At 69.3% G+C, this 224,825-nt stretch carries 194 protein-coding genes, 1 tRNA gene, 3 pseudogenes and 1 riboswitch (2 of these 199 cut by a window edge); of the genes and pseudogenes, 89 read left to right on the top strand and 109 right to left on the bottom strand.

The features are described 5' to 3' along the window. The 6 genes from OVA30_RS04745 to OVA30_RS04720 form a co-directional block, all read right to left on the bottom strand. Positions 1 to 1,092, bottom strand: partial view of a sensor histidine kinase gene (locus OVA30_RS04745; protein ID WP_326493631.1) — the 5' portion only. The gene continues 30 nt to the left of window position 1, outside the view; the window shows 1,092 of its 1,122 coding nt (coding positions 1-1,092); it begins with the start codon at positions 1,090 to 1,092; its stop codon lies off the left edge, out of view. Between the two features lie 49 nt (positions 1,093 to 1,141). Continuing rightward, entirely contained in the window at positions 1,142 to 1,609 is a 468-nt protein-coding gene (locus tag OVA30_RS04740; RefSeq protein WP_003596161.1) for a methanogen output domain 1-containing protein, read from the bottom strand. A gap of 243 nt (positions 1,610 to 1,852) precedes the next feature. After that, a complete protein-coding gene (locus OVA30_RS04735; RefSeq protein WP_268174744.1) occupies positions 1,853 to 3,199 on the bottom strand; it encodes an HlyD family type I secretion periplasmic adaptor subunit in 1,347 nt (448 codons plus the stop codon). Positions 3,200 to 3,220: 21 nt separating this feature from the next. After that, a complete protein-coding gene (locus OVA30_RS04730; RefSeq protein WP_268174743.1) occupies positions 3,221 to 5,428 on the bottom strand; it encodes a calcium-binding protein in 2,208 nt (735 codons plus the stop codon). Then, positions 5,425 to 7,191 (bottom strand): type I secretion system permease/ATPase, encoded by a 1,767-nt coding sequence (locus OVA30_RS04725; RefSeq protein ID WP_268174742.1) that lies wholly within the window; start codon positions 7,189 to 7,191, stop codon positions 5,425 to 5,427. Before OVA30_RS04725 ends, OVA30_RS04730 begins: the two co-directional genes overlap by 4 nt. 60 nt (positions 7,192 to 7,251) lie before the next feature. After that, a complete protein-coding gene (locus OVA30_RS04720; protein ID WP_268174741.1) occupies positions 7,252 to 18,009 on the bottom strand; it encodes a peroxidase family protein in 10,758 nt (3,585 codons plus the stop codon). Between the two features lie 482 nt (positions 18,010 to 18,491). Here OVA30_RS04720 and OVA30_RS04715 point away from each other — a divergent pair. After that, positions 18,492 to 18,686: pseudogene (locus OVA30_RS04715) on the top strand (IS630 family transposase); the annotation flags it as partial. Positions 18,687 to 18,929: 243 nt separating this feature from the next. Here the strand turns inward: OVA30_RS04715 and OVA30_RS04710 are convergent. From OVA30_RS04710 to OVA30_RS04680, 7 genes are all read right to left on the bottom strand, one after another. Then, positions 18,930 to 19,004, bottom strand: a tRNA-Gly gene (locus OVA30_RS04710). 110 nt (positions 19,005 to 19,114) lie between these two features. Beyond that, positions 19,115 to 19,624: a hypothetical protein gene (locus tag OVA30_RS04705; RefSeq protein ID WP_268174740.1), complete on the bottom strand. Its 510-nt coding sequence runs from the start codon at positions 19,622 to 19,624 to the stop codon at positions 19,115 to 19,117. A gap of 188 nt (positions 19,625 to 19,812) precedes the next feature. Beyond that, a complete protein-coding gene (glnT, locus tag OVA30_RS04700) occupies positions 19,813 to 21,111 on the bottom strand; it encodes a type III glutamate--ammonia ligase (RefSeq protein WP_056111626.1) in 1,299 nt (432 codons plus the stop codon). Between the two features lie 89 nt (positions 21,112 to 21,200). Beyond that, a complete protein-coding gene (locus OVA30_RS04695; protein ID WP_056462584.1) occupies positions 21,201 to 22,544 on the bottom strand; it encodes an FMN-binding glutamate synthase family protein in 1,344 nt (447 codons plus the stop codon). Next, the gene (locus OVA30_RS04690; RefSeq protein ID WP_015822231.1) at positions 22,544 to 23,233 is read right to left on the bottom strand and encodes a protein glxC; all 690 of its coding nucleotides are present in this window, start codon (positions 23,231 to 23,233) and stop codon (positions 22,544 to 22,546) included. Before OVA30_RS04690 ends, OVA30_RS04695 begins: the two co-directional genes overlap by 1 nt. Next, the gene (locus tag OVA30_RS04685; RefSeq protein ID WP_268174739.1) at positions 23,233 to 24,168 is read right to left on the bottom strand and encodes a class II glutamine amidotransferase; all 936 of its coding nucleotides are present in this window, start codon (positions 24,166 to 24,168) and stop codon (positions 23,233 to 23,235) included. Before OVA30_RS04685 ends, OVA30_RS04690 begins: the two co-directional genes overlap by 1 nt. A gap of 173 nt (positions 24,169 to 24,341) precedes the next feature. Next, positions 24,342 to 25,340 carry a GlxA family transcriptional regulator gene (locus OVA30_RS04680; RefSeq protein WP_268174738.1) on the bottom strand — a complete coding sequence of 333 codons (999 nt, stop codon included), beginning with the start codon at positions 25,338 to 25,340 and terminating at the stop codon, positions 24,342 to 24,344. A 200-nt stretch (positions 25,341 to 25,540) separates the two neighbouring features. On the opposite strand from OVA30_RS04680, the gene OVA30_RS04675 reads away from it, so the two are divergent. The 4 genes and pseudogenes from OVA30_RS04675 (at position 25,541) to OVA30_RS04660 (ending at position 30,918) form a co-directional block, all read left to right on the top strand. Next, positions 25,541 to 26,791: a sarcosine oxidase subunit beta family protein gene (locus tag OVA30_RS04675; RefSeq protein WP_268174737.1), complete on the top strand. Its 1,251-nt coding sequence runs from the start codon at positions 25,541 to 25,543 to the stop codon at positions 26,789 to 26,791. A gap of 181 nt (positions 26,792 to 26,972) precedes the next feature. Then, entirely contained in the window at positions 26,973 to 27,260 is a 288-nt protein-coding gene (locus tag OVA30_RS04670; RefSeq protein ID WP_268174736.1) for a sarcosine oxidase subunit delta, read from the top strand. After that, complete coding sequence (locus OVA30_RS04665; RefSeq protein ID WP_268174735.1) at positions 27,257 to 30,286, top strand: sarcosine oxidase subunit alpha family protein; 3,030 nt, start codon at positions 27,257 to 27,259, stop codon at positions 30,284 to 30,286. Before OVA30_RS04670 ends, OVA30_RS04665 begins: the two co-directional genes overlap by 4 nt. Beyond that, positions 30,279 to 30,918 (top strand): annotated as a pseudogene (locus OVA30_RS04660) (sarcosine oxidase subunit gamma). Before OVA30_RS04665 ends, OVA30_RS04660 begins: the two are co-directional and overlap by 8 nt. Here the strand turns inward: OVA30_RS04660 and OVA30_RS04655 are convergent. The 9 genes from OVA30_RS04655 to OVA30_RS04615 form a co-directional block, all read right to left on the bottom strand. Continuing rightward, a complete protein-coding gene (locus OVA30_RS04655) occupies positions 30,900 to 31,532 on the bottom strand; it encodes a hypothetical protein (protein ID WP_268174734.1) in 633 nt (210 codons plus the stop codon). The pseudogene OVA30_RS04660 and the gene OVA30_RS04655 overlap by 19 nt on opposite strands. A gap of 60 nt (positions 31,533 to 31,592) precedes the next feature. Further along, positions 31,593 to 33,218 (bottom strand): hybrid sensor histidine kinase/response regulator, encoded by a 1,626-nt coding sequence (locus tag OVA30_RS04650; protein ID WP_003599902.1) that lies wholly within the window; start codon positions 33,216 to 33,218, stop codon positions 31,593 to 31,595. Positions 33,219 to 33,417: 199 nt separating this feature from the next. Beyond that, entirely contained in the window at positions 33,418 to 34,821 is a 1,404-nt protein-coding gene (gene lpdA, locus OVA30_RS04645; RefSeq protein WP_268174733.1) for a dihydrolipoyl dehydrogenase, read from the bottom strand. 288 nt (positions 34,822 to 35,109) lie between these two features. Continuing rightward, the gene (odhB, locus tag OVA30_RS04640; RefSeq protein ID WP_056462563.1) at positions 35,110 to 36,450 is read right to left on the bottom strand and encodes a 2-oxoglutarate dehydrogenase complex dihydrolipoyllysine-residue succinyltransferase; all 1,341 of its coding nucleotides are present in this window, start codon (positions 36,448 to 36,450) and stop codon (positions 35,110 to 35,112) included. A gap of 83 nt (positions 36,451 to 36,533) precedes the next feature. Further along, positions 36,534 to 39,524, bottom strand: coding sequence for a 2-oxoglutarate dehydrogenase E1 component (locus tag OVA30_RS04635; RefSeq protein ID WP_056462559.1), 2,991 nt, complete (start codon positions 39,522 to 39,524; stop codon positions 36,534 to 36,536). Between the two features lie 224 nt (positions 39,525 to 39,748). Then, complete coding sequence (gene sucD, locus OVA30_RS04630; RefSeq protein WP_003599893.1) at positions 39,749 to 40,636, bottom strand: succinate--CoA ligase subunit alpha; 888 nt, start codon at positions 40,634 to 40,636, stop codon at positions 39,749 to 39,751. A gap of 8 nt (positions 40,637 to 40,644) precedes the next feature. Then, positions 40,645 to 41,841: an ADP-forming succinate--CoA ligase subunit beta gene (sucC, locus tag OVA30_RS04625; protein ID WP_003599892.1), complete on the bottom strand. Its 1,197-nt coding sequence runs from the start codon at positions 41,839 to 41,841 to the stop codon at positions 40,645 to 40,647. A 77-nt stretch (positions 41,842 to 41,918) separates the two neighbouring features. Next, positions 41,919 to 42,881 (bottom strand): malate dehydrogenase, encoded by a 963-nt coding sequence (mdh, locus tag OVA30_RS04620; RefSeq protein ID WP_056155638.1) that lies wholly within the window; start codon positions 42,879 to 42,881, stop codon positions 41,919 to 41,921. A 350-nt stretch (positions 42,882 to 43,231) separates the two neighbouring features. Further along, positions 43,232 to 43,963, bottom strand: coding sequence for a TetR family transcriptional regulator (locus OVA30_RS04615; RefSeq protein ID WP_003599888.1), 732 nt, complete (start codon positions 43,961 to 43,963; stop codon positions 43,232 to 43,234). Positions 43,964 to 44,214: 251 nt separating this feature from the next. On the opposite strand from OVA30_RS04615, the gene aroB reads away from it, so the two are divergent. Further along, positions 44,215 to 45,954 carry a 3-dehydroquinate synthase gene (gene aroB / locus OVA30_RS04610; protein ID WP_076644149.1) on the top strand — a complete coding sequence of 580 codons (1,740 nt, stop codon included), beginning with the start codon at positions 44,215 to 44,217 and terminating at the stop codon, positions 45,952 to 45,954. A gap of 116 nt (positions 45,955 to 46,070) precedes the next feature. Continuing rightward, positions 46,071 to 47,348, top strand: a complete 1,278-nt coding sequence (gene rlmN, locus OVA30_RS04605; RefSeq protein ID WP_015950521.1) for a 23S rRNA (adenine(2503)-C(2))-methyltransferase RlmN — start codon at positions 46,071 to 46,073, stop codon at positions 47,346 to 47,348. Between the two features lie 45 nt (positions 47,349 to 47,393). On the opposite strand, the gene OVA30_RS04600 is transcribed toward rlmN, so the two are convergent. Next, positions 47,394 to 49,013 carry a phosphoenolpyruvate carboxykinase gene (locus OVA30_RS04600; RefSeq protein WP_268174732.1) on the bottom strand — a complete coding sequence of 540 codons (1,620 nt, stop codon included), beginning with the start codon at positions 49,011 to 49,013 and terminating at the stop codon, positions 47,394 to 47,396. Between the two features lie 326 nt (positions 49,014 to 49,339). On the opposite strand from OVA30_RS04600, the gene recR reads away from it, so the two are divergent. The 5 genes from recR (at position 49,340) to truA (ending at position 53,823) form a co-directional block, all read left to right on the top strand. Beyond that, positions 49,340 to 49,945, top strand: a complete 606-nt coding sequence (gene recR / locus OVA30_RS04595; protein WP_003599880.1) for a recombination mediator RecR — start codon at positions 49,340 to 49,342, stop codon at positions 49,943 to 49,945. 114 nt (positions 49,946 to 50,059) lie between these two features. Then, a complete protein-coding gene (locus OVA30_RS04590; protein WP_326493607.1) occupies positions 50,060 to 51,346 on the top strand; it encodes a glycosyltransferase family 87 protein in 1,287 nt (428 codons plus the stop codon). Positions 51,347 to 51,601: 255 nt separating this feature from the next. Beyond that, entirely contained in the window at positions 51,602 to 52,117 is a 516-nt protein-coding gene (locus tag OVA30_RS04585; RefSeq protein ID WP_003599876.1) for a peptide deformylase, read from the top strand. 10 nt (positions 52,118 to 52,127) lie between these two features. Next, positions 52,128 to 53,057, top strand: coding sequence for a methionyl-tRNA formyltransferase (gene fmt, locus OVA30_RS04580; protein ID WP_268174730.1), 930 nt, complete (start codon positions 52,128 to 52,130; stop codon positions 53,055 to 53,057). 13 nt (positions 53,058 to 53,070) lie between these two features. Beyond that, on the top strand, positions 53,071 to 53,823 hold the full coding sequence (gene truA / locus OVA30_RS04575; protein ID WP_268174729.1) for a tRNA pseudouridine(38-40) synthase TruA: 753 nt from the start codon (positions 53,071 to 53,073) through the stop codon (positions 53,821 to 53,823). A 54-nt stretch (positions 53,824 to 53,877) separates the two neighbouring features. Here the strand turns inward: truA and dapE are convergent, their stop codons facing one another. Further along, on the bottom strand, positions 53,878 to 55,044 hold the full coding sequence (gene dapE, locus OVA30_RS04570) for a succinyl-diaminopimelate desuccinylase (RefSeq protein ID WP_268174728.1): 1,167 nt from the start codon (positions 55,042 to 55,044) through the stop codon (positions 53,878 to 53,880). Between the two features lie 274 nt (positions 55,045 to 55,318). On the opposite strand from dapE, the gene OVA30_RS04565 reads away from it, so the two are divergent. Next, positions 55,319 to 56,137 (top strand): HesA/MoeB/ThiF family protein, encoded by an 819-nt coding sequence (locus OVA30_RS04565; RefSeq protein ID WP_268177454.1) that lies wholly within the window; start codon positions 55,319 to 55,321, stop codon positions 56,135 to 56,137. Here the strand turns inward: OVA30_RS04565 and OVA30_RS04560 are convergent. The 7 genes from OVA30_RS04560 to OVA30_RS04530 all read right to left on the bottom strand — a co-directional run bounded on the left by OVA30_RS04560 (position 56,085) and on the right by OVA30_RS04530 (position 62,131). After that, positions 56,085 to 56,960: a DUF1186 domain-containing protein gene (locus OVA30_RS04560; protein ID WP_268174727.1), complete on the bottom strand. Its 876-nt coding sequence runs from the start codon at positions 56,958 to 56,960 to the stop codon at positions 56,085 to 56,087. The two genes, OVA30_RS04565 and OVA30_RS04560, sit on opposite strands and share 53 nt — an antisense overlap. Before the next feature lie 25 nt (positions 56,961 to 56,985). Next, positions 56,986 to 59,409: a phenylalanine--tRNA ligase subunit beta gene (pheT, locus tag OVA30_RS04555; protein WP_265222548.1), complete on the bottom strand. Its 2,424-nt coding sequence runs from the start codon at positions 59,407 to 59,409 to the stop codon at positions 56,986 to 56,988. Positions 59,410 to 59,473: 64 nt separating this feature from the next. After that, entirely contained in the window at positions 59,474 to 60,553 is a 1,080-nt protein-coding gene (gene pheS, locus OVA30_RS04550; protein ID WP_056462532.1) for a phenylalanine--tRNA ligase subunit alpha, read from the bottom strand. 183 nt (positions 60,554 to 60,736) lie between these two features. Next, positions 60,737 to 61,102 (bottom strand): 50S ribosomal protein L20, encoded by a 366-nt coding sequence (gene rplT / locus OVA30_RS04545; protein ID WP_003602669.1) that lies wholly within the window; start codon positions 61,100 to 61,102, stop codon positions 60,737 to 60,739. A gap of 52 nt (positions 61,103 to 61,154) precedes the next feature. Further along, positions 61,155 to 61,358: a 50S ribosomal protein L35 gene (gene rpmI, locus OVA30_RS04540; protein ID WP_003602670.1), complete on the bottom strand. Its 204-nt coding sequence runs from the start codon at positions 61,356 to 61,358 to the stop codon at positions 61,155 to 61,157. A 193-nt stretch (positions 61,359 to 61,551) separates the two neighbouring features. Then, complete coding sequence (locus OVA30_RS04535) at positions 61,552 to 61,836, bottom strand: HigA family addiction module antitoxin (protein WP_268174726.1); 285 nt, start codon at positions 61,834 to 61,836, stop codon at positions 61,552 to 61,554. A gap of 13 nt (positions 61,837 to 61,849) precedes the next feature. Beyond that, on the bottom strand, positions 61,850 to 62,131 hold the full coding sequence (locus OVA30_RS04530; RefSeq protein ID WP_056111697.1) for a type II toxin-antitoxin system RelE/ParE family toxin: 282 nt from the start codon (positions 62,129 to 62,131) through the stop codon (positions 61,850 to 61,852). Positions 62,132 to 62,382: 251 nt separating this feature from the next. Here OVA30_RS04530 and OVA30_RS04525 point away from each other — a divergent pair, with 251 nt between their 5' ends. Beyond that, on the top strand, positions 62,383 to 63,516 hold the full coding sequence (locus OVA30_RS04525; protein WP_015822208.1) for a glycosyltransferase family 4 protein: 1,134 nt from the start codon (positions 62,383 to 62,385) through the stop codon (positions 63,514 to 63,516). Positions 63,517 to 63,674: 158 nt separating this feature from the next. Then, on the top strand, positions 63,675 to 66,011 hold the full coding sequence (locus OVA30_RS04520) for an amylo-alpha-1,6-glucosidase (protein ID WP_056111703.1): 2,337 nt from the start codon (positions 63,675 to 63,677) through the stop codon (positions 66,009 to 66,011). 192 nt (positions 66,012 to 66,203) lie between these two features. On the opposite strand, the gene infC is transcribed toward OVA30_RS04520, so the two are convergent. Together infC and OVA30_RS04510 are read right to left on the bottom strand one after the other, a co-directional pair. Next, positions 66,204 to 66,725 carry a translation initiation factor IF-3 gene (gene infC, locus OVA30_RS04515; RefSeq protein ID WP_003602674.1) on the bottom strand — a complete coding sequence of 174 codons (522 nt, stop codon included), beginning with the start codon at positions 66,723 to 66,725 and terminating at the stop codon, positions 66,204 to 66,206. Positions 66,726 to 66,901: 176 nt separating this feature from the next. Then, positions 66,902 to 68,131: a glycosyltransferase family 4 protein gene (locus OVA30_RS04510; RefSeq protein ID WP_056111706.1), complete on the bottom strand. Its 1,230-nt coding sequence runs from the start codon at positions 68,129 to 68,131 to the stop codon at positions 66,902 to 66,904. 125 nt (positions 68,132 to 68,256) lie between these two features. Between OVA30_RS04510 and OVA30_RS04505 the strand changes: the two genes are divergently transcribed. Further along, positions 68,257 to 69,042 carry an alpha/beta hydrolase gene (locus OVA30_RS04505; protein WP_268174725.1) on the top strand — a complete coding sequence of 262 codons (786 nt, stop codon included), beginning with the start codon at positions 68,257 to 68,259 and terminating at the stop codon, positions 69,040 to 69,042. Positions 69,043 to 69,073: 31 nt separating this feature from the next. On the opposite strand, the gene OVA30_RS04500 is transcribed toward OVA30_RS04505, so the two are convergent. Both OVA30_RS04500 and OVA30_RS04495 read right to left on the bottom strand, forming a co-directional pair. Then, entirely contained in the window at positions 69,074 to 69,355 is a 282-nt protein-coding gene (locus tag OVA30_RS04500; RefSeq protein WP_003602679.1) for a DUF1150 family protein, read from the bottom strand. Between the two features lie 173 nt (positions 69,356 to 69,528). Next, positions 69,529 to 69,960: an Hsp20 family protein gene (locus tag OVA30_RS04495; RefSeq protein WP_003602681.1), complete on the bottom strand. Its 432-nt coding sequence runs from the start codon at positions 69,958 to 69,960 to the stop codon at positions 69,529 to 69,531. A gap of 568 nt (positions 69,961 to 70,528) precedes the next feature. On the opposite strand from OVA30_RS04495, the gene OVA30_RS04490 reads away from it, so the two are divergent. The 7 genes from OVA30_RS04490 (at position 70,529) to OVA30_RS04460 (ending at position 74,983) form a co-directional block, all read left to right on the top strand. Beyond that, on the top strand, positions 70,529 to 71,011 hold the full coding sequence (locus tag OVA30_RS04490) for a Tat pathway signal protein (RefSeq protein ID WP_268174724.1): 483 nt from the start codon (positions 70,529 to 70,531) through the stop codon (positions 71,009 to 71,011). A 71-nt stretch (positions 71,012 to 71,082) separates the two neighbouring features. Beyond that, positions 71,083 to 71,784: a MotA/TolQ/ExbB proton channel family protein gene (locus OVA30_RS04485; protein WP_003602684.1), complete on the top strand. Its 702-nt coding sequence runs from the start codon at positions 71,083 to 71,085 to the stop codon at positions 71,782 to 71,784. A gap of 84 nt (positions 71,785 to 71,868) precedes the next feature. Further along, positions 71,869 to 72,330, top strand: a complete 462-nt coding sequence (gene tolR, locus OVA30_RS04480) for a protein TolR (RefSeq protein ID WP_056462517.1) — start codon at positions 71,869 to 71,871, stop codon at positions 72,328 to 72,330. A gap of 40 nt (positions 72,331 to 72,370) precedes the next feature. After that, complete coding sequence (locus OVA30_RS04475; protein WP_012752519.1) at positions 72,371 to 73,471, top strand: energy transducer TonB family protein; 1,101 nt, start codon at positions 72,371 to 72,373, stop codon at positions 73,469 to 73,471. A 57-nt stretch (positions 73,472 to 73,528) separates the two neighbouring features. Next, on the top strand, positions 73,529 to 74,098 hold the full coding sequence (locus tag OVA30_RS04470; protein WP_056462514.1) for a metallophosphoesterase family protein: 570 nt from the start codon (positions 73,529 to 73,531) through the stop codon (positions 74,096 to 74,098). 234 nt (positions 74,099 to 74,332) lie between these two features. Next, on the top strand, positions 74,333 to 74,659 hold the full coding sequence (locus OVA30_RS04465) for a hypothetical protein (protein ID WP_003601051.1): 327 nt from the start codon (positions 74,333 to 74,335) through the stop codon (positions 74,657 to 74,659). Between the two features lie 183 nt (positions 74,660 to 74,842). Further along, complete coding sequence (locus tag OVA30_RS04460) at positions 74,843 to 74,983, top strand: hypothetical protein (RefSeq protein ID WP_015822199.1); 141 nt, start codon at positions 74,843 to 74,845, stop codon at positions 74,981 to 74,983. Between the two features lie 124 nt (positions 74,984 to 75,107). Here the strand turns inward: OVA30_RS04460 and OVA30_RS04455 are convergent, their stop codons facing one another. Beyond that, positions 75,108 to 75,347 (bottom strand): hypothetical protein, encoded by a 240-nt coding sequence (locus OVA30_RS04455; RefSeq protein WP_015822198.1) that lies wholly within the window; start codon positions 75,345 to 75,347, stop codon positions 75,108 to 75,110. A gap of 177 nt (positions 75,348 to 75,524) precedes the next feature. Here OVA30_RS04455 and flaF point away from each other — a divergent pair, with 177 nt between their 5' ends. Beyond that, a complete protein-coding gene (gene flaF, locus OVA30_RS04450) occupies positions 75,525 to 75,899 on the top strand; it encodes a flagellar biosynthesis regulator FlaF (RefSeq protein ID WP_003601057.1) in 375 nt (124 codons plus the stop codon). Between the two features lie 176 nt (positions 75,900 to 76,075). Here flaF and OVA30_RS04445 read toward each other — a convergent pair whose 3' ends face one another. Continuing rightward, complete coding sequence (locus OVA30_RS04445; protein WP_268174723.1) at positions 76,076 to 76,315, bottom strand: flagellar protein FlaG; 240 nt, start codon at positions 76,313 to 76,315, stop codon at positions 76,076 to 76,078. 324 nt (positions 76,316 to 76,639) lie between these two features. Beyond that, positions 76,640 to 78,532, bottom strand: coding sequence for a phosphomethylpyrimidine synthase ThiC (thiC, locus tag OVA30_RS04440; RefSeq protein ID WP_268174722.1), 1,893 nt, complete (start codon positions 78,530 to 78,532; stop codon positions 76,640 to 76,642). A 74-nt stretch (positions 78,533 to 78,606) separates the two neighbouring features. Next, positions 78,607 to 78,711: riboswitch (TPP riboswitch) on the bottom strand. 258 nt (positions 78,712 to 78,969) lie between these two features. Between thiC and OVA30_RS04435 the strand changes: the two genes are divergently transcribed. After that, positions 78,970 to 79,233, top strand: a complete 264-nt coding sequence (locus OVA30_RS04435; RefSeq protein ID WP_003601063.1) for a hypothetical protein — start codon at positions 78,970 to 78,972, stop codon at positions 79,231 to 79,233. A gap of 123 nt (positions 79,234 to 79,356) precedes the next feature. On the opposite strand, the gene trhA is transcribed toward OVA30_RS04435, so the two are convergent. After that, positions 79,357 to 80,037, bottom strand: coding sequence for a PAQR family membrane homeostasis protein TrhA (gene trhA, locus OVA30_RS04430; protein WP_076644165.1), 681 nt, complete (start codon positions 80,035 to 80,037; stop codon positions 79,357 to 79,359). Between the two features lie 281 nt (positions 80,038 to 80,318). Further along, positions 80,319 to 81,467 (bottom strand): COX15/CtaA family protein, encoded by a 1,149-nt coding sequence (locus OVA30_RS04425; protein ID WP_076644166.1) that lies wholly within the window; start codon positions 81,465 to 81,467, stop codon positions 80,319 to 80,321. 332 nt (positions 81,468 to 81,799) lie between these two features. On the opposite strand from OVA30_RS04425, the gene OVA30_RS04420 reads away from it, so the two are divergent. Next, complete coding sequence (locus OVA30_RS04420; protein WP_003601068.1) at positions 81,800 to 82,006, top strand: DUF2842 domain-containing protein; 207 nt, start codon at positions 81,800 to 81,802, stop codon at positions 82,004 to 82,006. 135 nt (positions 82,007 to 82,141) lie between these two features. Then, the gene (locus OVA30_RS04415) at positions 82,142 to 82,579 is read left to right on the top strand and encodes a hypothetical protein (protein WP_015950505.1); all 438 of its coding nucleotides are present in this window, start codon (positions 82,142 to 82,144) and stop codon (positions 82,577 to 82,579) included. Positions 82,580 to 82,591: 12 nt separating this feature from the next. On the opposite strand, the gene OVA30_RS04410 is transcribed toward OVA30_RS04415, so the two are convergent. After that, a complete protein-coding gene (locus tag OVA30_RS04410) occupies positions 82,592 to 83,644 on the bottom strand; it encodes a polysaccharide deacetylase family protein (protein WP_268174721.1) in 1,053 nt (350 codons plus the stop codon). Positions 83,645 to 83,850: 206 nt separating this feature from the next. Between OVA30_RS04410 and OVA30_RS04405 the strand changes: the two genes are divergently transcribed. Continuing rightward, positions 83,851 to 85,050, top strand: a complete 1,200-nt coding sequence (locus OVA30_RS04405; protein WP_268174720.1) for a GNAT family N-acetyltransferase — start codon at positions 83,851 to 83,853, stop codon at positions 85,048 to 85,050. Between the two features lie 91 nt (positions 85,051 to 85,141). On the opposite strand, the gene OVA30_RS04400 is transcribed toward OVA30_RS04405, so the two are convergent. From OVA30_RS04400 to OVA30_RS04380, 5 genes are all read right to left on the bottom strand, one after another. After that, positions 85,142 to 85,357, bottom strand: a complete 216-nt coding sequence (locus OVA30_RS04400; RefSeq protein ID WP_012253199.1) for a hypothetical protein — start codon at positions 85,355 to 85,357, stop codon at positions 85,142 to 85,144. Positions 85,358 to 85,500: 143 nt separating this feature from the next. Then, entirely contained in the window at positions 85,501 to 89,253 is a 3,753-nt protein-coding gene (gene metH, locus OVA30_RS04395) for a methionine synthase (RefSeq protein ID WP_015950502.1), read from the bottom strand. A 199-nt stretch (positions 89,254 to 89,452) separates the two neighbouring features. Next, on the bottom strand, positions 89,453 to 90,385 hold the full coding sequence (gene metF / locus OVA30_RS04390; protein WP_268174719.1) for a methylenetetrahydrofolate reductase [NAD(P)H]: 933 nt from the start codon (positions 90,383 to 90,385) through the stop codon (positions 89,453 to 89,455). A gap of 99 nt (positions 90,386 to 90,484) precedes the next feature. Next, a complete protein-coding gene (locus tag OVA30_RS04385; protein WP_182569366.1) occupies positions 90,485 to 91,537 on the bottom strand; it encodes an ArsR/SmtB family transcription factor in 1,053 nt (350 codons plus the stop codon). Positions 91,538 to 91,616: 79 nt separating this feature from the next. Continuing rightward, positions 91,617 to 92,861, bottom strand: coding sequence for a patatin-like phospholipase family protein (locus OVA30_RS04380; protein ID WP_268174718.1), 1,245 nt, complete (start codon positions 92,859 to 92,861; stop codon positions 91,617 to 91,619). Positions 92,862 to 93,192: 331 nt separating this feature from the next. On the opposite strand from OVA30_RS04380, the gene ispG reads away from it, so the two are divergent. From ispG to OVA30_RS04345, 7 genes are all read left to right on the top strand, one after another. Then, positions 93,193 to 94,521, top strand: a complete 1,329-nt coding sequence (ispG, locus tag OVA30_RS04375) for a flavodoxin-dependent (E)-4-hydroxy-3-methylbut-2-enyl-diphosphate synthase (RefSeq protein WP_003601088.1) — start codon at positions 93,193 to 93,195, stop codon at positions 94,519 to 94,521. A 318-nt stretch (positions 94,522 to 94,839) separates the two neighbouring features. Next, complete coding sequence (locus OVA30_RS04370; RefSeq protein WP_012253194.1) at positions 94,840 to 96,846, top strand: potassium transporter Kup; 2,007 nt, start codon at positions 94,840 to 94,842, stop codon at positions 96,844 to 96,846. Positions 96,847 to 97,117: 271 nt separating this feature from the next. After that, complete coding sequence (locus tag OVA30_RS04365; protein ID WP_268174717.1) at positions 97,118 to 99,352, top strand: TonB-dependent siderophore receptor; 2,235 nt, start codon at positions 97,118 to 97,120, stop codon at positions 99,350 to 99,352. Positions 99,353 to 99,498: 146 nt separating this feature from the next. Further along, the gene (locus tag OVA30_RS04360) at positions 99,499 to 99,996 is read left to right on the top strand and encodes a hypothetical protein (RefSeq protein WP_268174716.1); all 498 of its coding nucleotides are present in this window, start codon (positions 99,499 to 99,501) and stop codon (positions 99,994 to 99,996) included. Positions 99,997 to 100,110: 114 nt separating this feature from the next. Then, positions 100,111 to 101,229, top strand: coding sequence for a histidinol-phosphate transaminase (hisC, locus tag OVA30_RS04355; protein WP_268174715.1), 1,119 nt, complete (start codon positions 100,111 to 100,113; stop codon positions 101,227 to 101,229). Beyond that, positions 101,226 to 102,164, top strand: coding sequence for a prephenate/arogenate dehydrogenase family protein (locus OVA30_RS04350; RefSeq protein WP_268174714.1), 939 nt, complete (start codon positions 101,226 to 101,228; stop codon positions 102,162 to 102,164). The genes hisC and OVA30_RS04350 overlap by 4 nt, the downstream gene beginning before the upstream one ends. A gap of 17 nt (positions 102,165 to 102,181) precedes the next feature. Continuing rightward, positions 102,182 to 103,126, top strand: coding sequence for a glycosyltransferase family 2 protein (locus OVA30_RS04345; protein WP_253388996.1), 945 nt, complete (start codon positions 102,182 to 102,184; stop codon positions 103,124 to 103,126). A gap of 35 nt (positions 103,127 to 103,161) precedes the next feature. Here OVA30_RS04345 and OVA30_RS04340 read toward each other — a convergent pair whose 3' ends face one another. The 4 genes from OVA30_RS04340 to OVA30_RS04325 all read right to left on the bottom strand — a co-directional run bounded on the left by OVA30_RS04340 (position 103,162) and on the right by OVA30_RS04325 (position 105,537). Beyond that, positions 103,162 to 103,521, bottom strand: coding sequence for an HVO_A0114 family putative DNA-binding protein (locus tag OVA30_RS04340; protein WP_056462465.1), 360 nt, complete (start codon positions 103,519 to 103,521; stop codon positions 103,162 to 103,164). Beyond that, positions 103,508 to 103,804: a toxin-antitoxin system TumE family protein gene (locus OVA30_RS04335; RefSeq protein WP_268174713.1), complete on the bottom strand. Its 297-nt coding sequence runs from the start codon at positions 103,802 to 103,804 to the stop codon at positions 103,508 to 103,510. Before OVA30_RS04335 ends, OVA30_RS04340 begins: the two co-directional genes overlap by 14 nt. A gap of 52 nt (positions 103,805 to 103,856) precedes the next feature. Continuing rightward, a complete protein-coding gene (locus OVA30_RS04330; RefSeq protein WP_268174712.1) occupies positions 103,857 to 104,813 on the bottom strand; it encodes a DUF2125 domain-containing protein in 957 nt (318 codons plus the stop codon). Positions 104,814 to 105,093: 280 nt separating this feature from the next. Next, positions 105,094 to 105,537 carry a hypothetical protein gene (locus OVA30_RS04325; protein WP_244414034.1) on the bottom strand — a complete coding sequence of 148 codons (444 nt, stop codon included), beginning with the start codon at positions 105,535 to 105,537 and terminating at the stop codon, positions 105,094 to 105,096. A 298-nt stretch (positions 105,538 to 105,835) separates the two neighbouring features. Between OVA30_RS04325 and lptE the strand changes: the two genes are divergently transcribed. Together lptE and holA are read left to right on the top strand one after the other, a co-directional pair. After that, the gene (lptE, locus tag OVA30_RS04320) at positions 105,836 to 106,390 is read left to right on the top strand and encodes an LPS assembly lipoprotein LptE (RefSeq protein ID WP_003601459.1); all 555 of its coding nucleotides are present in this window, start codon (positions 105,836 to 105,838) and stop codon (positions 106,388 to 106,390) included. A gap of 10 nt (positions 106,391 to 106,400) precedes the next feature. Beyond that, on the top strand, positions 106,401 to 107,432 hold the full coding sequence (gene holA / locus OVA30_RS04315; RefSeq protein WP_015822180.1) for a DNA polymerase III subunit delta: 1,032 nt from the start codon (positions 106,401 to 106,403) through the stop codon (positions 107,430 to 107,432). Positions 107,433 to 107,573: 141 nt separating this feature from the next. Here the strand turns inward: holA and OVA30_RS04310 are convergent, their stop codons facing one another. The 5 genes from OVA30_RS04310 to OVA30_RS04290 form a co-directional block, all read right to left on the bottom strand. Then, positions 107,574 to 108,470, bottom strand: a complete 897-nt coding sequence (locus OVA30_RS04310; RefSeq protein WP_015822179.1) for a ParB/RepB/Spo0J family partition protein — start codon at positions 108,468 to 108,470, stop codon at positions 107,574 to 107,576. Positions 108,471 to 108,503: 33 nt separating this feature from the next. Further along, on the bottom strand, positions 108,504 to 109,364 hold the full coding sequence (locus OVA30_RS04305; protein ID WP_268174711.1) for a ParA family protein: 861 nt from the start codon (positions 109,362 to 109,364) through the stop codon (positions 108,504 to 108,506). Next, the gene (gene rsmG / locus OVA30_RS04300; RefSeq protein ID WP_268174710.1) at positions 109,361 to 109,996 is read right to left on the bottom strand and encodes a 16S rRNA (guanine(527)-N(7))-methyltransferase RsmG; all 636 of its coding nucleotides are present in this window, start codon (positions 109,994 to 109,996) and stop codon (positions 109,361 to 109,363) included. Before rsmG ends, OVA30_RS04305 begins: the two co-directional genes overlap by 4 nt. 34 nt (positions 109,997 to 110,030) lie before the next feature. Then, complete coding sequence (gene mnmG, locus OVA30_RS04295) at positions 110,031 to 111,905, bottom strand: tRNA uridine-5-carboxymethylaminomethyl(34) synthesis enzyme MnmG (RefSeq protein ID WP_268174709.1); 1,875 nt, start codon at positions 111,903 to 111,905, stop codon at positions 110,031 to 110,033. Positions 111,906 to 112,078: 173 nt separating this feature from the next. Continuing rightward, a complete protein-coding gene (locus OVA30_RS04290; RefSeq protein ID WP_268174708.1) occupies positions 112,079 to 112,345 on the bottom strand; it encodes a DUF6894 family protein in 267 nt (88 codons plus the stop codon). Between the two features lie 367 nt (positions 112,346 to 112,712). Here OVA30_RS04290 and OVA30_RS04285 point away from each other — a divergent pair, with 367 nt between their 5' ends. Continuing rightward, the gene (locus OVA30_RS04285) at positions 112,713 to 113,735 is read left to right on the top strand and encodes a PAS domain-containing protein (protein ID WP_268174707.1); all 1,023 of its coding nucleotides are present in this window, start codon (positions 112,713 to 112,715) and stop codon (positions 113,733 to 113,735) included. A gap of 14 nt (positions 113,736 to 113,749) precedes the next feature. Here the strand turns inward: OVA30_RS04285 and mnmE are convergent, their stop codons facing one another. Together mnmE and OVA30_RS04275 are read right to left on the bottom strand one after the other, a co-directional pair. After that, positions 113,750 to 115,084: a tRNA uridine-5-carboxymethylaminomethyl(34) synthesis GTPase MnmE gene (gene mnmE, locus OVA30_RS04280; RefSeq protein ID WP_268174706.1), complete on the bottom strand. Its 1,335-nt coding sequence runs from the start codon at positions 115,082 to 115,084 to the stop codon at positions 113,750 to 113,752. Positions 115,085 to 115,176: 92 nt separating this feature from the next. Beyond that, positions 115,177 to 118,017 (bottom strand): leucine--tRNA ligase, encoded by a 2,841-nt coding sequence (locus OVA30_RS04275; protein WP_268174705.1) that lies wholly within the window; start codon positions 118,015 to 118,017, stop codon positions 115,177 to 115,179. 310 nt (positions 118,018 to 118,327) lie between these two features. On the opposite strand from OVA30_RS04275, the gene OVA30_RS04270 reads away from it, so the two are divergent. Next, positions 118,328 to 119,071 (top strand): YggS family pyridoxal phosphate-dependent enzyme, encoded by a 744-nt coding sequence (locus OVA30_RS04270; RefSeq protein WP_253395039.1) that lies wholly within the window; start codon positions 118,328 to 118,330, stop codon positions 119,069 to 119,071. A gap of 39 nt (positions 119,072 to 119,110) precedes the next feature. Here the strand turns inward: OVA30_RS04270 and OVA30_RS04265 are convergent, their stop codons facing one another. Further along, entirely contained in the window at positions 119,111 to 119,704 is a 594-nt protein-coding gene (locus tag OVA30_RS04265; protein WP_003601477.1) for a L,D-transpeptidase family protein, read from the bottom strand. A 290-nt stretch (positions 119,705 to 119,994) separates the two neighbouring features. Here OVA30_RS04265 and OVA30_RS04260 point away from each other — a divergent pair, with 290 nt between their 5' ends. The 5 genes from OVA30_RS04260 to OVA30_RS04240 all read left to right on the top strand — a co-directional run bounded on the left by OVA30_RS04260 (position 119,995) and on the right by OVA30_RS04240 (position 124,262). Beyond that, a complete protein-coding gene (locus tag OVA30_RS04260; protein WP_003601479.1) occupies positions 119,995 to 120,681 on the top strand; it encodes a response regulator transcription factor in 687 nt (228 codons plus the stop codon). Between the two features lie 186 nt (positions 120,682 to 120,867). Next, the gene (locus OVA30_RS04255) at positions 120,868 to 121,335 is read left to right on the top strand and encodes a Crp/Fnr family transcriptional regulator (protein WP_253389007.1); all 468 of its coding nucleotides are present in this window, start codon (positions 120,868 to 120,870) and stop codon (positions 121,333 to 121,335) included. 162 nt (positions 121,336 to 121,497) lie between these two features. Continuing rightward, complete coding sequence (dapD, locus tag OVA30_RS04250; RefSeq protein WP_003601483.1) at positions 121,498 to 122,340, top strand: 2,3,4,5-tetrahydropyridine-2,6-dicarboxylate N-succinyltransferase; 843 nt, start codon at positions 121,498 to 121,500, stop codon at positions 122,338 to 122,340. Then, positions 122,340 to 123,218 (top strand): alpha/beta fold hydrolase, encoded by an 879-nt coding sequence (locus OVA30_RS04245; RefSeq protein ID WP_268174704.1) that lies wholly within the window; start codon positions 122,340 to 122,342, stop codon positions 123,216 to 123,218. The genes dapD and OVA30_RS04245 overlap by 1 nt, the downstream gene beginning before the upstream one ends. Positions 123,219 to 123,383: 165 nt before the next feature. Next, the gene (locus OVA30_RS04240; protein ID WP_268174703.1) at positions 123,384 to 124,262 is read left to right on the top strand and encodes an acid phosphatase; all 879 of its coding nucleotides are present in this window, start codon (positions 123,384 to 123,386) and stop codon (positions 124,260 to 124,262) included. A 29-nt stretch (positions 124,263 to 124,291) separates the two neighbouring features. Here OVA30_RS04240 and OVA30_RS04235 read toward each other — a convergent pair whose 3' ends face one another. After that, positions 124,292 to 125,602, bottom strand: coding sequence for a thermonuclease family protein (locus tag OVA30_RS04235; RefSeq protein WP_268174702.1), 1,311 nt, complete (start codon positions 125,600 to 125,602; stop codon positions 124,292 to 124,294). Between the two features lie 310 nt (positions 125,603 to 125,912). Then, complete coding sequence (locus tag OVA30_RS04230; RefSeq protein WP_268174701.1) at positions 125,913 to 126,728, bottom strand: hypothetical protein; 816 nt, start codon at positions 126,726 to 126,728, stop codon at positions 125,913 to 125,915. A gap of 564 nt (positions 126,729 to 127,292) precedes the next feature. On the opposite strand from OVA30_RS04230, the gene OVA30_RS04225 reads away from it, so the two are divergent. The 3 genes from OVA30_RS04225 to OVA30_RS04215 all read left to right on the top strand — a co-directional run bounded on the left by OVA30_RS04225 (position 127,293) and on the right by OVA30_RS04215 (position 130,213). Further along, complete coding sequence (locus OVA30_RS04225; protein WP_015822163.1) at positions 127,293 to 128,222, top strand: lipid kinase; 930 nt, start codon at positions 127,293 to 127,295, stop codon at positions 128,220 to 128,222. Positions 128,223 to 128,238: 16 nt separating this feature from the next. Further along, positions 128,239 to 128,985 (top strand): TerC family protein, encoded by a 747-nt coding sequence (locus OVA30_RS04220; protein WP_268174700.1) that lies wholly within the window; start codon positions 128,239 to 128,241, stop codon positions 128,983 to 128,985. A 307-nt stretch (positions 128,986 to 129,292) separates the two neighbouring features. After that, complete coding sequence (locus OVA30_RS04215) at positions 129,293 to 130,213, top strand: hypothetical protein (protein ID WP_268174699.1); 921 nt, start codon at positions 129,293 to 129,295, stop codon at positions 130,211 to 130,213. Positions 130,214 to 130,268: 55 nt separating this feature from the next. On the opposite strand, the gene poxB is transcribed toward OVA30_RS04215, so the two are convergent. The 5 genes from poxB to OVA30_RS04190 form a co-directional block, all read right to left on the bottom strand. After that, positions 130,269 to 132,002, bottom strand: a complete 1,734-nt coding sequence (poxB, locus tag OVA30_RS04210; protein WP_268174698.1) for a ubiquinone-dependent pyruvate dehydrogenase — start codon at positions 132,000 to 132,002, stop codon at positions 130,269 to 130,271. A 273-nt stretch (positions 132,003 to 132,275) separates the two neighbouring features. Next, positions 132,276 to 133,619: a transcription termination factor Rho gene (gene rho / locus OVA30_RS04205; protein ID WP_012752496.1), complete on the bottom strand. Its 1,344-nt coding sequence runs from the start codon at positions 133,617 to 133,619 to the stop codon at positions 132,276 to 132,278. Between the two features lie 253 nt (positions 133,620 to 133,872). Next, positions 133,873 to 134,631, bottom strand: coding sequence for a Smr/MutS family protein (locus OVA30_RS04200; RefSeq protein ID WP_268174697.1), 759 nt, complete (start codon positions 134,629 to 134,631; stop codon positions 133,873 to 133,875). Next, positions 134,628 to 135,899 (bottom strand): murein transglycosylase A, encoded by a 1,272-nt coding sequence (mltA, locus tag OVA30_RS04195; RefSeq protein ID WP_442786089.1) that lies wholly within the window; start codon positions 135,897 to 135,899, stop codon positions 134,628 to 134,630. Before mltA ends, OVA30_RS04200 begins: the two co-directional genes overlap by 4 nt. A gap of 12 nt (positions 135,900 to 135,911) precedes the next feature. Next, positions 135,912 to 136,631, bottom strand: a complete 720-nt coding sequence (locus OVA30_RS04190; RefSeq protein WP_012253162.1) for a Tim44/TimA family putative adaptor protein — start codon at positions 136,629 to 136,631, stop codon at positions 135,912 to 135,914. A 461-nt stretch (positions 136,632 to 137,092) separates the two neighbouring features. Here OVA30_RS04190 and secB point away from each other — a divergent pair, with 461 nt between their 5' ends. From secB to hisS, 5 genes are all read left to right on the top strand, one after another. Continuing rightward, positions 137,093 to 137,599 (top strand): protein-export chaperone SecB, encoded by a 507-nt coding sequence (secB, locus tag OVA30_RS04185; protein WP_003601188.1) that lies wholly within the window; start codon positions 137,093 to 137,095, stop codon positions 137,597 to 137,599. A gap of 290 nt (positions 137,600 to 137,889) precedes the next feature. Beyond that, the gene (locus tag OVA30_RS04180; protein ID WP_056507117.1) at positions 137,890 to 139,143 is read left to right on the top strand and encodes an MFS transporter; all 1,254 of its coding nucleotides are present in this window, start codon (positions 137,890 to 137,892) and stop codon (positions 139,141 to 139,143) included. Positions 139,144 to 139,209: 66 nt separating this feature from the next. Beyond that, on the top strand, positions 139,210 to 139,728 hold the full coding sequence (locus OVA30_RS04175; RefSeq protein ID WP_268174695.1) for a DUF3429 domain-containing protein: 519 nt from the start codon (positions 139,210 to 139,212) through the stop codon (positions 139,726 to 139,728). 214 nt (positions 139,729 to 139,942) lie between these two features. Beyond that, entirely contained in the window at positions 139,943 to 140,314 is a 372-nt protein-coding gene (locus tag OVA30_RS04170; RefSeq protein ID WP_042508777.1) for a tRNA-binding protein, read from the top strand. 83 nt (positions 140,315 to 140,397) lie between these two features. Next, the gene (gene hisS / locus OVA30_RS04165) at positions 140,398 to 141,909 is read left to right on the top strand and encodes a histidine--tRNA ligase (RefSeq protein ID WP_056507120.1); all 1,512 of its coding nucleotides are present in this window, start codon (positions 140,398 to 140,400) and stop codon (positions 141,907 to 141,909) included. An 81-nt stretch (positions 141,910 to 141,990) separates the two neighbouring features. Here hisS and OVA30_RS04160 read toward each other — a convergent pair whose 3' ends face one another. From OVA30_RS04160 to OVA30_RS04145, 4 genes are all read right to left on the bottom strand, one after another. Continuing rightward, on the bottom strand, positions 141,991 to 142,839 hold the full coding sequence (locus tag OVA30_RS04160; RefSeq protein WP_003601198.1) for a DUF883 family protein: 849 nt from the start codon (positions 142,837 to 142,839) through the stop codon (positions 141,991 to 141,993). Positions 142,840 to 142,903: 64 nt separating this feature from the next. After that, on the bottom strand, positions 142,904 to 143,290 hold the full coding sequence (locus OVA30_RS04155; protein WP_003601200.1) for a DUF3618 domain-containing protein: 387 nt from the start codon (positions 143,288 to 143,290) through the stop codon (positions 142,904 to 142,906). After that, positions 143,287 to 143,694, bottom strand: a complete 408-nt coding sequence (locus tag OVA30_RS04150) for a phage holin family protein (RefSeq protein ID WP_003601203.1) — start codon at positions 143,692 to 143,694, stop codon at positions 143,287 to 143,289. Before OVA30_RS04150 ends, OVA30_RS04155 begins: the two co-directional genes overlap by 4 nt. An 11-nt stretch (positions 143,695 to 143,705) precedes the next feature. After that, a complete protein-coding gene (locus OVA30_RS04145; RefSeq protein ID WP_003601204.1) occupies positions 143,706 to 144,185 on the bottom strand; it encodes a hypothetical protein in 480 nt (159 codons plus the stop codon). A gap of 530 nt (positions 144,186 to 144,715) precedes the next feature. Here OVA30_RS04145 and OVA30_RS04140 point away from each other — a divergent pair. From OVA30_RS04140 to OVA30_RS04120, 5 genes are all read left to right on the top strand, one after another. Then, on the top strand, positions 144,716 to 146,140 hold the full coding sequence (locus tag OVA30_RS04140; protein ID WP_015822153.1) for an alpha,alpha-trehalose-phosphate synthase (UDP-forming): 1,425 nt from the start codon (positions 144,716 to 144,718) through the stop codon (positions 146,138 to 146,140). A gap of 82 nt (positions 146,141 to 146,222) precedes the next feature. Continuing rightward, positions 146,223 to 148,316, top strand: coding sequence for a glycogen debranching protein GlgX (gene glgX, locus OVA30_RS04135; protein ID WP_268174694.1), 2,094 nt, complete (start codon positions 146,223 to 146,225; stop codon positions 148,314 to 148,316). A 96-nt stretch (positions 148,317 to 148,412) separates the two neighbouring features. Beyond that, on the top strand, positions 148,413 to 149,063 hold the full coding sequence (upp, locus tag OVA30_RS04130; RefSeq protein WP_268174693.1) for a uracil phosphoribosyltransferase: 651 nt from the start codon (positions 148,413 to 148,415) through the stop codon (positions 149,061 to 149,063). 144 nt (positions 149,064 to 149,207) lie between these two features. Beyond that, entirely contained in the window at positions 149,208 to 150,218 is a 1,011-nt protein-coding gene (locus tag OVA30_RS04125) for an NAD(P)H-quinone oxidoreductase (protein WP_268174692.1), read from the top strand. Between the two features lie 191 nt (positions 150,219 to 150,409). Next, the gene (locus tag OVA30_RS04120) at positions 150,410 to 150,688 is read left to right on the top strand and encodes a hypothetical protein (RefSeq protein ID WP_003601213.1); all 279 of its coding nucleotides are present in this window, start codon (positions 150,410 to 150,412) and stop codon (positions 150,686 to 150,688) included. A gap of 136 nt (positions 150,689 to 150,824) precedes the next feature. Here OVA30_RS04120 and OVA30_RS04115 read toward each other — a convergent pair whose 3' ends face one another. The 5 genes from OVA30_RS04115 to OVA30_RS04095 form a co-directional block, all read right to left on the bottom strand. Next, entirely contained in the window at positions 150,825 to 151,706 is an 882-nt protein-coding gene (locus tag OVA30_RS04115; protein ID WP_003601214.1) for a 3-hydroxybutyryl-CoA dehydrogenase, read from the bottom strand. 158 nt (positions 151,707 to 151,864) lie between these two features. Then, positions 151,865 to 152,818, bottom strand: coding sequence for an electron transfer flavoprotein subunit alpha/FixB family protein (locus OVA30_RS04110; protein ID WP_268174691.1), 954 nt, complete (start codon positions 152,816 to 152,818; stop codon positions 151,865 to 151,867). Positions 152,819 to 152,898: 80 nt separating this feature from the next. Beyond that, complete coding sequence (locus OVA30_RS04105) at positions 152,899 to 153,648, bottom strand: electron transfer flavoprotein subunit beta/FixA family protein (protein WP_003601217.1); 750 nt, start codon at positions 153,646 to 153,648, stop codon at positions 152,899 to 152,901. Positions 153,649 to 153,810: 162 nt separating this feature from the next. Continuing rightward, a complete protein-coding gene (locus OVA30_RS04100) occupies positions 153,811 to 154,383 on the bottom strand; it encodes a cob(I)yrinic acid a,c-diamide adenosyltransferase (RefSeq protein ID WP_003601219.1) in 573 nt (190 codons plus the stop codon). Between the two features lie 120 nt (positions 154,384 to 154,503). Beyond that, complete coding sequence (locus OVA30_RS04095; RefSeq protein WP_003601220.1) at positions 154,504 to 155,142, bottom strand: acyloxyacyl hydrolase; 639 nt, start codon at positions 155,140 to 155,142, stop codon at positions 154,504 to 154,506. A 315-nt stretch (positions 155,143 to 155,457) separates the two neighbouring features. On the opposite strand from OVA30_RS04095, the gene OVA30_RS04090 reads away from it, so the two are divergent. Continuing rightward, the gene (locus OVA30_RS04090) at positions 155,458 to 155,898 is read left to right on the top strand and encodes a lipocalin-like domain-containing protein (protein ID WP_015822146.1); all 441 of its coding nucleotides are present in this window, start codon (positions 155,458 to 155,460) and stop codon (positions 155,896 to 155,898) included. A 32-nt stretch (positions 155,899 to 155,930) separates the two neighbouring features. Here the strand turns inward: OVA30_RS04090 and OVA30_RS04085 are convergent, their stop codons facing one another. The 11 genes from OVA30_RS04085 to chpT all read right to left on the bottom strand — a co-directional run bounded on the left by OVA30_RS04085 (position 155,931) and on the right by chpT (position 168,648). Further along, complete coding sequence (locus tag OVA30_RS04085; RefSeq protein ID WP_003601223.1) at positions 155,931 to 156,116, bottom strand: twin transmembrane helix small protein; 186 nt, start codon at positions 156,114 to 156,116, stop codon at positions 155,931 to 155,933. 69 nt (positions 156,117 to 156,185) lie between these two features. After that, positions 156,186 to 158,903, bottom strand: coding sequence for a TIGR02302 family protein (locus OVA30_RS04080; RefSeq protein ID WP_268174690.1), 2,718 nt, complete (start codon positions 158,901 to 158,903; stop codon positions 156,186 to 156,188). A gap of 120 nt (positions 158,904 to 159,023) precedes the next feature. Further along, positions 159,024 to 160,118, bottom strand: a complete 1,095-nt coding sequence (locus OVA30_RS04075; protein WP_268174689.1) for a UV damage endonuclease UvsE — start codon at positions 160,116 to 160,118, stop codon at positions 159,024 to 159,026. A 46-nt stretch (positions 160,119 to 160,164) separates the two neighbouring features. Further along, the gene (locus OVA30_RS04070) at positions 160,165 to 161,184 is read right to left on the bottom strand and encodes a biotin-dependent carboxyltransferase family protein (RefSeq protein ID WP_268174688.1); all 1,020 of its coding nucleotides are present in this window, start codon (positions 161,182 to 161,184) and stop codon (positions 160,165 to 160,167) included. After that, positions 161,181 to 161,906, bottom strand: coding sequence for a 5-oxoprolinase subunit PxpB (gene pxpB / locus OVA30_RS04065; RefSeq protein WP_268174687.1), 726 nt, complete (start codon positions 161,904 to 161,906; stop codon positions 161,181 to 161,183). Before pxpB ends, OVA30_RS04070 begins: the two co-directional genes overlap by 4 nt. A gap of 46 nt (positions 161,907 to 161,952) precedes the next feature. After that, on the bottom strand, positions 161,953 to 162,810 hold the full coding sequence (locus OVA30_RS04060; protein WP_012253141.1) for a CheR family methyltransferase: 858 nt from the start codon (positions 162,808 to 162,810) through the stop codon (positions 161,953 to 161,955). Beyond that, a complete protein-coding gene (locus OVA30_RS04055; RefSeq protein WP_012253140.1) occupies positions 162,810 to 163,958 on the bottom strand; it encodes a protein-glutamate methylesterase/protein-glutamine glutaminase in 1,149 nt (382 codons plus the stop codon). The genes OVA30_RS04060 and OVA30_RS04055 overlap by 1 nt, the downstream gene beginning before the upstream one ends. Positions 163,959 to 164,024: 66 nt before the next feature. Further along, positions 164,025 to 164,447: a response regulator gene (locus OVA30_RS04050; RefSeq protein WP_012253139.1), complete on the bottom strand. Its 423-nt coding sequence runs from the start codon at positions 164,445 to 164,447 to the stop codon at positions 164,025 to 164,027. 20 nt (positions 164,448 to 164,467) lie between these two features. Continuing rightward, positions 164,468 to 164,947, bottom strand: coding sequence for a chemotaxis protein CheW (locus OVA30_RS04045; RefSeq protein WP_003606250.1), 480 nt, complete (start codon positions 164,945 to 164,947; stop codon positions 164,468 to 164,470). Between the two features lie 32 nt (positions 164,948 to 164,979). Continuing rightward, complete coding sequence (locus OVA30_RS04040) at positions 164,980 to 167,730, bottom strand: hybrid sensor histidine kinase/response regulator (RefSeq protein WP_268174686.1); 2,751 nt, start codon at positions 167,728 to 167,730, stop codon at positions 164,980 to 164,982. A 177-nt stretch (positions 167,731 to 167,907) separates the two neighbouring features. Beyond that, complete coding sequence (gene chpT / locus OVA30_RS04035) at positions 167,908 to 168,648, bottom strand: histidine phosphotransferase ChpT (RefSeq protein WP_012253137.1); 741 nt, start codon at positions 168,646 to 168,648, stop codon at positions 167,908 to 167,910. 361 nt (positions 168,649 to 169,009) lie between these two features. Between chpT and OVA30_RS04030 the strand changes: the two genes are divergently transcribed. Next, a complete protein-coding gene (locus OVA30_RS04030; protein ID WP_268174685.1) occupies positions 169,010 to 169,933 on the top strand; it encodes a 3'(2'),5'-bisphosphate nucleotidase CysQ family protein in 924 nt (307 codons plus the stop codon). 216 nt (positions 169,934 to 170,149) lie between these two features. On the opposite strand, the gene OVA30_RS04025 is transcribed toward OVA30_RS04030, so the two are convergent. The 3 genes from OVA30_RS04025 to OVA30_RS04015 form a co-directional block, all read right to left on the bottom strand. Continuing rightward, the gene (locus OVA30_RS04025) at positions 170,150 to 170,836 is read right to left on the bottom strand and encodes a carbonic anhydrase (protein WP_012253135.1); all 687 of its coding nucleotides are present in this window, start codon (positions 170,834 to 170,836) and stop codon (positions 170,150 to 170,152) included. A 225-nt stretch (positions 170,837 to 171,061) separates the two neighbouring features. After that, positions 171,062 to 171,595: an NUDIX hydrolase gene (locus tag OVA30_RS04020; RefSeq protein ID WP_253394989.1), complete on the bottom strand. Its 534-nt coding sequence runs from the start codon at positions 171,593 to 171,595 to the stop codon at positions 171,062 to 171,064. Next, positions 171,592 to 172,374 (bottom strand): DUF429 domain-containing protein, encoded by a 783-nt coding sequence (locus OVA30_RS04015; protein ID WP_268174684.1) that lies wholly within the window; start codon positions 172,372 to 172,374, stop codon positions 171,592 to 171,594. Before OVA30_RS04015 ends, OVA30_RS04020 begins: the two co-directional genes overlap by 4 nt. Positions 172,375 to 172,470: 96 nt before the next feature. Here OVA30_RS04015 and dut point away from each other — a divergent pair, with 96 nt between their 5' ends. The 3 genes from dut to OVA30_RS04000 all read left to right on the top strand — a co-directional run bounded on the left by dut (position 172,471) and on the right by OVA30_RS04000 (position 174,226). Then, a complete protein-coding gene (gene dut, locus OVA30_RS04010; protein ID WP_012253133.1) occupies positions 172,471 to 172,977 on the top strand; it encodes a dUTP diphosphatase in 507 nt (168 codons plus the stop codon). Between the two features lie 202 nt (positions 172,978 to 173,179). Beyond that, positions 173,180 to 173,380, top strand: coding sequence for a hypothetical protein (locus OVA30_RS04005; protein ID WP_003605412.1), 201 nt, complete (start codon positions 173,180 to 173,182; stop codon positions 173,378 to 173,380). A gap of 222 nt (positions 173,381 to 173,602) precedes the next feature. Beyond that, on the top strand, positions 173,603 to 174,226 hold the full coding sequence (locus OVA30_RS04000; protein WP_012253132.1) for a TetR/AcrR family transcriptional regulator: 624 nt from the start codon (positions 173,603 to 173,605) through the stop codon (positions 174,224 to 174,226). Positions 174,227 to 174,245: 19 nt separating this feature from the next. Here the strand turns inward: OVA30_RS04000 and OVA30_RS03995 are convergent, their stop codons facing one another. Together OVA30_RS03995 and pyrF are read right to left on the bottom strand one after the other, a co-directional pair. Beyond that, positions 174,246 to 174,590: a DUF1330 domain-containing protein gene (locus tag OVA30_RS03995; RefSeq protein ID WP_003605408.1), complete on the bottom strand. Its 345-nt coding sequence runs from the start codon at positions 174,588 to 174,590 to the stop codon at positions 174,246 to 174,248. 2 nt (positions 174,591 to 174,592) lie between these two features. Beyond that, entirely contained in the window at positions 174,593 to 175,291 is a 699-nt protein-coding gene (gene pyrF / locus OVA30_RS03990) for an orotidine-5'-phosphate decarboxylase (protein WP_268174683.1), read from the bottom strand. A gap of 324 nt (positions 175,292 to 175,615) precedes the next feature. Between pyrF and OVA30_RS03985 the strand changes: the two genes are divergently transcribed. Then, positions 175,616 to 177,142: an alginate export family protein gene (locus OVA30_RS03985; RefSeq protein WP_253394976.1), complete on the top strand. Its 1,527-nt coding sequence runs from the start codon at positions 175,616 to 175,618 to the stop codon at positions 177,140 to 177,142. A gap of 112 nt (positions 177,143 to 177,254) precedes the next feature. Here OVA30_RS03985 and OVA30_RS03980 read toward each other — a convergent pair whose 3' ends face one another. From OVA30_RS03980 to OVA30_RS03970, 3 genes are all read right to left on the bottom strand, one after another. After that, complete coding sequence (locus OVA30_RS03980; RefSeq protein ID WP_268177453.1) at positions 177,255 to 177,893, bottom strand: uracil-DNA glycosylase family protein; 639 nt, start codon at positions 177,891 to 177,893, stop codon at positions 177,255 to 177,257. 81 nt (positions 177,894 to 177,974) lie between these two features. Beyond that, the gene (locus OVA30_RS03975; protein WP_056507173.1) at positions 177,975 to 178,265 is read right to left on the bottom strand and encodes a type II toxin-antitoxin system RelE/ParE family toxin; all 291 of its coding nucleotides are present in this window, start codon (positions 178,263 to 178,265) and stop codon (positions 177,975 to 177,977) included. After that, positions 178,262 to 178,510: a type II toxin-antitoxin system ParD family antitoxin gene (locus tag OVA30_RS03970; protein WP_012253127.1), complete on the bottom strand. Its 249-nt coding sequence runs from the start codon at positions 178,508 to 178,510 to the stop codon at positions 178,262 to 178,264. Before OVA30_RS03970 ends, OVA30_RS03975 begins: the two co-directional genes overlap by 4 nt. 133 nt (positions 178,511 to 178,643) lie before the next feature. Between OVA30_RS03970 and zwf the strand changes: the two genes are divergently transcribed. The 7 genes from zwf (at position 178,644) to mqo (ending at position 189,873) form a co-directional block, all read left to right on the top strand. Then, positions 178,644 to 180,146, top strand: coding sequence for a glucose-6-phosphate dehydrogenase (zwf, locus tag OVA30_RS03965; protein ID WP_268174682.1), 1,503 nt, complete (start codon positions 178,644 to 178,646; stop codon positions 180,144 to 180,146). 195 nt (positions 180,147 to 180,341) lie between these two features. After that, positions 180,342 to 181,706, top strand: coding sequence for an SWIM zinc finger family protein (locus tag OVA30_RS03960; protein ID WP_268174681.1), 1,365 nt, complete (start codon positions 180,342 to 180,344; stop codon positions 181,704 to 181,706). Beyond that, positions 181,706 to 183,289, top strand: coding sequence for a DUF5691 domain-containing protein (locus OVA30_RS03955; RefSeq protein ID WP_268174680.1), 1,584 nt, complete (start codon positions 181,706 to 181,708; stop codon positions 183,287 to 183,289). Before OVA30_RS03960 ends, OVA30_RS03955 begins: the two co-directional genes overlap by 1 nt. Then, a complete protein-coding gene (locus OVA30_RS03950) occupies positions 183,286 to 184,386 on the top strand; it encodes an ATP-binding protein (protein ID WP_268174679.1) in 1,101 nt (366 codons plus the stop codon). Before OVA30_RS03955 ends, OVA30_RS03950 begins: the two co-directional genes overlap by 4 nt. A gap of 8 nt (positions 184,387 to 184,394) precedes the next feature. Further along, entirely contained in the window at positions 184,395 to 186,716 is a 2,322-nt protein-coding gene (locus OVA30_RS03945; protein WP_268174678.1) for a DUF5682 family protein, read from the top strand. After that, positions 186,713 to 187,876, top strand: a complete 1,164-nt coding sequence (locus tag OVA30_RS03940; protein WP_056111930.1) for a VWA domain-containing protein — start codon at positions 186,713 to 186,715, stop codon at positions 187,874 to 187,876. Before OVA30_RS03945 ends, OVA30_RS03940 begins: the two co-directional genes overlap by 4 nt. A 344-nt stretch (positions 187,877 to 188,220) precedes the next feature. After that, a complete protein-coding gene (gene mqo / locus OVA30_RS03935) occupies positions 188,221 to 189,873 on the top strand; it encodes a malate dehydrogenase (quinone) (RefSeq protein ID WP_056112273.1) in 1,653 nt (550 codons plus the stop codon). A 24-nt stretch (positions 189,874 to 189,897) separates the two neighbouring features. Here the strand turns inward: mqo and OVA30_RS03930 are convergent, their stop codons facing one another. Both OVA30_RS03930 and OVA30_RS03925 read right to left on the bottom strand, forming a co-directional pair. Beyond that, a complete protein-coding gene (locus OVA30_RS03930; protein WP_268174677.1) occupies positions 189,898 to 191,088 on the bottom strand; it encodes an AI-2E family transporter in 1,191 nt (396 codons plus the stop codon). A gap of 104 nt (positions 191,089 to 191,192) precedes the next feature. Beyond that, a complete protein-coding gene (locus OVA30_RS03925) occupies positions 191,193 to 191,645 on the bottom strand; it encodes a molybdenum cofactor biosynthesis protein MoaE (protein ID WP_015822121.1) in 453 nt (150 codons plus the stop codon). A gap of 159 nt (positions 191,646 to 191,804) precedes the next feature. Between OVA30_RS03925 and OVA30_RS03920 the strand changes: the two genes are divergently transcribed. Both OVA30_RS03920 and mbfA read left to right on the top strand, forming a co-directional pair. Further along, complete coding sequence (locus tag OVA30_RS03920; RefSeq protein WP_003597735.1) at positions 191,805 to 192,827, top strand: gamma carbonic anhydrase family protein; 1,023 nt, start codon at positions 191,805 to 191,807, stop codon at positions 192,825 to 192,827. A 60-nt stretch (positions 192,828 to 192,887) separates the two neighbouring features. Then, positions 192,888 to 193,880 carry an iron exporter MbfA gene (mbfA, locus tag OVA30_RS03915; RefSeq protein WP_268174676.1) on the top strand — a complete coding sequence of 331 codons (993 nt, stop codon included), beginning with the start codon at positions 192,888 to 192,890 and terminating at the stop codon, positions 193,878 to 193,880. Between the two features lie 21 nt (positions 193,881 to 193,901). Here the strand turns inward: mbfA and OVA30_RS03910 are convergent, their stop codons facing one another. Further along, positions 193,902 to 194,588: a DsbA family protein gene (locus OVA30_RS03910; protein ID WP_268174675.1), complete on the bottom strand. Its 687-nt coding sequence runs from the start codon at positions 194,586 to 194,588 to the stop codon at positions 193,902 to 193,904. Positions 194,589 to 194,695: 107 nt separating this feature from the next. Between OVA30_RS03910 and OVA30_RS03905 the strand changes: the two genes are divergently transcribed. Continuing rightward, positions 194,696 to 194,953 (top strand): type II toxin-antitoxin system Phd/YefM family antitoxin, encoded by a 258-nt coding sequence (locus tag OVA30_RS03905; RefSeq protein WP_268174674.1) that lies wholly within the window; start codon positions 194,696 to 194,698, stop codon positions 194,951 to 194,953. A gap of 93 nt (positions 194,954 to 195,046) precedes the next feature. On the opposite strand, the gene OVA30_RS03900 is transcribed toward OVA30_RS03905, so the two are convergent. Continuing rightward, positions 195,047 to 198,463, bottom strand: a complete 3,417-nt coding sequence (locus OVA30_RS03900; RefSeq protein WP_268174673.1) for an acyl-[ACP]--phospholipid O-acyltransferase — start codon at positions 198,461 to 198,463, stop codon at positions 195,047 to 195,049. 191 nt (positions 198,464 to 198,654) lie between these two features. Here OVA30_RS03900 and OVA30_RS03895 point away from each other — a divergent pair, with 191 nt between their 5' ends. The 4 genes from OVA30_RS03895 to hisG all read left to right on the top strand — a co-directional run bounded on the left by OVA30_RS03895 (position 198,655) and on the right by hisG (position 202,595). After that, positions 198,655 to 199,305 (top strand): TetR/AcrR family transcriptional regulator, encoded by a 651-nt coding sequence (locus OVA30_RS03895; protein ID WP_268174672.1) that lies wholly within the window; start codon positions 198,655 to 198,657, stop codon positions 199,303 to 199,305. A 120-nt stretch (positions 199,306 to 199,425) separates the two neighbouring features. Beyond that, positions 199,426 to 200,313, top strand: coding sequence for a TIGR01459 family HAD-type hydrolase (locus tag OVA30_RS03890; RefSeq protein ID WP_268174671.1), 888 nt, complete (start codon positions 199,426 to 199,428; stop codon positions 200,311 to 200,313). A 144-nt stretch (positions 200,314 to 200,457) separates the two neighbouring features. Continuing rightward, positions 200,458 to 201,621 carry an ATP phosphoribosyltransferase regulatory subunit gene (locus OVA30_RS03885; RefSeq protein WP_056462316.1) on the top strand — a complete coding sequence of 388 codons (1,164 nt, stop codon included), beginning with the start codon at positions 200,458 to 200,460 and terminating at the stop codon, positions 201,619 to 201,621. Continuing rightward, entirely contained in the window at positions 201,618 to 202,595 is a 978-nt protein-coding gene (hisG, locus tag OVA30_RS03880) for an ATP phosphoribosyltransferase (RefSeq protein WP_003597715.1), read from the top strand. The genes OVA30_RS03885 and hisG overlap by 4 nt, the downstream gene beginning before the upstream one ends. Positions 202,596 to 202,744: 149 nt before the next feature. Here hisG and OVA30_RS03875 read toward each other — a convergent pair whose 3' ends face one another. From OVA30_RS03875 to hemE, 3 genes are all read right to left on the bottom strand, one after another. Continuing rightward, positions 202,745 to 203,086 (bottom strand): lysozyme inhibitor LprI family protein, encoded by a 342-nt coding sequence (locus tag OVA30_RS03875; protein ID WP_003597713.1) that lies wholly within the window; start codon positions 203,084 to 203,086, stop codon positions 202,745 to 202,747. An 85-nt stretch (positions 203,087 to 203,171) separates the two neighbouring features. Next, positions 203,172 to 203,612 carry a protoporphyrinogen oxidase HemJ gene (gene hemJ / locus OVA30_RS03870; RefSeq protein ID WP_012253111.1) on the bottom strand — a complete coding sequence of 147 codons (441 nt, stop codon included), beginning with the start codon at positions 203,610 to 203,612 and terminating at the stop codon, positions 203,172 to 203,174. Positions 203,613 to 203,665: 53 nt separating this feature from the next. Then, positions 203,666 to 204,748 (bottom strand): uroporphyrinogen decarboxylase, encoded by a 1,083-nt coding sequence (gene hemE / locus OVA30_RS03865; RefSeq protein ID WP_268174670.1) that lies wholly within the window; start codon positions 204,746 to 204,748, stop codon positions 203,666 to 203,668. A 740-nt stretch (positions 204,749 to 205,488) separates the two neighbouring features. Here hemE and OVA30_RS03860 point away from each other — a divergent pair. Genes OVA30_RS03860 through coaE form a run of 6 tightly spaced genes read left to right on the top strand, consistent with a single transcriptional unit; the run spans position 205,489 to position 210,641 of the window. Continuing rightward, positions 205,489 to 206,319, top strand: coding sequence for a pyruvate, water dikinase regulatory protein (locus tag OVA30_RS03860; protein ID WP_003597705.1), 831 nt, complete (start codon positions 205,489 to 205,491; stop codon positions 206,317 to 206,319). Positions 206,320 to 206,330: 11 nt separating this feature from the next. Further along, positions 206,331 to 207,467: a glycosyltransferase family 61 protein gene (locus OVA30_RS03855; RefSeq protein WP_268174669.1), complete on the top strand. Its 1,137-nt coding sequence runs from the start codon at positions 206,331 to 206,333 to the stop codon at positions 207,465 to 207,467. Between the two features lie 16 nt (positions 207,468 to 207,483). Further along, positions 207,484 to 208,098 (top strand): Maf family protein, encoded by a 615-nt coding sequence (locus OVA30_RS03850; protein WP_268174668.1) that lies wholly within the window; start codon positions 207,484 to 207,486, stop codon positions 208,096 to 208,098. Positions 208,099 to 208,112: 14 nt separating this feature from the next. After that, entirely contained in the window at positions 208,113 to 209,126 is a 1,014-nt protein-coding gene (locus OVA30_RS03845; RefSeq protein WP_182569297.1) for a cation diffusion facilitator family transporter, read from the top strand. Positions 209,127 to 209,154: 28 nt separating this feature from the next. Then, positions 209,155 to 209,991: a shikimate dehydrogenase gene (locus OVA30_RS03840; RefSeq protein WP_268174667.1), complete on the top strand. Its 837-nt coding sequence runs from the start codon at positions 209,155 to 209,157 to the stop codon at positions 209,989 to 209,991. After that, a complete protein-coding gene (gene coaE, locus OVA30_RS03835; protein WP_012253104.1) occupies positions 209,988 to 210,641 on the top strand; it encodes a dephospho-CoA kinase in 654 nt (217 codons plus the stop codon). The genes OVA30_RS03840 and coaE overlap by 4 nt, the downstream gene beginning before the upstream one ends. On the opposite strand, the gene OVA30_RS03830 is transcribed toward coaE, so the two are convergent. Both OVA30_RS03830 and OVA30_RS03825 read right to left on the bottom strand, forming a co-directional pair. Further along, complete coding sequence (locus OVA30_RS03830) at positions 210,613 to 210,948, bottom strand: helix-turn-helix domain-containing protein (RefSeq protein ID WP_012253103.1); 336 nt, start codon at positions 210,946 to 210,948, stop codon at positions 210,613 to 210,615. The two genes, coaE and OVA30_RS03830, sit on opposite strands and share 29 nt — an antisense overlap. Continuing rightward, a complete protein-coding gene (locus tag OVA30_RS03825) occupies positions 210,932 to 211,216 on the bottom strand; it encodes a BrnT family toxin (RefSeq protein ID WP_012253102.1) in 285 nt (94 codons plus the stop codon). The genes OVA30_RS03830 and OVA30_RS03825 overlap by 17 nt, the downstream gene beginning before the upstream one ends. A gap of 122 nt (positions 211,217 to 211,338) precedes the next feature. Between OVA30_RS03825 and dnaQ the strand changes: the two genes are divergently transcribed. From dnaQ to OVA30_RS03810, 3 genes and pseudogenes are all read left to right on the top strand, one after another. Continuing rightward, entirely contained in the window at positions 211,339 to 212,049 is a 711-nt protein-coding gene (dnaQ, locus tag OVA30_RS03820) for a DNA polymerase III subunit epsilon (RefSeq protein WP_268174666.1), read from the top strand. A 206-nt stretch (positions 212,050 to 212,255) separates the two neighbouring features. Next, positions 212,256 to 212,705, top strand: a complete 450-nt coding sequence (locus tag OVA30_RS03815; protein ID WP_268174665.1) for a CopG family transcriptional regulator — start codon at positions 212,256 to 212,258, stop codon at positions 212,703 to 212,705. Between the two features lie 73 nt (positions 212,706 to 212,778). After that, a pseudogene (locus OVA30_RS03810) lies at positions 212,779 to 214,046 on the top strand (extracellular catalytic domain type 1 short-chain-length polyhydroxyalkanoate depolymerase). Between the two features lie 34 nt (positions 214,047 to 214,080). Here the strand turns inward: OVA30_RS03810 and OVA30_RS03800 are convergent. Beyond that, positions 214,081 to 214,536 carry an NUDIX hydrolase gene (locus OVA30_RS03800; RefSeq protein ID WP_268174662.1) on the bottom strand — a complete coding sequence of 152 codons (456 nt, stop codon included), beginning with the start codon at positions 214,534 to 214,536 and terminating at the stop codon, positions 214,081 to 214,083. Further along, the gene (locus tag OVA30_RS03795; RefSeq protein WP_268174661.1) at positions 214,533 to 215,414 is read right to left on the bottom strand and encodes a 4'-phosphopantetheinyl transferase family protein; all 882 of its coding nucleotides are present in this window, start codon (positions 215,412 to 215,414) and stop codon (positions 214,533 to 214,535) included. Before OVA30_RS03795 ends, OVA30_RS03800 begins: the two co-directional genes overlap by 4 nt. Before the next feature lie 155 nt (positions 215,415 to 215,569). Here OVA30_RS03795 and ampC point away from each other — a divergent pair, with 155 nt between their 5' ends. Next, positions 215,570 to 216,733: a class C beta-lactamase gene (ampC, locus tag OVA30_RS03790; protein ID WP_326493606.1), complete on the top strand. Its 1,164-nt coding sequence runs from the start codon at positions 215,570 to 215,572 to the stop codon at positions 216,731 to 216,733. Between the two features lie 4 nt (positions 216,734 to 216,737). Here ampC and OVA30_RS03785 read toward each other — a convergent pair whose 3' ends face one another. Beyond that, a complete protein-coding gene (locus OVA30_RS03785; RefSeq protein WP_268174659.1) occupies positions 216,738 to 216,893 on the bottom strand; it encodes a hypothetical protein in 156 nt (51 codons plus the stop codon). 7 nt (positions 216,894 to 216,900) lie between these two features. Next, the gene (gene secA, locus OVA30_RS03780; protein ID WP_015822097.1) at positions 216,901 to 219,813 is read right to left on the bottom strand and encodes a preprotein translocase subunit SecA; all 2,913 of its coding nucleotides are present in this window, start codon (positions 219,811 to 219,813) and stop codon (positions 216,901 to 216,903) included. Positions 219,814 to 220,287: 474 nt separating this feature from the next. On the opposite strand from secA, the gene OVA30_RS03775 reads away from it, so the two are divergent. Then, positions 220,288 to 221,190: a peptidylprolyl isomerase gene (locus tag OVA30_RS03775; RefSeq protein WP_268174658.1), complete on the top strand. Its 903-nt coding sequence runs from the start codon at positions 220,288 to 220,290 to the stop codon at positions 221,188 to 221,190. A 133-nt stretch (positions 221,191 to 221,323) separates the two neighbouring features. After that, positions 221,324 to 221,521, top strand: a complete 198-nt coding sequence (locus OVA30_RS03770; RefSeq protein WP_003597681.1) for a hypothetical protein — start codon at positions 221,324 to 221,326, stop codon at positions 221,519 to 221,521. A 144-nt stretch (positions 221,522 to 221,665) separates the two neighbouring features. Here the strand turns inward: OVA30_RS03770 and chrA are convergent, their stop codons facing one another. The 3 genes from chrA to OVA30_RS03755 all read right to left on the bottom strand — a co-directional run. Then, positions 221,666 to 223,069 carry a chromate efflux transporter gene (gene chrA / locus OVA30_RS03765; RefSeq protein WP_182569286.1) on the bottom strand — a complete coding sequence of 468 codons (1,404 nt, stop codon included), beginning with the start codon at positions 223,067 to 223,069 and terminating at the stop codon, positions 221,666 to 221,668. A 2-nt stretch (positions 223,070 to 223,071) separates the two neighbouring features. Next, positions 223,072 to 223,902, bottom strand: coding sequence for a sulfurtransferase/chromate resistance protein (locus OVA30_RS03760; protein WP_268174657.1), 831 nt, complete (start codon positions 223,900 to 223,902; stop codon positions 223,072 to 223,074). A 241-nt stretch (positions 223,903 to 224,143) separates the two neighbouring features. After that, on the bottom strand, positions 224,144 to 224,825 hold the 3' portion of the coding sequence (locus OVA30_RS03755) for a uracil-DNA glycosylase (protein WP_268174656.1). Its footprint extends 23 nt past the window's final position; only the last 682 of its 705 coding nucleotides appear in the window; its start codon lies off the right edge, out of view; it ends in the stop codon at positions 224,144 to 224,146.

The following is a 224,825-nucleotide window of genomic DNA, read 5'->3' as shown; positions in this document are numbered from 1 at the left end:
GTAGGCGCGGGCAACGATGCTCGTGCCCCGGCCGGGGGCCGACTCGATGTTCAGCGTGCCATCGACCAGCGCCATCCGCTCACGCATGCCGAGCAGGCCGAGCTTTCCCTGGGAGACGAGACTGGTCGCGATCGCCTCGTCGGCCGCGAAGCCGCCGCCGTTGTCGTCGATCGTCAGCGTGACCTGCAAAGCGCTGAACCGCAGCACGACCGACACGCACACGCCCGGCCCCGCATGCTTCGCCACGTTCGTGAGCGCCTCCTGAGCCAGGCGATAGAGCGTGATCGCCGTCTCCAGCGGGAAATCCACCTCCTCGCCGACGATTTGAAACTCGGTCACGATTTCCGTCACCCGGCTCCACTCATCCACAAGCGAGCGCAGCGCGGTCACGAAGCCGAACTCATCGAGGGCGGCCGGCCGGAGTTCAAGGGTCACCCTCCGGAGCGATTGCCCGATGTCCTGGGTGTGTCGGAGAAGTTGCTCGACCTCATGGATGGCCGTTGGGCAAGATAGGCGTGACGCGATCTTTCTCAGGCCGAAGGTCAGCGTGACGAGTTGCTGACCGGCATGATCATGGAGATCGCGCGCGAGGCGCCGCCGCTCGTCCTGCCCGGCCCGGTAGAGCCTTGATAGAACGGCGTCACGCTCGGCCTCGGCACGCTGCCGTGCCTGCGCGTCCTCCTCGAGGTGGACCAGCAACCGGCTGCGCTCGGTCAGGAGCGCCTGCATCTCGATCTCACGCCGCTTCCGCTCCTGCATGACGCGCCGGACATCGTTCAGCCGCTCCGTGAGGAGGTGAAGGCGGCCCTCCAGGTTCGTCGGCGTGAGATGAAGCAGGACGAGTGGCTCGTCACCATAGGCGCGCAGGACGATGCGCGCGCCCCGGCATGGATGACGGCAGGAACTCTCGGCTCCGGCGCGGACGAACACCGCGCCGGGGATCGGGTTCTCGGTCCGCGAACACAGGCTGAGGTAGCGGCTCATCCGCTCGCGATGTGTCCCCTCAACCGGCAGGGGAAGGCCGATCGCGAGGTCCGGCAAACGGTCGAACGCGGCCGAATTGGCGTCTTCCACGAGCCCGAACTGGCCCACCAGGATCAGGGGATCCGCAACGAAGGCGAACAGCGCGGCGAAATCGGACTCAGGCCCAGGCTCGCCGATGATACCGCCGCCCGCTGCCGGTTGTGTTCGGGTCGAGGTTGATGACGACCCGGCACTCTGACGCCCCCGCGGCGATGGTTTCGGGAAGATCGACTCGTGCATATCCCTGACTCTCCGCGGCCAGATGCCCACACACGTTCGCGGTCAGCATGCACAGTGAAGGGCATTTCTTTGCCAGTTCTCCGAACGGACAGCGCTTATTGCCGAGAACAATGCGCTGCTCCGATTCGTCCATGACGTAGAAATCGCTGCCGATCCGCTGCTTCATGTCGAGCAGAGCGTCGACCATCCCTTTCCTGTCGAGTTGGCTCGCGCCACTCACCTGGAGGTACTCTTCCTGGATCTTCTCACCCACAGCGAGGCCGACCAAGCTAATGAAGCTGCCAGCTTCGCTGGATCCGACTGTATCCTCAAACAAGGATCCCATCGTCGTCACCACTAGATCCATGAATATTTCCCGGTCCAAGCGAATCTGCGAACCGCAGAAATCACCCCGCGAATCTACCAAGCTCTGTTCCACTGCCGCCTCCCAAGCAGGGCCACCCTCTACGGATATCACGGGTGGTATCCGCGCATCAATAGTTAGTACTATGCCAGGGTTACTAGAAACGGAAATTTAGGGGTAGGCAGTCGAACCTCGGCATGCGCACGGCTTGGCTGGTGAAATCAATCGATCCGCAAATATTAACAGTCATCGCTCCAGGAATGCGCGACTAAACTGGTCTTGAAGTGGCTTCATCAGGTAGGACATTGCTGTTCTCTCATCCGTAGCGACCTGAACTTCGACGGGCATTCCAGGGATAAGGCGGGCCGAGCCTCCCAGGCGTTCAATCTCGCCATCCTTGAGCTCGACATGCCCGATATAGAACGCCTCGTCCCGTGGGCCCTTCGTCGTTGAGGGCGAGACGTAGGTCAGCGTTCCCTTGAGTTCAGGGGTGGTGCGCTGGCTGAAGGCGGTGAAGCGGACCCGGGCCGCGCGGCCGACGCCGATCTGGTCGATGCTGGTCGGCGGGATGCGGATCTCGATCTTGAGCCGCGCGTCCTCGGGCACCACGGTCGCCAGGATGTCGGCGGGGGTGACGACGCCGCCAACCGTAAAGGTCTTCAATTCGTGCAGGATGCCGGTCACGGGGGCACGGATCTCGGTGCGCGTCAGCCGGTCGTCCAATGCCACGCGACGGTTGCTGAGCTCTGCCGCCTTGGCATCGACCTGACTGAGCTCGCGCTGTGCCTCGGTCCGGGCGGTGTCTGCGATGGCGAGGATCTGGACGCGGATCTCGCTCGTCCGCGTCTTCGCCCGCGCGATGGAGGCTTCCAACGATCCCTGCTCGCCGGCCAGGCGGTGCTTGTCGCGGGTGATCGGCAGGAAGCGGGAACTCTCGTAGAGCTGCTTCTCGACGAGGATCGATAGCTTGCCATGCTCGGTGGTGAGGACGGCCAGTTCGTCTCTCTTGGCGTCCCGCTGCTTCGTGAGGCCGGCGATCTCCTCAGCGATCTGCCCAATCTGAAGTTCGAGCTGCTGGCGCTGGCTGTCACGGCCGGCGAGGTTGCCCTGGAACAGCCGGAGTTCGCCCTCCAGGATCGACTGCACCTCGGCGCCCTGGTGAAGCAGGGCTTGCGGGAAGCTGACCTCGCGCTGCCCGTCGCGCTCCGCCAGGAGCCGCGCCTTCTTGGCGGCGAGTTCCACCAGTTGTCCCTTCACGATGGCGAGTTCCGCGCGGGTCTGCGCGTCGTCGATTCTGAGGAGCACTTGGCTGGCCGTGACCGGCTGCCCATCGCGCACGAGGATCTCGCCGACCACGCCGCCGTCGCGGTGCTGCACGGACTTGGCTCGCTGATCGACGGCGACGGATCCGGAAGCGAGGATCGCGCCGCTGAGATCGGTCGTGGCGGCCCAGCCGCCGACGCCGCCGACGAGCGCCGCGCCGAAGATGAACCCGGCGACGATGCGCGGGCCGACGGAGAACGCGACGTTCGTGCGGGATTGCGGTTCGTGCCGCCGCAGGGGGCGCGGCATCCGATCGGGAGATGTACGCATGATCCTTCTCCGGCTTCGCTCTCAAGTGTGGAATGTCGGCGGTTCGGGCAGCGGCCCGATCGTGAAGCGCAGCAAGTGCTCGCCATCGAGGACGACGGTGGTTTCGTAGGCCTCGTCATGGTCGAGGTCGGCCGAGACGACCGTGCGGTCCCGGCCTTCGGAACGATCGAACCGGCACTGGATCCCGGTCGGTGCATCGCTTTCGCCCCGGAGCGCCTCCGCGAGCGGGCGCCCGGCCGCGGTCTCCTCCTTGAACAGGGCGTAGCGGACCAGATCGATGTAATCGCCGACGGAGAAGTCCGTGATCTGCACGGTGCGGGTGCCATCGCGCGGCTCGGCCGGAGCGGCGAACGCGTACACGTCGTCGCCGCCGCCGCCGGTGAGCACGATATCCCGGCCGCCCACCACGAAGCGGTCGTCGCCCGATCCCGCGATGATCGCCTCGACCGAGGCGATCCGGTCGAGGCCGAGTTCTTGAGCGGAGACGGTCTCGTTCCTCAGGTCCACCACCAGATCGACCGTGGCCGCCGACAGGTCGAGCGTGTCCCGCCCCGCACCGCCGTCGACCGTGTCCTCCGCGCTGTCGAGGGCGAGGATGATCACGTCGTCGCCCGCCTCGCCTGACACGAGGTCACGCCCGGCCCCGTCCGAGAGGATGTCCGCACCCTCGCCGCCCTGCAGCCGGTCGTCGCCCGCATCCCCGACGAGCACGTCGGCACCGGTGCCGCCGGACAGGTCGTCGGCGCCGGCCGCGCCGTAGAGGCTATCGTTGCCCTCGCCTCCAAGGAGGAGATCGTCACCGTCGCCCCCATCCAGGATGTCGCGGCCCTCGCCGCCATCGAGCAGATCGTCGCCCGCCTCGCCGAACAGAAGGTCGTCGCCCGCCTCCCCGAACAGGCGGTCGTGACCCGCCCCGCCCGAGACCCGATCCGCGCCCGCCCCGGCGAACACGACGTCGTCGCCCGGCCCGCCCAGGACCGTGTCGGCGCCGTCGCCCGCGATCACGTGGTCGCTGCCGCTGCCGGCATCGACGAGGTCGTCGCCACCGCGGGCGTCGACATTATCGTCGCCCGCGCCGGCCGCGATGTCGTCCGCGCAGGGTGTGCCGAGGATGAGGTCGTCCCCGTCCGTGCCGCCGATCAAGGCCCGTTCGAGGACGGTCAGATGAGCCGTGCGGGCGACCGAGAACTCGCCGTCCGTCACCGCGTAGGTGATCGTGACCGGACCAGGCGCATCGGCGTCGAAAACCCAACCCGAGCCGTCCGCCGTCACGGTGCCGGAGGAGACCCGGACGTCGCGCACGCTGAGTGCGTCTCCGTCCGGATCGCTGGCGCCGCGCAGGAGATCGCTCAGGGCGATGGTGAGGAGTGCGCAGCCCGCGATATCCCCGAGCTGGACCGGGCCGTTCACCACGGGCGCGCGGTTGCGTTGCCCCGCCGGTCCGTCGTCCCGGCCGCGCGGCGGCGTCGCGGGATCGACGGGACGCGGATCGCCGCCCGGCGTGGAGCCGGGAGGGATCCGGACGCCGCCGTCCGACGGCCCAGGATCCTGTGGGTTCGATCCGCCTTGCCCTGTCGAGCCTTGCCCGGTCGAGCCTTGCCCGGCCAAGCCTTGATCCGGCCTGTCAGCCTTCTCCTCTCCCAGCGGTCGGGGGGCCGGCTGTGCCTCGTTGCCGGGCTCCTGCGCATCCGGTTCCGGGTGGGATGCGTCCCGTGGCCGGCCGCCGCCGCCGCTCGGCTGCCCACCTCCGCGCCCGCCCGATCCGGCTGCGAGGGAGCCGCCGTTGTCGTTGATCGGCTGGGGGATGACCGGAGAGGCCTTGAAGTCGCCGAGGTCCGGATGCGCGTCGGGCCTTGCGAAGCGCAGCCCGCGCGCGAGCAGTTCGTGCCCGTCATCGAACAGGGACATGCCGGATTGCAGAACCGGGGATGGCGGCTCGGCCAGTGGCTTCGGTGCCTCGGCGGCCTTTGCAGGGGTGGGCGCGGCGAGTTCCTCGGAATGGACGAGGCGCAGGGCGTCGGCGCGTGCCGCCACGATCTCCGGGTCCACTTCCTCTGCCAGGGTTGCGCGGGGCAGAAGCAGGGATTTGAGGTAGGCGGCGACGGACGCGACCGCCACCGCGGCGAAGTAGGGGACGCCGGATCGCCGGTCGGCGCTGCGCGAGACGTAGCGCTCGGCACCCTCGGGCGCGTCCCGCCCGGGCTTCGTGCCCTTGATCTCGATCGTCATGCGGGCACCCGCTCCGGCATGGAGCGCTCCCTGTTGTCCTGGGCGCTGTCGGGCTTGGCCGCACCGTCGCGGGCGGCCTTGCCGAGGATCGCCTCCTTCGGCCCGAATGCCGTGAGCTTGCCGTCCTGGATCACGGCGATCCGATCCACGGCCGCCAGCACGCTCGGGCGGTGGGCAATCACGATCGCGAGGCCGCCGCGGGCACGCACGCCCTGGATCGCCGCGGCGAGCGCAGCCTCGCCCTCGGCATCGAGATTCGCGTTCGGCTCGTCGAGGACGACGAGGAAGGGATTACCGTAGAGCGCGCGGGCGAGAGCGATCCGCTGCCGCTGCCCGCCCGAGAGCGCCGTCCCGAGCGGCCCGAGTTCGGTCTTGTAGCCGTCGGGCATCCGCAGGATCATCTCGTGCACGCCGGCCGCCTGCGCGGCCGCCACGACCAGCGCCGGATCGCTGTCCTCGGCCAGGCGCGAGATGTTCTCCTCGACCGTCGCGTCGAGGAGGCAAACCTCCTGAGGCAGGTAGCCGATCATCCCTCCCAGGCTCGCCTCGTCCCATTGCGGCAGGTCGGCCTCGTCGAGCCGCACGCTACCGCGCAGCAGCGGCCAGATACCGGTCAGCGCGCGGCCGAGGGTGGTCTTGCCGCCGCCGCTCGGTCCGATGACGCCGAGCGCCTGCCCGGCCTTGAGCTCGAACCCTACATCCGAGAGGAGCACGCGACCCGAGCCGGGGGCCGCGACCGTGATGTGGCCGACCCTGAGCGACCGGTGCGCCGGCGGCAGCGTCATTGGCGGCTCGGCGGCGGCCAGGGCGATCACGGTCTCCTTCAGGCGGCGGAAGGCGGTCCGCGCGGCCAGGATGACCTTCCAGTTGCCGATCGCCTGGTCGATGGGCGCCATGGCGCGGGCGGAGGTGATCGAGGCTGCGATGATCGCCCCGGCGGAGAGTTCGCCGCCGATGACGAGGTAGGCGCCGAGCCCGAGCACGGCCGATTGCAGGATCATGCGCAGGACGCGCGCGATCGCCCCGAACGTGCCGCTGATGTCGGTGGTGCGGGTCTGCAGGTCGAGGTGTTCGTCGTTGGCGCGGCGGTAGCGGTCCACGGCCCGGTCGGCGAAGCCCATCGCCTTAAGCACGTCGGCGCTGCGCGCGTTCGAGTCCGCGATGGCGTTGCGGGCCACCACGGCCTGCTGCGTCGCGCCGGTCCAACGCCGGGTCAGGAGTTCGGCGAGGATGGTCAGCAGCGCGAGGACGACCGCCCCCGCGACGGTGAGCGCGCCGAGATAGGGGTGCAGCATGTAGACGAAGACGAGGAAGACCGGCACCCACGGCAGGTCGAACAGGGCGACGAGACCGGGGCTGCCGAGGAAGCCGCGCACCGTGTCGACGTCGCGGCCGCGCTCCATCGCCTCCGCGGTCGAGAAGCCGAAGCGCGGCATGTCGATCCCGACCCGCTGCGCCAGCGGAGCGACCCGGCGGTCGAACTGCGCCCCGAGGCGAACCAGGATCTGCGAGCGGAGAACGTCGAACAGGCCCTGCGCCAGGTAGAGGCCGACGGCGAGGATCGACAGCCCGACGAGCGTCGGCAGGCTCCCGCTCGGCAGGGCGCGGTCGTAGACCTGCAGCATGTAGAACGAGCCGGTCAACGCCAAGATGTTGATGATGCCGGACATCCCGAACAGGAAGACGAAGGGCCCCCGAACGCTTTGGGTGAGCTGCTCGGCGCATCGCTGCTGAGCGAGCTTTTTCTGATCTCTGGAACGCATGGCAGGCTCTCCCCCTCGTCAGGCAAGTGGGCCGGGCCCCTGGCCGGGGCCCGACCAGGATCAGAGCGTGAAGTCGGCGGCCGTGGGCGCCGTATTGCCCTTGATGGCGAGCTTGAATTCCGGGGAGGCGTCGCCGGCCGTGTTCCCCTGGACGACGACGTAGTCTCCGTCGTCGCGCGTCTCCTGCGTCACCAGGAGTTGTCCGACCCCCGTGAAGGCCGCGCCGGTCGCGAGGGTGAAGGCTTGGTTCCCGGCCTGCCCGGCATCGGCGTCGATCGCGCTGAGGTCGATCTTGTCGCCCGGCCGGAAGCCCTCGATGGTGTCACCGTTCGCTGCGCCGGCCGAGCCGAAGCGGTAGGTGTCGCTGCCCTCGCCGCCATCCATCACGTTCGCGGCGTCGCTCGCCGTGATGTCGTCGTTGCCGGACCCCGTGACGACGTTCTCGACGCCCCAGAGCACGTCGCGACCCGACTGGGTGCTGGTCGCACTGCCGCGCCCGGCCAGACCCGTACCGAGGTTGACCGCGATGTTGGCGGTGATGGCCGACATGTCGAGCGTGTCGCTTCCCAGCCCGCCCCCCATCTCGTCGCCCCAGTAGGTGTCGTCGCCGTCACCGGTCTCGGCCACGAACAGGTCGTCGCCCTCGCCACCGATGACCGTGTCCCGGCCGGCGCCGGCGGTCACGAGGTCGTTGCCGGCTCCGGCGAGGATGCGGTCGTTGCCGCCATCGCCGTACACCATGTCGGCGCCGCCGCCGCTGAGGACATCGTCATCGCCGTCCCCGGCGAACACCACGTCCCGGCCCTCGCCGGCATCGACGAAGTCGTTGCCCGCGCCGGCCCGGACCACGTCGGCACCGCCGCCGGCGAGGATGTTGTCGTCGCCGTCCAGGCCGAGGATGGTATCCGCCCCCGCCGTGCCGTTGAGGACGTCTCCGTTCGCGCCGCCGGCGATCACGCCGGGCGCGTGGTTGACGGGCGGATTGGTGCCGGGACCGGTCCCGGGCCCGTCCTCGTCGCCGTCACTCCCGCCGACGGGGTCGGTCGTCCCGTCCCCGTCTCCTTGCCCGTCGTCCTCGTCGTCGCCGGGATCGTCCCCGCCGCCGACAGGGTCGGTCACGCCGTCGTCCTCGTCCTCGTCCTCACCGGCATCGCCGCCACCGCCGACCGGATCGGTCGGGCCGTCCTCGTCCTCGTCGGGATCGCCACCCACGGGATCGGTGTCGCCGTCGTCGTCATCGTCGCCGGGCTCCGTCCCCGGCCGGTCCTCGTCGGACAGCTCGAAGATGTGTTCCGGCAGGACCGTCAGGCCGGTGTTCCGGGCAACGATGTCCGAGAAGCCCTGGCCGTCGACGAGGTTCTCGTAGAAGTCGAAGTTGTCGAAGCGCTCGAGGTAGTAGAAGCGGTCGCCGTCCTGCAGTCGGTCGAACTGCTCGTGCAGCACGACCCAGAAGGTCTGGCCGACGACGCCATTGTTGATGTGCTTCTCGGCAAGCCCGCCGACCCAGAGATCGAGCCGGTCGATCCCCTTCACGACACCGGTCCCATCGGCCTGCATGGCGATGGCGATGTCGCCGTTGATCGCCCGGAAGGCCGCGATGTCCGCGGCGGCGAGGACGAGGTCCGGGTAGGCTTGCCGGAACTGCGCGATCACCGCGTCGCTGAGGCCGTTGCGCGCCTGGAAGTCCTCCCAGGAGGCGTAGGGCGAGAGGTCGCCGCCAGCGAAGCCCACCGCGTCCCGGATGTAGGGATTGGTGGAGGCCGCCAGATCGGCTCGGACCTGGTTGAGGGTGCCGAGGCCCACATCCCAGCCGCGGGCCACGTTGAAGGCGAACAGGTCGGCCCGAATGCGCACGAGGTCGTTGCGGACCGCATCGACGATGTTGAAGTCGACGTCCTCGGCCGCCTGCTCGATGGTGCCGCCGATGATGCCGCCGACGCCGTACTGGGCGTAGCCGGGCTGCGGCACGTAGCCGGGGGGCAGCGGCGCGGTGAACACCGAGGGATCGTTGCTCGGGTTGAGGAAGGCGTCGAACAGGCTGACCGGAACGGTCTCGCCGTCGGCGCCCTTCACGTTCAGCGTCTGCCCGATCAGGGAGTGGCCGAACCGGAACACCGCCGCCGCGAACTCGTGGCTGATCGCGACATCCACGCTCGGATCATAGGCCTCGAACCCGTGCGTGCCGTCCGAGCGCAGACCGCCGATCAGCGTCTCCAAGTACTCGTCGAAGACGACACGCTGATACTCCGCCTCGTTGACCATCTTGGCGGCCTGGAACACCTGCTCGGGCGTGCCCTCGAAGCCGGATTCGAGGAGCTTCTCGACGTGGTAGTTGTGGTTGCGCGCCCAGACCGTGTGGATCGAGGTGAGGGCGAAGTTCTCGTTGGCCCGCCCGTCGCCGGCCACGAAGTGGTCGAGGACGCTGATGAAGGGGTTGGTGTCGAGCAGCAGCGGATGGCCCGAGCCCATGAAGTTTCCGACGAGCTTCGTGAGCACCTGCGGGTCGAAGGCGCCGGTCTCCGTGTTGAACAGGGTGCCGGTCACCCCCTCGGACAGGGCGAAGTTCGTGTAGTAGGTCCGGAAGCTGATCGGCCCGGCCGGTCCGGCGAAGATGGTGTCGGCCTGCCAGTGGTGGTTGACCAACTCGCGCAGCGTCGGCAGCAGGTTGAAGGCGGGGTTGGACGGGTCCGGTGCCCCCGCCAGGAGCCGCATGCCGACGCCCTGCGCCCCGTCGCTCTCTCTCAGGAACTGGCCGACCAGCGCGTTGGAGCCGTAGGCTTGGTTCTGGTCGATGTAGGGGGAGGTCTGGTTCTTGTGCTGCGGCACGCCGTTCGCATCGACGGCCATGACGGTGCCGCGGGTGAGGTCGGCCGGGTTGTTGGAGCCCGGTGCCCCGCCGCCGGGCGCACCGATCACGATCGAGCCGTTGCCGCCCTTGGGCAGGAAGTCGAGCCCGTGGTCGATGTACTGGCCCATCGCCATGAAGAAGATGTTGGCGTCGTTTCCGGCCTTGGGCAGGCCGGCCTCCTGCGTGCCGAGGATGTTGCTGATGGTGCGCGCGTCGAGGCCGTCGAAGATCGGGTTGATGGCCCTGTTGCCGTTGGCGTCGGCCTCGCCGTAGCGGGCCTGGGTCAGGCGGATGAAGGCTTGGTCGGCGCTGCCCCAGGTCGGGTGGTCGAGGTTGTTGCCGTGGCCGCTGAGCTCGCGGTAGCCCGTCGGTACGTCGTCGTCGCTGGCATTGTCAGGGCGCTGGCCGCGCACCAGCGCCTCCAGCCCGTCGATGTCGGCTGCCGTGTAGGCGAAGGCGCCGGTGATGCCCTCGCCGTCCCCTCCGTCGGCGCCTGATTCGACCGTGATCCGCGGCATGCCGCCCGCGGCCGAGAAGGTGATGGTATGCGACCCGTTGGAGAGGGTCGTCATGCCGTTGGCGCCCGCGGCCGCGATGTAGTCCGCCCGGTTCGAGCCGGCCGGCAGTTCGATCACGTCCTGCGGCCGCAGGGTGCCGACGATGGTGTCGTGCCCCCCGTTCGAGCGGAAGACGATGCGGTGGGCCGAGGTGAGGGCGGCCATGTCCACGGTGTCGTCGCCCGATGAGCCGTCGATGGTGATGGTGTTGAAGTTGAGGCTGGTGCCCGTGAAGCTGCCGATCACCTGGATCGTGTCGCCGCCATTGGCACCGCCGTTCTGGCCGCCGGGCGACGTCACTTGGAGCGTGTTGACGCGGATCTCCTCGACGTTGTCGAGTTCGGCGACGATCGCGGCGGCACCCGTGCCGTTGCGGGTGATCACGATCTCGGTCGAAGCGGCGAGCTGCGCCTCCGTATTGCCCGCGACCTGGAGCCAGGCTGACCGGCTGTAGATGCGGAAGGTCTCAGGCCCCGCGGTGCCGTTCAACTGGTAGGTATCGGTACCGGCCCCGCCATCGACGCGGTCGCGCCCGTCGGTACTGACTTGAATGAACGTATCGTTGCCGCCGCGGCCGTTCAGGATGTCGTTGCCGGCGCCACCGTTCATCGTGTCGTTCGGCTGGATCCCGAAGAGGGCGGTGTCGGCGCCGTTGGCGATGTCGTCACCGGCTGTGCCGTTGAAGGTCCTGTTGAGCGCCGTGCCTGTGAAGCTGTCACCGACGACGCCGGTGGGCGCCGAGAACAGCTCTTCCGGATTTCCCGCTCCGTCGGTGAAGCTCACCCGCAGCCTCAGCACGTCCCCGACCTGGGCCTGGCCGGGCGTGTAGTTGAGCGTGCCGGCGGCGTTGCCTGCGATGTCCGTCCAGGTCTGGCCGTTATCGCCCGATTGCTGCCAGCGCAGCGAGAAGGCCCCAAGACCGTCGGCGTCCTGGATCGCGGCGACCAGCGCGCCGAGCGGCTGGCCCTCCGTCGGCGAGACGAGCCCGTTCGTCGGCGTCGGGTCCGTGACGACGGGCGCGCCGGTCGCGACGGCGTTCACGGCGACCTGCTCGACGTTCTTGAGCTCGGCGATGACGATCCCGTTGCGCACGACCACGGTCTGCGTGTCGTCACGGAACGATAGGTTCGCGAACTGCGCCCGGGCCTGGGCCAGCGTGAGCTGCTGGACGGGACCGGTCCCGTTCATGATCCGGAAGCTGTCCGTGCCGGCGCCGCCATCGACGAAGTCGCGGCCGTCGCCGGTCCGCCACAGGACGTTGTCGTTGCCGGCTCCCGCGAAGACGAGGTCGTTGCCCGCGCCGCCGCTGAGCGTGTTGTTGCCGGCCGTCCCGACCACGATGTCGACGGCCGCCGTGCCGTTGGCGACCAGCGCGTAGGGCGTGAGGTCGTTGCCCATCTGGATCTGCTCGATCGTGGTGAGCGTATCGACGCCGTCGCCCTCCGCTCCGAGGTTGTCGCTGACGACGACCTCGCCCTGCGCGTTCCGCTCGAAGCTGTAGGCCGCGATCGGTCCCGAGTAGATGGCGGTGTCGGTGCCGGCGCCGCCGATCAGACGGTCGTTGCCGTGCCCGCCGGAGAGTTGGTCGTCGTCGTTGCCGCCGTCGAGCGTGTTGTTGCCGGTCCGGCCGATCAGGGTGTCGGCGCCGTCGTTGCCGAGGAGGGTGTCGTCGCCCGCGCCGCCATCGACCCGGTCGTCGCCGCTGCCGGCGTAGATGGCATCATTGCCGACATCGCCCTCGATGTCGTCGTCGCCGTCGCGCCCCAGGATGACGTTCGGGCTCGCGGAACCCGTGATGTCCTCGGCGGCGGCAGTTCCGACGAAGGCGGACTGGACGGAGGCCGTCTGCTGCAGGCCGGTATTGCCGGCGACCGTGCTGCTCCAGTTCGCGACCACCCGGATCTCGACGCCCGTCGCTCCGGTCGGCGTGAAGAAGGTGCCCCCGTTCGTGACCTGGCCGTCCGCGCCCGTCACGTTGCGCCACTGCCCGTTGTCGGCCAGCACCTGCCATTGCAGGGTCACGGGCCGGGTGGTCGCGTTCACACGGTTCACCAGCGTCGCGACGAGTGTCGAGGAATCGTCGCCGTCCGCGTCGAACGGTCTGATGGTGAGGCTGTCGAAGGGCTGGTTGAGAACCAGCGCGACGTCCGCCGTGCCGTCCGCGAAACGCAGCTTCTCAATGTTGCGCAGCGTATCCGTGCCGTCATCGACGGTGGGATTGGTCAGCGTGGTGTGGGTGACGGTGAGCGTGCCGTTCGCCGCGCGGGTGATCGTGTAGTTCGCCCGGATGTCGTTGAACACGGCGGTGTCCACGTCCGCCGCCGTCGCTCCGGTGGTGATCACCTCGCGGACGATTGCGAGCTGGGTCGGGCTGATCACCCGGTCGATCATCAGCTCGAAGAGCGACTTTCCGGCCCAGCCGCGCGCCTGATTGGCGGCGCTGTCGTCGAAGACGTGCTTCAGGCTGTCGGCCGTCGCCATCTCCTGGCCAGCATCCGCAGGATTGCGGATGCTGATGCGCACGTTCAGCCAGCGGTCGCCGTCGAGGATGTCGTTGCCACCGTTGCCCTGGAGCGTATCGCTGCCCGCGCCGCCCAGCAGGATGTTGCCGGCCTCGAAGAACTGCTGCCCGGAAGCAAGCGACACGATCTGGTCGAGGCCCGCGATCCGAGCGATGCCGGCCGCGTCGAGCCCGTCGTTGAAGAACACGCCCTCGTTTGCCGCCGTGATCGGCGCGCCGGCAGGCGCCTCGGCATCCGCGTTGGCGGCCGCGGTCCGGTCGTCGCCGATGAGCGTGTCGTTCAGCCGCCAGCCGGAGAGACCCTCCGTCTTGTCGAAGCGGTTGCGCAGGATGTCGGCTTCTTCGGTGGTGAAGATCGGGATGCGCATGTCGGCATTGGCCGCGATCTGGTTGCCCTTGTAGATCGCCCAATCGAAGCCGAACATGCCCTCGTTGCGCATCACGCTCTCGCCCTGGACCATGATGTCGTCGCCGGACTCGCCGTCGAAATCATGCTCGTCGCCCCCGGCAAACATGACGTCGTGGCCCTTGATGGCCGAGTTGAAGAACAGTTCCGAGTTGTCGCCGGCGGTGGTGTCGAAGCCGCCGCCACCCTCCATCCAGTCGTCGCCCTCGTTGCCCATCAGAAGGTCGGCGTCGTCGCCGCCGATCACGAAGTCGTCGCCCTCGCCGGCAAAGACTTCGGTCGCATCGACGCCGACGAAGATCGCGTCCTTGCCGCGCCCGCCCATCAGGATGTCGACGCCGTTGGAGTTGGCGATGACGTCGTTGCCGTCCTCGCCCTTGAGGAAGTCGCCGGTATCGCCGGAATCGGTGATGATGTCGTCGCCCGCCCCGCCGTTCACGAGATCGACGCCTGCGCCCGCCTCGATCCGATCGTCGCCTGCATCCCCCCAGATTCCGTCATCGCCGAAATCGGTGATGATGGTGTCGTTGCCGTCGGTGCCGCCCACCAGCACGTGCTCGCCGCCGGTGAAGCGGAGGTAGTGCCCGGTGGCGAACGGCTGATTGAGCGCGGCCGGATCGACGACGGTTGCGTCGAGGTCGGCGGCCGGGCTGGCGATGGACTGCCCGGTGCGCAGGACGTTGCCGGCGCCATCGCGCAGGAACGGGTCGGCGGCCGGATCGTAGCCGGGCGTCTGCGCCGGGGTCAGATCGGACCGGTAGGCCGGCGCCGTCCGCACGAGTTCGATGTCGTCCACGAGGATCTGCGCATCGCCGCTGCCGGTGTTGCGGATCTCCAGGCGAAGCTGAAGGCCCGCAAGCGCCGACGGGACGACGCCCGTTGCGAGGGTGACAGTGCCCCACTGCCCGTCGGCCGGCTCCGTCAGGGTCAGCGTCCCGAGGGTCACGGGGTTCGCCCCGCCGACCGCCACGAGGCGCGCCTCGGCGCCCGGCCAGGTGAAGTCAGTGCGGTCCCCGACCTTGAAGCTGTAGGTGTAGCCGACGCCGGCCTGGAGGGTCGTCCCGCCCTCCTGCGAGAGCGTCGCGCCGCCCCGCAGCCATACGACGTTGGCGCCATCGCGGCCGGCGGGGTCGACGACCGCGTCGGCCGGCGCAAAGAGCCCGCCGACGCCCCCGGCGATGGTCCAGCCGGCCGGGTTCGTCGTGGTGTAGTTGCCGTTGCCGTCGAGGATCACGCCCTCCTGACCGGCGACTAGTGCCAAGCCCTCGAAGCTGCCGTTGGCGACCGCCACCGCCTCGGGGACGGACGAGCCGGGAGCGAAGGCGAGGCGCCCATCGGCACCGATCCGGAGCACCGGCGCGTCCAGCATGTCCGCCTGGGTCAGCGCGATGCCGAGCTTGGCCGCATTCGCCTTGAGATCGGCCCAGGTGACGGGGCTGCCGGCGCCGCCGACCCCATCCTCGCTGCCGTCCACGAGCGCGCCCGTCTGGCTCCCGTCCGCGCCGTAGCGCCGGACCAGGGCGTTGACCGAGGCGTGGAAGCCGCTCGCGCCCTCGTCGGCCGCGGTGCCGGGATCGTCGCGCACGACCTTGCCGAGGCCCATCGCCTCCAGCACGGGGTCGTTTCCGGTCGGGTCGCGGTCGGGGGCGGCGCCGTTCTGGTCGAGCTGGTTGGCGGCGTTCACCTCCAGCTCGAAGTCGTAATCGGCGAAGGCATCGACGCCGATATGGCGGGGCACGATGTCGTCCGCCGTGCCGCGGATGCCGTCAGGCCCCGGCAGCGACAGGCTCGAATTGGCGAGCATGATTTTCGAGAAGGAGTTCTGCTCCAACTCGTTGAGGAAGTTCTGCCCCTGGACGCGGCTGAGATAGTAGAACCTGTCGGCGTCCTGCAGGTTCTCCATCTGGGCTTCGAAGATGGCGTTGAAGGTCGAGCCCAGCATGCCGCCGAACGGCATCTGCTTCTCGGCCAGGCCGCCGATCCAGAGATCGACCGCGCCGAAGCCCGTTTCCCGCCCGGCCCAGCTCCCGCGCGAATTGAGGTAGTCGAGGCGATCCGTCGGTGCGCCCTCGCCGCCGAAGACCAGGGCCATGGCCGCGTCGCGCTTGGCCGCGAGCGTCGTCGCGGCGACAACGGTGCCGTGGGTGCCGTAGGCGGCGATGAAGTTCACCACCGAGAGCGGGTTTTTCAGGTTGGCCGCCATCTCCACCCAGCTCGTGTAGGGGGTGAGGAAGGTCGAGCCTGTCGCGGCGTAGAGCTGGGCCCGCGCCTCGTTGAGCGTCGGCGTGCCCGTATCGCGGCCGCGGGCGATGTTGATGGCCGCGAGATCGAGCGGCAGGCCGAGCAGATTGTTGCGCAGGGCACCGACGACGAACTCGTCGATTTCGCTGCCACGTTCGATGGTCATGCCGCGCATGATCGCGGCCGCGCTCTCGTCGTGGGACAGGCCGCCGTCGTTGTCGAACGCCAACGGATTAAGGAAAGCGTCGATCAGGCCGAGGTCGGCGTCGAGCGCCTGCCCGTCCGGCCCGAGCCGCGGCATGTTCTCGGTCAGCATCGAGTGACCGAAGCGGTAGACCGTATTGGCGAACTCGGCGAAGATCGACGGGTCGATCTCGGTCACCGGGTTGAACACGAACGGATCGACCAGCGGTTGGATCTTGCGGGCGAATTCCTCGAAGACGAGGTGCTGATACTGCATCTCGGTGGCGAAGCGCGCCGCCTGGAACAGCCGCTCACCGTCCCAGGACAGCGTATTGGCGTAGGCGAGCTGACCCAGCGCCGTCATCTGCGCGAAGTTGCCCGGCAGCGCCGCGATGTCGGTTGCCAGCCAATCGTTGATAAAGGCGAGATCGCCCGACTGCAGAATCGTGAGCTTATGGGCGTCGATCTGCCGGTTGTGCTCGGAATGGAAGATGTGGTGGACCGCAGTGAGGCCGATATTCTCGTTGCCACGCCCGTCGCCAGTGACGAAGTGCCGGTCGAGAAGCTCGTTGTCGTATTCGAGATTGCGGCCGGTCTGCGGGTTCATCTGAACCGCATTGCCCGTGAGCACGTCGGCATCGGGCCGGAGCACGCCGTTCACGGCGACCGGCACCGCGTTGTGGGCGATGTCGTCGAGGAACGCGTTGAAGGTGCGGGCCGCTGCGACCGTCTCACCGGCCTCGATGACGTTCTGCGCGCCGTTGGGACCCACCAGCACGGTGCCGACGGGAAGCTGGATCGCCGAGAGCTTTAGCGGCTCGGCGAGGCTGCCGCTGGCGTAGACGGCCTGCCCCCCAGGCCCCACCCCGACCATCACCTGCGGCAAGCCGTTGGCACTGCGGACGAACTCGCCGTAGGCATCCACCAGCAATTGCGGGACGGCCGAGACGTCGGCGTCCGTCAGTTCGATGCCGAGGATCGTCCGCGCCTGGAACTTGACGTCCGCCCAAGTGGCGAGGCCTCCGTCCGCGCCGCCGAGCAGGCGCCCGGTCGCGACGGGCCGCCCGTCCACGAGTGCGTATTCGCGCAGGAACACTTGGTGGGAGGCGTTCGAGGTGTAGGTCTGGTTCTGGTCGACGAAGGGTGTCGTGACATTGCGCTGCGAACCCTCGACCTGCGCGGCGCGCGTCAGCGTCATGAAGCGCAGATGCGGCGCGAGGTCGTCGGCAGTGCCGGCGAGGCCGTCCTGTCCGAGCACGAGCGGATCGTCGGCGGCGAGCGGGACGTAGACGGTGCCGTTCCCGCCCTTGGAGATCAGATCGAGACCGTGGTCGAAGAACTGGCCGAAGAAGGTCATCCAGGCATTGAACGGCTTCGACAGCCCCTCGTCGGGCGAGACGTTGAGCACGTCGATGGAGCCGTTGGTGACGGTGACGCCGGTCTGCTCCAGCAGCGCATCGAGGTTCGATTGCAGGACCGCGTGATCCCCGGCCGGGTTCGCGGCCTGGGCGGCCTTCAGGGCCTCGTGCGCTGCCGTGATGGCGCGCTGATCGGCGATGACGTTCTCCGAGCCGGCGATCCGAAGCGCCGCGGCGATGGCGGCCGGGTTGTCGAGCGTGGCATCGACCACGAGGTTCGAGATGATCCGCGGGTCGGCATCGGCGACCGAACCGGGCAGCCCGTAATTGGTGTTCGTGATGACCGGAGCGCCCGGTCCGAGCGCCATCGTGTCCCCGTCCGCGTCGTTGAGGTAGGTCGGCTCGAAGAGTTGCGGCATCGGCTGGCCGGACGAGCCCCAGGTCTCGCGGCCGGGCACGAGGTTGTTGTAGGTGCCGTCGACCGTGCGCAGCCCGTAGGGCACGTGGGGATCCGCAATCGCCTTCGGCGCCGCGGCATCGCCGAGCCAGTTGCCGGTGGCGTCGTAGAGCCCCCGATCCGTGAGAAGCGTGCCGGCGGCATCGAGGCGCAGTTCCGTGAGCTTGATGCCGCTCGCATGCGCTTCGGCGATCTTGATCTGCTTCAGGATGAAGGTCAGATCTTGAAGATTGAGCTTAACGGCCATGGCCACCTCCCAAATACGGATACAGGCGAGCATCAGCCGGCCTGGTGATGGACGGAGCGCCCCTTGTCCCCGGGGCGGTCTCCAAACTGGCCACAGCATTCCATCAGCCGCGCAAATTGGCTGGAGTTAAAAAATACTTAAAGAAAAGGAAAAAACCCTCATGCGGGGATTTTCCTTGCATAATCAGGCGCCGCATGTCGCGAGTTATTCTAACTGCTGTAGAACATTTGAGTTATATATCCTTGCAGCTTGGGCGCTAATTTGGTTAGTTTGCTGCATAAATCTATTATATGCCTTTAATCATCCATATTTATCAGTTAAATTGGAAATATCGATCATGAAGGGTGCACCGTGGACCCGGCTGGCTCGGGTAATACTATCGGGGCGCTCCGGAATGGCCGCTTGAGCGCCTTTGGAGCATCGCGCACGAAGGACTCCGTTTGCAGGAGCGCACCGCCTTGCTACAGGCCGCAGACGGCGGGCTAGAGCCCTACAACCCGGACTTCAATCCGATCGAGCAGGTCGTCGCCAAGTTGAAGGGCCTGCTCCGAACCGCGGCGGCCCGCACGGTCCCAGACCTGTGGCACACCATCCAGCAGGCCTCCGATTGCGTCACGGCCGACGAATGCCGCAACGGCCTCGCCGCAGCCGGTTACAATAACGACTTAGCCATCGCTGCGGGAACGGCTCTAGGTGACGTCTCAAAGCCGCGCAGCGTCCCGCATGATGGCTCGGGAGCGTAACCGACCGCCCCGTTTGAGCAAAGGAACGGGTCTTTCGCGGGGGGCGTCGCAGATTCGGACTTCCGGCAGCCTTAAGCCCACTCAACCTATGTACAATTGTGTACCCGACGTTCACCAAGAGCCTCGATTCGTCGGGCCCGAAAAGTCGCAAAACATTGTCGAAGCTAATGAATTTGGTGGAGCGGGCGATCGGGATCGAACCGACGACATTCAGCTTGGGAAGCTGACGTTCTACCACTGAACTACGCCCGCATCCGGCCGCTCGCGGAGCGGTGAGGCGCTCTTGAGCCGGAGGGTGAAACCGAGCGCGAGGCTTCGGAAGCACCCCATTTTCATAAGCGATGGCGGACGCCTGTCCACCCCTAAAATGCGTCGGCGCCGCGCCGCTGTGTCCGGTTGCCGACGCTGCGGCCGGCGATCAGCCAGTAGACCAGACCCGAGACGGCGCCCGTCAGGAGGAGGATTGCGGCCAGCCGCGCTTCCGCGGCCGACGCCACCGATCCGGCGGCCGGCGGCGGGCCGCCGCGGGCGAGCCAGGGCAGAAGCGCCGTGAGGCCGGCCGCCGCACCGCCGTACCAGAACGGGGAGCGCAGCCCGAGCGTCTCGCCGACGAGCGCGGCCAGCGTCGGCGGCAGGATCAGCAGGAGGCTGAGCGCCTGGGCGAAGAGGATCACGGCCATCACCGCCATGTCCGGCGGAACACCTTGGGCGAGATCCGACAGGCCGGCGAAGAGGCCGACGAGGCCGAGTTCGCCCAACGCCTCGCGGAAGCTTGGGTCGAGAAGCACCCCGGCGCCGAGTGTCAGGGCGCCGGCCGGGATGGCCACGATCAGGGCGAAGGCGGCCAGAAGGAGGCGTCCGAGCCAGGTCATCGGCCATCGGGTCTCCCTGTTGCTCCGCCGGAGCGACGGCGGCTGGGCGATCGATAGGCTGACGGGGCCGGATCAAGCAACCGACCTCAGGCCGCCCTGTCCTCAGCGCGTTCGGCTCCTCGCGGAGGATCGGCGACGCACGATACCGGCATCTTGCCGAAGCGCTCGGCCGGATGCCGGAAGATCGCTCAGCAGTCGAGCGTGGTGTCGCGCTCCCACTGGGTGAGGTGGCGGCAGTAATCGTCCCATTCCTGGCGCTTGAGCTTGAGGTAGCTCGGCACGAAGGCGCCGAGCGCCTCGTTGAGGACGGGGCTCGCTTCGAGCGCGCGGAGCGCGTCGAGCAGGTTGAGCGGCAGGCGCTTGACGCCCTCCACCGTGTGCCCGTCGGTGTACATGTTGATGTCGAGGCGCTGGCCCGGATCGCGCCGCTGCCGGATGCCGTCGAGGCCGGCGGCGAGGAGGCCCGCCTGGAGCAGGTAGGGGTTGGCCGCTCCATCCGCGAGGCGGAATTCGAAGCGCCCGCCGTCGGGAATGCGGATCATGTGGGTGCGGTTGTTGCCCGTGTAGGTCACGGTGTTGGGCGCCCAGGTCGCGCCGGAGGTGGTGCGCGGCGCGTTGATGCGCTTGTAGGAGTTCACGCACGGATTGGTCAGCGCGGCCAGCGCATCCGCCGAGTGGATCAGGCCGCCGATGAAGTGGTAGCCGATCTGCGACAGGCCGATCTCGTCCGAGCGGTCGGCGAACACGTTCTGGCCGTCGCGCCAGAGCGAGACGTGGGCGTGGCAGCCCGAGCCCGTCAGGTCCATGAAGGGCTTGGGCATGAAGGTCGCGCGGAAGCCGTGCTTCTCGGCGATCGAGCGGGTCATGTACTTGAAGAAGGCGTGCCGGTCGGCGGTGATCAGCGCGTCGTCGTAGTCCCAGTTCATCTCGAACTGGCCGTTCGCGTCCTCGTGGTCGTTCTGGTAGGGCTTCCAGCCGAGGCTGAGCATCGCGTCGCAGATCTCGGTGATCACTTCGTAGCGGCGCATCAGGGCGGATTGGTCGTAGCAAGGCTTGGTCTGCTTATCGGCCGTGTCGGCGGGCTCCGAGCCGCAGGGCGTGATCAGGAAGAACTCGCACTCGACGCCGCTCTTCATCTGCAGCCCTTCCTCGGCCGCTTCCTTGATCAGGCGCTTGAGGATGTTGCGCGGGCCCTGCTCCACCGCCTTGCCGTTCATCACGAGGTCGGCGGGCAGCCAGCCGACTTCCGGCTTCCAGGGGAGCTGGATCAGCCCGTCCGCGTCGGGCATGGCCAGCAGGTCGGCGTCGGCGGGGCTCATGTCGAGCCAGGTGGCAAAGCCGGCAAAGCCCGCGCCGTTGCGGCAGGTGCTGCCGATGGCGGCCGCCGGCACCAGCTTGGCGCGCTGGGTGCCGAACAGATCGGTGTAGGACACGAGGAAATACTTGATGCCGCGCTCCCGGGCGGCGGTCTCAAGATCATGCGCCATTGCAAGGATCCTTCCGGCTTGGTGGTGCGGCCCCATCGCCACAAAAGAAAAAGGGCCGCCCTCGAAGCGTCAGGAGCGGCCCTTGCAGGTCAGATGCCGGTCTTGCCGGGGATCCAGCCCGTGCCGGCGAGCGGCACCTGGGCCATCGCCGCGGCCTCGATGGTGAGCGCCACGAGATCCTCGGGTTCGAGGTTGTGCAGGTGGCTCTTGCCGCAGGCCCGCGCGATGGTCTGAGCCTCCAGCGTCATCACCGCGAGGTAGTTGGCGAGCCGTCTCCCTGCGAGTTCCGGATCGAGGCGCTTGGCGAGTTCCGGGTCCTGCGTGGTGATGCCGGCCGGGTCGCGGCCCTCGTGCCAGTCGTCGTAGGCGCCGGCCGTGGTGCCGAGCGCCTCGTACTCCGCCTGCCAACGGGGATCGTTGTCGCCGAGCGCGATCAGGGCGGCGGTGCCGATGGCCACCGCATCGGCGCCGAGCGCCAGCACCTTGGCCACGTCGGCACCCGAGCGGATGCCGCCCGACACCACGAGCTGCACCTTGCGGTGAAGCCCCAGATCCTGAAGCGCCTGCACGGCGGGGCGGATCGCGGCCAGCGTCGGGATGCCGACATGCTCGATGAACACGTCCTGCGTCGCGGCGGTGCCGCCCTGCATGCCGTCGAGCACCACCACGTCGGCGCCGGACTTCGCGGCGAGCGCGGTGTCGTAATAGGGGCGGCTCGCGCCGACCTTGACGTAGATCGGCTTCTCCCAGTCGGTGATCTCGCGCAATTCCTCGATCTTGATCGCGAGGTCGTCCGGCCCGGTCCAGTCCGGGTGGCGGCAGGCGGAGCGCTGATCGACGCCGGGCGGCAGGCAGCGCATGCCGGCGACGCGCTCGGTGATCTTCTGGCCGAGCAGCATGCCGCCGCCGCCGGGCTTGGCGCCCTGGCCGATGACGACCTCGATGGCGTCGGCCTTGCGCAGGTCGTCCGGGTTCATGCCGTAGCGCGAGGGCAGGTACTGGTAGACCAGGGTCTTGGAGTGGCCGCGCTCCTCCGGCGTCATGCCGCCGTCGCCGGTGGTGGTGGAGGTGCCGGCGATGGTGGCACCCCGCCCGAGCGCCTCCTTGGCGTTGGCCGAGAGCGAACCGAAGCTCATGCCGGCAATGGTGACCGGCGTCTTCAGATGGATCGGCTTCGAGGCGAAGCGCGCGCCCAGCACCACTTCGGTGCCGCAGCGCTCGCGATAGCCCTCCAGCGGGTAGCGGCTGATCGAGGCGCCGAGGAACAGCAGGTCGTCGAAATGCGGCAGCGCGCGCTTCGCGCCGGCGCCGCGGATGTCGTAGATGCCGGTCGCCGCCGCGCGGCGGATCTCGGACATCACGTCCGGGGTAAAGGTCGCCGACAGGCGCGGTTTCGTGCGCGGCGTCTCGCGGGAATCCTTGCGGTCGGCCATCAGTAGGCTCCGGCGTTGTCGACGTGGAAATGGTAGAGGGTGCGGGCCGAGCCGTAGCGGCGGAATTCGCTCGGGCTCACCTCCCCGGCAAGGCCGGCGGCGGCGAGCTTGTCGGCGAGTTCGCGCAGGTGCTCGTCGCGCATCTCTTTCTCGACGCAGTCGGCGCCGAGGCTTTTGACCGAGCCGCGCACGTAGAGCTTGGCCTCGTAGAGCGAGTCGCCGAGCGCCTCACCGGCATCGCCGAGGACGGTGAGGGTGCCGGCCTGGGCCATGAAGGCCGACATGTGGCCGATCGAGCCCTTCACGACGATATCGACGCCCTTCATCGAGATGCCGCAGCGGGCTCCGGCATTGCCGTCGATGATGAGCATGCCACCATGGGCCGTGGCGCCGGCCGACTGGCTGGCATCGCCCCGCACGTGGACGAGGCCGGAGATCATGTTCTCGGCCACCCCCACGCCCGCATTGCCGTTGACGAGAACGGTGGCGAGCTTGTTCATGCCGGCGCAGTAATAGCCGACATTGCCCTCGATCTCGACCGAGACCGGCGCATCGAGACCGGCGGCGATGGCGTGGCGCCCGTCCGGGCCGGTGACGGTCCAGTGGGTCTCGTTGGTGTCGGGCCGCAGGGCGTGCAGGGCCCGGTTCAGCTCGCGCAGGGGCGCGGATCGCAGGTCGAAGCTCGGCATCACTGGCGCTCCCCGGAAGCGTGCTCGGCGCTCGTGCGCTCCCACGCGTAGACCTTGGCCGGCTCGGGCTCGAACACACGGGCAGTGTCGATGCCGGGCAGGCCGACCAGCGCCCGGTATTCGGAGCCGAAGGCGACGTAGTCGTCGGTCTCGGCCATCACGGCGGGCTTGCAGGCGATGGGGTCGCGCACCACGGCAAAGCCGGTCTCGGTGCCGACCACGAAGGTGAAGAAGCCGTCGAGATCGGTCAGGCTCGATTCGAGCGCCTGCTTCAGCGAGGCGCCCTCGCGCATGCGCCAGCTGAGGTAGCCGGCGGCGACCTCGGTGTCGTTCTGGGTGGCGAAGCTCAAGCCCTCGTGCCGGAGGCGGCGGCGCAGGTCGTTGTGGTTCGACAGCGAGCCGTTATGGACGAGGCATTCGTCGGTGCCCGTCGAGAACGGGTGGGCGCCGTTGGTCGTCACCGCGCTCTCGGTGGCCATGCGGGTATGGCCGATGCCGTGGGTGCCGGACATCCCTTCCAGGGCGAAGCGCTCGGCCACGGAAGCCGGCAGCCCGACCTCCTTGTAGATCTCCATGCGCCGGCCCGCGCTCACCACGTCGATGCCGGGGGTGTTGTCCTTGAGCCAAGCGCGAATCTCGGCCTCACGCTCGGCAGGCACAGCGAGGACGGTGTGAGTGTCGCGCTCGGTCGCCTGCGCCGAGAGGGCCAGCGCCGCTTCTATCTTCGCGACCGCGCCGCGCAGCGCCTCCGGGCCGGGGCCGCGCAGGGTCAGCTTGACGCTGCCGGCATTCGAGGCGCTGTCCGAGCCGTAGACTGCGAAGCCCGCGCTGTCGGGGCCGCGATCGGTCATCGTCTCCAGCATCTTGGAGAGCATCGCGCCGAGCTGCGGTTCAAGCTTCGGATTCTTGAGGAATAGTCCGACAATACCGCACATCGGCGCCGCCCCGTCCGTTCGATCATTGTCGAGAGGGATCGCACGCTCCGACGGCTGCGTCAACTAACAAGCACGAAAATTTCCTCTCATGAAACATCTCGCTGATATCCGGAGGGCTGGCCGCGACGGCACACCGGCTCCGTCATCGCTTCGATGATGCTCGCGGCGACGCCTCAACGCTCCGCCTCTTGCCGCTGCCGACGCCGCTCGGCCCGGGACAACTCGTCCGCGCTCGAGAAACCCGTCGCCGTGGCAATCTCGGCGCGGCTCAGGGCGCTCTCGCGGCCGAGCTGGTGCGCCCGGTCGAGGCGCAGGTGCAGGTAATGCCGGTGCAGGCCACGCCCGAGCCCCTCGCGGAACAGCCGCTCCAGCTGCCGCACCGAGACGCGGGCGAGATCGGCCAGAGCCTCGCGCGGGAGCGGCGCTTCGAGGTTCGCCTCCATCGCCGCGAGCACCCGCAGCAGCCGCGGGTCGCGCACGCCGAAGCGCTGGTGCAGATCCATCCGCTGCGGGCTCAACCCCTCGCGGATCTGGTTGTGCAGGAACCAGTCGCTGACGCCCGCGGCGAGGCCGGCGCCGTGATCGCGGCCGATCAGGTCGAGCATCAGGTCGAGGGCGGCGATGCCGCCGGAGCAGGTGATGCGGTCGCCCTGGATCTCGAACAGCGAGCGGACCACCTCGATCTCGGGGTAGCGCTCCTCGAAGGCCGGGACGTGCTCCCAGTGCAGCGTGCAACGGCGCCCGGAGAGCAGACCGGCGCGGGCGAGAAGATACGGCCCGCCGGAAATGCCGCCGAGCGTCGCCCCGTGGCGGGCGAGCCCGCGCAGCCACGCGAACAGGGAGGGATCGTCGAACACGGCCGGGTTTCCCCCAGCACAGACGAAGACGCGGTCGGCGCTGGCACGCGCGCCGACGGCGACATCGGTGAGGATGCCGAGCCCGTTCGAGGCCTGCACCAGGCCGCCGCCGGGCGCGGCGTGCCACCAGCGATAGAGTTCGCAGCCCGACAGGGTGTTGGCGGCGCGCAGCGGCTCGACCGCCGCGGTGTAGGCCATCAGCGGAAAGTCCGGCACCAGCACGAAGCCGACCGTTCGCGGAGCGGGACCTTCGGCCCGCGCGGGCTTTCGCCGGGGTCGGGCGTGGTGGCCCGGTTCGGGGGTATCGTCCGACATATCCGATCGATCCCTCCGGGATGGCCGATGCGGCCGTCATGCGGGTTCGGCGATACGGCCTGCGCTCGGATCAGGCGAAGGACGGGCGGCGCATTTCTGCGCGATTTGCCGGAAACGTGTCGCGAAATGCAAGTCTGCCGCGGACGATCGTGGCTACCTCTGGGACCACACAGACATCTCGGGCAAGAGCGGCTGACCCCATGCGCTATTCCCTGTTCAGCGTCCTGGGGCAGGCCCTGCGCGGCCAGCGCGATTGGACCCCGCAATGGCGCGACGCCGCCCCGCAGGAAGGCTACGACGTGGTGATCGTCGGTGGCGGCGGGCACGGGCTCGCCACCGCCTACTACCTCGCCAAGGAGCACGGCCTTACCAACGTCGCCGTGCTGGAGAAGAGCCACATCGGCTCCGGCAATGTGGGCCGCAACACCACCATCGTGCGCTCGAATTACGGCCTGCCGGGCAACATCCCGTTCTACGAGCGGTCGATGAAGCTCTGGGAAGGGCTGGAGCAGGACATCAACTACAACGCCATGGTCAGCCAGCGCGGCGTGCTGAACCTGTACCACTCGGACGCGCAGCGCGACGCCTATGCCCGCCGCGGCAACGCCATGCGGCTCGCCGGCATTGATGCGGAACTGCTCGACCGCGAGGGCGTGCGCCGGCTGGTCCCGTTCATCGATTTCGACAACGCGCGCTTCCCCGTGAAGGGCGGCCTGCTCCAGCGCCGCGGCGGCACCGTGCGCCACGACGCGGTCGCCTGGGGCTATGCCCGCGCCGCCAGCGACCGCGGCGTCGACATCGTCCAGAACTGCGCCGTCACCGGCATCCGCCGCGAGAACGGCCGCGTCACCGGCGTCGAGACCAGCCGCGGCTTCATCCGCGCGGGAAAGGTCGCGCTGTCGGTGGCCGGCTCCTCCTCGTTGCTGGCCGGCATGGTCGATATGCGCCTGCCGATCGAGAGCCACGTGCTGCAGGCCTTCGTCAGCGAGGGCGTGAAGCCCCTGATCGACGGGGTGATGACCTTCGGCGCCGGCCATTTCTACGTCAGCCAATCCGACAAGGGCGGCCTCGTCTTCGGCGGCGATATCGACGGCTACAATTCCTATGCGAGCCGCGGCAACCTCCACACCATCGAGGACGTGATGGAGAGCGGCATGGCCCTCTGGCCGGGGCTCGGCCGCCTGCGGCTGCTGCGCCACTGGGGCGGCATCATGGACATGTCGATGGACGGCTCGCCCATCATCGACCGCACGGATATCGGCGGCCTCTATCTCAACGCCGGCTGGTGCTATGGCGGCTTCAAGGCGACACCCGCCGCGGGCTTCTGCTTCGCCCACCTGATCGCCCGCGACGAACCGCACGCGGATGCGCGCGCCTACCGCCTCGACCGCTTCGCCACCGGTCATCTCATCGACGAGAAGGGTATGGGCGCGCAGCCCAACCTGCATTGAGGCGCTGACCGCAGCGTTCCATCCACCGCCCTCATCCTGAGGTGCCGGAGCGTAGCGGAGGCCTCGAAGGAGGCCTCCAGAACACACCGCGATCCCTGGAGCCCTCCTTCGAGGCCGCTTCGCGGCACCTCAGGATGAGGACGAGGGGCGGAACGAAACGAATCAGAACGGACGACACGCCATGCGCATCCGATGCCCCTTCTGCGGCGAGCGCGACAACGGGGAGTTCAGCTACCTCGGCGACGCCGCGCCCCGGCGTCCCGACGGGCTCGACGCCTCGGCGGCGGCCATGCACGACTACGTTTATCTTCGCGACAATCCGGCCGGGACGATCCGCGAACTCTGGTACCACGCCGCCGGCTGCCGCTCCTGGCTGGTCGTGACCCGCGATACCCGCACCCACGCCATCGAGGCGGTCGAGCCGGCGCGCGACGTCGCGCGGGCGCGCCGCTTGGGAGAGGCCGCATGACCACGCTCGCCCTTCAGCGCGCGGAGGCCCCGGCTTCCGCAAACGCCGGCGACCAGCCGTTCCGCACCGCCACCGGCGGCCTGATCGACCGGAACCGGCCGCGCGACTTCAGCTTCGACGGTCGGCGCCTCACCGGCTACCACGGCGACACGCTGGCCTCGGCCCTGCTCGCCAACGGCGTCCGCCTCGTTGGCCGCTCGTTCAAGTATCACCGGCCGCGCGGCATCCTCTCGGCCGGCTCGGAGGAGCCGAACGCCCTGGTGGAGCTCCGCTCGGGCGCCCGGCGCGAGCCCAACACCCGCGCCACCATGGCCGAGCTCTACGAGGGGTTAGAGGCGACGAGCCAGAACCGCTGGCCCTCGCTCGCCGTGGATGCGCTCTCGGTCAACGCGCTGCTCTCGCCGGTCTTCGCGGCGGGCTTCTACTACAAGACCTTCATGTGGCCGGCTTCCCTGTGGGAGAAGCTGTACGAGCCGATGATCCGGCGCGCGGCCGGTCTCGGTCGCGCCGCCGACGCGCCTGATCCCGACACCTACGACCACGCCCATGCCCATTGCGACGTGCTCGTCATCGGCGGCGGTCCGGCCGGGCTGTCAGCGGCGCTCGCCGCCGGCCGCTCTGGCGCCCGGGTCATCTTGGTCGACGAGGATTTCGCGACCGGCGGTCGGCTGCTCGCCGAGCGGCGCGAGATCGGCGGCGCGAGCGGGTCCGCGTGGGCCGCGCGCGCGGTGGCCGAGCTGGAGAGCCTGCCCGAGGTGCGCATCCTGTCGCGCACCACCCTGTTCGGCGTCTACGATCACGGCGCCTACGGAGCGGTCGAGCGCGTCTCCGATCATCTCGCGGTGCCGGCCGCCCACACCCCGCGCCAGCGCTTGTGGCGGATCGTGGCGCGGCGCGCGGTGCTCGCGGCCGGCGCGATCGAGCGCCCGCACGTCTTCGGCGGCAACGACCGCCCCGGCGTGATGCTGGCCGGCGCGGTGCGGACCTATCTCAACCGCTACGGCGTGCTGCCGGGGCGCCGCTTGGCCGTGTTCACGTCGAGCGACGACGGTTGGCGCACTGCCGCCGATATCCTGGCCGCGGGCGGCGGGCTCGCGGCGGTGATCGACACCCGCGCTGCCGTTCCCCCCGCCTTGCGCCGGATGGCGGAGGCCGCCGGGGCGCGGGTGGTGGCCGGTGGATACGTCGCCGGCACCAAGGGGCATCTGGGCCTGAGCGCGATCCAGGTCGTGGACGGCGACAACAGCACCGAGACGATTGCCTGCGATGGCCTCGCCATGGCCAATGGCTGGAACCCGGTCGTCCACCTCGACTCGCACCTGTCGCGTCGGCCGGTCTGGAACGAGGCGATCCATGCCTTCGTGCCGGGCACCCTCCCCTCCGGCATGCAGGCGGCCGGCGCCGCCGCCGGGCGCTTCACCCTGGCCGAATGCCTGGAGACCGGCGCCCGGGCCGGCGCCGAGGCCGCGAGCGACTGCGGCTTCACCGCCTCGGCCGAGGCCGCTCCGCCGACCGACCCGGACAGCGTGGACCACACCCCACTCTGGCGCGCGCCAAAGCCCCGCGGAAAGGCCTTCGTCGATTTCCAGAACGACGTGGCGGCCTCCGACGTCGAACTCGCCCACCGCGAGGGCTTTCGCGCGGTCGAGCTGCTGAAGCGCTACACCACGCTCGGCATGGCGACCGACCAGGGCAAGACTTCGAACCTCGCCGGCCTCTCGATCATGGCCGAGCTGACCGGCAAGGACATCCCGAGCGTCGGCACCACGGTGTTCCGCCCGCCCTTCACGCCGGTCGCCATCGGCGCGTTTGCCGGCCATCACCGCGGCAAGGAGTTCCGCGCCACCCGCCACGTCCCCTCCCATGCCTGGGCGGAGGAGAACGGCGCGGTCTTCGTGGAGACCGGCCTATGGCTGCGCCCGGCCTATTTCCCGAAGGGAGGCGAGACCGACTGGCTCGATACGGTGGTGCGGGAGGTCGAGACCGTGCGCGCCCGCGTCGGGATCTGCGACGTCACCACGCTGGGCAAGATCGACATCCAGGGCCGCGACGCGCTGGCCTTCATCGAGCGGGTCTGCGCCAACCCCTTCGCGACGTTGCCCGTCGGCAAGGCGCGCTACGCCGTGCTGCTGCGCGAGGACGGCTTCATCCTGGACGACGGCACGATCGCGCGGATGGGCGAAACCCATTACGTCATGACCGCCTCGACGGCGAACGCCGCGCGGGTGATGCAGCATCTCGAATTTTGCCGGCAATGGTTGTGGCCGGAGCTCGACGTGCAGCTCGCCTCGGTCAGCGAGCAATGGGCGCAATACGCGGTCGCCGGCCCGCGCGCCCGCGACACCCTGCGCCGGATCGTCGATCCCGGTTTCGATCTCTCCAACGAAGCGTTTCCCTTCCTCGCCTGCGCCGACGTCACCGTCGGCGGCGGCATCCCGGCGCGGCTGTTCCGGATCTCGTTCTCGGGCGAACTCGCCTACGAGCTGGCGGTGCCGGCCGCCTATGGTGACGCGGCGTGGCGGGCGGTGATGCAGGCGGGCCTGCCCTACGGCATCACCGCCTACGGCTCCGAGGCGCTGTCGGTGATGCGCATCGAGAAGGGTCACGCGGCCGGGGCCGAGATCAACGGCCAGACCACCGCCCGCGACCTCGGGCTCGGCGGGATGCTCGCCCAGAAGAAGGACTATATCGGCCGCCTGATGAAGGAGCGCCCGGCGCTGGTCGATCCGGACCGGCCGGTCCTCGTGGGCTTCCGCCCCGTCGATCCGAGCGCGCGACTCCGGGCGGGGGCGCATTTCCTGAGCCTCGACGCCGCGCCGAGCCTGGAGGCCGACGAGGGCGTGATGACCTCCGCGGCCTACTCGCCGAGCCTGAAGAGCTGGATCGGCATCGGCCTGATCCGGCGCGGGCCCGAGCGCCACGGCGAGCGGGTGCGCGCCTACGATCCGGTGCGCGGCGCCGAGATCGAGGTGGAGATCTGCTCGCCGGTCTTCGTGGACCCCAAGGAGGAGAAGCTGCGTGTCTGAGGCGATGACGAGCCTGTGGCAGCCGCGCGGCGCCTGGGAAGGAGCCGCACGGATCGGGCGCCACGGAGCAGCCGCGGGGCCGGCGGGCATCCGCCTGAGCCTGCGCGAGGGGTTCGGCCTCGCCACCCTCATCGCGGCCGAGGGAAGGGAAGCCGACTTACAAACCGCTCTCGCGGATCGGTTCGGCCCGTCCCTGCCGGAGGCCGGCACCGCAATCTTCGAGGGCGAGACGGGTTTGGTCTGGTCCGCGCCCGGCCAGTGGCTCGCGGTGGCGCCGTCACCGCGCGATTTGAGGAGATTGGCCCGAGGCCCTGCGCGGCGTCGCCTCCGTCACCGACCAGAGCGACAGCCGCGCCCTGGTGCGCATCTCTGGGCCGCAGGCCCGTGCCATGCTCGCCAAGGGCGTGGCGGTCGATCTGCATCCCCGCGCCTTCGGGCCGGGCCGGGCGGCGGTGACGAGCATCGCCCATCTCGGCGTGCAACTCTGGCAGCGCGATGCCGGTCCGACCTACGACCTCACGGTCGCCCGCAGCTTCGCCGGCAGCTTCTGGCGCTGGCTGGAGCACGCGGCAGCCGAGTTCGGCTGTGAGGTCGAGGCCGCGGAGGGCGCGGATCAGCGCCGGCTGAAATAGCGCCGGTCGGCGGCGTCCGTCTCGGCCAGCGGTAGGACGAGACGTCCCGTCCGGTCGATCAGGCCCCAGCGCCCGCCGACCATCGCGGCGGGTTGCCGTCCGTCCGAGCGGCAGCCCTCGCAGACCAAAGCCTCGCCGCGTACGTTGAACGGGAAGGCCCAGTCATAGGGCGTGGCGAGGACGAGCCGCAGGCGGCGGTCGTAGAAGGCGACCTTGCCATCGACCCAGCTGCGCACGAGGCCTTGCTCGAACGGGTCCGGCCCGTTGTCGAGCAGGAACACCGGCAGCGCGAGGCCGTCGCGGCGCACCCAGAGACAGCCGATCCCCGGCACGCGCAACTCGGCGAGGCCGCGTTCGAAACGCATCCGCGCGAGATGCGCCGGGGCGACCCGGACCATCGCGTTCTCGCGTCGGGCGCAATGCTCGTACCGGTCGAGATCCCGACGGAAATAGGCGCAGGCCAGCGGATACGGGGCCGCGCCCTGGCCTGCGCCGAGAGCCGGCAACGGAAGCGCCACAAGCGCCATGAGACCGGCCACGATGCCCCGCGCGACCCGATGGGATGGGCGGCGTCGCAAGGGCAGCGCACCGGCGCGGATCGCGGTCTCAGCCATCCGCCGCCTCTAACTCGCCTTCCGCGCAGCGGGCAAACCGAGAGGTCGAGGCCCGCGCCCCTACCCGACCCCGGTCGGCCCGTCGATCACCCGCCGCACCCGGCGGGCCAGCTCCATGCGCTTGTAGGGCTTGTTGATGATCTCGAACTCGGTGCCGCCCGCGTCGGTGCGCTCCATCGAGGCCTCGGCGTAGCCGGTGGTGAGCAGCACCTTGATCTTGGGCTGACGCTCCCGCGCGGCGCGGGCCAGCATCACGCCGTTCATGCCGCCGGGCATGATCAGGTCGGTGAACAGCAGGTCGATGCGCCCTTCGCCGTCGAGGATGTCGAGCGCCGCCTTGGGGCCGTCGACGACGGTGACCTTGTAGCCGAAATCCTCCAGGATGATGCCGGCGGTCTCGGCCACGTCGGGCCGGTCGTCCACGACGAGCACCGTCTCGGTGCCGTGCCGGTCGGCGGCGCGGATCGTCGGCTTCTGCTCCTCCTCGGCCTTCTGGTCGGAGGCGGGGAACAGGAGCCGCACCGTCGTGCCGTGCCCGACCTCGGAATAGATCTTCACCGAGCCGCCGGATTGCTTGGCAAAGCCGTAAACCATCGCGAGCCCAAGTCCCGTGCCCTTGCCCTCGCCCTTCGTGGTGAAGAACGGCTCCATCACGCGGGCCAGGATCTCGGACGGCATGCCGGTCCCGGTATCGGTCACCGAGATCACCACGTAGGCGCCGGGCGGCACGGTCTTGTAGAGGGCGGTGTCCTCGTCCTCGATCAGCAGGTTCTCGGTGCGCACCGTGACCGAGCCGCCCTCCGGCATCGCGTCGCGGGCGTTGATCAGCACGTTGAGCAGGGCGACCTCGGCCTGCGTCGGGTCGATGCGGGTGGTCCAGAGATCCGGCGCGAGGACGGATTTCAGGACGACGTCGTCGCCGATCGTCCGCCCGGCCATCTCGCCCATGCTCTCGACGAGGCCGTTGAGGTTCAGGAGCCGCCCTTCCAGTCGCTGCTTGCGCGAGAAGGCGAGGAGCTGATGCGTGAGCTTGGCGGCCCGGTCGGTCGCCGCCCGCACCGCCTCACCGGCCCGGCGCATCCGCGACACGTCGAGGGTCGGATGGTCGAGTAGCGCCAGCATCACCTCGTTGTGGCCCGACACGACTTGGAGCAGGTTGTTGAAGTCGTGGGCGATGCCGCCGGTGAGCTGGCCGAGGCTCTCCATCTTCTGGGCTTGGTGCAGCGATTCCTCCGCGTCGCGGCGGCGCGATACGTCGAGCTGCGAGCCGAAGAAGTAGACGAGGTCGCCCGAGCGGTTGAACACCGGGCTGACGAACAGCGCGTTCCAGAACGAGGAGCCGTCCTTGCGATAGTTCAGGATCTCGGCGGCGAACTCCCGATGCTCTCGGATGGCGTCGCGCACCTCCGAGACGGTGTCGCGGTCCGTATCGGGGCCCTGGAGGAAGCGGCAGTTCGATCCGATCAGTTCCTCGGCCGAATAGCCGGTCATCCGGACGAAGGCGCGGTTGGCGAAGATGATCGGGTTGTCGGGCTGGTGCGGATCGGTGACGATCATCGGCATGCGCGTCGTCTCGACGGCCGCGAAGAAGATGTCGTGATGCTGATCGACGACGCCCGAGGCGCCGCTGCCGGTGACAGGCGTATTGGGCCCAGGTGCGCGGGGCTTCTCGGGTGACGACGGCATCAACGTTTTCCAGCGGGGACGACCCACTGGGTCGGATTGCGCGTATCAATCCGATGCGGCGACGGCTCGTTCCATCGGAAGCGACGGCTTGAGCGCTTCGTGAACGGCACGACGTCACAGAGCTGTCTCTCAGCTCGGCTGCCGCCGGTTCAGGCGGATCGCAGCCGGACCCGGAGGGCCGGGTCCGGCCATGATGGGATCAGACGTGGATCGCGCGCTTGTCGACGGCGAGGGCGGCTTCCTTGATCGCCTCGGTCAGCGTCGGGTGGGCGTGGCAGGTGCGCGCGATGTCCTCGGCGGAGGCTGCGAACTCCATCGCCACCGCGACCTCGGCGATGAGGTTGCCGGCATCCGCCCCGACGATGTGCACGCCGAGCACCCGGTCGGTCTGCGCGTCCGCGAGGATCTTCACGAAGCCGTCGGTGGTGCCGTTGGCCTTGGCCCGGCCGTTGGCGGTGAAGGGGAACTTGCCGACGTTGTAGGCGATCCCGTCCTTCTTCAGCTCCTCCTCGGTCTTGCCGACCGAGGCGACCTCGGGGAAGGTGTAGACCACGTTCGGGATCACGCCGTAATTCACGTGGCCCGACTGGCCGGCCAGGATCTCGGCGACCGCGACGCCCTCGTCCTCCGCCTTGTGGGCGAGCATCGGCCCGGCGATCACGTCGCCGATGGCGTAGATGCCGGTGACGTTGGTGGCGTAGTGCGAATCGACCTCGATCCGGCCCTTGTCGTCGGTCGCCACGCCCACCGTCTCGAGCCCGAGCCCTTCCGTGTAGGGCACCCGGCCGATGGCCACGAGCACCACGTCGGCCTCGAGCTTCTCCGGCTCGCCGCCCTGCGCCGGCTCGACGGTGACGGTGGCGCGGCCCTTCTTGCCGGTCTCGACACCGGTCACCTTGGTCGAGAGCTTGAAGACCATGCCCTGCTTGGCGAGGATGCGCTGGAACTGCTTGCCGACCTCGCCGTCCATGCCCGGCAGCACCCGGTCGAGATACTCGATCACGGTGACCTCGGCGCCGAGGCGGCGCCAGACCGAGCCGAGTTCGAGCCCGATCACGCCCGCGCCGATCACCACGAGGCGCTTGGGCACTTCGGCGAGTTCGAGCGCGCCGGTGGAGGAGACCACCGTCTTCTCGTCGATCTCGACGCCCGGCAGCCGGGTCACGTCGGAACCGGTGGCGATGACGATGTTCTTCGTCTCCAGCAACTGGTTGCCGCCGTCGTCCGAGATTACCTCGACGCGGCCGGCCCCGACGATGCGGCCGCGGCCGTGATAGGTATCGACCTTGTTCTTCTTGAGCAGGAACTCGACACCCTTGGTGTTGCCGTCCACGCCACTCTGCTTGAAGCTCTGCATTTTTTTGAGATCAAGCTTCGGCGTGCCCACGTCGATGCCCAACTCCGAAAAGTGCTTGTTGGCTTCCTCGAAGGCTTCCGATGCGTGCAGCAGCGCCTTCGAGGGGATGCAGCCGACATTGAGGCAGGTGCCGCCATGGGTTGCCCGCTTCTCGACCACCGCGGTCTTCAGTCCGAGCTGGGCCGCGCGGATGGCGCAGACATAGCCGCCGGGGCCGGTGCCGATGACGATGAGATCGTAGGACATCAAGTCTGCCTGACGTGTCGGAGGAGGCGTCGAACAAGCACGCCCGCAGAGATGAAAAATCGCAAGCGAGCGCGGCGACCGCGGCTAGAGCCGTATCCGAACTGATGGCATCAGGCCGGCGTCTCTAGGTCTGTGTTTCAACGCGCATTCTTTCGACGAACCGGTCACCACTTCGTCGGAATGCGTTTCAAATCGAAAGTCAGTAAAGCCGCGGATCATGCCGCGGGACGTCTGTGTCGGTAGCTCCAGCCAATGAGCGCATCGGCTGGAGCTGCCGACATTGTGGCCTTACAGGTCCAGCACGAGGCGGGCCGGATCCTCCAGGGCTTCCTTGACGCGAACGAGGAAGGTCACGGCCTCCTTCCCGTCGACGATGCGGTGATCGTAGGAGAGCGCCAGATACATCATCGGCCGCGCCTCGATCTTGCCGTTGCGCACCACCGGCCGCTCCTCGATGCGGTGCATGCCGAGGATGCCCGATTGCGGCGCGTTGAGGATCGGGGTCGACATCAGCGAGCCGTAGATGCCGCCATTGGTGATGGTGAAGGTGCCGCCCTGCATCTCGTCGATGGAGAGCTTGCCCTCGCGCGCCTTCTTGCCGAAGCCCGAGATCTTCTTCTCGATGCCGGCGATCGAGAGGTCGTCGGCGTCGCGCACCACCGGCACGACGAGGCCCTTATCGGTGCCGACCGCGATGCCGATGTGGTAGTAGTTCTTGTAGACGAGATCCTGCCCGTCGATCTCGGCGTTGACCGCCGGCACGTCCTTGAGGGCGCCGATCACCGCCTTGGTGAAGAAGCCCATGAAGCCGAGCTTCGTCCCGTGCTTCTTCTCGAAGATGTCCTTGTACTGCGAGCGCATCGCCATCACCGCGCCCATGTCCACGTCGTTGAACGTGGTCAGCATCGCCGCCGTTTCCTGGGCGCTCTTGAGGCGCTTGGCGATGGTCTGGCGCAGCTTGGTCATCCGCACGCGCTCCTCGCGCGCGGCGTCGTCCGGCGCGGAGGGGGCGCGCGGCGGGGGGGCCTTCGTCTCGCTCCGGGCTTCCTGAGCCGGAGCCTTCTGGCCGTTCCTGTCGATCGCGGCGAGCATGTCGCCCTTGGTCACCCGGCCGTCCTTGCCGCTGCCGTTGAGGCTCGCCGGATCGATGCCGGATTCGCGGGCGAGCTTGGCCACCGCCGGGCCGCTGTCGTCGGCCGGGCGCCCATCCGTGGGCGGCGCGTCGCCGTGGCTGCCGTAGGAGGCCGAGGATTCCTGGGCGGGCGCATCGTCCTTGGCGGGCTTGCTGTCGCCCTCGCCCTTGCCCTTCTCCTCGCGGGACTGCGTCTTGGTCTCAGCCGGCTCAGCGCTCTTCGGAGCGGGCTTCGCATCCGATTTTCCTGAACCCTTGCCGCCCTCGACGATCGAGCCGAGCACCGCGCCGGGCTCCACCGTCTCGCCGTCCTTGACCAAGATCTCGCCGAGTTCGCCCGCGGCCGGGGCGTTCACTTCGAGCGTGACCTTGTCGGTCTCGAGTTCCACGAGGGGCTCGTCGGCGGCCACCGTGTCGCCGGGCTTCTTGAACCAGCGGCCGATCGTGGCCTCACTGACGGATTCGCCGAGCGTGGGGACGAGGATGTCGGTCGCCATAATATGTCTTCACCGCGGTTTCGGGGCGCGCATCGAGCCAGCGCGGCCCCGGTTGGTGGGTCGGTCGAAAAGGGCCGGCGGCGTCAGACCGCCAGCGCCTCGTTGAGGAAGGCCTGGAGCTGGGCGAGGTGCTTCGACATCAGGCCGACCGCGGTCGAGGCCGAGGCCGGACGGCCGACATAGCGGGCGCGCTTCGAGGCGGAGCCGGCCTGGCCCAGCACCCAATCGAGATAGGGCTCGACGAAGGTCCACGAGCCCATGTTCTTGGGCTCTTCCTGGCACCACACCACCTCCGCATTGCGGAAGCGGGTCATCTCGTTGGCCAGGGCCTTGAGCGGGAACGGGTAGAGCTGCTCGACGCGCATCAGGTAGACGTCATTGACGCCGCGCTTCTCGCGCTCCTCGTAGAGGTCGTAATAGACCTTGCCCGAGCACAGCACGACGCGGCGGATCTTGTCGTCGCGCACGAGCTTCACGCCGTTCTCGTCGTGCTCGGCGTCGTCCCACAGGATGCGATGGAAGGTCGAGCCGTCCGCGATGTCCTCGATCTTCGAGACCGCCCGCTTGTGGCGCAGCAGCGATTTCGGCGTCATCAGAATCAGCGGCTTGCGGAAGTCGCGCTTCAACTGACGGCGCAGGATGTGGAAGTAGTTCGAGGGCGTCGAGCAGTTGGCGACCTGCATGTTGTCCTCGGCGCACATCTGGAGATAGCGCTCCAGACGGGCGGACGAGTGCTCCGGCCCCTGGCCCTCGTAGCCGTGGGGCAGCAGCATCACGAGGCCGGACATGCGCAGCCACTTGCGCTCGCCCGATGAGATGAACTGGTCGATGACGACCTGCGCGCCGTTGGCGAAGTCGCCGAACTGCGCCTCCCACAGCACCAGGGAGTTCGGCTCGGCGAGCGAGTAGCCGTACTCGAAGCCGAGCACCGCCTCCTCGGAGAGCATCGAGTTGATGACCTCCAGGTTCGCCTGCCCCTCGCGCAGGGAGTTGAGCGGCGTGTAGCGCTGCTCGTTCTCCTGATCGATCACCACGGCGTGGCGCTGGGAGAAGGTGCCGCGCTCGACGTCCTGCCCCGAGAGCCGGACCCGGTGACCCTCGATCAGCAGCGAGCCGAAGGCGAGTGCCTCGGCGGTGGCCCAATCGATGCCGACGCCCGTCTCGACCGCCTTGGCGCGGTTGTCGAAGAAGCGCTGGATCGTGCGGTGCAGGTGGAAGCCCGGCGGGGGCGTGGTGATCCGGGTGGCGATGTCGCGCAGCGTCTCGAGCGGCACCCCGGTGCGGCCGCGGCGGGGATCGTCGACGTCCTCGCGTACGGCCTTGAAGCCGGACCAGCGGCCGTCGAGCCAGTCGGCCTTGTTGGGCTTGTAGCCGCCCGCGACCTCGAGCTCGCTCTCCAGTATCGCGCGGAACTCGGCCTTGCGCGCGTCGAGCTGCTCCTGGGTCAGGTCGCCCTGCGCGACGAGCTTCTTGCCGTAGGTCTCCAGCGCGGTCGGATGCTTGCGGATCCGCTGGTACATCTTCGGCTGGGTGAAGGCCGGCTCGTCGCCCTCGTTATGGCCGAAGCGGCGGTAGCACAGCATGTCGATGACGACCGGCTTGCCGAATTTCTGCCGATACTCGACCGCGACCTTCGCCGCGAAGGTCACCGCCTCCGGGTCGTCGCCGTTGCAGTGGAAGATCGGCGCTTCCACCATCTTCGCCACATCGGACGGATAGGGCGAGGAGCGCGAGAAGCGCGGATCGGTGGTGAAGCCGATCTGGTTGTTGATGATGAAGTGGATCGAGCCGCCGGTGCGGTGACCCTTCAGGCCGGACAGGCCGAGGCATTCCGCCACCACGCCCTGGCCGGCAAAGGCCGCGTCGCCGTGGATGAGGAGCGGCAGCACGCGGCGGCGCTCGACGTTCGGCTTGGCCTTCTGATCCTGCTTGGCCCGCACCTTCCCGAGCACCACCGGATCGACGATCTCGAGGTGGGACGGGTTGGCGGTGAGCGAGAGGTGGACGGTGTTGTCGTCGAAGGCACGGTCGGACGAGGCGCCGAGATGGTACTTCACGTCGCCCGAGCCCTCGACCTCGGCAGGTGAGGCCGAGCCGCCCTTGAACTCGTGGAACACCGCCCGGAAAGGCTTGGCCATCACGTTGGTGAGCACGTTCAGCCGGCCGCGATGGGCCATGCCGAGCACGATCTCCTCGACGCCGAGCGCGCCGCCGCGCTTGATGATCTGCTCCATGGCCGGGACCATCGACTCGCCGCCGTCGAGGCCGAAGCGCTTGGTGCCGGTGTATTTGAGATCGAGGAACTTCTCGAAGCCCTCGGCCTCGATCAGCTTGTTCAGGATCGCCCGCCGCCCTTCCGGCGTGAACGAGATTTCCTTGTCCTTGCCCTCGATGCGCTCCTGGATCCACGCCTTCTCCTCAGGGTCGGAGATGTGCATGAACTCGACGCCGAGCGTCTGGCAGTAGGTGCGCTCCAGGATCGCGACGATCTCGCGGATCGTCGAGAATTCCATGCCGAGCACGTTGTCGAGGAAGATCTTGCGGTCCCAGTCGCTCTCCTGGAAGCCGTAATGCTGCGGGTGCAGCTCCTCGTGGTCGCCGCGCGGGGCGAGCCCGATCGGGTCGAGCTTGGCGTGGAGGTGGCCGCGCATGCGGTAGGCGCGGATCAGCATGATCGCGCGCACGGAATCCTTGGTGGCCTGCTCGACGGAAACGCCCGTGGCCGCGACGATGGCCGCGCCCTTGGTCGAGTCGCCGGGCTTGCCGGGCTGGGCCTTGGCCTGGATCTTCTCGCCGAACGTCTTTTCGAGAGCGCCCCAATTGCCGTCGAGCGCCGAGACGATCTCGCCGTTGGCCACGACCGGCCAGTTCGGCTTGGCCCAGGAGGCGCCCTCGGCGTTCTTCTTCACCAGGGCGTCGTCCTCGCCCAGATCCTTGAAGAAGCGCTGCCACTCGGGATCGACCGAGTTCGGGTCGCGGGCATAGGCCGCCTGCAGCTCCTCGATCCAGGCGGCGTTGGCGCCGTAGAGGAAGGAGGTTCGAAGAAGCGCTTCGTTCGCGTCCTGGCGTGCCATCGCTGCCTGTCCTACCGCTCGGGCGGCGCTGTCACAGCGGGCCGCCGCGTCGAGTTCGATCCGGCGCGTCGATCCGAGCGAGGTCTCAGAACCCCGCCTCGCGCCTCCGGATCAGGCCGGGGCACGGTCGCGCCCCGACATGTTCTTCCATATGGGTCGCCCGAGCTCGCGTGCGGTGCAACACAGCCGCGCAGGTCCCGGTTACAGACCCCATCGACTCTTCATCACCTGGACTTCAGCACGTCCACGAGCGTGGAGCCGAGACGGGCTGGCGAAGGCGAGACGCGGATGCCCGCGGCCTCCATCGCCGCGATCTTGTCCTCGGCGCCGCCCTTGCCGCCGGAGATGATCGCGCCGGCATGGCCCATGCGGCGGCCGGGAGGCGCGGTGCGACCAGCGATGAAGCCGACCATCGGCTTCTTGCGCCCCCGCTTGGCCTCGTCGGCCAGGAACTGTGCCGCCTCTTCCTCGGCCGAGCCGCCGATCTCGCCGATCATCACGATCGACTCGGTCTTGGGATCGGCCAGGAACAGCTCCAGCATGGAGATGAACTCGGTGCCCTTGACCGGATCGCCGCCGATGCCGACGGCGGTGGTCTGGCCGAGACCCTCGACGGTGGTCTGGAACACCGCCTCGTAGGTCAGCGTGCCGGAGCGCGAGACGATGCCGACCGAGCCCGGCTTGAAGATGTTGGCCGGCATGATGCCGATCTTCGACTGGCCCGCGGTGACGACGCCGGGGCAGTTCGGCCCGATCAGGCGCGACTTCGAGCCTTCGAGCGCGCGCTTGACCCGCACCATGTCGAGCACCGGGATGCCCTCCGTGATGCAGACGATCAGCGGGATCTCCGCCTGGATCGCCTCGCAGATCGCATCGGCCGCGCCCGGCGGCGGCACGTAGACGACGGAGGCGTCGGCGCCGGTGGCCTCGCGCGCCTCGGCCACGGTATCGAACACCGGCAGGCCGAGATGGGTGGAGCCACCCTTACCCGGCGAGGTGCCGCCGACCATCTTGGTGCCGTAGGCGATGGCCTGCTCGGAGTGGAAGGTGCCGTTCTTGCCGGTGAAGCCCTGGCAGATGACCTTGGTGTTCTGGTCGATAAGAATGGACATCTGTCAGCTCAACCCTTCTTCACCGCGGCGACGATCTTCTGCGCGGCGTCGTCGAGATCGTCCGCGGGGATCACGTTGAGGCCGGAGTTCCGGATGATCTCCTTGCCCTCCTCGACGTTGGTGCCTTCCAGGCGCACGACGAGCGGCACTTCGAGGCCGACCGCCTTCACCGCCGCGATCACGCCGCGGGCGATGACGTCGCACTTCATGATCCCGCCGAAGATGTTGACGAGGATGCCCTTCACCTGCGGATCGGCGGTGATGATCTTGAAGGCCGCCGTGACCTTCTCCTCGGAGGCGCCGCCGCCGACATCGAGGAAGTTCGCCGGCTCCTCGCCGTAGAGCTTGATGATGTCGAGCGTCGCCATGGCGAGGCCGGCGCCGTTGACCATGCAGCCGATGGTGCCGTCGAGGGCGATGTAGGCGAGGTCGTATTTCGAGGCCTCGATCTCCTTGGCGTCCTCCTCGGTCTCGTCGCGCAGCGCGACGATCTCGGGGTGGCGGTAGAGGGCGTTCGAATCGAACGAGATCTTGGCGTCGAGGCACTTGAGACCGCCGTCGCCGGTGAGCACCAGCGGGTTGATCTCCAGCATGCTCATGTCCTTGGCCGTGAAGGCCGCGTAGAGCTTCTCGGTGAGCGCGCCCGCTTCCTTAGCCTGGGGACCGGAGAGCCCGAGCGCCTTGGCGACGGCCCGGCCGTGATGGGGCATGATGCCGGTGGCCGGATCGACCGAGAAGGTGACAATCTTCTCAGGGGTGTCGTGGGCGACCTGCTCGATATCCATGCCGCCTTCCGTCGAGACGACGAAGGCGACGCGTCCGGTCTCGCGATCGACCAGCATCGACAGGTAGAACTCGGCGGCGATCGCCGCGCCTTCCTCGATGTAGAGGCGGTTGACCTGCTTGCCGGCCTCGCCGGTCTGCACGGTCACGAGCGTCTGCCCGAGCATCTCGCGGGCGAACTGCACCACCTCGTCCTTAGACTTGGTGACGCGCACACCGCCCTTGGCGCCCTCGGGCGCGCCCTTGAAGGTGCCCTTGCCGCGTCCGCCCGCATGGATCTGCGACTTCACCACCCAGACCGGGCCGCCGAGTTCGTCAGCCGCCGCAGCGGCCTCCTCCGGCTTGAAGATCGGCACGCCGCGGGAGACCGGCAGGCCGAATTCCTTCAGGACAGCCTTGGCCTGGTATTCGTGGATGTTCATCGAGACCTCGTCGGACGAGCAGGAAGGGAGGGCTGAGCGGGCGGCCCAAGCCTCCCGCCGCCGAGCCTGACGGCGCTTTACGCGAGCTTGTCGTTGACGCTCTTGCAGGCCTCGATCAAGCCCTTCACCGAATTGACCGACTTCTCGAACATCGCCTTCTCGTCGTCGTTGAAGGTCACTTCGAGCACACGCTCGACGCCGTTCTCGCCGATCACCACCGGCACGCCGACATAGAGGCCGTCGATGCCGTACTGGCCGTCGAGGTAGGCGGCGCAGGGCAGAACCCGCTTCTTGTCGCGCAGGTAGCTCTCGGCCATGGCGATGGCGGAGGCGGCGGGCGCGTAGAAGGCCGAGCCGGTCTTCAGGAGGTTGACGATCTCGCCGCCACCCTTGCGGGTGCGCTCGACCATGGCGTCGAGCTTCTCCTGGCTGGTCCAGCCGAGCTTGACCAGATCGGTCAGCGGCACGCCGGCCACCGTCGAGTAGCGGGTCAGCGGCACCATGTCGTCGCCGTGTCCGCCGAGCACGAAGGCGGTCACGTCCTCGACCGAGACGCCGAACTCTTCGGCCAGGAAGTGGCGGAAGCGGGCGGAGTCGAGCACGCCGGCCATGCCGACGACCTTGTTGGTCGGCAGCCCCGAGAACTTCTGCAGCGCCCACACCATCGCGTCGAGTGGGTTGGTGATGCAGATCACGAAGGCGTCGGGCGCGTGCTCCTTGATGCCGGCGCCGACCGCCTCCATCACCTTCAGGTTGATGCCGATGAGGTCGTCACGGCTCATGCCGGGCTTGCGCGGCACGCCCGCGGTCACGATCACCACGTCCGCCCCGGCGATCGCGGAATAGTCGCTGGCGCCCGAATACTTGGCATCGAAGCCGTCGACGGGAGCGGATTCGGCGATGTCGAGCGCCTTGCCCTGCGGCACGCCGTCGACGATGTCGAACAGCACCACATCACCGAGTTCCTTGAGGCCGGCGAGATGGGCCAGCGTGCCGCCGATCTGTCCGGCGCCGATGAGCGCGATCTTGCTGCGTGCCATGGATGATCTAGCCTCCGGTCGGAATTCGCGACGGTTCGGAAATGGATGCAGCAATGTTGCAAATGGTGCGCTGCGGCCGAACCTTCGCCGGTCAATTCTGATGGGCCGGTGTTTGGCGGAAAAGCCACAGAGCTTCAACCCGACGAAGGTCCGGGTGAGCGGGGCTGCAGCGAGGCTCGACGACGTGCCGAACCCGGAGGGTACCAGTAAAAACCCTTCTATTTCAGCGATCTATCTCTTTCCCTCGCGCCGAACTGCAGCCGGCAAGGGGTCGGTGACATGTTTTGCGGTCTGTCATTGAGTGACATCCCGACCGCGCCGCGATGCAGCACCGAAACTATATTCCGTATTCAGAAAGTACCGGTCCGCAGCGCCCGCTGGATCGATTGGATGACCGCGCCGAGCCGGGCATCGAGCAGATCGCGGGGCACGTCAGCGTCGTGCTGGATCGCGACCGGATGGGTGAAGCGGTAGCTCGCGTCGAAGATGACGGCGATGGCGCGTTCGCGGTCGCGGGCGGCGAAGACGCCGGTGCCGATGCCCTCCTCCACCACGCGCTCGACGAGCGCGCGCAGCCGAACGCGGTGTCGGCGGGCGATCGGACGGGAGGCGACGGTGGCGTCGAGATGCACGGCGAACAGGTTCGGTTCGCGGGTCAGCATCTCGCTCTGTGCGCTGGCCAGCGCGCTGACGAAGCGCTCGATCTTGTCGTCGGCGGGATCGGGCGCGTCGGCGATGCCGGCGAGCTCGGTTTCCAAATCGCGCAGCCAGCGGCCGGCGACCGCATCGAGCAGGGCGTCCTTCGAGGGGAAGTAGCGGTAGACGTTGGCATGGGTCATGCCAGCCTCCGCCGCGACCGCCACCACCGTCACCCGTTTCGGGCCGAGCCGGGTCAGGTGCTCCGTGGCGATGGCGAGCAGCCGCGCGTCCGTCGAGACCGGCGTGGACCGGGCGCGGGCGGCCGGGCCGGTGAGACGCGACGGTCGAGAGGGAGCGGCACGCGGATCGGAAACTGGATCGTTCGCCTCCCTCTCGCTCTCGGCCAGGGTGACGGGGATGGTGAAAGATCCGTACGGCAACATCATTTTCCCGGCACAGAGACAACAAGCGTGGGTGCACTCGACCAAGCGAGCCTGATCGAGAGCGGTGCCGTCCCACGCGCTCGCGTACAAGCCTTCCCCTCCGAGCGGCACTTTGCAACCCCTCTCGGCACCGGTTTTTCTGCGAATCCCGCTTGGATTGCAGTCAAGCCGAGATTGTGGGGCTTTCGGCTCGGCGCCGACGGGGGTACCGGACGCTTCGCCGCTTCCGCAAAACCGTCTATGACCGCCCGATGACCGTCCCCCTGCCGCCGGCGCCGCCGCCCGGCGAACCGATCGAAGCACGACTGCGCCGCGGCCTCGGAGCCCGGTCGATCGTGCTCGTCGGCCTGATGGGGGCGGGCAAGAGCACTGTCGGGCGCCGCCTCGCCGGGCGTCTCGGGCTGATGTTCAAGGATGCCGACCACGAGATCGAGGCGGCGGCCAAGCTCACCATCGCCGACATTTTCTCGATCTACGGCGAGGCGAGTTTTCGCGAGGGCGAGGAGCGGGTGATCGCGCGTCTGCTGCGCGAGGGGCCGATGGTGCTGGCCACCGGCGGCGGCGCCTTCATGCGCGAGGCGACGCGGGCGCGGATCGCCGAGGGGGCCATCTCGGTCTGGCTCAAGGCCGACCTCGACGTGCTGATGCGACGCGTGCGCAAGCGCAACACGCGCCCCCTGCTCCAGACTGAGGATCCGGAGGCGACCATGCGCACACTGATGGAGGTGCGCCATCCGGTCTATGCCCAAGCCGATGTCACGGTGCTGTCCCGCGAAGTGTCCCACGACCGCGTGGTGGAGGACGTGATGGAAGCTCTCGATATCCACATCAACCCGTCTCATACGACACAATCACAACATTTGACATTCAGTATGACGCAGCAACCCTCGCGTGTGAACGTTCCCCTGTCGGGTGGACGCGAATACGATATTCGGATCGGTCGGGGTCTTATCGACGCGGTGGGTGCGGAGGCGCGGGATCTCGGCGCCCGGGCCGCCGGCATCGTCACCGACGAGACGGTCGCCGGCCTCTACGGTGAGCGTGTGCGGGCCAGCCTCGAGGCCGCCGGGTTGCGCTGCGGCATCATCGCCGTGCCGCCGGGCGAGGCCTCGAAGAGCTACGCGGAATTCGCCCGCGTCTGCGACGGGCTCTTGGCCCAGAAGATCGAGCGCGGCGACCTCGTCGTGGCGCTCGGCGGCGGCGTGGTCGGGGATCTGGCGGGCTTCGCAGCGGCCTCCCTGCGGCGTGGTGTCCGCTTCCTCCAGGTTCCGACCACCTTGCTCGCGCAGGTTGATTCCTCGGTGGGGGGAAAGACCGGGATCAACTCGCCGCTCGGCAAGAATCTGATCGGCGCCTTCCACCAGCCCCGCCTCGTGCTGGCCGACACCGCCACCCTCGACACGCTCTCGGAGCGCGAGATGCGGGCGGGTTACGCCGAGGTCGCCAAGTATGGCTTGATCGGGGATGCCGGCTTCTTCGAGTGGTGCGAGGCGAATTGGGCCGGCATCTTCTCCGGCGGGCCGGAGCGCGACGAGGCGGTGGCCGCCTGCTGCCGCGCCAAGGCCGGCGTCGTGACCCGCGACGAGCGGGAGGACGGCGAACGCGCCTTGCTCAATCTCGGCCACACCTTCGGCCACGCTCTGGAGCGGCTGACCGGCTACGATGCGGCCCGCCTCGTCCACGGCGAGGGCGTCGCGATCGGTCTGGCGCTGGCCTTCCGCTTCTCGGCCCGGCTCGGCCTCTGCCCCGGCCAGGATGCAGGGCGCGTGGCCAACCACCTCGCGCTCGCCGGCCTACCGACCCGCCTGCAACAGGTGCCCGGCGGGGCGGGTGACCCGGACGCCCTCCTCGACGCCATGGCTCAGGACAAGAAGGTCCGCGACGGGCAGCTCACCTTCATCCTCGCCCACGGCATCGGCCAGAGCTTCATCGCGCCGGGCATCGATGCGGCCGAGGTGCGAGCCTTCCTGGAGGCGGAACTGCGGGGCTGAGCGAGGCGCCGCGGCGCAAGGACCACGGTGCAAGGGAGGGCCGGAGCGGGCGCAGTCGCGTTCCCGCCCGAATACGACTATATGAGAGCCGTTCCAGCTTTCTAAGGTCTTGAGCCATGGCGACGGCGTCGTTCGACTCCGCCCCGGGCGCATCGCGCGCCCTCCCCGCAATCGAGAAGGCCCCCGAGGTCACGGCCCTCTCGACCCTGCCCGGCCGCAAGGCCTCCCTCGTCGGCCTGACCCGCGAGGGCCTGAAGCAGGCGCTCATCGGCATCGGCGTGCCCGAGCGCGAGACCCGGATGCGGGTGAGCCAGGTCTGGCACTGGATCTACGTGCGCGGCGCGCGCGAATTTTCCGAGATGACCAATGTCGGCAAGGGCCTGAAGGCGCAGCTTGCCGACCACTTCACTCTGGAGCGTCCGGAGGTCGTCACCGAGCAGGTCTCTCGCGATGGCACCCGCAAATGGCTCCTGCGCATGGCGCCGACCGGCGCGCACGACCACAACCGCGGCGCCGAGATCGAGTGCGTCTACATCCCCGGCGACGATCGCGGCACGCTCTGCGTCTCGTCCCAGGTCGGCTGCACGCTCACCTGCTCGTTCTGCCATACCGGCACGCAGCGCCTCGTGCGCAACCTCTCGACGGCGGAGATCGTCGCGCAGCTCGTCGTCGCCCGCGACGCACTCGGTGACTTCACCGGCCAGATGCCGGGCAAGGATGGCGGCGAGCCCGGTCGGCTGGTCACCAACATCGTGTTCATGGGCATGGGCGAGCCGCTCTACAATCTCGACGCGGTGATCGACGCCATCGCGGTGATGTCGGATCAGGAGGGCCTCGCGCTCTCGCGGCGGCGCATCACGGTCTCGACCTCCGGCGTCGTGCCGCAGATCGAGCGGCTGGGGTTGGAAGCCAACGCCATGCTGGCGATCTCGCTGCACGCGGTGCGCGACGAGCTGCGCGACGAGCTGGTGCCGCTGAACCGCAAATACCCGATCGCCCAGTTGCTCGACGCCTGCCGGAACTATCCGGGGCTGAGCAATGCCCGGCGCATCACCTTCGAGTACGTCATGCTCAAGGGCGTCAACGATTCGGACGCCGATGCCCGCGCCCTGGTTCGGCTGCTCAAGGGCATCCCGGCCAAGATCAACCTGATCCCGTTCAACCCCTGGCCCGGCTCGAAATACGAGTGCTCGGACTGGGAGCGGATCGAGCGCTTCTCCGAGATCGTCTTCACCGCCGGCTACGCCTCGCCGGTGCGCACCCCGCGCGGGCGCGACATCCTGGCGGCCTGCGGCCAGCTCAAGAGCGAGACCGAGAAGCTGCGCGCCCGCGCCCGGCTGATGCTCGAAGAGGGCATGGGCGCCGAAGCCGTCTACGCCGATCAGGTCGACTGATTCTTTTGTCCCCTCCCCGCTCCCGCGGGGAGGGGCTGTGATCGCTCAGGCCGCGATCGCTGCGGCGACCGGCTCGGCGGCGCGCACGTCGGCATCGACGTGGCTCTCGAAGCGCTTGAAGTTCTCGCGGAACATCGTGACGAGGCGCGTGGCGGTGTCGGCGAAGGCCGCCTTGTTGGTCCAGGTCTCGACCGGAGAGAGCACCTGCGTCTCGACGCCGGGCACCTCGACCGGCACCGAGAAGCCGAAATACGGGTCGCGCCGGAACTCGACCTGCGCCAGCGAGCCGTCGAGCGCCGCCGAGAGCAGCCGGCGGGTGACGCGGATCGGCATGCGCCGCCCGGTGCCGACCCCGCCTCCGGTCCAGCCGGTGTTGACGAGCCAGCAATCAACGCCGTGCTCGGCCATCAATTCGCGCAGCAGGTTGCCGTAGACGCTCGGGTGGCGCGGCATGAACGGCGCGCCGAAGCAGGTCGAGAAGGTCGCCTCCGGTGCGGTCAGGCCGCGCTCGGTGCCCGCCACCTTCGCGGTGTAGCCCGAGAGGAAGTGGTACATCGCCTCCGCGCCCGTGAGCTTGGCGATCGGCGGCATCACGCCGAAGGCGTCGCAGGTCAGCATCACAATGTTCTTCGGATGCCCGGCCCGGCCGGTGGCGCTGGCATTGGCGATGAAATCCAGCGGATAGGCGCAGCGGGTGTTTTCCGTGAGCGAGGCGTCGTCGAAGTCCGGCACGCGGGTGAGCGGATCGATGACGACGTTCTCCATCACCGTGCCGAAGCGCTCGGTGGTGGCGTAGATCTCCGGCTCGGCGTTGCGCGAGAGCCGGATGGTCTTGGCGTAGCAGCCGCCCTCGAAGTTGAAGATGCCGTCCCGGCTCCAGCCGTGCTCGTCGTCGCCGATCAGTTGGCGCGAGGAATCGTTCGAGAGCGTGGTCTTGCCGGTGCCGGACAGGCCGAAGAACAGGGCCGAATCACCGGTCTCGTCGAGGCTGGCATTGGCCGAGCAGTGCATCGGCATCACGCCCGTGCCCGGCAGCACGTAGTTGAGATAGGTGAAGACCGACTTCTTCATCTCGCCGGCATAGGCCGAGCCGCCGATCAGCACGATCTTCTGGCTGAAATCGATGGCGATGACGGTCTTGGAGCGGCAGCCGTGCCGGGCCGGATCGGCCTGGAAGCTCGGCAGGTCGATGATCGTCAGTTCCGGTACGTAGGCGGCGAGATCAGCACGCTCGGGGCGGATCAGCAGGTTGCGGATGAAGAGCGAGTGCCACGCGAGCTCGGTATAGACCCGCGCCCGCACCCGGTGGGCCGGGTTGGCGCCGCCGAACAGATCCTGGGCGAACAGTTCCTTGCCGCGGGCATGCGCGCGGAAGTCGTCGAGCAGCGTCGCGAACTGGTCGGGCGTGATCGAGCCGTTGTTGTCCCACCAGATCTCGTTCTCGGTGCCGGCATCGCGCACCACGTACTTGTCCTTGGGCGAGCGGCCGGTATGGCTGCCAGTGGTCGCCACCAGCGCGCCGCCGCGGGCGAGCTGCGCCTCGTTCCGGCGCAGGGCCTCCTCGTAGAGGCGCGGCGCCTCCAGGTTCCAGTGGACGGCGGCGAGATCGGTCAGGCCGATCGCCTCCGGACCGTGAGCCGCGTTGAATTCACCGATGGTCTTCACGGGGTGTTCCTCCCTCACGGCCCCTGATCGCGCCGCCACGCCGGTCGATCCGGCTGTTTCGCGTTGTCGGTGGGGCGTCCGTGCGGTCGCTCAGGGCCGCCGCACGCAGGTTCTCCGCCCCGTCCGTTCAATGGATCGGTCTCCGGCTTGGCCGTCAACTAATCCTTGGTATGGGCTCAAATAAAATTTGCGCGCCGGCTCCCCATGCAGCGGCCAAGCTGTCGCAAACCTGAACGGGCAAAATCCCGGCGGCAAAATTCCGCGGAAGGCTTATGTGAGGGAAGGCGCCCGCCGCTCCTCCTCAGTCACAGCCGTTTCGCACCCGCATGCCCCAAGCCGTCGCCGGCCCCGAGATCGAGCGCCTGATCCAGCTTCTCGGGCGCATGCCGGGGCTCGGGCCCCGCTCCGCCCGCCGGGCCGCGCTCCAGCTCATCAAGAAGCGCGAGACCCTGCTCGCGCCGCTGGCCGACGCGATGCGTGTCGCGGCCGAGCGCATCGTCGTGTGCCGCTCCTGCGGCAACGTCGATACCAGCGACCCCTGCACGATCTGCCGGGACGAGACCCGCGATCCCACCACCCTCGTCGTGGTGGAGGACGTGTCCGACCTCTGGGCGCTGGAGCGGTCCGGCGCGGTCAAGGCGCGCTACCACGTGCTCGGCGGCGTGCTCTCGGCACTCGACGGGGTGCGGCCCGAGCACCTCACCATCGCCCGCCTCGTGGAGCGGGCGGGCGAGCCGGGAGTGAAGGAGATCATCCTGGCGCTGAACGCCACCGTCGACGGCCAGACCACGGCTCACTACGTCACCGAGTCGATCAAGCCTTTCGGGCTGACGGTCACCCGCCTCGCCCACGGCGTACCCGTCGGCGGCGAGCTCGATTATCTCGACGAGGGCACCCTGACGGCGGCGATCCGCAGCCGCACGGCGTTCTGAGCCGGCGGTCGGCGCGGGCCGGAACGAGGCTCTAACCGCCCTTTAAGTCGCGGCACGATAAAAGCCCGGCATCGGCCGTCGCGCGACGGTCCTGTCCAAGTCGGGTGGTCTGGGATGCGAACCGCATCGTTGCCAGCGGAGCAGAGTCGGCCCCGCCCGGCGACGGTCTACGAGCGGCTTGCGACGCCGCTGGTGGTGCGCACCCTTCTCGCGGCCCTCACGGTGGTGATCCTGGGCCGGACGGCGCGGTTTACCGGCCTTTTCGGCCCCATCGGGCTCTCGGATTTCGACATCCTCCACATCGCGGGCCGGATGGTGTGGCGGGGCGACATCGCGGATGCCTATCACCTTCCTGCCCTGTTGCGGGTCCAGCAGGACCTCACGGGGCAGCAGGACTTCCTGCCCTGGGCCTATCCGCCGCCGTTCAACCTCGTGGTGGCTGTGCTCGCGACCCTGCCGGTCAGCCTCGCCTACCTGCTGTTCACCGGCACGACGCTCGCCGCGTTCCTGTTCGTGCTGCGCCGGATCGCCGGTCCGTTCTTCCCCGCCCTCCTGATCGCGCTGTTTCCAGCCCTCTTCATCACGGTGTCCTGCGGCCAGAACGGGTTCCTCACGGGCACGCTGATCGGCCTGTCCTGTCTCGGGCTGGTGCATGGGAGGGCCTCGGCCGGCCTGCCGCTCGGCCTGATGGTGATCAAGCCGCATCTCGCCGTCGGCGTCGCGGTCTGTGCCCTGGCCCTACGGCGATGGGCGTGCTTGGCCGTGGCCGCGGTCACCGCGGGCCTCGCGGCGGCGCTCGCCACCGCCGTGCTCGGCCCGGCGATCTGGCCGGCCTTCCTGCGGGGCGCCGACGAGGCATCGGCCAACCTGGCCGCGGGCCTCTATCCCCTGTTCCGGATGGTCTCGGTCTACGCCTCGCTGCGCAGCCTCGATCTGCCGGCCGCGGTCGCACTCGCGGCGCAGGTGGTCACGGCCGTCACGGCGCTCGGCTTCGTCCTGCTCGCGCTCCGGCGCGGCGTAGCGCGGCGTCAGGTGGTCGGCCTCGCCGCCGCGGCGGGCCTGCTCGTGAGCCCCTACGCCTACGATTACGATCTGTCGCTCTACGGCGTCGGCCTGGCCCTGCTGCTTCCGGATCTTCTCGATCGCGCGAGCCGCCGCGAACAGGCCGCCCTGCTCGGTCTCGGCTGGGTGGCCAGCGGCTACGGCTTCGTCGCCGGGACGATCAACGAGCACCTCGCTCCGGTCGGAGCGGAGCCTCTCGTCGCGCTGTCGCTGCCCGGTCCGTTTCTGCTGATCCTGCTCGCGTTGATGTGGCACGTCCTGGGGCGAGAGCGGGCTCCGGCTTCGGCATTACAGACCGATCCGGCCGCGGCCGCGCTGCAGGCATCTGCGGCGCTGTGACGGAGATGCACCCAGAGCCAGAGCGCGAAGAGCGCCGCGCGGAGCGGGCTTTTCAGGACCTTCGGTCGTGAAAGGCATCGAGCGGAGCGGCCGCCGGCACTTGAGGCCAGAATAAAACGAGGGTGATCGCTTCAAGCGATCAGCCTCGACGCACACGGGGATATTTGACCACCCCGGCGCTGCCGCCTATCTGCGGGTGGTGAAACGCCTTTTCAGGCTCCTGCTCGCGCTCTCGCCCATCCCAGCCCGGAAGCCATGACCGTCCGCCCCCTCGTGATCCTGCCCGACGCGCAGTTGCGCCTCACCTCCGAGCCGGTGGCGGCCGTCACCGACGAGATCCGGACGCTTGCCCGCGACATGATCGAGACGATGTACGACGCCCCCGGCGTCGGCCTCGCCGCGATCCAGATCGGGGTGGCCAAGCGGGTCGTCACCATCGACACCTCGAAGGACGAGAACGCGAAGAATCCGACCGTCTACCTCAACCCGGAGATCGTCTGGGTGTCGGAGGAGAAGCGGGTCTACGACGAGGGCTGCCTGTCGATCCCCGAATTCTACGGCGAGGTCGAGCGGCCGGACCGCGTCCGGGTGCGCTACATGAACCTCGACGGGCAGATTGTGGAGCAGGAGGCCGACGGCCTGCTCGCGACCTGCCTCCAGCACGAGATCGACCACCTCAACGGCGTCCTGTTCATCGATCACCTGTCGAAGCTGAAGCGTGACCGGGTGATGAAGAAGTTCACCAAGGCCGCCAAGCGCGACGCCGCCTGACGACGACCCGATGCACATCGTCTTCATGGGAACGCCGGATTTCGCCGTTCCCACCCTGGATCGCCTCCACGCCGACGGGCACACGATCGCCGCCGTCTACACCCGCGCCCCGGCCAGAGCCGGCCGCGGCATGGCGCTCAAGCTCTCTCCGGTCCATGCCCGCGCCGAGGCTTTGGGCCTTCCCGTTCTGACGCCGACGACGCTGAAGAGCGAGGAGGCCGCCGAGACCTTCGCCGGGCATGAGACTGACGTGGCGGTGGTCGTCGCCTACGGCATGCTGCTCCCGCAGAGGATTCTCGACCTTCCGCGCTTCGGCTGCCTCAACCTGCACGGCTCGCTGCTGCCGCGCTGGCGCGGGGCCGCGCCGATCCAGCGGGCGGTGATGGCAGGCGACGCCGAGAGCGGCGTCGGCGTGATGCGGATGGAGGCCGGGCTCGATACCGGGCCGGTGGCGATGGAAGCGCGCCTTGCAATCACCGAAGGGATGACTGCGGGCGAGCTGCACGATGCGCTGATGCCGCTCGGCGCCGACCTGATGGGGCGGGCGATCCGCGCGCTCGAGCGGGACGGCCTGACCTTCACGTCGCAGGCGGAAGAGGGCGTCGTCTACGCGCACAAGATCACCAACGAAGAGGCGCGGATCGATTGGTCGCGCCCGGCCGCGGAGGTTGCGCGCCACATCAACGGGCTGTCGCCGTTCCCCGGCGCCTATGTCGAGGTTGATCTCGGCAAGGGGCCGGAGCGGGTGAAGGTGCTGCGGGCCGTCACCGCCGAGGGCTCCGGCGCGCCGGGCACGCTGCTCGATGCCGCCGGCACGGTGGCTTGCGGCACGGGCGCGGTGCGGCTCCTCGAACTGCGCCGGGCCGGCAAGGGCGGCACTGCCAGCGGCGAGGCGTTCCTGCGTGGTGCCCGGCTGGCGGCGGGGGAGCGGCTCGGGTGAGCGCGCAAGCCTGATGCCCCGCTACAAGCTCGTCATCGAGTACGACGGCGCGCCGTTCCGCGGCTGGCAGCGTCAGGCCGACGACCCGACCGTGCAGACCGCCATCGAGACCGCCGTGACGCGCTTCTCCGGCGAGACGGCGCGGCTCACCTGCGCCGGCCGCACCGATGCGGGCGTGCACGCGATCCATCAGGTCGCCCATCTCGACCTTGCGAAGGATTGGCGCACCGACACCGTGCGCGACGCGCTGAACGCGCATCTGCGGCCGCAGCCCGTCGCCATCCTCTCCGCCGAGGTGGTGCCACAGGAGTTCGACGCGCGGCACTCGGCGATCCGGCGGCACTACCGCTACCGCATCCTCAACCGGCGCAGCCCCGCCGTGCTCACCCGCGCTCATGTCTGGCAGGTGCCCTGGCCGCTCGATGCCGAGCTGATGCACAGGGCGGCGCAACGGCTCCTCGGCCACCACGATTTCTCGGCGTTCCGCGCCGCCGAGTGCCAGGCAAAGTCGCCGATGCGGACGCTGGAACAGCTCGACGTGACCCGCGAGCGGATGGGCCTGTTCGAGGAGATCGTGATCGCGACCTCGGCCCGCTCGTTCCTGCACCATCAGGTGCGCGCCATGGCCGGCACGCTGATGCTCGCCGGCTGCAAACGCCTCTCCGCCGACGACGTGGCGGAGATCCTGGCGACAGGGGCCAAGCACCGCTGCGGGCCGCTGGCGCCGGCCTGCGGGCTGACGTTTGTGGGTGTCGATTATCCCTAGCGTCGGCGCATCGTCTCTTCAGACAAGCCGGCAACCACCTTTCGGGGCGATGCGTCAGAAGTAAGCGTCCAGCACCCGACCGTAGATCGCGGTGAGCCGGTCGAGATCCGCCACCGCCACCCGCTCGTCGGTCTCGTGCATGGTCCGTCCGACGAGGCCGAACTCGATCACCGGGCAGGCATCCTTGATGAAGCGGGCGTCCGAGGTGCCCCCCGTGGTGGAGAGCGCCGGCCGCCGGCCGGTCTCGGCCTCGATCGCATCGGCCACCCGATCGACGAAGGCGTCGGGCTGCGTCAGGAAGGCCGGCGAGTTCGAGGGCTGAAGGTCGAGGCTGAACCGCACCGCGTTGCCGGCCGCCGCCTCCAGCCGCCGCCGGATCTCGGCGCCGAGGGTGTCCGCCGTCCAGTCATCGTTGAAGCGCACGTTGAACACGGCCTTGGCCGAGGCCGGGATCACGTTGGTGGCCGGGTTGCCGACATCGATCGTCGTGAATTCGAGGTTCGACGCGTCGAAATGCGCCGTGCCGCCGTCGAGGGGGGCGGCCGTCAGCGCCGAAGCGAGGCGAAGCAGGCCGGGAATCGGGTTCTCGGCCCGGTGCGGATAGGCGACGTGGCCCTGGCGCCCGTGCACGGTGATGCGCCCGGTCAGCGAGCCGCGCCGGCCGATCTTGATCATCTCGCCGAGGGTGTCGGGGTTGGTCGGCTCGCCGAGCAGGCAATGGTCGAAGCGCTCGCCCCTCGCCTTCGCCCAATCGAGCAGCTTCACGGTACCGTTGACCGCCGGCCCCTCCTCGTCGCCGGTGACGAGAAAGGCGATGGAGCCGCCGAAATCCGGCCTGTTCCGGTCGAGGAAGGCGAGCGTTGCCGCGAGCATGCAGGCGATGCCGCCCTTCATGTCCACCGCGCCGCGCCCGTAGAGAAAGCCGTCGGCGACTTCGCCCGAGAACGGCCCGTGGGTCCAGGCCTCCGTCTCGCCGGGCGGCACCACGTCGGTATGGCCGGCAAAGACAAGGACCGGCCCTGCGGTGCCGATCCGGGCGTAGAGGTTTTGGATGTCCGGCGTGCCGGGCTCGGAGAAGACCGGACGCTCGACCGAGAAGCCCGCCCGCGAAAGACGATCCGCCAGGAACGACAGAGCCCCCCCCTCCTCCGGCGTCACGGAGGGGCAGCGGATCAGCGCCTGGGCGAGGGCGAGGGGGGAATGGTCGGACAAGGGCGGCACCGGTGGCTCGGGAAAGATGGCTCGGGGAAGGACGGCTCCTCCCAACCCTGTCCCTCATCCTGAGGTGCCCGCGTCAGCGGGCCTCGAAGGATCTTCCAGCGTCCGCGCGGCTTCTGGAGGATCCTTCGAGGCTGCTCCGCAGCACCTCAGGATGAGGGAGCGGGTGGGAAACAGCGGCGATCGTCGAAGGGGTAAGCCCTAGCACGCACCTGCTCCGCGCGCAGCAAGCCCCAGACCGCTTCCGCTCCCCGTCCAAGCGGCTTACATGGCGCGCATGGCCCTCAACTCCGAAGAGATTGAACGCTACGCCCGCCACCTCGTCCTGCGCGAGGTCGGCGGCCCGGGTCAGGCCCGGCTGAAGGCGGGGCGCGTGCTCGTCATCGGCGCGGGCGGGCTCGGTGCGCCGCTGATCCAGTATCTCGCCGCCGCCGGCATCGGCACGATCGGCATCGTCGATGACGACACCGTCTCGCTGTCGAACCTGCAGCGGCAGGTCATCCACGGCACGCCTGATATCGGCCGCCCGAAGGTCGAGAGCGCGGCGGAGGCCGTGGCCCGGCTCAACCCGCATGTGCGCGTCGTGACCCATGCCTGCCGCCTGACGCCCGAGAACGCCCCTGCTTTGCTCGCCGACTACGATCTCGTGGCCGACGGCTCCGATAATTTTGCCACCCGCTACGCCGTCTCGGATGCGTGCTTTGCCGGTAAAAAACCACTGGTGACGGCGGCGCTCGGCGCCTTCGACGGTTCGCTCACCACGATCCGCGCGCACGAGACCGGGCCGACGGGTGAGCCGAACCCGACCTATCGCTGCCTGTTCTCGAGCCCGCCGCCGCCGGGCAGCGTCGCACCGTGTTCCGAGGCCGGCGTGCTCGGGGCGCTCGCCGGCGTGATGGGCTCGCTGATGGCGATGGAGGTGATCCGGGCGCTCGCCGATTTCGGCGAGCCCCTGGTCGGGCGCCTGCTGATGGTGGATGCCCGCTCGATGCGCTTCGAGACGCTGGCCTATGCCTGGGACCCGGACAACCCGTTGAACGGGGTCAGGACAGGCCCGGCAGCCGAGCCGGCGGGGCATCCGCTTCCGCCGCGGTGAGGCAGCACTTCTTGTACTTCTTGCCCGAGCCGCAGGGGCAGGGATCGTTGCGGCCGACATCCTTGAACGGGTTCTTGACCGGCTGGCCGTAGGATTCCGCGGTCCAGCCCAGCGCGCCGACCGGATCGTCGAGATAGGTGTAGCGGTGGGCGTCGAAGGCGCTGAGGTCCGGCGGCGCAGCGCTCGCCTGCTTGAGCGCCTTGCGGAACCACGGAAGGTCGCTGAACTCGTCGGTGATGCGGCCGTCGCGCCGGGCCGCCTCCACCCGCGGGGCGAGCGCCTTCAGCCCGAGATAGGCGACCGCCTCTTCCCAGCCGATCCAGGCCGGTGCTTCCTCGACCGCCGACCGCGCCTCGTCGAACCGCACGAGCAGCGCTTCCGCCTCGTCGAGCGGAATCCGGCCCTGGCGGGTCAGAAAGCCCAAAGCCGCGAAGGCCGCGTTGCGCAGGAAGTCGTCGGCGGTGCTGTCGAGGATCAGCCGGGCGAGCGCCGCGGTGTCGCCGTCGAAGGTCGAGGCGATCACGGCCGGCAGGGTCTCCGCCGAGGCATCGCCGAGAAGCCCGTCGACCGCTTCGCCGTCCTGGCGCATCAGGCGCATCAGGAGCGGAAAGACCCGCGTGTCGCGCGCTGCGGCCAGGGCGTGCAGCCCCCAGAACAGGAGGTTGGTCTCCTCGTCCGCGATCGCCTCGGCATCCTCCGCCGCCCGCTCCAGCAGGGCAAGCACCGGTTCGGCGATCGCCTCGGGATTTTGGGCAGCCCGCTTCAGCGCCTCGGCCGGGAGATGTTTCTCCTGCGTGAGAACCGCGACGAGTTCCGCGTCCATGGCCGTCTCCCTCGGTCGGACTCGATTAGGAGCGCAGGGTCGCGCCGGTCTTCTTCGACACCTCGGCGACGATCTTGGCGCTCACCGCCTCGATCTCCGCATCGGTGAGGGTACGCTCGGAGGGCTGCAGCCGCACCGCGACCGCGACCGACTTCGACCCGTCCGGGATGCCGGCGCCCTCGTAGAGGTCGAACACCTCGATGCCGGTGATCAGCTTGCGCTCAGCGCCCTGCGCCGCCTTCAGGATGTCGGCGGCGGGCACGTCGCGGGGGACGACGAAGGCGAAGTCGCGGGAGATCGCCTGAAGGTCGGGCAGCACCAGGGCGGGCTTCGCCTTGGTCGGCCGGTGGCGCGGCAGAGGCAGGGAATCGAGAGTGATCTCGAAGGCCACCAGCGTGCCCTTGAGATCCATCGCCTTCAGGAGCCGCGGATGCAGCTCGCCGAAATGGCCGACCACGTTCTTCGGACCGAATTGCAGCGTGCCCGAGCGGCCCGGATGCAGCCAATCGGGCCCGCCGGCCACGATCTGGAGCCCGCCGGTCGGCACGCCGAGCGCCGCGAGCAGGGCCAGCGCGTCGGCCTTCGCCTCGAAGGCATCGACGGCTTCCGCCGCGCCGCTCCAGTGGCGCCCGGAGCCCGCGTGCCGCGCCGTGCCGCGGCGCAGGCCGGTGGCGCGCAGGCTCTGGCCCTCCGGCTCGTCGCTGGCAAAGCATTGGCCGACCTCGAATAGGGCTGTGTCGGGGAAGCCGCGGTCGGCGTTGCGCTGCGCGGCCCGCAGCAGTCCCGGCACGAGGCTCGGGCGCATATCGGAGAGGTCGGCGGCGATGGGGTTGGCGAGCGCCAGATCCGCTCCGCCGCCGCCGAACAGCCGGGCATCCTCGTGCGCGACGAAGGAATAGGTCACCGCCTCCAGCATGCCGCGGCCCGCCAGCGCCCGCTTGGCGAGGCGGCCGCGCCGCTGCAGCACGGTGAGCATCGGCTCGACCGCCACCGTCTCGACGCGCGGCAGCGGCTTCGGCTCGATCCGGTCGAGGCCGGCGATGCGCACGATCTCCTCGACGAGATCGGCCTTGCCCTCCACGTCCGGCCGCCAGGACGGCGGCAGCACCTTCACCCGGTCACCCGAGCCGGAGATGTGGAAGCCGAGCGACTCCAGCGTCACCTTCATTTCGGCCCGCGACAGCTCGATGCCGGCCAGCCGCCGCACCTCGGTCCAGGGGAAATCGATGACGCGGTCGAGATCCGGGATCTCGCCGGCGATGCGGGCCTCGCTCGGGCTGCCGCCGCACAGGTCGATCACGAGGCGGGTGGCGAGGTCGAGCCCCGGCAGGGCGAAGGCCGGATCGACGCCGCGCTCGAAGCGGTAGCGCGCATCGGTGATGATGCCGAGGCGCCGGCCGGTGCGGGCGATGTTGCGCGGATCCCAGAGCGCCGACTCGATCAGCACGTCGGTGGTGGTCTCGTCGCAGCCCGAGGCCTCGCCCCCCATAATGCCGGCGATCGACTCGACGCCGTTGCCGTCGGCGATCACCACCGCCTCGGAATCGAGCCGGTAGGTCTTGCCGTCGAGCGCGACGAGGCTCTCGCCCTCCTCGGCTCGGCGCACGGTGAGGCCGCCCGCGACCTTGCGCGCGTCGAAGACGTGCAGCGGCCGGCCGCGGTCGAAGGTCATGTAGTTGGTGATGTCGACCAGCGCGTTGATCGGGCGAAGGCCGATCGCCCGCAGGCGCTTCTGCATCCACTCGGGCGAGGGTCCGTTCGTCACGCCGCGCACGAGGCGGAGCGCGAAGAGCGGGCAGAGACCCTTGTCGTGCTCGTCGAAGGCCAGCGTGACCGGCACCGGGCAGGGCCCCTCGCCCCGCACCGGCGGCATCGGCTCGCGCTTGAGGGTGCCGAGGCCGGTGGCGGCGAGATCGCGGGCGATGCCGTGGATCGAGGTGCAGTCCGAGCGGTTCGGCGTCAGGTTGATCTCGATGACCGGATCGTCGAGCCCGGCCCAGAGGGCGTAGGGCGTGCCGACCGGCGCGTCGGCGGGCAGATCGAGGATGCCGTCATGGTCGTCGCCGAGGCCGAGTTCCGCGCCCGAGCAGAGCATGCCGCGGCTCTCGACCCCGCGGATCGTGCCGACCGACAGGGTGATGGCCTTGCCCGGAACGTAGGTGCCCGGAGGCGCGAAGACCGAGAGCATGCCGGCGCGCGCATTCGGCGCCCCGCAGACGACCTGAAGCGGCTGGCCGTCGCCGGCATCGACCTGACAGACCCGCAGGCGGTCGGCATTCGGGTGCTGCTCAGCCGAGATCACCCGGGCGATCACGTAGGGGCGAAGCGCGGCGGCCTTGTCCTCGATGCCTTCGACCTCGAGGCCGATCCGCGTCAGCGACTCGGCAATCGCGTCGAGCGAGGCCTCGGTGTCGAGGTGGTCCTTGAGCCAGGAGAGGGTGAATTTCATCTCAGAACATCCTCGCGGCCGCCGGAGCGGACCGGGCCGGGATCGAAAGTCAGGGCGGCGGGTCTCAGGCGGTCAAGCCGCCGACCAGGCTCGGCACGTCGATCGGCCGGAAGCCGTAATGCTCCAGCCAGCGCACATCCGCCTCGAAGAAGGGACGCAGGTCCGGCATGCCGTATTTGAGCATGGCGAGGCGGTCGATGCCCATGCCGAAGGCGAAGCCCTGGACCTGATCCGGGTCGAGGCCGCCGCTGCGCAGCACGTTGGGATGGACCATGCCGCAGCCCAGAACCTCCAGCCAGTCGGTGCCCTCGCCGAAGCGCAGCTCGCCCCCTTTTCGCGAGCACTGGATATCGACCTCGGCCGACGGCTCGGTGAAGGGGAAGAACGACGGGCGGAAGCGCATCGTCACGTTCTCGACCTCGAAGAAGGCGCGGCAGAACGATTCGAGCACCCATTTCAGGTTGGCGATGTTGGCCGAGCGGTCGATGACGAGGCCCTCGACCTGATGGAACATCGGCGTGTGGGTCTGGTCGGAATCGTGCCGGTAGGTGCGGCCGGGCATGATCACGCGGATCGGCGGCTGCTTGGCGCGCATGGTTCGCACCTGAACCGGCGAGGTGTGAGTGCGCAGGAGCTTACGCCGTCCGAGATGGTCGGGGCGTAAGAAGAACGTGTCGTGCATCTCCCGCGCCGGGTGGCCTTCGGGGAAGTTCAGCGCGGTGAAGTTCAGCTCGTCCGTCTCGATATCCGGCCCTTCCGCCACCGAGAAACCGAGATCGGCGAAGATCGCGGTGATCTCCTCGATCACCTGGCTGATCGGGTGGATGCGGCCGCGGATCTCCGGCGCCTCGCGCAAGGGCAGCGTCACGTCGATCCGCTCGGCGGCGAGCCGCGCATCGAGGGCGGCGTTCGCCAGCGCCTCGCGCTTCTGCGCGATCGCGCCCTGCACCCGGTCGCGCAGGCCGTTGATGAGGGGGCCGCGCTCCTTGCGCTCGTCGGGCGTCATCGCGCCCAGCGTCTTCAGCAACTCCGAGACGCTGCCCTTCTTGCCGAGCGCCGCAACGCGCAGGGCTTCGAGGCCGGCCTCGTCCCCGGCCTGCTCGATCTGCCCGAGAAGATCGCGTTCGAGAGCGTCGAGATCCATTACCGCTGTCCTTGGCCAGTCGTCCGGGGCTGCCTTCGCGCGTCGTTCGCATTCCTGCAAGCGCGCGAAGGGGCGGACCGGGGCCGTCGGGCAGACATGCCCCGGCCGGAAATGAAGAAGGCGCGGCGCTTGCCGCGCCGCGCCTTGTCAGAGCTTCGAGCGTTCCGCCGTTCGGCGGAGCGATCAGGCGGCCTTCGGCAGGGCCGACTTCGCCTTCTCGACGACGGCGGCGAATGCGGCCGGCTCGTGGATGGCGAGTTCGGACAGCGCCTTGCGGTCCACCTCAATGCCGGACTGGGCCAGGGCATTGATGAAGCGGGAATAGGTCAGGCCGTGCTCGCGCACCGCCGCGTTGAGCCGCTGGATCCAGAGAGCGCGGAAGGTGCGCTTCTTGTTCTTGCGGTCGCGGTAGGCGTACTGCAGACCCTTCTCCACCGCCTGCTTGGCGATGCGGATCGTATTCTTGCGGCGGCCGTAGTAGCCCTTGGCAGCCTTCAGAACCTTCTTGTGCTTCGCGTGACTGGTCACGCCACGCTTGACGCGGGCCATGGGAGATCTCCTGGAACGTTAAGACAAAACAGATCGCGAGGGGTGGAAGAACTTACCGCTGGTTCGGCAGGAAGTACTTCTTCACGTTGGCAGCATCGCCCTCGAACAGGGTCGTCGTGCCGCGCAGGTTGCGGATCTGCTTGTTGGTCCGCTTGATCATCCCGTGGCGCTTGCCGGCCTGGGCGTACATCACCTTGCCGGTGCCGGTGATCTTGAAGCGCTTCTTGGCGCCCGACTTCGTCTTCAGCTTGGGCATTTCGCTCTCCTGAACGCGACAGCGATCCGGCCGGCGGCCGGGACTTCGCGCTTGATGCTGCTGGAGCAACGGGAACCGCCACGGCAGCCCTAATCGGCCGGGCGGTTCGACGCGGGCGGCTTATGGCAGAAACATCCGCCGGTTTCAATCGATCGCGGACGCAACATTCGCCCTTGAGCGTTCGGCGGCGGCGTCAGGCGCTTTCGAGAGCACGCAAGGTGGAATAGTCGTGCTCCGCGACGGCCCTCGACAGATCGTGGGCGGTCTGGAGACTCATCCAGAATTCCGGCGTGGTCCCGAAGAACCGGCCGAGGCGGCAAGCCGTGTCGGCGGTCATCCCGCGGCGACCGCGCAGAAGTTCGCTGATGCGGTTGGCCGGCACCTCGATCGCCTTCGCCAGAGCGTTGGCGCTCATTCCCAGGGGTCGAAGGTATTCTTCGAGCAGGATCTCGCCCGGATGAGATCTAATGCGAGGCATGCCGCACCCTCCTTCAGTGATAATCGACAATCTCGACATCCTCGGGGCCCGAACCGTCCCATCGGAAGCAGATGCGCCATTGATCGTTGATGCGGATGCTCCACTGGCCCTCGCGATCACCCGACAGCTTCTCCAGACGGTTGCCGGGCGGGCTGCGCAGGTCGCTCACGACGGAGGCGGCGTTCAGCATATCGAGCTTGCGCCCGGCCGCAGCTTGAAAGGACCGCCAGCGGCGATGGCACACACCGTGCACGTCCAGCGCTTCGGTGTCCCTGTTGCGGTAGCTGAGGATCATGAGGTCGTCATTGTACGGACAACGTACAGCATTGTCCGATGCTCCACAATCGCACCCGCGCGATCCGGCCTGCGTCGCCGGCCAACATATGTGGAAAACTGGTATTCCGTGGGGTTGCAAAGATTGCCGCTCACCCCAGGCGAGGGGCGGAACCATAAACCTTGGCTGTCTGTTTCGTTCATGTCCCGCTCAGGCCGCGTCCCCCATTAGTCTCGCCAACATCCCTATTTCCTGTCACAGGAGACGTCTTCGTGCGCATTGCCCAGGTTGCCCCGCTCGCGGAAGCCGTGCCGCCGAAGTTCTATGGCGGCACCGAGCGTGTCGTATCGTGGATCACGGAAGAACTCGTTCGCCAGGGTCACGACGTGACCTTGTTCGCGAGTGGTGATTCTCAGACTTCGGCCAAGCTTGCCGCCTGCCACCCGGAGGGCCTGCGCCTTCTCGGCTACCGCGATCACACCGCGGGCCACCTCGCCATGCTGCATCACGTGCATCGCCGGGCGCATGAGTTCGATGTGATCCACTTCCACATCGATCTCTTGCAGTATCCGATGTTCGAGGATCTCTATCACAAGTGCCTGACGACCATGCACGGTCGCCTGGACGTGCCGGACTTCATGCCGGTCTACAACACCTTCACCGGCATGCCCCTGGTCTCGATCTCGGACAACCAGCGCGATCCGATGCCGGAGAGCTCCAACTGGCTGGCCACGATCCATCACGGCCTGCCCAAGCAGAACTGCCCCTACTATCCGGAGGCCAAGGGCGGCTATCTCGCCTTCCTCGGCCGCATCTCGCCCGAGAAGCGCCCCGACCGCGCGATCGAGATGGCGATCCGTTCCGGCACGCCGCTGAAGATCGCCGCCAAGGTCGACAAGGCCGACCAGGAATACTGGGACGAGAAGATCGAGCCGATGATCCACCACCCGCTGGTGGAGTATATCGGCGAGATCAACGAGGAGCAGAAGAAGGACTTCCTCGGCAACGCCCTCGCGCTCGCCTTCCCGATCGACTGGCCGGAGCCCTTCGGCCTCGTGATGATCGAGGCGATGTCGGCCGGCACGCCGGTGATCGCCTTCGGCAACGGCTCGGTACCGGAGGTCATCAAGGACGGCGTCAGCGGCTTCATCGTCAACTCGATGGACGAGGCGATCGAGGCGTGCCGCAAGGTCAAGGATCTGCCGCGTGCCGGCGTCCGCGCCCATTTCGAGGGCCGCTTTACCGCCGAGGTCATGGTCCGCAAGTACGTCTCGGCCTACGAGCAGCTCCTGGCCGGCCAGGGAAACGTGCTCAAGATGCCAGCCGCCGGCGCCTTCTCGCCCCAGTACGGTGAGCTGAACGGTTCGGCCCACGGCCCGATCCACGTCGCCGCGATGCCGGCCTAACCGCTCGACGAAAACCCGCCCTGGCCCTCGCCGGGGCCGGCGAAACGCCTAACTGAATGGGTCCGACAGGGCCGCCGGTCGCTACGAGGCGATCGGCGGCCTTCGATTTGCGAGGGTCACCTCGCTCGCATCGGATCAACGGCAAAAAGGCGCTTCGCATGGCGGCACAGGACGACGCAGCCCATCTCCACGCCGACGGCTCCGAGGGACAGACGGCCTCGCGGTTCGGCTTCCTCGACGCTGACGAGAACCTGCCGCAGTATCATATCGAGGCGCAGGCCTCCCTGGTGGACCGCCCCTTACGCGCCCTCAAATACGGCGAGGCTTTCGCCGTGCTCGACAGCTACGGCGACATCGGCTGGGTTCCGGGGCCGGAGGGCCTCTACTTCCAGGACACGCGCTACCTCTCGCGCCTCGCGCTGACGATCGAGGACGAGCGGCCGATGATGCTGTCCTCGGCGATCCAGGACGACAACGGGGCGCTCAGCGTCGATCTCACCACCCCCGATATCCGGCTCGACGCGGGCGACGAGACCGCGATTCCCCGCGAGCTGATCGCCATCGAGCGCACCAAGTTCCTGTTCAAGGGCGCCTGCTACGACCGGATCGGCCTGCGCAACTACGATACCCGCCGCCGTCGCCTGCGCATCGGCGTGACGTTCGACGCCGATTACCGCGATCTGTTCGAGGTTCGCGGCTCGGACCGGGCCAACCGCGGCAAGCGGACCGTCGAGCGCCGCAGCGCGACCGAGGTGCAGTTCCGCTACGCCGGCCTCGACGAGATGGTGCGCACCACCTCGCTGCATTTCGGGCCGAAGCCGCACACGCTGGAGCCGGGCAAGGCTGAGTTCGTGGTCGAACTGGAGCCCGGAGCCAACACCTCGCTCTTCATCCGCGTCGTGTGCCAGTCGCACCGCGCCTATACCAGCGCGCCGGGCCCCGAGCGGGCGGGTGAATCCGCCGCCGCAGCCCTGTCGCGGGCGGCGGGCAGCCTGGCTGAGCAGCCGGACCGGTCCCTGGGCGAGGGGCGTGTCTTCGCCCGCGCCTACCGCGACAACCGCCGCGACCAGCGCCAGATCACCGCCGGCATCACCACGATCATCTCCTCGAACGATCAGTTCAACGAGGGCCTCTGCCGGGCGACCGCCGACCTCTACATGCTGGCGACCCGGACGCAGGAGGGCATCTACCCCTTCGCCGGCATCCCCTGGTACTCCACGGTGTTCGGGCGCGACGGCATCATCACGGCGATGATGGCGCTCTGGATCGACCCGAATTTCGGTAAGGGCGTGCTGCGCTTCCTCGCGGCGACGCAAGCCAAGGAGGTCGACCCGGCCGCCGACGCCCAGCCCGGCAAGGTGCTCCACGAGACCCGCCGCGGCGAGATGGCGATGCTCGGCGAGGTGCCCTTCCGGCACTATTACGGCACCATCGACGGCACGCCGCTCTTCGTGATGCTGGCAGCCCAGTACCATGAGGTGACGGGCGACCTCGACACGATCCGGGCGATCTGGCCGCAGCTCAAGCTGGCGCTGGAATGGATCGACACATACGGCGACCGCGACGGCGACGGCTTCGTCGAATATGCCCGCGAGACCGAGCAGGGGCTGGCCAACCAGGGCTGGAAGGACAGCCACGATTCGATCTTCCACGCCGACGGTGCCATGGCCAAGGGGCCGATCGCCCTGTGCGAGGTTCAGGGCTACGTCTACGCCGCCAAGCGCGGTGCGGCGCGGCTTGCGAGCATGCTCGGCGAGGACGACCTTTCGGTCCGGCTCTCGGCTGCCGCCAACACCCTTCGCGAGAACTTCGACAAGGCGTTCTGGTGCGAGGAGATCGGCACCTACGCGCTCGCGCTCGACGGCGCCAAGCGCCAATGCGCCGTGCGCTCCTCCAATACCGGCCACGCCCTGTTCACCGACATCGCCCTGCCGAAGCGGGCCGCGGGCGTCGCGGCGCAGCTCCTGTCCAACGACGGGTTCAACGGCTGGGGCATCCGCACCATCGCCAAGGGCGAGGCGCGCTACAATCCGATGTCCTACCACAACGGCTCGATCTGGCCGCACGACAACGCGATCTGCGCCCTCGGGCTCGCCCGCTACGGCCTCAAGGAGGAGGCGGCGCTGGTGTTCGAGGGGATGTTCGACACGAGCCTGTACTACGACCAGAAGCGGCTGCCGGAGCTGTTCTGCGGCTTCATGCGGCGGCGCCAGCGCGGGCCCGTGAGCTATCCCGTGGCCTGCTCGCCGCAGGCCTGGGCAGCGGCGGCGCCCTTCGCCTTCCTGGCCGCCTGTCTCGGGCTCGAAATCGACCAAGCCCGCAACCGCATCCGCTTCCGCAATCCGATCCTGCCGCGCTTCCTCGACGCGGTGGAGCTGTTCAACCTCAAACTCGGCGACTCGCGGGCGGATATCCGCCTGCACCGCCACGGCAACGACGTGACGGTGTCGGTGACGCGGCGCGTCGGCGACGTGCAGATCGCGATGCTGAAATAAGTCTCTTTGCGCTTTGCCGGCGGCCTCATACTTCGGGGGCCGTCGGCATTCTGAAGCCCCGTCCAGTCGCTCCGCCGCGCGGAGCCCTCATCCTCCGACGCAAAACGAAAAATGCGCCGCCCCCGCGAGGGAGCAGCGCATTTGCGGACGAGCCTGTTCCGCGGGAGCGCGGAGAGGCCGGGGCTGAGGCAGTTAGCGCGGCGCCAGGATCATGATCATCTGGCGGCCTTCGAGCATCGGCTCGCTCTCGACCTTCGCGATCTCCTGGGTCTCCTGCTTCACACGTTCCAAGAGCCGGAGGCCGATATCCTGGTGGGCGATCTCGCGGCCGCGGAAGCGGAGGGTGACCTTGACCTTGTCGCCTTCCTCGAAGAACCGCTGAACGGCCTTCATCTTCACTTCGTAATCGTGCTTGTCGATGCCGGGGCGGAGCTTGATCTCCTTCACCTCGACCGTCTTCTGCCTCTTGCGGGCCTCGTTCTGCTTCTTCTGTTCGTTGAAGCGGAAGCGCCCGTAATCGAGGAATTTGCAGACGGGAGGGACCGAATTCGGCGCGATTTCGACGAGGTCGAGGCCGACCTCCTCAGCCATGGCCAGCGCGTCGAAGAAGGGCACGACACCCCGGTTCTGCCCATCCTGGTCGATGAGCTGGACGTCGCGGACGCCGCGTATGTCCCGGTTTGCGCGCGGCCCGTCCTTCTGCGGGGCCGGCATGGCTCTCATTGGTCTGCGAATGGCTCAGTTCTCCTGTATCAACGACAAAACGGCAGCCTGAGAGCCACCGCGTCTGGCGAGCCCCGGCCACCGATTGATCCGGCGCTGCCGGACGGCACTAACTTGGCAAATCTTCTTGCCGAGTCAACTCGCGGGACTGATTTCGGTTCACCCTGTCACGTTTTGGCTCGGTTCAGAAGGTCGGCGTAGACGTTCAGGGTGCCGTCGATCATGCGATCGAGCGAGAAATTCGCCTCGACATGGGCCTGCGCCCGGCGCGCGAGGCCGTCGCGGGCGCTGGCGCCGAGCGAGAGCGCGTCCTTCAGCGCCTCGGCCAGAGCCGCGGCATCGCCGGGCGGCACCCGCCAGCCGGTGCGCTGGCCGGGCTCGACATCGGGGGGGGCCAGCACGGTCTCGGGCACGGCGCCGAGATCGGAGACGACCACCGGAATGCCGAGCGCCTGTGCCTCGACCGCCGAGCGACCGAACGCTTCCGGCTCCACCGAGGGGACCGCGACGACGGAAGCTGCGCGGAAGGCCGCCGGCATGTCGGTGCAATGGCCGACCCGGCGCACGATGCCCGACAGGCCGCGTGTCTCGATCAGCGCGTCGAGCTCGCGCTCATAGGCCGTGCGTCCCTGCGGATCGCCCGCAAGCACGACGGCGAAGTCGGTGAGGCCGAGGTCGCGCAGGCGGGCGGCGGCCTCGATCAGCACGCGCTGGCCCTTCCAGGCGGTGAGCCGGGCGGCGAGCAGCACGACCCGCTCGTGCGGTGCCACGTTCCAGGCCCGGCGCAGGCTCTCGACCCGTGCCGCCGCGACCGCCGAGGGCGTGAACGCCGCCAGATCCGTGCCGCGGTGGATCACGCTGATCCGGCCGCCGGCTTGGTCGGGATGGGTCCGGCGGATCAGGTCGGCGGTGTAGTGCGAGTTGGCGATCACGACGTCGCCCCGCGCCATCACCGAATTGTACAGGACCTTGACGCTGGTCCGGCCCGAATAGCTGCCGTGATAGGTCGTCACGAAGGGCAGCTTCAGCCGGCGCGCGGCGCCGAGCGCGACCCAGGCCGGGGCGCGGGAGCGGGCGTGCAGGATCTGCACGTTCTCGCGGCGGCAGAGCCGGGCGAGGCGCTCGACGTTGAGCGCCATGGCGAACGGGTTCTTGGTGTTGGCCGGGAACGGCACCCAGATCCCGCCCTTGGCCTGCAACTCGCCGACGAGCCGCCCGCCTTCCGTGGCCACCAGCGGCCGCGCGCCGGCCTCGGCGAGGGCGGCCGCGACGTCGACGGTGGTGCGCTCGGCGCCCCCTGCCTCCAGGGCCGGGATGATCTGCAGCACCGTGACGCCCGCCAGCGGCGAAGCCTCGGACAACTGCACCGGGCCGCCGGACAGGCTGCCTCCGCTCATCGCGTCACCCGTGCCGGGACGGTCGCTTGGGATTGGGTCATGAGGTAAGGATTGTCCCCGCGGCTTTACGGTTCGGTAAACGAAGCGTCGCCGAGTTGTTTCAGAATCACAGGATTTCCGCGCCAGTGAGCGATCCGGAGACTTCGCCGGGCGAATTGCCCCTCGTGACGCTCGATATCGACGGCCCCTCCCCGCGCCGGCTGGCGGTGCGGGTTCGCGAGGGCGAGGGGCCGCCCGTGGTCTGGCTGGGCGGCTTCCGCTCCGACATGCGGGCGACGAAGGCCGCCGCTCTCAACGCCTGGGCTGCGCAGAACGCCCGGCGCATGGTGCGGTTCGACTATTCCGGGCATGGCGAGTCGGAGGGGCGCTTCGAGGACGGCACCATCTCCGACTGGCTCGCCGACGCCTGCGCCGTCATCGACCGCTACGCCAACGAGCGGCCGATCCTCGTCGGCTCCTCCATGGGCGGCTGGATCGCCTGCCTCGTCGCCCGCGAGCGGGCGCGGCGCGGGGCGGATCTCGGCGGAATGGTGCTGATCGCCCCCGCCCTCGACTTCACCGAGGCGCTGATGTGGGACGCCTTCCCGCCCGAGGTCCGGCAGACCCTGGAGCGCGACGGCGTGTGGTATCGGCAGACGCCCTATGCCCCGAAGCCCGACCCGATCCGCATGGCGCTGATCGAGGACGGGCGGCGCCACCTGCTGCTGGACGCAAACCTGGAACCGGGCTGTCCGGTGCACATCCTTCAGGGCATGGCCGATCCGGACGTGCCCTATCCGCATGCCCTGCGGATTCTGGAACGCCTGCCCGCGCAGGGTACGCGGCTGACGCTGATCAAGGATGGCGACCACCGCCTGTCGCGGCCCGAGGATATCGACCTCCTCGTGCGCACGGTCGCGGCGATGGCCTGATGCGCCCCCGCCGAGCGGCGGGGAGACGGCTCTAGTGCAGGCTCACCGGGAAGAGCTGGTGGGCCATGGCGTTCGCCACGGCGACCTCGCGGGAATCCGTGAGCAGGATCGGCGCGCCGCTCGCGGAGAGCAGGGCGAACAGGTCGAGTCCGGGGGTCATCTCCGGGGCCTGCGGGAACAGGCTGCGCACCTCGTCCGAACGGATCGGGCGGACATAGGCGATGTGCCCCTCGCCGAGTGCGGCGAACTCCGCCGGGTCGATGGCGGGATTGGCGGTCGTGTCGATGGTCAGGTCGGTTGTGGCCGTGGTCATGGAATGCCCTCCTTCCGAGGCAGAGCGTTGAACCGGATATGGTCCTGCACATCGGCAGCGACAAATCCGGGATGGGGTGGAGGCCCGAGAGACGGGCGACGCAGCCTGCGATGCATCGACGCGGCTCAGTCGCATCGTCCGTAGGCTGCGCAGGTCAGGGTCGCCGTTCAGGATCACGGATCCTTGGCGGCGATCGCGATCTTGCGCACGATGCGCTCCGGCTCCGGCCGTGCGAGATCGATCGCCAGAAGCCCGTTCGACAGCTCCGCGCCCAAAACCTCCATGCCGTCGGCAAGGAGGAAGGCCCGCTGAAACTGCCGCGCCGCGATGCCGCGGTGCAGATAGTGACGGGACTTGTCGTCGACCTGCCGCCCCCGCACGACCAGCTGATTCTCCTCCAAGGAGACGTCGAGCTGATCCTGCGTAAAGCCGGCCACCGCGAGCGTGATACGCAAGCGTTCAGGCTCGCGTTCGCTGCGGGTGACACGTTCGATGTTGTAGGGCGGATACCCGTCGCTGGCGGCCTTCGAGACACGATCGAGTGCCTGCTCGATCTCGTCGAAGCCGAGCAGGAATGGGTACCCGAACGGGGACGGCCGCGTCATCGTCGCTCAAACCTCCGGCAAGGCCCTGGGGGATCGAACGGCGTCGAGCCCTTGGCGGCACCTTGCGGTCTCGAGCCCGCCTCGCGGCAGCGCTCTTGAGACGGGATATGGAAAGCGGGCGGATGCCGATCAAGGGTGGTCGGCCATGCGGTCGGCGAAGCGCGGGGAACGGTAATTCGGGACAAACCGGCAATCGCGCCGGGACAAATGAGAAATCCCAGTTCGCTTGCCTGCCTTCTCCAATAGTTTGGAATTGCTCTGAAATTCTTTGCAAACCTTGATCGGTACCCTGCTTGTCGGATAGGCACGCCCGGAAACGTACACGGTGCTGTGACGAGCGCCGGACGTGACCTTTGCTGTATCCGCACATCGCCATGCGGTGGAGATCGCGTCACGGTGGTCTCGACCCGGACGACGGCGCCTCTTGGCACCGTCGAAACCATGGCGAAGCGAATGTCGGCGGGACAGCGGCAGTCCTTCGGCCTTCGGGTCAAGCGGCCCGCTCCGGATCTCCGGGGCGGCGCGAGATTGGGGAGATGAGATCGTCGTGATTCAGGAAGGCTGGGGAATGAGCGATGCAGGGCCGGGACGCGGCGGGATCGGGGGACGCCTCCTCGCGGGTGCCGCCCTCGCCGCAGCGCTGATCACCGCGATCCCCGTCGCGATGGCACAGGACGCGACGCCGCCCGCCAAATCGGACGCCCCTCCCCTGAAGATCGAACTGAACCGGCTCGAGCCCGCGGGCGAGGCCTGCCGCACCTACATGCTCGTCGACAACAGCCGCGGCCCCGCGCTGAAGTCGCTCAAGGTCGATCTGTTCGCCTTCGACACCGAGGGCGTCGCCCAGAAGCGCCTCGCCGTCGAGTTGGGTCCGGTCCAAGAGAAGAAGACCGTGGTGCGGCTCTTCGATTTCGCCGGCCTCGCCTGCCCGAAAATCGGCCGCCTTCTGCTCAACGACGTGCTCGCCTGCGAGGGCGGTGACGCCACCCGCGAGACCTGCCTGGAGCGGATCGAGCCCGCCACCAAGACATCGGCCGCCTTCGATCGCTGAGGCCGGCCACGGCCGTCCCACCGGTTCGACCGGGTGCGACGGACGCCTATTGGAGCCACGAGGAGTCACACATGGATCCGACGTCCGTGCCCGCCGAGGCGGTCGCTGCAGCCCACGACATGTCGTTCATCGGTCTGTTCCTTCAGGCCGACCCGATCGTCAAAAGCGTGATGATTCTCCTCGTGGTGGCCTCGCTCGCCTGCTGGACCGTCGTCTTCGAGAAGATCGTGCGCCTCTCCGCCGCCAAGCGGCAGGCCAAGGCCTTCGATGCGATGGTCCGCTCGGAGGGCACCATCGATACCGGGCAGAAGGGCATCGCCGGCCACGTGGTCAAGGCGGGGCTCGACGCGTGGCGCGACCAGGATCCGAGCGAGAGCCGGGCCGAGCGCCGCGAGCGGATCGAGCGGGCGATGAAGGGCGCGCTCAGCCTGGAGGTGAAGCGTCTCCAGGGCGGGCTGCCGCTGCTGGCGACCTCCGGCTCCACCGCCCCCTTCGTCGGCCTGTTCGGCACGGTCTGGGGCATCATGAACTCGTTCTCGTCGATCGCGAAGAGCCAGGACACCAGCCTCGCGGTGGTGGCGCCCGGCATCGCGGAGGCTCTGTTCGCCACCGCCATCGGCCTCGTCGTCGCGATCCCGGCGGTGATGGCCTACAACAAGCTCTCCGGCGACGTCGCCCGCATCCAGTCGAGCTTCGTCTCCTGCATCTCGGTGCTCGGTAACCGCCTCGCCCGTGACCGCGGCCCCCACGCCCGGGCCGCGGCGGCCGAGTAATCCGCTTCTTCGCCGACCCCTGAAACCTTCGCGGCGCCCGCCTCAGCTCGGCGGGCGGCCGCCGACACCCGGAAGGGCGAAGCCATGGCCATGGGAACCGCGCGTTCGGCGAGCGACGACGAGGACGGCCTCGACGCCACGCCGATGTCCGAGATCAACGTCACGCCGATGGTCGACGTGATGCTGGTGCTGCTGATCATCTTCATGGTGGCCGCGCCGCTGATGACGACGGGCGTGCCGGTGCAACTGCCGAAGACGACCGCCGCCAAGGTGGCGCAGTCGCAGAAGCCGCTCGAAGTCTCCATCGACAAGGACGGCAATCCGTTCATCGCCAAGGACGGCTTCACGCCGGAGACGATCCTGCCGCGCCTGAAGCAGCTCAGGGCGGAGAACCCGGATCAGGTCGTGCTCGTGCGCGGCGACCGGGAGGTGCCCTACGGCCGGATCATGGAGGTGATGGGCCTCGTCGGTCAGGCGGGCTTCACCAAGGTCTCGCTGATTGCCCAATCGGCGGGTGGCGCGCCAGCCCCAGGGACGCCCCGTTAAGCCGATGGCCGCTCCCAAGCCAGCTCCGAAGGCCGCCCCCATGCCGCCGATGCAGGCCCCGACATCTGCCCCGATGCCGGCTCCCGTGCCCGCTTACGCTGGGCAGGGGTTGCCCTCGGGCCCGTCCGAGGGAGGCGGCCAGGGGCGCCTCGCGGCCGCCTTCGCCCTGGCCCTGGCCCTGCACGCCGCGGGGCTGATCGGCATCACCTATCTGCATCTGACACCGCCCGCGCCGCCGGGCGAGCAGGAGATCACCATCGATCTCGCGCCGCAGATGGCGGAGGCCGAGACGCAGGCCCCCGCCCAGACGGCGCAGTCCGAGGCGATCCCCGAGGAGGCCAAGCCCGAGGGCGAGCCGGAGACGGCCGAGCCGGTCGAGACCCCGGACGAGGTGAAGCCCCCGCCTCCCCCCGAGATGACGGAGGTGATGCCGGAGGAGGTGCAGCCGCCGCCTCCGCCGCCGGAAGCCGTCACGGAGGTTCCGCCCGACACGCTGCCCCCGCCGCCCGAGGAGCAGATCATCGCCTCCGAGGCGCAGGAGGCGGAGCCGCTGGCGCCGCCCCCGCCCGTGGTGGCGAAGGTGCCGGAGCGGCCCAAGCCCGATCCCAAGATCGAGGAGCGCCGCAAGGCCGCCCTGGAGAAGAAGCGCGAGGCCGAGCGCGAGGCACGCCGCCAGGAGATCCTCGAGAAGAAGCGCGAGGAGGCGCAGAAGGAAGCGCGGATCAAGGCCGCCAAGGCGAAGGCGGAGCGCGATGCCGCCCGGCGTGCCCAGGCCGCGCAGGCGGGCAATGCGCAGCGCAACTCCGCCGCCACCTCGCGTCAGAGCGCGACGGGTACGGCCGCCGCGGCCAGCGATCCCAACGCCATGGCGGCCTGGAAGGGCTCCATCGCCGCGACGATCCGCGGCCGGATGAACCGCGAGGCCGCGGCCGGCACCAGCGGCGGCGTCGCGACCGTGCGCTTCACCGTGAGCCGCTCCGGCGCGGTGAGCGGTGCGGCCGTGACCGGCAGCAGCGGGGTCGGCGCCATCGACAGCGCCGCGCTCGCGGCGGTGCGCGGCGGCCTGCCGCCCGCCCCCGCCGGGGTGACGCAGCCGAGCCTCGCCGTCACCGTGCCGCTGCGCTTCAGCCCTGGGCGTTAGGCCGGCATCGTTCTCCCGTCCGCCGCGTTGTCCCGCTCACACCGGACAGCGCGGCGGATGACCATCTTCTTCACGAGCGACACGCATTTCGGCGACCCCCGGATCCTGCGGATCGACCGGCGCCCCTTCGCGGATCTGCCGGCCCACGACGCGGCCCTGGTCGAGACCTGGAACGCCGTCGTCGGGCCGGACGACACCGTCTGGCATCTCGGCGACTTCGCCCTCGGCCCTCCCCCGGAGCGCATCGCGGCCCTGCTCGGCGCGCTCAACGGCCACAAGCATCTCATCGTCGGCAACAACGACGGCCCCGCCACCCTCTCGGCGCCCGGCTGGACCTCGGTGGCGCATTACGCGGAGACCGAGGTCGAGGGCCGCCGCCTCGTGCTGTGCCACTACGCCTTCCGAACCTGGAACGGCCTCGGCCGCGGCGCGATCAACCTGCACGGCCATTCCCACGGCCGGCTCAAGCCGATCCCGCGACAATACGATGTCGGCGTCGATGCGCAGGGCTTAGCGCCGGTCACCCTCGACCAGATTCTCGTCTCTCGGCGGGGGCGTGTATCGGAGACGGCGCGCCGAAACCGTGCCGGGCCGGATCTCGGTCGCAAGGAGGCCGCCGAGGGATAGGGGCGTCGATCGAATCCCAGTGCGCCGAATGTTCCACCAAGAATCGTCGAGGAAGCCTCCAAGAATCTTGGCAGATCCCATGGGCCAGTTTCGGAACCATCGGCTTAGCGTCACCGTTCAGAAGCCAAGACGGACGGCAACGTCGCGGCAGGATCAGTGAAGACACTGAGACGTCTGCGTGTTGAGCGCTCCTTAACCTTTTCACGACTTCTGTCGAACAGCTTCGGTCTGCCCATGCGTCACCTCATGCGACACACCGTTTTCGCCGGCCTTGCGGCCTCCCTCGTCGGCGTCTCTCTCGTTTCCTCCGCGCTCGCGGCCCCCGGCTGTCTCGACGGCCGCCGCAAGATCCAGGAAGCCAGCGCCCTGCGCTATCAGGCCCGCCAGGAAGCGCGGCTCGGTAATCACGACCGGGTTTGCGACACCCTCGACGAGATCGGCGACCGCTACCATGAGGCGCAGGACGCCTTCGAGGATTGCGGGGCCGACATCGTCTCGATCGATCTGCGCAGCGAACTCCGGTCCCTGCGCGCGGCCAAGCAGGTCAACCGCTGCGACTGACCGAGGCTGACCCGCACCCCGCGGGTCGAAGCTGCCTGTAACTCGATGCTGTGAAAGCCGGATCCGTCCGCGGGCCGGCGTGTGGTCCCGCACCGCCAAGCGTCACCGTGAAGCGCAGGTCTATCGCAACGAAACCGATCGCTTCGCGCCGGAAAACTCCTCTCCTCCTTTCAGGGTCTTGCCATGATCGCCACCGACAACGCCCTCCGTCAGCCCGCCGCCGAAACGCGGACCGGTCCCTCGTTCGCCGCAGCTCTGTTCGGCTTCCTCGGCAGCACCGTTGCCACGACGATGGTGATGTTCCTGCTCAGCAGCAGCGTCTGACACCGCTTCCGCTCGGTGAGAGCGGCGTCAGGACTGCGCGGCGCTTGCGTGAAACACGCCATCGCGTCCGGCAAAGCGAACGCCCGGATGTCGTGAGGTCTGTCTCAAGGAGTTGAGGCCCGCCTCAGGGGGCGACCGACCAGAGGCGGCTACGCGAGAACAGCATCTCCGGATTACCGACTTGGTTCGCCGCCTTCGGCACCGGGCAGCGGGGCGTCTCGGGGCGGGGTGCGACGACGACCGCCGCCTGAGCGGGCGGCACGAGGCCGAGCCGCACTTGGACCGCCGGGTGCCGCGCAGCGGTGATGGTGACGACGCCGGCGATGATGCAGCCAGCCATCAATCCGAGAAAGAAGTTCGTCATCTGAAACGGGTTCCGGACCCGATGCGGCACGGACTGGCCTCAACGGCCGCCACGCCGAAGCACTCGCCCGCTTTCGGGGCGCCAATGGGGCAGATTGCTCGCATACCGGCTTTTAACAAAAACGATGCATTGATTCGCCTGCGATCGGCCGAGGGCGGCGCAGGGAGAACACCAACAATGCAGTACGCGGCCAATGCCTATGCGAAGGCTTCGCGCGTGGCGCTCTCCCCTCGAGAAGCCGAGGCGGCCGTTCTGCTGAAGGCCGCCGGCCGTCTCCAGTCCCTCGGTTCACAGGTCGAGGCGGGGCCGGCTCTCAATGACGCGCTGACGTTCAACCAGCGTGTCTGGACGATCCTGGCCTCCGCCGCGACCGAGCCGAGCAGCCCGCTCCCCGTCGAGGTCCGCACCAGCATGGCGCAGCTCTCGGCCTACGTGTTCCATACAATCCTGGACACGATGATCGAGCCGACGGCGCAGAAGATCGAGTCGCTGGTCTCGCTCAACAACCACATCGCCGCGGGGCTTCAGGGCGACGCCGGGCCGGGGGCGTAAACGCCGGCTTATCGCACGCCGAATCGAATCAGAGCCGCCGAATCGCGTCGCCTACGGCGGCGACGTGCTGTCCGGGCGTCATTCGCCGTAGGATGTCGCGGCGCGCGGGTGCCCGCACCTCCGAGCGTTCTGTCGCGTCGGAGGGCGTCGGACGGGCGATGTCACTGGGCGGTTGGTCAGGCCGTCTTGGCGACGCGCTCGCCCACAAACGGCGCAGCTTCCCGTGCGTAGGCCCGCGCCTTGAGGATTACTTCGTCGGGGATCTGCATCACCACGTCGCCGGTCTGCGGATCGGTGACCCGGAAAACGAGGCTCTGGCTCTCCGCATCGCGGATATAGGCCCGCCGATCCGGCTCGGACGGTTTCGCTTCCGTGCTCTCGGGGCTCACCGCGACGGTGACCGCGGGGTCGAGCACGCGGGAGGCAGGAGCCTCGTCGCGAACGGTTTCCCCAACCGGTCGGATGGGGGTGATGGGTGCGGTTGAGACGGGCGGCGTCGAGGCCGCGGCCCTGATCGGGTCCATGGCTGCATTCCTTCGGTTTCGGCGCGAGGCCGGACCTCAGGAGATTGCGCGCGTCGCTACCGGAGTCTTAAGGGCCGCCGGTTGTCCCCCGGGAACGGCCGCCAGCCTCACCGATCCGTAAAGATAACCTGAAGAGTTTTCGCGAATTCGCGTCAACCGATCGGTTCTGCGAGGATGGCCGCCCGCCGGACGGCCATCCCGCATTTCACGCGCGGCTTACTCCGCCGCGTCGACGTAGAGCTTGCCGCCTTCTTCCAGGAACTCCTGCGACTTGGCCGCCATGCCGGCTTGGCGCTCGGCGTCGCTCATCGGCTGGGCTTGGCCGATGACGATGCCGGCCTCCTCCATGGCGAGCACGTCGGCGCGCAGATCTTGCGTGATCTTCATCGAGCAGAATTTCGGGCCGCACATCGAGCAGAAATGGGCGACCTTGTGCGCGTCCTTCGGCAGGGTCTCGTCGTGGTAGGCGCGCGCCGTGTCGGGATCGAGCGAGAGGTTGAACTGATCCTCCCAGCGGAAGTCGAACCGGGCGCGGCTGAGGGCGTCGTCGCGGAGCTGCGCGGCGGGGTGGCCCTTGGCGAGGTCGGCGGCGTGCGCGGCGATCTTGTAGGTGATGACGCCGGTCTTCACGTCGTCGCGGTTCGGCAGGCCGAGATGCTCCTTCGGCGTGACGTAGCAGAGCATCGCCGTGCCGAACCACCCGATCATCGCCGCGCCGATGCCCGAGGTGATGTGGTCGTAGCCCGGAGCAATGTCGGTGGTCAGCGGGCCGAGGGTGTAGAACGGCGCCTCGCCGCATTCCCGCAGCTGCTTCTCCATGTTGACCTTGATCTTGTGCATCGGCACGTGGCCGGGGCCCTCGATCATGGTCTGGCAGCCCTTGTCCCAGGCAATCTTGGTGAGTTCGCCCAGGGTCTCCAGTTCGGCGAACTGGGCCGCGTCGTTGGCATCCGCGATCGAGCCCGGACGCAGGCCGTCGCCGAGCGAGAACGACACGTCGTAGGCCCGCATGATGTCGCAGATCTCGTCGAACCGCTCGTAGAGGAACGATTCGCGGTGCCCGGCGAGGCACCAGCGCGCCATGATCGAGCCGCCGCGCGACACGATGCCGGTGGTGCGCCGCGCGGTCAGCGGCACATGGGCCAGCCGCACGCCGGCATGGATCGTGAAGTAGTCGATGCCCTGCTCGGCCTGCTCGATGAGCGTGTCCTTGAACACCTCCCAATCGAGCTTCAGCGGGTCGCCGCCGACCTTCTCCAGTGCCTGATAGATCGGCACGGTGCCGATCGGGACGGGCGAGTTGCGCACGATCCACGAGCGGATGTTGTGGATGTTGCGGCCCGTCGAGAGGTCCATGACCGTGTCCGCACCCCAGCGGATCGACCAGACCAGTTTTTCGACTTCCTCAGCCGCGGAAGACGTCACCGCCGAGTTGCCGATATTGGCGTTGATTTTCACCAAAAAATTGCGGCCGATCGCCATCGGCTCGAGTTCGAGGTGGTTGATGTTGGCCGGGATGATCGCGCGGCCGCGGGCCACCTCGTCGCGGACGAATTCGGGCGTGATGAAGGGCGGCACCGCCGCGCCGAAGCTGTCGCCGTCGGCGAGCGCGGCTTCCGCCCGCTCCAGCATCTGCGCGCGGCAGGCATTCTCGCGATGCGCCACGTAGATCATCTCTTCGGTGATGATCCCGGCGCGGGCGAATTCGTATTGCGTCACCAGCTGCCCCGGCTCCGCCCGGCGGATCGTGCGCTCGGCAGGACACGGCGCCACGAGCTTGTCGGCAGCCGCAAATCCGTTGTCCTCCGGCTTCACCTCGCGCGGCTTCACCGCCGCGTAGCCGCGCCCGACGATCCACGGCTCGCGGACCGGGGCCAGACCCTTCTCGAGGTCAATGGCCGCATCGGTCTCGGTGTAGGGACCCGACGGGTCGTAGACCCGCACCGGCTCCTCCTTCGGGTCGGAGAGGGCGATCTCCCGATAGGGCACGCGGATGTCGGGGCGGCCGGGCGCCTCCGCATAGACCTTGTGCGAGCCCTGCACGGGGCCGGTGGTCACGCTGGCGGGATTGCTGTTGGGAAGATCTTTGGGACGGACGGGTGCGTTCATCGCTGTCGCTCCTGAAAGGGGAGGCGACCCGTGGTCCCGACGATGGTGCGGCTGACCGATGCTGCCTGTGAGCAGCGGCCACTGGTTCCCGTCCCTCCGCCGGTACGAGCCGGATCAGGTTCAAGGGTCAGGGCGCATGCCCACTCTCAGCCCCATACGGGGCCCCCCTCGGAACGATTCCAACCTCTGCTTCGACGCGATCCTTGTCAATCCATCGCCGAAGCGGCCCGATTCGGAGGAAAGATTTTTCCGTTTCGGAAGACGCCCGCTGTCACGGCGGAAAAGCTTGACCGTTTGCCGGGGATTCGAGACACGGTTTCGACGAAAAACTCACCAATTGAGCCAGGAAGCCTCCTTTGGCGACCCCGCGCTGCGGCTTGGGTGTGGATGACGCCCGGTCTGCGGGTGGCCATGCGCCCGCCTTTTCGCGACACACGATGGCGATGAGCACGGTCATCCCTTTCCGCCGCCCTCCTGCCCCCGCCACGCCGGCCCGCGCCGGCTGCGACGTGGCGGCTGTCGCAGGCGACCTCCTGGACGTGCTCGATCAGCTCGAAGGGCTGGTGGCGCGGGCCGCCGTCATGGACCGGCCGCGGATCGAGGTGGAGCGCAGCGTGCAGCACCTGCTCGATGCGATCAGCGCCGTCGAGCGCGCCTCCGACACCTTGGGCGAGGGCAGCAGCATCTCCGAGCCGGCCTGAGGATCAGGCGCCTCCGGCGTCCGGCCCGGTCTCCCACGCATTTTCCATTCCCAGACCACGCGCGGCATCGTTCTGGCGCGCGTCGGCGGCTTTGCGGCCCGATGACGGGGAAGGTGGGAACGCTCACGCCCCGGCGTGCAGCACGCTCGCCATGATCGTCCCGTAATGGCAGGCGGTCGCGGCTAGTACGAAGGCGTGCCAGATCGCGTTCTGGAACGGCAGGCTGCGCCAGACGTGGAAGACGACGCCGCCCGAGTAGAGCAGGCCGCCGATGGCGAGGAGCCACAGGGCGGACGGGGTGAGCCCCGAAATCACCGACTCGTAGGCGAGGACGCCGCTCCAGCCGAGCATCAGGTAGAGCACGATCGAGACGCGGTCCCAGCGGCCGGGCATCAGGATCTTGATGGCGATGCCGGTGAGCGCGACCGTCCAGATCAGGGCGAGCAGCGTCCAGGCGACGGGGCCGGAGCCGACCAGCGCCACCACCGGCGTGTAGGTGCCGGCGATCATCAGGTAGATGAAGGCATGGTCGAAACGGCGCAGGATCCACTTGCGCGGACCCACCGGCCACATGTTGTAGGCGGCGGATGCGCCGAGCATCGCCAGCAACGCGGTGGCGTAGACCAGCAGAGAGGCCCGTTCGATCCACCCGAGATGGTTGAGGGCCGCCGTCACGACCAAGCAGATCGCGCCGAGAAACCCGAGGGCGATGCCTGCGATATGGACTACACCGTCCGCCCGCAATTCACTGGGCGTGTAGTTCCATGTCAGCGCAAGCGGGCGTCCGTCCTCGGCCAGAAACATCCTCTGCTCCTGTGTTGGCGAGGTATTTAATTCTATAGAGCGCCGAGTCGTTCCATCGCCGGACTACCGAGGGCACGGTCTTCCACCGAAATTGTTGCGGCGACGACTGGAACCCACCTTTTGCGCCTCGGGGTAAGCCGATTTCTATGCTGCGGCGCAGTCGGCCAAGGCTCCCTCGAGCCTTCCCCCCGAGCATCGAACCCCATCGCGACGGTTTCATGAACCTGCCTCGGTCGCGAGGCAGGTTTCGCGCCAAACCGGTCGCAGGGCGCAGAGCCGGCTCAGGCGCCGCGGCCGGCGAGCGCCTCCAGCCCGATCGGCACCTCCGCCCCCGTAGGCGCGGCGGCGGCCGGCACACCGCGAGCGAGGCGAGCATGGACGGTCGCCATGATCAGCACCGCCATGGCGAAGACCTGATGCGCGAGCCCGGCCCAGAGCGGCACATGCAGCAGGAGGGTCGCGATGCCGAGACCCATCTGTGCCGTTGCCAGCGCTGCCACGCCCATCGCCCGGCCCGCCGCGGCGCTGCCGGACGCCGTACGGGCGGCCTGGATCGCGTGGGCGATAGCCACCACCACGACGAGATAGGCGAAGAGGCGGTGGTTGAACTGCACCAAGGCGAGGTTGTCGATGAAGTTCTCGATGAAGGGCACTTTGTCGAACAGCACTCGGGCCGGCGGCACGAGAACGCCGTCCATGTCCGGCCACGTGTTGTAGAGGAGGCCCGCCTTCGAGCCGGCCACGAGCCCGCCGAGCCAGATCTGAACCAGCACCAGGGCCGGCAACAGGCAGGCGACGACCCGTACCGGTTCGGGCGCCGGAGCGAGGGCCCGAGGGCGGGTGCCGGCGGCGAGCCAGACGAGGCCGGCGAGGATCAGGCTCGCGGTGGTGAGGTGGAGGGCGAGCTTGAGCGGCGCCACCGCCGTCATGCCGGGCTGGAGGCCCGAGGCCACCATGATCCAGCCGATCGCGCCCTGAAGCCCGCCGAGCAGGCCGAGGCCGAGGAGGCCGGTGAGAAGGCGGCGCCCGAGCATGCCGCGGGCCCAGAACCACGCAAACGGCAGGAAGAATACGAGGCCGACGATCCGCCCGAGCAGGCGATGCCCCCATTCCCACCAGTAGAGCGTCTTGAAGCCGTCGAGCCCGATGCCCTGGTTGAGGATGCGGTACTGCGGCGTGTCGCGGTACTTGTCGAACTCCACCGCCCAGTCGGCGGCGTCGAGCGGCGGGACCACGCCGGTCACCGGCCGCCACTCGGTGATCGAGAGGCCGGAGCCGGTGAGCCGCGTCGCGCCGCCGACGGCGACCATCGCCACGACGAGCACGGCGAGCAGATAGAGCCACGCGCGCACCGCGCCGTGCCCGGGGCGGTAGGAGGCCGCCGGGACGGCGTCGAAGCGGTCGAGGGTCGGATGGGTCGACAGTCTCATGGTCTCGCGCGTCAGGTCCGGCAGCCGGGAACGTTCGGGGTGGCTTACGGGAAGCGGGACCCCACGCGCAACGCGGCCTATGGCGCAGGCAGGGGAATCGCGCGAGGCGATCCCCCCTTCTTCATGCCGGCCTCAGACGCCGGCGCCCGCCTCCGCGGGCTTAGGCTTCCGCTCCGCGCGACGCTCCTCGCGTCGCGCGGAGCCGCAATCCGCGGCTTCGCGCAATTGCCCCATGACGCAGGCTTGCCGCGTTGCAGGGCGCGAGCAGGACCGGTACGACCCGTTCCGGCGCCCGCCGGGCGCTCACCCACGAATGCGAGAGATCCAGGCCCATGCGCCGCCGCACGCGCACCCTGCTCGGAACCTTCGGTATCCTGGCCTTCGTGATCGTCTACGCGCCGCTTGCCATGGCGCTCGCCGACAGCCGCATCTCGGAAACCCATCCGGCGGTGCAGACGGTGATCTATTCGATCCTCGGCATCGCCTGGATCTTCCCGCTGATGCCGCTGATCCGCTGGATGGACCGGCCGGACAATTAGCGCATCGTTCCGAACGGTGGCCGCCGGCTTTCGGACACGGTTGAACGCCAGCGGCCCCTTTTTTCGCCGCACTCCCTGGCGAGAAGGCGGGACGTCCTACGCTCAAGGTTCGTCTCCGAAGGTCGCCCGCCGCCCATGCGCCCCTCCTTGCGCCGTCCCGCGCTTTCGTTCCGTCCGCACCTCCTCGCCGCCTCGCTGATGCTCGCCGCGCCGATGGCCGCCGAAACCGCGGCCGCGCAGGGCACGCCGCGCTCGATGGCGGAATGCGAGCGGCTGAAGAACGACCTCGCCTACAACCAGTGTCTCGCCATGTTCGGCCCGCCCGCCCGGAACGTCGCGAGCGGCGGCTATGTCAGTGGCAACGACGCATCCAGCACCTCCTCGGTCGCCTCGACCGCGACGATCCCCGGCATCCCCTCGATCGAGGAGCCCGATATCGAGCCGGCACGGCGCCGGGGGCGGCGCTCCGGCCGCCGCGGCCGGGCCAGCGCCAGCTTCGATGTCGGCAGCGCCGATGCCGGCGCAGGGGAGTCGGAGGGCGGCTCGTCGCGCTCGCGCCGTCGGCGCCGCTGAGGCGGCCTCCGCTCACGCCACGTTGAGCCGCCGCCCGCGGTTCCAGGCCAGGAACGGCACGCCGGAAAGAAGACTGGCCAGCGCCGCGTCGCTCTGGTGCAGCCCGTTCACCGAGACCCGCGGCAGGGCGTGGCCATGGTCCGCGTGCCCTGCGAACAGATGGCCCGGCCGGGTCGTCACCGCGGTGGCAAAGCCGAGTCTTTTTGCCGTTTCAAATTCCCGCCTCCCGGCGGAAGTCGGATCGCCGACGGGATAGGACAGGTGGCGCACGGGGCGATCCAGCTCCGCCTCGATCCGCGCGCGGCTCTCGGCCATTTCCCGCTCCGCGAAGGCGGCGTCGTGCTTGGCGAGCATCGGGTGCGAGAGCGTGTGCGCGCCGATGCAGACGGCCGGGTCGCGGGCGAGATCGCGCAGTTCCCCCCAGCTCAGGCAGAGTTCGCGGGCGAGTCCGCCCGGCTCGAACCCGGCCTCGCGGCATAACCGGGCAATCTCGTCGAGCAGGACCGGCTCCGGGCCGGCGCGCAGGGTGCGATAGACCGTCTCGAAGGCGGCCGTCTTCTCCGCATCCGTGCGGGCCGGCAGGACGAGGCCGGAGCCGAGCCGCACCGCGTCGAGCCGGGCCACGGCCCGCTCCAGTTCGAGCCACCACAGCCGTCCGCGCCCCTCGGCGAAGTCACTCGTCACGAACAGCGTCCACGGCGCCCCGTGCCGCGCCAGCACGGGGCGGGCGTGCTCGACATTGTCGCGGTAGCCGTCGTCGAAGGTCAGCACCGCGAAGGGTTTTCCGCTTTCCGGGGCCGCGAGCCGCCCGGGGACGTGGTCGAGGCCGATGAGTTCGAAGCCGCGTGCGGCCAGCAGCGCCAGCGTCCGCTCCAGGAAGGCGGGGGTGATCGACAAGAGGGCGTTCGGGGTAAAACCCGGCACCGGCTCAGGGCGAACATGGTGGAAGGTGAGGATCACGCCGCGCCCGCGGGCAGCGGGGGCGAGCCAGCGGTCGGCGCCCGTGGCGGTGATTGCCCGAAAGCCGGCGCGGAACAGGCGGTGTCGGGTGCGGGGCGAAAGCATGGCCCGTCTCGGCTCGAAGCACCGGGCGGCCCCGGCATCGCCTTAAGCCTAGCGACGGACGCGAAAAGCTTTCGTTACCCATCCCCGCAGATCGGCCGTCCGCATCAACCGAGGCTTGAGGACGAACCCGGCAGGATCGCCCGGAGGCGGTTGTGCGTGGCTGCCCGTCCTGGCCGTGACGGGCGCCCGCAAGGGGAGATGTGGGAATGGCGGCTCTCGCCGAAGATCTGGGGCGCCCCGTGCGGGCGGGGCTGCGGGGCCATGGCGGCCTCACCGCGGAGGTGTTCTCCGATCTCGCCGCGGTCGAGGGGCTGTGGCGGGGGCTGGAGGCCGACCCGGCCGTCCTGATGACGCCCTACCAGCGCTTCGACTGGGTGGCGGCCTATCTCGGCGCCGGGATCGATGCCGGCGAGGCAACGCGTATCCTCGTGCTCCGCGACGCGCATGGACGCGCGCGGGTGCTGATCCCGCTCACGGTCGGGCGCCGCGGTCCGTTGCGGGTCGCGCGGGTGGTCGGCGACCGGCACGCTAACTTCCACATGCCGCTCTTCGCCTCCCGCGAGGCGGCGGCGATGCCGGCCGAGGATCTGACCGAGGCGCTGATCCGGGCCGGCCGCGCGGCGGGCATCGACGCCTTCGCGCTCCGCAACCAGCCGCGCGTCTGGGACGGCACCCCGAACCCGTTGGCCGGAGGCGGCTTGCCAGCGCCAAGCGACGCTTACGGCATGCTGCTCGGCCCCGACGCCGAGGCCACCCTGCGCCGGGTGTTCAGCGGCGACACCCGCAAGAAGCTGCGGGCCAAGGAGCGCAAGCTCGTGGAATTTTTAGGCGCCGTTGAGCACCGCGTCGCCGAGACGCCGGAGGCGGCCGCCGAGATCCAGGCGGCGTTCTACGCGCAGAAGGCCGCGCGCTTCGCCGATCTCGGCATCGCCGACCCTTATGCGGAGGCCGGCATCCGCCGTTTCATCGCTGCCGCGACGGCCCCGGACGCGGATGGCGGCGCGGCGATCGAGGTTCACGCCCTGGTGGCGAGCGAGAGCGGTCGCATCCTGGCGACCTTCGGCGGCGCGGTGGACGGCGCCCGCTTCTGCGGGATGTGGACGTCGTTCGACACCGACCCCGAACTCGGCCGGTTCAGCCCCGGCGAGATCCTGCTGCACCGGCTCGTCGGCCATCAGGCCGCGCGGGGCCGCCGGGCGCTCGACCTCGGCGTCGGCGAGGCGGGCTACAAGGCCAAGACCTGCGACGAGACCATCGAACTCGTGGAGCAGACCGTGCCGGTGAGCCCGGCGAGCCATGGGCTCGTGCTCGCCTCGCGGCTCGCGGTGCGGCTCAAGCATCGGATCAAGCGCTCGCCGCGGCTCTGGGCGGCGGCCCAGAGCCTGCGTCGGCGGCTGCGACGCTGAGCGTCTCTCACAAAACTCCCGCCGCGCTATCAGCGCCCGAACGAGAACGGTCAGAGACCGGGAGTTTTGTGAGGCCCTGAGCCGAGACGGCTCAGAAGCCGCGGTTGGCGATGGTGGGCAGCGACGGCTGCGTGTAGGCGCGGTTCACGTCCCGGCGGGTCTGGGTGCCGTTGGTGTCGGAGGAGTGCCGGTAATTGCTGGTCTCGAAGGCCGAGGCCAGGCCGGGACCGCCCGAATCGGTGCTGTTGCAGGCCGACAGCCCGCAGGCGAGGAGTGCGGCGGCGAGGACGAGCAGCGTGGAGCGCATCGGGACTTCCTGTCGAAGGCGGGTCAGCCCCGCGGGTCGTAACGGCAGGCGTGCCGCGCCCCGCCGCCCCTCGGCAAGGAAAAAGTCGCGGCGCGGGAGCGTTGCTGTGCGATCCCGCGCCACCTGTGACCTATTCGGCGTGACTACTCGGCCGCGGCCTTGAGGTAGCGGACCGGGTCGTAGTTGAGGATCGGCCCGAGCCAGCGCTCGACCTCGCTCACATCCATGCCCTTGCGCAGGGCGTAGTCCTCGACCTGATCCCGCTCCACCTTGGCGACCCCGAAGTAATGCGCGTCGGGATGGGCGAGGTAGAGGCCCGAGACCGACGAGCCCGGCCACATGGCGTAGGACTCGGTGAGCTTCACGCCGATGCGGCTCTCCGCCTTGAGCAGATCGAACAACTGCACCTTTTCCGTATGGTCGGGCTGGGCCGGGTAGCCCGGCGCGGGCCGGATGCCGTCGTACTTTTCCGAGACCAGCTCTTCGGGGGCGTAAGCCTCGTCCGGCGCATAGCCCCAAAACTCCTTGCGGACGCGCTCGTGCATCCGCTCGGCGAAGGCTTCGGCGATGCGGTCGGCGAGCGCCTTCACGAGGATCGAGCGGTAATCGTCGTTGGCCCGCTCGAAGCGCTCGGCGATGCGCACCTCCTCCAGGCCGGCCGTGACCACGAAGGCACCGACATAGTCCGCGATGCCGGTCTCGGCCGGCGCCACGAAGTCGGAGATGCAGGTGTTGGCGCGCCCGTCACGCTTCGAGAGCTGCTGGCGCAGGCCGTGGAACGTCGCGAGCGTCTCCTGCCGGCTCTCGCCGGTGAAGAGCCGGATGTCGTCGCCGACGCTGTTGGCCGGCCAGAAGCCGATCACCGCCTTCGGGTTGAACCAGCGCTCCTCCACGATCTGCTTGAGCATCACCTGCGCGTCCTCGAACAGCGCACGCGCCGCCGGGCCCTGCTCGGGATCGTCGAGGATCGCGGGGTAGCGGCCCTTGAACTCGTAGGTCTGCAGGAACGGCGTCCAGTCGATGTAGGGGACGAGGTCCGCCACCTCGTAGGAACCGTAGACGCGGGTGCCGGTGAAGCTGGGCTTGGCCGGCTTGTAGGCCGACCAATCCACCTTGAAGGCGTTCGCCCGCGCCTTGGCGAGCGGCAGGCGCTGCTTGTCGGCCTCCGAGCGGCGGTGCGCATCGGCCACCTTGGCGTATTCGGCGCGCACCTTCTCCACGGTGGCCCCGCGGGTCTCCTTCGAGATCAGGCTCGACACCACGCCGACCGCACGGCTCGCATCGGTGACGTAGACCGCCTGACCCTTGGCGTAGGCCGGGTGGATCTTCACCGCGGTGTGGACGCGGCTGGTGGTGGCGCCGCCGATCAGCAGCGGCATCTCCATGCCCTCGCGCTCCATCTCGGCGGCGACATGCACCATCTCGTCGAGCGAGGGGGTGATGAGGCCCGACAGGCCGACGATGTCGACGTTCTCGCGCTTGGCCGTCTCGAGGATCTTGGCTGCCGGCACCATCACGCCGAGATCGATGATCTCGTAGTTGTTGCAGGCCAGAACCACGCCGACGATGTTCTTGCCGATGTCGTGGACGTCGCCCTTCACGGTGGCCATCAGCACCTTGCCGGCGGCCTGGCGCTTGCCGTCGCCGCCATTGGCCCGCTTCTCCTCTTCCATGAAGGGTTCGAGATAGGCCACCGCCTGCTTCATCACGCGGGCGGACTTCACCACCTGCGGCAGGAACATCTTGCCCGAGCCGAACAGGTCGCCGACCACGTTCATGCCGGCCATCAGCGGGCCTTCGATGACGTGGAGCGGACGCGCGGCCTCTTTGCGCGCCTCCTCGGTGTCGGAGACGATGTACTCGGTGATGCCGTTGACCAGCGCGTGCTCGATGCGCTTGGCGACGGGCGCCTCACGCCACGTCAGGTCGGCGGTCTTGGCCTGGGCCGAGGCGCCGGTCTTGAAGCGCTCGGCGGCCTCCAACAGGCGCTCGGTCGAGTCCTCGCGGCGGTTGAGGACCACGTCCTCGCAGAGTTCGCGGAGTTCGGCCGGGATCTCGTCGTAGACGGCCAGCTGGCCGGCATTGACGATGCCCATATCCATGCCGGCCTTGATGCAGTGGAACAGGAACACCGCGTGCATCGCCTCGCGCACCGGCTCGTTGCCGCGGAAGGCGAAGGACAGGTTCGAGACGCCGCCGGAGATATGGGCGTGGGGCAGGGTCTCGCGGATCGTGCGGGTCGCCTCGATGAAGGCGACGCCGTAGGGGTTGTGCTCCTCAATACCCGTGGCCACCGCGAAGATGTTCGGGTCGAAGATGATGTCTTCGGGCGGGAAGCCGACCTGCTCGGTCAGGATCTTGTAGGCCTTGGTGCAGATCTCGACCTTGCGCTCGTAGGAATCGGCCTGGCCCTGCTCGTCGAAGGCCATGACGACGACCGCCGCGCCGTAGGAGCGGCAGATCTTGGCAGCCTCGATGAACTTCGCCTCGCCCTCCTTCATGGAGATCGAGTTCACGATCGGCTTGCCCTGGATGCACTTCAGCCCGGCCTCGATCACCTCGAACTTCGAGGAATCGACCATCACCGGCACGCGGGCGATGTCGGGCTCGGCGGCGACGAGGTTGAGGAACTCGACCATCGCCTTCTCGCTGTCGAGCAGGCCCTCATCCATGTTGACGTCGATGACCTGGGCGCCGGCCGCGACCTGATCGCGGGCGACGTCGAGCGCGGCCGCGTAATCGTTGTTGGTGATGAGCTTGCGGAATTTGGCCGAGCCGGTGACGTTGGTGCGCTCGCCTACGTTCACGAAGGGGATCTCCTTCGTCAGCACGAAGGGCTCGAGGCCCGACAGGCGCATCAGGCGCGGGATCTCGGGGATCTCGCGCGGCTTCTTGTCGGCGACAGCCTCGGCAATGGCGCGGATGTGGTCGGGCGTCGTGCCGCAGCAGCCGCCGACCATGTTGACGAGGCCCGAGGCGGCGAACTCGCCGACAAGCTTGCCCATGGCCTCCGGGCTCTCGTCGTAGAGACCGAACTCGTTGGGCAGGCCGGCATTCGGATAGGCGCAGACCAGCGTGTCGCAGATGCGCGACAGCTCGGCGATGTGGCCGCGCATTTCCTTGGCGCCGAGCGCGCAGTTGAGGCCGAAGGTGAGCGGGCTCGAATGGCGCAGCGAATTCCAGAACGCGGCCGGCGTCTGGCCCGAGAGGGTGCGGCCGGAGAGATCGGTGATGGTGCCGGAGATCTGGATCGGCAGGCGGATGCCGGTCTCGTCGAACACCTGCCACGCGGCGGCGATCGCCGCCTTGGCGTTGAGCGTGTCGAAGATCGTCTCGATCAGGATCAGTTCGGCGCCACCGTCGATCAGGCCGCGCACCTGCTCGACATAGGCCTGCTTCACCCCATCGAACGTGACGGCGCGGTAGCCGGGATTGTTCACATCCGGCGAGATCGACAGCGTGCGGTTGGTCGGGCCGATGGCACCGGCGACGAAGCGGCGGCGGCCGTCCTGTTCTTCCGCGAGCTTGGCGGCCTCACGGGCGAGGCGGGCGCCCTCGGCGTTCAGCTCGTGGATGATCGATTCCATGCCGTAATCGGCCTGGGCGATCGTGGTGCCGGAAAACGTGTTCGTCTCGCAGACGTCGGCGCCGGCGAGGAAGTAGTCGAGGTGGATCTGCCGGATCGCGTCGGGCTGCGTCAGGATCAGGAGGTCGTTGTTGCCCTTCTGATCGTGGCTGTGATCCTTGAAGCGCTCACCCCGGAAATCCTCTTCCGTGTATTTGAGCCGCTGGATCACCGTGCCCATCGCCCCGTCGAGGACGAGGATCTTTTCCGACGCGCGCTGGCGCAGGGCGCGCTCGATCTCGGTGCCGTCGACGGGGGGGAAAGCGGTCATGTCGGACGATCCTGGGATGTTCCGGGACGGCGATGGCCGAAAGTGTCGGCCGCATCAACCCACCTCAGCTTGAGGTGCCGGAGCGAAGCGGAGGCCTCGGAGGCCTCCAGAAAACGCGATCGCTCCCAGCCCCATCCTTCGCTGCGACCGCGGCGCGGTCGCAGTTCGGGATGAGGTTCAGGAGCGCGGTGACGAGGGGTCAGGCCGCCTTGGCTTCCGGCTTCGCCGCCGGCTTGGCCGGCGCCTGGGAGCGCAGGCCGAGAAGGTGGCAGATGGCGTAGACGAGGTCGGAGCGGTTCATCGAGTAGAAGTGGAAGTCCTCCACGCCCTCGTCGACGAGGTCGAGCACCTGCTCGGCGGCGACCGCGGCGGCGACGAGACGGCGGGTCTCGACGTCGTTCTCCAGACCCTCGAACCGGGCGGCAAGCCAGTACGGCACCGAGGCGCCGGTGCGGCGGGCGAAGTTGGCTGCCTGCTTGAAGTTCTGCACCGGCAGGATGCCGGGGATGATCGGGATGTCGATGCCGGCCGCGCGCACCTTGTCGCGGTAGCGCAGGTAGATCTCGTTATCGAAGAAGAACTGGGTGATCGCCTGATCGGCGCCGGCATCGACCTTGGCCTTCAGGGCCTCGATGTCGGCATCGAGCGAGGCGGCCTCGGGGTGCTTCTCCGGATAGGCCGAGACCGAGACCTTGAAGTCGCCGATCCGCTTGATGCCGGCGACGAGGTCGCAGGTCTGCGCGTAGCCGCCGGGATGGGGCCGGTAGCTGTGGCCGACGCCCTCGGCCGGGTCGCCGCGCAGGGCCACGATGTGGCGCACGCCCGCGTCCCAGTAGGACTGCACCACCCCGTCGATCTCTTCCTTCGTCGCATCGACGCAGGTGAGGTGGGCGGCGGGCTTGAGGCTCGTCTCGCGCACCATGCGCGCCACGGTGTTGTGGGTACGCTCGCGGGTGGAGCCGCCGGCACCGTAGGTGACCGAGACGAATTTCGGCTGGAGCGGCGCGAGGCGCTCGATCGAGGACCAGAGGATCTTCTCCATCTCCTCGGTCTTCGGCGGGAAGAACTCGATCGAGACCCGGATCGGGCGGAAGCCGTCGCGGCTGGCGCGGTGTTGGGAGGCGTTGGGCATCTCTTCGTCCCTTCTCCTGGACGTCTGTCGTGGTGTCGGTCGTCGATGGAAGTCGGCTTGAACCGTGAGGCTCGGACCGTGAAGCTTGGATCTTGAGGCTCAGGCCACGGCGCGCTCCGGGGCGCGGGCCGGGGCATGTTCCGGGGTCTGCGCCTCGATTGCGGCGGCGGTGTCGTGCGCGAGCCAGAGGGTGACGGTGAGCGGGTGCTCGATGCCATCCTCGGGCGCGAGATCGCGGCTCTCGACATCGCCCAGGCCCGCCTGGACGAGCCAGCCCGTGATCTGCTCCGCACCGAAGCCGAGACGGCGATGGGCTTGGCTTTCGCGCAACTGCTCCAGAGTATGGGGCGCGAAATCGACCACGAGCAGCCGCCCGCCCGGCGCGACGAGGCGGGCCGCCTCGCGCAGCGCCCGGGCCGGATCGTCGAGGTAGTGCAGCACCTGATGCAGCACCACGAGATCGAAGCCGCCGCGGCCGAAGGGCGGCGCGTGGAGGTCGCCCTGGCGCAGATCGACCCGCGACAGGCCCATCCGCTCCAGATTGGCCCGGGCGACCGAGAGCATGGCATGGCTCGAATCGAGCCCGGTGGCGCGACCGGCCAGAGGGGCCAGCAGGCCGAGCATCTTGCCGGTGCCGGTGCCGAGATCGATCACGTGGCGGATCGGCCGGTCTCCGAGCGCGTCGAGCACCGCCGCCTCGACGGCAGCCTCGGGCACGTGCAGGGAACGCAGGCCGTCCCATTTGGGGGCGAGCCGGGCGAAGAAGGTCTGCGCCGCCTCGGCCCGTTGGGTGCGCACCGAATCGAGCCGGGCGCGATCCTCGGAGAGCGGCGGCGCGGCACGCTCCAGCGCCGCGATCAGGGGCTCGACGAAGCCGATGGCGGCCTCGCGCAGGCGGAAGAACGCCCAGGCACCCTCGCGGTGGCGCTCGATCAGGCCGGATTCGACGAGGAGCTTGAGATGACGCGAGATGCGCGGCTGCGATTGACCGAGGATGTCGGTCAGGTCGGAGACCGACAACTCGCCCTCGGCTAGCAGCGCCAGGATGCGCAGGCGCGTTTCCTCCGCCGCCGCCCGCAACACGGCAAGCGCCTCGGCGAAGGGCACCGGGGCTGTGGTCGCGCTGTTCGTTGGGCCGCTCTCGCTAGACATAAAGATATCTTTATGTGCGTAACGAGCCGGTGGCAAGAGGTTTCGCTGACGACCCGACCCCTTCGTCAGCGGCGGGCCGCTACTGATAGGCTTGCTTGAGGTCGAGGGTGCAGCGCACGCCAACCTCGTCGTAGCCTTCCGCGAGCCAGACCTTGGCGGCGGCGCGACCCTTGTCGCGCAGGCGCTCGATCATCCCCCAGCGGGCATCGGTGCGCGAGGAGGCGGCGAAGCCGTCGAGCGAGTCGGTCCCGTCGATGCGGTGGAGGAAGACACGCTCGAGCCCCGGAACCTGCCCCTGCCCGCCCTCGTCGATCAGGCCGTGCACGAAGTCGATGGAGCGCAGCTCCCGCATCAGGTTGGCGTTGAAGGTGATCTCGTTGAGCCGGTCCTGGATGTCGCTGGCCGAACGCGGCGTCTCGCGGCGCTCCACGGGGTTGATCTGCACCAGCAGGATGTCGCGGGTGCTCGCTTCGTGCAGCGGGTACAGGGCCGGATTGCCGAGATAGCCGCCGTCCCAATAGGGCACGCCGTCGATCTCGACCGCCTGGAACACCGTCGGCAGGCAGGCCGAGGCCATCAGGTGATCGACCGTCAGGCTATCGCGCCCGAACACGGCGAGCTTGCCGGTCCAGACATTGGTCGCCGAGACGAACACCTTGGCGGTGTCGGCCGCGCGCAGGCGATCGAAATCGACGGTCTGCTCCAGCGCGTCGCGCAAGGGGTTGAAGTTGAACGGATTGGTCGCGTAGGGGCCGGGGTTGAGTGCCTTCACCCAGGCCTCGAAGAACGGGTTGCCCTTCCAGAACCGGAACAGGCCGTCGATCAGGCCCTTCTGCGAGGGGCGTAGGTCGGCATCCAGGCTCGCCTCGCGCCAGAACTTCTCCAGGGCCGCGCGGGCCCCGTCGGGACCGCCCGCGAGCCAGCCGTCCACGAGGACGACGGCGTTCATCGCGCCCGCGCTCGCACCCGTGACGGCCTCGAAGGCGACGCGCCCGTCCTCGATCAGCGCGTCGAGCACGCCCCAGGTGAAGGCCCCGTGCGAACCGCCACCCTGGAGCGCGAGGGAGACCGCCTTCTCCGCCCGCGGCCCAGCCAGGCCGCGGAAATTCTCGCCCGGCCGGGTGGAATCGGCGATGGGGTCCGGAACGGCCGTGGCCGGGTTGTGGGCGTCGTCGCGCGTTCCGGTCCGCGCCCGGGTGTCCAAGGGCGCCGAGACGTCGCGCCGAGACCCGTCTTCAGGGCCGGACCCGTGTTGGGACTCGTCGCGCAGTGCTTGCGGTGCCGCGCCATCGCTGGCCTGAGGTTCGGGGCTCGTCGTGTCCATCTTGCCTCGCGTCGTTTATTGCGGCGCACCTTCAAATGGTGCAAAGCAGCAAGTGTGCCCGTGCGGTTCTTTGACCCGCGGGCAGGCGAATGCAAGATATGATAAGGCGCTTTCGCCTGTCGGCATCCTTGCATCTGCATGGCATACGCTCGACATCCCGATCCGGATGCGACATGGAAGCGGCCTTGGCGATCGAGGCGCGCCGCGCATCCGTTCGCGCGGTCGCGGCGGCAGGTCGCGGATCGCGCCGGTTTCGGTTAGGATCGCCCCTGCGCCTGCGGGACGCCCCCGGCCGGCACGCGCGGACAACAGTTTGACCCGCGAAGGCACGATGGAAGTCATGGAAGCTCCCGACGCCCTGGCAAACCCGATCGACTCCCGCAGCCCCAGCATGACGGGGCCGGAGATCGCCGGGCCGGCACCGCGCCACCGCACCGTCGGCGTGCAGATCGGCAGCGGCGAAGGGGCCGTCACCGTCGGCGGCGGCGCCCCGATCGTCGTGCAGTCGATGACCAACACCGACACGGCCGACATCGACGGCACCGTGGCCCAGGTCGCCCAGCTCGCCCGCGCCGGCTCGGAGCTGGTGCGCATCACCGTCGATCGCGACGAGGCGGCGGCCGCCGTGCCGAAGATCCGCGAGCGGCTCGACCGCATCGGCGTGCACGTGCCGCTGATAGGCGACTTCCACTACATCGGTCACAAGCTCCTCTCCGACCACCCGGCCTGCGCCGAGGCGCTGGCCAAGTACCGGATCAATCCGGGCAATGTCGGCTTCAAGGAGAAGAAGGACACCCAGTTCTCGACCATCGTCGAGCAGGCGGTCCGCTACGGCAAGACCGTTCGCATCGGCGCGAACTGGGGCTCGCTCGATGGCGAACTCCTCACCCACCTGATGGACGAGAACGCCAAGCTGCCCCGCCCCATCGATGCCCGTGCGGTCATGCGCGAGGCGATGGTGCAGTCGGCGCTGACCTCCGCCGACCGGGCGGTGGCGCTCGGCCTGCCCAAGGACCGCATCATCCTCTCGGCCAAGGTCTCGGCGGTGCAGGATCTGATCGCGGTCTACCGCGAAGTGGCGCGCCGTTCCGACTACGCGATCCATCTCGGCCTGACCGAGGCCGGCATGGGCTCGAAGGGCATCGTCGCCGCCTCCGCCGCCATCGGCGTGCTGCTGCAAGAGGGCATCGGCGACACGATCCGCTACTCGCTGACGCCCGAGCCCGGCGGCGACCGGACCGTGGAAGTGAAGGCCGCGCAGGAACTCCTGCAGACCATGGGCTTCCGCACCTTCGTGCCGCTCGTGGCGGCCTGCCCCGGCTGCGGCCGGACGACCTCGACCACGTTCCAAGAACTCGCCCGCGACATCCAGAACTGGATCTCCACCTCCATGCCGGAGTGGAAGAAGTCCTATCCGGGCGTGGAAGGCCTCAACGTCGCGGTGATGGGCTGCATCGTGAACGGTCCCGGCGAATCGAAGCATGCCGATATCGGCATCTCGCTGCCCGGCACCGGCGAGAGCCCGAGCGCCCCGGTCTTCATCGACGGCAAGAAGGCGATGACCCTGCGCGGCGCCACGCTCGCCAAGGACTTCGAGACGATCGTGGTCGATTACATCGAGCGCCGCTTCGGCCAGGGCAAGCGCGACGCCGCCGAGTGAGCCCCTCGGGTGGGCCGGCTCCCGAAACCTTCGCGGTGAGGGAAGCGGCCCGCCCGTCGTTGTCCGAGACGGCCCGCCCTGTCGGCGGACCGCTCACGCTGCCCTCCGCCCCGCCTCGCGCCCGCCGTGCTCTCCGGTTCGCGCCTCGCGAACCGCACGCGGGTGGTTTCCTGTGCCGCGAGACGGCGTGCGGTGGTATGGCCGCCTCAGGGGCGCCGCGGTGACCGGCGCGCATCGATCCGCATCTCCGACGCATTCCCTTCATGCGACTCCGGCACACCCGGCCGGACGACGCGCGAGCCCAGGCACGCCTGCCCGATGACCCAGCCCGCCAGCCCCCATACCGCCGGATCCACCCTGCCGGACGGCCCCGTCGCCGCGGTCGCGGGCGGGCCGGCGCCCGGCGAGGGAGGCCCGGTCGCGGCCTCGGCGGGCGCGGTCGACGCGTCTCCGGAGGAGGCGCACGGCCACGCCAAGACCGGCTTCTGGGCCCTCACGGTCGGCTCCGTCGGCGTCGTCTACGGCGATATCGGCACGAGCCCGCTCTACGCCTTCCGCGAGGCGCTCGCGCCTTCGCGCAGCGACGGTATCCTGTTGGCCGAGGAGGTGATCGGCACCGCCTCGCTCATCATCTGGGCGCTGCTCCTGATCGTGACGATCAAGTACGTCGCGATCCTGCTGCGCATGGACAATAACGGCGAGGGCGGCATCCTCTCGCTGATGGCCCAGGCCCGCCACGCGCTCGGCGGCTCCAAGATCGTGTTCATGCTGGGCCTGCTCGGCGCCTCGCTGTTCTACGGCGATTCCGTCATCACCCCGGCGATCTCGGTGCTCTCGGCGGTGGAGGGCCTGAAGCTCGTCACGCCCGCCTTCGAAGACTACGTGCTGCCGATCACGGTGGCGATCATCCTCGGCCTGTTCGCGGTGCAGAGCCACGGCACGGCGCGGGTCGCGACCTTCTTCGGGCCGGCCATGGTGGTGTGGTTCCTGGCCATGGCCGCCGCCGCCCTGCCGCACATCGCCGGCAATCCCGGCGTGCTGGCCGCCTTCAATCCCTGGTACGCCGTGCATTACCTCCTCGGCCACGGCACCGGCGCGCTGGTGGCGCTCGGCGCGGTGTTCCTAGCGGTCACCGGGGCGGAGGCCCTGTTCGCCGATCTCGGCCATTTCGGGCGCCGCCCGATCCAGGTGGCGTGGCTCGGCCTCGTCGCGCCCTGCCTCGTCCTGAACTATCTCGGCCAGACCGCCCTCGTGCTGGCCAAGCCCGAGACCACCGATCCGTTCTACCAGCTCGTGCCGGAATGGGGCCTGATCCCCATGGTGCTGCTGGCCACGCTCGCCACCGTCACCGCGAGCCAAGCGGTCATCACCGGCGCGTTCTCGCTGTCGCGGCAGGCGATCCAGCTCGGCATGCTGCCGCGCATGGAGATCCGCCACACCTCCGAGGCGCATTCGGGCCAGATCTACCTGCCGCAGATCAACACCCTGCTCGCTCTGGGCGTGGTGATCCTGGCGATCAGCTTCCGCTCCTCCTCGGCGCTCGCCTCCGCCTACGGCATCGCGGTGACGGGCACGATGCTGCTCACCGCCTCCATGGCCTACGTGGTGCTGTGGAAGGTCGTGCGCCTCTCGCCGCTGGTCTCGGCGGCGATCATCATGCCCTTCATCGTGCTCGAGTCGCTGTTCCTGCTCTCGAACCTGCTGAAGCTGCACGAGGGCGGCTACGTGCCCCTGATGCTCGCGGGCGGTCTGATGCTGATGATGTGGACCTGGGTGCGGGGCGTCACGATCCTGTTCAACAAGACCCGCAAGACCGACGTGCCGCTGGTCGAACTTGTCGGCATGCTGGAGAAGAGCACCTCCTACCAGCGGGTGAAGGGCACCGCGGTCTTCCTCACCAGCGATCCCGAGATCGCCCCGGCCGCGCTCCTGCACAACATGAAGCACAACAAGGTGATCCACGAGAAGAACGTGGTGCTCACCGTCGAGACCATGGACCGGCCCCGCGCCACTCAGAGCGAGCGCGTGCGCATCGAGCCCGTGGGCTTCGGCTTCTACCGGGTGGTGATGCGCTTCGGCTACATGGAGACGCCCAACATCCCGCGCACCCTGACGCTGCTCAAGCGCGAGGGCTTCAAGTTCGACATCATGTCGACCTCGTTCTTCCTGTCGCGCCGCTCGATCCGCCCGGCCGCCCATTCCGGCATGCCCCTCTGGCAGGACCGGATCTTCATCACGCTGGCCAAGAACGCCAACGACGCCACGGACTTCTTCCAGATCCCGACCGGCCGCGTCGTCGAGGTCGGCACGCAAGTAACCGTGTAGCATCGAGCCCCCGCCGCGCGGCGGGATCGCCAAACGGTCGTTTTCCTCAAAGACGACATCCGATGGTTGCGCTGAGATCCTGTGGCCGGCTCGCTACAGGACGGTCATTTGCGCGCGACTGTCTTGCGTGCCCGCGCGCCGTCTCTTACGGCTGAGCTTACGAAAAGTAAGCAACAACAACAGTTTAGCATAATTCCAAACAACAGACCGATCCCAGTCCGCGCGTCCCTGCGGAGGCTGTCGGCTGTTCTGGGCAGATGGGGTCAGGAGTATGGGGTCGGTTCGCACTCTCGTCGGCGTCCGCGCCCTGCGGACGATGGCGCTGACAGGCGCCTCGTTGATGGCCCTGACCCTCGCAGCTGCCGCGCAACAGGCGACGGCACGGCTGGAGGAACTGTCGGTCGAAGGCAGCGGCCGGGGCGCCGGCGCCACCGGCGGTCCGCCGGCCCAGCGCGGCGCCGACGGACGCGCGGCGCCCGAGGATCCGCGCGGCCCCGTCGCCGGCTACGTCGCCACCCGCTCGGTCACCGCGACCAAGACCAACACGCCCCTGATCGAGACGCCCCAGGCGATCACCGTGATCGGCCGCGAGCAGATCGAGGCGCAGGGCGCGCAGACGCTGACCCAGGCGACGCAGTACACCGCCGGCATCTATTCCGGCGTCTACGGCGCCGATGAGCGCGTCGATTTCTTCACCCTGCGCGGCTTCGTGGCGAGCGATTACGGGATCTACAAGGACGGCCTGCAACTGCTGAACTACGGCTTCGGCACGCTGAAGACTGAGACCTTCGGCCTGGAGCGCATCGAGGTGCTACGCGGCCCGGCCGCGGTGCTGTTCGGCGCCGGCAACCCCGGCGGCCTCGTCAACCAGGTCACCAAGCGCCCGACGCTCGCGCCCTTCGGCTATGTCGAGATCGCCGGCGGCTCGTTCGGGCAGGTCTACGGCGCCTTCGACGTCGGCGGCCCGGCCGACGATTCCGGCCACCTGTTCTACCGCCTCACCGGTATCGGCCGGCAGGGCGGCACCCAGGTCGAGGGCGCGGATTCCGACCGCGCCTATATCGCTCCGGCCTTCACGTGGCGGCCGGATGCCGGCACCACCTTCACGGTGCTGACGAGCTATCAGCGCGATTCCACGGCCGTGACCGCGAACTTCCTGCCCTATGCCGGCACCGTGCGCCCCAACGCGAGCGGCCTGCGCATCGACCGCTCCCTCAATGTGGGTGATCCGCGCATCAACAGCTTCCAGCGCGAGCAGGTCTTCGCCGGCTACGAGTTCGAACACGCGGTCGACGACGTGTGGACCGTGCGCCAGAACTTCCGCTACTCGTTCTCGGACGCGACGCAGAATTCGTATATCGGCCAGCTCGGATACGCCGACCTGCCGCAGACGCAGCTCGCCCGCTACCAGTTCCAGTACAGCGACAAGGTCAGCCTGTTCCAGGTCGACAACCAGGCCGAGGCCCGGTTCTCCGATGGGTTCGTTGCCCACGACGTACTGTTCGGTATCGATTACAAGAACTACTCGCTCTACGACAATCAGGCCTCGCTCTTCCCCGCGCCGAACCTGAGCATCATCAACCCGCTCTACGGGCAGATCGTCGGCCGGCCCCTGCCCTATCAGGTCGACGTCAACAGCTTCCGGCAGCTCGGCTTCTACGCCCAGGACCAGATCAAGCTCACCGACCGGCTGAGCCTGATCGGCGGCCTGCGCTACGACATCGCCAACAGCGACGTGCTCAGGAAGCTCGCGCCGGACACGAGCACGTCCCGTACCGATACGGCGCTCACCGGCCGCATCGCGCTGCTCTACAACTTCGATCCCGGTATCGCCCCCTACGTCGCCTACTCGACCTCGTTCCAGCCGCAGATCGGCGTCGATGCCATCACCGGAGGATCGCTCTCGCCGGATCGGGGCGAGCAGATCGAGGTCGGCCTGAAGATCGAGCCGGTCGGCGAGCGCTTCTCCCTCAACATCGCCGCCTTCGACCTCGTGCGCGACAACCCGCCCTTCCCGGTCATCGTCGGCTTCGGCAGCACCCAGCTCGGCACCGTGCGCTCGCGCGGCATCGAGGGGCAGTTCGTCGCCAGCCTCGCGGAAGGGCTGAACGTCGTCGCGGCGGTGACCCACTACGATCTCGAATACACCCGGGTCCGGGACGCCGCGCTCGGCGACCTCGTCGGCAAGACCCCGACCAACGTGCCGGAGACCTTCGCCTCGGTCTTTGCCGACTACACGATCCCCCTGGGCGACTGGCGCGGCTTCGGTTTCGGCGGCGGCGTGCGCTATGTCGGGCGTTCCTACGCCGACCAGCTCAACAATCTGAAAGTGCCGGACTACGTCCTGTTCGACGCGACCGTGCACTACAACTGGGAGCGCTGGCGCATGGCGATCACCGCCGCCAATCTCGGCGACCGCCGCTTCGTCACCTCGTGCCAGTCGGCCAATTCCTGCTTCTACGGCGAGGCCCGCCGCGTGCTGGCGAGCGTGAGCTATCGCTGGTGAGCCGCTGGCGCGGGCTTCCGTGCACGAATCGCCGCAGGACCCGTCCGCGGGCCCTGCGTCAGCTTGGAGGCGGCGGGCGGCCGGGCTATCTCGGGTTTGTCTAAGCGGATCGTGAGAATCCGTATCTCGAGGAACGCCCCACCGCCATGATCGTCCGCTCCCTCATCGCCGCCGCCCTGATCGGCGGCATGGCTCACCCTGCCGCCGCGCAGGACACCGCCCCGCCGCCTGCCGCGACCGCGCCGCAGGAGCCCTCGCAGAACCCCTCGCAAGAGCCTTCGCGGGAGGCCGCCCCGCCGCGGCCGATCCGCAACGCGCCGAGCCCGCGGGCGCTGGAATTCGCCGCCTACATCTTCTCGGCGGTCAATGTCTGCGGCTATCGGCTCAACGCGCCCGAATTCGAGGCGCTGCTCGCCAAGCAGAACACGCGGCCCGAGGACGTGAGCCCCCGCGGCCCCTTCGGCAACCGGGTGATCGGCATCTTCACCCTGATGTCCAACCAGATGAACCTCAACCGCGAACAGGCCTGCCTCGCGGTGGCCGGCGAGTACGGCCCCGAGGGGAACGTGGTGAAGAACGTCCTGCTGCCGCCGGGCTCCGGCGAGCCGGTCCCCGCGCCGGAAGGCAAGCCGGCGCAGCCGTAACCGCCCCCGCTGGCCGAGGGAGTGCCGCCGCAAAGTCGGCGGCTCCCCGTTCCCGCGAAATGCTGTAGAGGGACGGGCGATACCCGCGTCCGTCTCTCCCGCTGGCTCTGGCCCATGTCCGCAACCGATCCCGTGCTTCGCCCTCAGCCGCGCCCCGGCGTGCTCGCCATCGAGGCCTACGTGCCCGGCAAGAGCGCTGCGCCGGGCGTGGCGAAGATCCACAAGCTCTCCTCGAACGAGACGCCTTTGGGCCCGAGCCCGCACGCGATCGAGGCTTTGCGGGCCGAGGCCGCGACGCTCGCCCTCTATCCCGACGGCAGCGCGACCCGCCTGCGCACGGCGATCGGCGCGCGCTACGGCATCGATCCCGCCCGCATCGTCTGCGGTGCCGGCTCGGACGAGCTGCTGACGCTGCTGGCGATGGCCTTCGTCGGGCCGGGCGACGAGGGCATCTTCTGCGAGCACGGCTTCCTCGTGTACCGCATCGCGATCCTCACCGCGGGCGGCACGCCAGTGGTGGCGCCGGAAACGAACCTGACGGCGGATGTCGATGCCATCCTCGCCGCGGTCACGCCCCGCACCCGGATCGTCTATCTCGCCAACCCCAACAACCCGACCGGCACCTACCTGCCGTTCGAGGAGGTGCGCCGCCTGCATGCCGGCCTGCCCGGCAACGTGCTCCTCGTGCTCGACGGGGCCTATGCCGAGTACGTGCGCGCCAACGACTACACCGCCGGCCTCGAAATGGCGCTCGATGCCGCCAATGTCGTGATGACGCGCACCTTCTCGAAGATCCACGGGCTCGCGGCGCAGCGCATCGGCTGGATGGTCGGCTCCGAGACCGTGGTCGATGCGATCAACCGCATCCGCGGACCGTTCAACCTCTCGGCGGGCGGCATCGCGGCCGGGGCGGCGGCGATCGCCGACGAGGCCCACGTTGCCGCGGCGGTGGCCCACAACGACGAATGGCTTGCCTGGCTCACCCGCGAGGTCGAGGCGCTGGGGCTCACCGTGACGCCGAGCGTCGGCAACTTCCTGCTCGTCCACTTTTCGGACAAGCCCGGCCGCACGGCGGCGGAAGCGGATGCGCATCTGACACGCGCGGGCGTGATCGTGCGGCGCGTCTCCTCCTACGGCCTGCCCAACGCCCTGCGGGTGACCGTCGGCGGCGAGGAGGCCAATCGCGCCTTCGTGGATGCGCTGGCCGCTTTCCTGGGAGCCCAGCGTTCGTGACCGAGGGGGTGGAGCGCTTCGCCATCGTCGGGCTCGGCCTGATCGGCTCCTCGATCGCCCGCGGCGCCCGGACCTATGGGCTGGCGCGGGAGATCGTGGCGATCGACCGCGACGCGGGCGTGATCGGGCGCGTGAAAGCCCTGAATCTGGCGGACGAGGCGAGCACCGAAGCCTCGGCGGTGGCGGGCGCCGATCTCGTCATCCTCTGCGTGCCGGTGGGCGCCATCGGCGCGGTGGCGGCCGAGATCGCGCCGCATCTGAAGCCGGGCGCGGTGGTCTCGGATGTCGGCTCGGTCAAGGCCGCGGTGGTCGCGGCCGTCGCGCCGCATCTCTCCTCGGACAATCCGTTCGTTCCGGCGCATCCGGTGGCGGGCACCGAGTATTCCGGGCCGGATTCGGGCTTCGCCACCCTGTTCTCGAACCGCTGGTGCATCCTCACGCCACCGGAGGGGACGGATCCGGCGGCGGTCGAGCGGGTGCAGGGCCTGTGGCAGGGCTTGGGCGCCATCGTCGAGACCATGACGCCCGAGCACCACGACCTCGTGCTCGCCATCACCAGCCATGTGCCGCACCTGATCGCCTACAACATCGTCGGCACCGCGGCCGACCTCGAAGAGGTCACCCAGTCGGAGGTGATCAAGTTCTCCGCCGGCGGCTTTCGCGATTTCACCCGCATCGCCGCCTCCGACCCGACCATGTGGCGCGACATCTTCCTGACCAACCGCGACGCGGTGCTGGAAATGCTCGGACGCTTCAACGAGGATCTGTCCGCCCTGTCGCGGGCGATCCGCTGGGGTGACGGCGAGGCGCTGCACGAGCTGTTCACCCGCACCCGCACCATCCGCCGCGGCATCGTCGCCATGGGTCAGGAAACGGCCGAGCCGGATTTCGGCCGCGCCCGCAACGCGGCGGCGCCCGCGGCGAAGCAGAGCTGAAGGAAAGGGCGCCCGAGATGCGCACATTCGCCATCGTTGCCGTCGTCGAGGGGGCGGCGCCCGAGCTGTTCGAGTGGCTCGCCTTCCACCGGGCGGTCGGCGTGCGCCACTTCGTGATCTACGACAACGGACTCGACGGTGAGGCTGCGGCGTTCCTGAAGGCGCAGGCGGCGATCGGCGTCACCACCCTGCCCTGCCCGACCCGGGTCGACCGCACCCCGCTTTTTGCGGCCTACGACCATTTCCTCGCGTCATGGGCGCGGCTGTTCCGCTTCGCCGCCTTCCTCGGCACCGATGAATTCCTGGTGCCGGCGCCCGGCCGTTCGATCGAGGACTGGATCGCCCGCATCCCGCCGCATGCCGGCGCGGTGGTGGTCAACCGGCGCGTCTTCGACACCGCGGCGCCGGAGGGTCCTGCCTCCGGGCTCGTCCTGCGCCGTTTCCCTCGCTCTCTCGCGCAGGCCGACCACGCGGAGAACCGCGTCGTCACATCGATCTACCGGCAGGGCGCCATCACCACGATCGCCGACCCGCACATGACGGAACTCGTGCGGGGCGAGCGGCTGATGAGCGATTTCGGCCCCGCCGAGCCGGACCCGCAGCGGCCCGGCGCGATCCTCGCCGTGCGGCACGGGGAGATCCGGCTCAACCACTATCCCCGTCCCGTTCCGGGCGCGCCGCCCCCCGAAACGCGCGCGGAGACGGAGCCGTGCACCCGGACGGCCAGCTGGGTGCCGCCGACCCTGGACGAGATGCGCCATCTCCTGGCTTACGTGGAGAGTGTCGCGCCGGCCGAGGCCGCGCGGCTGCGCGCACGCAGCGCCGCCGTGCCCGAGCTGGCGCAGCCGGTCGCGCCGCGGGAGCATCGCCTGTGGCGGCTGCGCCATCTGCACAGGCCGCGAGTGGAAGCCGCTGGGCGCTTCGTCCGGCGCAAGATTTTTGGGGCGCCGCGCCCCTGGTAGGCGAGGGTCGGAGCGGTCTGTATCGGGCGCCCAGATCAGGCCGCGATGCGGATCGTCGAGGTGATCTCGTCCACGTCGCTCGACAGGCGGCCGTCGGCCTCTCGCGTCACCAAGCCGAGTTCCGTCAGCGCCACCACATCCTCGTGCACGCGTCGGACATCCCGCCCGAGCGATCGGGCGAGGGCACGGATGCCGCTCTCGGGTGAGCGCCGGAGGTGACGCAGGAGTTCGTAGCGTTTGGGCGTCAGAACTGCGCACAGGGCCGCCCAATCCCGGAACAGGATGCGGTCGCTCGCCGGAGCCGGCTGATCGTCCTGCGCGGCTTTCCAAGCCTTCGCCACGTCCGCCGCAGCCTCGCGCAGGGACCGGCCGACCTCGATCTCAGTCTTTGCCATGGTCCCTTCTCCAGCTCTCGACGGCTGCGACGAAGTCGTCGAGCAAACGATCGACACCCAAGAAGTGATACGGCGTTTCTGCGCCGCCATCGTGCCGGTGGTCGCCCTTGCCGCGTTCGTTGTCGAAGCCGATCACCCGCACCCCGTCCACGATGTAGACGAGGCGGTACTTGAAGCGGTGCGCTGACGGCGGAACCGGCTCAGGCACACGCCACACCACCAGTTCCGCGAAATCCCGGTCGCCGAAAATCACGCGACGGCGTATGACGAGCGCCGCCTTCATGTTGGCATGTTATGACAACAGCCCTGGCTGTCAAGCACCGGGCGGCACCCGCTCAGTACAGGGCCGGCAGCACCACGTTCGGCACGGCGAGCGGGCCAAGCATCAGGCGTCCGTCGCCCAGGCGGAGCGTCGGCAGGGGCTTGAGGCCGTTGGGGCTGTCGGCCGCCTGCACCTCGCCGGCGGCGCTCTCGCGCTTGCGCAGGCCGCCGAGGAACTGGCCGACGAGGTTGCCGATCAACGCGCCCTTGTCCGAGCCGTAGCGCTGGCCCATCACCTGCCCGACCAGGGCTTCGAGCCCGAGCGCGCGGATCTCAAAGCGTCCCTCGGGGCGATGCGCCTCGTCGAGGCCGACTTCGCCCTTGGCCTGAAGGCGGCGCTCGCCCTTGGCGATCGACAGGCGGGTCACGTCGAGGCGGCCATCGGCCTGACGCCATTTCTCCAGTTCTCGCGCCACCGTGCCGGTGCGCAGCACCGTGGCCCGCTCGATGGTCGTGTCGAGATCGACATCGGCCGGGTCGCCGCTGCCGCTCAGGGCGTCGAGCTGCGGCACGGCGGCCTTGGCGAGGCGCAGGCTGATGTCGATGGCGCCGTCGCTCTCGAAGCGTCCGGGGGTCGGCCGGGCGTGGAGTTCGAGGTGCTGGACGGCGAAGTCCACCGGGCCCGGATCGGGGGATTGCACCGTGCCCTTGGGGCCATCGACGACGACAGAGGCGCGGCTGAAGCCGTTCGAGGCGGCGTGGAAGCTCGCTTCGAGAGACGTCCAGGTCACGTCGGCGGTCAGATCGCCCTGCTCGACACGGAAGGGGCCGGCGACTTCGAGAACGGCGTGGCGCGGATCATAGACCTGCACCACGGCGGTGGTCGGCCCGAGGGTGAAATTGCCGTCGGAGCGGGCGAAGCGGACCGAGCCGCAGCGCAGTTCGAGACGGAAGGGATAGCCGGTGATCGAGCGGTCGGCGCAGGTCCATTGCCGGCCGGCCTGCGCTTCACGGGCGAGCCACGCATCCATCTCGCTCTCGGCCTTGCCGCGGATGAAGAACCACGCGGCGGTCCAGGCGACGACGAGGATGGCAAGCAGGATGTAGGGAAGGAACAGGCCGATTCGCCGCCGCCGGGGGGCGATCCGCCGGGAATGGGATCGAGTGTCTGCGCCATCGGCCTCGTTCCTGCGCGGCCCGGCAGGAGAGGCCGGACGCCCCGTGTTTGGAGACCGGGGCTGTCCAAGGCAAGGGCCCTGCCCTCCCGCTGGCTTTCACAGGCCAGCGAGTGGACACCGGCCGGGCACGGGATCAGGCGTTCCCCTGCTCCGTGTCGGCGGCGAGGTCGAGCACGACGGCGCGACGCTCGGTCTCCCCCTCGGCGAGGCGGTGGACGTGCATTTCCGTCGCGCCTTCCTGGCGGGCGCGGGCCAGCCAGTTGCGGTGCAGGCGCTCGCGCGGCCCCTTGCCGGTCGCGGCGATGGACACAGCCTGGGCAATGCCGGCTTCGTCCCGCCGCACGGCGATGACCACCGCCTCATCGACCTCAGCGAGGTCGGGCTCGGCAAGTTCGTGGACGCCGACGACGTAGCGGCGGCCGGACCGCCCGCGCCACGCGCTCAAAGCGGGGGCGGCAACGCCGCGCAGGCCCGCCATGGTTCGGAGACGCTCCTCGCGCACATCCGCTCTCCGGGATCGATCGTCCTTCAGATCGCGGAGCGCGACCGACCAGGACAGGGCTCGTTTGTTCGCCATTTGTTCTGTTCTACAGCGCTCGTCCGATCGCCGTCAAGGCGCTGGTTCGGAACGGTTTCCGGGGTCAGGATAAGGTGGGGATCGCCGCTTGGTTCCACAAGCGACGGGGTCGCCCGGCGTCCCGATTCGGTCGAACGATCTTGGTCCCGCCGCACAGCATTCTTAAAGCACGAGTCTGGCAGGGTGACCGGGCGCGATGCCTGCCGTACAAGCGGAGCGGTGTGCTGCGCTTAGGGTCGAAGCGCCGGTTTTCGGACGGATCGACGTGACGCGGCGAGGAACAGCCTTGGGGCAGGGAATGGGTGTGGCGAGGAACAGGCCGGGGGTTCGGATCGCGCGGCTCGCGCTCGCCGCCGGCCTCGCGCTGAATCTCGGTGCCTGCTTTCGTCCCCTCTACGGGCCGACGGCGTCGGGCGAGTCGATGCAGGGTCTGCTCGCCGCGATCCAAGTCGATGACGTCAACATGGCGCAGGATCAGGAGCGCCTCGGGCACTACCTACGCAGCGAGCTGATCTTCGATCTCGACGGCTCTGGCCAGGCTGCCGTGCCCAAGCGCTACCGGCTGAAGATGCAGGGCTCCGAGCAGGTCCAGACGCCGATCGTCTCCTCGACCACGGCGCGGGCGGAAGCGGGCACCATCGTCGGCACGGTGAAGTTCTCGCTGGAGAGCCTGGACGGGCGCCGCGTCCTCACCGAGGGCGTCGCGACCGGCACCGCGACCTACGATCGCTCGATCCAGCGTTTCGCCTCGTTGCGCGCCGCGCGCGACGCCGAGATCCGCCTCGCCAAGGTGCTCGCCGAACAGATCAAGACCCGGATCGCCTCCGTCCTCACCGTCAAGACGAACCCCTGACGGGCGTGGCATGACGGCGGTCAAAGCCGGCGATGTCGAGGGGCTGGTCCGGCGCGGCCCCGATCCGCGCATTGCGGTGGTTCTGGTCTACGGGCCGGATGTCGGCCTCGTCGCCGACCGGGCGATGCGGCTGGTCCGGGGGATGGTCGCCGACCCCGACGACCCCTTTGCGCTGATCAGGATCGACGGCGACACCCTCGCCTCCGATCCGGGCCGCTTGGTCGACGAGGCCGGCACCGTCGGCCTGTTCGGCGGCAGCCGCACGATTTGGGTCCGCTCCGGCAGCCGCAATTACGCGCCGGCCGTCGATGCGGTGCTGAAGGCGCCCACCGAAGGCGCCCGCATCGTTGTGGAGGCGGGCGACCTCGCCCGCTCCGCCCCCCTGCGCACGCTCTGCGAGGGATCGCCCAAGGCGCTCGCCCTGCCCTGCTACCCCGACGACGAGCGCACGCTCGCCGATCTGATCGAGCGCACGCTGCAGGAGGACGGGCTGCGCATCGACCGCGACGCCCGCGACCTGCTGACGGGCAGCCTCGGCAGCGACCGCCGCGCCAGCCTGTCCGAGATCGGTAAGCTTGCCCTCTACGCCCGCGGCCAGGGCAGCGTCGGCGTGGACGACGTCGAGGCGATCGTCAGCGATGTCGGAGCGAGCGTCCTCAACGCGCTGATCGACGCGGCCTTCGCCGGCCGCGCCAGCGAGGCCGAGCGCGAGTATCGCCGCTTCCGCCACGAGGGGATGGACCCCTCGGCGATGCTCGGCGCCGGGTTGCGCCACGCCCTCACGCTGCTCTCCCTACGCCTCGACAATCCGCGCGGCAGCGCGAGCCAGATCGTCGCCAATTGGCGCGGCCTGCATTTCCGCCGCAAGGCGCTGGCCGAAACCCAGCTCGCCCGCTGGTCGGCACCGGGGCTGCAACAGGCCGTGGCGTGGCTCCAGGACGCGGTGCTCGCCTGCCGCCGCTCGGAGCCGGACCTCGCCCATGCTCAGGCGCAGGGCGTGTTCCTGCGGATCGCCATCGAGGCCGCGCGGCGGCGCGCCTGAGGGCGGCACTGGGCTCTTCTCAGCCCCTGGCGCTCGCTTCGTGAGAGCGGCGGAGAGTGCCTCACAAAACTCCCGATCTCTGACCGTTCTCGTTCTGGCGATGACATCGCAGCGGGCGTTTTGTGAGAGACACTTAGCCCCTCAGGCTCCACCGAGCTTGCGGCAGAGCGCGTCGCGCTCCTCGGCGCTAGTGTAGCGGATGCGGATCTCGCCCTCCCCGCTCGCCTTAGCCTTCACCGCCACGCTGTAGCCGAGCGCTCGGCCGAGCACGTCCTCCAGCGAGCGAAGGGCGGCGTCGCCCTCGGCGGAGCGGCGCGGACGGCCGGGGCGCGGCGTGTCGTCCTGCGGGGCCTCTGCCGCGGCCAGCGCCTCGACCTCACGCACCGACAGCCCCTCGGCCACGATCCGGCGGGCCACCGCCTCCGGGTCGCGAACGGAGAGAAGCGCGCGGGCATGGCCGGCGGTGATCTCGCTGGCGATCACCCGGTCCTGAATCGCAGGAGGAAGCTGGAGTAGGCGAAGGGTGTTGGCGAGATGGCTGCGGCTCTTGCCGAGCAGGTCGGCCAGCTCGGCCTGGGTATATTTGAACTCGCCCATCAGCCGCTCGTAGCCCGACGCCTCCTCGATGGCGTTCAGGTCGGCCCGCTGGACGTTCTCGAGGATCGCGTATTCGAGCGAGGTGCGGTCGTCGATCTCGACCACCACCACCGGCACCTCGTTGAGGCCCGCCCGCTGGGCCGCGCGCCAGCGCCGCTCGCCGGCGACGATCTCGAAGGTGCCGGGTACACCCGAGAGCGCACGCACGACGATCGGCTGGATCACGCCGCGCTGGCGGATCGAGGCCGCCAGCTCGTCGAGCTCCGGCTCCGAGAAGCGGCGGCGCGGGTTGCGCGGGTTCGGGCGCAGGAACTCCACCGCCACCTTGCGCTGCGCATGTCCGGCGGTGCGGGCCGCCTCCTCCGGCGCGTCGTCGGAAAAGTCGCCGATCAGCGCCGCAAGGCCGCGGCCGAGCCGCGGGCGCGCCGTATCATCCGCCATTGCCACGATCGAAACTCCAAACTTTCAAAAGACTTAGGCGGCTGCGGCGGGCGGGGGCGCCCGGCCCTCGCGTTGGATCACTTCGGAAGCGAGCCGCAGATAGGCCTGCGAGCCGGCGCATTTGAGATCGTAGAGCAGCACCGGCTTGCCGTGCGAGGGCGCTTCCGAGACGCGCACGTTGCGCGGGATCATCGTCTCGTAGACCTTGTCGCCCATGAAGCCGCGGACATCGGCGACCACCTGGGTCGAGAGGTTGTTGCGCGGGTCGTACATGGTCAGCACGACGCCTTGGATCTGAAGCTTGGGGTTCAGCGCGCCGCGAACCTGCTCGACGGTGCGCAGCAACTGGCTCAGCCCTTCGAGGGCGAAGAACTCGCATTGCAGCGGCACCATCACCGCGTCGGCGGCCGCGAGGGCATTGATGGTGAGCAGGTTGAGCGAGGGCGGGCAGTCGATCAGCACGTAGCTGATCGGTTCGATCTCTTCCGGCATCGTGAGGTCGCGCAGGATGTTGCGCAGGCGGTGGGCCCGGTCGGAGGCGCTCGCCAGTTCGAGTTCGAGGCCGAGCAAGTCCATCGTCGAGGGGGCGACCGAGAGGCGCGGCACCGCAGTCGGCGTGATGGCGTCCACCAGCGGGGCCTCGCCGGCCATGACATGATAGGTCGAGACCTTGCGGCGACGGCGATCGATGCCGAGACCGGTGGAGGCGTTGCCCTGCGGGTCGAGGTCGATCACCAGAACCTGCTCGCCGATCGCGGCCAGCGCCGTGCCGAGATTGATCGCCGTCGTGGTTTTGCCGACACCGCCCTTCTGGTTGGCGAGCGCGAGCACGCGCAGCGGTTTGGGGTGAGCAGGAGCAACCTGCGCCGGTGAGGCCGTGGATGAGTCGGTCATGGGTCCACGCGGGAAAGCGACGTGACGCGCACGATCCGTGCCTGCGAGTCGGTGCGGCTCGGAATCAGGTCGCGGGTGAATGTCCACTCATCCTCGGCCTCGGTCAATTCCGTGGCTGCATCACGTCCCTTCGGAAACAGCCCGATGGTGCCGCTTGTCAACAAAGGTTCGGTCCAGGCGAGCAGTTGCGAGAGCGGGGCGAGGGCCCGGGCGCAAACGATCTCAGTGTCGGTGAGGCTGCCGATCACCGCTTCGATGCGCGCATTGTGGACTGTTACCGGTGCGCCGGTGAGGCGCGCGGTCTCGGAGAGGAAGGCGCATTTGCGCGCGTTGCTCTCGACCAGGCGGACATGGAAGCCCGGCCGTTCCTTGCCGGCTATGGCGAGGATGAGACCGGGGATTCCAGCGCCCGAGCCGAGGTCGAGCCAGCGGGTCGCTTCGGGGGCAATGCTGAGAAGCTGGAGGGCGTCGGCGATGTGCCGGTGCCAGACCTCCTTCAGCGTTGCGGGGCCGACGAGGTTTTTGACGGTCTGCCAGCGGGTGAGCTGTGCAACGTAGAGATCAAGAGACGCAGCTGTTTCACGTGAAACATGATGCTCGCTGAGGACGCGTGTGCGCAGATCAGTGCTCATTCTGCCGTCCTCGGGTCGGGGCAGGCCGGCTTTCTCATGCCGAGGCCTGAACCCGGCCCCGGCGGGCGTGGGCGGCGAGTAGGGTCAGGGCGGCCGGTGTCACGCCCTCGATGCGCGCGGCCTGCCCCAAAGTGGTCGGGCGAACGCCGTCGAGCTTCACCCGCATCTCGTTGGAAAGGCCGGCGATGGCGCCGTAATCGAGGGAGGTCGGCAGGCGCACCGCCTCGTCGCGGCGGAAGGCCGTGATGTCGGCCTGTTGCCGATTGAGATAGACGGCGTAGGTCGCGTCCGTCCGGAGGCGCTCTGCGACACGTGGCGGCACCGCTGCCAGTTCGGGCCAGACCGCCGCGAGCCGCTCCCAGCCGATTTCCGGATAGGACAGAATCTGGAAGGCGCTGCGGCGCAGCCCGTCATGGTTGAGGGCAAGGCCGTGCTGGGCCGCCTCATTCGGGGTGAGGCTCAGGGTATCGAGCCGGGTGCGTGCCTCGGACAAAGCTGCCTGCGAAGTCGCGAAATGCGCGGCCCGAACCGAGCCGACACAGCCGAGAGCCGCACCGCGGGGCGTGAGGCGCTCGTCGGCATTGTCGACGCGCAGGCTCAGGCGGTACTCCGAGCGCGAGGTGAACATGCGGTATGGCTCGCTCACCCCGTGGGTGACGAGGTCATCGATCATCACGCCGAGATAGGATTCGGCCCGGTCGAAGATCGCGAGATCGGAGCCGCCCGCCAGCCGGGCCGCGTTGAGGCCGGCCACAAGCCCCTGCCCTGCCGCCTCCTCGTATCCGGTGGTGCCGTTGATCTGGCCCGCCAGGAACAGGCCGGGCAGACGCTTGGTCTGGAGCGTCGCGTCGAGTTCGCGGGAATCGACGTAATCGTACTCGATGGCGTAGCCGGGGCGCAGGATGCGGGTCCGCTCCAGCCCGGGGATGGCGGCGATGATGCCGGCCTGAACCTCTTCGGGAAGCGCGGTCGAGATCCCGTTCGGGTAGACGGTCGGATCGTCGAGCCCCTCCGGCTCAAGGAAGATCTGGTGGCCCTCGCGGTCGCCGAAGCGCACGACCTTGTCCTCGATCGAGGGACAATAGCGCGGGCCGCGGCTGCTGATGCCGCCGGAATACATTGGTGAGCGGTGGAGGTTGGCCCGGATCAGGTCGTGCACCGCCTGGGTCGTGCGGGTGATGCCGCAGGCGATCTGCGGCGTGGTGATCCGCTCGGTCAGGGTCGAGAACGGCACGGGCTCGGCGTCTGCGTGCTGCATCTCCAGCGCGGCCCAATCGATCGTGCGTCCATCGATACGCGGCGGCGTGCCAGTCTTCAGGCGGCCGAGGCGGAAGCCGTGCCGGTCGAGCGTGCGCGCCAGCCCCACGGCAGGCTCTTCGCCGACGCGGCCGGCGGGAATCTGCCGCTCGCCGATATGGATGAGGCCGCGCAGGAAGGTGCCCGTGGTGATGACGACAGCCGCCGCGGTGAGTGCGCGCCCGTCCGTAAGCGTCACGCCCGCCACACGGCCTGAATGCACGGTCAGGTCGTCGGCCTCGCCCTCGATCACGGTGAGTTCCGGGGTCTCTGCGACCGCCGCCTGCATGGCTCGGGCGTAGAGCGCCCGGTCGGCCTGGGTGCGCGGGCCGCGCACGGCCGGGCCCTTGCGGCGATTGAGCAGGCGAAACTGAATGCCGGCGGCGTCCGCGACACGGCCCATCAGCCCGTCGAGGGCGTCCACCTCGCGCACGAGATGGCCCTTGCCGAGGCCGCCGATGGCCGGGTTGCACGACATCGCACCGATGGTGGCCGCCCGGTGCGTCACCAAAGCGGTGCGGGCGCCGACGCGCGCGGCTGCCGCGGCCGCCTCGACGCCGGCATGGCCGCCGCCGACGACGATGACGTCGTAACTGTGAGAATGGGCGTGCATGACCCGTGCTTATGCGCGCGCCATCAGCGAGGTCAACGCAGACCCGCTTCATCGCCTGATTTGGCGAGGGCTCGGAGCCTTCGGCCCTGCCCGCTTTTCCGGTCTTGATCCTGCAAAACGCTGCGGTTGCTGCTCAGGCCTGATGGCCGGCAAAGAGCTTTGCGCGGTTCAGGTCAGGCGGCGGACCGGGATGGCTCCGAGGCGGTCGAGGCAAGGGAGGGGCGTATCTGGAGGTCGATGCGGAAGGCCGAGGATGTCGCCTCTTCGATCACTTCCAGGGACCACGTGTCCCCCAGGGTCAACCGATGGCCCGATTCCTTGAGCAGCGAACCGGCATAGTGGACGGCTGCGCGCAGGGCCGCGTCCAGATCGACGCATTCGACCCCGTCGTCATCCACGATGCCGAGGCCGTCGTGCACGTTGAAGAAGTACCTTGGCATGTCGCATTCGGTCATTGAGCCTAAAGACAAGCAATGATGCCTGATGGCTCAACGCGAATAAAGACTCTGCTCGACATTTTTTTGAGCATTTTATGTTCATATGGCGCGATGACAATCTATGCACCTCCATAAACTGGTCTATGTCTCTCACGATTGGAATAATATGTTACAGCACTTAAGAAAAATAGTTCGCCGCGTATCGCCGGCAATAAAGTTGCGCAAAATCAAGATATGCGGGGACGAGCATTCAGTCCGTCGGTCGGGATAGGGGGCGGTTCTCGCAGATCAGCCCGATTCCCCGGTGAGAGGTGAGCAAAAATCGTTCAGGCCCTTCCGTATCGCGCAGCCTTCCGGCATCGACCCATCGATGAACGCAGCGGATCTCAGCTTCACCTCGTCCGACTTCCTGCGGCTTCTGGAAGGTCTCGGCCTCACCGGTAGCTGGGGCTGGACGCTTGCAACGGGGGACCAAGTTTGGTCGCCCGGCCTCTTCCGCCTGCTCGGGCTTGAGGTCGGCGAGGTCACACCGAGTTATGAACGGCTGATCCAGTTCGTACATCCGGAGGACCAGGACCGGCTCGAGCGAGCGGATGACGTCAGACGTGACGGTTTGCTCGGCACGCACACGGTCCGTGTGCTGCGCCCCGATGGGGCCCTGCGGATCCTGAACCTTCAGGGCACCGTCTATCACACGCCCGAAGGCCGCCCGCGCGCGGCGGCCGGCATCGTGCTGGATGTGACGGATCGTGAGCAGATGGCGGCGGCGTTGCGCATGGAGCGCCGTCGCCAATGGACTCTGTTCGAGGTGCTGCAATCCTGGTCCAATGCCGCGCTCTATGTCGGCGGGCAGCGGACGGCGTCGCCCGAGATCCTCAGCCTGACCGGTGTGAGCGCGGAGGTGTTCAGGGCCGATTGCGACCGGATCGTCGCCCCGGACGACCGCGCCCGCATGCGGGCCCACATTCAGGCCATGATCGCCGAGGGGAAGTCGTTTGAGGTCTCGAAGCGCCTGCTGTTGGCGGATGGCGACCAGGGCGCGTTCCGCTTTCTCTACACCCCTGTTCGCGACGCAGCGGGGCGCACCGAGACCTGGGCGACCTACGCCTCTCGGCTCGGTGGCCCAAAGGCGCCTGTCATTGATCCGGTGCGCCGAGGGCTGGTGCAGGGCATCGACGGCAGCCATTTGCGGGCGGCGAGGGCGCTGCTCGGCTGGTCGATGCAGGATCTGGCTCAGGCAGGCGGGCTGTCCTTCGCCACCGTCCGCCGCCTCGAAGAGAATGCCGGCGGGCGTCGTGCCCACAGCCATGAGAGGGCGGTCGCCGCGCTTCAGAAGGGCGGGATCGGCTTCCAGATCGTCGAGGGCAACAGGATCGCGCTGTTCCGGCGCTAACCCCTGTCGGTCCCTTATTTGCCGATGCAGAAGCCGGCGAAGAGGCGGTCCAGCATCTCCTCGACGCCGACATGCCCCCCGACCTCGCCCAGCGCCCGGACGGCGAGCCGGAGATCCTCCGCCACCAGTTCCGGCGGGAAACCGGCCGCTGCGGTGGCGACACGGTCGAGATGAGCCGCGGCCCGGGACAAAGCCTCTCGATGACGCTCACGGGTGACGAGGGCATCGCCCTGACTGAGGGCGGTTTGGGCTGCGGCCTGGATGGCATCCAGCAGCGCGTCGAGTCCGACCCCCGTGACGGCGGAGATGGCGAGGCCGCCCTCCCCCGGCACCTCCAGCGCGAGGTCGGTTTTCGTGCGAACGAGAAGGACGGGGACGTCCGCAAACCGCCGGGCGTCAGCCTTGCCGTCCGCCGGCACGAGATGGAGCACGAGGTCGGCGCTGCGGATCCGGCTTTGCGTGCGCTTGACGCCCTCCGCCTCGATCGCATCCGCCGTCTCGCGCAGGCCCGCGGTATCGACCAGCACGACCGGCAACCCACCGAGATCGCAGCGCACCTCGATGGCATCGCGGGTCGTGCCGGGAATGTCGGAAACGATGGCCGCGTCGCGCCCGCTCAGCGCATTGAGCAGGGTCGATTTTCCGGCGTTGGGCGCGCCCGCCAGCACGACGCAGAACCCCTCGCGCAGGCGCTCGCCCCGGCGCCCGTCGGCCAGTGCGGCTCGGATCGCATCGCGCAAGGCGGTGGCGCGGCCGGACAGGGCGGCATCGAGGCCGTCCTCATCGACATCGCCTTCATCGGCAAAATCGAGGGCCGCCTCCGCTCCGGCGAGCAGATCGATGCCGGTCTCGCGCCATGCGGCGACCTGGCGGCCGAGGGCACCGTCGAGCTGACGCAGGGCCTGGACACGCTGCGCTTCGGTCTCGGCGTCGATGAGGTCGGCGATCCCTTCCGCCTCGGTGAGGTCGATGCGGCCGTTGAGGAAGGCGCGGCGGCTGAACGCCCCGGCTTCCGCCGGCCGGCAACCCGGCACGCCTGCGAGCGCCCGCAGCACGGCGGACCGCACGGCGAGGCCCCCATGCAGGTGCAGCTCGGCCATGTCCTCGCCGGTGGCGGTGGCAGGCCCCGGCAGCCATGCCACGAGAGCCTGATCGAGGATATCGCGGGAGTCAGGGTCACGCAGGCGGCGCAGGGAGAGACGGCGCGGCTCCGGGCGCCCGCCGGCCAGATGGTCGAGCGCCAGCCCCGCCGCCGGCCCGCTGATGCGCACCACCGTCACCGCCGCCCGGCCGAAGCCGCTCGCCGGGGCGAAGATGGTGTCGTCGCGGTCGGGAAGGGGTGGGGACATGACGGTAGAGGCTATCCCGCCGCCGAGCCCGATTCCTCCTGTAGGGAGGAAGGACGCGGCAGCTGCGAGACCTGTTTTATGCGAGAGGCCGGTCAGACCACCAGATTGACGATCCGCCCCGGCACGACGATGACCTTGCGCGGGGCCCGGCCTTCGAGGGCGCGCTGCACCGGTTCCAGGGCGAGCGTCGCCGCCTCGACGGCCTTGGCGTCCGCGTCGCGCGGAACGGTCACGTCCGCCCGCTTCTTGCCGTTGATCTGGACCGGAAGAGTGATCTCATCCTCGACCAGCAGCGCCTGATCGGCCACCGGCCAAGCCGTCTCCGCGACGAGCCCCTGCCCGCCCAGCACGCGCCAGGATTCCTCGGCGAGATGCGGCATCATCGGTGCGATGAGCTGCACGAGGATGCGGGCCGCCTCGCCCGCCGCGGCCTTCGAGGCAGCTGCGCGCAGGCCCTCGTCGAGGGCATTGGCCAGGGTGTAGATGTGGGCCACGCAGCGGTTGAAGCGCAGGCGCTCGATATCCTCGCCGACGGCAGCGAGCGCTTTGTGGGCGGCCTTGCGCAGGGGAGCATCGACGGTGCCGCCAGGCCCGTTCGCGGCGGTCGCGCCGTGGACGAGGCGCCAGACGCGCTGCACGAAGCGGGCCGCACCCTGCACGCCCTCTTCGGTCCAGATCACGTCGCGCTCGGGCGGCGAGTCGGAGAGCATGAACCAGCGCGCGGTATCAGCGCCGTAGCTGGCGATGATGTCGTCGGGGTCGACGACGTTCTTCTTCGACTTCGACATCTTCTCGGTCGGGCCGATCTCGATCGGCTCGCCGGTTTTCACGTGAAATGCCTTGCGCGCGCCGTCCTGCGTCTCGAAGCGAATCTCGGCGGGCGGCGTCCAGGCGCCGGCCGCATCCTTGTAGGTCTCGTGGACGACCATGCCCTGCGTGAACAGGCCGGCGAACGGCTCGGACACGCCGGACCAGCCCGTCGCCTGCATCGCCCGCATGAAGAAGCGCGAGTAGAGCAGGTGCAGGATCGCGTGCTCGACGCCGCCGATATATTGGTCCACGGCCAGCCAGTGATCGACCGTCTTACGGTCGGTCGGGGCGTCGGCGAGCCAGGGCGCCGTGAAGCGGGCGTAATACCAGGACGAATCGACGAAGGTGTCCATGGTGTCGGTCTCGCGCCGCGCCGCCGCGCCGCAGCGCGGACACGGCACGTGACGCCACGCTTGGTCTCGCTCCAGCGGATTGCCGGGCTGGTCGAACGAGACCTCGTCCGGCAGCTTCACCGGCAGGTCTTCCACCGGCACCGGCACGGGGCCACAGGCCTCGCAGTGGATGATCGGGATCGGGCAACCCCAGTAGCGCTGGCGCGACACGCCCCAATCGCGAAGGCGGAACCGAGTCTTTCTCTGACCAACGCCTTTATCTACACAGATGCGCTTTGCAGCCTCTATCGCTGTTTCTACGCCTATAACATAACTAGGAGCTCCAGGTATGGGATGACTATAGTAGTAATAATCAGTGGATTTTGTGCGTTCAAAGTTTTTAAAGATATTGATGTATTCGTCGGCCTTATCGCCCATTTTTTCAATATTACGTCTAAATACGTTGCTGTCGAGGTACGATCCAGACGATCCCTCAGTGTAAGCTGTTTTTGTTATCTTGAAAAAACAAATCTCATCAGTTTCACCATCTTCGCCGGTCAATTCTAAATACTGAACTGGATTCTTATCGAAGGCCGCGCCAAATTCATTAAGCATCTCATCATCTGGGTCATTAGCCCCTGCAGGACGGAATACTTCAATTAAGCCGAGCCCGTACTTGTTGGCGAAGTCGAGGTCGCGCTGGTCGTGGGCCGGGCAGCCGAACACGGCGCCGGTGCCGTACTCCATCAACACGAAGTTCGCGACGAAGACCGGCAGCTCCCAGGACGGATCGAGCGGGTGGCGCACCGTGAGTCCGGTGTCGAACCCGAGCTTCTCCGCCGTATCGATCGCCTCCTGCGCGGTGCCGATGCGGCGGCACTCCTCGGCGAAGGCTTGCAGCGCCGCGGCCTTCGGGCCGGATTCGGCCAGCGCCCGGGCGAGCGGGTGATCGACGGAGATCGCCAGGAACTTGGCGCCGAACAGCGTATCGGGGCGGGTGGTGTAGACCGTCACCTCGTCCGTGCCGGCGAAGGGCGCGGCGAGCGCGAAGCGCACCTCCAACCCCTCCGAGCGGCCGATCCAGTTGCGCTGCATCAGCCGGACCTTTTCCGGCCAGCGCTCCAGCCCGTCGAGGGCGTCGTGCAGATCCTGCGCGAAATCGGTGATCTTGAAGAACCACTGGGTCAGCTCGCGCTGCTCGACGAGCGCGCCCGAGCGCCAGCCGCGCCCGTCGATCACCTGCTCGTTGGCGAGCACGGTGTGATCGACCGGGTCCCAGTTCACCTTGGCCGTGCGGCGGGTGACGAGCCCCTTGCCCAGGAAGTCGAGGAACATGCGCTGCTGGTGCTTGTAGTAGCCGGGATCGCAGGTCGCGATCTCCCGGCTCCAGTCCAGCGACAGGCCCATGCTCTGGAGCTGCCCGCGCATGGTGGCGATGTTGGCGTAGGTCCACTCCCGCGGGTTGACCTTGCGCTCCATGGCGGCGTTCTCGGCCGGCAGGCCGAAGGCGTCCCAGCCCATCGGGTGCAGCACGTTGTGGCCCTTGGCGCGCTTGTAGCGCGCCACCACGTCGCCCATCGCGTAGTTGCGTACGTGGCCGATATGGATGCGCCCCGACGGGTAGGGGAACATCTCCAGCACGTAGTATTTCGGGCGGGGATCGTCGTTCTTCGTCTCGAACAGCTTGGCCGCGTCCCAGGCCTGCTGCCAGCGCGGCTCGGCGTCCTTGGCGTTGTAGCGCTCTTGGTGGCGCTCCTGCGCGGTCGGGGAGGGCTGTGCGGAATCGGTCATCGGGAGCGCCGGGATCAGCGGAAAAGGGAGTGGGCCGCACGCAACGGTGTCGCGGGGCCCGAAGCCCGGCACCTAGCATATCCGTGCGGTCAAGGGTCAACGCTCGGCGCGGTTCAGATCTGCTGATAGACTGCCACCACGCGATCGGAGCGGCGCCTGCGCGCGTTGGGCCTGGGCGTCGGTGGTGGGCGTATTAAACATCGGCGGGGCTTCTCCGTTCGAATCGGGAGAGGCCAGATATCGCCGGCGCGAGGGTGGGAAACACGCCGCGACCCTTGAAGTCGCGTCTGCGCCGCCGCAAGGAGGGCCCATGATGGATGAGAGCCAGACCCCGGATCAGATTTCGGATCAGACCCTGGACGCCAAGCCGCCGGTCGGCGAGGCCGATGTCGCCGCCGGGCTCACGGAGGTGCGCGCGAGCATCCGCCGGGCGGCCGAGGACAACGAGCGCGACCCGGCCAGCGTCCACCTCGTCGCGGTCTCGAAGACGGTGCCGGCCGAGGGCATCCTGCCAGCTTTGGAGGCCGGCCAGCGGATCTTCGGCGAGAACTACGTGCAGGAATCCAAGGCCAAGTGGCCGGCCCTGCGAGAGCGCTTTCCGGATGTCGAGTTGCACCTCGTCGGCCCGCTCCAGTCGAACAAGGCGCGCGAAGCGGTCGAGCTGTTCGACGTGATCCATTCCCTCGACCGGCTGTCGCTCGCCGCGGCGCTCGCCAAGGAGATCGAACGGAGCGGCCGGGCGCCCAAGCTCCTGATTCAGGTCAATACCGGCGACGAGACGCAGAAGGCGGGCGTCTCCCCCGATCAGGTCGATGTCCTGCTCTCAGAGTGCCGCGAGACCCACAATCTCGCGATCCACGGCCTGATGTGCATCCCGCCGGCCGAAGACCCGCCCTCCCCTCATTTCGCCTTGCTGGCCCGCATCGCCGAGCGCCACGGCCTGCCGATCCTGTCGATGGGCATGAGCGCGGATTTTCCGGCGGCGATTCAGATGGGCGCCACCCATGTCCGTGTCGGCACAGCCATCTTCGGCCGGCGGACGAAGCGGGCCTGAACGGCTGCCCGCAGCATAGATGAGCCGGTTAACGACCGATCATCGCCCGATCTTCATCCGCGTTCCCGGCCCGAGGCGGCGGAGCAGGCGCAGCAGGTCGGCGGGTTTCAGGGCGACGCAGCCTTCCGTCGGCCGGTAGCCGCTGCGGGCGATATGCAGGAAGATCGCTGAGCCCCGTCCCGGACGGATCGGACCGCGGTTGTAATCGAGGTCGATCACGAGGTCGTAGAGTCCATCGTCGCGCCAGAGCTGCTCGGCGCTCGCCGCCGTGCTCGGCAGCCGGATCGGCCGGTTGTAGCGGCGATCCTGGGGCGCGTCGCACCAGCCGTCGTCCCGTCGCGTCGCCCGTAGAGGGAGCGCGCTGACGGGGCGGACGGGGAAGCGGTCGGGCCGATAGAAGCCGCCGCGCAGGCGAAAGATGCCGCGCGGCGAGGCCCCGTCCCCTTCCCGCTTCTGCGTCGTGATGCCGGAACGTCCGAGGGCACAGGGAATCACGACCCCGCCCGCGATCAGCGTGCCGCGGGTCGGGTCGCCCGGCAGCGGGCGCACCCGCAGCAGGCCGAGGGCGCCGGGCGGCCTTCCCTGAGCTGAAGTCGCGGCCCCGGTCTGCTTTGCAACTTGAGCGCGGCGCATTGCCAGTTTGTCCCAGCTTGCTCCGAGCTTTGCTCGGCCTGACGTCATGTCGCGGCAGAGAAAGGTGGAACATGGCGAAAATTCTGCATAAGCGCGCAATCTGGATTTCCCGGCGCGCAAAACGAACTAGGTTTGTCGTCAGGCGGCACCGTATGGGTTCCGTCCGCGGCCAGCCAATGGGCCATATGCCTATTCGGATCGGCGTGCCGCGATGAAATCGTCTTGGCCGCCTGCGTGATCTCTGTGCGACGTCCAGGTGTCCGGAAAGCTTGTTGAGAGCCGCTGCGTCGATGTCCAACCCCTATTGCCTCCTCGTCTGTGACGACGACGACGCCCTGCGTGAGGCATTGACGGAACAGATCGACGCCTACGATGAATTCTCCGTCATCGGCGAGCCAACGGCGACCGGGGCGCTGAACCGCGTCACGCAGGAGCCGGTCGATCTCGTGGTGATGGATGTCGCGCTGCCGGACATGGACGGGCGCGAGGCGGTGCGGACCCTGCGCCGCAACGGCTATCGCGGCCCGATCATCATGCTGACCGCACAGGAATCCGACGACGACATGGTCGAGGGCCTGGAGGCGGGCGCCAACGATTACGTGGTCAAGCCGTTCAAGTTCGCCGTGCTGCTCGCCCGCATCCGGGTGCAGCTGCGCCAGCACGAGGCGAGCGAGGATGCGGTGTTCCGCATCGGCCCCTACACCTTCCGGCCCGGTGCCAAGCTGCTGGTCGGCGAGCGCGGCTCCAAGCTGAAGCTCACCGAGAAGGAGACGGCGATTCTGCGCTACCTCTACCGGGCGGGCCGCGAGGTGGTTGGGCGCGATACGCTGCTCGCCGAGGTCTGGGGCTACAACGCCCACGTCACCACCCACACCCTTGAAACGCATATCTACCGGCTGCGCCAGAAGATCGAGCCGAACCCGGCGGTCGCCGCGATCCTCGTCACCGAAGGCGGCGGCTACAAGCTGCTGCCCTGAGGACCGATCCGGCAGCGGTATCCACCGTCCCGCACAGCCTGCGGCCGGGCAGCGTATCGCGTCGCCTCGGCATCGGTTAAGCTTGCGCCCGGACCGTCAAGCATCGTCCCGAAAGGTGGTCGCCGGCTTTCGGAAGCGAGGCGATGCAAAAGGCGTAGCGTATCGCGGCCAAGGGGCGGAGAGGCGTTGGGGCTCGACGACGACATCGCGATCCTCGCCGCGGCCCCCGTGTTCGAGCTGTTCGGGCGCGACGCCCTGCGCCTGCTCTGCTTTGCCGGCGAGCGCCGCCTCCTGGGGGAGGGCGACCTGCTGTTCGCCCGCGGCGAGCCGTCCGACGGCGGCTACGTCGTCATGTCCGGCACCATCGCCCTCGTCCCCCTGCGGTCCGGTGCGGAGCCGGTCACGGTTGCCCGCTCCGGGGTCATCGGGCGCAATGCCCTCTTCCGCCAGGTCGAGCGGCCGGCGGATGCGCGCGCGGTCGAGCCGTCCGAAGTGATGCGGGTGACGCCCTCGGTGATGAGCCGCGTCCTGCGCGAGTTTCCCGACGCGGCGGCGGCGATCCGTGATGGCATGGCCGAGGAGCTGCTCGATCTCGTGCAGGGCCTGTCCGGCGTGCGCGAGCGGCTTGTGGGCCTCGCGCCACGCAAACGGTGACAGGACCGGGCGGCTTTTGTAAGCACGACCACCTTTTACGCTGAACGCGAGACGCCGGCCCGATCGCATCGGCCGACGTTTCTCGATCCTCGTGTCAACGTACATCCTCTCGACGAACCGGTTGCCGCTTCGTCGGAATGCCCTTCAGTCCGGAAAGCCCCGATGTCACACGCCGATCTCGAAAAGACCATCGAAGCCGCCTGGGAGGAGCGCGCCGGCATCTCGACCGCGACCACCGGCGCCGTGCGCGAGGCGGTGGACGAGGCGCTGAACCTGCTCGATTCCGGTCAGGCCCGCGTCGCCGAGAAGGCGGGCGATTCCTGGCAGGTCAACCAGTGGCTCAAGAAGGCGGTGCTGCTCTCCTTCCGCCTCAACGACATGGTGCCGATCGAGGGCGGACCCGGCTCCTCGACGTGGTGGGACAAGGTGCCCTCGAAGTTCGCCAACTGGGGCGAGGCCGAGTTCCGCGCCGCCGGCTTCCGCGCCGTGCCGGGCTGCTTCGTGCGCCGCGGCTCCTATATCGCGCCGGGCGCGGTGCTGATGCCGAGCTTCATCAACCTCGGCGCCCATGTCGGCGAGGGCACCATGGTCGATACTTGGGTGACGATCGGCTCCTGCGCGCAGGTCGGCAAGAACTGTCACATCTCGGGTGGGGCCGGCATCGCCGGCGTGCTGGAGCCGCTCCAGGCCAACCCGGTCATCATCGAGGACAACTGCTTCGTCGGCGCCCGCGCCGAGGTCGCCGAGGGCGTGATCATCGGCGAGGGCTCGGTCCTGTCGATGGGCGTCTATATCGGCGCCTCGACCCGGATCATCGACCGCACCACGGGCGAGACCTTCTACGGCCGCGTGCCGCCCTACTCCGTGGTGGTGTCGGGCACGACGCCCGGCAAGCCGCTGCCCGACGGCACCCCCGGCCCCGGCCTCTACTGCGCCGTGATCGTCAAGCGCGTCGATGCTGGCACCCGCGCCAAGACCGGCATCAACGAGCTGCTGCGGACCTGATGGCGTCTGCCGCCGCATCGGTCGCCACCCGGACCCTCGACCTCACCGTCGCGGGGCATCGGGTGGCGACGCCCTGTGCCGTGATCGGGGAGTGTGCCGACGCGCTGCTCCTGCCCGCCCTCTCCTCGATCTCGGCGCGCGAGGAGATGCTGCCGCTCGCCCGCGAACTCAGCGCGACCTATCGCTGCCTCGTGCCAGACTGGCCGGGCTTCGGCGCGCATCCGCGGGCGCGGTTGCCGCTGAATCCGGCCAACCTGCACGCCTTCCTCGACGCGCTGCTGGCGGCCGCACCCGGCCCCTACGCGCTCGGCGTCGCCGCGGGCCATGCCGCGCCCTACCTCGTCGCAGCCGCGCGCCGCCATCCCGGTGCCTTCGCGAGGCTCGTGCTCGTGGCGCCGACCTGGCGCGGGCCATTGCCGACCGCCATGGGGCCGGAGCGCGCCGCGTGGTTCGGCCGGATCCGCCGCGCGGTCGAGATGCCGCTCCTCGGCGAGGCGCTCTACCGGATCAACATCAGCCCGCCGATCATCGGGCGGATGATGCGCGCCCACGTCTATGCCGAACCGGCGCATGTCACGCCGGCCGTGATCGCGGCCAAGCACCGTATCACCCGCCAGAGCCGCGGCCGGTTCGGCACGGCGGCCTTCGTGACGGGCGGCCTCGATCCGGCCTCGTCGCGCGAGGAATTCCTGGCTTCGTTCGGCGACGGCCTGCCGCCCGTGCGGGTGCTGCGCCCGGAGAAGGCGCCCCGCCGCTCGGGCGCCGAGATGGACGCCTTGATCGGCACGGGCCGCGTCTCGGCTCTTACCGTACCGGGGGCGCTGAGTGCCCACGAGGAGTTTTTCCGCGACGTCGCCACCGCGATCCGGGCGCCCTGAAAACAGGCCTTGAAAAAGCGGACCGGTCTGACAGCGGATTGGGACTGTGACGCATCCGTCGCACGTCCCTCCTAGACAGGCTGGAAGCATCAGTCCGAAACTGACGCCCACTCCTGGCCTCCGCCACGATCCGTTCAGCCCCGGCGCCTGAAAGCTCCTTCCCCAATGACCCGCCCGACCCGTGCGCCGGTGCGCTTGGCCGCCCTGCTGACGCTGATCCTGGCTGCCCAGCCGCTCCAAATCGCCCCCGTCAAGGCCGAGCCGACGGCACCGGCCGGCCCGGCGACCTCCGCCCCCTCGCTGGAGAAGGACAAGCTCGCGGCCGCGGCCCCGAAGGCCTATCTCAGCGAGGAGGCGACGCCGAACCTCGTGGCGATCCTGCCGCCGCCCCCCGCGGGCCACTCGGCGGCGGAGGCGGCGGACCGGGCGGTCTACAACGCGACCCGCGCCTTCCAGGGCAGCCCGCGCTGGGCCCTCGCCACCAACGACGTCGCCGATGGCGGTGCCGCGCTTCTCGAGGATTATGCCTGCGTCCTCGGCCAGCGCATCGATCAGGCGAACGTGCCGGACCTGATGCGGCTCCTCGACCGGGCCCGGATCGACATCGCCCGCGCCACCCGCGTGGCCAAGCGGCGCTACCGTCGCCTGCGCCCCTTCGTCGGCAACGATTTGCCGATCTGCGTCGCCCGCACGGCCGAACTCGCCGACAGCTTCAGCTATCCCTCCGGTCATGCCAGCCAGGGATGGGCCTACGGGCTGATCATGGCGAACCTGATGCCGGAGAAGGCGACGCAGTTTCTGGTGCGAAGCCGGCTCTACGGCGAGAGCCGGGTCGTGTGCGGGGTTCACTGGCTCAGCGATATCGAGGCTGCCCGCACCGGCGCCTCGGCGCTGGTCGCCGTGCTGCTCGCCGATCCCGGCTTCCGCACCGATCTGGAGCGCGCCCGAACCGACCTCAAACGCGCGCTGAGCGGGGAGGGGGCGAAGCCCGATCCCGCACTCTGTGCCCGCGAGGATGCGGCCGCGCGCCAGCCCCTGCTCTGAAGAAGCCGGGATAGCCCGACCCCGACGCCTCACCGCTTCCAGACGCCGAGCCGCTCGGTGCGGGCGTGGTCCTCGGCCGCCGCGAGATCCGGCGTCGCCTCCGACGAGGCGCGGCCGCCGCCGTTGAACAGCACCACCTCGGAGAGGTCACGGCCCTCGACGGTGCAGATATGCGCGCTGCTGCCGGGCGCAGGCTGGCAGGTCACCGAGCGCTTGCGAAGATATTTGCTCAGTTCGTCGGACTGGCCGCCACGGACCCACTCGACGCCGAACAGGCGCACGACCTTGCCGCCGACCCGCAATGTCGCCGTGTCGATCACTTCCGGCACCCCGACGATGGCGTTGGCGCCGTTGCCCCCCTTGCGCGGCGCCTCCGGCTCGGACGGCCGCTCGGCCGCATTCCCCGGCGCGTCCGCGGGCGGTGCGTCGGGCGCTGGCTCCTCTGCCGCCGGGACGCGATCCGCGGCCGGTGGCGAGCCGGACGGCGCCGTCTGCGGGGCCTGCATTTCCGCGGTCTGCTGGGCGGGGCGGCCGGATTGCTCCGTGTCGCGTCCGCTCAGGGAGAGCGCCGCGACGAGGCCCGCGCCGGCCAGGGCGCCGAACGCCATCAGCAGAACCGGCCGGCGGCTGCCGGCGGCGAAGGCATCCTCCGCGCGGTCGCGAATTCGGGTCGCCGTCTGGCGGGGCTGAATTCCGCCGGCCACGCGCCGCCAGCCGTCTCCGACGCGGGCGCGCGCCTCGGCCAGGCGCTCCGCCGTGTTCGGCGTGGCCTCGGCCGGATCGAGGGACGCACTGACTGGTGCCGGCCTCGGCCGGGCCTTCAGCCGCTCGGCGAGCCGGCTGCGCCAGCCCTCGACGGTCTCGCTCGCGGCGCTGGCGAGCGCCCGGCTGCGCTCGGCGGAGGTGTTCGCCAGGGAGCGCGCCAGCGCGGACTGCGTCTCCACGAAGCGGGCGCCCGCGGCCCGTACGTCGGCGATGGTGTCGCGGGCGGGTTCCGGCTCCGGTTCGGGGGCAGGGGGGAGAAACAGCGGCGCGTGCTGCTCACGAAGTTCATCGACGAGGTCGTGCAGGGTCAGCGGCACGCCGGCACCCGCCTCGCCCCGCAGGCGCACCGTGCCGGTTCGATCGACGATCCGGTAGCCGGGCACGCCGTCGGCGGGCTCGACGAAGCCCTCGGCGATCAAGGCCAGCGTCCGGCGTGCCACCGGCCGCGCGCCGCGCCGGTCGAGTTCGGCCAGGATCAGCGCGCGAATTCGGCGGTCGTCCTCGGAGACCGGCGCCTCCGGCGGGGCCGTCGTCTCGTCCTTGCTCCGGCCTGCGGCCTTTGCCGATCCCTTCACGCGTGCGATGCCCTGTTCTCGATCGTCGCCGGGGCGCCCCTCACGGCGGCGCCCGTCGGCTGCTTCTACAGCATGGACCGGCCGGAGTATCCGGTCGATGCGGCGGCTGATCCCGGAGGATGATCGCTTGAAGCGATCATCCTGTTTCCGACCCGGCCTCAATCGCCGGCGCCCGCCTCCGCGGGCTCAGGCTTCCGCTCCGCTAGATGCTTTCCGGGGCTCACGCCCCCAAAAGCCCGCTCCGTGCGGCGCTCTTCGCGCCGCGAAGCTGCTGGCGCCGCTTCAAGCCATGGATTCTGAGCTCCGGCCGTCAGGCCCCTGCCCGGCTCAGAACGCGGCTTGCCTCGGACACGATGACCGGTGCGCCCCCGGCAAAGCTCACCGTCAGCGTGAGTTCGGCGACACCCTGCGAACGCGCGCCGCGCGCCGGACTGGCCGCCGTGAAATCGTGGACGATGCGCACGAGACAGGTGGCGCTGGCTCCGTCGCAGGCGATCCGCGGTTCCCCGTGCGGCTCGTAGCGCCGCTCGGGCCAGCGCTGCGCGAAGCGCTGCTTCTCGGCCAGGAGCGCGTTGGTGGTCATGACACGGCCGTGGAAGCGCACCGTGCTGCCGTAGAAGCGGGGCGCGGCGGACAGCATCACGCCGTTGGGCGCCGACACGCTGTCGAGATAGCCGAGGCTCAGGCGACCCGCCGCGACGGCCCAATCGGAGAAGCGCGGATCCGGCTCGGCGCGGCCCAGGTTCGCGGCCGGAGGCGGGGCAGGCGGTTGGGTCGGGCGGTGGATCCGGGCGGTGTGCCCGTAACGCTCTTCGCGCGCCCGCTCGTGGATGGCGGCCCGGCGGGCGCGGCGCATCTCGGCGGCACGGGTGCGGTCCTGGCGGTGCATGTCCCGCCGGGCGGGGGCGGGGGAGGGGGCGGCGGCCCGGCGCGAACGGGTCCTCGCTTCCGGTTCGACCTCGAACCGGGGAGCGGCTTTGGCCACCGGTTTCGCCCGCTCGCCGCCGGCAGGGGCGGCGCCGGATTTGGCGGGTGGGTCGATCCAGTTCGATCCCTGCTGGGCCAGGGCGCCTCCCGCCGCGCAGGCCGAGGAGAGGAGAAGGGTCAGAAACAGCACGGGGCGCATGACGGGACCGATCGGGCGAGCAGGCCTGAAGATGCCTCGCGGAAGGCCGGGTCACCGTCGGCGCTCACCTCGGATGGGTGACGGCGGCCGGCACTCCGCGGAAGGCGGTCGGTGAGACGGAACGCGTGGCGGCACCGCTACGGTTCCACGCCTTTCTGCCACCGGGTCCGTGCCTACACCGAGTTGGGCGCCCGTGCGACCGGTGCCGGCCCCGGAAGGCCTGTTACCCCCGCTGTCCAAGCTTCCCGCGTCAGAGCTCACGAAGCCGCGCTCTTGCCACGCGCCCTTGCCCCGGACTCTTGCCATCGCGCGGGAAGTGCCCACCTTGAGCGTAACGATCCCGGCTCGTCCTGCGCGCGAAGGCAGCAGGGCGAGTGCGCCCGGTGCCAAGCACCGGGTGGGATCACTGAGGACGGGTCCGGGCCCCTCTGACGGTCGAGGCGTCGACCGTGATGTCGGATTCTTTCACCGCTGGCGCGAACGCGGCGCGGAAGCGTGCAAGGATAGTCCTGTGCCGGCCATGCTGGTTTTCCTGTTCCGTCCCTCTGCGAGCGGAGCGGCTGCTTGAGCGCGACTTCGGAGACCGGGAAGCGCCGCGCGCTCCTTCTCGTGAACGCCAAGGCCCGCAGCGGGTCAGCGCCACTGGATGCGATCCGCACGATCCTGCGCGAGGGCGGGCTCGATCTCATCGAGCCGGAGGGCAGCGCCGATTGCAAGGAAGTGATCGGGCGGCATGCGTCCTCCGTCGATCTGGTGATCCTCGGGGGCGGCGACGGCACCATGAACGCGGCGGCGCCGGCCCTGGTCGAGACGGGTCTGCCCTTCGGCATCCTGCCGCTCGGCACCGCCAACGACCTCGCCCGCTCCCTCGGTCTGCCCCTTGAGCCGGAGCCGGCCGCCCACGTGATCCCGACGGCGCCGGAGAAGGCGATCGACCTCGGCTGGGTCAACGGGCACTACTATTTCAACGTGGCGAGCGTCGGCTTTTCCGCCGATCTCGCCAGCGAACTGACGGCGGAGGCCAAGAAGACCTGGGGCACGGTGGGCTACGCCATCGCCGCCTTCCGGCTCCTGCGCCGCGCCCGGCCCTTCACCGTGACAATCGAACATGACGGCCGCACCGAGAAGGTGACGACCATCCAGGCGTCGGTCGGCAACGGGCGCCATTACGGCGGTGGCATGACCGTGCAGGAGGACGCCACCGTCGATGACGGACGGCTCGATTTCTACAGCCTGGAAGTCGCCCATTGGTGGCGGCTGATCGCACTGCTGCCGGCCCTGCGCCGTGGGACCCATGGCAAGGCGGCGGATGTGCGTGCGTTCGAGACCACGGAACTGATGCTGACGACCCGCAAGCCGCGGGCGGTCAACACCGACGGCGAGTTGACCACCTGGACCCCGGCCCATTTCAAGGTGATGCCGAAGGCGGTGCGCGTTCTCGCGCCGCTGGACGCCGCGCCCGGCAGCACGAGCCGCTTCCCTCTTCCCTTCTGAACCTCCGGACCCGCCCGTGGACAGCCTGCTTCACCTCGCCGCCGATCCCACTGCCTGGGCAGCGCTGGCGACCCTCGTGGTGATGGAAGTCGTTCTCGGCATCGACAACCTGATCTTCATCTCGATCGTCACCAACAAGCTGCCCGAGGCCGAGCGGAGCCGGGCGCGGCGCTTGGGCATCGGTCTCGCGCTGATCCTCCGGCTGGCGCTACTCGGCACGGTGGCGTGGATCGTCCACCTGACCGAGCCGGTCTTCGCGGTGCTGGGCAAGAGCTTCTCCTGGCGCGACCTCATCCTCATCGCCGGCGGCCTGTTCCTGCTGTGGAAGGCGACCAAGGAGATCCACCACAGCGTCGATCCGAGCCCGGAGGAGAAGCCCGGCAGCCGGGCGGCGCTCACCTTCGGCTCGGCCATCGGCCAGATCCTGGTGCTCGACCTCGTCTTCTCGATCGATTCGATCATCACCGCCGTCGGCATGACCGAGCATGTGCCGATCATGGTGATCGCCGTCGTCGCCGCCGTGACCGTGATGCTGATCGCCGCGGACCCGCTGTCGCGCTTCATCGCCGCCAACCCCACCGTGGTGATGCTGGCGCTCGGCTTCCTCATCATGATCGGCATGACGCTGCTCGCCGAAGGCTTCGGGGCGCATGTGCCGAAGGGCTACATCTACACCGCGATGGCGTTCTCGGCCGGCGTGGAAGGCCTCAACATGGTGGCCCGCCGCCGCAGGCGGGCGAAGACGCCGACGGGCGGGGCCTGAAGCGCGGCAGTTTTCCCGTGAAAACCGCAGGGACTGGTTGAGGACCTACACACCGTTTCCGGGTGGTCCGTTGCCCGTGGCCGCGCGAGCCCCGGCGAATGACATTAAGAGCGAGCCTGTTTCCGGGACGGGCTCGCTCGCAGAACCTGTTTCCATTTGGGTCACGTGCGGTCGATCCGAACGAGATGGTCAACGAATCGTAAGGCATAGCGGCCGAAGCCCGGTGGCCCCGGCGTGCCGGGTAAGGGTCCGTTCACGCCGCACCGCGCGTCTAAGCAGTATGACCTGAACCCAGGCGACTGCCCCCATGCGCTTCCTTCTCGCACCGGCCCTGCTTGCCGCCGCGTGCGGACCCTCCCTTGCCGCCGCACCCTCGCCGTTCCGCGCAGCCCTCGCGGCGGCCGGCGGCTGCGGCGTGCACCGCATCCTTGCGGAGGAAAGGCTCGGGCGGCTCGGCGTGGCCTCGGCACAGGCCGTGTCGCAAGATGAAGCCGACCTGTTCGGCAAGCCGGCCGGGCAGTGGACCGAGGACGAGATCCGCGACGCGGTCTCCGTCTTCGCGGCCTGCGAGACCAGATCCGGATCGGCCCGCACCGGCCTGAGCGAACGCCTCACCCGCGACCTGCGCGGCTTGGAGACGGCCCTGCGCCGGGCCATCGTCGTCGGGCACGCCCGCGCACCCGTCGAGGCGAGCGAGGAGCGGGCCTCGCACGGGGCCGGCCGCGATGGCGCCCCGAGCGGACCCTCCCAGCTCCGACAGGGCCCGGCCTTCATCCCAGCCCTGCGGGGCGGCGCCCCGCAGGCGGAAGCGCCACGCGCGCTCGCCGCCGTGCCGGCGGCCTCCTCCGATGCGCGAGATGACGCGCCGCCCGACCGGACCTGGCACGCACAGCCGCTGGCCGCCGATGCGGCGGCGGGCGAGCCGCCTCGCCTCGCGACGGCGTCGATCGCCGCGCACCGGCCGTCGAGGGAGCGGACCCCGTGCCCGGTCAGCCTCGGCACCTTCGATCTGCTCCAGGCCGAGATGCGTCTGTCCGAGGCCGAGGGCGTGCTCGGCTGCCGCGGGACCATCGACGCCACCGCGAACATACCCGGGGTCGGCACCTTCGAGACCTATCTCTGGTCGGACCGCGGCAGCGGCGGCACCGTCACGCTGGTCTTTCAGAACAAGCGCCTGCGCTCGAAGGCGCAGCGCGGCCTCAATGCGGAAGCCGGGCGCGGCGGCTGAGCGAAGCCCAAATCCGCCATCCCGAAGGGATCAAACGGATTTGGTATGAACCGATTCAGCGCAGCAGGTTGGTCTTGGCCAGATCGAGGATCGCGTCGCCGCGTCCGTTCATCACGGCCTGGAGCGCGTAGAGGCTGAACCCCTTCACCTGCTCGGCCTGAAGCTTCGGCGGCATCGCCAGTTCCTGGCGGTTCGTCACCACGTCGAGGAGCGCCGGGCCGGGATGGGACAGCACGTCCTGGATCGCGCTCTCCAGGTCACCCGGATCCTCGACCCGGTGGGCATGGATGCCGATGGCGCGGGCCATGGCCGCGAAATCCGGGTTTTCGAGCGTGACGCCGGTTTCGAGATAGCCCGCGGCCTTCATCTCCAACTCGACGAAGCCGAGCGTGCCGTTGTTATAGATGACGACCTTCACCGGCAGCCGCTCCTGCGTCAGGGTGAGGATGTCGCCCATCAGCATCGCGAAGCCGCCGTCGCCCGACAGCGAGATCACCTGCCGGCCGGGGCTCGCCGCCTGGATGCCGATGGCGTGCGGCAGGGCGTTCGCCATCGAGCCGTGCGCCCAGGAGCCGATCAGACGCCGCCCGGCCGTCATGGAGAGGTAGCGCGCCGCCCAGACCGTGGGCGTGCCGACATCGGCCGTGAACACCGCGTTTTCGGTCGCCGCCTCGCTGAGGAGGCGGGTAAGGTATTGCGGGTGGATCGGCTTGCGCCCCGCCTTGCCGGTGGCGAGATCGTCGAGGTCCTCGCGCGCCTTGGCATAATGCTTGAGGCTGGCCTCCAGATGGCGCCCGCTGTCGTTGCCGGTCAGGCGCGGCAGCAGCGCATCGATGGTGGCGGCGACATCGCCGGTGAGGCCGAGTTCGAGCCGGCAGCGCTTGCCCAGATTCTCCGGACGCAGATCGACCTGCGCGATCTTGGCGTGCTCGGGGTAGAACTGGCGGTAGGGGAAGTCGGTCCCCAGCATCAGCAGGGTCTCGCAGGCTTCCATTGCCGCGTAGCCCGAACTGAACCCGATCAGCCCGGTCATCCCGACATCGTAGGGATTGTCGTGCTCGACATGCTCCTTGCCGCCGAGCGCGTGGACGATCGGGCTCTTGAGACGCTCGGCCAGCCGCATCAGCGGTGCGTGCGCGCCGGCGCAGCCGCGTCCGCACAGAAGCGTGATCTTCTTGGACCCGTTGAGGAGGTCCGCCAAGCGGTCGAGTTCGTCCGCGGGCGGCACGGTGACCGGGGCGCGGGGGCGCAGCGTCGCGGGGGCGGACAAGGCGCGCTTGGGCGCTTCCTTCAGCGCGACGGTGCCGGGGATGACCACCACGGCGACGCCGCGCTTGCCGACGGCCGAGCGGATCGCCGCTTCAAGGACGTTGGGCAATTGCTCCGGGTCCGAGACCGTCTCGCAGAAATGGCTGCAATCGCGGAACAGCTCCTCGGGCCGCGTCGCCTGGAAGTAGTTGAGGCCGATCTCGCTCGACGGGATATGCGCGGCGATCGCCAGGACCGGCGTGCGGGTGCGGTGGGCGTCGAACAGGCCGTTGATGAGGTGGAGGTTGCCCGGTCCGCAGGAGCCGGCGCAGACCGCGAGTTCGCCCGTCACCTGCGACTCGCCGGCGGCGGCGAAGGCGGCGACCTCCTCGTGACGGACATGGACCCAATCGATGACGCCGCGGGCGCGGATCGCTTCGGTGATCCCGTTCAGGCTGTCGCCGACGAGGCCGTAGACGCGGCGCACGCCCGCCTGCTGGAGCGTTTCGACCACGAGATCCGATACGTTGCGGGTTGCCATGCGCCGTCTCCGAACAGAACCGCCTCGAAAGGCGGTGACGGCGGGCCAACGTCACACGCAAGCGAAGGTTCGATCGATCGAAGATTTTGTAAAGACTGCACAATTTCGCATGCCGGGAGCGTCGCCTCCGGCAGGATCGTCCCGTCGTCGGCACCGGCCGGCCCGCATCGTGCCCGGCCCATCCCGTCGCGCGATACGCTCCGAAACGAAAAGGGGCCGGCCGATCATGTCGGCCGGCCCCCTCGGCATAAAGCCTCGGCGCGGTGTCGCGCCTTAGGTGTTCATCGAGTCGAAGAAGTCGCCGTTGCTCTTCGTCTGGCGCAGCTTGTCCATGAGGAACTCGATCGCGTCGGTGACGCCCATCGGGTTGAGGATGCGGCGCAGGACGTAGGTCTTCTTGAGCGCGTCCGGCGGCACCAGCAGCTCTTCCTTACGGGTGCCGGAGCGGGTGATGTCGATGGCCGGGAAGATGCGCTTGTCGGAGACCTTGCGGTCGAGAATGATCTCGGAGTTGCCGGTGCCCTTGAACTCCTCGAAGATCACCTCGTCCATGCGCGAGCCGGTATCGATCAGCGCGGTCGCGATGATGGAGAGCGAGCCGCCCTCCTCGATGTTGCGGGCCGCACCGAAGAAGCGCTTGGGCCGCTGCAGGGCATTGGCATCGACACCGCCGGTCAGCACCTTGCCGGAGGACGGCACGACCGTGTTGTAGGCGCGGCCGAGGCGGGTGATGGAGTCGAGGAGGATCACGACGTCGCGGCCGTGCTCGACCAGGCGCTTGGCCTTCTCGATCACCATCTCGGCGACCTGCACGTGGCGGGTGGCCGGCTCGTCGAAGGTCGAGGCGATGACCTCGCCCTTCACCGAGCGGATCATGTCGGTCACCTCTTCCGGGCGCTCGTCGATGAGCAGCACGATGAGGTAGCATTCGGGATGGTTGATCGTGATCGACTGCGCGATGTTCTGCATCAGCACGGTCTTGCCGGTGCGCGGCGGCGCAACGATCAGCGCGCGCTGGCCCTTGCCGATCGGCGAGACGATGTCGATGATCCGCGGGCTGAAATCTTTTTTCGGCGGGTTGTCGAGTTCGAGCTTGAAGCGCTGCGTCGGGAACAGCGGCGTCAGGTTGTCGAAGTGGACCTTGTGCTTGATCTTCTCCGGGTTCTCGAAGTTGATCGTGTTGACCTTGAGCAGCGCGAAATAGCGCTCGCCGTCCTTGGGGCCGCGGATCGGGCCCTCGACGGTGTCGCCGGTGCGTAGGCCGAAGCGGCGGATCTGGGTCGGCGAGATGTAGATGTCGTCCGGACCCGGCAGATAGTTCGAATCGTGCGAGCGCAGGAAGCCGAACCCGTCCTGGAGCACCTCGACCGTGCCGGCGCCGATGATCTCGGTCTCGTTGGCCGCGAGTTGCTTGAGGATCGCAAACATCAGCTCTTGCTTGCGCATGGTCGAGGCGTTCTCGACACCGACCTCCTCCGCGAAGGCCGTGAGCTCGGTCGGCGTTTTGGACTTGAGGTCCTGAAGCTTCACCTCACGCCGGGCGACGAGATCGGCCGGCGCGACGACGGCTTCGGCCGGAGCTTCAACGGGGGTGAGAGCGTCGTTCTGTGACGTCATGTGGGGAGATGCAACCAACGAAGGGCGGGGAATGGTCGGCCGGTTCGGGAGCAGAGCCGGGCGCTGGGGAAGCGCCCCGGGGTCCGTAGCCGTCGCGGGCGCGCGGCCCGGCCCGCGCATCGGTTCCGCTCGGCCAGAAAGACCTCGGAATGCGACACGGCTGCAATGGGAGAGCATCGCTCAGTAGCGCGTTTCGCCACCCGGCTCAAGACCCCGCCCGCCGATTTCCAATCTTAAGGTTTGGCGAGTCGGCCTATCGCCGCCGCAGGCGCACGTAGAGGGCGCCGCCTCCGCCGTGATGGCGCGCCGCCTCCTCGAAACCGAGCACGAGGCCGCGCAATTCCGGGCCCCGCAGCCAGTGCGGCACGCTGCGGCGGAGCACGCCGCGCTCGGAGAAGCCGCCGCGGTCGCGACCGCCGAAACCCTCGCCGCCCTTGCCGGTCACAACGAGCACGCGGGCATGCCCCGCCGCGCGGGAGCGCAGCAGGAAGCCGACCAGCGCCGCGTGCGCCTCCGCCTGATACAGCCCGTGCAGATCGATGCGGGCCTCGATCGTCAGCGTACCCCGCTCCAACCCGCGGCGCTCCCGCCGCTCCAGACCCGGCGCCCCCGGCGACGCTGGGGGAACAAGTGGAGCGGGTGCAGCGCTGGCCCGGGCGATCTCGGGAGCGAGGTCACCGAGCTTGAGCGGCTTCGACGCGACCCGCGACAGGGAGGCGGCGGGGGCAGGCTTGAGTGGGGCAGACTTGGCGGGGGCGGACGCCGCCGGGGGAGGGGAGGCGGGTTTCCAGGCAGGCTTGGCCGCAGGCTTCGGAGCCGGCTTGGCGAGCTTCGCCGCAGGCGCGGCGATCGGCAGCGCGGGCTGTTCGGCCCCGGCAGCGGCGATCTTCTGAGCGGGCTTTTTCGGCTTGGCGCGGCCCCGCAGGGGCGTGATCAGCTTGGCGATCTCGCCCCAGAGATGCGCCTCCTCGCGCGAGAGCAGGCGCGAGCGCCGCGGCGGTCGCGTGTTCACGGCCGCGCCTCTCCGGCAGCGGCCTCCGGTGCGGCCGCGCCCTTGGCAGCGCCATCCGGAGTGGGCTTCGGGATCAGCACCACAAAGCCCATCCGGTCGTGCAGGTCGCCCGCCGCCCGTCCGGCGGCGGCACCGGTGCCGACATAGAGGTCGCCGCGCGCCGGGCCGACGATGGCCGAACCGGTATCGGCGGCGACGACCAGATGGCCGCGGCCGGGCTGGCCCGGCAGCTTGCCTTCCAGCCAGAACGGCAGGCCATAGCGCCAGAGGTTCCCGTCGACGGCCATGCTGCGCCCCGGACTCAGCGGCACGCCCGCGGCACCGGGCGGCCCGAGGGCGGGGTCGGTCACCGGTTCGGTCCGGAAGAAGATGTAGGACGCGTTCATCCGCATCAGCCGGCGGGCATGGTCGGGGTTGGCCCGCAGCCACGCCGTCCAGCGCTCCAGGCTCAGCCCGTTGATCGGCAGGTGGCCCTCGTTGACGATCAGCTTGCCGATCGAGGTGTAGGGCTGGCCGTTCTTGCCGTCGTAGAGCACCCGCATCCCGCGCCCATCGGGCAGGCGCACCCGCCCGGAGCCCTGCACCTGCAGCACGAAGAGGTCCACGGCGTCGCGCAGCCACAGCAGCGGCCGGGTCCGCTCGCCGAGCGCCCCGTCCTCGATCGCCGCGCGGTCGGGATAGGGGACGAGCCCAGTCTCGGTGCGCCGGCCCGCCCGGTAGAGCGGATCGAGCCCCGGCGCCGTCTCGCCGGGGGCGAGGCTCACGAGGTCGTCCGGCCGGGCCAGCACGGGTGCGGTATAGCCGGGGCCGGGCTCGAGCGAGCCGGTGAGTTCCGGCTCGAAATAGCCGGTGAGGAAGCCGACCCGGCGCTCAGGCTCCGTTCCGGAGGCCGGGCGGACGATGCGGTAGGCGGAGAACCGCGCCTCGAAGAATTTCTTGGCCTCGTTCGGCTTCACCTCGGCCGCAGCGGCGCAGGCTGCCGCGAGATCGGCGGGCGAGCCCGTCACGCCCTCGATCTGGGGCGGATTGGGGCCGGGCCCGGCGCAGGTGCGGCGGAAGGCGTCGAGGGAGGCCGCCCCGTCATCCTCGCGCCAGCCGGGCAGGGCGGCGAGGGAGACCGGCTCCAGCACCGCGCCTGCCACCTGGGGCGGCACGCGCGAAGCTTCCGCCACGCGCGAGGGTACGGCGGGCGAGGATACGGCCGGAATGGAAACGGCCGCAGCGGCGAGGACCGCTGCGGCCGGAAGGGAAACGCGCAAACACGGCATGAGGCGAAACGATCAGCCGCCCGCGTCGGTGGCGACGAGCTGCCAGTTCGGGTCGCGTGAGCCGAGCGTGCGGGCGAAGGTCCACACGTCGGGGACCTCGACGCCGGTCTCGGCATTGCCGTCGATCACCTTGCCGTCCGCGTCGCGGGTGGCGGTGATGAGGTTCGAGAGGAAGCGCACGGTGATCTGGGCGGCGCGGTTCTTCACCTCGACGGCGGCGATCTCCGCCTTGTCGATGGAGATGAAGGTCGTCTCCGCCGTCTCGTTGCGCTTCTCGCGCTCGGAGATCGCCCGCTCGAAGCCCTCGCAGACCTCCCGCGAGAGGAGCGCGCGCAAGGTCTTGCGGTCCCCCTTGGCGAAGGCGGTGACGATGGTCTCGTAGGCGCCCTTGGCCCCTTCGAGGAAGGCGCGGGGCTCGAAGGCGGGTTCGAGCTGCACCACCTGTTCGAGGCCGCGGGCGACCGCCGAGCCCGGCTCGGCGATGCCGCGCCAGTCGCGGGCCGCGGTCTGCACCGCCGCCGCTCCCGCCGGGCTGCGGTCGGCGCCGGGCAGGCGCACCACGTTGTCACCCTCACCGCGGCCGGCCGGCGGCTCGGTGCGGTTGCGCTCCACCGGCCGGAAGGGCGAGCGCTCGGTGCCGGTCTTCTGGCCCAGGACCGAGCGCAGCCGCCAGATCACGAAGACGGCCAGCGCCAGGAAAATCAGAGTGGTTGCGTCGAAGGAATCCTGCATCACCGATCCGAATCGTGACCGTCGCACACGTGAGTCCGGCGCCCGTAAGGCCGCCCGGACGGGAAAGGTCCGCTCCCTGATCCCGCCCGCCGCGCTCCGGAAGAGGGTTTCGCGAGGTTCCCGACCGGAGCCGGGAAGGGTTCGCGAGACCGCCTCTTAGCCGAGGGCAGCGCGGGGATCGACCCGGGAACGGAGACCTTGGTAGGCGCTTGGGTCTGAGTGTCTCCGACTGTTCGAAGTCCGTGACCTTATCGTCATATGGGCGGACCTGCGAGGTATTCCAGGGAAACGCGCAAGACGAGCCTCCGCGTCCCATTCACGCGCGCCTTCGCGCCGCGGCGATTGCTTCAGTTCGGCTTGTTCGCTGGATACGGGCATGGTAGCCGCAGCCCGCGCCGGAGGGGCGCTCTTTGGCGCGGGACACGTGCGCGCCGAGGACGACGCAAGCAGGAGAGACCGCCATGGCCGATACCGCGGCACCGAACGGCAACGGCGCGCAGGGCCAGGATCTCGCGCCCGCGATCAACGCGCTGGCGCAATACGCCAAGGATCTCTCCTTCGAGAACCCGAACGCGCCGCGCTCCCTGCAGCCGCAGGAGGGTGGCCCTCAGATCAACATTCAGGTCAACGTCAACGCCCAGCAGATCGCCGAGGCGGACTTCGAGGTCGAGCTGACGCTCGAGGGCGATGCCAAGATCCAGAACGAGGTGCTGTTCGCCTTCGAACTGAAGTACGCGGGCATCTTCCGCATGCGCAACATCCCGCAGGAGCAGATCCACCCGGCGGTGATGATCGAGTGCCCGCGCTTGCTCTTCCCGTTCGCGCGCCAGATCGTCGCCGAGGCGGTGCGCAACGGCGGCTTCCCGCCGCTCTACATCGACCCGATCGATTTCGTCGGCCTCTATCAGCAGAAGATGATGGAAGCCCAGGCCCAGGGCGGCCAGCCGGGCGCGCCGCTCGCCTCCTGAGGCGGCGCTTCGGCTTCACGATCCTGACCAGGATTGCCTGAACGAGACCCTGGTGCCGATGGCTCCGGGGTCTTTTCGTATCGCCGGTCCTCCCCGGCGGGCTTCCGTCACCGCTCCCACTGACTGGATCGGGCTGCGCTGAGCCGTCGCGGCCACGCATGGGCGGCCTTCGGAGTTAGGGCGCGGCGGGGCACCATGGCCACGCCGATTGCTCCCCGCATTGCGCCTTGCCCAGCACGGCGTTAGGCGGCCCACCCCCGGCCCTCGGCTGGCTCATCCTCAAGGACAGCATGGCGCCCACAACGCACCTCGCCCTGATCAACGTCTTCATCGGCGACATCCAGGGCGGGCTCGGGCCGTTCCTCGGCACGTGGCTCGCGCAGATGCGGCAGTGGAGCCCTTCGCAGATCGGGCTCGTCACCACGCTGGTGGGCGTCGGCACGCTGCTGCTCAGCGGTCCCTTCGGCGCGCTGGTCGATCGCCTCGGGCGCCCGCGCCTGCTCATCGTGGTCTCCTGCGCCGCGATCCTCGCCGGCACGCTGCTCTTGATGCCGGCCCATTCCTTCGTGCCGGTGCTGGCGGCGCAGTTTCTGGCCGCGGCGGGCGGCACGCTGCTGCTGCTCGCGGTCACGGCGCTGACGCTGGGCGTCGTCGGCAAGGAGGCGTTCCCGCGCCAGCAGGGGCGCAACCAGGCCTTCAACCATATCGGCATCCTGATCGCGGCCGGGCTCATCACCCTCGGCACCGCCCATTTCGGCCCCGAGATCGCCTTCTGGGTGCTGGGGGCCATGGCCGCCGCCGCCATCGCTGCCACGCTGGCCATGCCGGCCCGCGCCTTCAACCAGCGGCGCGCGGCGGGCTGGAAAGAGGAGGACGAGGCGGAGCCGGCCCGCTCCTCCTACTTCCAGATCTTCTCCAATAAGCGCCTGCTCGTGCTCGCCGTGGCGCTCGCCCTGTTCCAGCTCGGCAATGGCGGCATGCTGAGCCTGCTAGCGCAGAAGCTCGTCCACACCGCCGACGACCCCACCGCCTGGACCGCCCGCTACGTCATGGTGGCCCAGCTCGTGATGGTGCCGGTCGCGCTCGCCGCCGGCTCGCTCGCAGACCGGCGCGGCCGGCGCCAGCTCCTCATCGCCGCCTGCATTGCTTTGCCCGTCCGGGCGGCGCTCTCGGCCTTCATCGACGACCCGTACTGGCTCATCACCGCCGAGATCCTCGACGGCGTGGCGTCGGGCATCATCGGCGTGGCGGTGCCGGTGGTCGTGGCCGACCTCACCTGGGGCTCGGGCCGCACCCAGACGGCGCTCGGCACCGTCAACGCCGTGCAGGGCGCGGGCGGCGCGCTCTCGGCCTGGTACGGCGGTCTCGCCCAGGGCTGGTTCGGCTGGAGCGGATCCTTCCTGGCGCTCGGCGCGGCGGGCGTCCTAGCCCTCGCCCTGGTCTGGTGGCTCGCCGCCACCACGGAGGAGAGCCACTCCCAGCGCCGCCGCACCCGGCGCGACGAGCGCCGCCGGGCCACCCATTCCGCGGAGAAGCCGGCCTGATCGCGCGGAACAGGCCGCGCGGTCCGGCTGTTCACCGGGCGTTTCTCTTAACGCCGCGAGGCGCAGATGGCTGACACCCCGACGGCCCGTTCCCACGACGACGCGACCGGCCGCACGATCCGCGCGTACGAGCCCCGCGCCGTGCCCTGGCTCAGCGTCGTGTTCGGCTACGGGCCGATGCTGCCCTTCGTCGCCGGGGCGGTGCTGGTCTGGATCCTGCGCGGGCCGATGGCCGAGGCGGTCTTCACCCTGACGCTTCTCTGGGGGTGCGCGATCCTGCTGTTCCTCTCTGGCGTGCGCCGCGGCGTCAGCTTCCGCACCGAGGGTGGGGCGACACTGGCGCAGATCGCCACGATGCTGAGCCTGTTCCTGCTGGGCTACGGCGCCCTCATCGCCTTTGCTCTGGGCAAACCCGTCATCGCGCTGGGCCTGCTGATCGTCGGCTTCACCGCGATCACGATCCTCGATCCCATCGCCGCGCGGCGGGGCGAGGCGCCGCTGTTCTTCGAGCGCCTGCGGCCAGCGCAGATCCCCCTGGCCGTCCTCAGCCTCGCCGCACTGCTGGCCTACCGCCTCACGCTCTGATTCTCGTTTTGGTGGAGGATCCTATCCACTCCCCTCATCCTGAGGTGCCCGCGCCAGCGGGCCTCGAAGGATCCTCCAGATCCCGCGCGATCTCCGGAAGATCCTTCGAGGCCTCCGCTTCGCTCCGGCACCTCAGGATGAGGATGTGGATTGGAGGGCGCGGTCGGTTTTCGTAGAAGGCTCCGCTCTCATCCCACCAAGTCATGCATCGCCCATGCACGTCAGCCACGATCCCACCGCCCCGGAATCCGAAAAGATCGGGTTCGACGCCTTCCTTGCCGTCGACATCCGCGTCGGCACCGTCGTCTCCGCCGAGCCCTTCCCCGAGGCGCGCAAACCGGCGATCAAGCTCGTCATCGATTTCGGGCCGGTGATCGGGACCAAGCGTTCCAGCGCGCAGATCACCGAGCATTACAGCCCCGATACCCTGGTCGGCCGGCAGGTCGCGGCGGTGGTGAACTTCCCGCCGCGCCAGATCGGAAAATTCCTGTCGGAGGTGCTGACGCTCGGCTTTGCCGACCCGGCCGGCGCCGTGGTGCTGTTCGCCCCCGACAAGCCGGTGCCGGACGGCAGCCGGCTCTTCTAACGCACCATCGGGTTGCCGCCCCGCCCGCGGCTGCGATAGAGCCGGACCTCATTTCCGACCCATCCCGCTCGATCGGCGACGACATGGCCAAGGCCGACACCCTGAAACCCCGCCTGCCGCGCGGCTTCCCCGACCGCACCGAGGCCGACATCCTGGCCCAGGGGCGGATGCTCGACACGATCCGGCAGACCTTCGAACTCTACGGCTTCGAGGCGCTGGAAACCCCCTTCGTCGAGTACACCGAGTCGCTGGGCAAGTTCCTGCCGGATCTCGACCGGCCGAACGAGGGCGTGTTCTCGTTCCAGGACGACGACGAGCAGTGGCTCTCGCTGCGCTACGATCTCACCGCGCCGCTCGCCCGCCACGTCGCCGAGAACTTCGACGCGATCCCGAAGCCCTATCGCAGCTACCGGGCGGGCTACGTCTTCCGCAACGAGAAGCCGGGGCCGGGCCGCTTCCGCCAGTTCATGCAGTTCGATGCCGACATCGTCGGTGCGGGCTCCGTCGCGGCCGATGCCGAGACCTGCATGCTGATGGCCGACACGCTGGAGCGGCTCGGGCTCGCGGGCCAGTACGTGGTGAAGGTCAACAACCGGAAGGTGCTCGACGGCGTCATGGAGGCGATCGGCCTCGCCGGGCCCGACAAGGCCGGGCAGCGCCTCACCGTGCTGCGCGCCATCGACAAGCTCGACCGCCTCGGCGCCGACGGCGTGCGCCTGCTGCTCGGCCCGGGCCGCAAGGACGAGAGCGGCGACTTCACCAAGGGCGCCGGGCTTGGCGACGACGCGATCGAGCGCATCCTCGCCTATGTCGGCTTCGAGGCGAGCCCGCACGAGGGCGCCGACCGGATGGCGTTCTGGGAGAAGTTCTTCGGCTCCTGGCAGGAGGTTGTCGGCACCTCCGAGACCGGCCGCGAGGGCATCGCCGAACTCCACGCGATCATGCGGCTCTGCGAGGCGGCGGGCTACGGCCATGACCGGGTGCGGGCCGACCCCTCCGTGGTGCGCGGTCTCGAATACTATACCGGCCCCGTCTACGAGGCGGAGCTGACCTTCCCCGTCACCAATGAGGACGGCCAGACCGTCCGCTTCGGGTCGGTGGCGGGCGGCGGGCGCTATGACGGCCTCGTCGGTCGCTTCCGCAGCGAGCCGGTGCCGGCGACCGGCTTTTCCATCGGCGTCTCGCGGCTGTTCTCGGCCCTGAGACTGACCAAGAGCCCGCTGGTGGAAGGTGCAGCCAAGCCCGGCCCGGTCGTGGTGCTGGTGCTCGATCGCGAGAACATCGCCGAGTATCAGGCGCTGGTCGCGCAGCTGCGCGCGGAGAACATCCGGGCCGAACTCTATCTCGGTGCGGCCGGGATGAAGGCCCAAATGAAATATGCCGACCGTCGCCGCGCGCCGGCGGTGGTGATCCAGGGCTCGAACGAGCGCGAGGCCGGCGAGGTCCAGATCAAGGACCTGATCGCGGGCGCCCGCGCCGCCGAAGCCATCGCCAGCAATGCCGAATGGAAGGCTGCCCGCCCGGCCCAGGTGTCGGTGCCGGTGGAACAGATGGTCGAGACGGTTCGCGAAACGCTGGCCCGGCATTTCGGGTGAGAAGCACCGAATAACCGGTCCGTTTCAGCGCATCCCCTCTCCCCGCCTGCGGGGAGAGGGGGGAAGACCCACGCTTGTCCCTTACGGACGGTGCGCCGGCCGGCTGGTTTCGTTGAAGCCGGGCCGAGAGCCGGTCGCTTGGCCGGTCGCTTGGCCGGCCGTTTGGCCAGTTGCTTGGCCGGTCGCCGGCCCGCCCTGCTGACCACTCTGCGGGCCGCCTTCCGCGCTCGCGCGCTTGACCGCCGCATCGAGGTTTTCAGGGTCGAGCGCCGTCTCGACGAAGGCGCGGCCGCGATGGGTCAGATCGCGGGCGTAGCGGATGCCCTGGTCGCGCAGGTCGTCGGCATAGGGGCCGAGCGCCTGATCCTCCTGGCGGGTGCGCGGCAGGAGCGCGCCGAGCAGCAGGCCGGCGGCAAGGCCGACCACGCCGACGAGGAGCGGGTTCTCGGAGACGAAGTGCTCCGTGGCGGTGCGGCCCTCGTGCAGACGGCGATAGCCGCGATCCGCGAGGTCGGCGGCGCGCTGGCGCTGCGTCTCGTAGCGGTCTTCCGCCCAGGAGCGGGCATCCTCGTAGGTCTCGCCCGCCCGCTCGCGGGCGGCGCGAACCGTGTCGCTGGCCTGGGCACGGGTGGAATCAGCAGCCTCGCTCACGCGGTTCTTGAGCTCGGAAGCCCGGTCCGCAGCCTGGTCGCGCAGGTTGCGTGCGCCTTCCCGCGCTTGTTCGGTCGTGTCCTGCAGGCCGGCTTGCAAGCGGGCATTGGCGTCACGGCCCTGCGTGGTCGCGCGGTCGGAAATGTCGTGCAGATTGTGCTCGACGCCGGACTCGCGGGGCATGCCGGAGCGGGCGGCGATGTTCTCGGGCAGGGTCTCCACCGGCGCGCCAGTCGGCGGCGTGGTGACAGGGCCTTGATGATTGGGACCTTGGCTCATGATGGACTCCGTTTCCTGGTCGGCCGGCGGCGCGGAATGCCCGCGCGCGGCCTGAGATGATGGGTCAGACCTGACGCTCGGGCGGCAGATCGTGGAGGGGGCGCCCGCCGGGGGCGTCGGGGTCGTAGGTGCGGTCGGCCCCCGTCACGGTGACGGGCTTGGCCTCCACCGGCACCACGGCACGGGAGGGAGAGGGACGGCGGACGGTCCGCATGCCGTTGAGCAGGAGGCCGACGCCGGCCGCGATCAGCAGCACCGGCACGGGGTTGCGCCGCACCGCCAGCAGGGCGTCGTCGTAGAAGCCGCTATAGGGCGTCTGCCGGGCCGAGCCGAGCATCTCGTCGACGAGGCTCGACGCGTTCAGGCGCCCCTGGATCCGGTCGATGGTCTCATCGAGACGGGCGCGGCTCTGCTCGATGTCCTTCTCGAGATCCGAGATCGATTCGCTCATCCCGAAACCCTTTCCGTCAACGCGCGGGCATCCTGCCGGACCTGCCGCGAGGTCCGGGTCGGCGCGAGGTTGGACAGCGACATCGCCCGGGCGCCGATGACGCCGAGCACCACGGCTATGAGCAGCATGCCGCCGCCCACCAGCAGGGCCGCGAGCCATTCGGACCCCACGAGGGTCGCGACGAACTTCACGAGCGCGCCGATGAGCACCAGCATCGCCGTGACCGCGAACACCGCGGCCAGCACCATCATCGCGAGGCCGATGAACAACGAGCGGACGTTGCTCGTCATCTCCGTGCGGAAGAGGGCGATCTCCTTGCTGGCAAGCTCACTCGCCTCGCGCAGGGCGTCCGCGACGAGGGCTTGGATCGAGGAGGGGGGCGGGGAGGGGTTGGGGCCTGTCATGGCGCGTCCCTTCAAGCCCGGTAGTCGTCGTAGGCGTGGTCCGTCTCGGGGCTGCCCGACGCCTTGACGAAGCGCGACAGCAGGAAGCCCGCCGCGAACGCGCCGACCGCCACCGTCACCGGGGAGCGCCGGGCGTAGGTTTCCGCCTGACGGTAGAAGTCGTCGAGGCTGCGCCGCTCGATCGAGCCGGCGAGATCGTCCAGCCCCTCGGCCGCGCTGTCGAAGAAGGCGCGGATGTTGGGGCGGTCGTCGAAGGTCTTGCCGGAATCGCGCAGGGACTTGGCGAGGTCCGAGACGGAACGGGCCGCCTCGCCCTTGCGGTCGTCGACGTAGGACAGGGCCTGCTGGCGTGCGGCGGCGGCGAGCCCCTTGCTGCGCTCGGCGGCCAGACTGGCGGTGTCTTCCACGTCGTGGCGCAGATCCTCCAGGTCGGCCTTGGTCTCGGCCGGCCGGGCACCGCCGACGGGATCTGGGGACGCGGACGAGGTCATGGGCTTGTCTCCGGGCAAGATGGCTGGTCAAGATCGCCGACCGGCGCGGATGCGCTTCGATCTGCGATTAACGTGGCCGAAGAACCGTTGGCTGCCTCGCGGAGTTCCGTTTCACGAGACCCTTCCGGGCCGCGGTCGCCGAACGACCGGCCTTCCGCGAACGGAAGTCAGGACAAGCGAGGAAGCACCGCCCCTCCGATGCCGATGCCCGCCCCGATCATGCGCCCCGGCCCGATGCCGGTTCAGGACCGGATGTCATCGCCTATTCAGCTTGGCCCTTGCATGGTGGCGGCGGCTCTGCTGCACTGCGGGGAACGCGGGAAGGCGTGGGGGCCGGTCGGGCGGATGCGGGATCGAACAGCGGTAACATCGTCGGTCCGCCCGCTTGACCTACAGGGGGGGATGCGTTTGGCTGCATCTCGACGGATCGCGCCAGGCTTCCGCGCGTTTTCACCCAGACGCAAGACCCTCAAGACCCTTCGGCCGACGCGCTCCGCGTGCCGGCCCCAGCGAGGACCGGAGCCGGGTTCGTGGCACGTCTGATCATCGTCTCCAACCGTGTCGCCGTACCCGCCGAGGGTAAGGATGCGGTCTCCGCAGGGGGACTCGCCGTCGCGGTCAAGGAAGCTTTCTCCTCCTACGAGGGGTTGTGGTTCGGTTGGAGCGGCAACATCCGCGACAACCCGAGCGCCGAGCCGGAACTGATCGACCGCGGGTCGATCCAGTACGCCGTCCTCGACCTGTCCCCGCAAGACCACCGCGAGTACTACGCCGGCTTTGCCAACCGGGCGCTCTGGCCGATCATGCATTACCGGATCGGGCTGGGGACGTTCTCCCGCTCGGATTATGCCGGCTACCAGCGCGTCAACCAGACCTTCGCCCAGGCGCTCGCCAAATTGGTCGAGCCGGACGACCTGATCTGGGTGCACGACTACCATCTGCTGCCGCTGGCGAGCGAGCTGCGCGGCCAGGGCATCGCCAACCCGATCGGCTACTTCCACCACATCCCGTGGCCCGCCGCCGACGTGTTCAACACTCTGCCCGCCAGCAACGAGCTGCTGCGCGCCATGGCCGATTACGACCTGATCGGATTGCAAACCGATTCGGACGTGCAGAACCTCTCGCGCAACTTCATCGACACGATGCGGGCGATCCCGCTCGGCGGCGGCTCGATGATGGTGGACGGGCGCCGCACGCGAATCCGCTCCTTCCCCATCGGCATCGATGTCGCCAGCTTCAAGGAAGCCGCCGACAAGGCCGGCTCCAACAAGGTGGTGCGCGAGACCATGGCCGGCCTGCGCACCCGCAAGCTGCTCATCGGCGTCGATCGGCTCGACTACTCGAAGGGCGTGCCCGAGCGCATGGAGGCGGTGGACCGCTTCTTCGCCTCGAATCCGGACCAGCGCGGCAACGTCGTCTACATCCAGATCACGCCGAAATCCCGCAGCGAGGTGCCGGAATACGAGCAGCTCTCGCGCGAGGTGAACGAGAAGGTCGGCGACATCAACGGCATGCTCGGCGAGCCGGCCTGGACGCCGATCCAGTACGTTACCAAGGCCTATCCGCGCCCGGTCCTCGCCGGTCTCTACCGGGCCGCCCGCGTCGGCCTCGTCACGCCGATGCGCGACGGCATGAACCTCGTGGCTAAGGAATACGTCGTGGCCCAGAGCGAGGAGGATCCCGGCGTCCTCGTCCTCTCGAAATTCGCGGGTGCGGCCCGGCAGCTGCCCGAGGCGCTGCTCGTGAACCCCTACGACCGCTTCGAGGTCGCCGAGGCGATCCGGCAGGCGCTCTACATGCCCCGCGGCGAGCGCCTGGAGCGCTGGAAGCCGATGGCGGACCGCATGCGGCGCGAGGACGTGGATTGGTGGGCCCGCTGCTTCATGGTGGAGCTGGAGACCTTCCGCACCGTCGAGCGCGAGCCGCCGAGCACGACGGCGGCGGCGGCGGAGTAGAGCGCGGCTTCCGCCTCGGCGACGAATCGGCCTCAGTCGAAGCGTGGCCTTTCACTTTGGGCCCGTTTCACGAAAGACCGGAATGATCGTCATCGAGGAGGGCCTGCCGACACCGCTGGGCGCGCATTTCGACGGCCGCGGCGTCAACTTCGCCCTCTTCTCGCAGAACGCGACCCGGGTCGATCTCTGCCTGTTCGATCCCGGCGCCCGTCACGAATCGCGCACGATCCGCCTGCCCTGCCGGACCGATGACGTCTTCCACGGCTATCTCCACGGCCTTCTGCCGGGGCAGCAATACGCCTACCGCGTGTTCGGCCCCTGGGACCCGGCGGCCGGCCACCGCTTCAACCCGGCCAAACTCGTCCTCGACCCTTATGCCCGCGAGATCGCCGGCCGCATCCGCTGGCACGACGCGCTCTACAGCCATCGCCACGGCGGTGTCCGCGAGGACCAGATCGACCGGCGCGACAGCGCCCCGTTCGTGCCCCGCGGTGTGGTCACCCGTCCCGATACCCCCGACGCCATCGCCCTGCCCGCACCGCGCCCGCTCCACGAGACGGTGATCTACGAGGCGCACGTCAAGGCGCTGACCCGGACGCATCCGGCCCTCTCGGAGGCCGAGCGCGGGACCTATCTCGGCCTCGCCCATCCGGCGATCATCGAGCACCTGTTGAAGCTCGGCGTCACCGCCCTCGAACTCCTGCCGATCCAGGCCTTCGCCGACGACCGCTTCCTCGTGGACAAGGGCCTCGTCAATTTCTGGGGCTACCAGCCCTACAACTACTTCGCGCCGGAGCCGCGCTATCTCGGCGAGGGCGGGGCGAGCGGGCTGCGCTTCGCCATTCGCGAACTGGCCTCGGCCGGTATCGAGACCCTGATCGACGTGGTCTACAACCACACGGCCGAGGGCGATCATCGCGGGCCGACGCTCGCCTTCCGCGGCATCGACAATGCGAGCTACTACAAGCTCGACCCCGACAACCTTCGCCGCAACATCGACTGCACCGGCTGCGGCAACACCCTGAACGTCGCCCATCCGCGGGTGATGCGCATGGTGCTCGACAGCCTGCGTCACTGGGTGACCGCCTATGGCGTGGCGGGTTTTCGCTTCGATCTCGCGACCAGCCTCGGCCGCGCGCCGAGCGACTTCTCCCCCCAGGCCGCCTTCTTCCAGGCGGTGCAGCAGGATCCGGTCCTCTCGCGGGTCAAGCTCATCGCCGAGCCCTGGGATATCGGCGGGGGCGGCTACCAGCTCGGCGGCTACCCCTATGGCTGGAGCGAGTGGAACGACCAGTTCCGCGATAACCTCCGCGGCTTCTGGCGGGGGGATTCCGGCACCCTCGCCAAGCTGACGCAGGGGCTCTCCGGCTCGCGCGAGATCTTTCTGCCCTCCGGCCGCTCGCCGCTCGCCAGCATCAACTTCGTCGCCTCGCATGACGGCTACACGCTCGCCGACGTGGTCGCCTACGAGGAGAAGCACAACGAGGCCAATGGCGAGGAGAACCGCGACGGCCACGGCCACAACCTCTCGGCCAATTACGGCGTCGAAGGACCGACGGACGATCCCACCATCCTGGCCCTACGCGCTCGGCAGAAGCGCAACATGCTGGCCTGCGTGTTCTTCGCGCAGGGCGTGCCGATGCTGCTGATGGGCGACGAGCGATCGCGCACGCAATCTGGCAACAACAACGCCTATTGCCAGGACGGCGCGTTGAGCTGGATGGATTGGGAGAATGATCCCGATCCGACGCTCACCGAGTTCGTGGCGAACCTCGCCGCGCTCCGCCGGGTCTGCCGTTCCTTAAGGCGGCGCCACTTCCTCGTCGGCAGCTGCGTCGGCGAGACGGCCCTGAAGGACGTGCACTGGCTCTCCCCCGATGGGACCGAGATGGACGAAGCCGCCTGGGGCGACGGCGAGCGCCTAGCCTTCGGCATGCAGATGAGCAACGACATCGAGGGCTCGGAGCGCGTCCTCATTCTCATGAACGCGGCGCCCGAGCCCTGCCCCTTCGCCCTGCCACCCGATCTCGGCGGCCCCTGGCGGCCCGTCTTCGACACCACCCTCGACACCGGCACGGTCCCCGACGGCGCGCGGCCGCCGGCCCCGGTCGGCGGCACCGTCGATCTGCCCGAGCGGGCGGTGCTGGTGCTGAAGTCGCCGCCCCTCCTTGATTGAGGGGCTCGAGCGAGAAAACGTCCCGCGCGTCTCGGCTTCCTCCGCCCCCCGTGGCATCGTGCAGCCGGGATTACGACAGGCACAGGGACGGTATCGATGCAGGCGGAGAGCGGCAGCGCGGCACGGGTGACGGTGGTCGATCACCCCCTCGTCCAGCACAAGCTGACGATGATGCGCGACAGTGACCGCTCGACCAAGGGGTTCCGCGAACTCCTCAACGAGATCGGGATGCTGCTCGCCTACGAGGTGACCCGCGACCTGCCGCTCGAACCGGTCACCATCCAGACGCCGATTCAGCCCATGGAAGGGCGCCGGATCGCCGGCAAGAAGCTCGTGCTCGCTCCGATCCTGCGGGCCGGCGTCGGCTTTCTCGACGGCATGCTCTCGCTGATGCCCTCGGCCCGCGTCGCCCATGTCGGGCTCTACCGCGATCCCGACACGCTCCAGGCGGTAGAGTATTACTTCAAGAGCCCGTCGGATCTGGCCGACCGCACCGTGCTGGTGCTCGATCCCATGCTCGCCACCGCCAATTCCGCGGTCGCGGCGGTGGAGCGGCTGAAGAGCCGGGGTGCGAAGGATCTCCGCTTCGTCTGCCTGCTCGCCGCGCCCGAAGGGATCGCCCGCTTCCAGGCAGCGCATCCCGATGTGCCGGTCTGGACCGCAGCCATCGACAGCCACCTCAACGACCACGGCTACATCGTGCCAGGCCTCGGCGATGCCGGCGACCGGATGTACGGCACACGCTGATTTTTTGGCTTTCGATCCAGCGCTCGCTCACGATGACAGAGGCGGTTCACGGCTCGACGCGCCTCGTCCCCTGCGCCATCTGACTTCGAGCGTACGCGCGACCAACCCGCGGCGTGAGCCCCGAGGAAGCCCCAAGGAAGCCCAATGACAAAAAACCTGCCCGAGACCATGCGCCAGATCCGCTTCACCGCTGCGGGTGGCCCTGAGGTCATCGCGGTCGAGACCGTGCCGCTGCCGAAGCCCGCGGCCGGGCAGGTTCTGATCGAGGTGGTCGCGGCGGGGGTCAACCGGCCCGACATCATGCAGCGCCAGGGCAGCTACCCGCCGCCCAAGGGCGCGACCGAGATTCCGGGCCTCGAGATCGCCGGCCGCATCGCGGCGTTGGGCGAGGGGGTGACGGGTTTTTCGGAGGGCGAGGAGGTCTGCGCCCTCGTCATCAGCGGCGGTTACGCTGAATTCGCCGTCGCCGAGGCCGGGCAGGTGCTGAAGAAGCCCGGGCCGCTCTCGCTGGTGGAGGCCGCCGGGCTGCCCGAGACCACCTTCACCGTCTATTCCACGGTGATCCAGCGCGGGCGCTTGCAGAAGGGCGAGACCTTCCTCGTCCATGGCGGGTCGAGCGGCATCGGCACCACGGCGATCCAGATCGCCAAGCAGCACGGCGCCCGCGTCCTCACCACCGCCGGCTCCGACGAGAAGTGCCGGTTCTGCGAGGAGCTGGGCGCGGATGCCGCCATCAACTACCGCGAGGCCGATTTCGCCGAGGAGGTGAAGCGCCTCACCGACGGTAAGGGGGTCGATGTGATCCTCGACATGGTCGGCGCGGCCTACCTGCAAAAGAACATCGCCTCGCTGGCGGTGGAGGGGCGCCTCGTCCAGATCGCCTTCATGAAGGGCTTCAAGGCCGAGAACCTGACGCTGACCCCGATCATGCTCAAGCGCCTGACCATCACCGGCGCGACCCTGCGGGCCCAGGCCAAGGAAGCGAAGGCCGCCATCGCCGAGGGCTTGAAGCGGGATGTCTGGCCGCTGGTCGAGGCGGGCAAGATCCGCCCCATCGTTCACGCCACCTTCCCGCTCGAGGAGGCGCGCAAGGCGCATGAGCTGATGGAGACCAGCAGCCACACGGGCAAGATCCTGCTCACGACGGGCCGCTGAAGCCTCATCCGAAGATGTTTTCGGCGATTTGAAAGTGATGGGGCCGAATCAAGACTTTTGAGCCTCGTCCCGAATGCGGGACGAAGCTCAAGGCGCAGCTTGCTCAGGAACTCTCGGAGCCACACCGGCGTTGGCCAAGCATAACCGATGCTGACGCCGCCCCTTTCGCCGGGCGGAAGAGAGGGAACTTCATGGCCCAGATCGAGACCCAAACCGATGCCCGCCAGGGTGCGAAGGGCAAGCCTGTCCTTTACGTGCTGGTCGCGAGCCTCGTCCTGCTGGCGGTCGCCACGGTCGGCCTGCTGAGCTGGAACCGGGCGGAGACGACCTCCGACTACGCCGGCAAGAGCCAGGAATCGTCGCGTGAAGTGACCACGGGGTCCGTCAACAAGGCCCCGTCTTCCAACAGCGGCAACGTTCCGGCCGAGAACCCCGCCTATCCGCAGCCGGCGCAGAAGTCGGCCCAGTAAGGCCAAGCACCACGATCACGAAAAAGCCGCCCGGGATGATGTCCCGGGCGGCTTTTTCTTTGGCTCTCGGTCTTTGGTTTGACGCGCATTCCGACGAACCGGCATCCACTTCGTCGGAATGCGCTCTCGCGAGGCCTCAGCGCGTCGGGATCGGCGTCTCGCCACGGTAATCGTAGAACCCACGCTTGGTCTTGCGGCCGAGCCAGCCGGCCTCGACATACTTCACCAGCAGCGGGCAGGGGCGGTATTTCGAATCCGCCAACCCCTCGTAGAGCACCTGCATCACCGACAGGCAGGTATCGAGGCCGATGAAGTCGGCGAGCTGCAGCGGCCCCATCGGGTGGTTCGCGCCCAGCCGCATCGCGGTATCGATCGACTCGACCGAGCCCACGCCCTCGTAGAGCGTGTAGATCGCCTCGTTGATCATCGGCAGCAGGATGCGGTTGACGATGAAGGCCGGGAAGTCCTCCGACATGGTCGAAGTCTTGCCGAGCCGGGCGATGAAGGCCTTGGCCGATTCGTAGGTCGGATCTTCGGTGGCGATGCCGCGGATCAGCTCGACGAGCTGCATCACGGGCACCGGGTTCATGAAGTGGATACCGATGAAGCGGTCCGGCCGGTCGGTCGCCGCGGCGAGCCGCGTGATCGAGATCGAGGAAGTGTTGGTCGCGACCAAGGCGTCGGGCTTGAGCGAGGGGCAGAGCGCCTGGAAGATCTTGCGCTTGGTCGCCTCGTCCTCGGTGGCGGCCTCGATGACGAGGTCGCAGGGTGCGAGGTCGTCGTAGCTTCGGGCCGCGGCGATGCGGTCCAGGGCGCTGCGGCGCTGCTCGTCGCTCAGCGTTCCCTTCTGGACCTGACGCGTGAGGTTCGCGTCGATCAGCGCGAGACCGGCATCGATCCGCTGCGGATCGCGGTCGTTCAGCCGAACGTGGAGGCCCGAGGTCGCACAGACATGCGCGATGCCGTTCCCCATCTGGCCGGCACCGACGATGCCGACCGTCTTGATCTCGATGCCCATAACCGTATCGCGTCCTACCTGCTGCGGCATCGTCGTCTCGGACCGCACCCCTAGAATGCGGCACTGCAACAAATGCGTCAAACCGGTCTCAAGCCGCAGGCGCCCAAACCGGTTCGACGGTGTCGCGAGGTGCGTTACCGATCCGTCTACCGATGCGTCTAACGATCCTTGGCCTTGGCGATCTCGGCCTGCAAGTCCGGCACGACCTGAAACAGGTCGCCGACCAGCCCGTAATCCGCCACTTGGAAGATCGGCGCGTCCTCGTCCTTGTTGACGGCGACGATCACCTTCGAGTCCTTCATGCCGGCCAGATGCTGGATCGCGCCGGAGATGCCGACCGCGACGTAGAGGTCGGGCGCCACCACCTTGCCGGTCTGGCCCACCTGCCAGTCGTTCGGGGCGTAGCCGGCATCCACCGCCGCCCGCGAGGCGCCGACCGCAGCGCCCAGCGCGTCGGCCAGCGGCTCGATCAGCTCCTTGAACTTCTCCGCCGAGCCGAGCGAACGGCCGCCGGAGACAATGAACTTGGCCGAAGCCAGCTCCGGCCGGTCGGACTTGGCGATTTCCTCCGACTTGTAGGCGGCGCCGAGCGCGTCGGGCGCGGCCGCCGAGACCGCCTCGATCGCGGCGGAGGCGCTGCCCGGTTCCGCGGGCTTGAAGGCGGCGGTGCGCACGGTGATGACGCGCTTACCGGCACCGGCCTGCACGGTCTGGATCGCGTTGCCGGCGTAGATCGGGCGCTCGAAGGTGTCGGGCGAGATCACCTTGATGATGTCGGAGATCTGGGCGACGTCGAGGAGCGCGGCGACGCGGGGCAGGGTGTTCTTGCCCGTGGTCGTGGCGGCGGCAACGATCGCGTCGTAGGGCGCGGCGATCGCGGCGATCAGGGCGGCGGTCGGCTCGGCGAGGTCGTGGTCGTAGGCGCCGTCCTCGGAATTCAGCACCTTCTCGATGCCGTCGAACTTGGCCGCAGCCTCGGCCGCCGCCTTCGAACCGGTGCCGAGCACCAGGGCGTGGATGGGCGCGCCCAGTTCCTTGGCAGCGGTCAGCGCCTTCAGCGTGCCGTCCTTGATCTGCCCGTTGGCGTGCTCGACGTAGAGGAGCGTGGTCATCGGCGAAACTTCTCAAAAAGAGGGGAGGCGCGCCGCTCGACCGGAGGCCGGGAGCGGCGCCGCGAGGATCGGAGCCAGGGTCAGAGCACGCCGGCTTCGATCTTGAGCTTCTGCACCAACTCGGCCGCGGAACCGACCTTGACGCCCGCCTGCCGGCCCGATGGCTCGACGACCTTGAGCACGGTCAGCTTCGGCGCGACGTCGATGCCGAGCCCCTCCGGCGTCAGCTCCTCCAGCGGCTTCTTCTTCGCCTTCATGATGTTGGGCAGCGACGCGTAGCGCGGCTCGTTGAGGCGCAGATCCGTCGTGACGATCGCCGGCAGCTTGAGCGAAACGGTCTGGAGGCCGCCATCGACCTCGCGGGTCACGTCGATCGCGCCCTCGCCGAATTCGAGCTTGAAGGCGAAGGTGCCCTGCGGCCAACCGAGAAGGGCGGCGAGCATCTGACCGGTCTGGTTCGAATCGTCGTCGATCGCCTGCTTGCCGAGGATGACGAGGTTCGGGCTTTCCTTCTCGACGATCGCCTTCAGCACCTTGGCGACGGCGAGCGGCTCGCAATTCACGTCGGTCTTGACCAGGATCGCCCGGTCGGCGCCCATGGCGAGGGCGGTGCGCAGGGTTTCCTGCGCCTGCTGCGGGCCGATCGAGACGGCGACGATCTCGGTGACCTTGCCCTTTTCCTTCAGACGGATCGCCTCCTCGACGGCGATCTCGTCGAAGGGGTTCATCGACATCTTGACGTTGGCGAGCTCAACGCCCGACCCGTCGGCCTTGACGCGGATCTTCACGTTATAATCGACGACCCGCTTGACGGGCACCAGAACCTTCATGGCTGTCGCTTTCCTCCGCTCCTGCGAAGTCCCGGCGTCACTTGCTGGACGACTCTCGGACCCGCTTGACCGCGATCGATGGGATTTTCAGGGCGGCGGGACCGTAGCGAGGCGATTTCCCGCTTGTCAACGCGCCTTATCGGCGGCGTGACCCGCGGCGAATCACCGGTTCTGGCCCGGCACCCAGAGCACATCGTCGGCGCCGTCGCGGTTGGCCGCGCGCGAGGCCACGAACAGGAAGTCCGACAGCCGGTTGAGATATTGCAGGGCTTCGCCCGAGATCGCCTCGCTCTCGACGCCCGACAACGCGACCACCAGCCGCTCGGCGCGGCGGCAGACGGTGCGGGCGAGGTGGAGCGCGGCGGCCGCGGCCGAACCGCCGGGCAGGACGAAGGATTTCAGCGGCGGGATGTTCGCGTTGAGTGCGTCGATCTCCGTCTCCAGCCGCTGCACCTGCGCCGGCACAATCCGCAGGGGCTCGTAGCCCAGCGGCTTGTCGCTCGGCGGGGTGGCGAGGTCGGCGCCAAGATCGAACAGGTCGTTCTGGATGCGCGCCAGCATCGCGTCGAGAGCGGGCTCGGCCGTGAGGCGGGCGAGCCCGATGCAGGCATTGGTCTCGTCGACGGTGCCGTAGGCCTCCACCCGCAAATCCGCTTTGGAGCGGCGCTCGCCGTTGGCGAGCCCGGTCGTCCCCTGGTCGCCGGTGCGGGTGTAGATGCGGTTGAGCTTGACCACGGCGTCTCTCCCGCGGGCCATTAAGTGTTCTTCAACGAGAAGACCCGCCGGGCGATGTTTCGCGCCCGGCGGGTCTTTGCAACCCGTAAAACTCTGGCCCCCCGCAAAAGCGGCTTTCGGTCAGAAGGTGTAGCCGAGCTTGCCGCCGAAATTGGTCAGGCCGCGGTTGTCGCCGCACAGGCCGGCATTCGACATATGCTCGACGGTGGCCATGACGCTCCAATGCGCGTCGATGCGGAAGCCGAGCGCCGCCGCCTCGCGGAACAGCGGATTGCAGCCCAGCGCGTTGAAGCCGTAGGGGGCGTTCGCCTTCAGGCCGGTATAGCCGTTATGCGCCGCGCCGCCGAAGAAGCCTTCGAGGAAGACACGCCGGTCCAGGGTCTCGGGGAAGAGATCCACGGTCCAAGTGGCGCCGATATAGGCGTAGCTGGTGCGGCCGCCGGTGTTGTAGCTGCCGCCGACGGTGGGCCGCGGCACGAAGGCCTGCCAGAACGGATCGGTGGTGATCAGCGGCTTGGCGAACAGGATCTCGCCGTTGACGTTCGCGGTGCTGAAGCCCGGCAGCTTGCCCTCGGCGCTGCCCGGATCCTGCACCGAGCCGCCGATGCGAACCTCGGAGACGATGGAGTAGGGCTGGACGGGGGCGAAGTAGGGCGGCGGTGCGGGAGCCCGGGCGGCGCCGAGATCGGCGGCCTGCGTGGTCGTGATCGCCGACGCGGCCAGCGCGCCGACGAGAATCCGGGCAAAGGGTGACTTCATCGGCGGTTGGTCCGTCCGTTTCAATCCGTCCCAAATATCACGCTGTTCTGAGCACAGCCTGCGGATTCATCCGGTCCCCAACTTTTTGCCGGCCGGGTGGGGCGTGCGCGCCACACCGGTCTGGTCTTCCACCCGCAGGCCAGCGGCCGCCGAACCGGAAGATCATGGCTGCGATGCAACAAATGATGCATCGCACAAGGCGGTATCGCGTTGACCGACAGCGCCCGCTGCGGAGCGCATCACGCGAACGGATGGATCATGCGGACGACACGAGGAATGCTGGCAGCTGCGACCCTGGCGGCGAGCTTGGCGCCGATGCCGGCTCGGGCGGAGGGCGATACCCCGATCCAGGGACTCTGGAAGCTGGTCTCGTACGAGGTGGAGGTCCGCAAGGACGGCGAGAAGCTGCCGGTGATGGGCGACCACCCGACCGGCTACGCCTATTTCACCCCGGAGAAGCGCGTGTTCTTCGTGCTGACCGGTGAGGACCGCAAGCCCGCCAAGGACGACGCGCAGCGGGCCCAGCTCCTTGAGACGCTCGTCTCCTATACCGGCAAGTTCCGCCTCGACGGCGACAAGTGGATCGCCGACCTCGACGTCGCCTGGGATCCGAAATGGGTCGGCTCGGAGCAGACCCGGACCTTCACGCTCGATGGCGAGCGCCTGCGGGTGCTGACCCCTTGGCGGGTGATGCCGAACTGGGCCGACAAGGGCGAGACCCGCAGCATCGTCACCTTCGAGCGTGCCAAGGAGTGAGGTCGAAGGGTCGGGTTAGTCAGGCCGGGCGGTCAGGCCGCCCGCCACCAGACCACACCCATGATGACGATGATCGCGACGAATTGCAGGAGCACGCGCAGGCGCATCAGCTTCTGCGAGAGGTTGGCGCTGCCGCCCCGCATCATGTTGACGAGGCCGAAGAGCAGCACGCCGGCCACGGCGAGGCAGGCGAGGAGAACGAGCTGGTTGGCGGACATGGGTCGGTGATCTCGTGAGAGGCCGTGCTGACGCGAGCACGGCCCGAAAGGGGATTCGATCGGCGGAATTCAGTTCCGGCGGAGCAGACGCTCGAAATAATCGAGTTCTTCCTGCGGGCGCGAGGGGTCGCCGAGCTTGCGCCGCAGTTCCTCCATGATCCGGCGGGCGCGCTGCACCGCGGATTCGTCGGCATTGGGTACCCGCACGTTGCCGTTCGAAAGGTCGCGTCCGCGGGTCGGGCGGCCGAGCGGATCGTCGTCGGCGGAGCCCGAGCGGCCCTGCTTACCCTGGGACTGGCCCTCCTGCTGGCCCTCGCCCTCCTGGCCCTCGGCCATCTGCTGCATCTGCTTCTGCATGCCCTCGGCACCGCGCTTCAGCCCGTCGAGAGCGCGGCCCTGCGCGTCCACCGCGTCGCCGTTGCGGCCCTGGCCGAGCGATTCCTCGGCCTCGCGCATGGCCTCCTCGGCATCCGACAGCCCCTCTTCCCCCTGAAGCCCCTGCTGCTTCATCCGGTTCTTGAGATCCTGGAGCTGCTCGCGCAGGCCCTGCTGGCGCTGGCCCATATTCTGGCCCTGCTGCCCGCCGCCCTGACCCTGCTGCCCCTGGCCGCGCTGCCCCTGCTGGCCGCGGCCCTGCTGCCCCTGTTGGCCTTCCTGGCCCTCGCCCTGCTGGCCGGGCTGCTGCCCGCGCTGGCCTTGCTGCCCCTGCTGCTGGCCCGGCTGCGGCCTCTGGCGCTGGCCGGGACGCTGCTGGCCCTGCTGGCCTTCCTTGTAGGTCTCGTCGCGTAGGTCCTGCTGCTCGCGGGACATCTTGTCGAGTTCGTCGAGCTGCCGGTTCATCTCGGCCATGCCGCCATCGGACTTCTGGCCGTTCTCGGCGTTCTGAAGATTTTCGAGCACGTTGCGGAGCTGTTCGAGCAGGCGCTGGGCTTCCGCCGTGTCACCGCGCTGCATCGCCTCCTGCATGTCCTTGATCATCTTCTCGAGATCGTCGGGCGTGACGGTCTGGCCGTTCTGCTGCTGTTGCTGGCGCTCCGATTGCTGCCGGTTCTGCGGCTTCGCCCGCTGAGCGAACTCCTTCATGAACTTGTCGAGGGCCTGTTTCAGATCCTCGGTGAGCTTCTTGACCTCCTCGTCCGGCGCGTTGCGCTCGATCGCCTCCTTGAGGCGGTCCTGGGCGGCGCGCAGGGCCTTCTCGGCGTCCGAGAGATCGCCGTCCTCAATCTTGAGGGCCATCTCCCACAGGAGGTCGGCGACGTTGGTGAGATCCTCGTCCGACTTCGCCGCCCGCAGCCGGTTGGCGGCGGTGGTGAGGCCGAGGAAGATCCCCGGCTGCGGCGTGAAGCGCTCCGGCGCGATCCGCAGGGCGTCGAGCGCGGTCTGGACGCGGGCGCGGTCCGCGTCGGGCGCGGTGACGAGGCGGCGGCGCTCCTCGGCCAGCGCGCGGGCGAGCGGCTGGCTGAAGGGCCGGGCCGGCAGCACGATCTCGGCGGTCTCGGTGCGGCCCTCCTGCCCGGCCTCGTCGCGGACCACGAGGGTGAGCTTCACCCGTGCGCCGGACCAGGGATTGTCGGTGAGATCGACCAGCGTCTTGGTGTCGGTCTCACCCGTCGCGTCGGCGGGGAGTGCCAGCGCGATCTTGGGCACCGGCACCAGCGAGCGCCCGGCCTTCAGCGGCTCGAGCAGCCCCTCGGCGGCGGCGATGCCGTAATCGTCCTTGGCCCGGTAGCTGAGATTGAAGGTGCCGCGCCCGTTCACTTCGAGATCGCCGACCCGGCTGACTTCGGGCGGCTGGTCGGGGATCGTCTCGATCACGAGGCGTTGCGGCTCCGAGCCGGAGGCGGCGATGCCGAGTTCGGCGGTGCCGCCGGCGAGCCGGAACCGCTCCTCGCGCAGGGTCGCGCGGGTCTCGTTGGCCTTCGCACCGTTCTGCACGACGCCCCGCGGAGCGGGCCGGCCGGCAGCGTCCTTCTCGTCCTTGGCCACCGGCATAAGGGCGGCGTTCGGGGTCAGCTCCGCCTCGCCCTGGCCGGCGATGCGCACGATCAGGGTGGAATTGACCGGCGCGCGCAGGCGCTGCACCGGGTCCTTCGGCGTGCCCGACATCGTCACGATCAGCGGCGGCACGCGAGTGTAGATCGGCGGGTCGATCCAGCCATCGACGCGGAAGCTCGGCGCGGCGGCCTGGGGCTCGCGCCAGTCGAAGGCGGCGGCGACGCGCCCGCGCCATTCGGGGCCGGCGACGAACAGAGCGGCCAGCGCCGCGACGAGGACGCCCGCGCGGAGCGCCAGCGGATCGTGGCCGGGCATGTGCGGGCGCGGACGCCCCGCCTTCAGCCGCGCGACGGCGGCAGCGGCCCGCGACTGGTGCAGGGCCCACAGGGCGCGGGTGACCGGATCGCTCTGGCCGACGGCCAGCGTGTCCTCGATCGAAGAGGCCGGATCATGCGCGGTCCCACCCTTGCGGGCGGCCTCGCGGTCGATCCGGGCGAGCGCCTCGCGCCGGCTCAGGGCACGGAGCCGAACCGCCGGCCACAAAGCGGCGACGAACAGGGCGGCGAAGAGCCCGAGCCCGACCATGCGCCCAACCGGCGGAAGATCCAGCCACAGGCCGAGCCAGGAGGCGGCGAGGAAGGCGAGGACGACGCCGAGCCCGCGCCACAACACCGGCCAGGCCCGCTCCCACAGACCTGCGGCCCGCGCCTGCGCCACCAGCCGGTCGAGGCGATGGCGCGTCGCGCCCTGTGGATCGCCGCCGCTCGAATTCGTCCGTTCGGCCTCGCTCATCGTGTCCGGTCGCGGCTCCCGCGGGCGCCGGGCAGAGGAGCCCCGCGCACGAATGAGGAAGCTAGCATGGTGACGGGCGCACTCCGCCGGGTCAAATCCGCCCAGTCGCGCTTGGTGCCGTCACGCGGCCGCCTGCGACAGGTCGCGGCCGATCCGGGCGGCGAGCGGCACGCTCGCTTGGTTCTTGCCCTTGGCCTCGATCTCGAAATCGGTCCAGGCGAGGTGCCGGGCGACGAGCGCGTTGACCGCCTCGTTCCACATCAGGTCGGAATGGGCGGCCAGATCACGCCAGGAATGACCCTGTTCGGACAGGGCCGCATAGTCCGGCAGCGTGCCGGTATCGTGCTCGGGCAGGACCGTTTCCCGTGAAACACTGATATGGCTCACCGGCCGCACACCGCGCCAGGAGGCGATCACCGCCGGGATGCGGGGATCGTCGGGCTCGATATAGACGCCGCGGCTCTCGACCCAGTGGTGGTGGAGGTCGAGCACCACCGGCACCCTGTCGCCGAGCCGCAGCACCGCGTCGAGGCCAAACAGCGACTCGTCGTTCTCGACGGTGAGCAGGTTGCGCGCCGTCTCCGAGATCAGCGACAGACTCTCGCGAAAGCCCTCGATGCCGGGCTCGCGCCCGCCGATATGGATGTTCACGTGGGCACCATGCGGGTGCCAGCCGGAGCCGTAGCCCAGCATCGCCATCACTTCGGCATGGTATTCGAGTTCGGCGATGCCGTTTTTCTGCGCGTTCGGGTTGCGCGAGGCGATGATGCAGAACGGGCCGGGATGCATGCTGAGCCGCACATCCCCCGCCCGCGCCTGCTCGCCGACCCGGGCGAGGCCGGCCTCGATCAGGGCGCGCATCGGGGCCTGGGCATAGAGCGGCTCGGCCACCGGATGGGTGTAGCCGGGCAGTACCGAGCTCGCCATGCGCAGCAGCCGCTCCAGGGGCGGCCGGGCCGACACCCAGGCGATCTGGCGTTCCAGCGCCGCGAGGTTGTGGCGCACCACGCCCTCCAGCTTCTCGAAGCGCGCGGTGGGCCCGAGGCGCTCCAGATGCGCCATCGTCACCGTGCCGAGATTCATTAGCTTGGCCGCGTCCTTGGCGGCTTTCAGGGTTTTGTGGGCCGGGTCCGGATCGGGGATGAAGGTGCAGCAGAAGCCGAGGCGGGGCGGCTCGGCGATGTTCGGCTGGGAGGGGTTGGGCTTGCGCGACATGGGCCGATAACGCGTCAGGATCGGCTTCGGCCCCCGGCAAAAAAGATCAATCCTCCGCGCGCAACGCGTCCACCGCCGCGCCCGCGAGGTTGGCCGCCATCAGCCGCTCGGCCTCGCCCTCGACCGGCCGGAGGCGGGTGCCCAGGGCTGCGATCCGCGCCGCCGCCTCGCGGGCAAGCCGGGTGGCGATGGCGAGATCGACCGCCGCGAACCGCACCGGCTCGCCCGGCCGGCGCTGGGCGATCCGTCGCAGGTCGACGGAGATCACGGTGGCGATCTTCGGGTAGCCGCCGGTGGTCTGGCGGTCGGCGAGCAGGACGATGGGGCGGCCCGAACCCGGCACCTGCACCGAGCCGGCCACGGTGGCGTCGGAGACGATGTTGAAGCCGGCCGCGCCGTGGGCGATCTCCGGTCCGTCGAGCTGATAGCCCATCCGGTCGGCCCGGTTCGACACCGTGAAGGTCTCGGCCAAGAACGTCGCGAGGCCGGCTTGCGAAAACAGGTCGTCCTGCGGTCCGAGGACGACGCGGACCGGCGCCTCGCGCTCCAGCGGGATCGGATCGAGGCTGTGGTCCGCCTCATACGAGGCCGGGGCGGCGAGCGGCAGGCGGTCGCCTTCGCGGCATGGGCGCCCGTCGAGGCCGCCGAGTGCCGCGCGCTGGTGGAGCGCCCGGCTGCCCATCACGCTGCGGACGGGAAAGCCGCCGGCCGCCGCGAGATAGGCGAACACGCCCTCGCGCGGCCGCTCGATCGTCAACGCCGAGCCCTCGCGCAGGACGAAGGCGCGATGCGCGGCGAGCGGCTCGCCGTCGAGGCGCAGCCCGCTCGGCGCCCCCGCCAGTGCGAGGCGCACCGCCCCGCCCTCGACGCGCAGGCTCGCCGCGGCCAGTCCGAGTTCGAGCGCCGCCGTATCGGCCGGGTTGCCGACGAGGCGGTTGGCGGCGGCGAAGGCGAGCGGGTCCATCGGCCCGGAGGCCGAAAGCCCGAAGCGGAGAAAGCCGCGCCGTCCGCCATCCTGAAGCGAGGCTGCGCCAGTGAGGCGGACGAGATGGAGGTGGGCGCTCATCCCGCGCACAACTCGGCCACCGGTTCGCCGGCTTCCGCCGCGGCGGCGAGCGCGTCCCAGCGTTCGGCCGGGGTTGGGACGAATCGCACCCGGTCGCCGGGGCGGAGCAGGAAGACGGGGTCACGCTCGGGCACGAAGGTCCTTTCGGGGGTTCGCCCGAGAAGATGCCAGCCGCTCGGGGCCGCGATGCTCGCCACCAGCGCCTGGGCGCCGCCGATGGAGATGGTGCCGGCCGGCGTCACCGGGCGCGGGCTGGGGCGGCGCGACAGGGCGAGCCCGGAATCGAGCCCTTCGAGATAGGCGTAGCCCGGCAGGAAGCCGATCATCGCAACCCGGTATTCGGGGGCGCTGTGGCGCGCGATCACCGCTTCGGGCGTGAGCCCGTGATGGGCGGCGACCGCGTCGAGGTCGATCCCGAACGCGCCGCCATAGACCACGGGGATGCGCCACAGGCGCGGGGCCGGGACCGCCGCGAGCGGTTCGCCCGCCAGCGCCAGAACGGCGCGGCCGAGTTCGGCCGGGTCGGCGCGGAGCGGATCGAGATGGACGGTCAGCGAGCGGTAGGTCGGCACCGTCTCCAGCACGCCGGGGAGGGCCCGCTCCGCCAGGGCCGTATCGAGGGCGAGCACGCGGGCGCTGAGGCGCGCATCGATGCCTGAGCCGAACTCGATGGTGAAGGCCGTGTCTCCGCAGGGCAGCAGCCGCGGCGCGTCGTGCGTCATGGCGGCAGGTTACCCAATCGGGCAGCCCGCCGCGAGACGTCGATATCTAGAACCCGGCCGCGAGGCGGTGGGGTACCGCCGTCCGCCCGGCGGCGGCGGCCTGGCGGTAGAGGCCGCGGTGCTGCGGATCGGGCACCAGCGCCTCGGTGAGGCCGATCACGGTCTCGGCGGCGCCGAGCAACAGCGCGCCGTCGGGGGCGAGCGTCTTGGCGATCCGCTCCAGCACGTCGGTCTTGGTCGGCGCGTCGAAATAGATCAGCACGTTGCGGCAGTAGACGATGTCGAACTGGCCGAGATGCTCGAACGGGTTCAACAGGTTGAGCGGCCGGAAGCTCACCATCCCGGCGAGCGACGGACTGATCCGCCATTGCTCGCCGACCTGGGTGAAGTGCTTCACGAGGAGCTGCACCGGCAGGCCGCGCTGCACCTCGAAATGGCTGTAGAGGCCCAGCCGCGCCTTCTCCAAGACCTCGGTCGAGAGGTCGGTGCCGACGATCTCGATCTGCCAGCCGGCGAGTTGCGCCGCGGCCTCTTGGATCATCATCGCGAGCGAGTACGGCTCCTGCCCCGTGGAGGCCGCCGCCGACCAGATCCGCAGGCGCCGCTGGGGGCTGCGGGCGGCGATGGCTTTCGGCAGCAGCACGTCGCGGAACAGGTCGAACGGCGCGCGGTCGCGGAAGAAGAACGTCTCGTTGGTGGTCATCGCCTCGACCACCGCCTTCTCCAGCGGCCCCTCGCGGGACACCCGCAGGGTGCCGACGAGGTCGGTCAGGGTTGCGATGTTGAAACGGCGGCAGACGGGGGTGAGCCGGCTCTCGACGAGATAGCGCTTCTCTGCGCCGAGGCTCAGCCCGGAGCGCTTCCTGAGATAGTCGCGCAGGAACGCGAAATCCGCTTCGGTCATCAAACGCGCTCCGCGATCGCGTTGCGCAGAGCCGGTCCGATCTCGGGGAGCGGGAGGACGGCGTGGCACAGGCCTGCTTTGGCGACGCTGCCGGGCATGCCCCAGACCGTGCTGGTGGCTTCGTCCTGAGCGAGCAGGATGCCGCCGGCCTCGACCAGCGCGCGGGAGCCCGCCGTGCCGTCCGAGCCCATGCCGGTGAGGATGACGCTCAGCGTCGCCCCGCCGTAGAGCGCGGCGGCATCGAGGAACATCACGTCCACCGCCGGGCGGCAGAAGTTCACCGGTGGCCCGTCGTCGAGGCGGATGATGGTCTCGGCCGCGGAGCCCGCGAGCCGCATGTGGCGCCCGCCCGGGGCGACGTAGATGCGGCCGGGCTGCAACCGCTCGTCGGCCTTGCCCTCGGCCGCCGGCAGCCCGATCCGGGCGCCGAGATGTTCGGCGAAGACGGCGGTGAAGACCGGCGGCATGTGCTGCACGATCAGCACCGGCAGGCGCCGAAGCGTGGCCGCGCCGATCTTCTCCAGCACTTCGCCGACCGCCCGCGGGCCGCCGGTCGAGGAGCCGATCAGCAGGGCGCGCGGCGGCACCACGGTGCGCGGCTTCGGCCGCAGCGTCACCGTGCCCGACAGGCGCGAGACGGCCGGTGCGGCGGGCGCCGCGGAGGAGGCGGATTCGACCGCGGTCGGCCCCGGCCGACGCCGGGCGCGGGCGGCTCCGAACACCCGGATGCGCTCGATCAGGTCGTTGCGGAAGCCGTCCGAGGTGGTGACGCCGCGGTTGCTCTCGGGCTTGGGGATGTAATCGACCGCGCCGAGCGCGAGGCAGCGCAGGGAGACGTCGGCGTTGCGCTGGGTCAGCGTCGACATCATCACGACCTGGATCCCCGGCTGCTTGGCGAGCATCAGGGGCAGGGCCTGGATGCCGTCGAGTTCCGGCATCTCGATGTCGAGGAGCACCACGTCGGGGTTGCAGCGGGCCAGCGCGTCCACGGCGGCGCGGCCGTTGGGCGCGGTGGCGACCACCTCGTGGCCCGCCTCGCCGAGCCAGCGCGAGACGAGCCCGCGCACCACAGCCGAATCGTCGGCGACCAGCACCTTGATCGGGCTGCGCGCCGCCGGAGCGTGTGCGACGGCCGGGAATGCCGACATGGGGGGAACTCGTTTCCGGGGGAGCGAACGAAGGGGCGGAGGCCTGGACAAGCCCCCGGAGACGGATCAGGCGGCTTCGGACGGATGCACCGCGAAGCCGACCAGATCGAGCTTGGCCATCATGATTTCCCGGTCGAAGGGCTTCATGATGTATTCGTCGGCGCCCGCGTGAAGCGCTCGGGCGATGGCGCCGACATCGTTCTCGGTGGTGCAGAACAGAACCTTCGGCTGGTCGCCGAGCGGGGACTGACGCAGGAGCCGCAGCACCTCGTAGCCGTCCATGTTCGGCATGTTCCAGTCGAGCAGGATCACCGTCGGCATCGCTTCCGCGCACATCACCAGCGCCGTGGCGCCGTCCTCCGCGTCGCGGACGCTGAAGTCGAGGGTCTCCAGGATGCGGCGGGCGACCTTGCGGATCACCGCCGAGTCATCGACGATCAGCGCCGTCTTCGCCACGTTCTTGGTCGAGTTCTTGGTCGGGCCGGTCATCGTGCGGGCATCCCTTGGCTTCAGGCGACCTTCGCTTCGCGGGCGTCGCCGAAGGCGAGCAGCGCATCGACGTCGAGGATGACCAGGAGGCGCCCGTCGAGGCGGTGGACGCCGAGCGAGAGGTCGCGCCAGCGGGGATCGAGGTTGATCGGCACCGGCTCCTGCGTGTCGGCGCCGAGCTTCAGCACCTCGCCGACACCGTCGACGATGAGCGCGAAGGTCTCGCCCGCCTGTTCCAGGCCGATCGCCATCTCGGCCGCACCGGCCTCGCGGCCGGGGATGCCGAGGCGGCGGCGCAGGCACAGGGCCGTGACGACCCGTCCGCGCAGGTTCAGGAGGCCGACGATTTCCCGGGGCGCGAGCGGCACCGGGGTGATGCCGGCGGGCACGAACACGTCGTGCACCCGGTCGATGGTGAGCCCGAACATCGTCTCGCCGACGAAGACGGTGACGTAGTCGGTGGTGTCGGTGGGAACGGTGTTTCCGTTGGCGGCCTGCATGGCGGCGTATCCTCTTCCGGTCCGTTCGTGGTTCAGGCAGCGGCGCGGGCGTCGGCCGCCTGGGCGGCTTCGCCAATCTCGGCGAGCGCCGCGAGCAGGCCGCTGCGGTCGAACTTCGCGACGAGATCGCTGATCGCGAGGCGCCGCGCCTGTTCGATGGCGTCGGGGGCGACCGTGCCGGTGAGCGCGATCACCGGCATCTCGGCCAGCCGCCCGCCGCTCTTGCGCATGGCGGCGACGAGGTCGAAGCCGCTGCGGCCGGGCATGTCGAGATCGCTGACCACGAGGTCGAGGCCGGCGCTCCCCTTGAGCAGACCGAGTGCCTCCTCGGCGGAGGACGCGGTCGTCACGCTGTAGCCCGCCGCCTTGAGGACGGGGGTGAGCATGTCGCGGAAGAAGGCCGAGTCGTCCACGAGCAGGAGCGAGGGCGCCTTGACCACCGTCTTGCGCGGGCCCCGCGCCCAGTCGTCGTAGGCGAGCGGCAGGAAGTGGGCGATGTTGATGATGTCGGTCGCCCGACCCCGCAGAACCGCCGAGCCGATGAGGTCGGAGCGGTCGGCCGAGATCTCGATGTCGAGGCGCTCCTCGACGATGTCGACGATCTCGTCCACGACGAGGCCCATCGCCCGGTCGCCATCCGAGAACACGACCAGCGCCTGGTTGCCTTCCGAGCGGATCGGAACCGAGGGATCGGCCGGCACCAGCGGCATCAGGCGGCCGCGGTACTGGATCAGCGGACGACCGCCGAGATGCTCGATCTTCGAGGCGTCGATCTCCTCGAGCCGGGTGACGAGCGAGAGCGGCACCGCCTTGAAGCCGCCGGCGCCCCCCTTGAACACGAGGAGCGTCGCCTTGGCGTCGCCGGCCTCGACCTCGTCGGACTCGGTCTCCGTCGCCGCGCCGGACTGCGCGCTCTGGCCCACCAGCTTGGCGACGCCGTTGGGATCGACGATCAGCACCACGGCGCCGTCGCCGAGGATCGTGTTGCCGGCAAAGAGCGGGATGTGCCGCAGCTTCGACGACATCGGCTTCACGACGATCTCTTCCGTGTGGAAGACCTCGTCCACCAGCACGCCGAAGCGCTGCCGGCCGACCTGGGCCACCACCACGAAGCCGGACTCGACGACCTCGCCCTCCTCGACGGTCGCCTGCCCGCGCATCAGCCCGTTGAGGGTGACGATCGGCAGGAGCCGCTCGCGCAGGCGCAGCACCGGGGCGCCGTGAATGCGCTCGATCGAGTTCGCGCTGGTGTTGTCACCCTTGGGATCGACCCGCACCAGTTCGAGCACCGCGATCTGCGGAACGGCGTAGCGCTGCGCGCCGGCCTTGACGATCAGCGCCGAGACGATGGCGAGCGTCAGCGGGATCTTGATGGTGAAGGTGGTGCCCTTGCCGAGTTCGGTGGCGATGTCGACCACGCCGCCGATGGTCTCGATGTTGGTCTTGACCACGTCCATGCCGACGCCGCGGCCGGAGACCGAGGTGATCGCCTTGGCGGTGGAGAAGCCGGCGTGGAAGATGAACTTCGCGACCTGCGCGTCGGTCATCCGCTCGATGTCGGCGGCGGGTGCGAAGTTGCGCTCGATCGCCTTCTTGCGGATCGCAGCGAGGTCGAGGCCCTTGCCGTCGTCGGCGATCTCGATCGTGATCGTGCCGCCCTCGTGGTAGGCGGAGAGGCGGATCGAGCCGCGGGCGGGCTTGCCAGCCTTGAGGCGCTCGTTGGTGGACTCGATGCCGTGATCGGCCGAGTTGCGCACCATGTGGGTGAGCGGGTCCTTGATGACGTCGAGCACCTGGCGGTCGAGTTCGGTCTCGGCGCCCGACATCACGAGGTCGATGCCCTTGCCGAGTTCGGCCGAGAGGTCGCGCACGACGCGGGGCAGCTTCTGCCACGCATTGCCGATCGGCTGCATGCGCGTCTTCATCACGCCTTCCTGCAGCTCGGCCGTGACGTGGCTGAGGCGCTGGAGCGGAACCTTGTAGCCGGAATCCTCGTGGCGGCGGGCGATCTCGAGGAGCTGGTTGCGGGTCAGCACCAGTTCCGAGACCATCGTCATCAGGTGTTCGATGGTGTCGACGTTCACGCGGATCGTCTGCACCTTGGCAGCCACGGCGCTCTCACCGCCCTCGGCGGCGGGAGATGAAGCAGCCGGGGCCGCAGGGCGCTCCGGAGCCTGGACGGCGGCCGCGGGCTCGGGCGCGCTGTCGAACGCGGGCTCGCCGGCATCGAAGACGTGGGCCGGGGCATCCATGGCGGGCGCGGCGGCAAAATCGTCGGGGCCGGGGGCTTCCATGAAAGCCCGTTCGAGATCGTCCAGCGAGACTTCGCCGGGCTTGAGCTCGCGCTCGACGATCGGCGGCAGCTCGGGAAGCGGCGGCGGGGGCGGGGCTGCTGCGGCGGCAGGCGATTCGTCGGAGGCCATCTTCTCCAGGGCCCCGATCAGGTCGTCGTCGGTGCCGGCCGGCTCGGAGCCGGTGGCTTCCAAGTCGCCGAGGATCGCCTTGAGCCGGTCGAGGGTGGCCAGGATCAGCGTGACCGAGGCGCCGCTGACGGGATAGCCGTCGCGGAAGCGTCCCATCAGGGTCTCAGCGGCGTGCGCCAGTGCTTCGAGGCGCGGCAGGCCGAGAAACCCGCACGTCCCCTTGATGGTGTGGACGAGCCGGAAGATGTTGCGCAAGATCTGCTGGTTATTGGGGTCCTGTTCGAAACGGACCAGCTCCGCATCGACGGTGTCCAGATGCTCGGCGCTCTCGACCAGAAACTCGCGAAGCAGATCGTCCATGGGGGGTACTCGTCTACGCGCACAAAGGGACGTGCGACGAGCACTCTCACCTGGGAAAGTTATTGAAGCGTTGAGGGCGGGGCCGACTTCACAATTGTTTTGAGAAGACGGCTGCAAGAATTTGCGCGAACCGGCCCCGGCCTGCTTTCCCGCGGGATCGTTGCGGGGTCGGCCGCGTCAGGCAAGCTGCGTGTCCGGCGGGGCGCTGTCGGAGGGGCGCTCGTCCTCGATGCTGGGGGCGGGCGCGCCGGGCAGCCCGACCGCCGCCTCGGTCGGCGTGGCGGTGACCGTCACCTCGTCGCCCTCGATGGTGAAGCGCACGTCCATCGCCGCCGCGCGGGCGACGAGGCCGGCATAGAATGGCAGGATGCCGTGGGCATCGACGGTGCCGCCCTCGGGCGTGCCGGCGATCAGCCCCTCGACATGGGGCGGGATGCGGGCATGGCTGCCCTTGGCGCGCAGGACGAAGCGCGGGGCGTCGCCGCCGCCGGTCACCGCCACGTCGATCAGGCCGCCGCGCGGGATCGCGCTCGACGCGATCACCACGAGGTTGAGCAGCAGCTTGACCTTGTTCTTCGGAAACAACGCCTGAGGCGCGCTCCAGGCGATCTGCGTCTTCTCGTCGGCGAACATGGCCTTCGAGACCTTCTCGGCATCGGCCAGATCGATCGAGGCACCGGCCGAGCCCGCCGCGCCGAAGGCGATACGGGCGAACTGGATCCGGGCCGAGGCGGTGCGCGCGCTCTTGCGGATCAGCTCGAGGGCGAATTCGCGCATCGAGGGGTCATCGTCGTCCTCCAGCACTTCGAGACCGTTCACGATCGCGCCGATCGGGCTGATCACGTCGTGGCACACGCGCGAGCACAGCAGCGCCGAGAGATCGAGGGCGTCGAGGGTGAGGCTGCTGTTACCGCTCATGGCGCGCTCCGTTCCCGGTTGTCGAAACCGGCTGTCGTGAAGTGGTGTCGTCGATCGCGGAGGTGGCCTGCCCCTCGGATGCGGCGGACACCGGATAGGGCCAAGCGAATAGTCACCGGCGGCCGCTTTGGAAAGCCGGCGACATCAATCCGTCCGGCTCGCCGGTCCCGCGCGACGGCGCCACGGCAGATCGTCGATCCCTCTTGCGAGGCTCATGGCTCGGTGAAGGCCGCCGCGACGGCACAGATGTCCCCAATTCGCCGCAACCGGCGGTCATGGGGACCGGATCACGCGGGCTTGCGCACCGGATTTGCTCAGACTTCGGATCGACAAGCCCGGTTCCGTCATTGAAGACATTACGATGACCGCCCCCGCTCCCATTCTGGCCGATCCGCCGGCGTCTCTGACGGCTCCCGTTCCGGCCGCGATGCGGGACACCATTGCGGAGCAGCTGGCCGGAATCGCCTGCGAGGCCGGGCGCATTCTGCGGGGGTATCACGGCAGCGACTGCCCGCACGTCATCAAACCGGACGGCTCGCCAGCCAGCCTCGCCGACACCCGCTCCGAAGAGCTGATCGTCGCGGCCCTGAGACGGGCTTTCCCCGGCATCCCGGTGATCGCCGAGGAGACTTCCGGCACCGCGCAGCCCGCACCCTTGTTCTTCCTCGTCGATCCACTCGACGGCACCCGCGACTTCCTGGCCGGCAGCGAACAATACTGCGTCAATATCGGCCTCATTCAGGGAGACCGCCCGATCGCCGCCGCTTTGGCGGCGCCGGGGCTCGGCCGGGTCTGGGCGGCGGGCACCACCGCCCGCGAGGCGCCGATCCGCGAGGGGCGGCCGGGCGCGTTCCGGCCGGTGGGCGTGCGCGCGGCCCCCGCCGACGGTCTCGTCGCCCTCGTCAGCCGCCTGCACGGCGACAGCGACACCGATGCCTGCCTGGACCGGCTGCCGATCGCCGAGCGGCGGGTCACATCCTCGGCGCTCAAGTTCTGCCTGATCGCGGCGGGCGAGGCGGATCTCTACGTGCGCTGCGTCCCCACCATGGAGTGGGACACGGCGGCCGGCGACCACGTGCTGACCATGGCCGGCGGGCGCGTCGTCGGGCCCGACGGCGCCACGATCACCTACGGCCATCATGCCCGCTTCTACCGCAACGGCCCCTTCGCGGCGCTGGCCTCGGCGGCCTATCGCGACGCCCTCACCCTGCCGCAGCAGAGCGCCGTGTCCTATTTCGACCGGCGCCGCGCGGGGGCGGCGGTTGAGGCCGCCGGGCAGGAATAGCGATCGAACGCCGTGCCCGCAGAGAGCACGGTTAGGCTGGCTCGGCCCGACGAGACGGCCCACTCCGAAAGAGCGGACCGCCACGTCCAGGCTTGCCTTAACCCCATACCCCTCAGACGCGCCTCATGAGGTGTCCGATCTCGGCCCGCCGGGCAGACCTTGTGCCGGCAGACGAGACCGGTGGCGACGGCCGCCGAGGACCTCACCCAGTCAGTTTTAAGCCGCGGTGCAGCCGATCAGGGCGGACGCCGCGAGCGACTGGCCGTCGCGGGAGACCACGGATTCGAACTCGCCGGTGTTCGGGTTGCGGATGCGCAGCTCACCCGTCTCGATGCCGAAATGCGCGCCGTGCAGGTGCAGCTTGCCCGCTTCGACCGCCTCGCGGATGAAGTCGAAGGTCATCAGGTTTTCGAGGCTCTGCCCGATCATCGTGTATTCGAGGCGGGTGAGGTAGCCCTCCTTGTCCTTGCTGTCGCCGGCCTCGGCGAGCTTCTTCGTCGCCGGCTGGACCAGCGAGACCCAGCTGCCGATGAAGTTGCCCGAGGAGAGCGGCTCGGCACCGAAACCGGCCGCCTTGATGCCGCCGCAGGTGGCGTGGCCGAGCACGACGATGTGCTTCACCTTCAAGGCCTGCACCGCGAACTCGATCGCCGAAGAGGTGCCGTGATAGGCGCCGTCGGGCTGGGAGGGCGGCACGATGTTGGCCACGTTGCGGATCGTGAAGATCTGGCCCGGGCCCGTATTGAAGATCACCTCGGGGGCGACGCGGCTGTCGCAGCAGCCGATCAGCAGGACTTCAGGCTCCTGGCCTTCCTTGCCGAGCATCTCGTATTTGCGCCGCTCGTTCGGCAGCCGCTCGCCGAGGAAGCTGCGGTAACCGTCGGTCAGAACCTGAGGAAACATGGGCGGTTGTCCTTTCATCGTTGCTGAATTGGTGACGCGCATACCAAACGGTCTGACCCGCCGAATCCATCCCCTCCGGCGGATGCGCTTGCGCACATGGCGTGCGGCCGATGGCGCCGGCGAAGGCCGGGGCGTCGATCCCCGATGCCGGCCGGACAAGCGCGCGCGGCCTCCGCGCATCGGCACGCTCGCCGCACGGGCGGTTGGCATGCCGTGAGAGGAAGCTCAAGCGTCCCGCCAAGTCAGGCGGACGGGCTGGTCCGGAACGTCGCCGGCGGCGATTCGTTGCGCCAGCTTGGCCAGTCCCGCGGGCTCTACACGCTCGGCGGAAGCCGCGAGTTCATCGAGCGGCCACCATCGGGTGCCGCGGACGGGATTGTCCTCGGTCTCGGCGAGCCGGCTGGTATCGACACGGTCGCTCGCGAGCCGGACCACGAAGTAGCGCTCGCGGGCATGACGCGGCTTGCGGAACAGGTGGAACGGGCCGTCGCAGACGGCGACGCAGGGTCCGAGCTCCACCTCAGCGACGCCGATCTCCTCCGAGAGTTCGCGCCGGCAGGCCTCCTCGTGGCTCTCGCCCGGCTCCAGCCCGCCGCCGGGCATGAACCAGAAGCCGCGGGCATCGGGATCGGTTGGATCGATCGGGCGCACCGCCTCGTACTCGATCAGGAGAAGGCGGTTTGAAGGATCGAAGACCAGGGCGCGGGCGATGTCGCGGGTCGGCAGATCCGTGTCGGGGTGATCGGTCACGGGGCTCAACTCCTCATGGCAAGGCGCACCGATTGCGGCGCAGGAAGGGGCGCGGAAAGGGGTGCAGGCGCCCAGATCACGATCGGCAGGCCATAGCTGTCGCGCTCGATCGCCTTGGGAAGCGGCTCGGCGCGGCCCCCGATGATGTCGCAGGCGACGACGAGGGCGGCCATGGCGTCGAGATGGTCGTCGGCAGCGACACCCGGAGGCGGCGGCGAACCGACCATCGCCGCGGGCAGCCCGGCGGCGATCAGGAGGGCCCGGCGCGCGGCAAGACCCTCGGCACGGGCCGGGCCCTTCTTGCCGGCCCCGAGACGCCGCTCGCCATTGAGGCGGAAGAAGGCGACCTCCGGATGCACCTCGTGCAGGCGCGTCACGAGATCGGATCGCGCGCGCAGGAGTTCGTCGGCTTCCCGCACATAGCGCAGGATGTTCCAGCACTGGATCGAGGGCGCGAAGGGCGGCTCCGAATGCGCCCGCGACAAGGCCTTCGCCTCGTCGTAGCTCCCGGCATAGACCGCCGCGCGGGGCGGCACCGGGAAGACGCTGGAACGCCCCGCCCCGAGAAACGCCCGCGCGGCCCGGTCGGCCGAGCGTCCCCCGCTCACCCGGTCGGGCAGGCCGATCGGCACGTCGATGCCGACGCAGACCGGAGCCTCCGGCCCGTCGAGCAGGTCGATCACCCGCGGGAAGCGGGCGCAGCGCCAGCGCGCCGGATCGTCGAGATCGATCAGGGCGCCCGCCCAGGACCCACGGCACCCGTCCAGCCCCGCCATCCAGCGTGCCATCCGCTCACCCCGATTGCTCCCGGCCCCCGATTGCCCCATGCCGCCGCTTCGGAGAAAGCTTTTCCGCAGTCTCACCCGGACGTCGAGAAGTCCCCTTTGTCACAATCCCCTTCGAAGGTCGGCCTTCACATCCTCGATCCGCGGCTTGCCGGATGGGGCTTCCCCCGCTGGGGCAGCATTGCGGCCGCGGGGCTCGATCTGCATGCCTGCCTCGACGCCCCCCTGGTGCTGGAGCCGCAGGCGCCGCCCGCGCTGATCCCGGCCGGCTTCTCGCTGCGGATCGGTGAGTCCGACTGGTGCGGACTGGTCTTCGCCCGCTCCGGCCTCGGGCACCGAGAGGGCTTGGTGCTCGGCAACGGCACCGGGGTGATCGATGCCGATTACGAGGGCCCGCTCCTGATCTCCGCCTGGAACCGCAACCCGCCCGGCAGCGGTGCGGCGATCCGTATCGAGCCGGGGGAGCGCATCGCGCAGCTCGTCTTCACCCGCGTCCTGCGGCCGGATTTCGAGATCTGCGACGGCGCGCCGGAGCCGAACGGGCCAGGGGGAGGGGGGCAAGGGAGCAGGGGACAGGGCGGCTTCGGCTCGACCGGCCGGCGCTGAAAGCCGGCTCAATCACGGGAACCCACCCCGCCGACGATCTTCGGCGAACTTCAGTACAAGCTTGGCCATTCGAAGCACTTCCCATCGTCCGGACCAGCTTGCCATCGTCCGGGCAAGCTTGTTCGAGGGAAACGGCGCCGGAACGATTGAACTCTTTTGTCAGTATGCCGTTGGATCTCCGCATCCACCTGCGAGACAAACCATGGCCGCCCCCCACGACATCCTCGGTTTCTTCGAGCACCGCACCGACGGCGCCTGGATCTGTGTGAAACCGTTCACGCTCAACACCCGATCGACCCAGGTCGATATCCGGCGCGGGATGCGGTTCGAGTACGGTCGGCGCGTCGGCGGTCTCGACCTGGCCGAGTATCTCGAACAGCTCGGCTCGCAATTCGGCTCCTGACGGTTCGCTTCAGGACCTGAACGCATTCCGCCGGCTCCCGGCCCTGCGTCAGAATCGGCGCGGGCCGGCATCCTGCGAGCGGCCGGTCCATATTTTCAGCGTTCTTTCATCGGCTAAGTGCTTGTGTGTGGAACGGCTTGCACAACTTCCGCTTTGAGGACCGGATCACCGGACTCGCACGTTTTCCAAGCAGCCGGAGTCGAAGCTTAGGTACTGACAACGATGCCCGCCGCCACGGCTCAGATTCTTCCGTCGTCCAGCGAAGCCGCGCCGACGACGCGTGACCGGATCGTGGAGGCGGCGGCCCGGTCGTTCCAAGACATCGGCTATCAAAAGACCACGGTCGCCGACATCGCCCGCACCCTCAAAATGAGTCCGGCCAACGTCTATCGCTTCTTCGAATCGAAGAAGGCGATCAACGAGGCGGTGGTCGAGCAAGTGACCGCTGAGATCGAGGCGATGATCGTCGCGATCGCCGATGCGCCGAAGCTCGACGCGCCCGAGCGGCTCACCCGGATCGTCACCGCGCTCCACGACGATTGCCGCCGCCGCTTCGAGGCGCATCCGCGCGTCCACGAAATGGTCGAAGCGGCGATGAGCGAGAGCTGGGGCGTCTGCCAAGCGCATCTCGATCGCATCGGCGCGGTGCTGGCGCGGGTGGTGGCCGACGGCGTGCGTGAGGGTGTTTTCACCGTCGCCGATCCGAAGAGCGCGGCGGCCTGCCTCCAGGCCGGGATCACCCGCTACTGCCACCCGATGCTGGTGGGGCGCCAGCCCAACACGATCCAGCCGCCGCTGCCGGTGATGATCGCTTTCCTGCTCGGCGCCCTGCGGTCGGGCGGCTGAACCCGCCCGGTGCGAGGATCTACTCCGACGCGGTGCCCGGCATCGGCGAGGGCTCGGAGACGACGGGCTGCGGTCCGTCATACCCTTCGATCACCAGGATGTCGGCCTCGGCACCGCCCTTCTGCAGGGCGCGGGCGGATTGGTAGAGGTCGGAATTCCAGCAGGCGAGGGCGTCGTCGTAGCTCGGGAACTCGACGATGACGTTGCGCGCCCGCGCCTGCCCCGCCACGGCTTCGAAGGCGCCGCCGCGCACGAGGAATCGCCCGCCGAACCGGGCGAAGGCGGCGCCGTTGGCGGCCGCATAGGCCTTGTAGGCCTCCGCGTCGCTCACATCGACCCGCACGATCCAGAAGCCCTTGGCCATGTCTAAGCGTCCTTCATCTCGGCAACGATTCTCTGCGCGACGGCACGGGGGTCGTCGGCTCCGGTGATCGGGCGTCCGACCACCACGTGGTCGATGCCCGCCGCCCGCGCCTGCCCCGGCGTCATCACCCGCTTCTGGTCGCCGGCCTCCGCGCCCGCCGGGCGGATGCCGGGCGTCACGATCAGCCCCGACGGGCCGATCCGGTGGCGCACCGCTCCGGCTTCGGCCGCCGAGCACACGATCCCGTCGATGCCGATCTCAGCCGCCTGCTCCGCGCGGCGCGCCACGAGTTCGGCGACGGGAAGCGCGTAGCCGGCTTCGGCCGCGTCGGCGTCATCGTAGGAGGTCAGCACGGTGACGGCGAGGATCTTCAGGCCCGGCCCCCGCCCGCGCACGGCCGCGCGCATGGTCTGCGGATAGGCGTGCACCGTCAGAAAGGTCGCCCCCAGGGCCGAGGCCGAGCGCACCCCCTCCTCGACGGTGTTGCCGATGTCGTGGAGCTTGAGATCGAGAAAGGTCTTCTTGCCGCTCTTCGCCAGCCGCGCGGCGAAATCGAGCCCGCCGGCATAGGCCAGCCGGTAGCCGATCTTGTAGAAGGTCGCCGCGTCGCCGATGCGCGCGACGAGCCGCTCCGCCGCCTCCACGTCGGGTAGGTCGAGGGCGACGATCAGGCGGTCGCGAGGGTCGGCACTCTCCGGCATCGGGCTCTCGTTACGTGGATGGAAGCGCGCCGGCAGCGATCCTCCCAAGGAGGGCCGCCTGTCAACGCCGTATCTCTTGTGGGGCGAGACGCCGCTGCAACCGCTGCGCGATGCCGCCGCCGTGAAATTCAGCCGGTGTGGCGGATTAAATATCCTTCCTTCTCGTAGATTGGACATGAGAGATTGTTCTCGGCTTTTTGCTGTCTATGCACGAGGAACTCCTCTCGACTCCTGGAAAATTGGCATAATTTCCTGTTTTAACGCCAAGCTCTTACGAACATAATCCCGAACAATCCGACAAAAATTGAATATCGAGGGGTTCCTGTGTTCGGTATGTTCGAGGCTAGCCTGCAACGGGCTGACAGATCCGATGTGTTCGGAAGATGCGGCCGGGTGTTTCATGGGGGACGACAGTCCAGGCCTCGGCCCGTGACAGGCTTGGTCCGTCTCGCGGCGGCTCTGGGCAGCCTGATTCCGGTGGCGGCCTTCGCGCAGGTCGCGCCGGGCCAGACGCTGCAGCAGAAGCCGTACTTCGCCCTCTACGAGGCCCTGGGCAAGCCCGAGAACTGGAAGATCCAGGGCAGCTTCCGGCCGCGGGCCGAAGGGCTCGGCGGGCAGTTCCGCCCCGCCCCCGCGCCGGCCACCAACGACCTGTTCTCGATGCAGACCACCCTGTTTGCCGAGTACGACAGCGGCCCGGTCCGGTTCGGCGGCGAGATCTTCGACAGCCGGGCCTATTTCCAGCGCCGGAACTCGAACTCCATCGCCACCACCGAGGTGAACGCGTTCGAACTCGGCCAGGCCTATCTCGGCTTCGACATGGCGGATGCCGCGGGCCTTGGCACCGTGAGCACGCTCACCGTCGGGCGCTTCACGCAGAATGTCGGCTCGCGCCGCCTGATCGCCCGCAACCAGTTCCGCAACACCATCAACGCCTTCACCGGCATCGCCTACGATTGGGAGAATGCGGCCAAGGACCGGCTGCGCCTGTTCTACACCCTGCCGCATTACCGCCTGCCCGACGACCGCGCCGGCATCCTCAGCAACAGCGTCGAATGGGATCACGAGGGCCTCGACACCCAGCTCTTCGGCGGCATCTTCACCAAGGCGGGCGTGCTCGGCGGCATCCTGGAGGCCTACGGCTACGGGCTGCTCGAACGCGATTCCGGCTCGCAGCTCGAAGGCATCCAGACCCGCGACCGGCGCCTGTTCACGCCGGGCTTCCGGCTCTACCGCGTGCCCAAGCCGGGGCAGTTCGACCACGAACTCGAAATGGTCGGTCAGCTCGGCGTCGCGCGCAACACCGCCGCCATCACCGACGTGACCGACGTGCCCGTGTCGGCCTACTTCGTGCACGCCGAGGCCGGCTACACCTTCAAGACCGCCTGGGCGCCCCGGATCTCGCTCCACTACGACCATGCCAGCGGCGACAGCGCCAACCCCAACAGCTACACCCGCTTCGACACGCTCTACGGCGCGCGGCGCTTCGATTACGGCCCGACGAGCCTCTACGGCGCCGTGCAGCGGGCGAACCTGATCTCGCCGGGCATCCGGTTCGAGGTCGCGCCGGACCCCGATTGGGACGCCTTCATCGACTACCGCAGCCTCTGGCTCGAAAACCCGACCGACAGCTTCGCCGCCACCGGCGTGCGCGACCGGACCGGCCGCTCCGGCAGCTTCGCCGGCCACCAGATCGAGGGGCGGGTGCGCTACTGGCTGGTGCCGCGCTCGATCGTGCTCGACAGCGGCGTCGCCTACCTCCTCAAGGGCGATGTGCTGCGCAACGCGCCGAATGCGCCGAATACCGGCGACACGATCTACGGCTACATGACGACGACGTTCTTCTTCTGAGCGCATTCCGACGAAGTGGTCGCCGGTTCGTCGAAAGAATGCGCGACAAAAGAAAGACCAAGAGCCGCAACCGGCCTGATGCCGTCAGGGCGGTTGCGGCCTTGAACGATCCTCACCCCGCCTCTGCCTGCATCGCCCGCGCGACCTCGGCCCGCAGCACCGGCAGCAGCTCCGCCTCGAACCATGGATTCGTGCGGAGCCAGCCGTTGTTGCGCCAGGAGGGGTGGGGCAGCGGCAGCACCCGCGGTCGCGCCGAGGCGTCGAGGATCGTGCGCCAGCGGGCGACCGTCTCGGTGAGGCCGCCCGGACGCGGCCCGAGATGCCAGGCTTGGGCGTATTGGCCGATCACCAGGATCAGATCGAGCTGCGGCAGCCCGGCGAGGAGGTCGGCCCGCCAGGTCGGCGCGCATTCCCGCCGTGGCGGCCGGTCGCCGCCCTTGGCGTCGAGGCCGGGAAAGCAGGCGCCCATCGGCAGGATCGCCACCCGCCTGGGATCGTAGAAGGCCGCCTCGTCGAGCCCGAGCCAGTAGCGCAGGCGCCGGCCCGACGGATCGCTGAACGGGATGCCGCTGCGATGCGCCCGGTTGCCCGGCGCCTGACTCGCGATCAGCAGCCGCGCGGTGGCCGAGCCCTGCACCACCGGCCGCGGCTCGTGCGGCAGGGGCGCGCCGTAGAGGGGCGCGTCGCGGCAGAGCCGGCAGGCGCGCAGGCGGGCGGCGGTGTCTTCGAAGTTTTCAGGAGCGGCGGACATCGCCGCGGAAATGGGGTGGATCATCCGGCGGCGCGATGCGGCACCGCGCCCGAGGCCCATCGATCCCGTCGCGATGCGATCTCAAAGATGGCGTTTGAAATCCATCCGCCCGTGAAGGATGCGGATGACCTCGATGCCGCCCTCGGCGCCCAGGCGGTAGAATAGGACGTGCGATCCGACGGAGAGGCGGAAATACCCCTTGCGGATCTCATCGGCCCTTAGACCCCGAGCCGGATCCTCCGCCAATCGGTCGAAGCCTCCGGCTAGAAGGCGGATGTAGCGGTCGGCCTGATCCGCTCCCCAGCGCTCGGCCGAATCGTCCCAGATCCGGCTGAGATCCGCGCGCGCCCTCGGCGAGAGGCGGACGCTCATCCTCGGATCGCGCCCGCACGCTTCTCCCGGAGAAAGGCCTCCGTATCGAAGAGCTCGGGCGGGCCGCTCTCCTCCCCCTCGATCAGCGCGGCCCGGAGCGTGTCGAGTGCGGCCTCCTGCTCCTCAAGGAGACGAAGCCCGGCCCGGACCACTTCGCTGGCGGAGCCGTAACGTCCCCCCTCGACCTGGCGGTCGATGAACTGCGCAAAGTGCTCGCCGAGCGAGACGGACGTGTTTCGCGGCATCGATCCCTCCGGCCGGCAAGATGTACCCGATCTTGGTATTCCGCAATCCTGGCCGGACGCGTCGCGTCCGCACAAGCTTGGCACGAATCGCGCTGGCCCTACCTCACCCTGTGCGCGCAAGTTCGGCGCGCCGATGGAGGCCCGCTTGGCAGGATCGCGCACGTCACGGCTGGGGGCGGGCGTGGGCCCGAAATATCCGCAGGTCGTCGTCCTCGTCGGCGCCACCGGCGACCTCGCCCAGCGAAAACTCCTGCCCGGCCTGTTCCACTTGTTCAGTGCCGGCTTCATCCCCGACTTGCGCATCGTCGGCGTGTCGCTGGACGATATCGGCGTCGAGGCGTTCCGCGAACATGCGCACAAGGCGATCGACCGGTTCTTCACCCGTCATGCCGGGGACGGGGAGTGGGCGGCCTTCGCCGAGCGGCTCGACTATGTGTCGCTCTCGGCCGGCGCCGAGGCGCTCGCCGCGGCGGTGGCCCGCGCCGAGGCGGGTCTCGCTCAGGCGCATCCCGGCCAGGAGAGCCGGCGGCTGCACTATCTCAGCGTGCCGCCCGCCGCGGCGCTCACCGTGGTGCGCCTGCTCGCCGAGGCGGGTCTGGCCGCGGGCTCGCGCATCGTCATGGAGAAGCCGTTCGGCACCGATCTGGAGAGTGCGGTGGCGCTCAACGACCGGCTGCACGAGGTCTTCTCCGAGGACCAGATCTTCCGCATCGACCACTTCCTCGGCAAGGAGCCGGCGCAGAACATCCTGGCCTTCCGCTTCGCCAACGGCCTGTTCGAGCCGATCTGGAACCGCACCTTCATCGACCACGTGCAGATCGACGTGCCGGAGACGCTGGGCCTAGGCACCCGCGCGGCCTTCTACGAGGCGACCGGCGCCTATCGCGACATGGTGGTGACCCACCTGTTCCAGATCCTCGGCTTCATGGCGATGGAGCCGCCGACCTCGCTCGAACCCGGCCCGATCTCGGAAGAGAAGAACAAGGTGTTCCGCTCGATGCTCCCGCTCGACCCGCGCGAGGTGGTGCGCGGGCAATATGCCGGCTACCGGGACGAGCCCGGCGTCGATCCGCAATCGGAAACCGAGACCTTCATCGCCCTCAAGTGCCGCATCGACAACTGGCGCTGGGCCGGGGTGCCGTTCTTCCTGCGCACCGGCAAGCGGCTGGCGGAGGGGCAGCGCATCATCTCGATCGCCTTCCGCGAGCCGCCCAAAAGCATGTTCCCGGTCAATTCGGGGGTCGGCGCGCAGGGGCCCGACCACCTCACCTTCGATCTCGCCGACGCCTCGAAGATGTCGCTGTCCTTCTACGGCAAGCGGCCGGGGCCGGGGATGCGGCTCGACAAGCTCTCGCTCCAGTTCAACATGAAGGATACCGGCCTGATGGGCGAGGTGCTGGAGGCCTATGAGCGGCTGATCCTCGACGCCATGCGCGGCGACCACACCCTGTTCACCACAGCCGAGGGCATCGAGCGGCTGTGGGAGGTCTCGACGCCGCTCCTGGAGGCGCCGCCGCCGGTGCGGCTCTACGCGTTGGGCTCCTGGGGGCCGAAATCGATCCACCAGCTCGTGGCGCCGCAGGCGTGGCGCCTGCCCTTCGAGCGGGAATGGCGCAACACCGACGAGCAAGGCTGAGCGCCCCGCAGGCTATGATTCGTGCCCGGCGCGGTGAACTAGAATAATTCTTAGATTAGCCTCAGATCAGCCGTCGTAAAGAGGATTGCCGGCTTAGCGAAAAGCCGGATCGCAGGAAAACTTGCTCATCGAGCCGATCTGTCTAATCTGGTTGTCCAACGATTCGACTGACGGACATCCAGCCGCACGCGCCGCATGAGCCTGACGACTGCCCAGATCCTCGATCTCGCCCCTGACGCATCGAGCCGCAAGGCCGGGCAGGATCAGGCGAAACCGCAGAAATGGGCCGGCCTCGGCCGGGCGGGCACGGTGATCTGGGGCGAGATCAAGGGCAGCGGGGCGAGCCCCTACCGCACGGTCGCGGATCTCGCAGGACCGTCCTCGAAATGCACCTGCCCGAGCCGCAAGTTCCCGTGCAAGCACGGCCTCGGCCTGATGCTGGTCGATGCGAGCGCGCCGATCGCCGAGGGGGAGCCGCCGGACTGGGCCGCCGCCTGGATGAAGGGGCGCGAGAGCCGGGCCGCCGCGGCCGAGACCCGGGCGAAGGAACCCGCCAAGCCCGTCGACGAGCGGGCGCAGGCCAAGCGGCGTCAGGCCCGCGAGGACCGGGTCGCGGCCGCGCTCGACGAACTCGACCTCTGGCTGCGCGACCTGATGCGGCGCGGGCTCGCCGCCGCGCGGGGCGAACCCTACGCCTTCTGGGACCGCATGGCCGGGCGCCTCGTGGACGGGCAGGCGCCGGGCCTCGCCCGCCGGGTGCGCGCCCTGCCGGGGCTGATCGCGGCGCCTCAGGCCGGCGCGCCCCGGCCGGAAGCCGCGCTCGGCCTCGGCCTCGGCCGGCTCGCCCTGTTGCTCCGGGCCGCGCGCCGCCTCGATGCGCTGTCGCGCGAACAGGCGGCGGGCGTGCGCGCGGCGCTCGGCTACCCCGTCACCGCCGAGGAGATGGCGGCCCGGCCCGACCATGCCGACACCTGGGCGGTGCTGGCCCACGCGGTCGAGGAGGAGGACCGGCTGACCGCGCGCTCGGTCTGGCTCGTCGGCCGCGCCAGCGGCGCCCTGGCTCAGGTCATCGATTACGGAACCGCGGGCGCGCCCCTGCCGCCGGCACCGGCTGCCGGCCAGCATTTTTCCGGCGTGCTCGCCTTCCAGCCCGGCGACCCGCCGCTGCGGGCCGTGTTTCGTGAGGGCCAAGCCGGCCCGGCGGCCGAGGCGGCTTTGCCCGGCGCGACCAGCGTCGCGGTGGCGCGGGACGCCTTCGCCGATGCGCTGTCGCGCGCTCCCTGGCTCGAGCGCTGGCCGGTGCGGCTGGGGCGTGTGCGGCTCGGGCGCCTCGCCGCCGGCAGTGCGGCGGCCTTCGCGGCGGGCGACGAGACCGGCAGCCTTGCGCTGCGGGCCGAGCCGCGCCTGCCGAGCCTGCTCGCGGTGGCGGCGGGCCGCCCGGTCGATCTGTTCGGCCTCTACGACGGCTACGGCCTGAGCCCCCTTGCCCTGGTCGCGGAGGGCCGCCTCTACGCGATGCCGGCGCAGGATTCGCAGCCCGTCCTGCTGCAGGTGGCCTAATGGACGCGACCGAAACTGCCCCGGACGGTTGGGAGCCGACGCTCGCCGCCGCGCTGCTGGGCGCCGAGCGCGCCCCGCTTGGCGAGCCCTCAACGCTGACCGCCCTCGTCGCGGAGGCCGATCCCGGCGCCGCCCTGCTGGCGCGGCTCGCCGCCGAGGGCGCCCACCACCGCGCCGGCCTGGAACTCGGGCCGGAGGCGCTGACGCCGCTGGAGGAGCGCGGCCGCTTCGGTCCCGAATGCCCGCCCGCGGCCGCGACGCGGCTCTACGGCCTCCTCACCGAGGGCACCAGCGCGCGCAGCCGCGTCGAGGAATGGTTCGAACGCGCCGCCGCAACGGGCACGCGCCCGCCCGCTTGGCTGCTCCAGGCCTTGATGCTCCAGCGCAGCACCCTTCCCGCCGCGGCGCAGGCGGTCGTGGGCGCCGAACTCGACTGGCTCGCCCGCGCCTGCGGCGAGGCCCCGGCCGAAGGATCGGACGCGGCGGAGGCTTCGGACTGGACGGAAGGCACGGTGGCCGAGCGGCGCGCCGCTTTCGCGGCCTTCCGCGCCCGCGATCCGGAAGGCGCGCGCGCCGCCCTGGAGCCGCTCTTCCGCAAGGAGAAGGCCGACGCGCGCGAGGCCCTGGTCCACGCCCTGGCGACCGGCCTGTCGGCGGCCGACGAACCCTTTCTCGAGGCCTGCCTCGACGACCGCGCGAGCGGCGTGCGGCTGGCCGCGCAGCACCTGCTGCCGGGGCTTCCCGGCTCGCGCTATGCCGAGCGCATGGCGGCGCGCGTTCGGGCTGCGCTCAGCGTCGAGAGCAAGCGCAAGCTGCTCGGCGGCACCACGCACAATCTCGTCGTCACCCTGCCGGAGGAGAGCCCGGACCTCGCCCGTGACGGCGTCGAGGCCAACAGCTGGGAGCGGCGCGGCGGCGGTGCCCGCGCCGGCTTGCTGCGGGCGATCCTGGCACGCGCGCCGCTTCACGCCTTCGCCGCGCATCCGCCGCGGCTCTGGATCGAGCTCGCCTTGCGCAGCGAGTGGGCCGACCCGGTCTTCCACGGCCTGTTCTCAGCGGCCAAGCGCACGCTCGACCCGGCCTGGGCGGAGGCGATGGCCGACATCACGGCGGACGCCTACGAGGGCAAGGTCACCGGCGTCCGCCGCACCAACGAGGTTTTGGGGATGTGGGCGGAGGCACTCAATCTCCTGCCCGACGCCGAATGGGAGGCACGGGTCGCCGCTTTGATCCGCGCCCGCAAGATCGAGGTGGTGCTGGCCGTGCTGGGCCAAGGCCCGGAACACTTTTCCGAGTCCTTCAGCGCCGTTTTGCTCGATTGGCTCGCCTTCGTCACCCGCGGGTCGGACGCCCTGCGGCGCGATCTCGCCAAGCCCTGGGTGATCGCCCGCCTCGGCGACCGGCTCTGGCCGAGCGACGACAGCGCCGCCTCCGCCGCCGCCATCCTGGCGCGGCTGCCGGAGGGGGAGGGCGACCGCCTGCGCACGCAGCTCACGGGATTGACGGGCGTGCTGGAACTGCGCGCCGCGATCCGGCGCGACTTCCGACCGGAAACCACCATAGGGGGAACGGCTCAAGGATGACATCGACCCACGCCGTCAAGACCGCGCAGCTGCGCCAGGCCGCCGAGGATGCCTTCGCCGAGGAGATCGCCGCCTTGCGCGACTCCGACGACCGGCTGCGCCCGCCGAACTGGCAGATGTCGCCGCAGGCGGTCGTCACCTACCTGCTCGGCGGCAAACTGCCGTCGGGCTTCGAGGTCACCCCGAAATACATCGGCGACCGGCGCCTGATGGAGGTCGCGGTGGCCACGCTGGCCACCGATCGGGCGCTGCTGCTGCTCGGCGTGCCGGGCACCGCCAAGAGCTGGGTCAGCGAGCATCTGGCGGCGGCGATCTGCGGCACCTCGCGCCTGATCGTGCAGGGCACCGCCGGCACCAGCGAGGAGGCGATCCGCTACGGCTGGAACTACGCGCTGCTGCTGGCCAAGGGCCCGAGCCGCGAGGCGGTGGTGGCCTCGCCGATCATGCGGGCGATGAACGAGGGCCGCATCGCCCGCGTCGAGGAGCTGACCCGCATCCCCTCCGAGACGCAGGACAGCTTCATCACCGTCCTCTCGGAAAAGACCCTGCCGATCCCCGAGCTGAACGAGGAGGTCGCGGCGCAAAAAGGCTTCAACCTCATCGCCACGGCCAACAACCGGGACCGCGGCGTCAACGAATTGTCGAGCGCGCTCAAGCGCCGCTTCAACACCGTGGTGCTGCCGCCGCCCGCCACGATCGAGGCCGAGATCGCCATCGTCGAGACCCGCGTCGCCGCGCTCGGGCGTGCCTTCGAGATCCCGGCCGAGCCGCCGGGCGCCGAGCAGATCCGCCGCGTCGTCACGATTTTTCGCGAGCTGCGCGAGGGGGTGACGGCGGATGGCAAGAGCAAGGTGAAGCAGCCCTCGGGCACGCTCTCGACGGCCGAAGCCATCAGCGTCGTCGGCAGCGGGCTGGCACTCGCCGCGCATTTCGGCGATGGCCGCCTCTCGGCCCACGACCTCGTCTCGGGGATCAGTGGCGCCGTGGTGAAAGACCCGGTGCAGGACGCCATCGTCTGGCGCGAGTATCTCGAAACCGTGGTGAAGGAGCGCGACGGCTGGAAGGATTTCTATAAGGCCGCTCGCGCGAGCGCGTGACCCGAGTGATGCCTGACATCCGCCTTTTCGGCATCCGCCACCACGGCCCCGGCTCGGCCCGCTCGCTCAAGGCGGCGCTCGACGCGCTCAACCCCGATTGCCTGCTGATCGAGGGGCCGCCGGACGCCGACGCGCTGATCCCGCTGGCCGCCCACGAGGCGATGGCGCCGCCCGTCGCGCTCCTCGTCTACCGGCCGGACCGGCCGCGCGATTGCGCCTTCTTCCCCTTCGCAGCCTTCTCGCCGGAATGGGTGGCGATGCGCTTTGGCGTCGCGGCGGGCGCGACCCTGCGCTTCATCGACCTGCCGCACGCGATCCAGCTTGCCGACGGCTTTGGCGCGCCGGAAGCCTCGCCGGAGGCCGCGCCGATCGATGCGGAGCCGGTTTCCGACGCGGCCGAAACCCCATCCGGGGACGGGCCTGCATCGGCCGCGATCCGGCGCGATCCGCTCGGCGAACTCGCGGCACTCGCCGGCTACCCGGACGGCGAGCGCTGGTGGGACGCGCTGGTCGAGAGCCGCGCAGGCGCGGATGGCGACGTGTTCGCCGCGATCCATGAGGCGATGGCGGCCCTGCGCGAGGGCGCCGAGACCGACCCCGACGAAGCGTTCCGCGAGGAGGCGCGTGAGGCGCATATGCGCAGCGCGATCCGGCGGGCGGCCAAGGACGGATTCGAGCGCATCGCCGTGATCTGCGGCGCGTGGCACGTGCCCGCGCTCGCCCGCCACGACGCCAAGGGCCAAGCCACGGCGGATACCGCGACCCTGAAGAACCTGCCCAAGACCAAGGTCGCCGCGGCCTGGGCGCCCTGGTCCTACGAGCGGCTGGCCTTCGCCTCCGGCTATCGCGCCGGAGTGCTCTCGCCGGAATGGTACGACACCCTGTGGCACCACGAGGGCCGGGTCGCCGCCCGCTGGCTCGCCCGCGCCGCCGCGCTGCTACGGGAGAACGACCTCGATGCCTCACCGGCCTCGGTGATCGAGGCGGCGCGGCTCGCCGAGGCGCTGGCGGGTTTTCGCGGCCGGTCCCGGCCCTCCCTCGACGATCTCGACGAGGCGGCGCAGGCCACGCTCTGCTTCGCCGACCCGGCGCCGATGGGGCTGATCCGGCGCAAGCTCGTGATCGGCGAGCGCCTTGGTGCGACCCCGCCGGACAGCCCCGGCACCCCGGTCGAGGCGGATTTCGAGGCGCAGTGCAAGCGCCTGCGCCTGAAACCCGGCGCGGCAGCGGGCGAGATCACCCTCGACCTGCGCAAGGAGACGGATCTGGCCCGCAGCCATTTCCTGAACCGGCTGAGCCTGATCGGCATCCCCTGGGGGGAGCGGCGCGAGGCGCGCGGGCGCGGCACCTTCAAGGAAGGCTGGTTTCTGGCTTGGCAGCCGGAATGGGTGGTGGAACTGGTGGCGGCCTCGGCCGAAGGCGGCACCATCGCCGAGGCCGCCGCCGGCCGGGTGCGGGTCCGCGCCCGCGAGGCGACCCGCGTCGCCGAGCTCTCCGGCCTGATCGGCACCCTGCTCGACGCCGACCTCGCCGAGGCCACGGCGGAGGTGATCCGCGCACTCAACGACCGCGCCGCGGTCTCGGCCGACGTGTTCGACCTGATGGAGGCGCTGCCCCCGCTCGCCGAACTCGCCCGCTACGGCTCGGTGCGCTCCTCGGACACCGAGCCCGTGCTCGCCGTGGTGCGGGGCCTCGTGCCGCGCGCCGCCGCTGGATTAGTCGCCGCCTGCCAGAGCCTCGACGACGACGCGGCGAGCGCCGCCAAGGCGCGCATCGTCGCCGTCTCCGGCGCGGTCGGGCTGATCGAAGAGCCGGAGCTGAAGGCGGTGTGGGGGGAGGCCCTGCGGGCGCTGGCCGATCAGGAGCATGTCCACGGCCGCGTCGTCGGCCGCGCCGTGCGTCTGCTCTTCGACGACCGCGCCATCGCGGCCGCGGAGGCCGGCGAGCGCCTGCGCCTCGCTCTGTCGCGGGCCTCGGGTGCGGGACCGGCCGCCGCCTGGATCGAGGGGTTTCTGGAGGATAGCGGCACCGTGCTGATCCACGGGCGCGAATTGCTTGCCGTCGTCGATGACTGGCTCTGCGGCCTCGACGCGGACCTCTTCACCGAGTTGCTGCCGCTGGTGCGCCGCACCTTCGCGACCCTGGCGCCGGCCGAGCGCCGGGCGGTCGGCGAGGCGTTGGCCCGGCCGGGCGGGGCCGCTCCCGGCGAGGCGGAAGGCGCCCGGGGTTTCGATGCGGCGCGCGCGGCCAAGGTGCTGCCGATCCTGCGCCTGCTGCTCGGCACCGAGCCCCCCAGAACCGCGGACGAAACCACCGGAGACGCCGCATGAGCGCGCGCGAAGCGGAACGCCTGCGCCGCTGGCGCCTCGTGCTCGGCGGCGGGGCGGCCGAGGGCACCGGCTGCACTTTAAGCGAGCGCGACCAGCGGCTCGACCGGGCGATGGGCGCCCTCTACGATTCCGATCGCAAGGGCGGTCTCGGCGCCTCCGCTCCGTCCGTACCGCGCTGGCTCGGCGATATCCGCGACTACTTCCCGGCCTCCGTAGTGCAGGTGATGCAGCGCGACGCCTTCGAGCGGCTCGACCTCAAGCGGATGCTGACCGAGCCGGAGATGCTGGAGGCGGTCCAGCCCGACGTCTCCCTCGTCTCGACCCTGATCTCGATGCGCGGCCTGCTCGGCGGGCGCACCAAGGAGACGGCGCGGCTCGTGGTGCGCAAGGTCGTGGACGCGCTGATGAAGCGGCTGGAAGAGCCGCTGCGGCAGGCCGTGACCGGGGCGATCGACCGGGCCAGCATCAACCGCCGCCCGCGCCACGCCGAAATCGACTGGAACCGCACCATCCGGGCGAACCTGCGCCACTATCAGGCGGAGTACCGCACCATCATCCCCGAGACCCGCCTCGGCCACGGGCGGAAAAGCCGCGGATCGCTGAAAGACGTGATCCTCTGCATCGACCAGTCCGGCTCGATGGCCAATTCCGTGGTCTATTCCAGCATCTTCGGGGCGGTGATGGCCTCGCTGCCGGCCGTCTCGACCCGGCTCGTGGTGTTCGACACCGAGGTGGTCGATCTCTCCGACGCGATGGATGACCCCGTCGAGGTGCTGTTCTCGGTCCAGCTCGGCGGCGGCACCGACATCAACCGGGCAGTGGGCTACTGCGCCTCGCGCATCACCCGGCCCGAGGACACGGTGCTGGTCCTGATCTCCGATCTCTACGAGGGCGGGGTCGAGGCCGGCCTGCTCGCCCAGGCCCAGCGACTTGTTGCTGCCGGCGTGCAGGTGGTGGCGCTCTTGGCCCTCTCCGACGAGGGCGCGCCGGCCTATGACCGGGGGCTGGCCGCGCGGCTCGCTGCACTCGGCGTGCCCGCCTTCGCCTGCACGCCGGATCTCTTCCCCGACATGATGGCGGCGGCGATCCGCAAGCAGGATCTCAACGCCTGGGCCGCCGGCGCCGGCATCGCCGCCGTCCCGGCCGCCCATGACGGCTGAGCGGCCGCCCTCCCCGAAAGCCTAAGTCCGGGAGTCTCGTCCGGCCGCTGCTGTGGGTCCTCGCCCTGCTGGGGAGCGTCCGCCGAGTGGAGCGCTCGGCGGCGCGCTGAGGGCTTGCGCACGGGTTCGTCACGGGGGCGGTCGGCGACCTGGGGTTGGCCTGACAATCGGCTGCGAGTGTTCAAGGTTTCAGGGCATGGCAGCCATGTAATCGGCGGGTTGTCGCTCGCCCGAACGTGTTGTAGCGGACCACTCGGGCCAATAAATTTTTGAGCGGCGCGAAAAATAAAATGAATAATGACGATAAACTGCACATCCGTTCCGCCAATGTGCAATATAGTCTGATGCCGATGAACCGGCGTCACGTTCTCGGCGGCGCGCTGGCGGGTCTGGCGGCGACGGCTCTGCCGGGTTCGCCCCTGCTCGCGGCGGACGAGCCCCGCAAGGTCGATGTCCTGCTGATCGGCGGCGGCATCATGAGCGCGACGCTCGGTGTCTGGCTGCGCGAACTCGAACCCGACTGGTCGCTGGAGATGGTCGAGCGGCTCGACGGCGTGGCCCTGGAAAGCTCCAACGGCTGGAACAATGCCGGCACCGGCCACTCGGCCCTGGCCGAGCTGAACTACACCCCGGAGGATTCCAAGGGGAACGTCCAGATCAACAAGGCCGTCGAGATCAACGAGGCCTTCCAGGTCACGCGCCAGTTCATGGCCTGGCAGGTCCAGAAGGGCGTGCTGAAGAACCCGCGCTCCTTCATCAACTCCACGCCCCACATGAGCTTCGTCTGGGGTGACGACAACATCACCTTCCTGCGCAAGCGCTACGAGGCGCTGAAGGCGAGCCCGCTCTTTGCCGGGATGGAGTTCTCGACCGACCCCGAGCAGGTCAAGAAGTGGGTCCCCCTGATGATGGAGGGCCGCGACCCGAAGCAGAAGGTCGCCGCCACGTGGTCGCCGCTCGGCACCGATTGCGAGTGGGGTGAGGTCACCCGCCAGTACATCGCCTCGCTGAAGAGCGGCCCGAAGTTCGACCTGCGCCTCTCGACCGAGGTCGAGAGCTTCGAGCGCAACAAGGACGGGACTTGGCGCGTCACGTCGAAGAACCTGAAGGACGGCAGCCGCCACACGGTCGATGCCCGGTTCGTGTTCATCGGCGCGGGCGGCGGCGCGCTGCACCTGCTGCAGGCCACCGGCATTCCCGAGGCCGACGAGTATGGCGGCTTCCCCGTCGGCGGCTCGTTCCTCGTCACCGATAACCAGGACGTGGCCCTGCGCCACCTCGCCAAGGCCTACGGCAAGGCCTCGGTCGGCTCGCCGCCGATGTCCGTGCCGCACCTCGACACGCGGGTGCTCGACGGCAAGCGCGTGATCCTGTTCGGACCGTTCGCGACCTTCTCGACCAAGTTCCTGAAGGAAGGCTCGTATTTCGACCTGCTGACCTCGACCACCACCAGCAATGTCTGGCCGATGGTCCGCGTCGGCGTCGAGCAGTACCCGCTGATCGAGTACCTCGCCGGCCAGGTGATGCTGTCCGACGAGGACCGCTACCAGGCCCTGCGCGAGTACTTCCCCGATGCGAAGAAGGACGAGTGGCGCCTCGTCCAGGCCGGGCAGCGCGTGCAGATCATCAAGCGCGACCCGGAGAAGGGCGGCGTGCTCAAGCTCGGCACCGAAGTCGTGAGCGCCAAGGACGGCAGCATCGCCGCCCTGCTCGGCGCCTCGCCGGGCGCTTCCACCGCCGCGCCGATCATGCTGACCGTGCTGGAGAAGGTGTTTGCGCAGAAGGTCGCCAGCCCCGAATGGCAGGCGAAGATCCGCCAGATCGTGCCGAGCTACGGCACGAAGCTGAACGGCGATCCGCAGCGGGTGCAACAGGCGCTGGCCTATACCAGCGAGCACCTGCAGCTCACCCCGCCGCCGCAGATCGGCACCCCGGCCCAGCCGACGCCCGCATCCGAGATGGGGACCGTCAAGTCGGTCCCCGACATGGCGCCGTAAGGTGATCGGGGCCGGAGCGGACCGTCAGGCCTCCGCTTCGGCCCCGTCCTCGATGTAGAGTTCTTCCAGCAGCACCTTGATCACGGCCACGAGCGGCAGCGCGAGCGCCACGCCCCACAGGCCGAACAGCACGCCGAGCAGGAGCTGGCCGGCGAAGATCGTCGCCGCTGGCAGGTCGAGGGCGCGGCGCTGGATGAACGGGGTGAGCCCGTAGCTCTCCGCCGCCTGCACCGCGAGGTAGACGCCGAGCGCCCCGAGCAATCCGTTCAGCCCCGAAGCGAGGCTGCTCAGCACGATCACCAGACCCGCGATCAACGGCCCGATGGTCGGCACGAAGGCGAGCAGGCCCGCCTGGAGCCCGAGGATCAGCGCACCGCCGATCCCGAGGAAGCTCAAGCCCGCCCAGGTCAGCACGAAGATCGCCGCCATGGTCACGAGCTGCCCGAACAGCCAGTGCCGCAGGGTCTCGCCCGATCCGTCGAGGACGCGCGCGCCCTTCTCGCGGTGGCGCGGGGGCACGAGCCGCAGGGCGCCGCCGCGGTAGCTCCCCGGGTCGGCGGCGATGGCAACACCGAGGAAGACGATCACGAGGACGTTGCCGAGCGCGTTGAACAGCGCGATCACCACGGTCGCCGCCGGACCGAGCACGCTGCCGGCATCCGACAGCAGCGAGCCGGGGCTCTTGAGGGCGCCCGAGGCGAGGCCGGCGAGGCCGCCTTCCTTCTCGTTCTTGTCCTTGCCCGCGTCCTTGCCCGTCTCTTTGCCCGTCTCTTTGCCCGTATCCTGGCCCTTGCCTTCTCCGCCCTGACCGGCCTCCGTCGGTGCCCCCTGCGACAGGTCGATCTCGACGCCGCGCTCCTTCAGCCAGTCGCGCACGGTCTCCGATTGCTGGCGGACCGTCGTGCCGAGGTCGCGTGCCTGGCTCGCCACGGTGGCGCCGCCGAAGGCCGTGAGCCCCAGGGCGAGGGCAGCGAGCACGAGGCTGGCGAGTGCGAGGCGCCACCCGCGCCCGATCGGCAGCACATGGCCGAGGCCCCGGGTCACCCCATCGAGGAAGACGGCGAACAGGATGCCGGAAAAGATCAGCAGCAGCGTCGCCGCCGCGGTCCAGGCGAGCCAGAGGGCGGCGGCGAAGGCCACGACCGCGATGCCCGCGGCCGCAAGGCGCCACGCGCCCGGCGGGTTGGCCGGCGGGCTGAAAGGGGGAGCCGTCATGGTTCGGGGGATCCGTTCGCGGTTCATGCGGGGCTAAAAAAGACCCCGGGACAATCGGTGATGTGTCAGGCCCGAAATTCAGGCCCGAGATTCAGACCCGGAATTCAGACCCAGGCTTGGGCGGCGGCGGCGTCGGCCTCCGTCGCCGCGACCCAGCCGCCGGTGGTGCCGTCGGCGAGGTGCTCGCGCTTCCAGAACGGGGCGCGGGTCTTGAGGTAATCCATCAGGAAGTCGGCCGCGGCGAAGGCGGCCTTGCGGTGCGGCGAGGCGGTGATCACGAGGACGATGCCCTCGCCCGGCCGCACCAGCCCGTGGCGGTGGATCACCCGCAGGGCCTGGACCGGCCAGCGAGCGCGCGCCTCCTCCACCACGCGGGCGATCTCGGCCTCGGCCATGCCGGGATAATGCTCCAGCTCCAGCGCGGCGAGCCGGCCCGCCTCGTCGCGGCAGAGGCCGGAGAAGGTCACCACCGCCCCGGCCCGGCCGGCCAGCTCCGCTTCGATCCGGGCGATCTCGGCGGCGGTGTCGAAGGGCTCGGACTGGATGCTGACCGTCATGACCCACACATGACCCACATTGAGGGAACGCGTACGCGGCGCCGACAGACCGGCCCCGGCGTTTCGCGCCGGCCCGTGACCCCCTTTGCCCGTGAGCCTATATGGCTCAACAATAGGACTGCGCCACCGGCGCCGTTTCGACGAACAGCGAGCCGCGACGTGACGCCCGACCTGATCCTGCCCTACGACGGCATCCTGCCGGTCTTCGCCAGCCGCCCCGTCTGGTGCGGGCGCGCCAGCACCGTGATCGGCGCCGCCACCCTCGGGGCCCAGGCCTGGCTCGGCGACGACAGCGTGATCCGCAGCGACGGCCAGCCGATCACCGCCGGCGACCGCTTCTGGCTCGGCGCCCGCTCCACCGTCCACATCGCCACCGAATCGCTGCCGACGCATATCGGCGACCGGGTCACGGTCGGCCGCAACGCGGTGGTGCATGCCTGCACCGTGGGCTCGGACGTGGTGATCGAGGACGACGCGATCATCCTCGACGGGGCGATCGTCGGCAACAACGTGCTGATCGAGGCGGGCGCCACCATCTTCCCGCGCTCGAAGCTCGAGAGCGGCTTCGCCTATGGCGGCAACCCGGCCAAGCGCCTGCGCCCGGTGACGCCGGAGGAACTGGCCGAACGGGCCGAGCGCCTGCGCGAGGCGTCCGGCGAGGCAGCGAGCCCGGCCGCGCATCCTGAGCCGCCCGAGACCGAAGAGAGCGTGTTCGTGGCCCGCACCGCCCGGCTATCCGGCCGCATCGCGCTGGGCGCCGGATCGACGGTGCTGTTCTCCTGCGAACTCGCCGCGGAGGTCGGGCCGATCGTGGTCGGCGCCGACACCAACATCCAGGACAACACGGTGATCCGCAGCCGCGGCGAGGGCGTGGTGATCGGGCGCGACACCACGATCGGCCACAACGTGCGCATGGCCGATTGCCGGATCGGCGCCCGCAGCCTCATCGGCATCGGCTCGGTGCTGGCGCCGGGCACGGTGGTGGCCGACGACGTGATGCTGGCCGGCGGCTCGACCACCGATCCGGGCCAGTTGCTGGAGGGCGGCCATCTCTGGGGCGGGCGCCCGGCCCGCATCCTCGGCACCCTCGACGCGGCGAAGCGCGCGATGATGAGCCACATCGTCGAGGGCTATTGCCGGCACGGGCGTGAGTACCGGCTGCTGCAGGAGCAGGAGGGGTAAGGCGATCCGCGCCCTCTGCCACGCCCTCTCCAACGCGCCGTCCCCGGAGTCGACAGAGTCATGATGAGCCGTCTCTCGATGCTGACGCTCGGCGGCCGGAAACGGTTCGACGATCTCAGCGAGCAGGAGATCCTGGCGCTCGCGATCGGGTCCGAGGAGGAGGACGGCCAGATCTACTGGGCCTATGCCGGGCGCCTGCGCGGCGATTATCCTCATTCGGCCGCCCTGTTCGACGCGATGGCGGAGGCCGAGGACGAGCATCGCCGCCGCCTGATCGCGCGCTACAAGCAGCGCTTCGGCGACTTCATCATCCCGATCCGGCGCGAGCACATCGCCGGCTATTACAGCCGCAAGCCGGTCTGGCTGATGCGCAATCTCGGGCTCGACCGGGTCCGTGAGGAGGCCGCCGCGATGGAGCGGCAGGCGCGCGATTTCTACCTCGCCGCCGCCCGGCGCTCGACCGACGCCGACACGCGCCGCCTGCTCGGCGACCTCGCCGCAGCGGAAAGCGCGCACGAGCGGACGGCCGAGGCGCTGGCGGACGAGCATCTCGGCGGCTCCGTCCGCGACGAGGAGGACGCGGCTGCCCATCGCCAGTTCATCCTGACCTGGGTCCAGCCGGGGCTTGCGGGCCTCATGGACGGGTCGGTCTCGACGCTCGCCCCGATCTTCGCCACGGCGTTTGCCACGCAGAACCCGTGGACGACCTTCCTCGTCGGCCTCTCGGCCTCGATCGGCGCAGGCATCTCGATGGGCTTCACCGAGGCCGCCCACGACGACGGCAAGATCTCCGGGCGCGGGTCACCGCTGAAGCGCGGCCTCGCCTCCGGCGTGATGACCGCGCTCGGCGGCCTCGGTCACGCGCTGCCCTACCTGATCCCGAACTTCTGGCTGGCGACGAGCATCGCCTTCGCCGTGGTCTTCTTCGAACTCTGGGCCATCGTCTGGATTCAGAACCGCTACATGGAGACGCCCTTCCTACGGGCCGCCTTCCAGATCGTGCTCGGCGGCTCCCTCGTGCTCGCGACGGGCATCCTCATCGGCGGCGCCTGACGGGCCCGTGGACGAGCGCGCCTATCCGCAGGCGATCTGATCGCAGCGCCGCATCGCCCCGATCATCTTCGCAAGCGACTTCACGCCGGGATGGCCCAGCACGCCGGTATTGCCGAGGACGTAGGAGGGGGTCGCGGTGAGGCCGAGATTGGCCGCGACGGTCATGTGCGCGCGCATCGCCTCGCGCACCTCGTCGCTGTCGGCGATCTGTTCGAGTTCGGCCCGCGTCACCCCGGCCTTGGCACCGATGTCGAGCGCCTTGAGCCCATCGATCTGGCCCTTGGTGGCGAGAAGCTGGCCGTAGAAGGCGAAGGCCGCCGCCGAGCCGAGCTTGCGCTGGACCGCGAGCGAGACCTTGGCGGCCTGCGCCGACATCGGCGAGAGGATCGGGTTGTGGACGAGGCCGATGCGCAGAGCCGGGTCGCTGGCGGCGAGCGCGGTGACGTCGGCGGCCGCCTTGCGGCACCAGGGGCAGTTGTAGTCGAAGAACTCGTAGAGGGTCACCTCGGCCTCGCGCGGGCCGACATAGGTGACACCACGCAATTCCTGGATCTGCCCGGTGATCTCGCCGGGCAGCCGCATGTTGGCCACCGGCCGGCCCTCGTCGTTCTCGACCTTGAAGGTCTGACCATAGCTCTGCGCGGCGGCAGGGCCGACGATCGCGAGGCCGAGCGAGGAGGCGAGGAAGCGGCGGCGAGAGAGGGGCATCGGCAACGGACCAGCGGAGGGTGAGGCGGGCCGAGGATAGGGCCAAGAATGGTTTAAGTTCGACTGCCGGCGCGCACCGAGACCGGAGCGTTGCGACAGGAGGGCGGATGCGTGTTTCCGTGGCGGATGCCGAAACTCGGTTACCCGATCGCCTCGAGCGTGCCGAAGCGGGCGAGACGATCATCCTCGCGCAGGATGGGCGGCCGATCGTACGCCCCGAACCGATCGGGCCTGCACCGGATCGACGAACGCGGCGGGCCGTGCTGGACGACGTACGGCTCACCGCCGCGGTGAAGCCATCCGCCGGACCGGATGCCGCCTGCAGTCAGGATTTTCTCTACGGCACGGATGGGCTGCCCGTGTGATCCGGTTCTTCCCGTCGTCACCCTCATCCTGACGTGGCGCGCGAAGCGGCGGCACCTCAGGATGAAGGATCAGATGGGATCACCTCCCAACCCTCACGCCGCCTCCGCCGTCGCCGCCCGTTCACGCGCGAGCTTCGTCACGCTCACCTGATCGACCTTGCCGGTGCCGAGCATCGGCAGGCCTTCCAAGACGACCACCTCGGCGGGGACCGCGACGTCGGCCGCGCCCCGGCTCTTGGCGTGGGTCTGGTAGGCGGCCCGCGTCGCGCCCTTGGCTTGCGTGAACAGGATCAGGCGCTCGCCCTTGCGAGCGTCGGGCACGGCGGCCACCGCGCTCGGGGCGTCGGGCCAGAGTTCGGCGGCCAAGGCCTCGACGCTGGCCAGCGACACCATCTCGCCCGCGATCTTGGCAAAGCGCTTGGCCCGGCCCTTGATCGTCACGAAGCCGTCGGTATCAAAAGCGACGATGTCGCCGGTGTCGTACCAGCCGTCGGCGGGCGGCTCGAGCACGCCGGGGTTTTCCGCGCGCAGGTAGCCGAGCATGATGTTGGGGCCGCGCACCATGAGGCGCCCGCCCTCATCAATGCCGGGCACGGGCTCGAGCCGCGACTCGATCCCCGGCAGGAGGCGACCGACCGTGCCGAAGCGGTTGAACATCGGGGTGTTGAGCGCGAGCACCGGCCCGCATTCGGTGACGCCGTAGCCTTCCAGGATGCGCAGGCCGAACTTTTCCGCCCAGGTCTTGCGGGTCGCCTGCTTCACCGGCTCGGCGCCGGCCACGACGTAGCGCAGGGAGCGCAGGTCGTAGGAATGCGCCATCTTCGCGTAGCCGGTGAGGAAGGTGTCGGTGCCGAACAGGACCGTGGCGTTGGTGCCGTAGATGAGTTCGGGCACGATCCGGTAGTGCAGCGGCGAGGGGTAGAGGTAGACCGGCACGCCCGAGATCAGCGGCAGCACCAGCCCCGCCGTCAGCCCGAAGGCGTGGAACACCGGCAGCACGTTGAACACCTTGTCGCGCGGCCCGAAATCGATGCGGGCGGCGACCTGCGCGGTGTTGGCGAGCATCGCCCGGTTGGCGAGCATCACGCCCTTCGGCGTGCCCTCGCTCCCGGAGGTGAACAGGATCGCCGCCGGATCGCTGCCATGCCGCGCGACGAGCGGACGGCGGGGCTCCAAGAATCCGCGGATCTTGTCGCCGGTGGTGACGCCCGCCCGCACGTCCTCGAGATAGATCAGGCGCAGGCTACCCTGGATGCCTTCGATCAGGGCACCGAGGCGCCCCTTCTCGATGAAGGCGCGCGAGGTGAGGAGGGTGTCGACCTGCGCCGCGCGGCAGGCCGAGAGCACCGCGGCGGGGCCGGCGGAGAAGTTGATCATCGCCGGCACGCGGCCCGCACTGGCCAGCGCGAAGAACGTCACCGCCGCGCCGTTGGCGTTGGGCAGCATCAGCCCGACCGGCTTTTTTGCGTCGGGCAGCAGCGCCTGAAGCTTCCGGCCCAGGATGTTGGCGCCCATCACCAGGCGGGCATAGCTCATCGTGCCCGAGACCGGGTCTTCGAGCGCCGTGCGCCGCCAGCCGTGAAGCTGGCCCGCCTCGATGAGCGCGGCGAAGACGCCGCGGTCGATGTCGGCGGTCTCGAAGACGAGGTCCGACATGATGTCGTAGAGCGCCGCGCCCGCAGCGCGACGGCGGTTCTTGCCCTTGAGTTCGGGATCGACGTGGAGGCGGACCGGCGGCATGATCGTCACCGTCACCTTCGGCCACCACGCCCGGCGGACCTGATCGCGCTTCAGGCGCGAGAAGATGGTGCGCTCCGGCCCGTCGATCTTCACCGGCACGACCATGGCGCCGGACTTGTCGGCGATGAGGCCCGCGCCGTCATAGACCTTCATCAGGCTGCCCGTGACGGTGAGCCGGCCCTCGGGGAAGATGATCAGCGTCTCGCCGCTCTTGACCGCGTTGATCAGCGTGCGGGTGGCGAGCGGCCGCGTCGGGTCGAGCGGCATCGCCTTCGTCACCTTGAGGAACGGCTTCACCCACCAGCGCTGGGCAATGCCGTGGTCGATGGCGAAGACCGGTTCCTTGTCGAGCAGCGAGAGCGCCAGCGGCGCGTCGAGGAAGGAGACGTGGTTGAGGGCGACGATGGCGTTCGGGCCCGCCTTCTCGACGTTCTCCAGGCCCTTCACCTCCAGGCGGTAGAAGGCGCGGAACAGGATCGAGAGGGCATCGCGCAGGGGGTTCGTCGGCAGGGTCACGAGGATCACCGCGCCGGCGATCAGGTTCAGCACGGCCACGAGGCCGAGAAGCTGCGCCGTGGAGAGGCCGAGGCCCTGAAGCACCGCGAGCGCCAGGGTGCCGGCGACCATGAAGGCGGCCGTCAGCACGTTGACCGCGCCAATGACGCGGGCGCGCTTGGCCTTCTCGGTCCAGGCCTGCACCGCGGCAAACGAGGGCACGACGTAGAGCCCGCCCGCGACGGCGAGACCGAAGAAGTCGATGGCGATGCGCAGGCCCGAGCCGCCGGAGATGAAGTCCCAGGCGCCGACGGGCTCTCCGACGGCGGGACTCACCTGCGAGACCGTCCAGGCGAGATCGAGCCCGAACAGGCCCATCAGCACCGCGCCGACCGGCGTCGGCAGCAGCACGATGCGCCCGCTCGCGAGCCACGAGGCAAGGCCGGAGCCGACCGCGATGCCGACGGAGAAGATCGCGAGCAGGGTGGTGGCGACGATCTCGGTGCCGTTGAGGGTCTGGCGCACAAGCACGGGCATCAGCGAGAGGATGACCACGCCGACGAGCCAGAACCAGCTGACGATCACCGAGCCGCGCCACAGCCGCGTGTCGGACCACAGGTCGCGCAGGAGTTCGGCGGTGGAGCGGGCGACGTTGCGGTCGACATGAAGGTCGGGCGCGCCCTCGCCGGTGGCCGGGATCATCCGCGCGGCGAGCCAGCACAGGACCGCCATGCCCATCAGCCCGGCGCCGAGCCCGAGCGCGTGACCGCCCATCGCCATGGCCAGACCCGCCGTGATGGTGCCGAGCAGGATGGCGAGGAAGGTCGCGGCCTCGACGAGCGCGTTGCCGGCGGTCAGTTCCTCGCGCTTCAGGTGGTCGGGCAGGATGCCGTACTTGATCGGCCCGAACAGCGCCGCGATGATCCCGAACAGGCCGAGGGCTGCAAACAGCAGCGGCACCGAGTGCAGCCAGAAGCCAAGCACCGAGAGCAGGGCCGCGAAAATCTCCGCGAATTTCAGCCGCTTGGCCAGCACCGCCTTGTCATAGCGGTCGGCCATCTGCCCGCCGAGGCCCGACAGGATGAAGAACGGGCCGATGAACACGGCGCTGGCCAGCGTCACCAGCACCCCGCCCGAACTCTCGCCCCGCGCGCTCACCTGAAACAGGATCAGCAGAGCGAGCGCGTTCTTGAGGAAATTGTCGTTGAAGGCTGAAAAGAATTGGCACCAGAACAGCGGCGCGAAGCGTCGCGTCGTCATCAGTGTGCGGAACATCGTGGTCTCTCCCGGCTCCGGGCATGACTGCCTGCCGACGGCGTAGGCGTCAAATCCGCGTTTTGCACGGTGTTCAAAATGAACGCGGTCCGAGTCGGCCGCAAGCTTGATATTGCACGGCGTGCAATCTACCCCGGATGAGGCGTGCGAACCGGCACGGGAACGGGCGGCGAGCAGGCACGGAGACGGATTTGGCAAAAGAGGCGGCAAGAGACTTCGCAAGAACTTCCGCAAGAGACTCGGCACCCAAGGCACGGGGCAGCGGACCGCGGGGCGAGCACGACCGGGAGGGCTTCATCGCCCTGGTCGCGGGCGCGGCGGAGAGTCTCGTACGCAACGAGGGCTATCGTGCGCTCGGCATGCGGCGGCTGGCGGCGGCCATCGGCTACGCGCCGAACTCGATCTACAACGCGGTGGGCGACCTCGATCAGGTGGTGCTGCGGGTCAACGCCCGCACCCTGGCCCGGCTGCATACGGCGCTGAGCGCCGTGATCGATCCCGAGCGGGCGGCGCGGGACAACGCCCTGGCGCTCGCCGACGCCTACCTCGTCTTCGTCGCCGCCGACCCGCGGGTCTGGAGCCTGCTGTTCGAGCATCTCGTCGCACCGGACCAGCCGTTTCCGGACTGGTACGCCGCGGCCCTGGCCGAGCCGGTCATGCTCGTCGATACGGTGCTGGCGCCGCTGATCGTCCCCGCCGACGAGCGCCGCCGGGCGGTGGCCGCCCTCTGGGCCGCCCTGCACGGGCTCGCCTCGCTCTCGACCTCGCGCAAGCTCGCCGTGCTCACCCCCGACCCGCCGCGGGATCTCGCCCGGCTGCTGGTCGGGCGGTTTCTGGGGTGATTTTTTGCGATTCCTCCCGCCCGGCGGGAAGGGCGGTGCGCGAGCGGGACCGGCCGGCGGTCTTCAGTGATCCGCAAACCCCGTTATAGAGCCCCCAACACCGCCCGACCGGATCCTTCGATGACTCACCCTTCCGTCCCGACGCTGCGCCACTTCGCGGAGGTCGCCGAGCGCTACGACCTGATCCTGTGCGATGTCTGGGGCGTGCTGCATGACGGGACACGGGGCCATGTCGCGGCCGGCGAGGCGCTGATCCGCTTTCGCGGGCTCCCCGGCCCGCGTCCGCGCCGGGTGATCCTGGTCTCCAACGCGCCCCGACCGTGGCAAGGCGTCCAAAAAATCCTCGACGGCTACGGCGTGCCGCGGGAGGCCTACGACGCGATCCTCACCTCCGGCGATCTGACCCGGCGGCTGATCGCCGAGCATCCGGGCGAGCGGGTGTATCACCTGGGGCCGGAGCGCGACGCGCCGGTCTTCGATCGCCTCGACCTCACCCTGGTGCCAGCGGCAGAGGCGCAGCGCATCGTCTGCACCGGTCTGTTCGACGATGATACCGAGACGGCGGAGGATTACCGCGCGGCGCTGGCCGCGTTCCGCGAGCGCAAGGTACCGATGATCTGCGCCAACCCCGATCTTGTGGTCGAGCGCGACAAGAAGCTGATCCCCTGCGCCGGCCTGATCGCCCAGGCCTACGAGGCCATCGGCGGCGCGGTCGTCTATGCGGGTAAGCCCTATCGGCCGGTCTACGAGACGGCGCTGGCCATGGCCGGGGAACTTGACGGCCTGCCGCCGCCGGACGTGCGCCGCACGGTGGCCGTGGGTGATGCGATCCGCACCGACATCGCCGGTGCGGCCGGCTACGGTATCCCCTCGGTCCTCGTCGCCCGTGGCATCCATGCGGAGGAACTCGGCGTCACGGCCGAGCATCACAGCCTCGGCGACATCGCCGTTTGGCTGTCGCGCCAGGAGGTGAAGCCCGACGCGGTGATCGAGCGGCTGGTCTGGTAATCGAGGAGGTCAGCGGAAAGCTGGCCCCCTCCCTGCCCATTCTATGGCTCTTACGCAGTCCGATCCGCGCGGAAATACCCCGGCACGGTCGCCAACCGGTGACGCGATTGCTATGGGGGCCGAAATCAAGCTGGATCCGAGACGATGACGAGACCGGAGGCAGGCGGCCCGAGCGGCGCGGAGGCGTTGCGCCATGTGCGGCTGTCGGCGCATTTTTCCGCCTGCGGATACGTGCCCGCATCGCCCCCCGTGCTGCAGCCGGTGGAGCCGTTCCTCGAATTGTCGGGCGAGGATATCCGGCGGCGCATCTTCGTGACGCAGGACGCGAACGGGGCCGAACTGTGCCTGCGGCCGGAATTCACCATTCCCGTCTGCCGCCTGCATCAGGCGACCCGGCCCGGCGAGAGCGCCGATTACAGCTATCTCGGCCCGGTCTTCCGCCTTGTGGCGGGCGAGCCCGACGAGTTCGTCCAGGGCGGCATCGAATCGATCGGGCGCACCGACACCCCGGCGGCGGATGCCGAGGTGCTGGGGCTCGCCCTCGAAGGGCTCGCCCTGCTCGGTCGCTCCGACGTCACCGTGCGGCTTGGCGATATGGGCCTGACCCACGCCTTCCTCGACGCCCTCCACGTGCCGCCGGTGGCCAAGCGCCGGACCCTGCGGGCCATCGCCGCCGGGCGCTCCCTCGACGAGGTCGCCAACAGCGTGCAGGCCGAGGATCGCCATGCCGGCCTGCTCGCCGCGATCCAGGGCCAGGATGCGGGCGCCGTGCGCGCCTTCGTGGAGGACGTGCTGTCCATCGCCGGCATCTCGCAGGTGGGCGGGCGCAGCGCCGGGGCCATCGCCGAGCGCTTCCTCGCCAAGGCCTCGGCGCAGGCGCATGGGGGCGCCGGCCTCAACGCGACGAACCGCGAACTGATCGAGCGCTACTGCGCCATCTCCGGCGATCCCGATGCGGCCGTGGCCGCAGTGCGGGCGCTGGCGCGCGAGGCGGGTCTGACCCATGACGGGCTGGAGGCGGCGCTCGCCCTGTTCGAGGAGCGCACCGGCTTCATGGCGGCGCGGGGTCTGCCGGTCGAGCGCTTCCGGTTCAACGGCGGGTTCGCGCGCAACCTCGACTATTATACCGGCTTCATCTTCGAGGTGACGGGTCCTCAGGGTGGCCCGACCCTGGTCGGCGGCGGGCGCTACGACGGGCTCCTGCAGCAGCTCGGCAGCCCGGTGCCGCTGCCGGCGGTGGGCTGCGCGTTCTGGCTATCGCGCTGCGCCCAAGCCGACACGAGCGGAAGCGAAGGAGTTGTCGCGTGACCGATTCGCCCCTCGTTCTCGCCGTCCCCTCGAAGGGCCGGCTTCAGGAGAATGCCAGCGCCTTCTTCTCCCGCGCCGGGCTCAAGCTCGTGCAGAAGGCGGGCGCGCGTGAGTATCGCGGCACGCTGGCCGGGCTCCCCGGCGTCGAGGTGCGCTACCTCTCGGCCTCCGAGATCGCCGGCCAGCTCGCCAGCGGCGCCGCCCATCTCGGCGTGACCGGCGAGGATCTGATCCGCGAGATGCTGCCCGATCCGGGCGCGAGCGTCGAACTCTTGACGCCGCTCGGCTTCGGCCATGCCAGCGTGGTCGTGGCGGTGCCGCAGGCCTGGATCGACGTGCGCGCCATGAGCGATCTCGACGAGGTCGCGAGCGAAATGCGCCTGCGCCAGGGCCGGCGGATGCGCATCGCCACCAAATACGTGAACCTGACGCGCCGCTTCTTCGCCGAGGCCGGCATCGCCGATTACCGCATCGTCGAGAGCTTAGGCGCCACCGAGGGCGCCCCGGCGGCGGGCTCGGCGGAGATCATCGTCGACATCACCACCACCGGCACCACGCTCGCGGCCAATGCGCTGAAGATCCTCGATGACGGGGTGATGCTGCGCTCGGAGGCCAACCTCGTCGCCTCACTGAAAGCCCCCTGGGGCGAGACGGCGCGGGCCGCCTTGCGCACCGTGCTCGGCCGCATCGCGGCGGAGGAGCGCGCCCGCACCAGCCGCGAGGTGCGTGCGGGGCTGCCCGAATCCGGCGAGATCGATCTGGCCACGATCGCCGGCCTGCACGAGGCCGAGCTGCCCTACGGTGCCCCGCGCGGCGCCGACGGCGAGATCGTGATGCGCTGCCCCGTGGACGCGGTGTTCGATCTCTCCGACGCCCTGGTGCAGGCCGGGGCCCGGTCCGTCACCGTGCGGCGGATCGATTACGCCTTCGCGGCGGAGAACCCGCTGGCGGAGCGGCTGCTGGCGCGGCTGTGAGAGAGGCTTTCCCCCATCCGCGGCCTCATCCTGAGGTGCGGAGCAAAGCGGAGCCTCGAAGGATCCTCCAGATCCCGCGCGATCCCTGGAGGATCCTTCGAGGGCGCTTGCGCGCCACCTCAGGATGAGGGGTTTGGTGGGAAAGCGCCCTACTGCCCGCCCTGCTTGGCGAACTCCGACAGCACGCCCCGCAGCACCTTGAGCCGGCCCTCATAGGCCGCGGTGAGGCAGGCCACATCGGCACCGCAGGCGCGGCGGTCCTTGAGCCAGGCCTCCTGATCGTCCTGCATCTTGGTGCGGTTGCCCATCGGCAGCAGGTCTTTGAGGATGTCGAAGCGCACCGCCATCTCGACGTCGAGGTCGTTGAGGGCGCGGGTGTCGCAGATCGTCTTCTCGTCCGGCGTCTCGGCCTTGGCGCAGGCGAAGCTCGCCGCCGCCGCGGGGGAGGCTGCCGCGAGGCTCAGGGCGAGGGCGAGAAACAGCGTACGCATCGGGCAGGCTCCCGCGTGAGCAACGGCCACGCTTTGCCTTTCCAACGGCTCGTGCGCGCCCCGGTGCCCGGAGCCGGGCAAAAAATCAGCTCCAGGGCTTCACGATCGCGAGGATGACGATGACGATCATCAGCAGCGTCGGCACCTCGTTGATGACCCGGTAGAAGCGCTGGCTCCGGGTGTTGCGGTCGGCGGCGAAGTCCTTGACCGTGCGGGAGAGGAAGCCGTGCACGCCGCTCATCGCCAGCACCAGGGCGAACTTCGCCTGGAGCCAGGGCGCCGCGTAGTAGCCGCTCTGCCACGCGAGCCAGAGGCCGAGGATCCAGGTGACGATCATGGCCGGGGTCATGATCGCCTTGAGCAGGCGCCGCTCCATGACCTTGAAGGTCTCGGACTGCACCCGCGAGCCCGCCGGCAGGGCGGCGTGATAGACGAACAGGCGCGGCAGATAGAGCATCGCCGCCATCCACGAGATGACCGCGATGACGTGGAAGGCTTTGATCCAAGGGTACAGGGTCTCAAGCACCGGGTGAGGCACTCCTCGATACGCAACGCAGGAAAAGGTTCAGGGGGAGGGGCTCAGCGGCCGCCTCTGAGCCGGGCCAGCATCTGCTCGACATGGGCGATCGGCGTCTGCGGGGTGATGCCGTGGCCGAGGTTGAAGATGTGCGGCAGACCCTCGGTCGCCGCCAGGATGGCGTCCACGGCCGCGTCCAGGGCCCGCCCACCCTCGATCAGGGTCTCGGGGTGGAGGTTGCCCTGGGTCACCGTCGAGACCGGTACACGGGCTCGCAGGGCCGCCAGATCGACACCCCAATCGACGCCGACGGCACTCGCGCCGGTCTCGGGCACGACGCGGGCATGGCCCTCCAGCCCCGAGCCCTTGGCGAACACGATGATCTTCGCGTCCGGCACCTGCGCCCGGACGCCCTGAACCATCCGCGTGATCGGCCCGAGCGAGTAGCGCTTCAGGGGATCGCCGTCGCTCGACTCGGGCAGCACACCGGCATGGGATTCGAAGATCTGCACCACGTCGGCGCCGGCACGGAGCTGGCGGACGAGATATTCGGTCTGGACGGCGACGAGCCGGTCGAGCAGTGCGTCCAGCAGCGCGGGGTCGGCCGCCGCCAGCGCCCGGGCCGGGGCGAGATCCACCGTGCCGCGCCCGCCGATCATGTAGCTCGCCACGGTCCAGGGTGCGCCGCAGAAGCCGAGCAGCGTGGTCTCGTGGGGAAGCGCCCCGCGGATGCGCTCGACGGCCTCGAAGACCGGTGCCAGATGCGAAAAGATCGCCGGGTCGCCGGCCTCGCGCAGGCGCTCGAACTGGGCGCGGCCTTCGAGCGCATCGAGGCGCGGACCCTCGCCCTCGACGAAACGCACGTCCTGGCCGAGCGCGTGGGGGATCACGAGGATGTCGGAGAACAGGATCGACGCCTCGAAGCCGAAGCGGCGGATCGGCTGGAGCGTTACCTCGGTGGCGAAGGCTGGGTTGTAGCAGAGATCGAGGAAGGATCCGGCCTCGGCTCGGGTCGCCCGGTATTCCGGCAGGTAGCGGCCGGCTTGGCGCATCATCCAGGCCGGGGGCGGGGAGATCGCCTCTCCCGACAGCACCCGCAGCACCGGCCTTTCCGCCACCGTTGCCGCCGTCTTTGCCTCCGCCATGCCTGAAGCCCGTATCCTGCCTGATTGTCGTTCGGGGGAGACCGGAGGGATCGCGACCGCGCCATCCCCACCCCGGCCCTATTCAAAGAAAGAGAGATTCTAGAATCTCTGTTTTTTCTCTTGGACGTTGGATCGTGATGCCGCAAGCGCGTCCACAGGCCCTCCCCACGGCCACGGCGTTAATCCCCTCTTAACGGATTGGATCTAATGTCCACGATAGGCCAAGCTCAGCAGTGGCTTGCGTGGGCCCGTATGCCCTGATGGCCGCCTCGGTCCCGGATTCTCCCATTCGGGCGACTCCATCGTGTGCGCAAGCTCGGGGTGTTGAGGGCGGAGTCGATGGATTTCGGGGCAACCCGCCGTCGCGCTCGGATCGGGCCTGGTTTTCCCCACTTATCGACTCCCTGGACCCGCCCTGGGGACAGCGTGGCGGTGGCGGAACGCTAAAGCGCTGACAAGACAATCGAAATTTTCCCGGGTGGTGACGGAATCGGCCGCGGCGCCGCCCTGCCGGAGCGGTTCGGCTTCGTCCTTCCATGACGGCGTGGGTCGGGCCCCGGCATGATCCGCGAGGGTCGGCGACGTGCTCCGGCCGCCGCGATGATGGGCCGTCCGGCCGCATAGGAGCCGACGTGCCGACGGCAATTCGGCATCGCGCTTGCCCGAGAAAATGCTCTAAGCATCCCCTCGGGGCGGCTGTGTCGCCTCGCACCGAGCGTCACGGCAGAGACGGGCCGACGATGAGCCGCAGCTACTTTCATCTCCATCTCGTCTCGGATTCCACCGGCGAGACCCTGATCAATGTCGGGCGCGCCGCGGCGGTGCAGTACGAGGGCATCTCGGCGATCGAGCACGTCTACCCGCTGGTGCGCTCGGGCGCGCAGCTCGAACGGGTGATCTCGGAGATCAAGGCGGCGCCGGGCCTCGTGCTCTATACGCTGGTCGGCCACGAGCTGATCGAGCGCCTGGAAGAGGCCTGCCGCGAGACCGGCTCGCCGACGCTCAACGTGCTCCAGCCGGTGCACGCGCTCCTGCGCTCCTATCTCGGCGCGACCTCGACCGAGCGGCCGGGCGCCCAGCACATGCTCAACGCCGAGTACTTCAAGCGCATCGACGCGATGAACTTCACCCTGGCCCACGACGACGGCAACCTGCCGGCCGATCTCGACGAGGCCGACGTGGTGCTGGTCGGCGTCAGCCGCACCTCGAAGACGCCGACCTCGATCTATCTCGCCAACCGTGGCCTCAAGACCGCGAACCTGCCGCTGGTCCCCTCGATGCCGCTGCCTCCGAGCTTCGAGCGGGTGAAGAAGGCGCTGATCGTCGGGCTGATCGCCAGCCCGGAACGGATCGTGCAGATCCGCCAGAACCGCCTGCTCAGCCTGAAGGCCGACGACAACTCCTCCTATGTCGATCGGCAATCGGTCTCCGACGAGATCGCGGCCTCGCGCCGGCTCTGCGCCAAGTACCGCTGGCCGACCATCGACGTGACCCGCCGCTCGATCGAGGAAACGGCCGCCGCGATCCTCGATCTCTACCGCGAGCACCGCCTCAAGTTCATCGCGACCTGAGGCTTCGACACATGGAAGACGCCGGCCTCGCCGCGGCCGATCTGCGCGAGACCGTCCAGGCCGGGCGCGGGCGCTGCACCGATCTCAGCCTGTCCTACCGGGACTGGGCGCCCCCGCCCGAATTGCTGGTCGGCGCGGTGACGCCCAAGCTGCTGCGCGTCTATCACGAGCAGACCACCGTGCTCGGGACGAGCCTCTACGAATTGCCGGGGGCGGAGGTGACGGAGGAGGGCGTCGTGCTCCTCGACGGCGTGTTCCAGTACGCCGCCCAGCTCAATATCTTCTCCGTCAATTTCGAGGGGCATTTCCGCGCCATCGCCGCGCGGCTGCCGGATCTGCGGCGCGTCACCGTCGAGGAGCCGGTCGTGCTGCTGACCGGCATGGGCCACCAGATGTACGGCCACTGGCTGGTCGATTTCCTGCCGAAGCTGTTCCTGCTCGACCGGACCGGCCACGACATCACGCGGCTGCGCTACCTTCTTCCCGCCGACACGCCGCGTTTCGCGCGGGACTGGCTCGGCCTCCTCGGCATCGGCGAGGACCGGCTCGTCGTCTACGACCGCAGCCGCGATCTCGTCGTCTGCCGCTCGCTCCTCGTGCCGACGGCGCTCCGCTTCATCAGCCGCGCCTCGCCGCTGATGCGGCAGGCCCGCCGCTTCCTTCTCAAGCGCGCGGCGCCCGGCTCCCGCTGGCCGTCCCGCTGGCGCCTCGGTCGCCGCCGCGAGAAACAGGGGAGCGAAAAACTCCTGATCTCCCGCTCGGACAATGCCGACACGCTCAACCGGCGCACGCTCGCGGAGCGGGCGGCGTTCGAGGCGAAGGCGGTGGCCCGCGGTTTCACACCCGTCCGGCCCGAGCGGCTGAGCGTGCCCGAACAGATCGCGCTGTTCCGCTCCGCCGGCACGATCATCGGCGAGTACGGTTCGGGGCTGCACGGCTCGCTGTTCGCAGGCCCCGGCACCACCGTGGTGGCGCTGCGCGACAACGGGCTCGAACTCGGCTTCCTGCAAAGCTCGATCGACCACACGCTCGGCCATGCCAGCGGCTACGTGATCGGCTCGGAACGCTCGGAGGAGGGGTTCTTCTCGGTGGCGCCCGAGGATATCGACTTCCTGTTCGACTGGCTCGACTGGCGCGGCCTGCGCTGACGGATTCATTTTCGACGTGAACGCTTCCCCCCTCTGGCTTGCCCCCGCACCGCTCCTTCTCGCCTCGGCGAGCGCCACCCGGCGCGATCTCCTGACGGGGGCCGGCCTGCCGGTGGAGACGGCGCCCGCGCGGATCGACGAGCGCGCCCTGGAGGCCGAGGGCGGTGCCCTGGCCCCGGTCGAGCTGGCGCGGCGGCTCGCCCAGGCCAAGGCGAAGGAGGTGGCGGCCCGCCATCCCGGCCGCGTCGTGATCGGCGCCGACCAAGTGCTCGAATGCGAGGGCCAGATCTTCCATAAGCCCGCCGACCTCGCGGCCGCGCACGCCCATCTCACCCGGCTCCAGGGCCGCACCCACGCGCTGCATTCGGCGGTCGCGATCCGGCGCGGCGGCCACGCGGAGGATTTCGTCGAAACCGCGCGGCTGACCCTGCGCCCCCTCGATGCGGGCGCCATCGACGCCTATCTGCGGCTCGCGGGCGCGGCGGTCACGAGTTCGGTCGGCGCCTACCAGCTCGAGGGGCTCGGCATCCACCTGTTCGAGCGGGTCGAGGGCGACCATTCGACGGTTCTCGGCCTGCCGCTCACGCCCCTTCTCGCGCGGCTGCGGGGCATGGGCTTGCTGGCTTTCTGACACGGCGAGGGACGATGGACGACCACCGGCAGGATCATCGGCAGAGCCACCGGAAAGACCACGATCATGCCGGTCATGATCATGAGCATTCCCATGATCACGATCATGGACATGGGGGACATGCTCATGGCGGGCTTGGTCATGTTCACGCCCCGAAGAACTTCGGGTCGGCCTTCGCCATCGGCATCGCGCTGAACCTCGGCTTCGTCGGCGTCGAGGCGGCCTATGGCTGGCTCTCGAATTCCATGGCGCTGGTGGCCGATGCCGGCCACAACCTCTCCGACGTGCTCGGCCTCGCCGCCGCCTGGATCGCCGCGGTGCTGGTGAAGCGGGCGCCCTCCGCGCGCTTCACCTACGGCCTGCGCGGCTCCTCGATCCTCGCCGCTTTGTTCAACGCGGTGGTGCTTCTGGTCGCCACCGGCGGCATCATCGTCGAGGCGGTGCAGCGCTTCCTCGATCCGGCCCCGGTCGCCGGCACCACGGTGATGGTGGTGGCCGGCATCGGCATCCTCATCAACGGCTTCACCGCGTGGCTGTTCGCCTCGGGTTCCAAGGACGACATCAACATCCGCGGCGCCTACCTGCACATGCTGGCCGACGCGGCGGTCTCGGCCGGCGTGGTGCTCGCCGGCCTCGTCATCCTCGCCACCGGTTTCGATTGGATCGACCCGTTGGTGAGCCTCGCCATCGCCGCGCTCATCATCGCCGCGACCTGGGGGCTCCTGCGCGACAGCGTGGCGATGTCGCTCGCCGCGGTGCCGTCCGGCATCGATCCGGAGGCCGTTCGCGCCTATCTCGCCGCTCGCCCCGGCGTGCGCGGGCTGCACGACCTGCACATCTGGCCGATGAGCACCACCGAAGTCGCCCTCACCGCCCATCTCGTGATCGCCGACGCGGCGCCCGACCGGCTCTTCCTCAAGGAGACGGCGGACGCGTTGCGGGCGCGCTTCGGGATCGGTCACGCCACAATCCAGATCGAGATCGAGGGGCAGACCGCCTGCACGCTGCCGACGAGCTGCGTCGCGTGATGTCTCTCGACTTTCCCAGCAGGTTTCCATGACAGCCAGGGCCTTCGTCGTCGGCCATCCGATCCGGCATTCCCGCTCGCCGCTGATCCACGGGCACTGGCTCGCCGAGCACGGGTTGGACGGCAGCTACGAGCGCATCGACGTGGCGCCGGAGGCGTTCGAGGCCTTCATCCGCGGGCTTCCGGCCTCGGGCTTTGCCGGCGGCAACGTCACCATCCCGCACAAGGAGGCGGCCTATCAGTTGGCCGATTCCCTGACGGAGCGGGCGAAAAAGATCGGTGCGGTGAACACGCTGATCGTCGAGGGCGACCGCGTCCGTGGCGACAACACCGACGCGCCGGGCTTCATCGCCCATCTCGATCACAGCCTCGGGGAGCGCTGGCCCGAGCGGACCGGCGGGTCCGCCCTCGTGCTCGGCGCGGGCGGCGCGGCGCGGGCCATCGTCGTCGGGCTGGTGGAGCGGGGGCTCTCGGTCCGCATCGCCAACCGCAGCCCCGAGCGGGCGCGGGTGCTCGCCGAACTCGATCCCGAACACATCGAGGCGCTGGCCTGGGAGGCCGTGCCGGACGCACTCTCCGACACCGGGCTTCTCGTCAACACCACCTCGCTCGGGATGGCAGGCCACCCGCCGCTCGACCTCGACCTCGCCCCGCTCCCGGACCGCGCGGCGGTGGCCGACATCGTCTACGTGCCGCTGGAGACGCCGCTGCTCGCTGCGGCGCGGGCGCGGGGGCTCGCAGCGGTCGATGGGCTCGGCATGCTGCTGCACCAGGCGGTGCCGGGCTTCGCGGCATGGTTCGGCCTGCGGCCCGAGGTGACGCCGGCCCTGCGCCAAATAATCGTCGCGGATCTCGTCGCGAAATGAGCGCTCCTGACCAACCTCACCGTCCCGTTGTGCTCGGCCTCACCGGCTCGATCGGCATGGGCAAGTCGGCCACCGCCGCGATGTTCTCCGCCCGCGGCGTCCCGGTCCACGATTCGGACGCGGCGGTCCACGCCCTCTACGGGCCGGGCGGGGCCGCGGCGCAGGCGATCGGCGAAGCCTTTCCGGGCACCCTGACGCCGGAGGGCGGCGTCGATCGGCCGGCCCTGCGCAAGGCGGTGCTGGGCGATTCCGAAAAACTCGCCCGGCTGGAGGCGATCGTGCATCCGCTGGTCCGGGAGGAGAGCCGCGCCTTCCTTGCCCGCAACGCCGGGGCGCCGCTGGTCGTCCTCGACATCCCGCTCCTGTTCGAGACCGGGGCCGACGCCCGCTGCGACGCCGTCCTCGTCGTCACCGCCCCGGCGCCGGTGCAGCGCGCCCGCGTGCTCGCCCGCCCCGGTATGACCGAGGACGCGTTCGAGGCGATCCGCGCCAAGCAGATGCCGGATGCCGAGAAGCGGGCGCGGGCGGACTACGTGATCGACACGAGCCGCGGGTTCGAACCCGCGGAAGCGGAGGTGGGGCGGATCGTCGAGGAACTAGAGCGACGCCGGGCCTCCCGCATCACGCCGGTGGATGAAGGGCTTCGCTGACCGCCCGTGGATTGCGGCCAATTACGACCAGATACGCTCGTGCTGCCGCATCAGGCTCCTTTCGGCCCTGCTCCCAATCGCGCAGAGTGCCGAGCGGGATTTGAAAGCGGCTTGCAAACTCTTCCTGAGACAGGCCGAGGGCACGGCGAATGATGCGCACTTGAGGTGTGCGTGGCATCCGCTGCATGTCGTCAGACGTCAAAGGCCGCGCATCGGGGTCGGCCAACGCGGCCGCATGCCGCTCCGTTTCCGACATCGCATCGAACCGGTCCCAGTTATGCTTCGAGGATTCAGGCGTTGTCGTCATGGTAGCGTCGCCGTTCCTGCGGTTCGGCGCCTCTCGCTGAAATGATCCGGATGGCTTCACCCCTCAACGTATAGACAACGTAGAGAAGACGATTCTCGACCATGCCGAGGATGACGTATCGCTCCTCGCCGTAGGCTTCGCGCGTGTCGGTCCATTCGAGCGCGAAGGGGTCGCGGAACACGCTTCGTGCAGTCTCGAAAGTGATGCCGTGGACAGCGACGTTGCGGGCCGCCTTGTCACCATCCCATTGAAATGAGCCGTCATCCATAAATGTACGGCTTAGCCGTAGTCATCACAAGGATCAATCATGATCCCTGTGTCCGTCTCGGTAACTCCTTCCAGCGACAATCGTCCGCCACACCCTTCCCGCCGGGCATGGAATCCCAAAAAATGCTGCGCGAGATCGTCCTCGACACCGAGACCACCGGCACGGAGGCTCGAAACGGCGACCGGCTGATCGAGATCGGCTGCGTCGAACTCATCAACCACGTCCAGACCGGCGAGACCTTCCACCGGCTCATCAACCCGCAGCGGGCGGTGTCCGAAGGGGCGTTCGCGGTGCACGGCATCTCGGATGCGATGCTCGCCGACAAGCCGGTCTTCGCCGAGGTGGTCGATGCCTTCCTCGAATTCTGCGGCGATGCGCGCTTGGTGATCCACAACGCGCCCTTCGACGTCGGCTTCCTGAACATGGAGTTCGCCCGGCTCGGACCCGCCGCGCCGAAGGCGATCGCGCTGGAGGACGTGGTCGATACCCTCTTGCTCGCTCGCCGCAAGCATCCGGGCGCGGCCAACAACCTCGATGCCCTGTGCAACCGCTACGGCGTGGACACCACCCGCCGCGTCAAGCACGGCGCGCTGCTCGACGCGCAGATCCTGGCCGAGGTCTATGTCGAGTTGCTCGGCGGCAAGCAGACCAGCTTGGGGCTCAGCATTGCCGAGCCGGTCGAGACCGTGGCGCTCGGGGCCTTGACTGATTCGGGTCCGGTCGGCCCGCGGCCGATACGCAGCCGCCTCACCGAAGGCGAGCGCTTACGGCATGACAGCTTTGTCGAGAGCCTTGGAACAAACGCCGTCTGGCGGGAATACATGGAACCGTGAGCCCATGACCGCAGCGGAAACGATCCGTTAAGTCTTTCTTTGAGCGCGGTCTTTGGCGTTGAAGCCCCCGTCGCTCGGCCGACGAGGCGTAAGCGGCACCTCTCCGACCTCATTACCCGTCTTGCTGCAATGCAAAAAACTTCATCTTGCAGTGCAGCATAAGCGCTCCCATACCATCCCTGTGGCTGGCGCAGGGATGTCGCGCGATGATGGACGTGGTGCAGGAGAGACGGCCGAATACCCCGATCGCCGTGCGGTTCGGGGCCAAACCCGGCGACCATGAGAAGATCACGGTCAATCTCGGCTTCGTCGATCTCGGGCATATCGATCTGCTGGTTTCGGAGGGCGTTTACGCCAACCGCAGCGATTTCATCCGCACGGCGGTGCGCAACCAGATCGAGCGGCACGCCGACATCACCCGCCAATCGGTGGCCCGCAAACCGATCGAAGTCGGCCTGTGCCGCTACGGCCGGGCCGAACTGGAAGCGGCGCAGGCGGCGGGGACACGGCTCGACATCCGCGTCCTCGGCCTCGCCGTCATCGCCGACGACGTTCCCGCCGACCTCGCCAGCGCCGCGATCGCTTCGATCGAAGTGCTCGGCAGCCTTCAGGCGAGCCCCGCCGTGAAGCGGGTGCTGGCCGACCGTCTGCCCTGATCCTCAAAAAAATCCCCCTCGTGACCCGCTGCGCTCGCGCGCGCCCGTCGCCGACCCGGAAAGCGAGACCCGCATGACCGAACGTCACAACGCCTTCTTCACGGATATCGCCGAGGCCACCCGCCTGACCCAGGCCGGACGGCTCGGCGAGGCGACCGCCCTCATCCAGCGCAGCCTCGGTGGTGCAAACCTCTCCGCCGAGGGGGCGCGGCCGACCGATGCGTCGCCCGCCCCGCACGGGACGCCGCGGCTCGAAGGGTCGGCGACCCGGCTCGATCCGGAGGTGGATGCGGCTCAGGCGACGGATCACGCGACGCTGATCCCCGAACGGCTTCGCGAGAACATCGACCACGTGATGCAGGGCCTGCGCTCGCTGGTGCCCTCGCTGAACGGGCTGACGGGCGGTGGCCAGCAGGCGCCCAGACCCAACGGGACCGAACCCGACGGGGTCGCGTCGGAGGGCGGCCAGTTCGTCGAGCGCAGCTTCTCCAATGCCGCCGGGGCGCGGGACTACAAGCTGTTCATCCCGAGCCCGCGGAGCGGACCGCGCCCGCTGCTCGTGATGCTGCACGGCTGTAGCCAGTCGCCGGAGGATTTCGCGGCGGGAACGCGGATGAACACGCTCGCCGAGGAGGAGGGGGTCTACGTCGCCTATCCCCGCCAGACGAGCCGGGCCAACGCGCAGAAGTGCTGGAACTGGTTCGAGCCCGGCGACCAGGGCCGGGAGATGGGCGAGGCCGGCATCGTTGCGGGCCTCGTCCGCGCGATCTGCGCCGAGCATTCGATCGATCGCTCCCGCATCTACATCGCCGGGCTCTCGGCGGGCGGGGCGGCGGCGGCCAACATCGCCCGGGCCTATCCCGACCTGTTCGCGGGCCTCGGCGTGCATTCGGGTCTCGCCGCAGGCTGCGCCCGCGACCTGTCCTCGGCGCTCTCGGCGATGCGGGTCGGCGCGCCCGGTGCGGCCGAGCCGGGGGGGCGGCCGGCTTCGGCGCCGGCGCGGTGACGCAGAAGCTGCGGGTCCCGACCATCGTCTTCCACGGCGAGGGTGACGGCACCGTCCATCCCCGCAACGCCGACGCCGTGCTGGCGCAGGCCGGCATCGAGGCTCTGACGCCGCGCCAGGAGGGCGGGATCAACGGCCGTCACAGCTACACCCGGACCCGCTACGCCGACGAGGCCGGCCGCATTCAGGTCGAGGCATGGTCGGTGCAGGGCGCGGGCCACGCGTGGTGCGGCGGCAGCTCGGCGGGCAGCTACACGGACCCGAACGGACCGGATGCCTCGCGCGCGATGCTCGATTTCTTCCTCAGCCACAGCCTGACGGGCGGCCAGGGTTAAGCCAAGGCCGGAGCATCGTCCCGGAATCCGGTCCTCACAGTTCCGGGCGATGCGCCAGCGCGGCCGCAAGGCCGTCGGGGAAGAGGGCGGCGCCGTCCGGAAGGGCGGCCGGCCGGAGCCAGCGCGCGGTGCAGGCCGTGCCGTCATCCTCGCTGAAACGGATTACGTCGCGGTCGTAGAGGGCCGCGTCGTGAAGGCGGATGTCGGCCGCGAACACGATCTCGTGGCCGAGCGCGCCTTCGTGGCGATAGATGTTCTCGAACACCGTCCAGGGCCCGGTCATCGTCACGCCGCAGCCCAGCTCCTCCCGAAATTCCCGGTCCAGGGCCTGTTCGCGGGTCTCTCCGAAGGAAACGCTGCCGCCGGGCGGACGCACGCCCTTGATCCGGCCGCGATCGTCGAGGACCTCGACGGCCAGCAGCGCGTCCCCGCGCCACGCCAGCCCGATCACCTTGACGCGGATCTGTTGGGGTGGGCGCCAGGTCGTCATCGGTGTCCAGTCTCTTCGCGATCGCCGTCGCGAGGGGGCGGTACGGCATCTTCGGCCCGCCACCGCCTCGCGGCTTCGGCCAAGCCCGATCGCAGCTCTTCCCAGGCTGCCGCTTCGACCGCAAGCGCCGCCGCCGGAGGGCGCGGCAGAACGAGCGCGGCGGCGAGATCACCCGCGGCGAGGCTCAGCCCCCGGTATTGCGCGAAATTCGCGAAGGTGACGCCGAGCGCCGGCGGCTCGGCCACGACGCTGCCGACAGCCAGAAGATCGAGCGGCACGGTGAGGCCGCAGCGCAGGGTCTTGGACAGCGCCTCCTTCAGGCACCACAGCCGGGTCAGCCGCTCGGCCTCCGGCGCGTCGAGCCGGGCGGCGATGTGCCGGCGCTCGGCGGCAAGGGTCTGGCGCGTCAGCAGCGCGACGTTGGCCGGCTGAATCCGCTCCAGATCGATCCCCATCGGGCAGGCCTCGGGAAAGATCACCGCCACGGCGACCGGGCCGGCATGGGACAGGCTGATGCCGAGGTTTTCGACTCCGGCGCCGGAGAGAACCGGCTGCTCCAGCACACCGGGCCGGATCGCCAGATCCCGCGGGTCGAGCTCGGGCCGAAAGGCGGCGAGCGCGCATTTCGCCGCGTAGCGCCCGATCAACAGGCCGTGGCGGCGCCGCGCATGGAGGCGGTCGGTGAGCAGCGCCTCTTCGTCCGCGTGAAGGAAGCCGCCGCGATGGGCGTCGAGCCAATCGAGCGGTGCGCTCGCAAGCGCCAGAACGGCCTGGATCGGTCCGGTCCGGGGCGCCTCGAGCGTGAGGCGCAGGCTCCGCACCAGCGGGCCGGCAGTGCCCGCAGCTGCCGCGCTTTCGGCGCTTTCCTCACCCGTCATGGCCGCCCACTCGCCTCGCTTGCCTTCGCGCGTCGTCCTGGAACCGGATCCAGGACGATGCGCGAAGCTCTTGTTCGCGCATCATTTTTTCCGAAAGCCGCGATCCACCTTTCGGGATGATGCTCTAGCCAAGAAGGAAACGCGCCATCTCCGCAATGCGAAAGCGCGTGCTGGCCGCCCTTGTCCTGAGCGGCTTACCGCATGTCACGGCGCCCGCTCTGGCCACCGACCCGTCGGCGCCGGTCGCCGCCGCGGTCGAGCAGGCCTACCGCCCGCTCCTGAAGGCATACGACGTGCCCGGCATCGCTGTCGCCGTGACGCGAGAGGGACATTCCACCGTCTTCACCTTCGGGCTCGCTGACCGGGAGCGGCAGCGGCCGGTGACGCGGGACACGCTGTTCGAGATCGGCTCGGTCAGCAAGACCTTCACGGCGACGCTCGTTTCCTACGCCCAGGGACTCGGCCGGCTCTCGCTCGATGATGCGCCGAGCCGGTTCCTGCCGTCGCTGCGGGGCAGCGCGCTCGATCGCGTCAGCCTGCTCGATCTCGGCACCTACAGCGCGGGCGGCCTGCCGCTGCAATTCCCCGATGCGGTGGCCGACGAGGCGGCGATGATCGCCTACTTTCGCCGCTGGCAACCCTCCACGCCACCCGGAACGCAAAGGCTCTATTCCAATCCCAGCCTCGGCCTGTTCGGAGCGGCCGCCGCGGCGGCCATGGGCGGCGACTTCGCCGAGCTGATGGAAACCCGGCTGTTTCCGGGGCTCGGCCTGAAGCACAGCTTCATCCGCGTGCCGGCGTCGGAGAGCGAGCGCTACGCCTGGGGCTACGGCAAGGATGGCACGCCGATCCGGGTCAATCCGGGCGTCCTCGACGGGGAGGCCTACGGCGTCAAATCCAGTGCCGCCGACATGATTCGCTTCGTCGAGGCCCATCTCGACCCCACCCGCCTCGACCCGCCGATGCGGCAGGCGGTTCAGGGCACGCAGATCGGGTATTTCAGGGTCGGCGCGATGGTGCAGGGGCTCGGCTGGGAGCAGTTTCCCTATCCGATCTCGCTGGAGGGCCTTCAGGCCGGCAATGCCGAGCCGATGCGGTTCGAGGCGCAGCCCGCCGCGCGGCTCGACCCGCCGCAGAGGCCGACGGGGGTCACGCTGTTCGACAAGACCGGCTCCACCAACGGCTTCGGCGCCTATGTCGCCTTCGTGCCGGCCAAACGCATCGGCCTCGTCATGCTGGCCAACCGCGCGTTTCCGATGCCAGCGCGCATCGCGGCGGCGCACGCGGTGCTGGAGGTGTTGTCGGCCGAGGAGCCCTGACCCGTCACCGCTCCCGGTCGTAGCGGAAGGCGTGCGGGACGCGTGGCATGCCGAGGTCTTCGTCCGGCCGCCACGGCTCGAGCCCGGATTCGACGAGGACACCCCGAAAGGTCTCCGCGTCGATATCCGGCTCCAGTCCGTAGGCGGGCGCGCCGCTCACCGTAGGCTTACGCCTCGGTGGCGAAGCGGCCGTGGCAGTGCTTGTACTTCTTGCCCGAGCCGCAGGGGCAGGGCTCGTTGCGGCCGACCCGGCCCCAGGTGGAGGCGTCGTCGGGATTGCGCTCCAGCACGGCCGCGTCCGCGGAGAGTTCGCGCGCGGCAAAGCCGTAGGCGCCGCCCGCCCCGCCGTCGCTGCCGGAGCCGGCAAAGGCGAACTCGTTCTCGCCGGTCACCGGGTCGCGGTGCTCGGGGAACATCGGCGGCAATTGCGGCTCGCTGAAGCCGGCGCTCTCGAACCCGCCATCGGCGAAGCCCTCCGGCTGCTGCTGCATGATCTCGACATGCGAGAGCTGGGCGGTCACCTGCTCGCGCAGGGCCGTGACGAGGCCGTTGAACAGCTCGAACGCCTCCGACTTGTACTCGTTGAGCGGGTCGCGCTGGGCGAAGCCGCGCCAGCCGATGACCTGCCGCAGGTGGTCGAGGGTGACGAGGTGTTCGCGCCAGAGGTGGTCGAGCACCTGCAGCACCACCTGCTTCTCGACATAGGTCATCACCTCCGCGCCGTTGCGCTCGACGCGGGCGGCGTAGGATTCGTCGGAGGCCTTGCGCAGGCGCTCGCGGATCTCCTCGTCGGCGATGCCCTCTTCCTTGACCCACTCCTCGATCGGAAGGTCGAGGCCGAGCACGTCGAGCGCACGGTGCTTCAGCCCCTCGGCATCCCACTGCTCGGCATAGGCGTTCTCGGGGATGTGCACGGCGACGAAGTCGTCGATCACGCCGTGGCGCATCTCGTCCACGGTCTCGCGCACGCTGTCCTGGCCCATCAGGTCGCGGCGCTGCTCGAACACGACCTTGCGCTGGTCGTTCATCACGTTGTCGTACTTGAGCACGTTCTTGCGCATGTCGAAGTTGCGCGCTTCGACCTTCTGCTGCGCCTTCTCGATCGCCTTGTTGATCCAGGGGTGGATGATCGCCTCGCCCTGCTCCAGGCCGAGCCGCTGCAGCATCCCGTCCATGCGGTCGGAGCCGAAGATCCGCATCAGGTCGTCCTTGAGGGACAGGTAGAACTTCGAGCGGCCCGGATCGCCCTGGCGGCCGGAGCGGCCGCGCAGCTGGTTGTCGATGCGCCGCGATTCATGGCGCTCGGTGCCGATGATGTAGAGCCCGCCCGGTAGATCCTTCTTCCGGCCCGCCTCCGGGTCGGCCTTCTCGCCCGAGGCCAGCACCTTGGCGCGGTTCTCGGCGATCTCGGCCTTCAGCGCTTCGATCGCAGCGTCGCGCTCCGGGCCCTCGGGCATCTGCCCGAGTTCCTTCTCGATGCGCATCTCGAGGTTGCCGCCGAGTTTGATGTCGGTGCCGCGGCCGGCCATGTTGGTGGCGATGGTGATGGCGCCGGGCACGCCGGCCTCGGCCACGATGTAGGCTTCCTGCTCGTGGAAGCGGGCGTTCAGCACCGCGAAGCGCTTGGTGACCCGGTTCTCGCGGGCGGCCTTGTAGACGTCGGTGAGCGCGTTCGGGTCGGAATAGTCGAGCAGCGTGTAGCCGGCCTTCTTCAGGAGTTCGCCGATCAGCTCGGACTTCTCGATCGAGCCGGTGCCGACCAGGATCGGCTGGTGGCGCGCATGCGCCTTGTCGATCTCCTTGATGATCGCCTCGTACTTCTCCTCGACGGTCCGGTAGACCTCGTCGTCCTCGTCGACGCGCTCGACCTCCTTGTTGGTCGGGATGTCGACCACGTCGAGCTTGTAGATCTCGGCGAACTCGTCGGCCTCGGTCGAGGCGGTGCCGGTCATGCCGGCGAGCTTCTTGTAGAGGCGGAAGTAGTTCTGGAAGGTGATCGAGGCGAGCGTCTGGTTCTCGGGCTGGATCGTCACCCGCTCCTTGGCCTCCAGCGCCTGGTGCAGGCCTTCCGAGTAGCGCCGGCCCTGCATCATGCGGCCGGTGAACTCGTCGATGATGACGACCTCGTCGTTCTTGACGATGTAGTCCTTGTCCAGGGTGAACAGGGTGTGGGCGCGAAGCGCCTGGTTCACGTGGTGGACGATGGTGACGTTATGCGCGTCGTAGAGGTCGCCCTCCTTGAGGATGCCCTCGGCGCGCAACTCCTCCTCGATGAACTCGTTGCCGGCCTCGGTCAGCGAGACCTGCCGCTGCTTCTCGTCGAGGTCGTAATGCTCGGGCGTCAGGCGCGGCATGACGGTGTCGACCGCGACGTAGAGCTCCGAGCGGTCGTCCACCGGGCCGGAGATGATCAGCGGCGTGCGCGCCTCGTCGATGAGGATCGAATCGACCTCGTCGACGATGGCGAAGTGGTGCCCCCGCTGCGTCATCTGCGAGAGCTCGTACTTCATGTTGTCGCGCAGGTAGTCGAAGCCGAACTCGTTGTTGGTGCCGTAGGTGATGTCGCAGGCATACGCTTCCTTGCGCTGCCCGTCGTCGAGCCCGTGCACGATGGTGCCGACGGTGAGCCCGAGGAAGCGGTAGACCCGGCCCATCCACTCCGCGTCGCGCGACGCGAGGTAGTCGTTGACGGTGATGACGTGGACGCCCTTGCCCTCGAGCGCGTTGAGATAGACCGGCAGCGTCGCCACCAGGGTCTTACCCTCACCGGTCTTCATCTCCGAGATGCCGCTCTCGTGCAGCACCATGCCGCCGATCATCTGCACATCGAAGTGGCGCTGGCCGAGCACCCGCTTGGCCGCCTCGCGCACGGTGGCGAAGGCGGGCACCAGCAGGTCGTCGAGACGGGTGCCGGCCGCGAGCTGGTCGCGGAACGCCTGCGTGCGGGCGCGCAGCTGCTCGTCGGAAAGGGCGCTGATTTCCGGTTCGAGGGCATTGATGGCCGCGACGCGTGGGCGAAAACCCTTGACGCGGCGGTCGTTGGACGAGCCGAAAATCTTCTTGGCGAGGGCACCGAGCATCGTGAACCTGCGGTCGTGAGGTCGTCGCGGGCGGCAGTTTCGGGCGCCGCCGGCCTGTGTTGGGCGGGCTTATAGAGGTAAATATCCGCAGGCGCATCCGGTAGTGCCGGACCGGATAACCAAGAGGTCGCCCGGTCCGGGTTTTTGGCCAGCCTCGATCGCCGGCGCCCGCCGCCGCGGGCTCAAGCTTTCGCTCCGCTCGACGCTTTTCCGGACCCAAAGTCCTGTAAAGCCCGCTCCGCGCGGCGCTCTTCGCGCCCGACAGGCCGCGCCACCGCTCTTCGCGCGACGGCCGCATCGACCCGCGGTCACGAGACCGCGCGGCCATCAAGGCCACGCTTGCCTTTGCCCGGAAGAGGTTCCACCTGTGTCGCGCTTCGCGGCGCCTGCCGCATTCCCGACGAGCCCCGCGGGACGAAGCCGGACGGCGCTAAACCGGCCCGGCGGGGACGACGCCAAGGAACGACGCTTCCGATGCCGATTCCGTTCTCCCTCCGGCGCGCGAGCGCCCTCGCGCTGATGCTCACCCTGCCGGGCGCCGTCCTGGCTCAGGCGCCTGCGGGCCAGAAGACGCCCAGCGCGCCCGCTCCCATCCCGGCGGCGGTTCCGCCGGAGACGGTGGTGGCGCGGGTCAACGGTCAGGCGATCACCGCCGCCGACCTCGCGATCGCTGCCGAGGATCCGGCGCTGTCGCTGCCGGGCGTCGACGAGGGGGCCAAGCAGAACCTGCTCGTCGATTACATGGTCGATCTCAAGGTCGGCGCGCAGGCGGCCGAATCTGCCAAGGTCGGCGACGCGCCCGAGTTCAAGCGCAAGCTCGCCTATTTCCGCGACAAGCTCCTGCTCGACGACTACCTCGAACGGGAGGCCAAGAAGGCGGTGACGCCCGAGGCCGCCAAGGCGCTCTACGAACAGACCGTGAAGTCGATGAAGCCCGAGGAGGAGGTGCGGGCCCGCCACATCCTCGTCGAGAGCGAGGACGAGGCGAAGAAGATCGCCGCACGCGTCAAGGGCGGCGAGGATTTCGCCAAGATCGCGGGCGAGGTTTCGAAGGACCCCGGTTCTAAGACCGAGGGCGGCGATCTCGGCTGGTTCAGCCAGGAGCGGATGGTGAAGCCCTTCGCCGACGCCGCCTTCAAGATGACGCCGGGGCAGGTCTCCGATCCCGTGAAGACCCAGTTCGGCTGGCACGTGCTGCGCGTCGAGGAGAAGCGGACGAAGCCGGTGCCGGCCTTCGACGAGATGAAGGAGCAGATCGACCAGTACCTCACCCGCAAGGCGCAGCAGGACACGATTGTGAAGCTGCGCGAGGCGGCCAAGGTCGAGCGCGCCGGCAGCACCGCGACGCCGGCCGCGGGTGAGACTAAGAAGCCCTGAGGGAATGGGTAGAGGCCGGCGGGCGCCGAGTTATGCGCCGGTGGCATGTTGGAGCTTCGGTATCTGGTATACCAGATACCGAAGTGCGGTGCGATAGAGGGCTCATCGCAACGCAGCAACGGACCTGCCCGCCATGATCGCCCTCGTCGTTCTCGCCGCCGCCATCGCCAACGTGACCCTCGTCGTGCTGCTGGCCGAGCGCTTCGGCTCCGAGGGCGTGCATACCTCCGCCGGCGAACTGACCAGCTTCCAGCCCGTCGCCCGCCCGGCCCATGCTGTCACGCTGGCCAACGAGAACATCGCCGTCACCGCGACCAAGATCGCCGCCTGACACCGGCATACCCGGTCCGATCAGAACCGCCCCCGCGCCTTCAGGCCGGGGGCGGTTTCTTTTTGGGCGCCTTGGTCGCCGTGCGATCGGCCGCCAGCTCCTACGGCGGCCGTCGTGCCGGCAATCGCGTTCCGTGAAGCCGCGCTACACGGCACCGACGAGGTGCAGGACAACGCCGGCTGCCGCACTGGCCAGCAGCGTCTGGACCACGCCGGCCTTGAACCGGAACACCGCCAGCACCGCCGCCGCCGCGAGCATGAGGGCCCAGGGGTTCAGGCTCGACAGAATCGGTAGGTCGAACCGGATCGGCCCGGCCGTGAACGGTCGCGTCTCAGCGAAGATGGTGTGCAGCGCGAACCAGACCGCGAGGTTGAGGATCACCCCGACAACCGCCGCCGTGATCGCCGAGAGCGCACCGGCCAGCGCCTGGTTGCCGCGCAGGCGCTCGACGTAAGGGGCGCCGACGAAGATCCAGAGAAAGCAGGGCGCGAAGGTCACCCAGGTGGTGAGCAGCCCCCCGAGCGTGCCGGCGACGAGCGGCGGCAACGCGCCTGGTGCCCGGTAGGCGGCCAGGAACCCCACGAACTGCGTCACCATGATCAGCGGCCCGGGCGTGGTCTCGGCCATACCGAGGCCGTCGAGCATCTCGCCGGGCTTCAGCCAGCCGTAATGCTCCACCGCCTGCTGGGCGACGTAGGAGAGCACCGCGTAGGCGCCCCCGAAGGTCACCATCGCCATCTTGGAGAAGAACACCGCGATGTGGCTGAAGACGTCGTCCGGCCCGAGGGCGAGCAGGAGGGCAGCGACCGGCACAAGCCAGATCGCACCCCAGGTCAGCAGCATCCGCAGCGTGTGCCCGGCGGCGGCCCGCTCCTGCGGAAGCTCGTGGTCGTCGAGCAGGAAGGGACCCTCCACGACCTTGCCGCCGGCCCCGTGTCCACCGGCCTTGAACTGCGGCAGCCCGGCCCGGCCGCCGAAGTAACCGATGACACCCGCCGTCAGCACGATCAGCGGGAAGGGCACGTTGAGGAAGAAGATCGCCACGAAGGCCGCTGCGGCGAGCCCAAGCATCACGGGACCCTTGAGCGCCCGCTTGCCTATCCGGATCACGGCCTGGAGCACGATGGCGAGCACCGCCGCCTTCAGGCCGAAGAACAGGCCCGCGATGAACCCGACGTTGCCGTAGAGGGCATAGACCCAGCTCAAGCCCATGATGGCAACGACGCCCGGAAGAACGAATAGCCCGCCCGCGACGAGCCCGCCGCGGGGGCCGTGCATCAGCCAACCCACATAGGTCGCGAGCTGCTGCGCCTCGGGTCCGGGCAAGAGCGTGCAGAAGTTCAGCGCGTGCAGGAACCGGTTCTCCGAGATCCAGCGCCTTTCCTCGACGAGGATGCGATGCATGATCGCGATCTGCCCGGCCGGGCCGCCGAACGAGAGCGCGGCGATGCGGGCCCAGACCGGCACCGCCTCGGCCAGGGTCACGGGCAGCGGCGCTTCCGAGGCGGCCGCGCCGGGCTCGGTCTGAATGCGTGCCGTCGCGGCCATGGTCAGGCTCTCTCCTTGGGCTTGTTGGTCGGCCAGTTATGCGTCTCCTCCGTGGCGTCGCGGCACCAGCGGTAGAAGGCGTCGTAGAGGAGCATCCCGGCGTCGAGCTGGGCGAGGTCGTCCGCGTAGATGCGCGACAGGCCGAGCGAGGCCGCGAGCAGGCCGGCGGCCTCGGGTGCGAGATCCGGCCGGCCCGTGTCGGCCCCGCGCACGAGGGTCGCGAGGTGCAGGAGCGGCGGCGTGGCGAGGCCGAACTCCTCGACCATGACGTCGAAGGTGCAGAGATCGCCCCGGTGGCTCCAGAAGGTGCCGGGGTCGTCGATGTCGAACGGGGCGGCCTCGAACCGCTCCGCGACGCCGACAACCTCGCTCGGCGGCACAAAGAGAAAGACCGCGTCCGGATCGACGAAGCGGCGGATGAGCCATGGGCAGGCGATGCGGTCGACCTTGGGCCGTGCGCGCGTGACCCAGACGGTGCGGCCCTGCGCGTCGCGGTTGCGGATCTTGTCGGCCGGAACCATGGGCCGTTCGGCGGCCGCCCAATCCGCCAAGCCGCCTTGGAGCGCCTCGGCGTCGACGCCGGCGCTGCGCAGCCAAGCGGCGACCCCATGGCTGTTCCGACGCCCATCCTCGCACACGACTACGACCGACCTGCCGTGCAGTCGGGGTGCCCACTCGGCGACTCGGTCGGGCGCCCGGGCCAGGGAGCCCGGCACATGGCGCTGGTTGGCGAGGAACGCCTTGTCGGTGCGCACGTCCACAATGGCCGGGCAGCCGGGAGTGCCGATTAGGCGCGCAAGTTTTTCAACGGAGATGGTGGTGAGCGTAGCCATGGCGCGTCCTTGCAACCAGTGCAGTAGGGACGCGATGCTTTGGCCTTAGCCTCGTGAGGAGATCGCCTTCCCCATAGGTCGTAGGGATACCGGCGATAGGGGTGCTGTCAAGCGGGGCGTGCGCTGGCCGTGACCGCTTCCTATGGTCCGCTTTCCGTCCAAACCGGTCTTGCGCCTGTGCCCGCTCGAAGGTCCGGGAAGGACGCCAAGCAGACCCTCGCATCGTCGCGACGACGCGGTCTCAGCCCTCGCCCAACCGCCAGTCGATCGGCGCGCGGCCCTGCGATTCGAGCCACGCATTCGCCCGGTCGAACGGCCGCGAGCCCGGAAAGTCGCGGGCGCGGTTGAGCGGCGAGGGGTGGCCCGAGGCGATGACGCCGTGGCGGCTGGTGTCGATCAGCGCCTCGCGGGCCCGGGCCTGGGCGCCCCAGAGCAGGAACACCGCCGGCGCGTCGCGGGCGGAGACGGCGGCCACCGCCTCGTCGGTGAGCTGCGACCAGCCGAACCGCAGATGCGCGCCGGACTTGCCGGCCTCCGTCGTGAGCGCCGCGTTCAGAAGCAGGACCCCGCGCTCCGCCCAGGGCGTGAGGTCGCCGGTCGAGAGGTCGGGCTTTTCCCCCTCGGGAGCGAGTTCGGCCAGGATCACCTTGAGCGAGGCCGGCAGGCGGCGCGGGCCGACATAGGAGAAGGCGAGCCCGTTGGCGTCGCCCGGCGTGGGGTAGGGGTCCTGGCCGAGGATCACCGCCTTCACCGCGGGCAGAGGCGTCAGCGTCAGCGCCCGGAAGATCGCGGCGGGCTCCGGCAGCACTGTCGCCCCGGCCGCGACGCGCGCATCGACCTTTTTCGCGACCCGATCCGCCGCGCCCTCCCGGAAGAAGGGCAGGTCGAGCCAGGGGGAGCCGCTGGCGCGGAAGGCGGCAAGT

The sequence above is a fragment of the Methylorubrum sp. SL192 genome, assembly GCF_026672325.1.
Lineage (GTDB): Bacteria > Pseudomonadota > Alphaproteobacteria > Rhizobiales > Beijerinckiaceae > Methylobacterium > Methylobacterium extorquens.
This window is presented reverse-complemented; position numbering and strand designations above follow the sequence as displayed.

What these genes read in the sequence shown, in the direction of transcription:
- OVA30_RS04740 (WP_003596161.1), bottom strand. Translation starts at nt 1,609, where the DNA reads ATGGATCTAGTGGTGACGACGATGGGATCCTTGTTTGAGGATACAGTC.
- OVA30_RS04735 (WP_268174744.1), bottom strand. Translation starts at nt 3,199, where the DNA reads ATGCGTACATCTCCCGATCGGATGCCGCGCCCCCTGCGGCGGCACGAA.
- OVA30_RS04730 (WP_268174743.1), bottom strand. Translation starts at nt 5,428, where the DNA reads ATGACGATCGAGATCAAGGGCACGAAGCCCGGGCGGGACGCGCCCGAG.
- OVA30_RS04725 (WP_268174742.1), bottom strand. Translation starts at nt 7,191, where the DNA reads ATGCGTTCCAGAGATCAGAAAAAGCTCGCTCAGCAGCGATGCGCCGAG.
- OVA30_RS04720 (WP_268174741.1), bottom strand. Translation starts at nt 18,009, where the DNA reads ATGGCCGTTAAGCTCAATCTTCAAGATCTGACCTTCATCCTGAAGCAG.
- OVA30_RS04705 (WP_268174740.1), bottom strand. Translation starts at nt 19,624, where the DNA reads ATGACCTGGCTCGGACGCCTCCTTCTGGCCGCCTTCGCCCTGATCGTG.
- glnT (WP_056111626.1), bottom strand. Translation starts at nt 21,111, where the DNA reads ATGGCGCATGATCTTGAGACCGCCGCCCGGGAGCGCGGCATCAAGTAT.
- OVA30_RS04695 (WP_056462584.1), bottom strand. Translation starts at nt 22,544, where the DNA reads ATGGCCGACCGCAAGGATTCCCGCGAGACGCCGCGCACGAAACCGCGC.
- OVA30_RS04690 (WP_015822231.1), bottom strand. Translation starts at nt 23,233, where the DNA reads ATGCCGAGCTTCGACCTGCGATCCGCGCCCCTGCGCGAGCTGAACCGG.
- OVA30_RS04685 (WP_268174739.1), bottom strand. Translation starts at nt 24,168, where the DNA reads ATGTGCGGTATTGTCGGACTATTCCTCAAGAATCCGAAGCTTGAACCG.
- OVA30_RS04680 (WP_268174738.1), bottom strand. Translation starts at nt 25,340, where the DNA reads ATGTCGGACGATACCCCCGAACCGGGCCACCACGCCCGACCCCGGCGA.
- OVA30_RS04675 (WP_268174737.1), top strand. Translation starts at nt 25,541, where the DNA reads ATGCGCTATTCCCTGTTCAGCGTCCTGGGGCAGGCCCTGCGCGGCCAG.
- OVA30_RS04670 (WP_268174736.1), top strand. Translation starts at nt 26,973, where the DNA reads ATGCGCATCCGATGCCCCTTCTGCGGCGAGCGCGACAACGGGGAGTTC.
- OVA30_RS04665 (WP_268174735.1), top strand. Translation starts at nt 27,257, where the DNA reads ATGACCACGCTCGCCCTTCAGCGCGCGGAGGCCCCGGCTTCCGCAAAC.
- OVA30_RS04655 (WP_268174734.1), bottom strand. Translation starts at nt 31,532, where the DNA reads ATGGCTGAGACCGCGATCCGCGCCGGTGCGCTGCCCTTGCGACGCCGC.
- OVA30_RS04650 (WP_003599902.1), bottom strand. Translation starts at nt 33,218, where the DNA reads ATGCCGTCGTCACCCGAGAAGCCCCGCGCACCTGGGCCCAATACGCCT.
- lpdA (WP_268174733.1), bottom strand. Translation starts at nt 34,821, where the DNA reads ATGTCCTACGATCTCATCGTCATCGGCACCGGCCCCGGCGGCTATGTC.
- odhB (WP_056462563.1), bottom strand. Translation starts at nt 36,450, where the DNA reads ATGGCGACCGACATCCTCGTCCCCACGCTCGGCGAATCCGTCAGTGAG.
- OVA30_RS04635 (WP_056462559.1), bottom strand. Translation starts at nt 39,524, where the DNA reads ATGGCACGCCAGGACGCGAACGAAGCGCTTCTTCGAACCTCCTTCCTC.
- sucD (WP_003599893.1), bottom strand. Translation starts at nt 40,636, where the DNA reads ATGTCCATTCTTATCGACCAGAACACCAAGGTCATCTGCCAGGGCTTC.
- sucC (WP_003599892.1), bottom strand. Translation starts at nt 41,841, where the DNA reads ATGAACATCCACGAATACCAGGCCAAGGCTGTCCTGAAGGAATTCGGC.
- mdh (WP_056155638.1), bottom strand. Translation starts at nt 42,881, where the DNA reads ATGGCACGCAGCAAGATCGCGCTCATCGGCGCCGGACAGATCGGCGGC.
- OVA30_RS04615 (WP_003599888.1), bottom strand. Translation starts at nt 43,963, where the DNA reads ATGTTGCCGTACGGATCTTTCACCATCCCCGTCACCCTGGCCGAGAGC.
- aroB (WP_076644149.1), top strand. Translation starts at nt 44,215, where the DNA reads ATGACCGTCCCCCTGCCGCCGGCGCCGCCGCCCGGCGAACCGATCGAA.
- rlmN (WP_015950521.1), top strand. Translation starts at nt 46,071, where the DNA reads ATGGCGACGGCGTCGTTCGACTCCGCCCCGGGCGCATCGCGCGCCCTC.
- recR (WP_003599880.1), top strand. Translation starts at nt 49,340, where the DNA reads ATGCCCCAAGCCGTCGCCGGCCCCGAGATCGAGCGCCTGATCCAGCTT.
- OVA30_RS04590 (WP_326493607.1), top strand. Translation starts at nt 50,060, where the DNA reads ATGCGAACCGCATCGTTGCCAGCGGAGCAGAGTCGGCCCCGCCCGGCG.
- OVA30_RS04585 (WP_003599876.1), top strand. Translation starts at nt 51,602, where the DNA reads ATGACCGTCCGCCCCCTCGTGATCCTGCCCGACGCGCAGTTGCGCCTC.
- fmt (WP_268174730.1), top strand. Translation starts at nt 52,128, where the DNA reads ATGCACATCGTCTTCATGGGAACGCCGGATTTCGCCGTTCCCACCCTG.
- truA (WP_268174729.1), top strand. Translation starts at nt 53,071, where the DNA reads ATGCCCCGCTACAAGCTCGTCATCGAGTACGACGGCGCGCCGTTCCGC.
- OVA30_RS04565 (WP_268177454.1), top strand. Translation starts at nt 55,319, where the DNA reads ATGGCCCTCAACTCCGAAGAGATTGAACGCTACGCCCGCCACCTCGTC.
- OVA30_RS04560 (WP_268174727.1), bottom strand. Translation starts at nt 56,960, where the DNA reads ATGGACGCGGAACTCGTCGCGGTTCTCACGCAGGAGAAACATCTCCCG.
- pheT (WP_265222548.1), bottom strand. Translation starts at nt 59,409, where the DNA reads ATGAAATTCACCCTCTCCTGGCTCAAGGACCACCTCGACACCGAGGCC.
- pheS (WP_056462532.1), bottom strand. Translation starts at nt 60,553, where the DNA reads ATGGATCTCGACGCTCTCGAACGCGATCTTCTCGGGCAGATCGAGCAG.
- rplT (WP_003602669.1), bottom strand. Translation starts at nt 61,102, where the DNA reads ATGGCCCGCGTCAAGCGTGGCGTGACCAGTCACGCGAAGCACAAGAAG.
- rpmI (WP_003602670.1), bottom strand. Translation starts at nt 61,358, where the DNA reads ATGCCCAAGCTGAAGACGAAGTCGGGCGCCAAGAAGCGCTTCAAGATC.
- OVA30_RS04535 (WP_268174726.1), bottom strand. Translation starts at nt 61,836, where the DNA reads ATGCCTCGCATTAGATCTCATCCGGGCGAGATCCTGCTCGAAGAATAC.
- OVA30_RS04530 (WP_056111697.1), bottom strand. Translation starts at nt 62,131, where the DNA reads ATGATCCTCAGCTACCGCAACAGGGACACCGAAGCGCTGGACGTGCAC.
- OVA30_RS04520 (WP_056111703.1), top strand. Translation starts at nt 63,675, where the DNA reads ATGGCGGCACAGGACGACGCAGCCCATCTCCACGCCGACGGCTCCGAG.
- infC (WP_003602674.1), bottom strand. Translation starts at nt 66,725, where the DNA reads ATGCCGGCCCCGCAGAAGGACGGGCCGCGCGCAAACCGGGACATACGC.
- OVA30_RS04510 (WP_056111706.1), bottom strand. Translation starts at nt 68,131, where the DNA reads ATGAGCGGAGGCAGCCTGTCCGGCGGCCCGGTGCAGTTGTCCGAGGCT.
- OVA30_RS04500 (WP_003602679.1), bottom strand. Translation starts at nt 69,355, where the DNA reads ATGACCACGGCCACAACCGACCTGACCATCGACACGACCGCCAATCCC.
- OVA30_RS04495 (WP_003602681.1), bottom strand. Translation starts at nt 69,960, where the DNA reads ATGACGCGGCCGTCCCCGTTCGGGTACCCATTCCTGCTCGGCTTCGAC.
- OVA30_RS04490 (WP_268174724.1), top strand. Translation starts at nt 70,529, where the DNA reads ATGAGCGATGCAGGGCCGGGACGCGGCGGGATCGGGGGACGCCTCCTC.
- OVA30_RS04485 (WP_003602684.1), top strand. Translation starts at nt 71,083, where the DNA reads ATGGATCCGACGTCCGTGCCCGCCGAGGCGGTCGCTGCAGCCCACGAC.
- tolR (WP_056462517.1), top strand. Translation starts at nt 71,869, where the DNA reads ATGGCCATGGGAACCGCGCGTTCGGCGAGCGACGACGAGGACGGCCTC.
- OVA30_RS04475 (WP_012752519.1), top strand. Translation starts at nt 72,371, where the DNA reads ATGCCGCCGATGCAGGCCCCGACATCTGCCCCGATGCCGGCTCCCGTG.
- OVA30_RS04470 (WP_056462514.1), top strand. Translation starts at nt 73,529, where the DNA reads ATGACCATCTTCTTCACGAGCGACACGCATTTCGGCGACCCCCGGATC.
- OVA30_RS04465 (WP_003601051.1), top strand. Translation starts at nt 74,333, where the DNA reads ATGCGTCACCTCATGCGACACACCGTTTTCGCCGGCCTTGCGGCCTCC.
- OVA30_RS04460 (WP_015822199.1), top strand. Translation starts at nt 74,843, where the DNA reads ATGATCGCCACCGACAACGCCCTCCGTCAGCCCGCCGCCGAAACGCGG.
- OVA30_RS04455 (WP_015822198.1), bottom strand. Translation starts at nt 75,347, where the DNA reads ATGACGAACTTCTTTCTCGGATTGATGGCTGGCTGCATCATCGCCGGC.
- flaF (WP_003601057.1), top strand. Translation starts at nt 75,525, where the DNA reads ATGCAGTACGCGGCCAATGCCTATGCGAAGGCTTCGCGCGTGGCGCTC.
- thiC (WP_268174722.1), bottom strand. Translation starts at nt 78,532, where the DNA reads ATGAACGCACCCGTCCGTCCCAAAGATCTTCCCAACAGCAATCCCGCC.
- OVA30_RS04435 (WP_003601063.1), top strand. Translation starts at nt 78,970, where the DNA reads ATGGCGATGAGCACGGTCATCCCTTTCCGCCGCCCTCCTGCCCCCGCC.
- trhA (WP_076644165.1), bottom strand. Translation starts at nt 80,037, where the DNA reads ATGTTTCTGGCCGAGGACGGACGCCCGCTTGCGCTGACATGGAACTAC.
- OVA30_RS04425 (WP_076644166.1), bottom strand. Translation starts at nt 81,467, where the DNA reads ATGAGACTGTCGACCCATCCGACCCTCGACCGCTTCGACGCCGTCCCG.
- OVA30_RS04420 (WP_003601068.1), top strand. Translation starts at nt 81,800, where the DNA reads ATGCGCCGCCGCACGCGCACCCTGCTCGGAACCTTCGGTATCCTGGCC.
- OVA30_RS04415 (WP_015950505.1), top strand. Translation starts at nt 82,142, where the DNA reads ATGCGCCCCTCCTTGCGCCGTCCCGCGCTTTCGTTCCGTCCGCACCTC.
- OVA30_RS04410 (WP_268174721.1), bottom strand. Translation starts at nt 83,644, where the DNA reads ATGCTTTCGCCCCGCACCCGACACCGCCTGTTCCGCGCCGGCTTTCGG.
- OVA30_RS04405 (WP_268174720.1), top strand. Translation starts at nt 83,851, where the DNA reads ATGGCGGCTCTCGCCGAAGATCTGGGGCGCCCCGTGCGGGCGGGGCTG.
- OVA30_RS04400 (WP_012253199.1), bottom strand. Translation starts at nt 85,357, where the DNA reads ATGCGCTCCACGCTGCTCGTCCTCGCCGCCGCACTCCTCGCCTGCGGG.
- metH (WP_015950502.1), bottom strand. Translation starts at nt 89,253, where the DNA reads ATGACCGCTTTCCCCCCCGTCGACGGCACCGAGATCGAGCGCGCCCTG.
- metF (WP_268174719.1), bottom strand. Translation starts at nt 90,385, where the DNA reads ATGCCCAACGCCTCCCAACACCGCGCCAGCCGCGACGGCTTCCGCCCG.
- OVA30_RS04385 (WP_182569366.1), bottom strand. Translation starts at nt 91,537, where the DNA reads ATGTCTAGCGAGAGCGGCCCAACGAACAGCGCGACCACAGCCCCGGTG.
- OVA30_RS04380 (WP_268174718.1), bottom strand. Translation starts at nt 92,861, where the DNA reads ATGGACACGACGAGCCCCGAACCTCAGGCCAGCGATGGCGCGGCACCG.
- ispG (WP_003601088.1), top strand. Translation starts at nt 93,193, where the DNA reads ATGGAAGTCATGGAAGCTCCCGACGCCCTGGCAAACCCGATCGACTCC.
- OVA30_RS04370 (WP_012253194.1), top strand. Translation starts at nt 94,840, where the DNA reads ATGACCCAGCCCGCCAGCCCCCATACCGCCGGATCCACCCTGCCGGAC.
- OVA30_RS04365 (WP_268174717.1), top strand. Translation starts at nt 97,118, where the DNA reads ATGGGGTCGGTTCGCACTCTCGTCGGCGTCCGCGCCCTGCGGACGATG.
- OVA30_RS04360 (WP_268174716.1), top strand. Translation starts at nt 99,499, where the DNA reads ATGATCGTCCGCTCCCTCATCGCCGCCGCCCTGATCGGCGGCATGGCT.
- hisC (WP_268174715.1), top strand. Translation starts at nt 100,111, where the DNA reads ATGTCCGCAACCGATCCCGTGCTTCGCCCTCAGCCGCGCCCCGGCGTG.
- OVA30_RS04345 (WP_253388996.1), top strand. Translation starts at nt 102,182, where the DNA reads ATGCGCACATTCGCCATCGTTGCCGTCGTCGAGGGGGCGGCGCCCGAG.
- OVA30_RS04340 (WP_056462465.1), bottom strand. Translation starts at nt 103,521, where the DNA reads ATGGCAAAGACTGAGATCGAGGTCGGCCGGTCCCTGCGCGAGGCTGCG.
- OVA30_RS04335 (WP_268174713.1), bottom strand. Translation starts at nt 103,804, where the DNA reads ATGAAGGCGGCGCTCGTCATACGCCGTCGCGTGATTTTCGGCGACCGG.
- OVA30_RS04330 (WP_268174712.1), bottom strand. Translation starts at nt 104,813, where the DNA reads ATGGATGCGTGGCTCGCCCGTGAAGCGCAGGCCGGCCGGCAATGGACC.
- OVA30_RS04325 (WP_244414034.1), bottom strand. Translation starts at nt 105,537, where the DNA reads ATGGCGAACAAACGAGCCCTGTCCTGGTCGGTCGCGCTCCGCGATCTG.
- lptE (WP_003601459.1), top strand. Translation starts at nt 105,836, where the DNA reads ATGGGTGTGGCGAGGAACAGGCCGGGGGTTCGGATCGCGCGGCTCGCG.
- holA (WP_015822180.1), top strand. Translation starts at nt 106,401, where the DNA reads ATGACGGCGGTCAAAGCCGGCGATGTCGAGGGGCTGGTCCGGCGCGGC.
- OVA30_RS04310 (WP_015822179.1), bottom strand. Translation starts at nt 108,470, where the DNA reads ATGGCGGATGATACGGCGCGCCCGCGGCTCGGCCGCGGCCTTGCGGCG.
- OVA30_RS04305 (WP_268174711.1), bottom strand. Translation starts at nt 109,364, where the DNA reads ATGACCGACTCATCCACGGCCTCACCGGCGCAGGTTGCTCCTGCTCAC.
- rsmG (WP_268174710.1), bottom strand. Translation starts at nt 109,996, where the DNA reads ATGAGCACTGATCTGCGCACACGCGTCCTCAGCGAGCATCATGTTTCA.
- mnmG (WP_268174709.1), bottom strand. Translation starts at nt 111,905, where the DNA reads ATGCACGCCCATTCTCACAGTTACGACGTCATCGTCGTCGGCGGCGGC.
- OVA30_RS04290 (WP_268174708.1), bottom strand. Translation starts at nt 112,345, where the DNA reads ATGCCAAGGTACTTCTTCAACGTGCACGACGGCCTCGGCATCGTGGAT.
- OVA30_RS04285 (WP_268174707.1), top strand. Translation starts at nt 112,713, where the DNA reads ATGAACGCAGCGGATCTCAGCTTCACCTCGTCCGACTTCCTGCGGCTT.
- mnmE (WP_268174706.1), bottom strand. Translation starts at nt 115,084, where the DNA reads ATGTCCCCACCCCTTCCCGACCGCGACGACACCATCTTCGCCCCGGCG.
- OVA30_RS04275 (WP_268174705.1), bottom strand. Translation starts at nt 118,017, where the DNA reads ATGACCGATTCCGCACAGCCCTCCCCGACCGCGCAGGAGCGCCACCAA.
- OVA30_RS04270 (WP_253395039.1), top strand. Translation starts at nt 118,328, where the DNA reads ATGATGGATGAGAGCCAGACCCCGGATCAGATTTCGGATCAGACCCTG.
- OVA30_RS04265 (WP_003601477.1), bottom strand. Translation starts at nt 119,704, where the DNA reads ATGCGCCGCGCTCAAGTTGCAAAGCAGACCGGGGCCGCGACTTCAGCT.
- OVA30_RS04260 (WP_003601479.1), top strand. Translation starts at nt 119,995, where the DNA reads ATGTCCAACCCCTATTGCCTCCTCGTCTGTGACGACGACGACGCCCTG.
- dapD (WP_003601483.1), top strand. Translation starts at nt 121,498, where the DNA reads ATGTCACACGCCGATCTCGAAAAGACCATCGAAGCCGCCTGGGAGGAG.
- OVA30_RS04245 (WP_268174704.1), top strand. Translation starts at nt 122,340, where the DNA reads ATGGCGTCTGCCGCCGCATCGGTCGCCACCCGGACCCTCGACCTCACC.
- OVA30_RS04240 (WP_268174703.1), top strand. Translation starts at nt 123,384, where the DNA reads ATGACCCGCCCGACCCGTGCGCCGGTGCGCTTGGCCGCCCTGCTGACG.
- OVA30_RS04230 (WP_268174701.1), bottom strand. Translation starts at nt 126,728, where the DNA reads ATGCGCCCCGTGCTGTTTCTGACCCTTCTCCTCTCCTCGGCCTGCGCG.
- OVA30_RS04215 (WP_268174699.1), top strand. Translation starts at nt 129,293, where the DNA reads ATGCGCTTCCTTCTCGCACCGGCCCTGCTTGCCGCCGCGTGCGGACCC.
- poxB (WP_268174698.1), bottom strand. Translation starts at nt 132,002, where the DNA reads ATGGCAACCCGCAACGTATCGGATCTCGTGGTCGAAACGCTCCAGCAG.
- rho (WP_012752496.1), bottom strand. Translation starts at nt 133,619, where the DNA reads ATGACGTCACAGAACGACGCTCTCACCCCCGTTGAAGCTCCGGCCGAA.
- mltA (WP_442786089.1), bottom strand. Translation starts at nt 135,899, where the DNA reads ATGCCGTGTTTGCGCGTTTCCCTTCCGGCCGCAGCGGTCCTCGCCGCT.
- OVA30_RS04190 (WP_012253162.1), bottom strand. Translation starts at nt 136,631, where the DNA reads ATGCAGGATTCCTTCGACGCAACCACTCTGATTTTCCTGGCGCTGGCC.
- secB (WP_003601188.1), top strand. Translation starts at nt 137,093, where the DNA reads ATGGCCGATACCGCGGCACCGAACGGCAACGGCGCGCAGGGCCAGGAT.
- OVA30_RS04180 (WP_056507117.1), top strand. Translation starts at nt 137,890, where the DNA reads ATGGCGCCCACAACGCACCTCGCCCTGATCAACGTCTTCATCGGCGAC.
- OVA30_RS04175 (WP_268174695.1), top strand. Translation starts at nt 139,210, where the DNA reads ATGGCTGACACCCCGACGGCCCGTTCCCACGACGACGCGACCGGCCGC.
- OVA30_RS04170 (WP_042508777.1), top strand. Translation starts at nt 139,943, where the DNA reads ATGCACGTCAGCCACGATCCCACCGCCCCGGAATCCGAAAAGATCGGG.
- hisS (WP_056507120.1), top strand. Translation starts at nt 140,398, where the DNA reads ATGGCCAAGGCCGACACCCTGAAACCCCGCCTGCCGCGCGGCTTCCCC.
- OVA30_RS04160 (WP_003601198.1), bottom strand. Translation starts at nt 142,839, where the DNA reads ATGAGCCAAGGTCCCAATCATCAAGGCCCTGTCACCACGCCGCCGACT.
- OVA30_RS04155 (WP_003601200.1), bottom strand. Translation starts at nt 143,290, where the DNA reads ATGAGCGAATCGATCTCGGATCTCGAGAAGGACATCGAGCAGAGCCGC.
- OVA30_RS04150 (WP_003601203.1), bottom strand. Translation starts at nt 143,694, where the DNA reads ATGACAGGCCCCAACCCCTCCCCGCCCCCCTCCTCGATCCAAGCCCTC.
- OVA30_RS04145 (WP_003601204.1), bottom strand. Translation starts at nt 144,185, where the DNA reads ATGACCTCGTCCGCGTCCCCAGATCCCGTCGGCGGTGCCCGGCCGGCC.
- glgX (WP_268174694.1), top strand. Translation starts at nt 146,223, where the DNA reads ATGATCGTCATCGAGGAGGGCCTGCCGACACCGCTGGGCGCGCATTTC.
- upp (WP_268174693.1), top strand. Translation starts at nt 148,413, where the DNA reads ATGCAGGCGGAGAGCGGCAGCGCGGCACGGGTGACGGTGGTCGATCAC.
- OVA30_RS04125 (WP_268174692.1), top strand. Translation starts at nt 149,208, where the DNA reads ATGACAAAAAACCTGCCCGAGACCATGCGCCAGATCCGCTTCACCGCT.
- OVA30_RS04120 (WP_003601213.1), top strand. Translation starts at nt 150,410, where the DNA reads ATGGCCCAGATCGAGACCCAAACCGATGCCCGCCAGGGTGCGAAGGGC.
- OVA30_RS04115 (WP_003601214.1), bottom strand. Translation starts at nt 151,706, where the DNA reads ATGGGCATCGAGATCAAGACGGTCGGCATCGTCGGTGCCGGCCAGATG.
- OVA30_RS04110 (WP_268174691.1), bottom strand. Translation starts at nt 152,818, where the DNA reads ATGACCACGCTCCTCTACGTCGAGCACGCCAACGGGCAGATCAAGGAC.
- OVA30_RS04105 (WP_003601217.1), bottom strand. Translation starts at nt 153,648, where the DNA reads ATGAAGGTTCTGGTGCCCGTCAAGCGGGTCGTCGATTATAACGTGAAG.
- OVA30_RS04095 (WP_003601220.1), bottom strand. Translation starts at nt 155,142, where the DNA reads ATGAAGTCACCCTTTGCCCGGATTCTCGTCGGCGCGCTGGCCGCGTCG.
- OVA30_RS04090 (WP_015822146.1), top strand. Translation starts at nt 155,458, where the DNA reads ATGCCGGCTCGGGCGGAGGGCGATACCCCGATCCAGGGACTCTGGAAG.
- OVA30_RS04085 (WP_003601223.1), bottom strand. Translation starts at nt 156,116, where the DNA reads ATGTCCGCCAACCAGCTCGTTCTCCTCGCCTGCCTCGCCGTGGCCGGC.
- OVA30_RS04080 (WP_268174690.1), bottom strand. Translation starts at nt 158,903, where the DNA reads ATGAGCGAGGCCGAACGGACGAATTCGAGCGGCGGCGATCCACAGGGC.
- OVA30_RS04075 (WP_268174689.1), bottom strand. Translation starts at nt 160,118, where the DNA reads ATGTCGCGCAAGCCCAACCCCTCCCAGCCGAACATCGCCGAGCCGCCC.
- OVA30_RS04070 (WP_268174688.1), bottom strand. Translation starts at nt 161,184, where the DNA reads ATGAGCGCCCACCTCCATCTCGTCCGCCTCACTGGCGCAGCCTCGCTT.
- pxpB (WP_268174687.1), bottom strand. Translation starts at nt 161,906, where the DNA reads ATGACGCACGACGCGCCGCGGCTGCTGCCCTGCGGAGACACGGCCTTC.
- OVA30_RS04060 (WP_012253141.1), bottom strand. Translation starts at nt 162,810, where the DNA reads ATGACCGAAGCGGATTTCGCGTTCCTGCGCGACTATCTCAGGAAGCGC.
- OVA30_RS04055 (WP_012253140.1), bottom strand. Translation starts at nt 163,958, where the DNA reads ATGTCGGCATTCCCGGCCGTCGCACACGCTCCGGCGGCGCGCAGCCCG.
- OVA30_RS04050 (WP_012253139.1), bottom strand. Translation starts at nt 164,447, where the DNA reads ATGACCGGCCCGACCAAGAACTCGACCAAGAACGTGGCGAAGACGGCG.
- OVA30_RS04045 (WP_003606250.1), bottom strand. Translation starts at nt 164,947, where the DNA reads ATGCAGGCCGCCAACGGAAACACCGTTCCCACCGACACCACCGACTAC.
- OVA30_RS04040 (WP_268174686.1), bottom strand. Translation starts at nt 167,730, where the DNA reads ATGGACGATCTGCTTCGCGAGTTTCTGGTCGAGAGCGCCGAGCATCTG.
- chpT (WP_012253137.1), bottom strand. Translation starts at nt 168,648, where the DNA reads ATGAGCGGTAACAGCAGCCTCACCCTCGACGCCCTCGATCTCTCGGCG.
- OVA30_RS04030 (WP_268174685.1), top strand. Translation starts at nt 169,010, where the DNA reads ATGACCGCCCCCGCTCCCATTCTGGCCGATCCGCCGGCGTCTCTGACG.
- OVA30_RS04025 (WP_012253135.1), bottom strand. Translation starts at nt 170,836, where the DNA reads ATGTTTCCTCAGGTTCTGACCGACGGTTACCGCAGCTTCCTCGGCGAG.
- OVA30_RS04015 (WP_268174684.1), bottom strand. Translation starts at nt 172,374, where the DNA reads ATGGCACGCTGGATGGCGGGGCTGGACGGGTGCCGTGGGTCCTGGGCG.
- OVA30_RS04005 (WP_003605412.1), top strand. Translation starts at nt 173,180, where the DNA reads ATGGCCGCCCCCCACGACATCCTCGGTTTCTTCGAGCACCGCACCGAC.
- OVA30_RS04000 (WP_012253132.1), top strand. Translation starts at nt 173,603, where the DNA reads ATGCCCGCCGCCACGGCTCAGATTCTTCCGTCGTCCAGCGAAGCCGCG.
- OVA30_RS03995 (WP_003605408.1), bottom strand. Translation starts at nt 174,590, where the DNA reads ATGGCCAAGGGCTTCTGGATCGTGCGGGTCGATGTGAGCGACGCGGAG.
- pyrF (WP_268174683.1), bottom strand. Translation starts at nt 175,291, where the DNA reads ATGCCGGAGAGTGCCGACCCTCGCGACCGCCTGATCGTCGCCCTCGAC.
- OVA30_RS03980 (WP_268177453.1), bottom strand. Translation starts at nt 177,893, where the DNA reads ATGTCCGCCGCTCCTGAAAACTTCGAAGACACCGCCGCCCGCCTGCGC.
- OVA30_RS03975 (WP_056507173.1), bottom strand. Translation starts at nt 178,265, where the DNA reads ATGAGCGTCCGCCTCTCGCCGAGGGCGCGCGCGGATCTCAGCCGGATC.
- OVA30_RS03970 (WP_012253127.1), bottom strand. Translation starts at nt 178,510, where the DNA reads ATGCCGCGAAACACGTCCGTCTCGCTCGGCGAGCACTTTGCGCAGTTC.
- zwf (WP_268174682.1), top strand. Translation starts at nt 178,644, where the DNA reads ATGGAGGCCCGCTTGGCAGGATCGCGCACGTCACGGCTGGGGGCGGGC.
- OVA30_RS03960 (WP_268174681.1), top strand. Translation starts at nt 180,342, where the DNA reads ATGAGCCTGACGACTGCCCAGATCCTCGATCTCGCCCCTGACGCATCG.
- OVA30_RS03955 (WP_268174680.1), top strand. Translation starts at nt 181,706, where the DNA reads ATGGACGCGACCGAAACTGCCCCGGACGGTTGGGAGCCGACGCTCGCC.
- OVA30_RS03950 (WP_268174679.1), top strand. Translation starts at nt 183,286, where the DNA reads ATGACATCGACCCACGCCGTCAAGACCGCGCAGCTGCGCCAGGCCGCC.
- OVA30_RS03945 (WP_268174678.1), top strand. Translation starts at nt 184,395, where the DNA reads ATGCCTGACATCCGCCTTTTCGGCATCCGCCACCACGGCCCCGGCTCG.
- OVA30_RS03940 (WP_056111930.1), top strand. Translation starts at nt 186,713, where the DNA reads ATGAGCGCGCGCGAAGCGGAACGCCTGCGCCGCTGGCGCCTCGTGCTC.
- mqo (WP_056112273.1), top strand. Translation starts at nt 188,221, where the DNA reads ATGCCGATGAACCGGCGTCACGTTCTCGGCGGCGCGCTGGCGGGTCTG.
- OVA30_RS03930 (WP_268174677.1), bottom strand. Translation starts at nt 191,088, where the DNA reads ATGACGGCTCCCCCTTTCAGCCCGCCGGCCAACCCGCCGGGCGCGTGG.
- OVA30_RS03925 (WP_015822121.1), bottom strand. Translation starts at nt 191,645, where the DNA reads ATGACGGTCAGCATCCAGTCCGAGCCCTTCGACACCGCCGCCGAGATC.
- mbfA (WP_268174676.1), top strand. Translation starts at nt 192,888, where the DNA reads ATGATGAGCCGTCTCTCGATGCTGACGCTCGGCGGCCGGAAACGGTTC.
- OVA30_RS03910 (WP_268174675.1), bottom strand. Translation starts at nt 194,588, where the DNA reads ATGCCCCTCTCTCGCCGCCGCTTCCTCGCCTCCTCGCTCGGCCTCGCG.
- OVA30_RS03905 (WP_268174674.1), top strand. Translation starts at nt 194,696, where the DNA reads ATGCGTGTTTCCGTGGCGGATGCCGAAACTCGGTTACCCGATCGCCTC.
- OVA30_RS03900 (WP_268174673.1), bottom strand. Translation starts at nt 198,463, where the DNA reads ATGTTCCGCACACTGATGACGACGCGACGCTTCGCGCCGCTGTTCTGG.
- OVA30_RS03890 (WP_268174671.1), top strand. Translation starts at nt 199,426, where the DNA reads ATGACTCACCCTTCCGTCCCGACGCTGCGCCACTTCGCGGAGGTCGCC.
- OVA30_RS03885 (WP_056462316.1), top strand. Translation starts at nt 200,458, where the DNA reads ATGACGAGACCGGAGGCAGGCGGCCCGAGCGGCGCGGAGGCGTTGCGC.
- OVA30_RS03875 (WP_003597713.1), bottom strand. Translation starts at nt 203,086, where the DNA reads ATGCGTACGCTGTTTCTCGCCCTCGCCCTGAGCCTCGCGGCAGCCTCC.
- hemE (WP_268174670.1), bottom strand. Translation starts at nt 204,748, where the DNA reads ATGGCGGAGGCAAAGACGGCGGCAACGGTGGCGGAAAGGCCGGTGCTG.
- OVA30_RS03860 (WP_003597705.1), top strand. Translation starts at nt 205,489, where the DNA reads ATGAGCCGCAGCTACTTTCATCTCCATCTCGTCTCGGATTCCACCGGC.
- OVA30_RS03855 (WP_268174669.1), top strand. Translation starts at nt 206,331, where the DNA reads ATGGAAGACGCCGGCCTCGCCGCGGCCGATCTGCGCGAGACCGTCCAG.
- OVA30_RS03845 (WP_182569297.1), top strand. Translation starts at nt 208,113, where the DNA reads ATGGACGACCACCGGCAGGATCATCGGCAGAGCCACCGGAAAGACCAC.
- OVA30_RS03840 (WP_268174667.1), top strand. Translation starts at nt 209,155, where the DNA reads ATGACAGCCAGGGCCTTCGTCGTCGGCCATCCGATCCGGCATTCCCGC.
- coaE (WP_012253104.1), top strand. Translation starts at nt 209,988, where the DNA reads ATGAGCGCTCCTGACCAACCTCACCGTCCCGTTGTGCTCGGCCTCACC.
- OVA30_RS03830 (WP_012253103.1), bottom strand. Translation starts at nt 210,948, where the DNA reads ATGACGACAACGCCTGAATCCTCGAAGCATAACTGGGACCGGTTCGAT.
- OVA30_RS03825 (WP_012253102.1), bottom strand. Translation starts at nt 211,216, where the DNA reads ATGGATGACGGCTCATTTCAATGGGATGGTGACAAGGCGGCCCGCAAC.
- dnaQ (WP_268174666.1), top strand. Translation starts at nt 211,339, where the DNA reads ATGCTGCGCGAGATCGTCCTCGACACCGAGACCACCGGCACGGAGGCT.
- OVA30_RS03815 (WP_268174665.1), top strand. Translation starts at nt 212,256, where the DNA reads ATGATGGACGTGGTGCAGGAGAGACGGCCGAATACCCCGATCGCCGTG.
- OVA30_RS03800 (WP_268174662.1), bottom strand. Translation starts at nt 214,536, where the DNA reads ATGACGACCTGGCGCCCACCCCAACAGATCCGCGTCAAGGTGATCGGG.
- OVA30_RS03795 (WP_268174661.1), bottom strand. Translation starts at nt 215,414, where the DNA reads ATGACGGGTGAGGAAAGCGCCGAAAGCGCGGCAGCTGCGGGCACTGCC.
- ampC (WP_326493606.1), top strand. Translation starts at nt 215,570, where the DNA reads ATGCGAAAGCGCGTGCTGGCCGCCCTTGTCCTGAGCGGCTTACCGCAT.
- secA (WP_015822097.1), bottom strand. Translation starts at nt 219,813, where the DNA reads ATGCTCGGTGCCCTCGCCAAGAAGATTTTCGGCTCGTCCAACGACCGC.
- OVA30_RS03775 (WP_268174658.1), top strand. Translation starts at nt 220,288, where the DNA reads ATGCCGATTCCGTTCTCCCTCCGGCGCGCGAGCGCCCTCGCGCTGATG.
- OVA30_RS03770 (WP_003597681.1), top strand. Translation starts at nt 221,324, where the DNA reads ATGATCGCCCTCGTCGTTCTCGCCGCCGCCATCGCCAACGTGACCCTC.
- chrA (WP_182569286.1), bottom strand. Translation starts at nt 223,069, where the DNA reads ATGGCCGCGACGGCACGCATTCAGACCGAGCCCGGCGCGGCCGCCTCG.
- OVA30_RS03760 (WP_268174657.1), bottom strand. Translation starts at nt 223,902, where the DNA reads ATGGCTACGCTCACCACCATCTCCGTTGAAAAACTTGCGCGCCTAATC.